This is a genomic window from Gracilimonas halophila, from assembly GCF_042684365.1.
Lineage (GTDB): Bacteria > Bacteroidota > Rhodothermia > Balneolales > Balneolaceae > Gracilimonas > Gracilimonas halophila.
This window is the reverse complement of sequence record NZ_JBHULI010000024.1, coordinates 576,715-807,400: the sequence shown is the minus strand read 5'-3', so window position 1 is coordinate 807,400 and position 230,686 is coordinate 576,715. Positions and strand designations below refer to the sequence as shown.

202 protein-coding genes and 1 tRNA gene (1 of these 203 cut by a window edge) are annotated in these 230,686 nt (G+C 42.1%); 109 read left to right on the top strand and 94 right to left on the bottom strand.

The window, feature by feature from the left end:
• Positions 1-487, top strand: partial view of a mechanosensitive ion channel family protein gene (locus ACFSVN_RS09990; RefSeq protein ID WP_390301852.1) — the end only. It extends 599 nt beyond the left edge of the window; only the last 487 of its 1,086 coding nucleotides appear in the window; its start codon lies beyond the left edge, outside the window; it ends in the stop codon at positions 485-487.
• Between the two features lie 15 nt (positions 488-502).
• Here the strand turns inward: ACFSVN_RS09990 and ACFSVN_RS09985 are convergent, their stop codons facing one another.
• Positions 503-907, bottom strand: a complete 405-nt coding sequence (locus ACFSVN_RS09985) for a hypothetical protein (protein ID WP_390301849.1) — start codon at positions 905-907, stop codon at positions 503-505.
• Between the two features lie 43 nt (positions 908-950).
• Here ACFSVN_RS09985 and ACFSVN_RS09980 point away from each other — a divergent pair, with 43 nt between their 5' ends.
• The 5 genes from ACFSVN_RS09980 (at position 951) to ACFSVN_RS09960 (ending at position 6,038) form a co-directional block, all read left to right on the top strand.
• On the top strand, positions 951-1,520 hold the full coding sequence (locus tag ACFSVN_RS09980; RefSeq protein WP_390301846.1) for a thioredoxin family protein: 570 nt from the start codon (positions 951-953) through the stop codon (positions 1,518-1,520).
• Between the two features lie 4 nt (positions 1,521-1,524).
• Entirely contained in the window at positions 1,525-2,169 is a 645-nt protein-coding gene (pdxH, locus tag ACFSVN_RS09975; RefSeq protein ID WP_390301843.1) for a pyridoxamine 5'-phosphate oxidase, read from the top strand.
• Positions 2,170-2,172: 3 nt separating this feature from the next.
• The gene (gene trmB / locus ACFSVN_RS09970; protein ID WP_390301840.1) at positions 2,173-2,832 is read left to right on the top strand and encodes a tRNA (guanosine(46)-N7)-methyltransferase TrmB; all 660 of its coding nucleotides are present in this window, start codon (positions 2,173-2,175) and stop codon (positions 2,830-2,832) included.
• A gap of 87 nt (positions 2,833-2,919) precedes the next feature.
• Entirely contained in the window at positions 2,920-3,519 is a 600-nt protein-coding gene (locus ACFSVN_RS09965) for a TetR/AcrR family transcriptional regulator (RefSeq protein ID WP_390301837.1), read from the top strand.
• Between the two features lie 23 nt (positions 3,520-3,542).
• Entirely contained in the window at positions 3,543-6,038 is a 2,496-nt protein-coding gene (locus ACFSVN_RS09960; protein ID WP_390301834.1) for an acyl-CoA dehydrogenase, read from the top strand.
• 89 nt (positions 6,039-6,127) lie between these two features.
• On the opposite strand, the gene ACFSVN_RS09955 is transcribed toward ACFSVN_RS09960, so the two are convergent.
• Complete coding sequence (locus ACFSVN_RS09955) at positions 6,128-8,611, bottom strand: SLBB domain-containing protein (RefSeq protein WP_390301830.1); 2,484 nt, start codon at positions 8,609-8,611, stop codon at positions 6,128-6,130.
• Positions 8,612-8,714: 103 nt separating this feature from the next.
• Here ACFSVN_RS09955 and xrtX point away from each other — a divergent pair, with 103 nt between their 5' ends.
• From xrtX to ACFSVN_RS09930, 5 genes are all read left to right on the top strand, one after another.
• On the top strand, positions 8,715-9,236 hold the full coding sequence (xrtX, locus tag ACFSVN_RS09950) for an exosortase X (protein WP_390301827.1): 522 nt from the start codon (positions 8,715-8,717) through the stop codon (positions 9,234-9,236).
• Positions 9,236-9,715 (top strand): hypothetical protein, encoded by a 480-nt coding sequence (locus ACFSVN_RS09945; protein ID WP_390301824.1) that lies wholly within the window; start codon positions 9,236-9,238, stop codon positions 9,713-9,715. Before xrtX ends, ACFSVN_RS09945 begins: the two co-directional genes overlap by 1 nt.
• Positions 9,696-10,988, top strand: coding sequence for a glycerate kinase type-2 family protein (locus ACFSVN_RS09940; RefSeq protein ID WP_390301821.1), 1,293 nt, complete (start codon positions 9,696-9,698; stop codon positions 10,986-10,988). The genes ACFSVN_RS09945 and ACFSVN_RS09940 overlap by 20 nt, the downstream gene beginning before the upstream one ends.
• Before the next feature lie 202 nt (positions 10,989-11,190).
• Positions 11,191-11,670 carry an Lrp/AsnC family transcriptional regulator gene (locus ACFSVN_RS09935; protein WP_390301818.1) on the top strand — a complete coding sequence of 160 codons (480 nt, stop codon included), beginning with the start codon at positions 11,191-11,193 and terminating at the stop codon, positions 11,668-11,670.
• The gene (locus tag ACFSVN_RS09930; RefSeq protein ID WP_390301815.1) at positions 11,660-12,883 is read left to right on the top strand and encodes a trans-sulfuration enzyme family protein; all 1,224 of its coding nucleotides are present in this window, start codon (positions 11,660-11,662) and stop codon (positions 12,881-12,883) included. Before ACFSVN_RS09935 ends, ACFSVN_RS09930 begins: the two co-directional genes overlap by 11 nt.
• Before the next feature lie 68 nt (positions 12,884-12,951).
• Here the strand turns inward: ACFSVN_RS09930 and ACFSVN_RS09925 are convergent, their stop codons facing one another.
• The 3 genes from ACFSVN_RS09925 to ACFSVN_RS09915 all read right to left on the bottom strand — a co-directional run bounded on the left by ACFSVN_RS09925 (position 12,952) and on the right by ACFSVN_RS09915 (position 14,840).
• Entirely contained in the window at positions 12,952-13,704 is a 753-nt protein-coding gene (locus ACFSVN_RS09925; RefSeq protein ID WP_390301812.1) for a TPM domain-containing protein, read from the bottom strand.
• Positions 13,697-14,155 (bottom strand): TPM domain-containing protein, encoded by a 459-nt coding sequence (locus tag ACFSVN_RS09920; RefSeq protein ID WP_390301809.1) that lies wholly within the window; start codon positions 14,153-14,155, stop codon positions 13,697-13,699. Before ACFSVN_RS09920 ends, ACFSVN_RS09925 begins: the two co-directional genes overlap by 8 nt.
• Before the next feature lie 94 nt (positions 14,156-14,249).
• On the bottom strand, positions 14,250-14,840 hold the full coding sequence (locus ACFSVN_RS09915) for a LemA family protein (protein WP_390301806.1): 591 nt from the start codon (positions 14,838-14,840) through the stop codon (positions 14,250-14,252).
• Positions 14,841-14,922: 82 nt separating this feature from the next.
• Here ACFSVN_RS09915 and ACFSVN_RS09910 point away from each other — a divergent pair, with 82 nt between their 5' ends.
• On the top strand, positions 14,923-15,627 hold the full coding sequence (locus ACFSVN_RS09910) for an HAD family hydrolase (RefSeq protein ID WP_390301803.1): 705 nt from the start codon (positions 14,923-14,925) through the stop codon (positions 15,625-15,627).
• Positions 15,628-15,671: 44 nt separating this feature from the next.
• On the opposite strand, the gene ACFSVN_RS09905 is transcribed toward ACFSVN_RS09910, so the two are convergent.
• From ACFSVN_RS09905 to ACFSVN_RS09865, 9 genes are all read right to left on the bottom strand, one after another.
• Entirely contained in the window at positions 15,672-16,331 is a 660-nt protein-coding gene (locus ACFSVN_RS09905; protein ID WP_390301800.1) for a sulfite exporter TauE/SafE family protein, read from the bottom strand.
• Entirely contained in the window at positions 16,332-16,781 is a 450-nt protein-coding gene (locus ACFSVN_RS09900; protein ID WP_390301797.1) for a FixH family protein, read from the bottom strand.
• Positions 16,782-16,785: 4 nt separating this feature from the next.
• Positions 16,786-18,255, bottom strand: coding sequence for a cytochrome c oxidase accessory protein CcoG (gene ccoG / locus ACFSVN_RS09895; RefSeq protein WP_390301794.1), 1,470 nt, complete (start codon positions 18,253-18,255; stop codon positions 16,786-16,788).
• A gap of 193 nt (positions 18,256-18,448) precedes the next feature.
• Positions 18,449-19,051, bottom strand: coding sequence for a cbb3-type cytochrome c oxidase N-terminal domain-containing protein (locus ACFSVN_RS09890; protein WP_390301792.1), 603 nt, complete (start codon positions 19,049-19,051; stop codon positions 18,449-18,451).
• The gene (locus tag ACFSVN_RS09885; protein WP_390301789.1) at positions 19,048-19,239 is read right to left on the bottom strand and encodes a hypothetical protein; all 192 of its coding nucleotides are present in this window, start codon (positions 19,237-19,239) and stop codon (positions 19,048-19,050) included. Before ACFSVN_RS09885 ends, ACFSVN_RS09890 begins: the two co-directional genes overlap by 4 nt.
• A gap of 2 nt (positions 19,240-19,241) precedes the next feature.
• Complete coding sequence (gene ccoN / locus ACFSVN_RS09880; protein WP_390301786.1) at positions 19,242-21,449, bottom strand: cytochrome-c oxidase, cbb3-type subunit I; 2,208 nt, start codon at positions 21,447-21,449, stop codon at positions 19,242-19,244.
• Positions 21,450-21,638, bottom strand: a complete 189-nt coding sequence (gene ccoS, locus ACFSVN_RS09875; protein ID WP_390301782.1) for a cbb3-type cytochrome oxidase assembly protein CcoS — start codon at positions 21,636-21,638, stop codon at positions 21,450-21,452. It abuts the gene before it with no gap.
• Complete coding sequence (locus tag ACFSVN_RS09870) at positions 21,629-24,085, bottom strand: heavy metal translocating P-type ATPase (RefSeq protein WP_390301779.1); 2,457 nt, start codon at positions 24,083-24,085, stop codon at positions 21,629-21,631. Before ACFSVN_RS09870 ends, ccoS begins: the two co-directional genes overlap by 10 nt.
• Complete coding sequence (locus ACFSVN_RS09865) at positions 24,085-24,543, bottom strand: RrF2 family transcriptional regulator (RefSeq protein WP_390301776.1); 459 nt, start codon at positions 24,541-24,543, stop codon at positions 24,085-24,087. The genes ACFSVN_RS09870 and ACFSVN_RS09865 overlap by 1 nt, the downstream gene beginning before the upstream one ends.
• Before the next feature lie 248 nt (positions 24,544-24,791).
• On the opposite strand from ACFSVN_RS09865, the gene ACFSVN_RS09860 reads away from it, so the two are divergent.
• The 4 genes from ACFSVN_RS09860 to ACFSVN_RS09845 all read left to right on the top strand — a co-directional run bounded on the left by ACFSVN_RS09860 (position 24,792) and on the right by ACFSVN_RS09845 (position 30,232).
• Positions 24,792-26,063, top strand: a complete 1,272-nt coding sequence (locus tag ACFSVN_RS09860) for an acetyl-CoA hydrolase/transferase family protein (RefSeq protein WP_390301773.1) — start codon at positions 24,792-24,794, stop codon at positions 26,061-26,063.
• Positions 26,064-26,400: 337 nt separating this feature from the next.
• Complete coding sequence (gene purL, locus ACFSVN_RS09855; protein ID WP_390301770.1) at positions 26,401-28,638, top strand: phosphoribosylformylglycinamidine synthase subunit PurL; 2,238 nt, start codon at positions 26,401-26,403, stop codon at positions 28,636-28,638.
• A 255-nt stretch (positions 28,639-28,893) separates the two neighbouring features.
• Positions 28,894-29,448: a hypothetical protein gene (locus tag ACFSVN_RS09850; RefSeq protein WP_390301767.1), complete on the top strand. Its 555-nt coding sequence runs from the start codon at positions 28,894-28,896 to the stop codon at positions 29,446-29,448.
• Positions 29,449-29,512: 64 nt separating this feature from the next.
• Positions 29,513-30,232, top strand: a complete 720-nt coding sequence (locus tag ACFSVN_RS09845; protein ID WP_390301764.1) for an SDR family oxidoreductase — start codon at positions 29,513-29,515, stop codon at positions 30,230-30,232.
• A 232-nt stretch (positions 30,233-30,464) separates the two neighbouring features.
• On the opposite strand, the gene lat is transcribed toward ACFSVN_RS09845, so the two are convergent.
• Together lat and ACFSVN_RS09835 are read right to left on the bottom strand one after the other, a co-directional pair.
• Complete coding sequence (gene lat / locus ACFSVN_RS09840) at positions 30,465-31,814, bottom strand: L-lysine 6-transaminase (protein WP_390301761.1); 1,350 nt, start codon at positions 31,812-31,814, stop codon at positions 30,465-30,467.
• 147 nt (positions 31,815-31,961) lie between these two features.
• Positions 31,962-32,123, bottom strand: a complete 162-nt coding sequence (locus ACFSVN_RS09835; protein WP_390301758.1) for a hypothetical protein — start codon at positions 32,121-32,123, stop codon at positions 31,962-31,964.
• 391 nt (positions 32,124-32,514) lie between these two features.
• Between ACFSVN_RS09835 and ACFSVN_RS09830 the strand changes: the two genes are divergently transcribed.
• Positions 32,515-35,607: a SusC/RagA family TonB-linked outer membrane protein gene (locus ACFSVN_RS09830; RefSeq protein WP_390301755.1), complete on the top strand. Its 3,093-nt coding sequence runs from the start codon at positions 32,515-32,517 to the stop codon at positions 35,605-35,607.
• A gap of 18 nt (positions 35,608-35,625) precedes the next feature.
• Positions 35,626-37,098: a hypothetical protein gene (locus ACFSVN_RS09825; RefSeq protein ID WP_390301751.1), complete on the top strand. Its 1,473-nt coding sequence runs from the start codon at positions 35,626-35,628 to the stop codon at positions 37,096-37,098.
• A 695-nt stretch (positions 37,099-37,793) separates the two neighbouring features.
• On the opposite strand, the gene ACFSVN_RS09820 is transcribed toward ACFSVN_RS09825, so the two are convergent.
• Together ACFSVN_RS09820 and rocD are read right to left on the bottom strand one after the other, a co-directional pair.
• The gene (locus tag ACFSVN_RS09820; RefSeq protein WP_390301748.1) at positions 37,794-39,185 is read right to left on the bottom strand and encodes a GWxTD domain-containing protein; all 1,392 of its coding nucleotides are present in this window, start codon (positions 39,183-39,185) and stop codon (positions 37,794-37,796) included.
• A gap of 192 nt (positions 39,186-39,377) precedes the next feature.
• Positions 39,378-40,640: an ornithine--oxo-acid transaminase gene (gene rocD / locus ACFSVN_RS09815; protein WP_390301745.1), complete on the bottom strand. Its 1,263-nt coding sequence runs from the start codon at positions 40,638-40,640 to the stop codon at positions 39,378-39,380.
• 119 nt (positions 40,641-40,759) lie between these two features.
• On the opposite strand from rocD, the gene ACFSVN_RS09810 reads away from it, so the two are divergent.
• Together ACFSVN_RS09810 and ACFSVN_RS09805 are read left to right on the top strand one after the other, a co-directional pair.
• A tRNA-Met gene (locus ACFSVN_RS09810) sits at positions 40,760-40,832 on the top strand.
• Positions 40,833-40,897: 65 nt separating this feature from the next.
• Complete coding sequence (locus tag ACFSVN_RS09805; RefSeq protein WP_390301743.1) at positions 40,898-41,152, top strand: GIY-YIG nuclease family protein; 255 nt, start codon at positions 40,898-40,900, stop codon at positions 41,150-41,152.
• A 264-nt stretch (positions 41,153-41,416) separates the two neighbouring features.
• Here the strand turns inward: ACFSVN_RS09805 and ACFSVN_RS09800 are convergent, their stop codons facing one another.
• Positions 41,417-42,844: a GWxTD domain-containing protein gene (locus ACFSVN_RS09800; protein ID WP_390301740.1), complete on the bottom strand. Its 1,428-nt coding sequence runs from the start codon at positions 42,842-42,844 to the stop codon at positions 41,417-41,419.
• Between the two features lie 147 nt (positions 42,845-42,991).
• On the opposite strand from ACFSVN_RS09800, the gene pyk reads away from it, so the two are divergent.
• On the top strand, positions 42,992-44,425 hold the full coding sequence (pyk, locus tag ACFSVN_RS09795) for a pyruvate kinase (protein ID WP_390301737.1): 1,434 nt from the start codon (positions 42,992-42,994) through the stop codon (positions 44,423-44,425).
• 30 nt (positions 44,426-44,455) lie between these two features.
• Positions 44,456-47,179, top strand: coding sequence for a type IX secretion system periplasmic lipoprotein PorW/SprE (gene porW / locus ACFSVN_RS09790; RefSeq protein WP_390301734.1), 2,724 nt, complete (start codon positions 44,456-44,458; stop codon positions 47,177-47,179).
• On the opposite strand, the gene ACFSVN_RS09785 is transcribed toward porW, so the two are convergent.
• A complete protein-coding gene (locus tag ACFSVN_RS09785; RefSeq protein ID WP_390301731.1) occupies positions 47,163-48,206 on the bottom strand; it encodes a quinone-dependent dihydroorotate dehydrogenase in 1,044 nt (347 codons plus the stop codon). The two genes, porW and ACFSVN_RS09785, sit on opposite strands and share 17 nt — an antisense overlap.
• A 67-nt stretch (positions 48,207-48,273) precedes the next feature.
• On the opposite strand from ACFSVN_RS09785, the gene ACFSVN_RS09780 reads away from it, so the two are divergent.
• The 4 genes from ACFSVN_RS09780 to ACFSVN_RS09765 all read left to right on the top strand — a co-directional run bounded on the left by ACFSVN_RS09780 (position 48,274) and on the right by ACFSVN_RS09765 (position 52,079).
• Complete coding sequence (locus ACFSVN_RS09780) at positions 48,274-49,548, top strand: anthranilate synthase component I family protein (protein ID WP_390301728.1); 1,275 nt, start codon at positions 48,274-48,276, stop codon at positions 49,546-49,548.
• Positions 49,549-49,609: 61 nt separating this feature from the next.
• On the top strand, positions 49,610-51,097 hold the full coding sequence (locus ACFSVN_RS09775) for a magnesium chelatase (RefSeq protein WP_390301725.1): 1,488 nt from the start codon (positions 49,610-49,612) through the stop codon (positions 51,095-51,097).
• 72 nt (positions 51,098-51,169) lie between these two features.
• Complete coding sequence (gene rpmE, locus ACFSVN_RS09770) at positions 51,170-51,391, top strand: 50S ribosomal protein L31 (RefSeq protein ID WP_390301722.1); 222 nt, start codon at positions 51,170-51,172, stop codon at positions 51,389-51,391.
• Positions 51,392-51,455: 64 nt separating this feature from the next.
• Positions 51,456-52,079, top strand: coding sequence for an MBL fold metallo-hydrolase (locus tag ACFSVN_RS09765; RefSeq protein ID WP_390301719.1), 624 nt, complete (start codon positions 51,456-51,458; stop codon positions 52,077-52,079).
• Positions 52,080-52,089: 10 nt separating this feature from the next.
• On the opposite strand, the gene ACFSVN_RS09760 is transcribed toward ACFSVN_RS09765, so the two are convergent.
• The 4 genes from ACFSVN_RS09760 to ACFSVN_RS09745 form a co-directional block, all read right to left on the bottom strand.
• Entirely contained in the window at positions 52,090-52,701 is a 612-nt protein-coding gene (locus tag ACFSVN_RS09760; protein WP_390301716.1) for a hypothetical protein, read from the bottom strand.
• A gap of 56 nt (positions 52,702-52,757) precedes the next feature.
• On the bottom strand, positions 52,758-53,273 hold the full coding sequence (lptE, locus tag ACFSVN_RS09755; protein WP_390301713.1) for an LPS assembly lipoprotein LptE: 516 nt from the start codon (positions 53,271-53,273) through the stop codon (positions 52,758-52,760).
• The gene (locus tag ACFSVN_RS09750) at positions 53,260-54,552 is read right to left on the bottom strand and encodes a sigma-54 interaction domain-containing protein (RefSeq protein WP_390301710.1); all 1,293 of its coding nucleotides are present in this window, start codon (positions 54,550-54,552) and stop codon (positions 53,260-53,262) included. The genes lptE and ACFSVN_RS09750 overlap by 14 nt, the downstream gene beginning before the upstream one ends.
• 144 nt (positions 54,553-54,696) lie before the next feature.
• Positions 54,697-55,179: an Lrp/AsnC family transcriptional regulator gene (locus ACFSVN_RS09745; RefSeq protein ID WP_390301707.1), complete on the bottom strand. Its 483-nt coding sequence runs from the start codon at positions 55,177-55,179 to the stop codon at positions 54,697-54,699.
• Between the two features lie 192 nt (positions 55,180-55,371).
• On the opposite strand from ACFSVN_RS09745, the gene serS reads away from it, so the two are divergent.
• Complete coding sequence (gene serS / locus ACFSVN_RS09740) at positions 55,372-56,640, top strand: serine--tRNA ligase (protein WP_390301704.1); 1,269 nt, start codon at positions 55,372-55,374, stop codon at positions 56,638-56,640.
• 45 nt (positions 56,641-56,685) lie between these two features.
• Here serS and ACFSVN_RS09735 read toward each other — a convergent pair whose 3' ends face one another.
• Together ACFSVN_RS09735 and dusB are read right to left on the bottom strand one after the other, a co-directional pair.
• Positions 56,686-56,886 carry a hypothetical protein gene (locus tag ACFSVN_RS09735; protein ID WP_390301701.1) on the bottom strand — a complete coding sequence of 67 codons (201 nt, stop codon included), beginning with the start codon at positions 56,884-56,886 and terminating at the stop codon, positions 56,686-56,688.
• A 147-nt stretch (positions 56,887-57,033) separates the two neighbouring features.
• The gene (gene dusB, locus ACFSVN_RS09730) at positions 57,034-58,023 is read right to left on the bottom strand and encodes a tRNA dihydrouridine synthase DusB (protein ID WP_390301698.1); all 990 of its coding nucleotides are present in this window, start codon (positions 58,021-58,023) and stop codon (positions 57,034-57,036) included.
• Positions 58,024-58,312: 289 nt separating this feature from the next.
• On the opposite strand from dusB, the gene ACFSVN_RS09725 reads away from it, so the two are divergent.
• From ACFSVN_RS09725 to radA, 3 genes are all read left to right on the top strand, one after another.
• A complete protein-coding gene (locus ACFSVN_RS09725) occupies positions 58,313-59,389 on the top strand; it encodes a class I fructose-bisphosphate aldolase (protein WP_390301695.1) in 1,077 nt (358 codons plus the stop codon).
• An 80-nt stretch (positions 59,390-59,469) separates the two neighbouring features.
• Entirely contained in the window at positions 59,470-60,513 is a 1,044-nt protein-coding gene (locus ACFSVN_RS09720; protein ID WP_390301692.1) for a lysylphosphatidylglycerol synthase transmembrane domain-containing protein, read from the top strand.
• A 1-nt stretch (position 60,514) separates the two neighbouring features.
• Entirely contained in the window at positions 60,515-61,852 is a 1,338-nt protein-coding gene (gene radA / locus ACFSVN_RS09715; protein WP_390301689.1) for a DNA repair protein RadA, read from the top strand.
• A gap of 31 nt (positions 61,853-61,883) precedes the next feature.
• Here radA and rpsU read toward each other — a convergent pair whose 3' ends face one another.
• Both rpsU and ACFSVN_RS09705 read right to left on the bottom strand, forming a co-directional pair.
• Complete coding sequence (gene rpsU, locus ACFSVN_RS09710) at positions 61,884-62,078, bottom strand: 30S ribosomal protein S21 (protein WP_390301686.1); 195 nt, start codon at positions 62,076-62,078, stop codon at positions 61,884-61,886.
• A gap of 97 nt (positions 62,079-62,175) precedes the next feature.
• The gene (locus tag ACFSVN_RS09705; RefSeq protein WP_390301683.1) at positions 62,176-63,024 is read right to left on the bottom strand and encodes a TIGR02757 family protein; all 849 of its coding nucleotides are present in this window, start codon (positions 63,022-63,024) and stop codon (positions 62,176-62,178) included.
• Between the two features lie 105 nt (positions 63,025-63,129).
• Here ACFSVN_RS09705 and ACFSVN_RS09700 point away from each other — a divergent pair, with 105 nt between their 5' ends.
• Positions 63,130-63,741 (top strand): class I SAM-dependent methyltransferase, encoded by a 612-nt coding sequence (locus ACFSVN_RS09700; RefSeq protein ID WP_390301680.1) that lies wholly within the window; start codon positions 63,130-63,132, stop codon positions 63,739-63,741.
• Here ACFSVN_RS09700 and mutY read toward each other — a convergent pair whose 3' ends face one another.
• The 3 genes from mutY to ACFSVN_RS09685 are packed head-to-tail and all read right to left on the bottom strand — an operon-like array spanning position 63,742 to position 67,357.
• A complete protein-coding gene (gene mutY / locus ACFSVN_RS09695; RefSeq protein WP_390301677.1) occupies positions 63,742-64,812 on the bottom strand; it encodes an A/G-specific adenine glycosylase in 1,071 nt (356 codons plus the stop codon).
• 27 nt (positions 64,813-64,839) lie between these two features.
• Positions 64,840-66,372, bottom strand: coding sequence for an Ig domain-containing protein (locus ACFSVN_RS09690; RefSeq protein ID WP_390301674.1), 1,533 nt, complete (start codon positions 66,370-66,372; stop codon positions 64,840-64,842).
• Positions 66,373-66,382: 10 nt separating this feature from the next.
• Entirely contained in the window at positions 66,383-67,357 is a 975-nt protein-coding gene (locus ACFSVN_RS09685; RefSeq protein ID WP_390301671.1) for an NAD-dependent epimerase/dehydratase family protein, read from the bottom strand.
• A 103-nt stretch (positions 67,358-67,460) separates the two neighbouring features.
• On the opposite strand from ACFSVN_RS09685, the gene ACFSVN_RS09680 reads away from it, so the two are divergent.
• The 8 genes from ACFSVN_RS09680 to ACFSVN_RS09645 all read left to right on the top strand — a co-directional run bounded on the left by ACFSVN_RS09680 (position 67,461) and on the right by ACFSVN_RS09645 (position 78,887).
• Entirely contained in the window at positions 67,461-68,621 is a 1,161-nt protein-coding gene (locus ACFSVN_RS09680; protein WP_390301668.1) for a glycosyltransferase family 4 protein, read from the top strand.
• Between the two features lie 18 nt (positions 68,622-68,639).
• Positions 68,640-69,815 carry a glycosyltransferase gene (locus tag ACFSVN_RS09675; RefSeq protein WP_390301665.1) on the top strand — a complete coding sequence of 392 codons (1,176 nt, stop codon included), beginning with the start codon at positions 68,640-68,642 and terminating at the stop codon, positions 69,813-69,815.
• A 199-nt stretch (positions 69,816-70,014) separates the two neighbouring features.
• Entirely contained in the window at positions 70,015-71,256 is a 1,242-nt protein-coding gene (locus ACFSVN_RS09670) for an aminotransferase class I/II-fold pyridoxal phosphate-dependent enzyme (protein ID WP_390301662.1), read from the top strand.
• A gap of 15 nt (positions 71,257-71,271) precedes the next feature.
• Positions 71,272-72,396 carry a GNAT family protein gene (locus tag ACFSVN_RS09665; RefSeq protein ID WP_390301660.1) on the top strand — a complete coding sequence of 375 codons (1,125 nt, stop codon included), beginning with the start codon at positions 71,272-71,274 and terminating at the stop codon, positions 72,394-72,396.
• 140 nt (positions 72,397-72,536) lie between these two features.
• A complete protein-coding gene (locus tag ACFSVN_RS09660; RefSeq protein ID WP_390301657.1) occupies positions 72,537-73,928 on the top strand; it encodes a class II fumarate hydratase in 1,392 nt (463 codons plus the stop codon).
• Positions 73,929-74,111: 183 nt separating this feature from the next.
• Positions 74,112-76,532, top strand: a complete 2,421-nt coding sequence (locus tag ACFSVN_RS09655; RefSeq protein ID WP_390301654.1) for an alpha-ketoacid dehydrogenase subunit alpha/beta — start codon at positions 74,112-74,114, stop codon at positions 76,530-76,532.
• A 328-nt stretch (positions 76,533-76,860) separates the two neighbouring features.
• Positions 76,861-77,118, top strand: a complete 258-nt coding sequence (locus tag ACFSVN_RS09650) for a DUF4212 domain-containing protein (protein ID WP_390301651.1) — start codon at positions 76,861-76,863, stop codon at positions 77,116-77,118.
• Positions 77,119-77,120: 2 nt separating this feature from the next.
• Positions 77,121-78,887: a sodium:solute symporter family protein gene (locus tag ACFSVN_RS09645; RefSeq protein WP_390301648.1), complete on the top strand. Its 1,767-nt coding sequence runs from the start codon at positions 77,121-77,123 to the stop codon at positions 78,885-78,887.
• Positions 78,888-78,945: 58 nt separating this feature from the next.
• Here ACFSVN_RS09645 and ACFSVN_RS09640 read toward each other — a convergent pair whose 3' ends face one another.
• From ACFSVN_RS09640 to ACFSVN_RS09625, 4 genes are read right to left on the bottom strand one after another with little or no spacing between them, the layout of a single operon-like run.
• Positions 78,946-79,386 carry a cytochrome B gene (locus ACFSVN_RS09640; RefSeq protein WP_390301645.1) on the bottom strand — a complete coding sequence of 147 codons (441 nt, stop codon included), beginning with the start codon at positions 79,384-79,386 and terminating at the stop codon, positions 78,946-78,948.
• Positions 79,387-79,432: 46 nt separating this feature from the next.
• Positions 79,433-79,792, bottom strand: a complete 360-nt coding sequence (locus tag ACFSVN_RS09635) for a DUF1499 domain-containing protein (RefSeq protein ID WP_390301642.1) — start codon at positions 79,790-79,792, stop codon at positions 79,433-79,435.
• Between the two features lie 43 nt (positions 79,793-79,835).
• Complete coding sequence (locus ACFSVN_RS09630) at positions 79,836-80,390, bottom strand: LOG family protein (protein WP_390301639.1); 555 nt, start codon at positions 80,388-80,390, stop codon at positions 79,836-79,838.
• Complete coding sequence (locus ACFSVN_RS09625; protein ID WP_390301636.1) at positions 80,387-81,547, bottom strand: cysteine desulfurase family protein; 1,161 nt, start codon at positions 81,545-81,547, stop codon at positions 80,387-80,389. Before ACFSVN_RS09625 ends, ACFSVN_RS09630 begins: the two co-directional genes overlap by 4 nt.
• Positions 81,548-81,700: 153 nt before the next feature.
• Here ACFSVN_RS09625 and ACFSVN_RS09620 point away from each other — a divergent pair, with 153 nt between their 5' ends.
• The 4 genes from ACFSVN_RS09620 (at position 81,701) to ACFSVN_RS09605 (ending at position 85,310) form a co-directional block, all read left to right on the top strand.
• Positions 81,701-82,894, top strand: a complete 1,194-nt coding sequence (locus ACFSVN_RS09620) for a phosphoglycerate kinase (protein WP_390301633.1) — start codon at positions 81,701-81,703, stop codon at positions 82,892-82,894.
• Between the two features lie 120 nt (positions 82,895-83,014).
• Positions 83,015-83,608, top strand: coding sequence for a PorV/PorQ family protein (locus tag ACFSVN_RS09615; RefSeq protein WP_390301630.1), 594 nt, complete (start codon positions 83,015-83,017; stop codon positions 83,606-83,608).
• Positions 83,609-83,655: 47 nt separating this feature from the next.
• Positions 83,656-84,183 carry a PorV/PorQ family protein gene (locus ACFSVN_RS09610; protein ID WP_390301627.1) on the top strand — a complete coding sequence of 176 codons (528 nt, stop codon included), beginning with the start codon at positions 83,656-83,658 and terminating at the stop codon, positions 84,181-84,183.
• A gap of 38 nt (positions 84,184-84,221) precedes the next feature.
• A complete protein-coding gene (locus tag ACFSVN_RS09605) occupies positions 84,222-85,310 on the top strand; it encodes an AI-2E family transporter (protein WP_390301624.1) in 1,089 nt (362 codons plus the stop codon).
• Between the two features lie 7 nt (positions 85,311-85,317).
• Here the strand turns inward: ACFSVN_RS09605 and ACFSVN_RS09600 are convergent, their stop codons facing one another.
• Positions 85,318-85,941: a hypothetical protein gene (locus ACFSVN_RS09600; RefSeq protein ID WP_390301621.1), complete on the bottom strand. Its 624-nt coding sequence runs from the start codon at positions 85,939-85,941 to the stop codon at positions 85,318-85,320.
• Positions 85,942-86,137: 196 nt separating this feature from the next.
• Between ACFSVN_RS09600 and pheA the strand changes: the two genes are divergently transcribed.
• On the top strand, positions 86,138-87,277 hold the full coding sequence (gene pheA, locus ACFSVN_RS09595; protein WP_390301618.1) for a prephenate dehydratase: 1,140 nt from the start codon (positions 86,138-86,140) through the stop codon (positions 87,275-87,277).
• On the opposite strand, the gene xseA is transcribed toward pheA, so the two are convergent.
• Positions 87,274-88,476 (bottom strand): exodeoxyribonuclease VII large subunit, encoded by a 1,203-nt coding sequence (gene xseA / locus ACFSVN_RS09590; protein ID WP_390301615.1) that lies wholly within the window; start codon positions 88,474-88,476, stop codon positions 87,274-87,276. The two genes, pheA and xseA, sit on opposite strands and share 4 nt — an antisense overlap.
• A gap of 143 nt (positions 88,477-88,619) precedes the next feature.
• Here xseA and ACFSVN_RS09585 point away from each other — a divergent pair, with 143 nt between their 5' ends.
• The 5 genes from ACFSVN_RS09585 (at position 88,620) to tsaB (ending at position 91,915) form a co-directional block, all read left to right on the top strand.
• A complete protein-coding gene (locus ACFSVN_RS09585) occupies positions 88,620-89,075 on the top strand; it encodes a MerC domain-containing protein (protein ID WP_390301612.1) in 456 nt (151 codons plus the stop codon).
• Positions 89,062-89,391, top strand: coding sequence for a hypothetical protein (locus tag ACFSVN_RS09580; protein ID WP_390301609.1), 330 nt, complete (start codon positions 89,062-89,064; stop codon positions 89,389-89,391). The genes ACFSVN_RS09585 and ACFSVN_RS09580 overlap by 14 nt, the downstream gene beginning before the upstream one ends.
• A 12-nt stretch (positions 89,392-89,403) precedes the next feature.
• Positions 89,404-89,847, top strand: coding sequence for a YiiD C-terminal domain-containing protein (locus tag ACFSVN_RS09575; RefSeq protein ID WP_390301606.1), 444 nt, complete (start codon positions 89,404-89,406; stop codon positions 89,845-89,847).
• Between the two features lie 104 nt (positions 89,848-89,951).
• Positions 89,952-91,232 carry a dihydroorotase gene (locus ACFSVN_RS09570; RefSeq protein ID WP_390301603.1) on the top strand — a complete coding sequence of 427 codons (1,281 nt, stop codon included), beginning with the start codon at positions 89,952-89,954 and terminating at the stop codon, positions 91,230-91,232.
• A 26-nt stretch (positions 91,233-91,258) separates the two neighbouring features.
• On the top strand, positions 91,259-91,915 hold the full coding sequence (tsaB, locus tag ACFSVN_RS09565) for a tRNA (adenosine(37)-N6)-threonylcarbamoyltransferase complex dimerization subunit type 1 TsaB (protein WP_390301600.1): 657 nt from the start codon (positions 91,259-91,261) through the stop codon (positions 91,913-91,915).
• Positions 91,916-91,930: 15 nt separating this feature from the next.
• Here the strand turns inward: tsaB and ACFSVN_RS09560 are convergent, their stop codons facing one another.
• Positions 91,931-94,138 carry a TonB-dependent receptor gene (locus ACFSVN_RS09560; protein ID WP_390301597.1) on the bottom strand — a complete coding sequence of 736 codons (2,208 nt, stop codon included), beginning with the start codon at positions 94,136-94,138 and terminating at the stop codon, positions 91,931-91,933.
• Between the two features lie 207 nt (positions 94,139-94,345).
• Here ACFSVN_RS09560 and accD point away from each other — a divergent pair, with 207 nt between their 5' ends.
• The 6 genes from accD to ACFSVN_RS09530 all read left to right on the top strand — a co-directional run bounded on the left by accD (position 94,346) and on the right by ACFSVN_RS09530 (position 100,384).
• Positions 94,346-95,191 carry an acetyl-CoA carboxylase, carboxyltransferase subunit beta gene (accD, locus tag ACFSVN_RS09555; protein ID WP_390301594.1) on the top strand — a complete coding sequence of 282 codons (846 nt, stop codon included), beginning with the start codon at positions 94,346-94,348 and terminating at the stop codon, positions 95,189-95,191.
• A 73-nt stretch (positions 95,192-95,264) separates the two neighbouring features.
• A complete protein-coding gene (locus tag ACFSVN_RS09550) occupies positions 95,265-97,439 on the top strand; it encodes a S9 family peptidase (RefSeq protein WP_390301590.1) in 2,175 nt (724 codons plus the stop codon).
• Positions 97,440-97,496: 57 nt separating this feature from the next.
• The gene (gene obgE, locus ACFSVN_RS09545) at positions 97,497-98,495 is read left to right on the top strand and encodes a GTPase ObgE (RefSeq protein ID WP_390301587.1); all 999 of its coding nucleotides are present in this window, start codon (positions 97,497-97,499) and stop codon (positions 98,493-98,495) included.
• Positions 98,470-99,597, top strand: a complete 1,128-nt coding sequence (gene dprA / locus ACFSVN_RS09540; RefSeq protein ID WP_390301584.1) for a DNA-processing protein DprA — start codon at positions 98,470-98,472, stop codon at positions 99,595-99,597. Before obgE ends, dprA begins: the two co-directional genes overlap by 26 nt.
• A 59-nt stretch (positions 99,598-99,656) precedes the next feature.
• Complete coding sequence (locus tag ACFSVN_RS09535) at positions 99,657-99,785, top strand: hypothetical protein (RefSeq protein WP_390301581.1); 129 nt, start codon at positions 99,657-99,659, stop codon at positions 99,783-99,785.
• Positions 99,786-99,793: 8 nt separating this feature from the next.
• Complete coding sequence (locus tag ACFSVN_RS09530; protein WP_390301578.1) at positions 99,794-100,384, top strand: hypothetical protein; 591 nt, start codon at positions 99,794-99,796, stop codon at positions 100,382-100,384.
• A 54-nt stretch (positions 100,385-100,438) separates the two neighbouring features.
• Here ACFSVN_RS09530 and ACFSVN_RS09525 read toward each other — a convergent pair whose 3' ends face one another.
• The 6 genes from ACFSVN_RS09525 to ACFSVN_RS09500 form a co-directional block, all read right to left on the bottom strand.
• A complete protein-coding gene (locus ACFSVN_RS09525) occupies positions 100,439-101,584 on the bottom strand; it encodes a baeRF7 domain-containing protein (protein WP_390301575.1) in 1,146 nt (381 codons plus the stop codon).
• 190 nt (positions 101,585-101,774) lie between these two features.
• Complete coding sequence (locus ACFSVN_RS09520; protein WP_390301572.1) at positions 101,775-103,511, bottom strand: phospho-sugar mutase; 1,737 nt, start codon at positions 103,509-103,511, stop codon at positions 101,775-101,777.
• A 367-nt stretch (positions 103,512-103,878) separates the two neighbouring features.
• On the bottom strand, positions 103,879-104,553 hold the full coding sequence (locus ACFSVN_RS09515) for a hypothetical protein (protein WP_390301569.1): 675 nt from the start codon (positions 104,551-104,553) through the stop codon (positions 103,879-103,881).
• Between the two features lie 63 nt (positions 104,554-104,616).
• Positions 104,617-105,558: an SPFH domain-containing protein gene (locus ACFSVN_RS09510; protein WP_390301566.1), complete on the bottom strand. Its 942-nt coding sequence runs from the start codon at positions 105,556-105,558 to the stop codon at positions 104,617-104,619.
• An 8-nt stretch (positions 105,559-105,566) separates the two neighbouring features.
• Entirely contained in the window at positions 105,567-106,511 is a 945-nt protein-coding gene (locus tag ACFSVN_RS09505) for an SPFH domain-containing protein (protein WP_390301563.1), read from the bottom strand.
• Between the two features lies 1 nt (position 106,512).
• Entirely contained in the window at positions 106,513-107,010 is a 498-nt protein-coding gene (locus tag ACFSVN_RS09500) for an NfeD family protein (RefSeq protein WP_390301560.1), read from the bottom strand.
• 398 nt (positions 107,011-107,408) lie between these two features.
• On the opposite strand from ACFSVN_RS09500, the gene ACFSVN_RS09495 reads away from it, so the two are divergent.
• Complete coding sequence (locus tag ACFSVN_RS09495) at positions 107,409-109,199, top strand: ABC transporter ATP-binding protein (protein ID WP_390301556.1); 1,791 nt, start codon at positions 107,409-107,411, stop codon at positions 109,197-109,199.
• Here ACFSVN_RS09495 and ACFSVN_RS09490 read toward each other — a convergent pair.
• Positions 109,196-110,104, bottom strand: coding sequence for a hypothetical protein (locus tag ACFSVN_RS09490; protein ID WP_390301554.1), 909 nt, complete (start codon positions 110,102-110,104; stop codon positions 109,196-109,198). The two genes, ACFSVN_RS09495 and ACFSVN_RS09490, sit on opposite strands and share 4 nt — an antisense overlap.
• Before the next feature lie 253 nt (positions 110,105-110,357).
• On the opposite strand from ACFSVN_RS09490, the gene ACFSVN_RS09485 reads away from it, so the two are divergent.
• The gene (locus ACFSVN_RS09485; RefSeq protein ID WP_390301552.1) at positions 110,358-111,722 is read left to right on the top strand and encodes an amidohydrolase family protein; all 1,365 of its coding nucleotides are present in this window, start codon (positions 110,358-110,360) and stop codon (positions 111,720-111,722) included.
• A gap of 274 nt (positions 111,723-111,996) precedes the next feature.
• Here ACFSVN_RS09485 and ACFSVN_RS09480 read toward each other — a convergent pair whose 3' ends face one another.
• Positions 111,997-112,953, bottom strand: coding sequence for a threonine ammonia-lyase (locus ACFSVN_RS09480; protein WP_390301549.1), 957 nt, complete (start codon positions 112,951-112,953; stop codon positions 111,997-111,999).
• Between the two features lie 3 nt (positions 112,954-112,956).
• On the bottom strand, positions 112,957-114,531 hold the full coding sequence (locus tag ACFSVN_RS09475) for an AsmA family protein (protein ID WP_390301546.1): 1,575 nt from the start codon (positions 114,529-114,531) through the stop codon (positions 112,957-112,959).
• Between the two features lie 282 nt (positions 114,532-114,813).
• Here ACFSVN_RS09475 and ACFSVN_RS09470 point away from each other — a divergent pair, with 282 nt between their 5' ends.
• The 3 genes from ACFSVN_RS09470 (at position 114,814) to ACFSVN_RS09460 (ending at position 122,108) form a co-directional block, all read left to right on the top strand.
• The gene (locus tag ACFSVN_RS09470) at positions 114,814-117,015 is read left to right on the top strand and encodes a DUF5916 domain-containing protein (RefSeq protein ID WP_390301543.1); all 2,202 of its coding nucleotides are present in this window, start codon (positions 114,814-114,816) and stop codon (positions 117,013-117,015) included.
• Positions 117,016-117,087: 72 nt separating this feature from the next.
• The gene (locus tag ACFSVN_RS09465) at positions 117,088-119,679 is read left to right on the top strand and encodes a M14 family metallopeptidase (RefSeq protein ID WP_390301540.1); all 2,592 of its coding nucleotides are present in this window, start codon (positions 117,088-117,090) and stop codon (positions 119,677-119,679) included.
• Positions 119,680-119,867: 188 nt separating this feature from the next.
• Entirely contained in the window at positions 119,868-122,108 is a 2,241-nt protein-coding gene (locus tag ACFSVN_RS09460) for a DUF5916 domain-containing protein (RefSeq protein WP_390301537.1), read from the top strand.
• Between the two features lie 39 nt (positions 122,109-122,147).
• On the opposite strand, the gene ACFSVN_RS09455 is transcribed toward ACFSVN_RS09460, so the two are convergent.
• The 6 genes from ACFSVN_RS09455 to ACFSVN_RS09430 all read right to left on the bottom strand — a co-directional run bounded on the left by ACFSVN_RS09455 (position 122,148) and on the right by ACFSVN_RS09430 (position 128,213).
• Positions 122,148-122,696 carry a PepSY domain-containing protein gene (locus tag ACFSVN_RS09455; RefSeq protein ID WP_390301534.1) on the bottom strand — a complete coding sequence of 183 codons (549 nt, stop codon included), beginning with the start codon at positions 122,694-122,696 and terminating at the stop codon, positions 122,148-122,150.
• Between the two features lie 31 nt (positions 122,697-122,727).
• Positions 122,728-124,314: an amidohydrolase family protein gene (locus ACFSVN_RS09450; protein WP_390301531.1), complete on the bottom strand. Its 1,587-nt coding sequence runs from the start codon at positions 124,312-124,314 to the stop codon at positions 122,728-122,730.
• A 70-nt stretch (positions 124,315-124,384) separates the two neighbouring features.
• Positions 124,385-124,843 carry a methylated-DNA--[protein]-cysteine S-methyltransferase gene (locus ACFSVN_RS09445; RefSeq protein ID WP_390301528.1) on the bottom strand — a complete coding sequence of 153 codons (459 nt, stop codon included), beginning with the start codon at positions 124,841-124,843 and terminating at the stop codon, positions 124,385-124,387.
• A 220-nt stretch (positions 124,844-125,063) separates the two neighbouring features.
• Complete coding sequence (locus ACFSVN_RS09440; protein WP_390301525.1) at positions 125,064-127,304, bottom strand: TonB-dependent receptor; 2,241 nt, start codon at positions 127,302-127,304, stop codon at positions 125,064-125,066.
• Positions 127,301-127,780: a hypothetical protein gene (locus ACFSVN_RS09435; RefSeq protein WP_390301522.1), complete on the bottom strand. Its 480-nt coding sequence runs from the start codon at positions 127,778-127,780 to the stop codon at positions 127,301-127,303. The genes ACFSVN_RS09440 and ACFSVN_RS09435 overlap by 4 nt, the downstream gene beginning before the upstream one ends.
• A 124-nt stretch (positions 127,781-127,904) precedes the next feature.
• Complete coding sequence (locus tag ACFSVN_RS09430) at positions 127,905-128,213, bottom strand: hypothetical protein (protein ID WP_390301519.1); 309 nt, start codon at positions 128,211-128,213, stop codon at positions 127,905-127,907.
• Between the two features lie 116 nt (positions 128,214-128,329).
• On the opposite strand from ACFSVN_RS09430, the gene ACFSVN_RS09425 reads away from it, so the two are divergent.
• The 3 genes from ACFSVN_RS09425 to ACFSVN_RS09415 all read left to right on the top strand — a co-directional run bounded on the left by ACFSVN_RS09425 (position 128,330) and on the right by ACFSVN_RS09415 (position 130,987).
• Positions 128,330-128,668 carry a hypothetical protein gene (locus ACFSVN_RS09425; RefSeq protein ID WP_390301516.1) on the top strand — a complete coding sequence of 113 codons (339 nt, stop codon included), beginning with the start codon at positions 128,330-128,332 and terminating at the stop codon, positions 128,666-128,668.
• 208 nt (positions 128,669-128,876) lie between these two features.
• Positions 128,877-129,368, top strand: a complete 492-nt coding sequence (locus ACFSVN_RS09420) for a hypothetical protein (RefSeq protein ID WP_390301513.1) — start codon at positions 128,877-128,879, stop codon at positions 129,366-129,368.
• Between the two features lie 134 nt (positions 129,369-129,502).
• A complete protein-coding gene (locus ACFSVN_RS09415) occupies positions 129,503-130,987 on the top strand; it encodes a dihydrolipoyl dehydrogenase family protein (protein WP_390301510.1) in 1,485 nt (494 codons plus the stop codon).
• Between the two features lie 125 nt (positions 130,988-131,112).
• Here ACFSVN_RS09415 and ACFSVN_RS09410 read toward each other — a convergent pair whose 3' ends face one another.
• The 3 genes from ACFSVN_RS09410 to ACFSVN_RS09400 form a co-directional block, all read right to left on the bottom strand.
• On the bottom strand, positions 131,113-131,661 hold the full coding sequence (locus ACFSVN_RS09410) for a DUF4168 domain-containing protein (protein WP_390301507.1): 549 nt from the start codon (positions 131,659-131,661) through the stop codon (positions 131,113-131,115).
• A gap of 164 nt (positions 131,662-131,825) precedes the next feature.
• Positions 131,826-132,542 carry a ribonuclease H-like domain-containing protein gene (locus ACFSVN_RS09405; protein WP_390301504.1) on the bottom strand — a complete coding sequence of 239 codons (717 nt, stop codon included), beginning with the start codon at positions 132,540-132,542 and terminating at the stop codon, positions 131,826-131,828.
• A gap of 87 nt (positions 132,543-132,629) precedes the next feature.
• The gene (locus ACFSVN_RS09400) at positions 132,630-133,619 is read right to left on the bottom strand and encodes an asparaginase (protein WP_390301498.1); all 990 of its coding nucleotides are present in this window, start codon (positions 133,617-133,619) and stop codon (positions 132,630-132,632) included.
• Between the two features lie 278 nt (positions 133,620-133,897).
• On the opposite strand from ACFSVN_RS09400, the gene ACFSVN_RS09395 reads away from it, so the two are divergent.
• Together ACFSVN_RS09395 and ACFSVN_RS09390 are read left to right on the top strand one after the other, a co-directional pair.
• The gene (locus ACFSVN_RS09395; RefSeq protein ID WP_390301495.1) at positions 133,898-136,018 is read left to right on the top strand and encodes an elongation factor G; all 2,121 of its coding nucleotides are present in this window, start codon (positions 133,898-133,900) and stop codon (positions 136,016-136,018) included.
• A 136-nt stretch (positions 136,019-136,154) separates the two neighbouring features.
• A complete protein-coding gene (locus ACFSVN_RS09390) occupies positions 136,155-137,057 on the top strand; it encodes a sirohydrochlorin chelatase (RefSeq protein ID WP_390301492.1) in 903 nt (300 codons plus the stop codon).
• A gap of 11 nt (positions 137,058-137,068) precedes the next feature.
• Here ACFSVN_RS09390 and ACFSVN_RS09385 read toward each other — a convergent pair whose 3' ends face one another.
• From ACFSVN_RS09385 to ACFSVN_RS09365, 5 genes are all read right to left on the bottom strand, one after another.
• Positions 137,069-137,611 (bottom strand): GNAT family N-acetyltransferase, encoded by a 543-nt coding sequence (locus ACFSVN_RS09385; protein WP_390301488.1) that lies wholly within the window; start codon positions 137,609-137,611, stop codon positions 137,069-137,071.
• 6 nt (positions 137,612-137,617) lie between these two features.
• A complete protein-coding gene (locus ACFSVN_RS09380) occupies positions 137,618-140,725 on the bottom strand; it encodes an efflux RND transporter permease subunit (protein WP_390301485.1) in 3,108 nt (1,035 codons plus the stop codon).
• Positions 140,726-140,736: 11 nt separating this feature from the next.
• On the bottom strand, positions 140,737-142,056 hold the full coding sequence (locus ACFSVN_RS09375) for an efflux RND transporter periplasmic adaptor subunit (RefSeq protein ID WP_390301482.1): 1,320 nt from the start codon (positions 142,054-142,056) through the stop codon (positions 140,737-140,739).
• 195 nt (positions 142,057-142,251) lie between these two features.
• Complete coding sequence (locus ACFSVN_RS09370; protein ID WP_390301479.1) at positions 142,252-143,970, bottom strand: ATP-dependent DNA ligase; 1,719 nt, start codon at positions 143,968-143,970, stop codon at positions 142,252-142,254.
• Between the two features lie 145 nt (positions 143,971-144,115).
• The gene (locus tag ACFSVN_RS09365) at positions 144,116-145,105 is read right to left on the bottom strand and encodes a hypothetical protein (RefSeq protein WP_390301476.1); all 990 of its coding nucleotides are present in this window, start codon (positions 145,103-145,105) and stop codon (positions 144,116-144,118) included.
• Between the two features lie 408 nt (positions 145,106-145,513).
• On the opposite strand from ACFSVN_RS09365, the gene ACFSVN_RS09360 reads away from it, so the two are divergent.
• Positions 145,514-145,711: a DUF3185 family protein gene (locus tag ACFSVN_RS09360; RefSeq protein ID WP_390301473.1), complete on the top strand. Its 198-nt coding sequence runs from the start codon at positions 145,514-145,516 to the stop codon at positions 145,709-145,711.
• A gap of 61 nt (positions 145,712-145,772) precedes the next feature.
• Here the strand turns inward: ACFSVN_RS09360 and ACFSVN_RS09355 are convergent, their stop codons facing one another.
• On the bottom strand, positions 145,773-146,705 hold the full coding sequence (locus ACFSVN_RS09355) for a LysR substrate-binding domain-containing protein (protein ID WP_390301470.1): 933 nt from the start codon (positions 146,703-146,705) through the stop codon (positions 145,773-145,775).
• Positions 146,706-146,798: 93 nt separating this feature from the next.
• Between ACFSVN_RS09355 and ACFSVN_RS09350 the strand changes: the two genes are divergently transcribed.
• The 6 genes from ACFSVN_RS09350 (at position 146,799) to ACFSVN_RS09325 (ending at position 157,600) form a co-directional block, all read left to right on the top strand.
• Positions 146,799-147,068: an acylphosphatase gene (locus ACFSVN_RS09350; protein ID WP_390301467.1), complete on the top strand. Its 270-nt coding sequence runs from the start codon at positions 146,799-146,801 to the stop codon at positions 147,066-147,068.
• 176 nt (positions 147,069-147,244) lie between these two features.
• Positions 147,245-151,462 carry a DNA polymerase III subunit alpha gene (gene dnaE / locus ACFSVN_RS09345; protein ID WP_390301464.1) on the top strand — a complete coding sequence of 1,406 codons (4,218 nt, stop codon included), beginning with the start codon at positions 147,245-147,247 and terminating at the stop codon, positions 151,460-151,462.
• Positions 151,463-151,592: 130 nt separating this feature from the next.
• Positions 151,593-151,919: a thioredoxin gene (gene trxA / locus ACFSVN_RS09340; RefSeq protein WP_390301461.1), complete on the top strand. Its 327-nt coding sequence runs from the start codon at positions 151,593-151,595 to the stop codon at positions 151,917-151,919.
• A 149-nt stretch (positions 151,920-152,068) separates the two neighbouring features.
• Positions 152,069-153,148: an efflux RND transporter periplasmic adaptor subunit gene (locus ACFSVN_RS09335; RefSeq protein ID WP_390301457.1), complete on the top strand. Its 1,080-nt coding sequence runs from the start codon at positions 152,069-152,071 to the stop codon at positions 153,146-153,148.
• The gene (locus ACFSVN_RS09330) at positions 153,145-156,255 is read left to right on the top strand and encodes an efflux RND transporter permease subunit (protein ID WP_390301454.1); all 3,111 of its coding nucleotides are present in this window, start codon (positions 153,145-153,147) and stop codon (positions 156,253-156,255) included. The genes ACFSVN_RS09335 and ACFSVN_RS09330 overlap by 4 nt, the downstream gene beginning before the upstream one ends.
• Positions 156,248-157,600 (top strand): TolC family protein, encoded by a 1,353-nt coding sequence (locus ACFSVN_RS09325; RefSeq protein WP_390301451.1) that lies wholly within the window; start codon positions 156,248-156,250, stop codon positions 157,598-157,600. The genes ACFSVN_RS09330 and ACFSVN_RS09325 overlap by 8 nt, the downstream gene beginning before the upstream one ends.
• A 30-nt stretch (positions 157,601-157,630) precedes the next feature.
• Here ACFSVN_RS09325 and ACFSVN_RS09320 read toward each other — a convergent pair whose 3' ends face one another.
• The gene (locus ACFSVN_RS09320; protein ID WP_390301448.1) at positions 157,631-158,038 is read right to left on the bottom strand and encodes an ATP-binding protein; all 408 of its coding nucleotides are present in this window, start codon (positions 158,036-158,038) and stop codon (positions 157,631-157,633) included.
• A gap of 3 nt (positions 158,039-158,041) precedes the next feature.
• Positions 158,042-159,346: a Glu/Leu/Phe/Val family dehydrogenase gene (locus ACFSVN_RS09315; RefSeq protein WP_390301445.1), complete on the bottom strand. Its 1,305-nt coding sequence runs from the start codon at positions 159,344-159,346 to the stop codon at positions 158,042-158,044.
• A 253-nt stretch (positions 159,347-159,599) separates the two neighbouring features.
• On the opposite strand from ACFSVN_RS09315, the gene ACFSVN_RS09310 reads away from it, so the two are divergent.
• A complete protein-coding gene (locus tag ACFSVN_RS09310) occupies positions 159,600-160,730 on the top strand; it encodes a hypothetical protein (RefSeq protein ID WP_390301442.1) in 1,131 nt (376 codons plus the stop codon).
• Between the two features lie 230 nt (positions 160,731-160,960).
• Positions 160,961-161,392: an HNH endonuclease gene (locus ACFSVN_RS09305; RefSeq protein ID WP_390301439.1), complete on the top strand. Its 432-nt coding sequence runs from the start codon at positions 160,961-160,963 to the stop codon at positions 161,390-161,392.
• An 18-nt stretch (positions 161,393-161,410) separates the two neighbouring features.
• On the opposite strand, the gene ACFSVN_RS09300 is transcribed toward ACFSVN_RS09305, so the two are convergent.
• Complete coding sequence (locus tag ACFSVN_RS09300; RefSeq protein ID WP_390301436.1) at positions 161,411-161,944, bottom strand: DsrE family protein; 534 nt, start codon at positions 161,942-161,944, stop codon at positions 161,411-161,413.
• A 153-nt stretch (positions 161,945-162,097) separates the two neighbouring features.
• Here ACFSVN_RS09300 and mnmA point away from each other — a divergent pair, with 153 nt between their 5' ends.
• Positions 162,098-163,228 carry a tRNA 2-thiouridine(34) synthase MnmA gene (mnmA, locus tag ACFSVN_RS09295; RefSeq protein WP_390301433.1) on the top strand — a complete coding sequence of 377 codons (1,131 nt, stop codon included), beginning with the start codon at positions 162,098-162,100 and terminating at the stop codon, positions 163,226-163,228.
• Positions 163,229-163,301: 73 nt separating this feature from the next.
• Entirely contained in the window at positions 163,302-164,066 is a 765-nt protein-coding gene (locus ACFSVN_RS09290) for a hypothetical protein (RefSeq protein WP_390301430.1), read from the top strand.
• A gap of 64 nt (positions 164,067-164,130) precedes the next feature.
• On the opposite strand, the gene ACFSVN_RS09285 is transcribed toward ACFSVN_RS09290, so the two are convergent.
• The 7 genes from ACFSVN_RS09285 to ACFSVN_RS09255 all read right to left on the bottom strand — a co-directional run bounded on the left by ACFSVN_RS09285 (position 164,131) and on the right by ACFSVN_RS09255 (position 170,317).
• A complete protein-coding gene (locus ACFSVN_RS09285) occupies positions 164,131-164,718 on the bottom strand; it encodes an anti-sigma factor (protein WP_390301427.1) in 588 nt (195 codons plus the stop codon).
• Between the two features lie 3 nt (positions 164,719-164,721).
• A complete protein-coding gene (locus tag ACFSVN_RS09280; RefSeq protein WP_390301424.1) occupies positions 164,722-164,928 on the bottom strand; it encodes a hypothetical protein in 207 nt (68 codons plus the stop codon).
• Positions 164,925-165,041: a sigma factor-like helix-turn-helix DNA-binding protein gene (locus ACFSVN_RS09275; RefSeq protein WP_390301421.1), complete on the bottom strand. Its 117-nt coding sequence runs from the start codon at positions 165,039-165,041 to the stop codon at positions 164,925-164,927. Before ACFSVN_RS09275 ends, ACFSVN_RS09280 begins: the two co-directional genes overlap by 4 nt.
• Positions 165,042-165,059: 18 nt before the next feature.
• Complete coding sequence (locus ACFSVN_RS09270) at positions 165,060-165,542, bottom strand: sigma-70 family RNA polymerase sigma factor (RefSeq protein ID WP_390301418.1); 483 nt, start codon at positions 165,540-165,542, stop codon at positions 165,060-165,062.
• Positions 165,543-165,633: 91 nt separating this feature from the next.
• Entirely contained in the window at positions 165,634-167,673 is a 2,040-nt protein-coding gene (locus tag ACFSVN_RS09265; RefSeq protein WP_390301415.1) for a thioredoxin domain-containing protein, read from the bottom strand.
• The gene (locus tag ACFSVN_RS09260) at positions 167,663-168,106 is read right to left on the bottom strand and encodes a methylglyoxal synthase (RefSeq protein WP_390302336.1); all 444 of its coding nucleotides are present in this window, start codon (positions 168,104-168,106) and stop codon (positions 167,663-167,665) included. The genes ACFSVN_RS09265 and ACFSVN_RS09260 overlap by 11 nt, the downstream gene beginning before the upstream one ends.
• Before the next feature lie 363 nt (positions 168,107-168,469).
• Positions 168,470-170,317: an adenylate/guanylate cyclase domain-containing protein gene (locus ACFSVN_RS09255; protein WP_390301412.1), complete on the bottom strand. Its 1,848-nt coding sequence runs from the start codon at positions 170,315-170,317 to the stop codon at positions 168,470-168,472.
• Between the two features lie 135 nt (positions 170,318-170,452).
• On the opposite strand from ACFSVN_RS09255, the gene ndk reads away from it, so the two are divergent.
• Positions 170,453-170,884, top strand: a complete 432-nt coding sequence (gene ndk / locus ACFSVN_RS09250; RefSeq protein WP_390301408.1) for a nucleoside-diphosphate kinase — start codon at positions 170,453-170,455, stop codon at positions 170,882-170,884.
• A gap of 84 nt (positions 170,885-170,968) precedes the next feature.
• Entirely contained in the window at positions 170,969-172,192 is a 1,224-nt protein-coding gene (locus tag ACFSVN_RS09245; protein WP_390301404.1) for an exo-beta-N-acetylmuramidase NamZ family protein, read from the top strand.
• A gap of 7 nt (positions 172,193-172,199) precedes the next feature.
• Here the strand turns inward: ACFSVN_RS09245 and rlmB are convergent, their stop codons facing one another.
• The gene (gene rlmB, locus ACFSVN_RS09240; RefSeq protein ID WP_390301401.1) at positions 172,200-172,946 is read right to left on the bottom strand and encodes a 23S rRNA (guanosine(2251)-2'-O)-methyltransferase RlmB; all 747 of its coding nucleotides are present in this window, start codon (positions 172,944-172,946) and stop codon (positions 172,200-172,202) included.
• A gap of 79 nt (positions 172,947-173,025) precedes the next feature.
• Between rlmB and ACFSVN_RS09235 the strand changes: the two genes are divergently transcribed.
• The 7 genes from ACFSVN_RS09235 (at position 173,026) to ACFSVN_RS09205 (ending at position 180,102) form a co-directional block, all read left to right on the top strand.
• Positions 173,026-173,376: a hypothetical protein gene (locus ACFSVN_RS09235; protein WP_390301398.1), complete on the top strand. Its 351-nt coding sequence runs from the start codon at positions 173,026-173,028 to the stop codon at positions 173,374-173,376.
• A 45-nt stretch (positions 173,377-173,421) separates the two neighbouring features.
• Positions 173,422-174,324, top strand: a complete 903-nt coding sequence (locus ACFSVN_RS09230; RefSeq protein WP_390301395.1) for a glycerophosphodiester phosphodiesterase — start codon at positions 173,422-173,424, stop codon at positions 174,322-174,324.
• Positions 174,325-174,396: 72 nt separating this feature from the next.
• Positions 174,397-176,055: a CTP synthase gene (locus ACFSVN_RS09225; RefSeq protein ID WP_390301392.1), complete on the top strand. Its 1,659-nt coding sequence runs from the start codon at positions 174,397-174,399 to the stop codon at positions 176,053-176,055.
• On the top strand, positions 176,052-176,489 hold the full coding sequence (locus ACFSVN_RS09220) for an NUDIX domain-containing protein (protein ID WP_390301389.1): 438 nt from the start codon (positions 176,052-176,054) through the stop codon (positions 176,487-176,489). The genes ACFSVN_RS09225 and ACFSVN_RS09220 overlap by 4 nt, the downstream gene beginning before the upstream one ends.
• 127 nt (positions 176,490-176,616) lie before the next feature.
• The gene (locus ACFSVN_RS09215; protein WP_390301386.1) at positions 176,617-178,269 is read left to right on the top strand and encodes an amidohydrolase; all 1,653 of its coding nucleotides are present in this window, start codon (positions 176,617-176,619) and stop codon (positions 178,267-178,269) included.
• A gap of 120 nt (positions 178,270-178,389) precedes the next feature.
• On the top strand, positions 178,390-179,451 hold the full coding sequence (locus tag ACFSVN_RS09210) for a PA0069 family radical SAM protein (protein ID WP_390301383.1): 1,062 nt from the start codon (positions 178,390-178,392) through the stop codon (positions 179,449-179,451).
• A 270-nt stretch (positions 179,452-179,721) separates the two neighbouring features.
• Complete coding sequence (locus ACFSVN_RS09205) at positions 179,722-180,102, top strand: ankyrin repeat domain-containing protein (RefSeq protein WP_390301380.1); 381 nt, start codon at positions 179,722-179,724, stop codon at positions 180,100-180,102.
• Between the two features lie 78 nt (positions 180,103-180,180).
• On the opposite strand, the gene ACFSVN_RS09200 is transcribed toward ACFSVN_RS09205, so the two are convergent.
• From ACFSVN_RS09200 to ACFSVN_RS09170, 7 genes are all read right to left on the bottom strand, one after another.
• Positions 180,181-183,393 carry a WD40/YVTN/BNR-like repeat-containing protein gene (locus ACFSVN_RS09200; protein ID WP_390301377.1) on the bottom strand — a complete coding sequence of 1,071 codons (3,213 nt, stop codon included), beginning with the start codon at positions 183,391-183,393 and terminating at the stop codon, positions 180,181-180,183.
• A gap of 180 nt (positions 183,394-183,573) precedes the next feature.
• Positions 183,574-184,977, bottom strand: a complete 1,404-nt coding sequence (locus tag ACFSVN_RS09195) for a RagB/SusD family nutrient uptake outer membrane protein (RefSeq protein ID WP_390301374.1) — start codon at positions 184,975-184,977, stop codon at positions 183,574-183,576.
• Positions 184,978-184,995: 18 nt separating this feature from the next.
• A complete protein-coding gene (locus ACFSVN_RS09190; protein ID WP_390301371.1) occupies positions 184,996-188,028 on the bottom strand; it encodes a SusC/RagA family TonB-linked outer membrane protein in 3,033 nt (1,010 codons plus the stop codon).
• A gap of 297 nt (positions 188,029-188,325) precedes the next feature.
• Positions 188,326-189,039, bottom strand: coding sequence for an SAM-dependent methyltransferase (locus ACFSVN_RS09185; RefSeq protein ID WP_390301368.1), 714 nt, complete (start codon positions 189,037-189,039; stop codon positions 188,326-188,328).
• Positions 189,036-189,521 carry a hypothetical protein gene (locus tag ACFSVN_RS09180; protein ID WP_390301365.1) on the bottom strand — a complete coding sequence of 162 codons (486 nt, stop codon included), beginning with the start codon at positions 189,519-189,521 and terminating at the stop codon, positions 189,036-189,038. The genes ACFSVN_RS09185 and ACFSVN_RS09180 overlap by 4 nt, the downstream gene beginning before the upstream one ends.
• The gene (locus ACFSVN_RS09175; protein ID WP_390301362.1) at positions 189,514-190,683 is read right to left on the bottom strand and encodes a serine hydrolase; all 1,170 of its coding nucleotides are present in this window, start codon (positions 190,681-190,683) and stop codon (positions 189,514-189,516) included. The genes ACFSVN_RS09180 and ACFSVN_RS09175 overlap by 8 nt, the downstream gene beginning before the upstream one ends.
• Before the next feature lie 137 nt (positions 190,684-190,820).
• Positions 190,821-192,068, bottom strand: a complete 1,248-nt coding sequence (locus ACFSVN_RS09170) for a DUF819 family protein (RefSeq protein WP_390301359.1) — start codon at positions 192,066-192,068, stop codon at positions 190,821-190,823.
• 226 nt (positions 192,069-192,294) lie between these two features.
• Here ACFSVN_RS09170 and lysC point away from each other — a divergent pair, with 226 nt between their 5' ends.
• From lysC to ACFSVN_RS09150, 4 genes are read left to right on the top strand one after another with little or no spacing between them, the layout of a single operon-like run.
• Positions 192,295-193,623, top strand: a complete 1,329-nt coding sequence (lysC, locus tag ACFSVN_RS09165) for a lysine-sensitive aspartokinase 3 (RefSeq protein ID WP_390301356.1) — start codon at positions 192,295-192,297, stop codon at positions 193,621-193,623.
• A 12-nt stretch (positions 193,624-193,635) separates the two neighbouring features.
• A complete protein-coding gene (locus ACFSVN_RS09160) occupies positions 193,636-194,313 on the top strand; it encodes a dihydrodipicolinate reductase C-terminal domain-containing protein (RefSeq protein ID WP_390301353.1) in 678 nt (225 codons plus the stop codon).
• Positions 194,313-195,200 carry a 4-hydroxy-tetrahydrodipicolinate synthase gene (gene dapA, locus ACFSVN_RS09155; protein ID WP_390301350.1) on the top strand — a complete coding sequence of 296 codons (888 nt, stop codon included), beginning with the start codon at positions 194,313-194,315 and terminating at the stop codon, positions 195,198-195,200. Before ACFSVN_RS09160 ends, dapA begins: the two co-directional genes overlap by 1 nt.
• A 37-nt stretch (positions 195,201-195,237) precedes the next feature.
• Positions 195,238-195,984 carry a 2,3,4,5-tetrahydropyridine-2,6-dicarboxylate N-succinyltransferase gene (locus ACFSVN_RS09150; protein WP_390301347.1) on the top strand — a complete coding sequence of 249 codons (747 nt, stop codon included), beginning with the start codon at positions 195,238-195,240 and terminating at the stop codon, positions 195,982-195,984.
• Between the two features lie 87 nt (positions 195,985-196,071).
• On the opposite strand, the gene tdh is transcribed toward ACFSVN_RS09150, so the two are convergent.
• Entirely contained in the window at positions 196,072-197,094 is a 1,023-nt protein-coding gene (gene tdh, locus ACFSVN_RS09145; protein WP_390301344.1) for an L-threonine 3-dehydrogenase, read from the bottom strand.
• 138 nt (positions 197,095-197,232) lie between these two features.
• On the opposite strand from tdh, the gene kbl reads away from it, so the two are divergent.
• Entirely contained in the window at positions 197,233-198,423 is a 1,191-nt protein-coding gene (gene kbl, locus ACFSVN_RS09140) for a glycine C-acetyltransferase (RefSeq protein WP_390302333.1), read from the top strand.
• A gap of 133 nt (positions 198,424-198,556) precedes the next feature.
• Here kbl and thrC read toward each other — a convergent pair whose 3' ends face one another.
• Both thrC and ACFSVN_RS09130 read right to left on the bottom strand, forming a co-directional pair.
• The gene (thrC, locus tag ACFSVN_RS09135) at positions 198,557-200,263 is read right to left on the bottom strand and encodes a threonine synthase (RefSeq protein ID WP_390301341.1); all 1,707 of its coding nucleotides are present in this window, start codon (positions 200,261-200,263) and stop codon (positions 198,557-198,559) included.
• An 87-nt stretch (positions 200,264-200,350) separates the two neighbouring features.
• Positions 200,351-200,596, bottom strand: coding sequence for a hypothetical protein (locus ACFSVN_RS09130; protein WP_390301338.1), 246 nt, complete (start codon positions 200,594-200,596; stop codon positions 200,351-200,353).
• A gap of 38 nt (positions 200,597-200,634) precedes the next feature.
• On the opposite strand from ACFSVN_RS09130, the gene ACFSVN_RS09125 reads away from it, so the two are divergent.
• Entirely contained in the window at positions 200,635-201,813 is a 1,179-nt protein-coding gene (locus ACFSVN_RS09125) for an anhydro-N-acetylmuramic acid kinase (RefSeq protein WP_390301335.1), read from the top strand.
• An 87-nt stretch (positions 201,814-201,900) separates the two neighbouring features.
• Here the strand turns inward: ACFSVN_RS09125 and ACFSVN_RS09120 are convergent, their stop codons facing one another.
• Together ACFSVN_RS09120 and ACFSVN_RS09115 are read right to left on the bottom strand one after the other, a co-directional pair.
• Positions 201,901-203,079 carry an aspartate aminotransferase family protein gene (locus ACFSVN_RS09120; RefSeq protein ID WP_390301332.1) on the bottom strand — a complete coding sequence of 393 codons (1,179 nt, stop codon included), beginning with the start codon at positions 203,077-203,079 and terminating at the stop codon, positions 201,901-201,903.
• Positions 203,080-203,144: 65 nt separating this feature from the next.
• Positions 203,145-205,325, bottom strand: a complete 2,181-nt coding sequence (locus tag ACFSVN_RS09115; RefSeq protein ID WP_390301329.1) for a Tex family protein — start codon at positions 205,323-205,325, stop codon at positions 203,145-203,147.
• A 209-nt stretch (positions 205,326-205,534) separates the two neighbouring features.
• Between ACFSVN_RS09115 and ACFSVN_RS09110 the strand changes: the two genes are divergently transcribed.
• The 6 genes from ACFSVN_RS09110 (at position 205,535) to ACFSVN_RS09085 (ending at position 211,405) form a co-directional block, all read left to right on the top strand.
• The gene (locus tag ACFSVN_RS09110) at positions 205,535-206,071 is read left to right on the top strand and encodes an RNA polymerase sigma factor (protein ID WP_390301326.1); all 537 of its coding nucleotides are present in this window, start codon (positions 205,535-205,537) and stop codon (positions 206,069-206,071) included.
• Positions 206,064-206,852, top strand: a complete 789-nt coding sequence (locus tag ACFSVN_RS09105) for a hypothetical protein (RefSeq protein ID WP_390301323.1) — start codon at positions 206,064-206,066, stop codon at positions 206,850-206,852. Before ACFSVN_RS09110 ends, ACFSVN_RS09105 begins: the two co-directional genes overlap by 8 nt.
• 8 nt (positions 206,853-206,860) lie before the next feature.
• Positions 206,861-207,754, top strand: a complete 894-nt coding sequence (locus ACFSVN_RS09100) for a DUF4097 family beta strand repeat-containing protein (RefSeq protein ID WP_390301320.1) — start codon at positions 206,861-206,863, stop codon at positions 207,752-207,754.
• A 9-nt stretch (positions 207,755-207,763) separates the two neighbouring features.
• The gene (locus ACFSVN_RS09095) at positions 207,764-208,573 is read left to right on the top strand and encodes a DUF4097 family beta strand repeat-containing protein (protein WP_390301317.1); all 810 of its coding nucleotides are present in this window, start codon (positions 207,764-207,766) and stop codon (positions 208,571-208,573) included.
• Positions 208,574-208,688: 115 nt separating this feature from the next.
• The gene (locus ACFSVN_RS09090; RefSeq protein WP_390301314.1) at positions 208,689-210,551 is read left to right on the top strand and encodes a DUF5916 domain-containing protein; all 1,863 of its coding nucleotides are present in this window, start codon (positions 208,689-208,691) and stop codon (positions 210,549-210,551) included.
• Positions 210,548-211,405, top strand: coding sequence for a DUF5916 domain-containing protein (locus ACFSVN_RS09085; RefSeq protein ID WP_390301311.1), 858 nt, complete (start codon positions 210,548-210,550; stop codon positions 211,403-211,405). Before ACFSVN_RS09090 ends, ACFSVN_RS09085 begins: the two co-directional genes overlap by 4 nt.
• 92 nt (positions 211,406-211,497) lie before the next feature.
• Here the strand turns inward: ACFSVN_RS09085 and ACFSVN_RS09080 are convergent, their stop codons facing one another.
• Positions 211,498-211,707, bottom strand: a complete 210-nt coding sequence (locus ACFSVN_RS09080) for a YgaP family membrane protein (RefSeq protein WP_390301308.1) — start codon at positions 211,705-211,707, stop codon at positions 211,498-211,500.
• 192 nt (positions 211,708-211,899) lie between these two features.
• Between ACFSVN_RS09080 and ACFSVN_RS09075 the strand changes: the two genes are divergently transcribed.
• The 3 genes from ACFSVN_RS09075 (at position 211,900) to ACFSVN_RS09065 (ending at position 213,392) form a co-directional block, all read left to right on the top strand.
• Positions 211,900-212,592, top strand: coding sequence for a Bax inhibitor-1/YccA family protein (locus ACFSVN_RS09075; RefSeq protein ID WP_390301305.1), 693 nt, complete (start codon positions 211,900-211,902; stop codon positions 212,590-212,592).
• A 55-nt stretch (positions 212,593-212,647) separates the two neighbouring features.
• Positions 212,648-212,902 (top strand): TIGR03643 family protein, encoded by a 255-nt coding sequence (locus tag ACFSVN_RS09070; RefSeq protein WP_390301302.1) that lies wholly within the window; start codon positions 212,648-212,650, stop codon positions 212,900-212,902.
• A gap of 103 nt (positions 212,903-213,005) precedes the next feature.
• Complete coding sequence (locus ACFSVN_RS09065; RefSeq protein ID WP_390302330.1) at positions 213,006-213,392, top strand: MerC domain-containing protein; 387 nt, start codon at positions 213,006-213,008, stop codon at positions 213,390-213,392.
• Here the strand turns inward: ACFSVN_RS09065 and ACFSVN_RS09060 are convergent.
• On the bottom strand, positions 213,389-214,498 hold the full coding sequence (locus ACFSVN_RS09060) for an FAD-dependent oxidoreductase (RefSeq protein ID WP_390301298.1): 1,110 nt from the start codon (positions 214,496-214,498) through the stop codon (positions 213,389-213,391). The two genes, ACFSVN_RS09065 and ACFSVN_RS09060, sit on opposite strands and share 4 nt — an antisense overlap.
• A 111-nt stretch (positions 214,499-214,609) precedes the next feature.
• Here ACFSVN_RS09060 and ACFSVN_RS09055 point away from each other — a divergent pair, with 111 nt between their 5' ends.
• The 5 genes from ACFSVN_RS09055 (at position 214,610) to ACFSVN_RS09035 (ending at position 218,432) form a co-directional block, all read left to right on the top strand.
• Positions 214,610-215,470: a hypothetical protein gene (locus ACFSVN_RS09055; protein WP_390301295.1), complete on the top strand. Its 861-nt coding sequence runs from the start codon at positions 214,610-214,612 to the stop codon at positions 215,468-215,470.
• Between the two features lie 111 nt (positions 215,471-215,581).
• On the top strand, positions 215,582-215,953 hold the full coding sequence (locus tag ACFSVN_RS09050; RefSeq protein ID WP_390301292.1) for a response regulator: 372 nt from the start codon (positions 215,582-215,584) through the stop codon (positions 215,951-215,953).
• Between the two features lie 59 nt (positions 215,954-216,012).
• Entirely contained in the window at positions 216,013-216,789 is a 777-nt protein-coding gene (locus ACFSVN_RS09045; RefSeq protein WP_390301289.1) for a hypothetical protein, read from the top strand.
• A gap of 70 nt (positions 216,790-216,859) precedes the next feature.
• The gene (locus tag ACFSVN_RS09040) at positions 216,860-217,426 is read left to right on the top strand and encodes an outer membrane protein (protein WP_390301286.1); all 567 of its coding nucleotides are present in this window, start codon (positions 216,860-216,862) and stop codon (positions 217,424-217,426) included.
• A gap of 82 nt (positions 217,427-217,508) precedes the next feature.
• Positions 217,509-218,432 carry a ferredoxin reductase domain-containing protein gene (locus ACFSVN_RS09035; RefSeq protein WP_390301283.1) on the top strand — a complete coding sequence of 308 codons (924 nt, stop codon included), beginning with the start codon at positions 217,509-217,511 and terminating at the stop codon, positions 218,430-218,432.
• Positions 218,433-218,453: 21 nt separating this feature from the next.
• Here ACFSVN_RS09035 and ACFSVN_RS09030 read toward each other — a convergent pair whose 3' ends face one another.
• The 7 genes from ACFSVN_RS09030 to ACFSVN_RS09000 all read right to left on the bottom strand — a co-directional run bounded on the left by ACFSVN_RS09030 (position 218,454) and on the right by ACFSVN_RS09000 (position 223,807).
• Entirely contained in the window at positions 218,454-219,026 is a 573-nt protein-coding gene (locus ACFSVN_RS09030) for a DUF502 domain-containing protein (RefSeq protein ID WP_390301280.1), read from the bottom strand.
• Between the two features lie 130 nt (positions 219,027-219,156).
• Positions 219,157-219,723: a hypothetical protein gene (locus tag ACFSVN_RS09025; protein ID WP_390301277.1), complete on the bottom strand. Its 567-nt coding sequence runs from the start codon at positions 219,721-219,723 to the stop codon at positions 219,157-219,159.
• A gap of 60 nt (positions 219,724-219,783) precedes the next feature.
• A complete protein-coding gene (locus ACFSVN_RS09020) occupies positions 219,784-220,890 on the bottom strand; it encodes a hypothetical protein (protein WP_390301274.1) in 1,107 nt (368 codons plus the stop codon).
• Between the two features lie 71 nt (positions 220,891-220,961).
• Positions 220,962-221,156 carry a hypothetical protein gene (locus ACFSVN_RS09015; RefSeq protein ID WP_390301271.1) on the bottom strand — a complete coding sequence of 65 codons (195 nt, stop codon included), beginning with the start codon at positions 221,154-221,156 and terminating at the stop codon, positions 220,962-220,964.
• 2 nt (positions 221,157-221,158) lie between these two features.
• Positions 221,159-221,458, bottom strand: a complete 300-nt coding sequence (locus ACFSVN_RS09010) for a winged helix-turn-helix domain-containing protein (RefSeq protein ID WP_390301268.1) — start codon at positions 221,456-221,458, stop codon at positions 221,159-221,161.
• A gap of 6 nt (positions 221,459-221,464) precedes the next feature.
• Positions 221,465-222,070, bottom strand: a complete 606-nt coding sequence (locus ACFSVN_RS09005; protein ID WP_390301265.1) for a hypothetical protein — start codon at positions 222,068-222,070, stop codon at positions 221,465-221,467.
• 159 nt (positions 222,071-222,229) lie between these two features.
• Complete coding sequence (locus tag ACFSVN_RS09000; protein ID WP_390301262.1) at positions 222,230-223,807, bottom strand: tetratricopeptide repeat protein; 1,578 nt, start codon at positions 223,805-223,807, stop codon at positions 222,230-222,232.
• Positions 223,808-224,093: 286 nt separating this feature from the next.
• Between ACFSVN_RS09000 and alaS the strand changes: the two genes are divergently transcribed.
• The 4 genes from alaS to ACFSVN_RS08980 all read left to right on the top strand — a co-directional run bounded on the left by alaS (position 224,094) and on the right by ACFSVN_RS08980 (position 230,562).
• Entirely contained in the window at positions 224,094-226,763 is a 2,670-nt protein-coding gene (alaS, locus tag ACFSVN_RS08995) for an alanine--tRNA ligase (RefSeq protein ID WP_390301259.1), read from the top strand.
• A gap of 280 nt (positions 226,764-227,043) precedes the next feature.
• Entirely contained in the window at positions 227,044-228,144 is a 1,101-nt protein-coding gene (pdhA, locus tag ACFSVN_RS08990) for a pyruvate dehydrogenase (acetyl-transferring) E1 component subunit alpha (RefSeq protein WP_390301256.1), read from the top strand.
• A gap of 24 nt (positions 228,145-228,168) precedes the next feature.
• Entirely contained in the window at positions 228,169-229,152 is a 984-nt protein-coding gene (locus tag ACFSVN_RS08985; protein ID WP_390301253.1) for a pyruvate dehydrogenase complex E1 component subunit beta, read from the top strand.
• Between the two features lie 138 nt (positions 229,153-229,290).
• Complete coding sequence (locus tag ACFSVN_RS08980; protein ID WP_390301250.1) at positions 229,291-230,562, top strand: pyruvate dehydrogenase complex dihydrolipoamide acetyltransferase; 1,272 nt, start codon at positions 229,291-229,293, stop codon at positions 230,560-230,562.
• The last annotated feature ends 124 nt before the right edge of the window (positions 230,563-230,686 follow it).

Sequence of the window (230,686 nt, the reverse complement as noted above, 5' to 3'; positions counted from 1 at the left end):
GGATCGACCGTTTCAGGTGGGAGATAAGATTCAGTTTCAAGAGCATTACGGAGAAGTACTTCAGATTGGGTTAAGATCAAGCCGAATAGTAACTCCGGGTGATTCTGTGGTTACTATTCCAAACGGAGAATTGATTCGCACAGCTGTTTCGAATGCTAATACGGGGGCTTTGGATTGTCAGGTAATTACAGAGATCTACTTGCCTGCTGAATGTGCTGTTGAGGAAGTAAAAGAGATCGCATACAGAGCAGTAATTTCTTCAAGATTTGTATATCTGAAAAAGCCCATTAGCATTATTACAGAAAATGAGATGCATGAACGCCGGTTCATATTAAAGCTGAAGGTTAAAGCATATGTGTTGGATATCCGCTATGAGTTTCCTTTTCAAAGTGATGTCACAGAGTTGATATTAACTGAACTGAAGAATAGAGGAATCCTCAAAAATGAGGCTATTACAAATCAGGTCACTGCAATCAAATCCAAATAGTATTTAAAGCTAGCTCTAATCACCAGGCATCAATTTCACGAGATTGTTGGAGGGCTCATATATAATGCGGAGATCTTTACCGGTATCTTCATCAAATACTTTTATTGCGATCTTCTGATTGAACTCGATCTCATCGATCTCGTGAGGTTTAATCATCAAGGGCTCCATTAGGTCATCTTCGAGTCTATGCATGGTTTTTAATTCCTCATTCAGGAAATCCATGTACTCCAGCTTCAGGCTGCCTTCCCGCAGAAAAGTAATTATGAGCGAATAAGCTACACGTCCGGCATACGAAAAACGCTCTTGCAGCTGCGAATTAAGCTTACTTACATCTTGTTGTCGTGCATAGAAGTAAAACTTCAGTGCTTTTTCGAACAAAATTTTGTCTCTATCATTCAATATCTTTGTAATAGTATCCATGTACTGAAGTTAAAACCATTAATTGTAAAAAGTCAGGAGCATTATGTCAGCTACACCATCAACCATGCTGGAAATAGGAACCGAAGCACCGGATTTCACCCTCCCAAGCGTGAACGGTGGAAACCTTTCACTTAAATATGCAGATCAAAGTAAGGGTTTTGTGGTGATGTTCATCTGCAATCACTGCCCATATGTACTGCATATAGAAGATGAACTGGTAAAAGTAGCCAATGAATATATTGCAAAAGGGATTGGGTTCATTGCCATAAGTTCGAATGATGTAGAAAAATATCCACAAGACAGCCCGGATAAAATGGCAGAAAAAGACTACCCTTTCCCTTATTTATATGATGAAGATCAGGAAGTGGCAAAAGCCTACCAAGCTGCATGTACTCCTGATTTGTTTGTATTTGATGAAAATCGAAAATTAGTATATCGGGGTCAGTTCGATGACAGCCGTCCCAAGAAAGACACACCTGTTACAGGTAAAGATCTCCGAAAAGCATTAGATGCAGTTTTATCAGGAGAACAGATACCTGAGGAAAAACAAGTTCCAAGTATGGGCTGTAATATTAAATGGAAACCCGGTAATGAACCGGATTATTTTGGATAAATAGATGAAGAAAGAACAATTGCAAAAGCTTAGAGAAGATTATTCTAAACATTCACTCGATGAAAGTGATGTAGCTAAAGATCCCGTTAAACAATTTGAGAAATGGATGGAAGAGGCCATTAATTCTGAAGTCCCGGAGCCAAATGCAATGACACTTGCTTCGGTAGATCATAAAAAAAAGCCCCATGCCAGGGTAGTTCTATTGAAGGGTATTGAGGATGGGAATTTCATTTTCTATACGAATTATGACAGCGCGAAAGGGGAAGAATTAAGGCAAAACCCAAATGTAGCTTTATGCTTTTTATGGCTTGAACTGGAACGACAAGTAAGAATCGAAGGCCGGGTTGAAAAGATCTCAGATGAAGAAAGTGAGGCGTACTTTAAAAAGCGGCCCTATAAAAGCCAGTTGGGGGCGTTGGCTTCTAATCAAAGTGCAGAAGTTCCGAACAGGGCATTTCTTGAAGATGCATTTTCAGAATTAGAACAAAAGTATGCAGAAGGAGAGGTGCCTAAGCCTGTAAATTGGGGCGGGTATAAAGTAATTCCCGAAGGATTTGAATTTTGGCAGGGACGAAGAAGTCGGTTGCATGACCGCATTAAATATGTGTTTGAGAATGGAAACTGGATCATAAAAAGACTTTCACCTTGAATAATGCCTAAGATCAAAGAAAAGCGTATGGAAGAGCTGCCAAAGCTGGATAACACGCTAGTGTATACCGATTTCAATGAAGAGAACCCGGCCCCAAAAGGAAGATGGAATTCCGAGGTTTTTGAAAAAGATCAACCTATAGTTTTAGAATTAGCTTGCGGAAAGGGCGAATATTCGGTCGGGCTTGCAGAGCTCGAGCCGGATAAAAATTATGTTGGAATTGATATTAAAGGGAACAGGGTTTGGGTAGGTGCTACAGAGGCCTTGGACAAAGGATTGGAGAATGTGCGCTATTTACGGTGTTTTATTGATCACCTGGATCAATTCTTTGGAAAGGACGAAGTTGATGAGGCGTGGATCGTATTTTCAGATCCGTATTTAAAAAAAGAGAGAAAACGGCTGACAGCCCCAAAATTTTTAAAGACCTACCGAAAGGTGATGAAGCCGGATGCTATCATTCATCTGAAAACAGACAGCGATGTGCTTTATGAATACACTAAAGAGATCATCGATCAAGAGGGTCTTGAACTGCTGGATGATGAGCCTGACGTACATAAAAACCGGCCGAATGATCCTAAACTATCCATTATCACATATTACGAAGAGATGCATCTGGATAAAGGAAAGAAGATAAAATACCTGTCGTTTCGATTGGGGAAATAATACCTTATCTACTGAAAAATACGCTGCTTGATTTTCTGCATGGAATGATTAAATTGAGGTAGTTAACACCGTTAACCAAAAGTAGTAATGAGCGAAGAAAACCCACTTAGAGATCAAATTCTGGATATTAGCCGTCACATGTTGTTTGAGGATGGATATACATCTTTATCCATGCGAAAGATAGCGAAACAAGCCAATGTTTCAGCAACAAGTATTTACCTGTACTTCGAGAACAAAGACCATCTCCTTCACACATTGATTGAAGAATCGGTAGAAGACCTCAGTCTTTTTATAGAATCAAAAGCATTACCGGTTACAGAAAATATTGAACGGTTTAAGAAGATCATAGAAAGTTATGTAGACTTCGGCCTTCAGTATCCTGAAAAATATGAGATCATTTACAAGGTCCGGCCGGAATCAATGGCTCGATATCCAAAAGAGAAATTCAGAAAGGCCCGGCGTGCTTATGAGTTATTAGTTAAGACTATTGAGGACAGCGTTTCGGCGGGAGATATGGAAGTGGAAAAGCCTTTGGTTGCAGCTTATTCAATTTGGGCACAGCTGCACGGCGTGGTTTCGGTTGTTCTTAATAAAAGACTGGACAGCCGGATTGATCAAAAACAGTTTATTGAGGATTCCATAGAACATGTGGTTCAGGGATTCTTGGTACGCACAACAGTATCATAAAGAGGAAACATCATGGAAACATCATGGAAGCAATAATGGAATTACTTGGATTTTTCAGTGAAGTACCGCTTTGGGCCTCGATAGGTTCGGTGGTATTATTAATGCTAATTTTAGGATATACCGGCGCCCCGCTCTGGCTTTGGGCCATTGCAGGATATGCAGGCTTAGTGGGATTGAATGCCCCCGGTTGGCTGTTTATCACCTATACGGTTTTGGTAGTTGTCTTTAACATCAAGCCGATTAGGAGAGTAGTGTTGAGCGGCCCGATCATGAAGCTTTTGGATGCTCTGGATTTCCTTCCAAAGATCTCAGAAACAGAGCAAACAGCGATCGAGGCCGGAAATGTGTGGGTTGAAGGAGAATTATTCTCCGGTAAGCCAAACATGAAACGAATTTTGGAGGAACCTTATCCCGAACTTACGGAAGAAGAGCAAGCATATCTGGATGGACCGGTAGAAAAACTATGCGAGATGGTTACCGACTGGGACGTTATGGTTCGTAAAGGATTTACAGATGAAGTTTGGGAGTACATGCGCAAAGAGAAGTTTTTTGGGTTGATTGTACCGAAGAAATACGGTGGGCTTGAATTCTCAGCTACAGCTCATAGTGCTATTGTTGCAAAGCTGGCTTCAAGATGCGGGCCTTTGGCAACTACGGTTATGGTTCCTAACTCACTAGGCCCTGCTGAACTTTTACTCCACTATGGAACAGATGAGCAGAAGGATCATTATTTGCCCCGTCTGGCTTCCGGAGAGGAGATGCCGTGCTTTGGGTTAACCGAAGCTAATGCAGGTTCTGATGCGGGAAGTATGCGCTCTGAGGGTGTTGTATTTAAGGGAGATGACGGTGAATTATACCTGCGAATGAATTTTCAAAAAAGATATATCACTCTGGCTGCCATTTCGACGGTGATCGGCCTGGCCTTCAACCTCAAAGATCCTGATCATTTGATAGGGGAGGATGAGAATCGGGGAATCACCTGTGCACTTATTCCATCTGACACGGAAGGGGTAGTGCTTGGGCGCCGACATGATCCACTTGGAATCCCATTCTACAATTGCCCGATCGACGGTAAGGATGTCATACTTCCCATTGATGCAATAATCGGTGGAAAAGAAGGAGCCGGAAATGGTTGGAGAATGCTGATGGAATCGCTTGCCGTGGGTCGCGGAATTTCACTGCCGGCACAAAGTGTGGGTGGTTCTAAAGTAGCCACAAGAGCTATTGGAGCTTACACCGCTATTCGCAAACAATTTGGATTGAACATCGGGAAGTTTGAGGGAATTGAAGAGCCGATGGCAAGAATCGGTGGATATACATATCTCATGGAAGCTGCGAGAAGATTTACAACCGGAGGCCTTGACAGCGGCCAAAAACCGGCAGTGGTTACGGCAATAGCAAAATATAATTTTACCGAACTTGGACGTGAAGTTGTAAATGACGCCATGGATATTGTAGGCGGAGCAGGAATTTCCCGCGGCCCCCGAAATATTTTCGCGAGCAGTTATACGGCAATGCCTATTGCTATTACTGTTGAGGGTGCAAATATCTTGACACGAACGTTAATGATCTTTGGTCAGGGAGCTATTCGTTGTCATCCCTATGCCTACAACGAAATTGATGCATTGATGAACAAAGATGTGAAGGAGTTTGATGACAACTTCTGGAAGCATATTGGTCACGTTGCTACAAATAAGGTTCGAGCTTTTGTACTGAGTATTACGAGAGGTCGTATTGCCGGCTCTCCGGTAAACGGTCCTTCCGCCAAGTACTTTAGGAAACTTGCATGGACTTCTGCTTCGTTTGCATTCTTTGCAGACATTGCGCTTGGTTCTTATGGAGGAGCGCTTAAAATGAAAGAGAAGATCGCAGGCCGTTATGCGGATATCCTCAGCTATATGTACCTCGCATCCGGAACGCTTCGACGCTTTGAAGCAGAGGGAAGGAGAGAAGCAGATCGTCCGTATTTTGAGTGGGCGATGGAATATAGCTTCTGGAAAATACAGCAGGCCTTTGAGGGAATCCTGCGGGAGATCAAAGTGACGGGCTTAAGTTGGGCTTTCAGAATAGCAGGAGTTTGGGGAAGATTGAATCCTATCGGTACCTATCCTTCTGATAAGCTGGGTCATAAAGTAGCTCAGGCTATGCAGACTAGGGGAGAAGATCGTGATCATATTACAGATGGGATCTTCCTTCCTAAAGACAGGGAATCTGCTCTAGGCCGTTATGAACACACCATGCAACTCAATGAAGAAGCATGGCCGTCGTTCAAGAAGTTATATAAAGCGATTAAGGCTAAAGAACTTCCTAAGGAACCTTATTTGGATATTGCGGACCTTGCGGTTGAGAAAGGTATCCTGACAAAAGAAGAAGGAGAGTTTGTTAAGAAAACCGAGATCGCCCGAAATGATGCCATTCAGGTAGATGAGTTTGGTTTGGATGAGTATTTAAATGAAACTCCAACCCAGCCAGCCGGTGATGGCGAGAGACCTGATAAGCTTGCAGAGTCCCTAACATAGATCTCAAAAAGAGTTGCTTAGATAATACTAAAAGAGCCCGTTCTTACTGTAAGAACGGGCTCTTAAATTTTGTAGAGTTAAAATTCAGATCAGTTTCTTCGGATCTGGAAGAATGTATTGGTTATAAGTGCTGCTAGGGATACAATTGTAGATAAGATTGTAATTCTTTCTGTAGCACTTAACTCTTGTGCCTCCTCTTTAGGTGGAATAATGAGAACTGAGCCGGGCTTCACATCCGGATAAGACCTGAAAAATAAAAACCTTTTTGTTCTGTCTACTTCTCCATTGGCATAAACGATATAGGCACGGCGGGTATTTGCTTGTTCTGTAAAACCACCGGCTGCACCGATATAACTTCTAAAGGATCTGGATCTTTCAAATCGAGCATTAATTGGATATAAGACCTCTCCACGTATTTGAACCGTTTGAAGGCGTTTAGGGATATGGATTTCATCACCTTCCTGAAGCAGGATGTCATAATTCGATTCCGGATTTGCAAGTGCTTGCTGTAGTTGGATCCCAACCTGGGAAAGAGATTCGATTCTTTGTTGCTGGAGGGCTACTACAGAGTCTTCTTCTATGTTAAGATCAACTTCCTCAAAATCATTTTCAATTTCCCGGGTAAGGGAAGCACCTTCAGCATAAGCAAAGTCAGTCATACCCCCGCTTTTTTCTATGAGATCACTCAGCCTGAAATCTCTTGTACTTAAGGCATATTCTCCGGGATACATTACTTCACCGGTTATATTCACTGTTTTCTGTACTTCATACGCGGGTGATTTCCTTACAAATACTTGATCGAAGGGCTGCAAAATAACTTCTTCAAGTTCAGGTGAATATTGCAGGCCATTTTCGATGTTGACTGTAATAATTTCTGCTATTTCATTCTGTAAAGTTCTGGAATCGCTATCAATAAACCTTCGGGCTATTTCAATATTGTAAGGAGCTGCTTCATCTTTCAAGCCATCCGCCTCAAATATCAGATCTTTTAGAGAACTGTTTTCAACAAAACGATATGTTCCGGGATTCAGTACAGAACCGCTAATTCTTACGGTTCTAAATTCCCGTAAATCAAAAATGGAAGAAATCCTGATCCTGTCATCTTTTACAAGTGCAATATCATGAGAGGCAGAATCGGCAAACAAAGTATTAAGATTAACAGGGATAGCTTCAACACTGTAATCATCTTGGGTTCTATATACTAAAGCTCGTTCTAAAAAAGCATCTCCCATTACTCCTTCAGCATTGTTAATGAGCGTTAAAAGAGTAGGATTTTGCTCTAATCCATATTCTCCCGGCCTGAAAATAGCACCTTCTATTTCAACTTTGTTCTCATATCGGTCCAATACTTCTTGAACTGTAACCACGTCACCGGACGTAAGAATGGTGTTTCCCTGTTCCGGATATTCAATATCAACAATTTTCTTTTCCGTACCGGTTTTGCGTTCCACCTTAATTCTATTTACATACGCATCCGGGCTAAAACCACCGAAATAGGTTACCAGATCATTAAATGTCTCTCCTTCAAGTGTTTCAAACAATCCGATAGTTTTTACTTCTCCCTGAACTGAAATTCGATTCACATAGGGGTCAATTTTTATAATGTCCTGATCATGAAGGGTAATGTTTCCCGATAGATCTCCTGATACCAGAAAATCGTATAAATCTATTTCTTTATGAATATTCCCATCTCTTAAGACTTTAACAGATCGATAAGTCCCATTCTCGCTTGGGCCACCTGCGGCGTATAATGCATTAAATACGGTTGAAAGTGAGGATAATGTATAGGTGCCCGGTACATTCACTTCACCCACAATACTTACCTTGATACTGCGAACACTGCCTAAAGAAATTTGGACATAGGTATTCTTGTTCTCTCCTTGTAAACCGGAATAAATTGAGGCGAGTTTATCTATTAATCTTTCTCGGGCATCTTCAATAGTTAGTCCGTTTACATAAACGGGCCCAATGCTACTTATTTGAACGGCACCTTCAGGATTGATAGTAAGTTGATACGTATTTTCGGAAGCTCCCCAAATATCAATGATAATTTCATCTCCGGGACCTAAAACGTAATTTTTAGGGGTGGGAATATTCATCGACGGTTCGAAAGTTAAATATTCGTTTGTGAAGATATTAGAACCGAATACATTTGCAGAATCTGATTCTTCTTCAGCGAAGAATAAACCCAGAGTATCTACTTTCACGGAGGGGTAGGGAGGAGTCATCCCTTCGGGAAGCTGGCCGTCTAACTGTTGTTGAGTCTGTCGCCTGTTTTCATTTTGAGTACCATCTTCACCCCCTTCTTGTTCCGAGGATGTCCTAACTTCATTAATTCTACGTCTTAGTTTACTAACTTCTGCAGGATCCATTCCCCGGGCAAGAGCCAGGGTTTCTACTTCAGAAATAGTCAATCCTCTATCCTGCATTCGTTCATAAAGCTGACTAATTTGACTGTCACTTAATTGATCAACTCTGATGTTTTCAAAATCAATTCCAACATCTTGTGCTAAAAGGGGAAGGCTAAAAAGCGTAAAAATAAAACCAAAAACAGTATATTTTATGAGTCGCATCCGTTATTGTAGGTTTATGATATGTATATTAGTTCTGCCCACTACCCAGGTGTACGGTTAGCAGAAACGACTAAGTTAAGAAACAAATAATTAAAGCACTAAAATGAACTCCCAGGTCATCAAATTTATTGCCAAGGCACTTTTGATATTTATTCTTTGGTACCTGGTTTATGAACTTTGGCTATTACCGGAGGGGAGTCTGGATGAATGGGTCTCTTTAAATATTATTGGTACAAGTGCCGGATTTTTAAAATGGATTGGATACGAGGTCTTCACGGTAAATAGATTTATCGGGATTGGTGAGTATCCGGGAATTGAGATCGTAGATGGATGTAATGGAATAGCCGCAATGGGATTATTTCTTGGATTTATCTTAGCATATCCCGGTGATTGGAAAAATAGAATAAGCTTTAGCATTCTTGGAATTTGTGCGATCTATTTGGTTAATCTGGTCAGAATAATAACGCTGACGATCACTCAGGTTGAATGGCCGCAATTCTTTGATTTCACACACGATTACTCTACAACCACAATATTTTATTTGGTGATATTTATTCTTTGGATGGTTTGGGTGAATTACAGCGATGCGAATAGTTTTTCGGCCGATAGTAAAGCTGTGGCTTAATGAAAAAAACAGTATTAGTCACAATCTATATTCTATTTCATTTATTTGTATTGAGAGAAATTCGGACCAATATGTTTGCATGGCAAACACAGACTTTTGTGTCTGATGGAGTGCCGCAAATAGAAGAAGTTTCCATAAATAACTTGGGCACAAGACTGGTCTATATCGAATATGAAACAGAAGATTTCCAAAAAATATGGCACTACAAATTCCCTTTTGGCTTCTTCTTTCTATTAGGGATGATCGGTTTGATACTGATTGGCTCTAATAAAAATTTCTACTTAATTTTGACAGCTATCCATTTGATCGTCGCCATTATTGCCGGATTTATATTTTATTATCTGATCGATCAAAGCGTTTGGTGGTTAGCGGTATGTGATATGCTTTCCAGGTATTTTATCCCTTTAGCTTCAATTGGCATTATTCCATTATCATTCTTAGAAAAAAGAAATTTACTTCATGAAGAAAAAGCTCCATAAACAATATTCCGTTTTACAGGAAGTAGCTAAGAAAGTTGTTTCCGGAGATTTTTTTCAAATGAATCTACACTCATACTTAGATGAAATAAAGTCAACTGAGAGGATCTGGGTACTCGGTGCAGGTAAAGCATCCGTTGAAATGGCTTATCAGGTCGAACAATATTTTGGGTCGGATATTGAGGATGGGATTATTATTTCACCGAACGACTCTCACAAACTGAATCGGGTTCAGGTTTTTAGTGGAACCCATCCCTATCCTTATCAGGATTCAGTGTCTGCCTCTTACGAATTACGGCAATTCGCTAAACAAATACCTGATGGTGCTACTGTTATCTTTTGCCTTTCCGGAGGCGCTTCTTCCCTTTTATGCATACCTGAGGATGGAATTGAGCTTGATGAACTCCGACATTGCTACAAGCAGTTGTTGAATTCAGGAGCTTCTATCCATGAGATCAATGCTGTTAGAAAGCATCTTTCTGAAACAGCAGGTGGAAAATTGGGAAAGTTACTGGCCGGTACAAAATTAACCTCGATCGTGCTTTCTGACGTTCCAGGAGATGCCACGGATGTAGTTGGAAGCGGGCCAACCGTTGCTGACCGATCTACTTTTACGGAAGCCTTTCAGGTGTTAAAGAAATATGGCTTATGGGATGAGACACCACACTCCATTCGAATCTATTTGTCTAAAGGTATGCATGGTGACGTTCCGGAGAACCCAAAGCCAGATAATAATTTCTGGAGAAATCATAGGGTTGAAGTGATCTCAGGTGCAAGCTTGCTAGCTCAGAACGTTGCTCATTTTCTGTCAGAGGAAGGCTATAATGTTTCCGTTGATCCTGAAGCTTATAATATGGATTTGAATAAAATATCCAAGAAGATCTGCGGCGATGCGATTTCTGTATTAAGCAAAGGCTCGCCCTTAAAAAAACCGGCATCATATGTGTATTTCGGAGAAAGTACTGTTAATGTAAAAGGCGAAGGTAAGGGAGGCCGAAATCAGGAACTGGCTTTGAACGCAGCTATTTCTATTGAGGGACAGCATGATATTTCATTACTGAGTCTTGCTACTGATGGTGTGGATGGCCCGACTGATGCAGCAGGGGCTATCATAAATTCAGAAACTACACTCAAGGCCAGAAAACAGAAGTTAAGCCCGGAAGATTATTTGCAGGACAATGATTCTTATCACTTCCATGAAGAAATGAAGACATTGATCAAGACAGGCCCGACCGGTAACAACCTGATGGATCTACAAATTACACTGATTGGTTAATTAATTTGAGGCATCAATTTTAGATCAGAATTCTATTTGAGGGAGCAATTAATATTCGATTTAGGATATTATTCTGATATTATTTAATATAAAGAATAATATTCTATTATATAAAATAATACGCATGTATTTATCTGTTTTTGTGGTAATTTAAGGGATAATTGAGTATAATTTACATGTAATACAGTTAATCCTTCTTCTTATGCCACAGATCAAAATTGATAGTGTCGACAGAAATATAATTAAGGTGCTTCAGCAGGAAGGCCGGATCGCGAATAAGGAATTATCAGAGCGAATCGGATTGACCACCACGCCCACACTTGAACGGGTTCGTCGGTTAGAGAGAGAAGGAGTAATTGAAGGGTATGCAGCCAAAGTAAACAAAGAGTCGGTTGGAAGGGGGTTTGTGGCGTTCGTGAAAGTAACGCTAAAAGTTCACCAGTTAAATTTACTCGAAGAATTTACTTCAGCTATTCAGGAGATCCCTGAGATATTGGCCTGCTACCACACCACCGGAGATGGAGATTTCCTCCTTCAGGTGGTTGCAAGAGACACTAAAGACTACGAGCAATTGATGCGAAACAAGCTTACCACACTTCCTGATGTGGAACGACTTCATACCAGCATCGTACTTAACACCATTAAAGAGCAATCCCCAATTCCTGTATATTATGAAGACTAAGATCAAACCTACATTCGAATCAGCAGCCATACATGGCGGAAAGGGAAATAAAGACCAATACGGATCCCACACAACACCTATTTATCAAACATCTACCTATGTATTTGATAATGTAGAATCAGGTGCCAAGGCTTTTCGGCATGAGGAGGGCGGGGCAAGTCACGTGTATTCGCGGCTGGGAAATCCTACTGTAGAGGAGTTGGAACGTACCGTTTGCGCTCTTGAAACCTATAGTCTGAATGACCCCGAGCATTATCAGGGAATGGCGTTTGGAAGCGGGATGGCGGCTATCACTACGGGGATTATTAGTATGGCTAAAGGCGGACATGTGATCGCTCAAAATGATCTTTATGGCTGCACGTCTCAATTTCTGAAAGAGGAAGCACCGGGAATGGGAATATCTGTCTCTTTTGTGGATACTTCTGATATTTTTATGGTAGAGATGGACCTGAAAAAGCACCCAGAGACAAAGCTTGTTTATCTGGAGAGTATTGCCAATCCAACCTTGAAGGTCTCGGATGTCAAAGCGATTGCGCAATTGTGCGAATCTCATGGAGCCTTGTTAATGGTTGACAATACTTTTGCTACTCCATACCACATTCAGCCGTTGGAGTTAGGAGCGGATGTTACCGTTCATTCTTCTACCAAATATATGGGTGGCCACGGCACATTGATCGGTGGAGTGATGGTCGCTAAAAAGGAATTATTTGAAGAAGCTCAAACCTTTCTATATCGAAAGAACTTAGGTGGTATTGCCGGTCCTATGGATGCCTGGCTTACAACCAATGGACTGAAAACTTTGCCGCTTCGAATGAAGCAGCACAATGAGAATGCCATGAAAGTGGCTCAATGGCTTGAAGACCATCCTAAAGTAGATCGTGTATTTTACCCGGGACTCAAATCTCATCCTCATCACAAACTGGCTTCATCAATCATGAAAAAAGGATTTGGTGGAATGATAACGTTTGAATTGAAAGGTGGGTTTGACGCCGGGGTTTCACTGATGAATAACGTGAAATTATGCTCTCTTGCTGTAAGCCTTGGGGCGGTAGATTCCCTGATTCAGCACCCTGCATCAATGACTCATTCCATCGTAGATGAAGAGATCAAAAAAGCAGCCGGAATCACAGATGGTCTGGTACGTTTATCTGTAGGAATTGAAGGAGTAGAAGACATCATTGCCGATCTTGAACAAGCTATGGGCAATTTTTAATGTGAAAATGCTAAATGTTAAATTAGATGTACATTTAACATTTAGCATTCAATAACTTAGAATTAGATCTACCAGCCACCGCCGGCGCCACCACCGCCGGAACCAAATCCGCCACCACCGGAAAATCCTCCGAAGCCGCCTCCTCCGCCACCGAAGGAACCGCCTCCGTTTCCAAAGCCTCCACCATAAAAGATAATACCGCTAGACCCAATGGAATGTCTTTTTCCGCCTTTTCCTCCTTTCCCTCGAGTGATCAGGATAAATATGATGATGATAAAAATGATGAGAACATCGATAGGAAAACCTTCACCTCCTGAAGATCTATTTTCGGGGAAACCACTGAATTCTCCGGCAGCCAGATCGATCAAAACATTTGTAGCCTGATCCAACCCGCCATAAAAGTCACCGGCCTGAAAACTCGGCACCAATATGTTAGTATACACACGGTTAGCCATGGCATCAGGAATAGCACCTTCAAGTCCGTAGCCAACTTCGATCTTCATGCGTCGGTCTTGCTCAGAAACTAAGATAAGAACCCCATTGTAGCGTTCTCCTTCCCACATGCGCCAGTTATTAAAGAGGGTAGTGGCTATTTCATCTTCAGAATACCCCTCAAGGCTTTCCAGGGTGGCAATGGCGATCACATTGGTTGTGGTATCACGATAATTGGTCAACTTCTGCTCAAGTCGCTGTTTTTCAGATGAAGTCAGCATATCAGCAAAATCATTGACCATTCCTACAGGACGTTCAGGCAAAAAGTCCTGTGCAGCAACTGAAAATGAGATCCCAAAAAATAGTATCAGACTTAGAAGTTTACGCATCCTTTTTCCCCTCATCTTTGTTGTAACTGATCTTATTGGATAGCTCATTTACTTCACCTTTTTGCTCATAAGGGAAATTCTCTTTCAGTTTCTGTCCGATCTGAAGGACTACTTCCGTAAGTCCGGTTTGATAATCACCGGCTTTAAAGTATTTCAGGATTAACTCAAGCTCCTCTTCCCAAAATGATTGGCCTACTTTACTGTGTATTCCTTCATCTCCCCAAATGGCTACCTTGTGATCTTTCCAGGCCACATATACTATTACGCCATTATGGAATTCAGTTTCGTGCATTTTAAGTTCTGCGAATACTTCTTTGGCGCGTTGAATGGGTGAGTCAGCTTTACACTTTTTCTCGATGTGAACTCGTAACTCACCGGAAGTTGCTTCTTCAGCCTGACTAATGGCCTCAACAATATCTTCTTCCTGTTCCTGTGTAAGAAATTTTGCCATTGGTTGTTTATGAGACGTAAGATGTTAGACATTAGATAAAAGACCGAATTTTGATGTCTCAAATCTTATGTCTTATATCTATTATCTATTAAAATTAGTTATTGAAATCTACTTCAGGGGCTTCTTCTGCACCTTGTTCAGCCTGGAAATATTCTTTTTGTTCGAAGCCTAACATGGAAGCGAACATGCTTTTTGGGAATTGACGGATCTCAGTATTAAATCCCTGTGCAGCCTGATTAAATCTCATGCGCTCTGTAGAGATCCTGTTTTCCGTGCCTTCAAGTTGAGCTTGTAAGTCTAAGAAATTCTGGTTGGCCTGAAGTTCGGGATATCGTTCTACTGTTACGAGTAATCGTGATAAGGCTCCGCTTAGTTGTCCTTGTGCTTCCTGAAATTGCTGGAAAGCTTGTGGGTTGTTCAAGTCATTGGCATCGATGTTAACGGATGTTGCACGGCTTCGTGCTTCGATCACTTCCTGTAAGGTTTCGGATTCGAAGTCGGCTGCTCCCTGAACGGTATTTACCAAATTTGGAATAAGATCGGCTCTTCTTTGATATTGGTTTTCAACCTGAGCCCAGGCAGCGTTCACGTTTTCCTCTTGAGTAACTAAGCTGTTATTAACGCTGATTCCATAAAAAACGAGGAGCGCAAGCACTCCGATAATGATCAAAATTTTTGCTTTCATGAGTAGAGATTTTGTGGTTTATTTGTTGCCCTCTTACGAAGGTAAATATCTTTAGGTTCAACTTTAATCAAAAACCGTTCCATTGTCACAACTGAATCCAAAATTCATCTATTTTGACTTAGACGACACCCTCCTTGATCACAAAAAGGCAGAACAAGCCGGACTTCAGGATGTTCACGAACATTTCGACATGTTTGATGGAATCCCCGAGCAGCAGCTGTTGGATACTTATCATCACATAAATAAAGGATTGTGGGAAGAATATGGACGCGGTGAAATAGACCGTCATGAGTTGCACCGTCGTCGTTTTCAGGAAACATTTCGGGATCTGGGAGTTGATGAGCAGATGCATGAAGAAGCGGGAAAAGTATATATGCGCTATTATCGGAATCATTGGGAGTGGATAGATGGGGCATATGAGTCTTATAATAAGATTACTCAAAATTTTGAAGTCGGTATCATGACGAATGGTTTTGCGGAAACCCAGTGGCTGAAGATAGATCAGTTCAAGCTAAAGGAAACTGCCAGGCATATAGTCATTTCAGAAGAAGTGGGAGAGATGAAGCCACATCCCAAAGTGTTTGATCATGCCACGGAACTAACCGGGGTAGACCGGGAGGATATCTTGTATGTTGGTGATTCTTTCACTTCGGATGTAGTAGGCGGTTCCAAAGCAAATTGGAAAGTAGCCTGGTTCACCAAAGCACCAGTTGATGAAGGCTACAAACTTGCCCATTTAATTTTTGATGATTTTACGGATTTGTTAAAGGCATTAAACATAAAGTAAGGGTGGATCGTATTCGCCCGATAAGGAAGAAACATTTGAGATCATCAATGCCCGATCATCCCATTACCAACCATTACCCCTCGCCAGATCAGCAATAACCCAATGATAACAGCAAAATAGGTAGAGAATGGTCGCAGTTTTGATCTCCATTTTGGAGAGATAAAGCCAGGAGCCATATTCATCATTAGCATGACAGGTAAAGTGCCCAACCCAAATAAAGCCATGTAGATGCTACTGTGGAGAGCGGTATCAGTAACAAGTGCAACGGCCAGTGCTGTAACTACAAATCCACAGGGGAGAAGGCCGTTCAACAATCCTATTAAAAAAGCGGACGACACTGATCTATCCTTAAAGAGTGTAGCAATGGAGGAACTGATCATCTTCTGAAATCTATCATAAAGCTTTCCAGGTTTTTTTGGAAACTTAATGTGTGGAAATAGAGCAAAAAGAACGATCAATGCACCTAAACTGATGGAAAGTAAATTCTGGTATCCTGCAATAGTAGCTCCCATTCCTAAAATTCCTAATCCAAAACCTAAGAATGCATAAGTAAAGATGCGGCCGGAGTTATATAATATACCCCGAAAGAACATGGATGAATTTGAACGGTTTTCTCCCGGAATACTCAGCGCGATAGGTCCGCACATCCCAATACAGTGAAAACTGCCCAAAAGTCCCAAGGTAAATCCGGTCCAGAGTTCCATTTAAATAAAGATATTCTTCTCGTCAATGTAGATCAGCGAATCTTGTTTCCATTCCAATGTTAGTTTCCAACGGCCTTTTTCAAAATCAGAGACAGGGATGGTCTGTTGGCCGTTTTCGTCTATTTGAAGCTTATATTTGCGGTCAAGTTCTGAGTTGTTGGGTCGGTAGAAGGTGATACTTCCTGAAAGTGAATCAGCTCTTAATGCTTCAGGAAAGGTGATCTTGATGGAGATATTAGGCTCATCAAAAAGTACCAGTACCGGATTTTCCAGATTCTCAACTCGCTGTTGTCCGTCTATGGTTTCCTGGTATTCAACCCCTTGTTCATAATGGTCGTTTGAGACAAGATAAAAGTCGAGGCTAATGAGGTAACTAACCACACTTAAAGTGGCGATCACAAATAAGGTAACGGCTAAAAAGATGCCGGTACCCCAGTTAAATTTCTTCATAGTATTAATTATTGGGAGTGTTATCCGGACCTAAAAATCCGGAGGTTACCGTTTCAAGTTTTTCATCTCCTGAGTAAATACCAAATGTAAGTTCGGTTTGTAGGCCACTCAGATTATCTTGGTGCACCTGCACCATAAATCGCCCTTCAGCTGAGTTTTGAGGTTGGACGGAATCAACAGTTCCTAAAGACACGACGTCTCCAACCGGACTTTCCAACCGGATTTCTATGGGCATTTCCTGAAAAGTTTTATTCAGGATCTTTACGTTGTAAATGTTAGCATACCGATTGTCAGGAAGTTCCTGGTAGAGTGTTCCGGGCTCACGTAAAATTGTTGTTTCGGTATCAGGGCGAAGCGTCAACAGGGTGATGAATGTAGTAAGTAGAATAAGAAGTATTCCCGAATAACCGGCAACTCTTGGAGTCAGAATTTTTTGCTTTTCTTTGCGAATGGCATTCTCTGAAGAATAACGGATCAGTCCGCGCGGCTTGCCGATCTTTTCCATAACGGAATCACAGGCATCAATACAGGCCGTGCAGTGTACACACTCGAGCTGTGTTCCATTTCGGATATCAATGCCCATTGGGCAAACTTTTACGCATTGATAACAGTCGATACAGTCTCCGAATTGTTCACTCGCGCTGAAACCGAGGTCTTCCAGAGTCGCCTTTCTGTTTTCTAACTGGTAGCGGTCTTTTACGCTTGCCCGCGTTTCTCCCCGAACATAATCGTACATTACATTGATGGAGTTATTGTCAAGCATCACGGATTGCATTCTGCCATAAGGGCATACAAAATGACAAACTTGTTCACGCATGAAAGCAAAAACTCCATAGAAAACACCACTGAATATGATCATGGAGCTGAGTCCTGCTAAATGTTCAGAGGGAGGATCAGTAATGATCTCGAATAACTGATCTTTACCTATGATATAGGCTAGGAACATGTTGGAGATTAGAAAAGCCATCCCAAAAAAGATAGCATGTTTACTAACCTTCTTAGTGATCTTCTCAAGATTCCAGGGTTTCTTATTGAGCCGGAATTGGTCGGCTCCGTCTCCTTCTATCCAGTATTCAATTCGTCTAAATACCATTTCCATAAAAATGGTCTGCGGACATGCCCATCCACACCAAAGACGACCAAATACTGCTGTAAAGAGGACGATGAACAGGATGAAGGTCAACATCCCGAAAAGCAATAAGTGAAGATCCTGGGGCCAAAAAGTGACGCCAAAAATGACAAATTTTCGCTCAATTATATTCAGAAGCAAAAGCGGATTTCCGTTGATGGTAATAAACGGTCCGCTAAAAAAGAAAGCCAAAAGTAATATGGCCACAACGTTTCTCGCCTTGTAAAACCGTCCGCTCGGTTTTTTGGGATAGATCCAGTTTCGCTTTCCTTCCTCATTTACTGTAGCAAGGTGGTCACGAAAATTCTTTTTATCAATACGTCGTTCTTCTTCTAAATTTGCCATTAGTTAATCAACCTTATATCCCTTGATTATCACCGATATTACGATCCCTTTTTGAGGATTATGTGAAGTTTAGTGATGAAGTAAAAATGATGAAGTAAACCTATACTAAATTCTAGGTTTTACTTACCATTGGTGATTTAGTTTTTGGCTGAGTATTAAATAACCAAAGCTCACTTCATCACTTTATCACTAATCACTCCAAACTACAAGGCACTGCACGGTCGATCGGTGCCTTGGCATTTGCAGGTTCGGTACCTTGGATGGAGGCTATGTAGCTGACCAAGCTTTGTACTTGTTCATCTGAAAGCCTAGCGCCACTTCCATAAGCGATCATTCCTCGGTCAGGGTATCCCTCAATAATACTGCTGGCGATCTCTTCAGCTGAACATCCGTGAATCCATAGGTCATCAGTAATATTTGGTCCCACGATCCCTTCTCCATTAGCTCCATGACAGGTGTAACAGAGATTTCCATTGCTCATATAGATCTCGCGGCCTTCTTCAATGCGGCTCTGATCTTCAAGGAATGCCCAGGTAAAGTCAGAAACTTCGGCTTCACTGCCATCACCTTCCGGTTCCAGGCCGTATTGTTCGGCTGCAGCTGCCATTTCCTGTTCATATAATTCTTCCTGGGTAGGTCCGCCAAGCATATAGTAATATACCATATATCCTATGCCCCAGACGATGGTAAAATAAAATAGCCACAGCCACCAAACCGGCATGTGATTATCAAGCTCACGAATTCCGTCATATTCGTGATCCATCAGCAGGTCTTTTTCGTCGTCAAATACTTTCATTGTTCTGAATGTTTGAAGTTCATATTGTCATCATCTTCGAGAGGAAGCCGTTCGGCATCTTTCCAGTAATCTTTTCCTTTTATGATCAGGTAAATGATCAGTCCCACAAAAAATCCAAAAAACAGGATCAGGGAAATACTGGGGTAAATGCCGATGTCTTCAATAGCACGCATTACGTTTTTATACATGACTATTCATCCTCCTGCTGCGGTGTAAAATTGGCCCGAATACGATCGCTTGATGGAAGATCTTCCCAAGGATTTACATTTCCTTTGATGTCTACTCCAAGCCGTTGCATATAAGCGATGATGGCAATGATCTGTTTATCGGAAGTGATCTCGATTCCATCAATTTCACCAAAACCGTTTTCATGAAGGCCTCTTGTGATCTGTTCAGCCTGGGCTTCCAGGTCTCGGATGGCCAGATCTTCATATCCTTCAGCATATGGTACACCCACTGTTCGCAGGGCATTGATACGAGCCGGTATGCTTTCTATATCCATTTCATCTGTGAACATCCACGGATAAGCAGGCATAATAGAACCCGGGGAAGTGGAAGTAGGATCATACATGTGGCGAACGTGCCAGCTATCCGGGTATTTACCACCTATACGGTGCAGATCGGGTCCGGTACGTTTAGATCCCCATAAAAATGGATGATCATACACAAATTCACCGGCTTTGGAATATTCTCCGTATCGTTCGGTTTCGGAGCGGAAAGGGCGGATCATTTGCGAGTGGCAGTTATTACAACCCTCAGCGATGTATATGTCCCTTCCTTCAATTTCAAGCGGTGTATATGGCTTCACACTGGCTATAGTAGGTACATTGGATTTTACTAAAGCGGTGGGTACATATTCAATAATTCCACCAATCAGAATAACCACTAAAGTAAGGGCAGTAAGTTGCAGAGGACGACCTTCCAGTCTGCGGTGCCAGCTTTCTTTATGACCGGCTGCAGGATCTATGATAGGTTGTGCTTCATCTACTTCATCTGCTTCGAAAGAACCTTGTCTTGCTGTTTTGAACAGGTTATAAGACCCAAAGATGGCTCCAATTATGAATAGTGTTCCTCCAATCGCTCTAAGCCCATACATCGGCATGATCTGAGTTACAGTCTCGAGGAAGTTTGGATACTGAAGAAGACCTTCAGAAGTAAATTCCTTCCACATCAGGCTTTGAGTAATTCCCCCCCAGTACATCGGGATGACATAAAAGACAGCACCCATCGTGGCAAACCAAAAATGGACATTTGCCAGTTTTACCGAGTACAATTTAGTTTTGTAGATCCTCGGGGTGATGTAATACAGCATAGCGAAGGTTAGACCGCCATTCCACAGCAACGCACCGTTGTGTACGTGCCCAATGATGTAATCTGAATAATGAGCAATCGCATTCACATTGGCGATGGAAAGCATGGGGCCTTCAAAAGTTACCATACCGTAAGCGGTAACACCAACTACCAGGAACTTCAGCACAGGGTCTTCCCGAACTTTATCCCATGCCCCCCTAAGGGTAAGAAGGCCGTTCAGCATACCACCCCAGCTGGGCGCTATCAACATCAAACTGAAAACTGTACCTAGTGCCTGAGCCCACCCCGGAAGAGCCGTATAAAGCAAGTGGTGAGGTCCGGCCCAGATATAAATAAAAATCAGCGACCAGAAGTGGACGATAGATAATCGATAAGAGAATATCGGCCGGTTAGCTGCTTTCGGAATGAAGTAATACATAATTCCCAAAAAGGGAGTCGTTAAAAAGAAAGCTACAGCATTGTGTCCGTACCACCACTGCACCAATGCATCCTGAACGCCGGCATAAACCGGATAACTTTTCAGGAAAGTGGCAGGCATTTCAAAGGAATTGACAACATGTAAAACGGCAACTGTCACAAAGGTGGCAATGTAGAACCAGATTGCTACATACAAATGCTTTTCTCGGCGTTTCATGATCGTCATGATCATATTGATCCCGAAGATCACCCAAATTATCGTAATGGCAATATCGATCGGCCATTCCAATTCTGCATATTCTTTACTGGTGTTGATGCCAAATGGCAATGTAAGCACGGCTGATACAATAATAGCCTGCCAACCCCAAAAGTGAATATCACTCAACTTTCGGCTCCACATGGGTGTTTTACACAGCCTTGGAAGCGAATAGTAAACGCCATAGAAAATGGCATTACCTGCAAAAGCAAAGATCACAGCATTAGTGTGAAGTGGACGGAGCCGGCCGTAACTGAGTTCCGGTATAAATCCCAGAAAGTCAGGCCAGATCAATTTCAGGGCAATAGTAAGCCCTACGATAAACCCGATAAGTCCCCAAAGGATCGTTGCTATCCCGAATTTTCGGACCGTCTCATTATCGTAATGGAAAGTTTCTAAAGTTGATGAAGACATTTATTCATCCCGATGTTTTTGGTTGTTGTTTGATTTTTCTGTTGAAGATTTTTTACTGTCGAAGAGCACGCGCATGGAGGGGGTATATTGATCGTCAAACTGTCCGGATCTCACTGCCCAGAAAAATAATCCTAAGAATATGAGAGCCACCAGCAGGCTGAAGCCAATAAGCATATAAATCACTTCCATATAGTCAGACCTCCTTTGCGCGCAAAAAATCGTGTAGTTGTAAAAGTGAACACCATCACACTGATGGAACTCAACGGCATCAAAATAGCAGCAACCAATGGGGATAAATTCCCGGTGATTGCAAAAGCTAATCCAATGGTGTTATACAACAGCGAGAGTACAAAACTCGCAATAATGATATTCATACTCTGATTTGAAAATTTGATGAAGGAATCCAGTTTTTTAAAAGAATTTCCTTCCAGGATGGCATCACAGGCAGGAGTAAATGAACTGATATCATCAGCCAGGGCAATTCCAAAATCAGATTTTCTAAGGGCCCCGGCATCATTCAGCCCATCGCCCACCATAATTACTTGCTCGCCATTATTTTGAAGTTGTGTGATGAAATCCAGTTTCTCCTCCGGTTTTTGGTTGAAGAGAAGGGACTTGTTAGCACCAAAATAATCTGTGAATTCCAATTTCTGTGCTTCATTATCTCCGGATAGCAAATAGATACTGAATTTCTCTTTAATGGATTGAAGCAGGTTTGAGATTCCATCACGTATACCCGCCCTGATCCCAAAAAATCCTTTATAAACTCCGTTAATAGAGAGATGTACTGTTGATCCATTGAAGTTGGATTCTGGAATTTCCTGCAATTTCATCCTGGTTTTTTCAGCAAGAAATGATCGTGAACCGAGGCAAATCAATGTGTCGTCGATTTCAGAGAAAATGCCTTTTCCGGGTTGTTCCTCAAAGTTTGTGGGTTGATGGAGAAACGAACTTTCAATAGAGTTGGCTACTTTCCGGCTCAGCGGATGTATGGAGTTTTTACAGGCCGACTTCACTAATGTCTTTTCCTGGGATGAAAGTACGTCCCCAAGAAATGTAACTTCAGCCGAATCACTTTCCGTCAGCGTACCGGTTTTATCAAAAACGATAGAAGTGGCTTTGGAAAGATTTTCGATCAATAAGTGGTTCTTGATGAATAGTCCGTTTAGAGACAACACATTCAGGGCAGAACCTAAAGTGAATGGTGTTGAAAGAGCCAGTGCACAAGGGCAAGCAATGATCAGTACAGCGGTAAAAACGGATAAAGCCGGTTCCACTCCAGCCGTTTGCAGCCAATACAAACCAGCGAAAAAAGCGATACCCAAAACAACAATCGTAAAATAGGGACTGATCTTATCCGCAAAAGTGGTGAGCTTCAGTTCCTTTTCATTGTTTTGAAAGGCCTCATGATTCCAAAGCTTGGTAAGGTAACTGTTGGTGACTTTTTCTTCCGTATTGAAAAGAGCTGCATTTCCTATAAGCCGACCGCCGGCAAAAACTCTTTCGCCTTTTCTAACAGAAACCGGCTCTGATTCTCCCGTAATAAAACTGTAGTCCATAAAAGCTTCATCAGACAAAAGTGTAGAATCACAGGGTATGAGTTCCTGATTTCGAAGCCTCATTTTTTTTCCGGGTATAAGTTTATCCAGTGACACAGAATATTCCTCTGAATTATCATTCAGTACATTCACTGCGATGGGGAGGTAGGAGCGATAATCGCGATCAAAAGATAGCCGGTGGAAGGTTTTTTGTTGAACCAGCTTGCCAATGAGCAAAAAGAAAATGAGTCCGGTGAAGGAATCCATATATCCGGTTCCGGTCATGGTGATGATCTCATACACACTGCGAGAAAACAAAGCTACGATCCCAATAGAAATAGGGACATCCAAATTTACCCCGCGCTGGCTAAGGGCAGCGAATGCCGATTTTAAATAATCGCTGCTGCTATATACTAAAACAGGAAGAGCAAGAATGATATTCAGAGCTCCGAAAAAAATGTGGAAATTACCACCCAATCCGGTTCCGGTGGTATCCAGATAATCCGGAAAGCTGAACAGCATGATGTTCCCAAAAGCGAAACCGGCTACACCCATTTTCAGCCAAAGTGAGCGGTTTTGATGAGATTTTTCTGTTTTGGAGTCAAGCTTTTCAAGCCTAATTTCCGGCTCGTACCCAATGGTTACTAACTGTTCAACCACATCCCGAAGTGTTGACTTCTCTGTGTCAATAAGAAGAGATAACTCTTTTTTTAGAAAATTTACCCCGCTCTGGAGAACTCCCGAATCAAGCTTTTGAAGATTTTCCAGCAACCAAACACAGGAAGTGCAGTGAATATTCGGAATGAATAAAGTAAGGGAAAGCTTGTTCGGATCACGAAAATCTGAAATGCGATCAATAACTTCATCGTCCTCAAGGTAATCAAAGCGGGCTCGATGCTTCGTATTTTTGAGGTTGATGCCAGGATTTGCTTCGAGATCATAATAGGAACAAAGTCCGCTTTTGTCTAAAATCTGATAAGCCGATTTGCACCCGGTGCAACAAAAATCTTTATTATCAAAGGCGACAGAATCTGCACAACAGTCCTCTCCACAGTGGTAGCAAACATCAGATGATATGGTTGCAGTAACTGTAGCCATCAGCTTAATGAAGGAACACCGCTTGAAAATTGCAAGCGTAGATCGAACCAGGCCTGAGTCATCTTTTCATCAACTTCAGCAAAGGTAGTTCTTTCAAGCCATTGCTGTATTTTTTTTCGTTCCACCGACCAGAAGTGATGAAAAGGACAAGGTTCAATATTTCCACAACCCTCAATTCCCATAAAACACTTATCAAAAAACTCAGTTCCATCTATAGCTGCAATAACATCCATCATAGTGATAGAGTCAATGTCTTTGGCTAAATAAACACCCCCGTTAAGGCCCCGTTGTGATTTAAGTATTCCGGGTTTCTTGAGCTTAGCGAGAATTTGAGAGAGATATGCTGTGGGGCAATTCAATGACTTTGATAAAAAAGAAGCTGAAACAGCCCCGCTTTCTGTATGCTTGGAAATGGCTATAATTGCTGATATAGCGTATTGAGCACCTTGTGAGATCAACCTCATAAATACATTTATAAATCAAATATTCATATTCTAATATCGATATTAGATTTTAAGAGGATTTGGTAAAACATTCAATAGTAAAGGCGATTAATTTTCTGATTGATAGACTGATTGATAGACTGATTGAGATACCTGTTCTTGTAACCTACAATGGAAGCGAGAATTCAGAATTACAAAACACACTCTTAAAGAAAAATTCACAATGGTTCTTTATCATTGGCTGAATCATCAAAAACAGGACTATGAGTAAATATAAGACGGCGGCAGAAGCGGTAAAAAAAATTAAATCAGGTGATCGGGTTTTTGTACATGGGGTTTCAGCAACTCCGGTCCAATTAGTACAATCGATGACCGATCGGCATCAGGAGTTAAAAGATGTGGAGGTGGTCCATCTTCACACAGAAGGCCCTGCACCATATGCAGCTCCGGAATATAAAGACAGCTTTTTTGTGAATGCATTGTTTGTAGGAGCGAATGTTCGTAAAGCGATCAATGAAGGCAGGGGAGATTATGTCCCCGTATTTTTAAGTGAGGTACCAAATTTGTTCAGGAATGGTATCATGCCATTGGATGTAGTATTGATTCATGTTTCCCCACCTGATAAACACGGGTATTGCTCACTGGGGGTTTCGGTGGAAGCGACTGTAGCGGCCGTTCAAACTGCGAAATATGTGATTGCACAAGTTAATCCCAATATGCCCAGGACTCATGGCGATGGACAAATTCATGTCAGCAAAATTGATGCACTGGTTGAAGTAGATGATGAAATTCCTGAACAAATAGTACCTGAGCCGGATGAAACAGAACTTAAGATCGGGAAAAATTGTGCGAGCCTGATTGATGATGGCGCGACTTTGCAAATGGGGATTGGCGCCATCCCAAATGCTGTCTTGAAAAGTCTTACCGGGCATAAAAATCTTGGTATTCATACCGAGATGTTCTCTGACGGAGTGATTGAATTAGTGGAGAAAGGTATTATCAATGGCAAGAAGAAAAAAATTCACCCCGGTAAAATTGTAAGTGGATTTGTGATGGGGTCACGAAAAACCTACGATTTCATCAATGACAATCCCTCTGTGGCCATGCTGGATATCGCCTACATCAACGATACCGCTGTAATTCGAAGAAACCCTAAGGTAACTGCTATCAACAGTGCGGTAGAAGTAGATTTGACCGGACAGGTATGTGCAGATTCAATAGGGACGTACCATTATTCAGGAGTGGGCGGTCAGATGGACTTTATACGGGGAGCATCCCTTTCACCGGGAGGGAAGCCGATCATAGCATTACCTTCAACAACAAACAAGGGAATTAGCCGCATTGTACCATTTTTGAAACAAGGAGCGGGCGTTGTTACTACCCGTGCTCATGTTCACTATGTAGTCACTGAATATGGAATAGCGAATTTATATGGAAAAAATCTAGGTCAGCGTGCCAAGGCCCTGGTCGATATTGCTCATCCTGATCATCGGGAAGAATTAGAGCAGGCAGTGTTTGAACGATTTAAGGGGTGAATGTAGAACGGCTGGAGGAACCTTTTTGATGGAATTACCTCTTAAGCTTGAGCTCGGCACGGTCCCCCCGGAAGTAATGAGCAAGTTCATTCTTCCTGTCCCTCCGAAGGGACACAGGTACTAGACAAAATTCTTCTTTTTTTAAGATATAACATTCTAAGCATTACGAAGAAACCTATCTCTCTTTGGAGAGAGGACTGTGGTGCATTTTGATTTTTCCAAATTCCAATTAATCTTTCAACGAATAGCGAATTTCCCCGCAATCCATTAGAGCCTTTTCTCAAATAATCGTACCTTTGATTTTCTTGAAACAAAAAAGCTCAATTACTCCATCGGAATGTCGAAACAAACTATTCAGGAACCGGAAGTTACACTTGAACTTGCCCTCGAACACGGCCTCAACGAAGAAGAATATGAAATGATAACATCCCGTCTCGGTCGGGTGCCTACCTTTACTGAGCTCGGCGTGTATTCCGTGATGTGGAGTGAGCACTGTTCTTATAAAAACTCCATCGTGGAACTTAAAAAACTTCCTTCTGAAGGTGAGAACTTGTTGGTAGGAGCCGGAGAAGAAAATGCCGGTTTGGTAGATCTCGGTGATGGTTTAGGATGTGCTTTCAAGATCGAAAGCCACAATCACCCCTCAGCCATTGAACCTTATCAGGGAGCTGCAACGGGAGTAGGAGGTATTCACCGCGATATTTTTACTATGGGTGCACGTCCGGTGGCAAGCTTGAATTCATTGAGATTCGGTTCTATGGACAATCCCCGTGTTCGATATTTACTGGATGGAGTAGTTCGCGGGATCGGTGATTATGGAAATTCATTTGGAGTACCTGTGATTGCAGGGGAGGTTTGTTTTGATGAGAGCTATGAGGGCAACCCGTTGGTTAATGCCATGAGTATCGGATTGGTAAAAGAAGGGGAGACTGCTTCAGCAATTTCTAAAGGAGTAGGAAATCCAGTGATCATTGTGGGGGCCAGTACCGGTCGGGATGGAATTCACGGGGCAACTTTTGCATCTGAAGAGATCAGTGAAGAAAGTGAAGCAAAGCGACCCAGTGTTCAGGTCGGAGACCCCTTTACTGAAAAATTATTATTGGAAGCCAGTCTCGAAGTCTTGAAGACCGGTGCGGTGATCGGAATGCAGGATATGGGAGCTGCAGGGATTGCATGTTCGACTTCTGAAATGACTGCAAAAGGTGGCGAAGGAATGAAAGTTGATCTTGATAAAGTTCCGGCGCGTGAAGATGGAATGACGGCCTACGAATTACTTCTTTCTGAAAGTCAGGAGCGCATGCTGATCGTAGCGGAAAAAGGTCGTGAACAAGAAATTATTGATGTGTATGAAAAATGGGATCTGCATGGCGTTGTAATTGGCGAAGTTGTAGAAGGTGATAAAGTTACTTACTGGAAAGACGGTGAGATTAAAGCTGAGATCCCTGCTGATCATTTGGTACTTGGTGGCGGAGCTCCGCAGTATATCCGCGAAACCAAAAAGCCGGGATATCTGGATGAAGTTCAGAACTTTGATATCAACTCAGTTGATCATCCCGAAGATCTCACCAACACGCTTAAAAAATTATTGAATTCCCCGAACATTGCTTCCAAACGTTGGGTGCATGAGCAGTACGATACCATGGTTCGAACCAATACGGTGACCGGACCCGGCGCTTCTGATTCCGGAGTGATCCGCATCAAGGGAACTAAGAAGGGCTTGGTAGCCAAAACAGATTGTAACGGGCGATATGTATACTTAAATCCCCGTAAAGGCGGACAAATAGCTGTGGCTGAATCAGGCAGGAATGTTGTTTGTTCCGGTGCGAAACCGATGGCCATCACTAATTGTCTGAACTTCGGAAATCCGTATAAACCCGAAGTGTACTGGACGTTCAAAGAAGCACTGGGAGGAATGGGAGATGCTTGTCGCGCATTGAATACACCGGTAACTGGCGGGAACGTAAGTTTTTATAATGAAAACCCAAACAGTGCTATCTTTCCATCACCTATCATCGGGATGTTAGGTGTTATCGAAGATGTGGAGAAGCATCTCACAACACCGGCCCTCAAAAATGAAGGTGATGTTGTACTCTATATCGGAGCAGACCGAAAAGGTCTGGGTGGAAGCGAGTATCTCAAAACTGTACACGGACTTACCACCGGAGATGCTCCTGAGATAGATCTCGATTTTGAGGTGAAGTTGCAGGAAGCGCTGCTTACCGCTATCAAATTAGGATTGGTAACAGCTGCCCATGATCTGTCTGATGGAGGACTTGCAACAGCACTCACCGAAATGGCGATCTTCGGCAAGAAAGGTGCTGAGCTTTCCGTAGATACCTTGACCGGAACCTCACATGAAGTTTTATTCAGCGAGGCACAATCCGGTGTGGTGATTACCATTGATGGCTCACAGCTTCAAACCGTAAAACATCACTTTGAAGAAGCCGGTGTTCCATTATATGAATTGGGCGTTGTTAAAGGAGATGAATTGAAGATCAAAGATCTGCTTTCCATCGATGTTTCAGAATCCGAAGAGATCTATGAAGGTGTGATTCCAAAAGCTATGGCCGGTTAATAAGCTTTTGCTTGCTTCATTACTGTCCTCCCCGGAAGTAACAGCATAGCTGTTCTTCCTGTCCCTCCTAAGGGACACAGTTTCTGACAATTATTTTGGATTTTTCTATAGGTGGGGATTATTTGAAGTGTAAATATTGTCCTTCTATAGAGACGGAGTGCGAATTGAGATTGCTCATATGCAAGGGAGAGGAGTGTTTGAATATTTAGCAACTTATTCGATATTGCTTGGTGAAGTTGTACTAATTAAAGCATCATGAAATCACTCTTTCTTTATTTGTTCCCTATTCTATTGATCACCTCATCTTGTCAAGATCAGGAACCACCAAAGCCTTTTGAAGAGCAGTTCATGAACGAACTAGCCATCGAACCGGAGGCCTATTATGATTTCTGGCTGGGTGGATGGGAAGTAACCTGGGAAGAAGCAGGGGGTTCAATGGGCAGGGGAACTAACTTTATCGAAAAAACCCTGGATGGAAATGTAATTCAGGAAAATTTCCGGGTAAATGAAGGACAGATGAAAGGGTTTATGGGTACCAGTATTTCAGTTTATAACCCAAGAACCAATACCTGTAAACAAGCCTGGGCAGATAATCAGGGAGGGTACTTTGACTTTACAGGAAAAGTTGATGGAACTAATCGTATCTTTCAAACGGATATTCGTGAGATTGGATCGGATACTCTTTTTACACAGCGGATGGTTTTTTATGAGATAACTAATGATTCGCTTAAGTGGGATTGGGAGTCTTCAGTTGATGGCGGGGAAACATGGTCATTAAGTTGGCGCATTAATTACAGAAAAGTAGATTAACGGAACGAAATTTTTCTGATCAAGCTTTTATGTTGTGACTATTCACCAAGAAATACGTTACATCATGAAAGGTAAGATTGTACTCATTGTCGGAGGCTCCGGCGGAATTGGATCTGCAACGGCTAAGAAATTCGGTAAAGAAGGGGCTAAAGTAGTTTTGGCAGCCCGCAATAAGGTTAAGGCAGAGGAAGTCGCCAAAGAGATCAATGATAATGGTGGAGAGGCTTTTGCTATCGAAACCAATGCCACTGATCCCGAGGCTGTAGAGAGGATGGCTTCAGAGATCGAAGACCAACTGGGCAAAATTGACGTGCTCATAAATGCATTTGGGCAGGGAATCATCCAGCCCTTCATGGAGATCGATACTGCTGACGCCAAAGAGATCATAGACGTTAATGTGTACGGTACTTTTCTCGTTACTCAAACCGTAATGAAGCACATGAAAGAAGATGGACCTACCTCAGTCGTTATGTTTCCCGGAACTATGGGCAAGTATGTAATGAAAAACGCATCCGTTTATGCGGCTTCAAAATTTGCCATTCAGGGTTTTACCAAGGCATTGATAGAGGAGCAGCGACGTGGTAAAACAAAATTTTCACTGCTTTATTTGGGCGGAGTGGACACTGCGTTCTGGGATGATGAACGCGTATCTATGAAAGTCAAAAAAGAGATGATGCTAACTCCGGATGAAGTGGCTGATGCCGTTTTTTATGCGGTAAATCAACCTTCAGGATCTGTCTTGAATGAGATGGTTATTCAGCCTGAAAGCCATCAGCTTGTATAATAGCTGTTTTGTCCTTTTTAATACGGTCCTCCCCGGAAGTAACAGACAAGCTGTTCTTCCTGTCCCTCCAAAGGGACACAGGCTTTTTGACTGAGGTAAAAAATATCTAAAAGATAAAAAACTAAATAGTAGCTAGAACTTGTCTCTCTTTGGAGAGAGACAGGATTTAGCTTTGCTAAAATCCAGAGAGAGGATAGTGATATAGTAAATAACTATGCGATTAAAAAAGATTTCACCCAACTACCGGGCACTCATCTATTTTTTTGTGGTAGGACTTCTCTAAGATATCCAGCCCTTCGTTGATATGTTCCTGAGTGATGGTTAAAGGCGGACGGAATCGAACCGTATTCGGACCACAAGAAAGGATCATCAAGCCATTGTTTACACACTCTTTTATGACATGATCACGGGCGTGTGTATTGGGAAGGTCGATGGCACAGAATAATCCTTTTCCTCTTGGGTTGGTAAAATACTCATGGTTATCAGCCATGGATTCCAGCCTGGTTTGCAGGTAGTTGCCAACTTTAGCTGCATTTTCAACAAGATTATCTTCCTCGATCACATCCAGAATTCTTCCAAAGCGAACCATATCTACCAGATTTCCGCCCCAGGTAGAGTTGATGCGGGAAGACACGTGGAAACAATTGGTTTTCACTTCATCGACCCTTTTGGAAGCAAGGATGCCGCATACTTGGGCTTTCTTACCAAAGGCCAAAATATCAGGTTTAACAAAATGTTCATGGGCCCAGAACTTACCGGTCATACCGACTCCCGTTTGCACTTCATCATAGATAAGAAGGGCTTCATGTTTGTCGGCTAAATCTCTCAGAGCCTGATGGAATTCAGGACGGAAATGCCGATCACCTCCTTCACCTTGTATGGGTTCGATCAAAATCCCGGCGATGTCATCTTTATAGATATCGAAAAAGCGTTCAGCTTGGGCAATAGCAAGTTTTTCCTGAGCCTCAGTCTCAGCAATATTCTCTTTAGTAGCAGGGAAGGTCATTGCAGGGCTGATCACCCGTGGCCAGTCGAATTTCGGGAAATATTTCACTTTATTCGGCACTGTATTCGTAACGGAAAGGGTATATCCTGTACGACCGTGAAAAGCTTTTTCAAAATGGAGGATCTTATGTCCTTTTTCTTCTCTGTATCCTTTTTCAAAATTCTTCTGAACCTTCCAGTCAAAGGCTACTTTCATAGCATTCTCCACTGCTAAGGCACCGCCAGAGATAAAGAAAGAGTAAGGCATGTAGTCAGGTATTCCGACACGGTCAAAGGACTCCATAAACCGAGCCATGTCTTCCGTATAAATATCAGAATTGGATGGCTTGTTGATGGCAACCCGAGCTAACCGTTGAACAAAGGCATCATCACCGGCCAGTTTTGGGTGGTTCATTCCAAGCGGATTGGAGGCAAAGAAAGTAAAGAAATCGAGATAGCGCTTCCCTGATTTTGAATCGTATAAATAGGCTCCTTCACTTTCCTCCAGGTCAAGTACCATTTCATAGCCATCGGTAAGCATGTGCTTGCTTAAAACGGAACGTACATTTTCAGGGGTGATAGACATTGTATCTCGCATTTCTAACTCCGGTTCTTTGAATTCACTTTTCAACAAATCTACCAAATAGCAAATTGGAGCTCAATAGCGTTTAAATTCACTAAAGTTGAAATCGCATATTTTACTGGTATCACCGGAGCATATAATATATAGTATAAGCTGCTCCTCTTAGAAATTAATGATGGTATCTCCAATGATCTTTAAGGGGCTACCTTCTGTTTTGGCAAGTTCCTTATCTTTAGCCAGTTCAAGTGCTGCTATGGCCACTTTACAGGCGAGTGGGTTTCCACCATAGCTTAAACCGGTCTGAACCTCTTTGATGACTTCCATAATATAAGGTGCGATATAAATGAAATGCGATGCTCCCAAAAGTGCTTTCCACGGGATCAGGATTAATAACTTAGCATAAGTTTCCCGACGTTTAAATCGTTTATAAAAATTACTAAAGATGTTGTGAGTGATCTATTTAGATCTTATCTGAAGAAATTTAGCACCATAAAATTCTGATAATACATGATATAGACTGTTGGTATTAACCTAATTGATGAACGTCTCGGGTTCAATGGTGTTAGATAGCCAAATGTTGTATAAAATTTTTTATTAATAATATTTTACTTTTGTGCTGTTATGGTTAATTTGCCATAGTATTAAGGAATGTGTATAGAATTAATATATTTTCCAGAAAAGCTATAAAAACTAAAACAAAACATTGAGGACATTTATGTTAAGAAAGCTACTAATGACGGTTCTTGCTTTGTGTTTTACCACTGGCGTGGCATTTGCACAAAACGGAACCTTAACAGGAAAAATTACCAGTGAAGAAACTGGCGAAGAACTCACAGGAGTAAATATCTTTATTGTTGAACTCGGAAGAGGAGCAGCAACGGATATTAATGGTGATTATACCATTGAAAACATCACTCCAGGTGACTATAGCATTCGTGTAAGTTATGTTGGTTTCTCTAATATTGAAGAAACCATTACTATTTCTGCGGGTGAAAATACCAGAGATTTTGAAATGAGACCTGATGTTGGTCTTTTGGACGAAATCATCGTTTCCGGTGTAGGTGGTGAAACCGAACGTAAAAAACTTACCGTTTCGGTAACCAAGGTTGATGAAGCTCAGTTGAGCCGAGTACCTGCTACATCTGTTTCAGGATCTTTAGCCGGTAAGGTTTCCGGTGTAACCATTCGAAGCTCGAGTGGTCAGCCGGGTGGAGCTTCTCAAATTCAGCTACGTGGAGACAACAACCTTAATACAGGTAGTCAACCACTCATCATTGTGGATGGTGTTATTCTTGAAGGAACCATGGCTGATATCAACTCAGAAGATATTCAGAATATTGAGGTTGTTAAAGGTGCTGCAGCATCCTCACTATATGGATCACGTGCCGGTAACGGTGTGGTTGTAATAACTACCAAGCGTGGAAGAAACCTATCTGACGGACAAATTGATGTTACCGTTCGAAATGAGATCGGTATCCAGCAGCTGGAAAATTACATCGACTTGGCTATGCATCACCCATTTGAACTTGCCGCTAACTTTGATGAAATCGATGACTACACTGCATATGCAGGCGTAACCTATCCCGCAGATTACAAAGGAGGATATAGCGATGGTGTTACTGGATCCAGAACCACAAAAGCTGATGGTTATATGGATAATCCTTTTGCAATTACTAAAGATCCTCAAAAGGAATTCTTTCAAAATGGAACCAATTATACCAACTATGTAGCCTTAGCTACACGAGTAGATAAGATCAATATTTTCAGTTCTTTTGAAAATAATTCTCAGGAAGGTATCATTCCGGAAACTAACGGTTATGATCGCCAGAATTACCGTATAAATGCTGACTGGGATATTACAGACCGTATAAAATTCTCAGCTTCGAATTTGATCGTGCGATCTACTTCGAATGCTCCGGGTGGGGGCGGAACAATTTTCTTTGATATTGTTCTTGCTGAGCCTGATAACAATCTCAGAATGGAACATCCTGACGGACAACCATATTATATCCGTCATAATCAATGGAGTAATGAGGAAAACCCATTCTATAATGTTTACAAGCAGCAAAGAACAGAAAATCGTCAACGATTTATAGGTAACTATGCTCTGCAAGTGAATTTCACAGATTGGTTGCAGTATGATGGTTCTTATTCTATTGAGAATAACAATACCAGATATACTGAATATGATCCTTTTGATACCTGGGAAATTTCCGGTGGCGGAGGATTGGGCATATCTTATTCTGAAGGAGGTTTATACAAGTTTTCCAGTGAAGAAGACTCTAAGACTTCTCAGCACAAACTTACTGCCCGTCAGCAATTCGGTGACTTATTTTCACGTATAACATTGAGTTATCTGTGGGAAGACCGGGATTATGAGTCTTTCTATGCTGATGGAAGTGACTTTGCAATCCGTGATGTGCCCCGATTTCAAGCCATGGACCCTGCTAACATAAATGCCGGTTCTTACTTGGAAGATGTATCCGCTGAAAATTATTTTGTGATCGGATCTTTTGATTGGGATGATAAATACCTTGTAGATGGTATGTTCCGACGTGACGGATCTTCTTTATTTGGTCCTGACGCCCGATGGAATAATTACTATCGTATTTCTGCTGCGTATCGAATTACTGAGGATTTTGATATTCCCGGTATCGACGAGCTGAAGATTCGTGCCGCACAGGGAACTGCCGGTATTCGTCCGGGCTTCTCATTTCAGTACGAAACATTTAGCGTATCAAATGGTAGTGCTTCTAAGAATCAGTTAGGTAATAATAACCTCAAGCCTTCTCAGACCAAGGAAACTGAATTTGCCGTTAATGGTACAATTCGTAGTCTGGTAGATTTTGAATTTATTTATTCTCAGTCTACTACAACGGATCAGTTTCTGGAAGTACCTCTTCTTCCTGTGGCTGGTTTCAGTTCACAATGGCAGAATGCCGGTACCATTGATTCTGAGTCTTTTGAAGTGAATGTACAGTCTTCACTCATTAACAAGCGTGATGTAAGTTGGGACCTGGGTGTTACATGGTCTACTTCTACTCAAACTATTGTAGGATTAACAGTGCCTCCCTACCAAAGCGGACCGGGCGGTGTATTTTATATCCGTGAAGGTGAAGAGTATGGTGCCATTTACGGTTACGACTGGGTACAATCACTTGACGTGATGGCTGATCAGCTACCTGCCGGAGAAACTATTGATGATTATGAAATGAATAGTGAAGGTTATGTTATCCCTGCCGGAACGGAAGGAACAGTTGATGAAACACCAATCAAGCTTCTGGAAGAGAACGGTGATGATGCCTACGTACAGATTGGTAATGGCCGTCCGGACTTTACTGCCGGTATCTCAAACACAGTCCGATTTAAAGGATTTTCAGCATATGTATTGCTGGATATCAAGAAAGGCGGAGATGTATATAACCGTAAGAGCCAGTGGTTAACCCGTGACAGCCGTAATGGTATCATGGACATGGGCGGTGTGCCGGATGCTGAGAAGAAGACTCTTAACTATTACCAGAGCTTCTATGATGTAAACACAAATAACGCATACTGGGTAGAAGATGCCGGATATGTGAAACTTCGTGAAGTATCATTGAGCTACGACTTCTCCCAGGATCAGTTATCTACTTTAACCGGTGGTGCTCTAAAAGGAGCGACAATTTCTGCAATAGGTCGTAACTTGCTAACGTTTACCGGATACTCCGGGTACGATCCTGAAGTTGGCTCTATTCGAAGCCCGTATGACGATACCGAAAGCTATCCGAATTTCCGTAACATGGCAGTCTCATTGTCACTCAAATTTTAAAATCAGATATAGATTATTATGAAACTTAATAGAATTAAAAACTTAATGATAGTAGGCCTGCTTACCTTAATGGTAGGCTGTGCCGATCTGGGTGTTGAGAATCTCAACAACCCGGAAACTGAAAGAGCACTTGCTTCAAGTGAAGATTTAGTAGGACTCGCTAATGGATTGTATCGGGATTTCTACGAATATAACCATTATTTTGGAGCTCAAATGGCATTAGCTGTTGGAGCTGATGCAGCCACCGCTTCCTGGGGTAACGCCGGGATGCAGCTGATGGGTACCGAACCTCGTCCGGCGTGGGATAATTCTCCCAATTTCAGTTATGCTTATGTAACTGAAGAGCAATTCGAGTTTATGTACTCCATAAATTCATCCGCCACAGATGTTCTGAATGCTTTGGCAAGTGGAATTGAATTTGATAACCCGGAAATGATCGAGGCCTTTTCGAAGTTCAATCAGGCTCTTTCAATTGGGTATATTGGTTTAATGTTTGACCAAGGATACATCGTTGATGAGAATACACCTGATGAGGAAATCGCTAATCCAACATTGAGGCCTTATGGTGAGTTAATTGACCATGCAGTTGCAAAACTGAATGAAGTAATTGCAATTAGCGAGGCTAACACCTTTGCACTTAATTCTTCAATGATGCAGTCTCCAGCAACCTTAGATAATGTGTTACTGGAAAAGCTTGCGCACAGCTATGCTGCTCGCTTTCTGGCAAATGCACCCCGAAATCTGGCTGAGACTCAGGCAGTTGACTGGTCAGCTGTACGGACACATGCACAGAATGGAATCGATTCTGATTTCATAATTACCGGAGATTCTAATTTCCTATGGTACAACTATGGTGGATATTACCTGATTAATCCGGGTTGGGCACGTGTTGACCATTATGTAATCAATATGATGGCTCCAACTATCCCTCCACACAATCCTGATGGAACTGATTATCCAGAACCTGATCCTGCTGACGTAGTGGATGAGCGACTGCTTTCAGACTTTGAATATTTGCCATCAAATAACTTCAGAGCTGAAAGGGGTCTTTATTTCTACTCTAACTACCGACATTCCCGTACTGATTATTACGTTGGAAGTTGGTCCGGAGATCTTCGCGAAGTCACGACTTCAGAAATGGATATGTACGTAGCTGAATCACATTACCACGATGGAAATTACGCTCTAGCTAAGACCGTAATCGACAATAGCGAGCGTATCAGTCGCGGTAATATGGATGCTGTTCTAGCAACAGAAGCAGCAGTATGGCAAGCTATTCATCACGAGCGGTTAGTAGAACAGTGGAATACTGGTGTAGGACTTGAATTCTTCCAAATGCGTAAGTATGACTTACTGCAGGAAGGTACTCTTCTGCATTTCCCAATACCTGCTTCTACACTTGAAGTATTAGGTATGACGAAGCCATTCTACACCTTCGGTGGTGTAGATAATGCGAGTGAGCCAGGTACTTCTAGTGGTGGTTGGAGATAACAATCAGTTAACTCTCTGATTAACTTAATTATAAAAGCCGGTACTCTTACGAGTGTCGGCTTTTTTTATGGAATAATATTAAATCAATGAGGCTAATTATTCTCCCTCTAAAAAACTAATCCAACCCTAATTGCCATTAATCAATATGAAGTCATTTTTATGTTTGTCAGATTGACTTCAAGATGAGACGAGCGAGATCCAATGTTATATCAGGAATTCAAAGGAGGGGAGGCTTAGGCTTTACTTAACCCACAGAGTCTGTAAAGAGTAGCAAGAGTATCATCAACTCAAGAAACTGACAACTGACTTATCGATAGAGAGAAATGTGGAGGGAAGCTTAAATAATACTTTAACGCGAGCACAACTCAAATATCCTGTCAGGGGATCTAATGAATGAGTATTGAGTGGGCGTCTGGTGGGCAACGGTTGTGCTATTCTTGTGTTCAATGGTTTGTTATAACCCTGTAAAAAAAACGTAGCCTTATGTATCTTCGTGATATTGAATAGGGATGGTTTATGATTCATTTATGAGTTGCTACTCATGGAAGGGTTGTAGGTGAATCAAAAACGATTACGCTTTCTTAACAAGCTTCGGGTTCTATCTGTGTAGTAATCGCCGGATTCTCAATTTATACTGATAGATTTACAGGAAGAGGCTAAGAGAAATGGATAAAATGCTTTTTTTACGCTAAGTATTAATTCCTGAGAATTGCTCCGGAACGCCATTTTTGGATTTGCTTCAATTGAGGATTGAAATAAACATCTGATCGATCCAATAAGTAGTTATCAAAAGGAAAATATTTAGATCTTATTTTTGAGAGGTTAAATTCGAACCTTTCCTCCGGGTCATATCGGTTATAAGTATAAAACCAGGTCATTTCATCCGGAAAAGAATCTATTTGTAATGGAGGGCCAAATAATATATGTACCATGCCGGGATCAGTTTTCCAGCCTTCTTTATAATTTGAAAAAAGCTTATTGGCTTCTTCAACTCGTTCGTAATACATTGAAACCACGCTTTTGGCAATTACGGAGTTTTGGATGTTTGAAAGCCAGAATCGATCAATAGCATTTTTCATTTCCTGTGGATCATCTATTTTCATGAGTTTATCATGCTCTTTTTCGTCCATTATATAATAGAGCGGGCCTGCAAGTTCATAAGAGGTCTTTACTGCAGGAAAATTAGTGTTTTTAATACTAAAGTCTATTGCTTTGTAGATTTCATTAGATGAATCATTATCTGACCTTACTTCTAAACGATAGTTGCCTTTTGGGAGATCCTGAAAATTATATTCAATGATAACATTTCCCTGCTGACTAAATGATCGAATAGAAGATTCCAAAACATCAAATTCATCATATTCTATACCCGCATAGGGTAAACTTGAAGGAGTATAATTTCTAAAATTAAGAGGCCTGGCAATACTGCTATCGTTTTGAAACTTGAGTAAACGCATATTAAAATTAAAAGCGGTATTGGGACTGTTATTGATTACCTGAAATTGAAATTTTAAAGAATCATATTTTGAAGGAAGATGATAGGTAGTGGCTTGTTTAAAATCTGCATTTTCTATGGATGAGTCTTTGGTAAGCAGAGATACATTATTAATAGCAGATTCGGTACTGTCTTTAGCCGGTACCGAAGTAGCGACAGATTTTGTATTTCGTTTTCGGGAATTGTTATCAATTAAAACAACCTCTGTAGTATAATTTCCTGGAGTAATTGGATATTCTCGTTCAAATTTATAGACATCCTGACTGTAAATAACTTCTTCGCCGTCACCTCTTAATGTATCCTGGAAACTTTCTGATACATAAAGTTCTTGGCTGTTTCCATCTTTCGTCACAGTGATTATTACACTAAATTCGGCTTCAAGAAAATCATCATTTTCTGAATAAATAAGGCTGCCATACACAATATCACCTGAGATTAATAAGTGTGCCGTATTCGCCGTATCAATAAATGCCGTAGAAGCTATTCTTAGTTCCGGAAAACCGGGTTTGTAGTTAAAATCAGAGCCTCGTTTAATTTTATCTATATAAGAATTAGAACAAGCCAGCATAACTGCAGACAGGATAATCAGCATTATAAGATAAGATCTTGTCGCCATAATATATCTTGAAAATAGAATCACATAAATACACAACTAAATAAACAATAAATTTTCTTAAATAATTTATTGAATCGATAAAATGTGAAAATATAATCCTAAACCCCGAGTGATATACTATTTGATACCGATATGTATTAAATACAGGCCATTCCTAATGGCTATAATTTATTTCTTAAAGTCGGAATGCGTTTTTCGAATAATCTCCACACATTCCATCAGCTGATCCTCTGTAATTACCAAAGGAGGGGCAAAACGGATGATATTCCCATGCGTTGGTTTGGCTAATAATCCATTGTTTTTTAATGCGACGCAAAATTTCCAGGCAGTTTCACTTTCAGGTGAGTCATTAATAATGACTGCATTCAGCAACCCCCGGCCCCGTACTTTATTAAACAGATCAGATTCATCAACCAAATTTTGCATTTCATTACGGAAAAGTTGACCAAGTTTTCGGGCGTTTTGGGCTAGTTTCTCATCTTTTACAACATCCAATGCGGCAATGGCAACTTTGCAAGCCAGAGGATTACCTCCATAGGTAGAACCGTGTTGGCCTGGTTTTATAACTTCCATAATGTGATTATCAGCCAATACAGCAGAAACAGGATAGGCTCCTCCCGAAAGAGCTTTCCCCAATATGAGTATATCCGGTTTGGTATAGGTAGCCTGTCGTTCGCAGTGCCCCTGACAGCTGCAGTTCCCGCATACCGCAAGCAGGCTGCCGGTACGTGCAATACCGGTTTGAATTTCATCTGCCATGAACAACACATTATTCTTCTTACACAAGTCAGCCATTTGGCGGATATAGTCATCATCAGGAACTACAACACCGGCTTCCCCCTGGATCGGCTCAGCTAAAACTCCGGCAACATTAGGTTGCTTCAAGGCTTTTCTCAAAGCTTCAATATCATTATAAGGTATCTTGATAAAGCCCGGTGTGTAAGGACCGAAATTCTTTCGGGCATCAGGATCATTGGAAAATGAAATAACGGTAGTGGTTCGTCCATGAAAATTATTCTCTAGCACGATGATCTGGGCTTCCTGCTCATGGACACCTTTCTTCTCATAAGCCCACTTTCGGCATATTTTTATAGCGGTTTCTACTGCTTCAGCCCCGGTATTCATCGGCAATACTTTATCGAAGCCAAAATACTCGGTTACGTATTTCTCATACTCACCCAATACATTATTATAAAAGGCGCGGGAAGTGAGGCTTAAGGTCTGAGCCTGGTCGGTAAGGGCCTTGGTTATTTTTGGATGTGAGTGTCCCTGATTAACTGCAGAGTAAGCTGAAAGAAAATCATAATATTTATTGCCTTCCGGATCCCACACATAAACACCTTCTCCTTTGGATAATACCACCGGAAGAGGATGGTAGTTATGGGCTCCATGTTCATTTTCTAATTCAATGGCTTTTTTGCTGGTAATCATAAATAGGGTATCGTTATTTTTTTATTTGAAAATAGGAAATGCAATGGTGAAATTTCACAATTAATTTAATATTAATGTTGATATCGGATCCAAATTAACCGTATATTATAAGTCTTCATCGCGGGGTGGAGCAGCTGGTAGCTCGTCGGGCTCATAACCCGAAGGTCGTAGGTTCGAATCCTACCCCCGCCACTATAAAAGCCTTTCGATTCAGTTCGGAAGGCTTTTTTTATATCTGATATTCATACGGGGGATTTATGTTCACAGTTTATGCATTGTACTCGCCAGATCATGAGAAGATCTATATTGGTTATACTTCAAATTTAGAACAACGGCTTCTATCTCACAATAAATTGGGTAAAAAAGGATGGACGATAAAATTCCGTCCCTGGGAATTGGTGTTTACTGAAGAGTTTGAGAACAAGAAAGAGGCCATGAACAGAGAAAAGCAGTTAAAGACAGCCAAGGGACGAGAATATGTATGGGAAAAAATTCAAAAGAAATATAAATAAGCTCGCCGGGCTCATATCCGCCGGCTGGCGGACGTAGGTTCGAATCCGACTAACATCCGACTCATGGCGGGCCCGCCACTATAAAAGCCTTTCGATTCAGTTCGGAAGGCTTTTTTTATATCTGCATTTATACGGGGGATTTATGTTCACAGTTTATGCATTGTACTCGCCAAGTCCTCTCATATACTTTTGTTAACTGATGATAAAAGTCTCGACTTAACTGAGATTTTTAATTTTACCATCGGTAAGTTATTTAGAACCGGATTATAAATTTGTCCGAAGAATTGAACCATTTCTCCAATGCTGGATCTGAGAATACTGTATGTTATAATAATAGTTTGAACGCTCCAGAAGAAAGTTATTCCAAGGATAAAACTTCGTTTTCAACTTTGGGCGTTTAAATACAAAATTCTTCTCGGGGTCATTTCTGTTATAACTGTAAGACCAATTCATTTCGTTAGAGAACAGGTCGCTATACCAAGGAGGTCCAAATAATATATAGATCATACCCGGATCAGTTTTCCACCCCTCCTTAAAGTTGGAAAATTGTTTATTAGCTTCTTCAACGCGCTGGTAATATAAAGAGACTACTTCTCGGGCAACATTTGAGTTCTTAATATTAGAAAGCCAAAATCGGTCAACTGCATGTTTTAAAGAATCAGGATCTTTTATAGAGATCAAGTTCTCATATTCTTTATCAGTCATTAAATAAACCAAGGGTCTGGCAAGCTCACTTGGGGTTTTCAGGGAAGGGTAGTTAGGACTTTTTATTCCAAATGCTCTTCCTTTATATACTTCATTTTCGTCGCCTTCGTTTGAGGTAACTTCCAATCGGTAATTACCTCTTTCCAAATTCTCAAAAGCTAATTCGATAATTACGCTTCCAGGTTGTTCCAGTAATCTTGTAGATGACTGGATTACATCAAATTCATCATAATCTATACCTTTGTAAGGAAGGCTTGAGGGAGTATAGTTTACTTCATTCATCATTCTGGCAGGTTCATCATCAGCACGGAACCTAAGCAGTCTTGATTCAATCTCAAGAGGTTCTTGAGGGTCATTATTGGTTACCTGAAAAACAAATTTCAGGGAATCAAGACTGGATGGGACATCATAAGTAGTACTCTGGCTGAATCCCTTTCCTGGTTCGGAATTATCTTTCCCCAGGATCCTGATCTCGGTAATGTGAGACGTATCATCATTAGCGTTAGGAATTGATGTTTTGGTAACCCGGGTAGTTTGCCGTCCCGACATTTGATCTATGACAAGAACCTGCACTGTGTATGTGCCGGGACTGACTTCATATTCATGCTCAAACTTTTTCACATCCTGGCTGGTTACAATACGTTCATTTGTATCTGAGATAGAATCCTCATAGGTATCCCGAACCACTATTTCATTGCTCACATCACGTATGATCCGGATCTCAATGTTCATATTCGAGGAGAGAGTATCATTCTTGCCGGAATAAACAAGGCTCCCCTTTACAATATCACCGGAAACAATGATGTAAGAATCTCCTAATTCATCAATAAAGCCGGTAGCGGCAAGGCGAAGTTCAGGATAGCCGGCCCGGTAGTTATAGCCCTCTCCGCGGTCTATTTTATCGTGATAGGTATTTGAGCAACCTATTGCCAAAATTGCAAGCAGTAAAGCTGAAAATGAGAACGAGTGTATTGATTTTGATCGCATATTATAAATTCAACCTACAGGTATAATTGTTAAACAGGGCTTTATTATAACAAACAAAGTTTTTTAAAAAACATTTCACAATAATAACAACATTTAGCCTATCTTTAGTATAACGTTTAATCTTACTCACTTAAATAGTCACTCTTTATGATTTCTGCAAGACGAAGGACCAAAATAGTTTGCACCATTGGTCCAAGTTGTAACACTCAAGAGAAAATTGAAGACCTGTTATTACATGGGATGAACGTAGCCCGGGTAAATTTTTCTCATGGAACCCATTCAGATCATGCTCAGGTTATCAAGAACATTCGGAAAGCTGCAAAAAAATATAAGTATAGTATCCCGGTGTTGATGGATCTGCAAGGTCCAAAGATAAGAGTGGGGCAGATGAAAGATGGTGGCCAGGAGCTTAAGACGGGATCTATTATAAAGATCACCGCAGAAGATGTTGAAGGAACGAACGAAATTATTCCCATTGATTATAAGAGTTTGATCCACGAAGCAGAGCCGGGAAATTCTATACTGCTTGACGATGGTTTGCTGGAATTCAAGGTAACTGAAAAATATCCAGACTCGCTTCAGGCTAAGGTTGTGACAGGAGGAGTACTCAAATCCCGAAAAGGAGTCAACCTCCCAAACGTAAGGATATCAATCCCATCTCTGACTGAAAAAGATATAAAGGATCTTGAATTTGGACTTACTCAGGATGTGGATTATGTAGCACTCTCATTTGTACGTACTGCTAAAGATGTACGAGACATCATTTCGAGAGTCAGGGCAGCAGGAAGTCAGGCAGGAATTATTGCCAAGATCGAAAAACCCGAAGCTCTTGACGTAATTGATGAGATCATCGAAGAAGCAGATGGAATCATGGTTGCCAGGGGTGACCTTGGTATTGAGATTCCCACAGAACAAGTGCCTGTTGTACAGAAGATGATTATAGAGAAATGCAGAATGGCAGGGAAACCGGTGATCACCGCCACTCAAATGCTGGATTCAATGATCTCAAATCCACGTCCAACCAGAGCCGAAAGTTCAGATGTGGCGAATGCGGTTCTTGATGGAACGGATGCTGTTATGCTTTCAGGAGAAACTGCTGCCGGGGCTTATCCTATGGAAGCGGTAAATGTAATGGATAGAATTTGCCGGTCTATTGAGGATAACCGTCCTCAGCTCTATAACAGTTTGGAGTACAGGAAGCCGGAGTGGAAAGAAAAGCAGGTAATTGAATCGTTGGCTTATTCCTGTGTAACCATTGCAGACAATGTGGAGGCTAAAACGATAAGTACCATCACTCATTCAGGGAATACAGCCCGGCGTATTGCTAAATTCAGGCCCCAAGTACCGATCGTGGCATTTACCGAGAATCAAAAAGTACGCCGTCAGTTAAATTTGATCTGGGGCGTTTATTCTGTACGAATGGACGAACTTTTTGATACCGATCAGAGTGTAAAGATGATGGAAGATTATTTGAAGGATAACGGCATGGTAAGAGAAGGTGACCGTATTATAGTGGCTACCGGAATGCCAATCGCCAAGCGTGGGCGAACTAATATGATCAAAGTAAGCACGATCGAATAACATGCTTCGTTAAAGCATAACATTATGGGTATGCGAAACCTTATTTTATGGATATCAGTTTTAGTTTTGCTGTCTGGCTGCAGTACATCACTGAAGTCGAACTGGAAGAATTTTAACGCATACTATAATACCTTTTATAATGCTGAAAAAAGCTTTGAGTCCGGATTGAAAAAGAACCTGGCTCAGAACAGGGAATATAATCCGCTTCAACCTATTCGGATACATCCCTCGCCTGTGAATGCTGGTGCACAGGATTTTGATAAAGCCATTCAGAAAGCAGCCGATATTTTACGAAAGCATGATGATACAAAGTGGGTAGATGATGCCTTGTTTCTTATCGGCAAATCATACTACTATCGTCAGGATTATTTCTCTGCTGATCAAAAATTTCGGGAGTTATATATTACAACTGATGATCCTGAAATGCAGTTTCGTTCATCCTTATGGCAGGGCAGGGTTTTTCTGGATATGGAGCTCTATTCGGAAGGGGTAGCTTTTTTGACTGAACAGCTTAACGATTATGAAGGTCTCTGGAGTAAAAACTACAAAGCTGAAGCTCAGGTATTGTTAGCTCAGCATCAAGTTGGGTTGGAGAACTGGCAGGCTGCTGTGGAGCATCTTACGGCAGGTTTACCTGATCTTAAAGAAAAAGAGTACAGAGAGCGTGGATATTTTCTCTTGGGACAATTATATGAAAAAATAAATGCCCCGGAATCAGCCTACCGGGCCTATGAGGAGGTTCAGAATCACTTTTCGGAATATAGGATTCAATATCTGGCTCAACGTAAAAGAGCTGAAGTTGCACGTAAATTAGGCCGTAATGATCTGGCCTTTAGTATTTTCGACGATATGATCCGTGATGATAAGAATGTCGAATACAGGTCTGAACTGGATTTTGAGCTTGCTCGTACCGAACATGAACGTCAGAATTACAGACAAGCCCAGGATCTTTATAACAATGTATTGCATAATAGTAATAGTCAGCCACCGGCAGAGATCAAAGCAAGAGCATACTACGGGTTGGCTGAGATCCATCGCTTTGGCTATGATAACTTTTCGAAAGCGGCGGTCTATTATGATTCAGCTGCTCAGGTAAACGTAGCCCCTGATCGGCTTCCCGAAAATTTTGAGGCACAGTCACTGGCTGAGTCATTCGGAAATTATGCGAGGATCAAGTCTGAGATCTCACTGCAGGATAGTTTGTTATCATTGGGGCAACTTTCACAAGCAGAACGGGATTCGGTACTGACAAAGATCAGACTAGAAAGAATTCAAGAGTTGGAAGATCAGAGAAAGGAGCAGCAACAGCAAAGAGATCAGTTAGTGATGGTTGATAGTGAAAATGATGGACAGACCACACAAAATACAACCAATGGATTCTTAAATGAAAATAGCCCGGTATTGCAGCAAAGTGCCAAGCAACAGTTTTATGCTACCTGGGGAGATCGGCCACTGGCTGATTACTGGCGGGTAAGAAGCATGATCCGTGCTTCAACATTCAGCGATGAAATCGAAGAGGATGAACTATTGGATGGAGAAACAGACATATTCAATATTGAAATTGATATGAGCCGGATTCCTTTAACTGAAGAAGATCAGGATTCGGTTCGTCATAGGATCGCAGCTTATGATTATGAACTTGGCAATCTGTTTTTCTTATCACTGAATATGCCGGACAGTGCCGTTCATTATTTTGAAAAAGCTATTGAAAGACCATCAGATGACAACATCAATATAGTTTCATTGTACTCATTATCTGAATTGTATTTTATTGAAGGAAATGAACGAAAAGCCCGGGATTATGCAAATAGGTTAATTAGTGGTTATCCCCAAACCGCCTATGCTAAACGGCTGGCTGATCAGTATGGCATTGAATCAGTAGGTACACAAGAAACCTGGAGCGAAATTGATCCTGTTCAAAGATATTCAGTGATTATTGAAGACGATAGTTTAGATTCTGCAGAAAAAGCAGAGAGGTTATTTGACCTTTCACTGAGTTTTAGTTCTCATGAAGTTGCCTCAAGAGCGCAGTTCGAGTCTATTCAGTTATATATGACTGAAGCTAAAGAAGATTCAAATTATCAGGAGAAGTTAGACAGGTGGATCAAAAAAAAGGAAGAACATGAGATAGCTTCAGAGAATTTTGATGCGTTGCAAGACTCTGCCAGAGCTATGTTGAGTGATAGTACAATATCGGGGGATCAAAGAATAGGATATCAGTCACTGCTCGATTCAACTTTACAGAAACCGGACATCTCAAATGTTTTTCCTTATGAAGGATTATACTGGGATAAGGCAAGAACAGTCATCGATACTTTTTTGAGAATGTTTCCTGATTCGGAGCTACAGCCGAGAGTGGCACGTTTGCATAAAGAGCTTCAGCTTCCTGAGGCAGAACCGGAGGGAGGGGAGGAATCCGCAGGGGATACAACAGCTGAGTTTCCAAATGATGGATACCGGAACTGTGAAGATATTGGTGAAGAATTATCGGTCCGAGGAGGAGTTCAGCAGTTTGTTAATGAAATTGATATCATCGGTAACTTTGGTATCACAGAATTACGTTATCATTTTAAGGTAAACCAAAGGGGAATTGTAGAGAAGTACAATTTACTAACCGATGACGTACCGGGGTCATTAATAGATCTATTTGCTCAACAGATAGAAGAGACCCTGAGTTTTGAACCTGTTCTTTATGGAGGACAGGCTATTTCACTGGCATGTGAAGTTGTGTTTCCTGTCAACCGTTCAAATTAGATCTGGTTAGTTTTTTATTAATAGACCTGACCAATCCGGGACCTTTATAGACCAATCCGGTATAAAGTTGAAGAAGATCTGCACCGGCTTCTAATTTTTCTAATGCTGCTTCAGGACCGTCAATTCCGCCAACACCAATGATCGGTTTCCCCTTTCCAGCTATTTCTCTTATCCAATGTACAACTTGAGTACTGCGTTTTTGAATTGCTCTTCCGCTTAATCCACCATTACCAATGGAGTTTAGAATAGGGTTTGGTGTATTCAGTCCTGTTCTATCAGAAGAAGTATTGGTTGCAATATAGCCGGATACATCAAAGTCTTCACAGATCGAGATCAATTTTTCCAGAGCCGGTTTTTCAATATCAACGGTGAACTTTATAAGGGTTGGTTTTCTACCCTCTCTTGCCGGATCAAGAGTTTCTAAAAGATCATGCAAAGCCTGAGGATCTTCAAAGGTTTTACCTTCTCCTGTATTGGGACAAGAAATATTTACGGTAATGTAATCAGCAACCTGTTGTGCTTTTTCATAGCTGTATAAGTAATCCTGTAGGGCATTATCACCTTGAATAGAAGCATCATTGGTTTTGGCGATATTGACTCCAAGCGGAATGTCCAGGTCCAAATTTGATAGTCGTTCTATAATCCTATCAGCCCCTTCATTATTCAACCCCATTCTGTTGATGAGGGAATGATCTTTGGGAATCCTGAATGCTCTTGGTTTGGGATTACCTGCTGAAGGCTTTGCCGTTATGCTTCCAACTTCAACAAAGCCGAAACCCAAAGCTTGCATGGCCCGGGGTGTTGTACCGTTCTTGTCAAAGCCGGCAGCAAGTCCTATAGGATTGGGAAAAGTAAGCCCAAATAATTCCTGCTCTAAATCCAAGTTGGTATTTTTATAAACCAGCGAGCTAAGTTCTTGCAAGAACGGTGAACTGTTAGTCAATGATGCCAGTTTTAGAGCCCATTCATGGGCTTGTTCGGCATCCTTTTTAAATAAAATCGGTTTAATAAGCTTTTTGTAGATCATTGATGTAATGATACGAAAAAACGTTCAAAAAGAGTGAAAGAACCCTTATACTCGTTCGTCTAAAATCATGCAGAAAAATGAACATTACATATCGAATTTGATCTCACGCTTAAGAGAGAAAGGAACTGTGGTATGGCTGGAATCACAAATGGATGATCATCCGGCCAGTTCCAAAAGTTATCTTGCGGCGATCCCGGTCGCATCCATAAAAGCATTTGGTAATGAGATCCATATTCAGAAGGAAGAAAAAAAAGTAATTCATTCAGATCCCTGGACCGCACTGAAGGAATTCAGGGATGAATATGGCGATTGGCTTTTTGGCTATCTTGGTTATGACCTTAAAAATTTCGTTGAAGATCTAGGTTCTGACAACCCAAAATTGAATAACGCTCCTGACATGTTTTTTATGGTTCCGGGGTTGTTGCTGGAGATCGATAAGAATGGTTCTATAGATATTCTGAAAGGTGAGTTGCCTGCTGAAATTGACCCCCTCAGAAACGGAGAAGAATTCACTATCAGGCTGTCAAGCAGGATAGAAGAATCGGAATACCTAAACCTTGTGAAGAAAGCTCAGAAAGATATTTTTGAAGGTGATTATTATGAGGTAAATCTTTCTCATTCGGTTGAATTTTCATTTCAGGGAGATAGTTTCTCGCTTTACAAAGCAATGAGAAATGCGGGTCCGGTTCCTTTTGGAGGATATTTAACCGTGGATGATCTCTTTATTTGTTGCGCTTCACCGGAAAGGTTTCTGGCAAGAAACGGACAAAATGTTTGGTCGCAACCTATAAAAGGAACTATTTCCAGAGAGCCCGGAAGGAATTCTACAGAGGCTATTGAGAAATTAAAAAGTTCAGAAAAGGAGCGGGCAGAAAATCTCATGATCGTAGATCTGGTGAGAAATGATATGAGTAGGGTTGCTGAAAAAAACACTGTAAGAGTATTAGATCTGTTTGAGATCCAAAGCTTTGAAACGGTTCACCAAATGGTGTCAACTGTAGAGTGCAGGGTTAGTGTAGGGATGGACAGTATTGAAGTTATAAAAGCTTGTTTCCCAATGGGCTCTATGACCGGAGCTCCTAAGATCGCTGCGATGCGAGCCATTGAGGAATATGAAAACTATCAAAGAGGGGTCTATTCCGGGGCACTTGGCTATATAAAACCGGATGGCGATTTTGATCTGAATGTCATCATAAGAACGGCGATAATTGAAGGAAATAGTCTGGTATATCCTGTAGGGGGAGCCATTACCAGTGACTCTGATCCCAAAGCAGAATGGGAAGAAACTTTAATCAAAGCCAGGGCAATTACAAATATTTTGGAGAGGGTGCAAAAAACCTGAATGAAGACTTTGTAATAAGGGTTATAGTCACACACAAGAAATTTCACATCAATAAAGAAGAATGAAGGCATCGACCTTAGGTGAGCTTAAGAAAAGTGGTTGGGAATCGATTTCAGTCAAAGAAGAGATACGCCGGAATTTGATCAGCAAGATCAGGAACAAAGAAGAACTATTTCCGGGTATTTTAGGATATGAAAAAACCGTTTTACCTCAGATTCAGCATGCATTATTATCAAAGCATGATATGATCTTATTAGGATTGAGAGGGCAGGCAAAAACCCGGATCCTAAGGCTGATGGTTAACTTCATGGATGAATACATCCCCATTGTTAAGGGATCGGAGATCAATGATGACCCGTTTAATCCGCTTTCAAAATTTGCTAAGAATCTTATTGAAGAAAAGGGGGATGATACCCCGATAGACTGGCTTCACCGCTCCTTTAGGTACGGTGAAAAACTTGCAACTCCCGATACAACGGTAGCAGATCTGATCGGTGATATAGATCCAATCAAGGCAGCTACTAAAAAACTCACGTTGGCAGATCAAAACGTGATCAATTTCGGGCTTATTCCCCGGACCAACCGTGGGATCTTTGTGATCAATGAGCTGCCTGATCTTCAACCCAGAATTCAGGTGGCGCTGCTTAACATCATGCAGGAGCGTGATATTCAGATCAGGGGGTTTAATGTCCGCATTCCTCTCGATATTGCTATGGCATTTTCTGCAAACCCTGAAGATTACACCAATCGTGGTAACATCATTACCCCACTAAAAGATCGTATTGACTCACAGATCATCACACATTATCCCAAAGAATTAGGGATAGGAATGAAGATAACCAGACAGGAAGCCTGGCAGGAACGCCCGAGCGGAATCAAGATCCATATTCCGGATCTGTTCAGGGAAACTATTGAGAAAGCAGCATTTGAGGCACGGGAGTCGGAATATGTAGATCAGAAAAGCGGGGTTTCAACAAGGATGACGATCACAGCTTTGGAGCAGGTGGTTTCCTCAGCGGAACGAAGGGCTATTTTAAATGATGAAGATCAAACTTCGGTACGGATCGCTGATCTGTATCACATGGTTCCCGCACTAACAGGAAAGATCGAGTTAGTGTATGAAGGAGAACAGGAAGGAGCGATCAGCGTGGCAAAGCATATTCTCGGTAAGGCGATAAGCAAGATATTTAAGGTTCACTTCCCGGACCCGCAATCTAAGTCAGAAGAACAGAAGTCGGTATATAAAACCATCACCGATTGGTTTGCTGATGGAAATGAGATCAATATCACGGATACACTCTCAAATAAAGAGTATGAAAAAGCTCTGAAAGGAGTGGATGGACTTGAAGAGTTGGTGAATACATACAGTAAAGATCTCCCAAAAGATGAAAAATTCATCTGGATGGATTTCGTTTTAGAAGCGCTGCATCAGAATTCAATGCTCAGTAAACAAGATCTTGACGACCAAACTTTATACTCTGATATGCTTGGTTCTATGTTCTCATCACTGGGAGATTACAGTGATGAAGGCTTTGATGAATTTGAGTAATTATTTCGTTGAATTCAGCTTAAGTTAATCTTATATTTAAAGCCTTTGCAAATTTCAAGCAAGCACACGATTATGAAAAAAGGAATTCATCCAGATTACAAAGAAATTACGGTATTGATGAGCGATGGTACCGAAATTACAACCCGCAGCACCATGGACGTTAAAGATGGCGTTTATCGCAGCGAGGTTGATTCTAAAAACCATCCGTTTTATACAAAAAGCAATACGTTTACATCTACAGCCGGCCGTGTTGACCGCTTCAAGCGTCGATATGGTAAAGGTGACGATAAGTAAGCAACGCAATCATTTTATTAAAGGATGTATCTATTCAGGTGCATCCTTTTTTTATTTTTGAAATATGGAAGTACAAATATTTGAAGTAGGCCCATTTTTAGAAAACACGTATTTGCTTACCGAGGGTAACCAACATTTGCTCATTGATCCCGGATTTTCAAGAAAACCGGATTATCAAAAGTTCAAAGAATCCATCTCCGGACAGCTTAAAGCTATTGTTTTAACTCATGCACATGTAGATCATGTCTTGGGATTGAACCGCGTTCTGCGTGATTTTGAGGTTCCTGTATATTTATGTGATGAAGATCGGTTTCTATGGAGTAATTTTGGAAGTCAGGCACAAATGTTTGGCATTAATCAAGGTAGCTTTGATTTTGAACCTGAGATCCTTCCTTCTAAAGGAACATTTGAGACCGGTAACTTTTCATTCACCTGTTTATATACCCCCGGACACTCCCCCGATCATGTTTCATTATACTTTAAGTCTGAGAAATTTGTGATTGCAGGAGATGCCCTTTTCAAGGAAAGCATTGGCAGAACGGATCTTTATAAAGGTAATTTCGAAGTACTTGAGAAAAGTATTAAAGAAAAGCTTTATGTATTGCCGGATGAAACAACCGTCTATCCAGGTCATGGCCCTCAAACTACGATAGGTCACGAAAAGCAGCACAATCCGTTTGTGAAATAGTTAAAAAAGATCAGGCCTTCTTTAGCTTTTCGATCTGTTCTTTATAGTAGTCAGCTTTATCACTGTTCTTATCGATAAGTCGCTCATACATCTTAATAGCCTCCTTTTTGCGGCCCTGTTTAGTATGGATCTTAGCCAAGGTCTCTGATACCAGGTCATCTACTTGTTCCGCTTCCTTGCTGAGATCAGAATCATCAAATGGCTCATCATCTGCAGGAATCTGTATCCGTTTAGACTCAACTTGTTCCAGCATCTCGATCAGACGGTCGAGATCAAGAATGGGGGATGTTCTGGATCCTTGTTGTAATTTCACTTTTGAAGATGTGTAGGAATAAGCAGGAATGGCTGCTTCAAATTTCTCCGGATGAACTAAAAAATAATGCAGATGCTCCATTAGAGGGCTTCCCGGAGCATAGGTCTTGGCTTTCAGCGCTTCGGTTACCGCTTCCTTGTTTTTGTTCTGAAGGTGGTAAAACCATGAAAGCAAAAAATGTCCCACTGCATCAGGTCCGCGCTTATTCAGGTGCTTCTTTAGTTTTTGAGTGATCTTTTCGGGATCCTCTTCAAACTTCTCCACAAAGGAAGAGAGGGACTTAGGTATGTTAAAAGGAAGTTGTTGCATAAAATTGGTTAAGGATCAATAATAATAAAGTGAAGCGGCCTTACAGTCAAAGCAAATTACCAATTACTTACCGCATCATTGAACATATTATTAGCTATTTGTTCCAGGGCTCCGTTGGCAGCAGAACTTTCTCCCTCAATGGGATTCTCAGAAGGGTCGTAAGTAAAGGTTCCGGTAAATGAATTATTCCACTCAGGATCATCATTAGATGTATAAAGGAAAGTTGCTCTTACCGTTATGGAAACCTGATTTTCATTGGCTTGCTCATTTCCCCCAATACTGAATGGCCGATTTGAGTAAGAAGTTATCACACCATCAAGTACTGCGTCAGCATTAGCTTCGTTATTCGCGAGTTGCAGTCTGCTTTGGTTCACAAAGCGATTGATAAGTATTTGATTTAGCCTGTTGCTGAGGTCCCCTAGACCACTATTAGATTGATCAGGGAAGAAAGGGATGAAAATGGTCTCAACGCCGGGAGGAATGGAAGCACCTGTAAAGCTGTATCGGAGACATCCACTGAATAAAAAGGCTGCACATAAAGTGATCAGAATCCAAGTTTTAGTCCAAGCCATATTGATCCAATTTCCTGTAAAGAGTTCGTTCACTGACGCCCAGTGTTTCTGAGGCTTTTCTTCGGTTACCGTCAAAGCGTTTTAGGGCTTGCTGAATAAGAAATTTTTCAGCTTCCTCAATAGATGGAATTTCATTGTCCTTAAGAAAATCGCTTAGCTCGGTATCTTCAGGTTCTTCAATATCTGTGTCATCGGGCATCGACTGCATGCCAAGTGTTGCATGGTCACCAAGGTTTACATTAACACCCGAGACTTCTGTTTTGTCAACTTCATCACGAACCGAAGCGGGTAAGGCTTTCAGGTTCTTAGTGGTGAAACTGGAGTAAAGAAAATTAGCGAACATTTTTTTAACATCAGCGATATCATTTCGTAACTCAACAAGAGCCCGATAGACAAGCTCACGGTCTTTGCGATCAAATTCATCGTCCGAATCAGAAGAATTATATCCTTGTTTTTTACTGGCAACCATTGGGAGGTTATCGGCACTTCCTTCATGCTGTCGGCCTTTCAGATATTTCTGAAGTTTTTCTTTGTCAATGAATTGAGACTTTTCGAGAACAACTAATTGTTCGGCTACATTGCGTAGTTCCCGAATATTACCCGGCCAGCGATAGGAGATCAATAACTCCCGGGCTTCATCAGAAAATCCTTTGAATACGGAATCGTAGCGTGCAGAATATTCTTCTACAAATTTCCTAAAGATCGGTATGATATCTTCCGAGCGGTCTCTTAGCGGAGGAAGCTTGATCTGAACGGTATCCAACCTATAATAGAGGTCTTCTCTAAAAGCCCCTTCTTTTACCATTTTCCAAAGGTCCTGATTTGTTGCAGCTACCACACGCACGTCAGTAGTTTGAACTTTACTTGACCCTACTCTGAAAAACTCGCCATTTTCGAGTACCCGGAGCAATTTAACCTGTACATTTTTAGGAGTATCCCCGATCTCATCAAGAAAAATGGTACCCCCGTTGGCTTTCTCAAAATATCCTTCACGTGATGTCTCGGCTCCGGTAAAAGCACCTTTTTCATGCCCGAAAAGCTCACTTTCAATAATACCCTCAGGAATAGCACCGCAATTAACGATTACCAGGTTATTATTGCTACGCTCACTCATAGCATGTATGGCTCTTGCAGTTACATCTTTCCCAACACCACTTTCCCCTTGTAGGGTAACCGTAATATCGGTTTTTGCCACCTGCATAATTTTGTCGATCACCTGCCGCATGGCTTCGGAGGTGCCTAGTAATCCAAATTGTTCCTGAAAAACTTCGCGATCCATAGATTCTATATCCCAAGGTTAAACCTGTATACCCGTATTTTAAAAGGGTAATCAGGTTCATTATTCTTACTGTCAGAATGACGTAAGTTAATGATTCTTACTTTAGTAAGTAAACGTAAAGTAGGGTAAATGATTTGACGGATATTACTGCTTTATAAGCTCGGTGGCATGTTCTACCGGAATGGCACGGGTTTCCTTAAAGCTGGATAAAACAAGGTTAGACCGTGTTTTACTTACTCCTTCCCAAGACTGAATTCTGGAAAGCAGGCTCTCAAAAGAACCGGTATTCTTTGTTCTTACCTTGAGAAAATGAGAACCGTCCCCGGTTATAGAATGGCATTCAAGGATTTCAACTTCACCGGAAGCTTTTTCTACAAAATTTTGATAGTTCTCAGAACCGTCAACTTGAACAAAGATGAAAGCGGTGATATCAAAATGAAATTTTTTACTGTTCAGCACTGCTTTATATCCTTCAATAAGGCCACGTTCTTCGAGCTTTTTCATCCGCTCTGAAACCGAGGGGACAGAAAGATTTACGATCTCTGCAATGGTATTGCGCTGTGCCCTGCCATTTTCCTGTAAGTGGTTGAGAATGGTTAGGTCGGTTTCGTCCAATAATTGACTCATGATAAGTGCTTATTTCCCTAAAATTTCTTTGAATGTTGAATGGTAACCTTAATTATTTAGGTAATCAATATAAAAAGCGCTTCCATAAGATGCTCTTTCATATGGAATTTTCAACGAAAAAAGGTGTAACAAAAAGGCGAATACCTCTTATCTTTGGATTCTCAATTAACAATCCGATAACTAATATATAATATGCTTGATATTAACTTCATCAGGGAAAATCGTGAACAGGTAGAAAAAGCCATCATAAATAAAGGGGAGAAGGACACTTCAGTGGTGGAAAAAGTGCTTTCAGCGGATGAAGAATGGAGAGCAAAAGTGCATGAGGGTGATCTTTTGCGCAGTGAAAGTAATACCAAGTCCGGTAAGATCGGACAGTTAATGAGTCAGGGTAAGAAAGAGGAAGCTCAGGAGATCATCAAAGAAACTTCTGAAATGAAAGAGCAGATCAAGGAAATTGAGGAAGATGTTAAAAAACTTCGACTCGAGCGTGATAACTTACTTCTTCGTATCCCTAATGTGCCCCACCCAAGTGTACCGGTAGGTGCAACAGAGGAGGACAACGAGACTTTTAAAACTTGGGGCACTCCGAATGAAAGCGAATGGAGAAAACCACACTGGGAACTCACTGAAAGACATGGTTGGGTAGATTTTGAACGAGGGGTAAAAGTAACGGGTGCCGGTTTCCCTTTTTATGTTGGGGGAGTAGCTCAACTCCAAAGAGCTTTGATCAACTATTTTATTAATGAAGCTGCCAAAGCCGGATACACTGAAATGCAGGCGCCGTACTTTGTGAATGAAGATTCAGCTCGGGGTACCGGGCAAATTCCGGATAAAGAGGATATGATGTATGAAATTCCACGAGATGGATTCTTTAACATCCCAACGGCTGAAGTTCCTGTTACAAATTATCACAGGGATGAGATCCTCGAAAACAAGGAGATCCCAAAGAAATATGTATGCCATACCCCATGCTGGAGGCGTGAAGCAGGTTCCTACGGAAAAGATGTGCGAGGATTGAATCGTCTGCACCAATTTGATAAGGTTGAATTGGTTAAGATCGTGAAGCCGGAAGATTCTTATGATGAACTTGAAAGCCTTCGTGAACATGCTGAAGGATTGTTAGAAGCATTAGAGCTACCATACCGAACTTTACTTATGTGTACCGGTGATATGGGCTTCACCCAAAGTAAAAAGTATGACCTTGAAGTTTGGAGTCCGGGACAAAAAAGATGGCTGGAAGTCAGTTCATGCTCTAATTTCGAGAGCTTTCAAGCCCGCCGCATGCAACTGAGGTATCGGAAAGATGAGAAGGAGATCGAGATCCTGCATACACTGAATGGTTCAGGACTTGCTTTGCCAAGGGTTGTTTCTGCTATATTAGAAGCTTATCAGGAAGAAAATGGGAAAGTTAGAGTTCCTGAAGTGCTGAAGCCGTTTATAGGAAGGGACTATTTGTAGATGACAGTGGTGAGTTTTAGTGTGAATTGAACAACTCTAAACTCATTATTTTTTATTGGTCAGCCAGATTATGCCCCATACTATACCTACTAAAGCAAGAGCGATGCCAAATCCTCCCAAAAAGGCATATAGCAAATAAGGCAGAATGATACTGATTACGATCCCGGTGATAGCTTTAAGAGGAGATGCCGCTACAACGGATGCGCCAATAAGAGAGTTGAAAAGTCGGGCCAGTCGTGTAAACATATCGATAGGGTGTGTTGAGGTGTTTAGACAGTTACGACATTGAGTACCAAAAGATTCAGAGTGAAAGAGTAAAGAAGTGATAAGTTGATGAATCAGATCTAATCTGCAGGTTTTCCATGGATCACTTTATCACCCATTACTTATTACTCAAGCTACAGCATGAATTTCGGTCTCATCAAAATTATAGAGCAGCTCAAGGATCGGATCTATCTCATCGTGCTGCATGATCTCCATACGCAGGTTCTTTCCATTCCTTATTCCTTTCAGGTATTGCCCGTAATGCTTTTTCATGATGATCACTCCATACCTCTCTCCCTGATGTTTTACAGAAAGACGAAGCTGCTCTGCACAGAGTTCAATACGTTCTCTTACGGTAGGTTCAGGAAGTAATTCACCGGTTTCCAGGTAATGCCGGGTTCGCTCAAAGATCCAGGGATTTCCAATAGCTCCTCGTCCTATCATAACCCCATCAACACCGGTTTCTTCAAACATTTTTTTGGCCAGTTCAGGGGAAGTTACATCACCGTTGCCGATAATTGGGATCTCGAGGCCGGGTGTATTCTTGAGCTTTTTAAGCCACCCCCAACGGGCATCCCCTTTATATTTTTGGGCACGGGTGCGCGCATGAACGGTCAAAGCTTTCACGCCAAGTTTTTGTAGCATCAGGGCCACTTCCTGAATTTTGATGGTATTATCATCCCAGCCAAGACGTGTTTTAACCGTGACCGGTTTATTCCTGACGGCATCCACCACGGTACCGGCCATTCGCTCCATCATTGCAAGGTCTTTAAGGCATCCTGCTCCGGCTCCTTTTTTAACCACTTTATAGACCGGGCACCCAAAATTGATATCAACCAAGTCAGGATTGTTGTTCTCAGCAACTTTTGCAGCACCTTCCATAGCTTCTTCACGGCCGCCAAATATCTGAACACCAAATGGACGTTCCATCTCATCAAAATCCATTTTATGCATGGCAATGTCGGAGTCGCGAATAAGAGCTTCGGAGCTAATGAATTCGGTAAATACGATATCAGCTCCTTTCTTACGACAGATTTGTCGGAATGGGGAGTCTGTAACATCCTCCATAGGTGCCAGGAATAGAGGTTGGTCAGGTAGTTGAATGGAATCGATGTTCATTATTTTTTTGAACAAGTTTTATTTGATTCAAATTGAGTTTGAAAGATACGGTATTTATCAGGGATTTATAAAAATGTAGAATGGAATACTATTGTAATAATTTTTATACGGGTGCATTTTTACTCCCATTCTATGCTTATGGAAATTATTTTATGATAAATTTCAACCATGTTAAGCCCGAAGCTTAATTTCCTGAAACTTCTCTTTAGCCATTTCCCTCATTTAGGCTTATATTTTCAGCCCACTTACTCACTCATGAAAACAAATTTTAAAAGGGAAAAAATTAATTATGTCACTTGGAATAAACAGTATCGAAGAACTTCTTGGGGATGAAGCTTCGGATCTTCTTGACCACAAATGTAAAACCATTAATACAGATCGGCTGATCAAGCCAAGTAAAAGTTATGTAGATGACGTCTGGTATCATTCCGATCGTAATAACAGGGTACTTCAAAACTTTCAAAGATTATTAAATAATGGTCGTTTAGGTGGAACCGGGTATTTATCAATCCTGCCTGTTGATCAGGGGATTGAGCATTCAGCCGGAGCATCTTTTGCAAAAAACCCGGATTATTTTGATCCCGATCACATTGTAAACCTTGCTATGGAAGCAGGTTGTAATGCAGTCGCATCAACTTTTGGAGCACTTGCTTCTGTTTCAAGAAAGTATGCACATAAGATTCCTTTCATCGTAAAGATCAATCACAATGAGTTGTTGACCTACCCGAACAATTACGATCAGATCATGTTCGGTTCTATCGATCAGGCTTTTGATATGGGAGCGGCTGCCGTTGGCGCCACGATCTATTTCGGGTCTGAAGAATCTAACAGACAGATCCAGGAAGTAGCCCAGGCTTTTGCTTATGCCCATGAACTGGGAATGGCAACTATACTTTGGTGCTATACTCGTAATAGCGCTTTTAAAGTAGATGGTGTTGATTACCATTCTTCAGCTGACCTGACCGGACAAGCGAATCATATTGGTACCACTCTTGGTGCAGATATTATCAAGCAAAAACAGCCCACAAACAATGGTGGTTATAAAGCATTGAATTCTGGTGATTCAAGTTACGGTAAATTGGATGAGCGAATTTATTCTGAACTTAGTTCAGATCACCCGATCGACTTGACTCGATATCAGGTAGCTAATTGCTTTATGGGACGTGCAGGTTTGATCAACTCAGGTGGAGCTTCCGGTAAAAACGATTTTGCTGATGCAGTTAAAACAGCTATAATTAACAAGCGTGCCGGCGGTATGGGCCTTATAAGTGGGCGGAAAGCATTTCAAAGACCACTGAAGGAAGGGGTTAAACTTCTGAATATGATTCAGGATGTTTACCTGAATGATGATATCACACTTGCTTAACAAGTAGGAACACATTGAGCCTTGCAGGAAATAGCCTGTAAGGCTTTTTTTATCTAAGCCATTCTGATTCAGGATATTATTTGAGTAGCGAAACAAAACATATTAAGCAGCCACAATCTCTGCTATCCCAGAAATATTTGATCATCTCCATCACCTTAAGTTTGGCGACTATGGCAGGAGTGATCTACTGGACCTATACCCCGGGTGTATTGGAGCACCTTGTGCCTAAAAGGTTGCCCGGACTGGTGATTGCGGTGGTGGTTTCACTGTTAAGGGTTTGGTTTTCAGCTGCCAAGATCCGATTTTTATCAGAGAAGAAGCTAGACTGGTTTGCTTCTGTACGAGTTGTATTGGCCTGGGATTTTACTTCCGCTGTAACCCCATCTACTATTGGTGGAGCTCCTATGGCAACTTACGCCATGACCAAGGAAGGTCTTAAATTAGGAGATGCCGGAGCTATTATATTATATGGAGTGTTACTTGACCAGCTTTGGTTTGCCATGGCCATTCCAATTCTTTTGTTTGCCGGGATATTTTATGAAGTGGTGCCTGCTGAAGTAGGCTTAGTGGGGGATGTTTCGATGGGTTTGCTTTATGTTGGACTTCTAAGTTATGCCGGTGTTTTGGCGTACGGAGTTCTTCGAAATCCGGCTGCAATAAAAAAAGTAGTGAAAGTGGTATTCAAACTTCCTGTGCTCAGAAATTTGAGTGACAAGATCGAAGTTGAAGCTGAGAACCTTGAGCAATATGCCCATCAGCTAAGGAAGAAGCCATTCAGTTTTTTGATGAAAGCTTTTTTTCTGTCAACAATGTCATGGATAATGAGAATTGCTTTACCGACTATCGTAGTTCTAAGTTTGCTGCCTGCTCCGGAAGTGTTATCCGTATTACGGAGCCTTGCCATGAATCTCGCTTTTCTGGTAGTGCCAACTCCAGGTGGAAGCGGCGGAGTTGAAGGATTGTTCGTGTTATTTCAGGGGCCACTGATTGCTCGGGAAGGATTTATAGGGCTGGCATTATTCTTATGGAGGATCATCAGTTATTATATCAGTGTTGGACTGGGAATCATGGCCACTACCTGGTACGTCAATCAGAAAGTAGTTGAAGTGATCCAGGAGGATTGATATGGCAAAGGTGAAAACTCAATATGAGTGTTCTAATTGCGGATATGTTTCCCCAAAATGGAATGGGAGCTGCCCCTCGTGCGGAGAATGGAATACGTTCACTGAAAAAACAGTCTCCAGGAAATCTTCCTCATCCCATAAAGCTAAAGTAGAAGGGTTGGAGTCAACAGCTGCGCCTCAAAAACTGGAGGATGTAGAAACTTCAGAAAAAACCCGTGTTAAAAGCAACATCTCGGAACTTGATCGTGTGTTGGGTGGGGGATTTTTACCCGGTTCCTATGTTTTGATAGGCGGTGAACCCGGAGTCGGAAAAAGCACTCTCACGCTGCAAATTGCCAAAGCCAGTCCTGAGTTGACCATACTTTATTGTGCAGGAGAAGAGTCGGCCGGGCAAATCAAACAACGTGCTGCCAGGCTTGGCGTAGAATCAGACAAGTTGTTGATATACAATGAAACGCAGGTGGATAACATCATTGCTGAAGCTCAGAAAATGCAGCCAGACCTGCTCATAGTAGATTCCATTCAAACGGTGTACAGGACAGAGTTATCAAGTATGCCGGGAAGTATTCAGCAGGTAAAAGAATGTGCCGCATTATTTCAACAACTGGCAAAGAAAAAGAATATTACCACGCTTGTGATAGGTCATGTTACCAAGGAAGGAGATATTGCAGGCCCAAGGGTTTTAGAACATATGGTAGATACCGTTCTGCAGTTTGAAGGAGACAAGCAGTACACCTATCGTTTACTTCGAAGCCTTAAAAATCGGTTTGGAGCTGCTCAGGAAGTAGGAGTATTTGAGATGAAATCGGATGGGCTGGTCGAAGTCTCCAATCCTTCAGAACTTTTTATTTCTGATAAAACTACCGGAATTAGCGGGAATGCTGTTGTCTGTACGATGGAAGGAACTCGTCCGCTTTTAATCGAGGTTCAGGCCCTTGTAACACCTTCATCCTATGGATCTCCTCAGCGAACAGCGAATGGGTTTGACCGAAACAGACTGGCACTGCTGTTGGCTGTTCTGGAAAAAAGAGTTGGCAAGAATTTTTCCAATCATGATGTATATCTGAATATAGCGGGTGGGTTTAAGCTGAACGATCCTGCAGGTGATCTTGGCGTTTGTTGCGCACTCGTTTCAAGTTTGATGGATGAACCTATCACTCCACAAATGGCATTTATCGGAGAAGTGGGGCTTGGGGGAGAAGTACGGACAGTTCCTCATTTGGAGCAGCGCGAAAAAGAAGCTAAGAAATTAGGCTATAAAGAGTTGGTTATGCCCGGTTCAAAACAAAAGAATGGGATCAGGTATTTACATGAGGCCATAAAAAAAGCCCTCAGGTAAAACCGGAGGGCTCGAATTCGTTACACTTCGTTTAGAAGTTGTCGCGATTGCGACGTCGTTGTTCTCGCTTGGCTTTTTTCAAAGCTTCGCGTCGCTCAACTGAAGGCTTCGTAAACTGTTGACGATCTTTGTATTCGTTGAGAACACGTGATCGGGTTACCAGTTTCTTGAAGCGGTTTATTGCGCGATCAACACTTTCGTTGTCTTTTACTTCGACTCCTAACATGAAGTATCACATCCTTTCTTTTAATTTTGTCCCATAATTGGGAACACTTAATATACAAACTCTTTCACTGTTTTGAAATAAGTAGAAACTGAAATTATTACTCTACGTTCTTATTAATGATCAGCTCATCAGGTATGCGTGATCCTAATACACCAATACCAAACAGGGCAAAGTCATATTTTGCAGGATCTTCCGGGTCAAGCATTTTCATTCTTTTTGTTAATTCAAGTACAGCTTTCCAATCATTTTGTTTGCGAGACAGAAGGCCAAGCTTACGTGCTTGTCGGGCTACATGAACATCCAAAGGAATTTTCAATTCAGAGGGTTTTATAAAACTCATAGTGCCTGGGTCAACGGGACTGTTCTTACGGATGACCCATCTCAAATACATATATAAGCGTTTAGCGGAGCTGTTCTTCTCGGTATTGGAAACATGTTTCCGTACTCGCTGTGGGATTTCAGGATGAAGAGTAAAGAATTGATCGTGAAAAACCGCGATCAATTCCCTTTTTTGAATTTTAGCCTGTTCAGCACAAAAAGCCCAAAATCTTTCAAAGGTTTGAAATTTCAACAAGATGGATTGAAGGGTTTTTGTCAGCCAATGTATGTCTATGGGTTTAAAAGTCCGGTGTTTAAATCCTTCAAAAACAGGAGTGTCACTTTCAGAATAATTCTGAATAAACTCATAAGGTTTATAATCCATTCGCTGAAGGAGGTCTTCAACTTTCGCATTCACAATATCCCGTCTGCCCCATGCCATAGTTGCTGCAAAAAACCCAGCTAGTTCTTTATCGGCCTTATCCTCAAAAGCATACATAAATTGTACCGGGTCATCATTGATATAATCAGGCTCTTCAATGTTAACTACCAGGTCATCCAGGAAAGGCTTCAATTTCAGAAGTTTTTTCTTAGAAATGGTTTTATACCTTTTTCTTTTTCGGGGCAATGAAATATAATAAGTTTATTGAAATTAGAGTTTTTTACTAGATCGCCGATAACGTAAAGGGGTAATACGGTAATTGTTCAAACATACAAACAAAACTCAGACAAATTGATTCAAAAGATCAACGAATGGTTTTTCTTAATGGTGGATAGGTATATGCATACCCACTATGGTGAACGGAAGCAAAAGTTGTTAGAAGGGCACGCTGATACTTTAGTTGAGATTGGGGCAGGTTACGGCGCCAATTTCAGGTATTTACGACCCGGCACAAAAGTGATCGTGATCGAGCCAAAGAGTTCGTTTAATGAGTTGCTGAGAAGAAGGGCAAAATATTACGGAGTAGAAGTGGAGATCCATAATTATGGAGCCGGAACAATGAATTTAAAAGATGAATCGGTTGATATGGTATTTGGAAGCATGGTTTTATGCTCTGTAGAAAATCAGGTAAAAGTGATTTTTGAGATCAAAAGAGTGCTAAAAGAAGAGGGAAAGTTTGTATTCCTGGAACATGTTAAAGCTGAAAGAGACACCTGGATATGTAAAGTTCAACATTTAGTAAAAAAACCCTGGAAATGGTTCTTTGATGGCTGCAATGTTAACCGCAACACCGGAAAAGTGATACAGAATGCACATTTTAGAAAAGTTGAGATCCAGGAATTTAATAGCAGAACGTTATTTGTGCCTATCATCCCACATGTTTGTGGAGTTGCCGTAAAATGATCAGGGTTCTTTTATAAGCTTTTCAGTGAGCATTTTATTGGCTTTAGGGAAAGGGTATTGCTCCAGTTCCTCACGTGTTACCCACCGGACTTCCTGACTTTCCCTGGGCTTAGGTGTTCCACTTAAAAGCGTACAAAACCATGCATGCATAGTAATGGAAAAGTGAGAATAGGTATGTTTTAAACTCATCAGTTCTTTGTAAGCTTTTACCTCAACTCCGAGTTCTTCCTTGAGCTCACGTTCAACCGTTTCTTGAATAGGCTCATTCTCTTTCTGTTTTCCTCCAGGAAATTCCCAAAGCCCACCCAACATAGCATTTTCTGGCCTCAGAGCAATTAATAGCTTCCCCTCTTTGCTTTCAATGATTCCGACTCCAATGGTGTGATGAGGTTTTTTCTTGGCTGGTGATTTATATGGAATAATATCCGTTTTGGCCATTTTTGATGCCACACAGCCTGTCTGTATAGGGCAATTTTCACAATCAGGATTCGACGGGGTGCAGACTTCAGAACCAAGCTCCATCAGTGCCTGATTGAAATCACCGGGCCGATCGTAGTCAATAAGTTTATTGGCAAATTCCTGAACTTTGTTTCGGGTTTTAGTGCTTCGGGTATCATCCTCAATACCAAAATAGCGGGTGAGTACGCGTATCACATTTCCGTCAACTACAGCATTGGGTTTGTTGAAAGCGATACTGGTTACAGCAGCCGCAGTATAAGGCCCTATGCCTTTCAGCTTAATGATCTCGGTATAGGATTCCGGCAGTTTTCCATCATATTCCTGAACTACCATCTTGGCAGCTGCGTGTAAATTCCGGGCTCTGCTATAATATCCAAGCCCTTCCCAGGCTTTCAATACCTGCTGTTGATCAGCATTAGCCAATTCAAAAACAGTAGGAAAAAGGGAAATGAAATTTCTGAAGTAAGGGGTGGCTTGATCAACCCTTGTTTGCTGAAGCATGATCTCAGATATCCAGATCTTGTAAGGATCGGGTTCATCCCGCCAGGGCATTGGTCGTTTGTGATATTGATACCATTTTAAAAGATGGGAAGAAAAATCAGAATTTTGCAAGATGGGTCTTAATATTTAGAATAGATATTATTCTTCACTGTCACGGGCAATGTCTAAAACTTTAAGAGTTACATCAATGGAGGAAGCGGCACCAAGCCTGTCGGTTGCTATGATCTTAAAAGTGGTCTCCCCAACCTGTCGTTCAGTTGGAGTCCAGGTAAATTCTCCTGTTTTCTCATTGATGGAAGCTCCGTCTGGCATATCAACTCCGATATATCTGACCAGTGAGTTACGTGGACTGTCAGGGTCAGTAGCTGAAAACTGAACCTCATATTCTTCATTCACTGCAATACTTGCTGAGCGTACGGGACTGAATCGAGGTGGTGAATTAAAGGATCGAACATCCACCACAAATCGGGTACTGTCAGATTCCCCTTCAGCATTGGTGGCTACAATATTGAACCAGTGATTGCCGACCTGATTTACATTAGGCTGCCAGTAAAATCCTTGTTTTCTGATCTTTGCATTGTCAACATTGGATCTGTAGGAAAACTCAACTTCATCAGACGGATAATTTGCTACCATCTCAAGACTCAATATCAATGGGCTGGGGTAGGTAATGATCTGGTTTGGTATCTCTTTGATCTTGAAATCAGCAGCTGTGACCTGATCTGTATTCAAAGAATCGACTCTCAGAAGAGCAGTAGAGATGTTATTATTTTCCGAGATCCATAGTTTATGAGTACTGTTAGCTATAAAGTTGCCTGCATTCCGGTCATTCTTCCAGATGCCTAAAGACCCGTTACTATCAGTTGCCCAAACCCGGCCGGAACTTGTTCTGGCAAAAATGCGGCCATTCCACCTGACAATATTTTGAACTTCTTCATTGGTAACACCAATACGTTTCCCGGTACCGGTTGATCGTATTTCAAAGATCTCTCCATTTGGAGTACTTCCCCAAACCTCATCTTCATCAATAAAAATATGGGAAAGTGAAGTTCGGAGATCGATCTCGCGTGACAATGATAAAGTCGAATCCTCCTGATCAAAAATAAGCAGAGAGGGTTCGTCCGTAAGTACGAAAAGCTGATTGCTGAATTCTGTAGAACGAATATCATATACAGATGCCCCTGAAATTTCATCTACAGCTACAAAAACCGGATCAGTGTCAACGGTCTCAGGAGTATCAAGTGAAACCATCCCAAGTCCGCGTTCACCCAAAGCAATATATAAACTGTTATTAATTCGAGCTGCTGCTTTGGGAGAATCGGGAAGATAGGTTGAGGAATAGACACCGAGTGGTGAAGTAGGTTCAAGCACAGTCAAGCGGTTTGAATCGCCAAATAAATAAGCAAAACGAATATCACTCATGATCTTATTACCACGGCGTTGCATGCCGGAAGATGTGTAAAGCCATTGCAGTGAATCGGGGTAGGCGCGAAAAACAGCCATACCTTCTTGATCCGATAGGATATATAGATGAGTGGGGGAACTTTCCATTGCCACAACGTCAGGGATCTCCATGAGGCGGCTATAATCCTGAATGATTCTTTCCTGAGCATGAATACTGAACTCAAATAGAAAGAAGGAGATTAAAAAGAGCGTGATCTTAGCAGTCATATTAATCATACTATAACCAATTATGCATTTTATACCAATGGATCGTTCTTGAAATACCTTCGGCCAAAGATACTTTCGGACGGTAATCTAATTCTTTTTCAGCTTTTTCGGAGGTGCAAGTCCATTCCAAAATTAGTTCATTAGCTTTTTCCTTGTTTACAACGGGATATACTCCAAATAATGTCGCAACATTTTCAATAATACCGGCTACTTTTTTGACGATACTCGGTTTTATTTTAAGCGGGATCAATTTTTTACCCAATACTCTGGAGGTAATTCCCTTGATCTCATTCCAGGAATGTGTGCCCTCACCAGAAATATAGTACGTATAAACTCCGGTGTCTTTTTTGTTGGCGGCCAGTAATATTCCATCAACGAGATCACTTACATAGACCATAGATACTCTCGGATTGTTCCCATCTCCTACAATTGGGCAAATACCTCTGGTACAGGATTTAAAAAAAGAATAGATCTGGTCTTCTCTTGGCCCATACACTGCAGGGGGGCGTATGATCTTTATGCTGTCATTTTTAGATGCTGCAGTTCTGACTCTTGCTTCCATCTCCATTTTTGATTTCCCGTACATACTCACAGGCTCCATGGGTTCATCTTCTTTTTTTGGTGAGCCGTTACTTGGTCCTGCTGCCGCCAAAGACGATAGAATAACAATATTGTTAACACCTTTCTTCTGAGCAAGACGAACGAGGTTTTCGGTAGCATCCACATTTGCTAGAGTAAACTCTTTTTTTGAAGGAGCTTTGACAATAGCGGCTACATGGAAAAGTACATCAACTCCTTCCAAACCCTTTCCTAATGCTTTGAGGTCGTTGAGGTCTCCCTTAATAGTTTTGAACGATAATCCGGAAAGCCATTTTGGTTCACTTCTAACCAAACATTGCACCTCACTGTATTCGGGTGAATTGATGATAGCTTCTACTAAGTGACTCCCAATAAAACCTGTTCCTCCGGTTACAAAGGCTTTCATTAATTTCCTTATATTTAAAGATTATTTGGACTGAATAGATATAATTGTAAGAATCATCGCAGGGCTCCTAAGATACAAATATGCCGTCTGCTTTTAAATATTTATGAAAGAATTACGAGTCGCCCTTTTTACAGGTAATTATAATCACATTAAAGATGGTGTTTCCCTCACTTTAAATCGGTTGGTAAAGTTTTTGGAGGAGCAGGATATACCTGTATTGGTATTTGGGCCTACCATCGAGGAGCCGGAACTGGAACACAACGGAAGATTAGTCACGCTACCCTCCATGAGAATGCCCGTCTCAGGTCGGGGGGAATACAGAGTTACAACCGGAATGTCTGTTCAGGCTGAAAAAGAATTGGAAGCGTTCAGTCCAACGCTCATTCATATAGCAACTCCGGATCTTGGTGGTTTAAGAGCATTGAAATGGGCACAGAAAAATAATGTTCAGGTGGTAGGATCCTATCACACCCATTTCACCAGTTACTTTAAATATTACGGGCTCACCCCCATTGAATTCATTGCCTGGAGATATTTAAGCTGGTTTTACAACTCATGCACGCACGTGTATGTGCCCTCAAGGTCTATGATCGAGGAGCTGATCCCTGAGGGTTTTGATACGGATATGAGGATCTGGGCGCGGGGGGTGAATACGAATTTATTCTCCCCGGAAAAAAGAGATGAGTCGTGGCGTAATTCTCTGGGGTTCTCTGAAGATGACATTGTGGTTACCTTTGTATCGCGGCTAGTGTGGGAAAAAGAGTTGGATACCTTTAGGTATAGCGTTCAACAAATGGCAGCTACTAATAAACATGTAAAAGCATTAGTAGTGGGAGATGGCCCTGCTAAAGAAGAATTGCAAAAACTGATGCCGGAGGCAACATTTACCGGATTCCTGGAGGGTGAAGATCTTGCCAAAGCTTATGCAAGCAGTGATATTTTCCTTTTCCCCTCACACACTGAAACCTTCGGAAATGTAACTTTGGAAGCCATGAGCAGTGGCTTGCCATGTTTGGTTGCAGATGCTACCGGAAGTAAATCACTTGTTGAGCATGGTATTAATGGATGCCTTGCTGAATCTGAAAATAAAGGTGACTTTGCGAAAAAACTTTCCCTGATAGTTTCTGATAAAGAGCTTCGGGATAAGATGAGAAAAGCCTCTCGCAATAAAGCTTTGAGCTATGAATGGGATGAAATTAATAGTCGTCTCGTTGATAATTATAAAGAAGCGTTGAGTGAGCCAGCACCCAGAAATTATTTTTAAAAAGACAGTATTTAGTAGATGAAGATCGTTGACGTAGCAGAATTTTATACAGACCAGGGTGGTGGAGTTAAAACCTACATCAACCAAAAGCTGAAATTTGGCTCCGAATTGGGGCATGAAGTGGTGATTGTAGCACCCGGAAAGGATTGGGGAGAAGAAGAGAGGCATGGCGGACGTGTAATATGGGTGAAAGGCCCAAGACTCCCGGTCGATTGGCGGTATTATATCTTATGGAGAGAGAAAGCTGTTCATAAGATCCTGGATCAGGAGCAACCCGATATTGTAGAGGGGTCTTCGCCGTGGACGGGAGGTTGGTTTGCAGGTCGCTGGAAGGGGGATGCTGTGAAAACATTTATATTTCATCAAGACCCCGTTGCAGCCTATCCACATACATTTTTTGGGAGCACCTTTGGATTTGATCGGGTTGATAAGTTCTTTGGCTTTTACTGGAAATATCTTCAAAATCTAAGCAATCGTTTTGATGCTACGGTGGTGAGTGGGGAGTGGCTAGCTGATCGAATTGACAACTATGGGGTCCATAATCCAATTCCTGTTCCATTCGGGATTGATAAGGATTTCTTCTCACCCCAAAGAAGAGATGAAAAATTAAGAACGAAATTACTGGCTGACTTTGGACTTCCCGAAACAGCCCATTTGATGATAGCTATCAGCAGGCATCATCCGGAAAAGAGATTAGGTACCATTATCGACGGTTTCAAAGCGGCATCAAAAAAGGCGCCAATGGCACTTATGATATTTGGCGATGGACCGATCCGCGCATATGTGAACCGAAAAGCAAGTACTTCTGATCATGTCAAGGTGATGGGGTTTACCGATAATCGGGATCAGCTGGCAGATATTTTAGCATCCTCAGATTATTTTGTTCATGGTTCTGCTGCAGAAACCTATGGTATTGTCGTCGCTGAAGCTGTGTGCAGTGGGCTGCCGGTTTTAGTACCCAGAAGAGGAGGGGCCGCTGATATCTCAAATCCTGATATTGGTGAGACCTATGAAACTGGGAATGCAAGCTCTTTCACTGAAAACCTCCTCAGCTTAATTCAAAAAGACAGAAAAAAATTGGTCGAAGCCACAAAATTGGCGGCAGAAAAAGATATCGTAACCATGCGAGGACACTTTGAGTTGTTATTTAAAAGATATCAGGAATTATTGGATAAGGACCGAAGTTCTGTATAAAATATTTACTAAAAGTACATGGATAAGAAAATTGAGATGTAATTCAGTAGCAGACCAATAATTTTCTTATCTTTTACACGATAATTTTAAACCTATGTCAGCAGCCGGTAGTTAACAGTATCTTTTCTAAAATTTGATTGAGATTTAATACCGGCTTAATTTTGATATTTATCTAGAATCTTTGTTAAGGAATTAGCGAATGGCCGATCAAAAATCCAGCGCCACAAAATCAGATATTTTTTCCAAAGCCTTTAATTTTACGAAGGCCGATGAAGTTAAAGAAATGGGGCTCTATCCCTATTTCAAACCACTTGAAGCTACAGACGGTACTGTTGTAGAAATCGAAGGAAGAAAAGTGATCATGGCAGGCTCCAATAATTATCTGGGGCTCACCAACGATCAGCGTACCATTAAAGCGGCACAAGAGGCTCTTACCAAATATGGAACGGGTTGTACCGGTTCCAGGTATCTTAATGGTACACTTGATAGCCACCTTGAGTTGGAAGAGAAACTCGCAGACTTCATGGGTAAAGAAGGGTGTGTACTATTTAGCACCGGATATCAAACCAATGAAGGTGCTATACAGACCATAGCTGACCGTAAGGATATTATTTTCTCTGATAAGGATAACCATGCATGTATTGTGATGGGAACACTTGCTGCAAATGCAAAGACAGTCCGGTATCAACACAATGATATGGATCACTTGAGAAAATTACTGGAACGAGCTGATCCTGATGCCGGAAAGATCATTGTAACAGATGGCGTTTTCTCTATGTCCGGGACACTGGCTAAAGTACCGGAATTAGTGAAGCTGGCGAAAGAGTTTAACGCCCGGCTTTATCTGGATGATGCTCATGCTGTTGGAGTTATTGGAAAAGGCGGTCGCGGTTCTGCTTCAGTATTTGATCTCACAGATGAAGTGGATTTGATTAGTGGGACCTTTTCAAAGTCATTTGCTTCATTGGGTGGTTTTTTAGTGGGTGACCGACCTGTAATTGAATATATTCGTCACAAGTCTCCTGCTCATATTTTTAGTGCATCTATGCCTCCCGCTAATGTTGCGACTGTTCTTAAAGCGCTTGAAATTTTACAGGAAGAACCATGGAGACTTGAGCGTTTGGAAGAAATTGCTAATTACATGCGCAAAGAACTTCGTGGATTAGGTTTTAACGTATGGAGTAGCCAGAGCCCGATCATCCCGGTAGTTATCGGAGAGATGATGGATTGCTTTAAATTCTGGAAAGATCTCTTTGAAGAAGGGGTTTATACCAATGCTGTGGTTCCTCCGGCTGTACCTCAGGGACAATCACTATTGAGAACCAGCTATATGGCAAGCCACACCGATGAACACCTGGATCAGATCCTTGAAGGATTTCGTAAGGTTGGTTTAAAGCATGGTATTATTGACAGAAACGGCCACTCCAACATCTCAGAATAAATATCAAAAGGCTATATGAATAGTTCCGGGGTCACCTTCGTTTCTAGCGATGATGAAAAGAAGAGATTTATAAATTTCATATATCCTTTCTATAAAAATGAAAAGCATTGGGTACCACCCCTTCGTATAGATCAGAAAAAGCTAATCAACACTGAAAAGAATCCTTTTTTCAACAACGCAGAGATCGCACTGTTTTTGGCAGAAAAAGATGGAAAGGACGTAGGCAGAATTGCTGCCATAATTGATCACAGGTATAATGATTACCATAGTACCAAAATGGGTCATTTTGGTTTTTTTGAGTGTATTGATGATCAGCATACTGCCAACTTATTATTTCGGGTAGCATCAGATTGGTTGCGTGACAGGGGAAGGAATAAGGTAATGGGTCCGGCAAATCCAGGCATGATGGACACCATCGGTGTTTTGATAGATGGCTTTGATAAGGATCCCTATGTGATGATGCCATATAACCTCCCTTACTATGATGAACTTATAAAAAACGCCGGCTTTGAAAAGGCCATGGACCTGTTTGCTTATCTTATAGATACAGAGACGGTATCTGTTGACAGAATGAGGCGCTCAGAAAAAGTTGTAAAGCATCGTCTTCCCAACGTAGATATAAGACCGGTGAATCTTAAAAAGATGGACCAAGAGATCAAGATGGTTCAGCGAATTTTCAATGCCACCTGGAAGAATAATTGGGGATTTATTCCTCTTAGTGAAGAGGAAATTACAGCCCTTGGAAAAGATCTTAAACTAATTATTGATACAGACTACGCACATGTTGCCGAGATTGAAGGCGAGCCTGTGGCATTTTCAATTGGAATTCCCAATATCAATAAGATCCTGAAATCTATGAATGGACGGCTATTTCCATTTGGAATATTTAAACTGCTTTGGAAAAAACGCAAACTGAATGAGCTCAGAACAGCTCTTATGGGGGTTCTTCCGGAATATCAGGGTAAAGGCATTGATGCATTACTGCATTTAAGATCCATAAACAATGGAATAGAAAGCGGTAATAAAACAACTTCTGAAATGAGTTGGATCTTAGAGACGAATACTGAAATGATTCGGGTAGCAGAACGTATAGGAGGCAGGCTCGACAAAACCTACCGGATGTACTCAAAAGAGCTTTGATCTGCTATTCAGGTTTAACATCCACTTCACAATATCTACATAGTTTTTCCTTATTTTTTTAAGGCTGTGAATAAAATCATTTACCAGTAATTAGATTGAATTTTACAGCTGCAATTTTCAACTAAAGATCATATAGAACGATGAGCGAATATCGCATTGAGAAAGATTCCATGGGTGAAGTTAAAGTTCCAAAAAAAGCTTTATATGGAGCACAAACCCAACGGGCACATGATAACTTCCCAATCAGTGGCATTAAGTTCAGCCGCGAATTCATTGAGGCTTTGGGATATGTTAAGAAATCGGCCGCCGCTGTTAATGCCGATCTTGGTCTTCTGGATAAAGAAGTTACAAAAGCGATTGAAGCTGCTGCTCAGGAAGTCATCGAAGGACTCCATGATAAAGAATTTGTGATCGATATTTTTCAAACCGGTTCAGGGACTTCCACCAACATGAATTCAAATGAGGTAATCGCTCATCGGGCTAATGAACTGAAGAAGAATCTGGACGTGGATATTCATCCCAACGACCACATCAATTATGGGCAGAGTTCAAATGATGTGATTCCGACTACTATTCGCGTTGCTGCGGTTAAAGCGGTCAATAATAACTTAATACCGGCGCTGGAGCACCTTCAAAAAACTTTTCTGGAAAAAGGGAAAGAGTATGCTGAAGTTGTAAAAACAGGCCGTACACATTTAATGGATGCCATGCCGGTAACTATCGAGCAGGAGTTCGGTGGATATGCCCGTCAGGTAGAGTTGGGTGTCAAACGCGTTAAATCTGCACTTGAAAGAATTTCAGAACTGCCACAAGGTGGAACTGCGGTAGGAACCGGGATCAACACCCACAAAGATTTTGGTAAGAAATTTGCGACTAAGATCTCAGAACTGACCGGTGAAAAATTCACCGAAGCCGAAAACCATTTTGAAGCACAGGCAACAGTAGATGCTCCCGTTGAACTCAGCGGACAGCTAAAAACTATTGCGGTTGGTTTAATGAAGATCGGCAATGATCTGCGCTGGATGAATTCAGGCCCGAATAGTGGTATTGGTGAAGTTGAGCTGGCAGCCCTTCAGCCCGGCTCATCCATTATGCCGGGGAAAGTGAACCCGGTAATTGAAGAATCACTCACTATGGTGTGTGCACAAGTAATTGGGAATGATTCGGCTATCACTATTGGCGGACAGGCAGGAAATTTTGAGCTAAATGTAATGTTGCCTGTAGTGGCTCATAACCTTCTTGAATCTATTCAGATACTGGCTAATGCGGCAAGGAATCTGGCTGACCGTTCAGTTTCAAGATTGAAGGTGAAGAAAGAGGCTATTGCAGATATGGTTGGACGTAATCCAATTTTGGTAACAGCACTCAACCCGATCATCGGATATGATCTGGCCGCGAAGATAGCAAAGAAGGCATTCGCAGAAAGCCGGCCTTTGAAAGAAGTGGCTAAGGAAATGACCGACCTTACGGATGAGGAGCTTGATAAAGCACTTGATCCGATCAAGATGACGAAAGGCGGATTTACTGAGTAATTTATTAAAGGGTTGCCGTGTGATTATCAGTTTGTACTGGTAATTCTAAACTCAAAATTAACTCAGATTTAACGTGAAAAGAACGATAGAGGCAGTGGGGACTGTTTCATAAAAAAGCGCTTTTCCGTATACTATCGCCCCTTTTGGAAGGGCGCTTTCCTAAACCAGAACAAAAATTTTACAATGGCTCAAGCAAAAGAAAAGACGACAAAGAAGAAGTTTACCGCTGCTCAGAAGAAAGAGATCTTAGCTGATTTTAAATTGGGCTGGGTCAGCCGGCATATGTCGTTGATCGGAAGAAAGGAAGTGCTTACCGGTAAAGCCAAATTCGGAATTTTCGGTGATGGTAAAGAGATACCTCAGATCGCATTAGCCAAACAATTTCAGGATGGTGATTTTCGTTCCGGTTATTATCGTGATCAAACCATAATGTTAGCTATTGATCATGTGACTCCTCAGCAGTTATTTGCACAGCTTTATGCTCATGCTGATGTTGAAGCCGATCCCAGTTCCGCAGGCCGTCAAATGAATTCACATTTTGCCAGCCGTCTTATTGACGAGGAAGGAAATTGGGTCGATCAGACCAAAACGAAGAATACCTCTTCAGATATTTCCCCCACAGCAGGACAAATGGCTCGTCTTTTAGGATTAGCGCAAGCCTCCAAGGTCTATAGAAATGAGAAAGCGCTAAAGGGTAAAGAGTGGAAAAAGTTTTCCAACAAAGGAAATGAGATCGCTTTTGGTACTATAGGTGATGCAAGTACATCGGAAGGTATATTTTGGGAAGCTATCAATGCCGGAGGCGTGCTTCAAATTCCTATGGTCGTTTCAGTATGGGATGATGGTTTTGGTATATCTGTTGCCAAAAAATACCAAACTACCAAGGAAAGTATCTCTGAAGTACTAAGTGGATTTCAGCGAACTGAAGATAAGGATGGATATGAGATCCTGACTGTAAAGGCCTGGGATTATGAGGCCTTGATAGATACATACGAAAAAGCAGCTAAGATCGCCCGGGAAGAACATGTGCCTGTACTTGTTCATGTTCAGGAAGTTACACAGCCACAAGGGCATTCCACTTCCGGTTCTCACGAGCGTTATAAGGATGAAGAAAGATTAAAATTTGAAGAAGAATATTGCTGTCTTGATCGATTTAGAAAATGGATCCTTGATAACAAGATTGCGACTAAGAAGAAACTGGACGAGCTGGAACAAGAAGCTCAGGACGAGGTGAATGAGGCTAAAACTGCGGCATGGAAAGCTTTCATGGATCCGATCAAGGAAGAAAAAGCAAAAGTAATTGAGCTCATCAATAAGTTGAAAGAAGAGTCCGGAGTTGAGAAGTTAGGCGAGTACGCCAAAAATTTAAAGAATTATCCTACAGCGATACGTAAAGATATTCTATCTGCAGCACGAAAATCATTAGTGGCTACTGCAGGTAAGAAAAGTTCAGCCAGGGATGAATTAACAGAATGGGTCAGTAAATCGCGTGAGGAGAATGCAGAACGGTATAATTCTCATTTATACAGTGAGACCCCTAAGTCGCCATTAAACGTTGAGGAAGTAAAACCTGAGTACGAGGATAAGCCAAAGCGCGTAGATGGCCGTATGGTGATCCGGGAAAACTTTGATAAACTATTTGAGAAGCACCCTAATGTCCTTGTTTTTGGGGAAGATTCAGGAAAACTGGGTGATGTGAATAAAGGCCTTGAAGGCATGCAGGATAAATACGGTGAGATCCGTGTAAGCGATGCCGGCATCCGTGAAGCAACTATTTTGGGTCAGGGAATTGGAATGTCCATCCGTGGATTGCGCCCGATTGCAGAGATCCAATACCTGGATTATCTGCTGTATTGCTTCCAGGGAATTTCGGATGATCTGGCTACGATTCGATACCGAACAAAAGGGGGGCAAGCTGCACCGCTTATAATTCGAACTCGTGGTCACAGGCTGGAAGGGATCTGGCACTCAGGATCACCAATGGGTATGATCATTAACGGAGCGCGTGGAGTACATTTGTGTGTACCGAGAAACCTCACAGAAGCTGCCGGTTTTTATAACACACTGATGCAGGGAGATGATCCTGCAATCATTGTAGAACCGCTTAATGGCTATCGCCTCAAAGAAAATATGCCATCCAACATCGGAGAATTTACGACTCCGCTTGGAAAGCCGGAAGTTGTGAATGAAGGAACTGATATTACAGTCGTTTCATACGGTTCCACTTTTAATATTGTTGAAAGTCTAATCCCTCAGTTGGAGGAAGTTGGAATTTCTGTAGAACTGATCGACGTCAGGACGTTATTGCCCTTCGATCTTGATCATGTGATCGGGAAGTCGCTCAGAAAGACCAACCGATTATTGGTTGTAGATGAAGATGTTCCGGGCGGAGCCTCTGCATATATAATGCAGAAAGTGCTGGAAGAGCAGGATGGTTATTTCAATCTCGACTCTGAGCCAAAATGTTTAGCCGCTCACGACCATCGCCCTGCTTATGCTTCCGATGGAGATTATTTCAGCAAGCCCAATGCGGAAGATATTTTCGAGAGTATATATGGAATTATGAGGGAAGCCGATCCTGAGAATTATCCGGCTATTTATTGAAAGGGGGCTAGTAGCTTTCAGTTTGGGGATCTCTTAAGTCTTTAGCGAGACTAAAAATTCTTATTGAGTAATACAGCTTGACGAGCGGTGACTTAAGAGCTGCGGAAGCTGTAACCTTTTCTTAAAAAAGCTTAGTTGCCCTTTATGGAAGTCGGAGACTTCCTGAGCATTGACTTGTCAGTCTCCGCATCCGCTAAAGACTGACAAGATCATTGGTGGCTTTTTATTTTCGGGAGTTTTTTTGAAGGTGCAGTGCAATTTCTCCATTTGATTCCTTCATTCAAATCCTGCATACTTAGCCGGAATAAAACTATGGAGGTTACAAAAGATGTCAGAACGAGATCTAAAAGGTTACTGGAAGAGAAACCTTAAATACCTGGGGATACTTCTCAGTATCTGGTTCACTGTTTCCTATGGGTTTGGGATCTTACTCGCACCTGCACTCAACGAGATACAAATGGGTGGGTTTAAGCTCGGTTTTTGGTTTGCCCAACAAGGATCTATTTATACTTTTGTCGTTCTGATCTTCGTATATGTCTATCTGATGAACAAGCTGGATCAGGAATTTAAAGTGCAGGAGGACTGATCATGGATGTTCAAGTCTGGACCTATATTTTAGTCGGGATCACCTTCACACTTTATATCGGGATCGCGATATGGGCGAAAGCCGCTTCCACCAGCGATTTTTATATAGCCGGCGCTCATGTTAATCCGATCACAAACGGTATGGCTACGGCGGCCGACTGGATGTCAGCTGCATCTTTTCTATCCATGGCCGGTCTTATTTCATTCATGGGATATGACGGTTCGGTTTACCTCATGGGCTGGACCGGAGGCTATGTATTACTCGCACTTCTGCTTGCTCCATATCTTCGAAAATTTGGAAAATTTACCATTCCTGATTTTATCGGTGACCGTTACTATTCCAACTTTGCACGGACCATAGCGGTTATCTGTGCGCTGATCGTTTCATTTACGTATGTGGCGGGGCAAATGCGTGGAGTGGGACTGGTATTCTCCAAATTCCTTGAAGTGAATATAGATATTGGTGTTCTTATCGGAATGGCGATTGTATTTTTCTATGCAGTATTGGGAGGAATGAAAGGAATTACTTACACCCAGGTTGCACAGTATTGTGTATTGATCTTTGCCTTTATGGTGCCTGCTTTTTTTATTTCTTTTCAGCTTACTGGCAACCCGATCCCTCAGCTTGGCTTTGGGTCAACTCTGACGGATGGTTCCGGACAATACCTTCTGGAAAAGCTGGATGAGCTACATACCGAACTTGGTTTTGCAGCTTACACAAGCGGAACCAAGAGTATGCAGGATGTCTTTTTTATCACAGCGGCATTAATGATCGGAACGGCAGGTCTTCCCCATGTTATCGTCCGATTCTTTACAGTTCCCAAAGTAAAGGATGCTCGAATTTCGGTAGGTTATGCGCTGATATTTATTGCGATCCTTTACACAACTGCGCCTTCCATCGCTGCCTTCGCTAAATACAATCTCATGGAAACAGTGAACGAGGAAGAGTACACTGAAATGCCTGAGTGGTTCAGTGTATGGGAGGAAACGGGATTGCTTACCTGGGTGGATAAAAACGGAGATGGTATTATTACATATGCTCCGGGAGAGGCCATAACCGGGCTTCCTGATATTCAGCGAAATGATGCCGGTGAGATCGTTCGTGGTAACTTTGGCGAAGTAAAAGTTAATAATGCACCAGTTGAAGGTCCTAACGAGCTCTATGTGGACAGGGATATCATGGTTTTGGCAAACCCTGAGATCGCAAATCTACCTGCATGGGTTGCAGGTTTAGTAGCTGCAGGAGGATTGGCCGCAGCCCTTTCAACAGCTGCAGGATTGCTATTGGTAATTTCAACAGCTGTATCTCATGACCTCATTAAAAAGCAGATCAAAACAGATATTTCAGATAAAAGTGAGTTGATGTGGGCGCGTATCTCCGCCGGTGGAGCTGTTATAGTAGCGGGATATTTTGGAATTAATCCGCCGGGCTTTGTAGCAGAGGTAGTGGCCATCGCATTTGGACTTGCCGCGGCTTCCTTCTTTCCGGCCATTATTTTAGGGATCTTCTACAAGAAAATGAACCGACAAGGAGCCATAGCTGGAATGATCGCCGGCCTGTTGTTCACACTCGGTTATGTGGTCTTTTTCAAGATCGCCTTCCCTGAGGTAAATTCTCCGGAGTATTGGTGGTTTGGAATTTCACCGGAGGGAATAGGAACGCTGGGGATGATCCTCAATCTACTGGTTTCTTTTGCAGTAGGAATGATCTTCCCGGAACCGCCGGAAGATGTGCAGGAAATGGTGGAGAGCATAAGATATCCACAATAAAAAAGGACGTATTTTTTTAGATACGTCCTCTCTGATACTCTTTTATATGTTCAATTTACTAAAACCAGCCGGTCCCCAAACCGCGAAAAGGCCATGGTATGGAAGCAAGGATCAGCAACAGACCGATTCCGTAGGTAATTGTAATTCTCTTATGCTTTTCAATAGAGGCTTCCATGCGTTTTGCCGTACTGAAACCAACAGTGATAAGAGCGATAGCAATGATCATCATTGTGATATGCTCTACAGTATAGAATCTGAGGACTGAACTTTCCATCACTCCGGATTCAAAGGATACTTTAGGGCTGATGAAATAAAGAACCAATCCGATCAATAATTGAATATGCGTAAAGATCAGTGCCAGAAGTGCTGATAGCCGATCTGATTTTTGATATTCCTTTTGCCCGCTCCAGCCTGAAATAGCTTTGAACAAAGCCCAGACAATTAAAACCAAAACGATCCATCGAAGTCCTGAGTGCGCGTGAAGTAAACCGGTGTACATAATCTTATCTTTTTATTTTTAAATTTCGTTTAGAATATAGCGAAATTTAATCGCTAATCTTTGAATTTAGCTTCCGGAATATTCGTTTGACTCTTCGTTTGTTTACGCCAAGATCATAAGCCCCAAGTCTGCTTGCACTCCGAATGTGTACGGTAGTTACTCCCTCAGCTTCTTCCATTATCACATCTACATCATCCTTAAAACCAAATACAGGTATGCGATATACGGCATGAAGCTCTATGCGTTTGGGATCAATGACTTCAAATTCATGGGCTTCCTCTTCAAAAAGAAGCATTAGTCTTTCGCAGACTTGTTCCAACCCGGCTTCAAGATCCCTGGAAACTCTTATACAATTTGGGGTGGTAGGGCAGGGAGGAAGCGGATTGTTTTTTTTCTTTGAAGCCATAGAATATCACTTAGGGATTTTGATGATGCTGTGGCAAATAAAATCAACTCAGCTCAAAAAATCGTTCCAGCTGTTGTAAAAAGGAATCCAGGTCTTCACAGACATGGAACAGGGAAAGGCTTTCTTTATGGATGAAATCATGCTTCACAGCATTATTGGTAAATTTCAAAAGCCCGTCAAAGTACCCATCCACATTAATAATAAATATGGGTTTATTATGGATACCAAGCTGTCGCCATGTTAAGATCTCAAAAAATTCATCCAGGGTTCCGAATCCACCGGGCAGAACAAGAAAGGCATCCGATAACGATTCCATGAGTGCTTTTCGGGTGTGCATATCCTGTGTTTCGTGGAGGTCGGTCAGTCCTTTATGAGCTACTTCACGATCTTTTAGCTGGGTTGGGATCACTCCAATAACATCTCCGCCCTCGGTAAGGGCCGCATTTGCAATTTCCCCCATGATCCCGATTTTTCCCCCGCCGTAGACAATGCCCCAGTTCCTCTGAGCAATTTCCCGTCCGGCTTGTTTAGCTAATTCAGGGAATTTAGGATAGTTGCCTTTTCGTGAGCCGCAATACACACAGATATGCTTCTTCATGCCAAAGAAAACATTCGGTTCAGGACAGCATCCAGTTTTTCTACGAAGTATTTGACATCTTCTTCCGTATTCTGCTTGCCAAAGCTGATTCGGATACTTGACTTAGCGAGGCCTTCTTCCATTCCAATGCCATTTAAAACATGAGAAGGTTCAACTGCGCCTGATGTACAAGCTGAGCCATTGGAGACACAAATGCCTTCAATATCCAGGTTCAGCAACAGCATTTCCCCATCAATATGATGGTCTTCCTGATCACTGAAAGAAAGGTTGAGGATATGCGGTACTCCTTTGTCTTTAGGGCCATTGACCGTATAATTGAAATTCAGTTTTTCATCCATTAACTCGAGAAGGAGAGAGCGTAACTTTTTGAAATGTTTTTGACGCTCATCCATTTCTTCGACGGCCAATTCAAGAGCTTTTGCAAAACCGACAATGCCGGGAACGTTTAAGGTACCGCCACGTCGGCGTCTTTCCTGTGAGCCACCGTTCATCCATGGGATCCATCGTGAGCCATTTTTCACATACATAATGCCGGTTCCCTTAGGTCCATAGATCTTGTGGGCACTTCCGCTCAGGAAATCAACTCCCAAGTCTTTGACGTTGATAGGCAGTTTTCCCAGGCTTTGAACGGTATCAGAATGAAATGGAACCCCGTGTTCTTTACAGACTTCTGCAATTTCTTTCAGTGGACTGATAGTCCCGATCTCATTATTCACATGCATGATAGTAACCAATGCAGTTTTGTCAGTGATCACTTCTTTGACCGCATCTGCCGTTATAGTTCCGCAATTTTGTGCTTCGGCAAAAACCGGTTTTACCCCCTGCATCTTGGCAAGCTCAACGGTATGCAGCACGGCATGGTGTTCAAGCTCAGAAGTAATCACTTCATTTTTGTCTCCGGAAACAGCCAAAACCCCTTTAATAACAGCATTATCGCTTTCGGTACCCCCACTTGTAAAGATGATCTCAGATGGCTCGGCACCTATTAAAGCGGCTACTTTTTCACGGGCATCTTCTACGATCACTTTTGATTTTTGACCAAGGTGATGAGGTGAATTGGCGTTCCCATAATTATCTTTAAGGAAGGGAAGCATGGTTTCAAGTACACGCTCGTCTAATGGAGTGGTTGCTGCATGATCTAAATAAACCGTTCGCATGAATAGGATAAATTGGGTTAATTTTTCAGTGTTAGAAAATATCCAAATTATGGGTTAAAAGCAGGGCTGAAAAAGTGGTTTGTCAAAACTTCATTTCATGATTAGATCTTGGTACCTTCAAGCCGAATTTAAAACAAATTTAATTACTCGATCATGGCTAAACTCACTCTGAACGATATCGAAGTAAAAGTAAAAAAGGTGTTGATGCGTGTTGATTTCAACGTGCCGATCGAAAATGGAAGAATAACAGATGACAATCGTATTGTGCAGGCATTGCCATCCATTAATCATGTGGTGGAGAATGGTGGGTTACTGGTCTTAACAAGTCACCTAGGCCGGCCGGCCGGGGAATACGACCCTGAATTTTCTCTAAAACCCGCGGCTGATCATTTGGCTACTTTGGTAGATGCAAAGGTTCACTTTGCAGAAGATTGTATTGGAGAAAAAGCTGAATCTGTGATAGCTGCAGCTGAATTTGGAGAAATTGTAGTATTGGAGAATGTCCGTTTTCATGCCGAAGAGAAGCAAAATGATGAGGAATTCAGTAAAAAACTGGCAGCTCACGGAGATCTGTTTGTTAATGATGCCTTTGGAAGTTCACACCGTGCTCACGCGTCTGTGGCAGGAGTCACAAGATACCTGCAACCGGCGGTTTCCGGTTTTTTACTGGAAAAAGAGATCAAATACCTGGAAGAAAGTATCAACGATCCTGACCGACCGTTTGTGGCTATTTTGGGCGGGGCAAAAGTTTCAGATAAGATAGGAGTTATTGAGAATCTTCTTACCAAAGTGGACTCTATCATCATAGGCGGGGGCATGACCTATACCTTCTATAAAGCCAAGGGATGGCCCATAGGAAATTCATTGGTGGAAGAAGACAAGGTCGAACTGGCCAAAGAACTGTTGCAAAAAGCAGAGAAAGCTGGCGTGAAATTTATGTTACCGTTAGATTCTGTAGTTGCCAAAGAATTTAATAATGATGCGGAACATAAAGTGGTAGATGAAGATGGCATCGAGGAAGGATGGATGGCCCTCGACATTGGTCCACAATCGGCCCTTTCCTTTGGAAATGTGATAAAATCAGCAAAAACCGTGGTTTGGAATGGTCCGATGGGGGTTTTCGAAATGGAGAATTTTGCAGATGGGACATTTGCCGTTGCTGAAGCATTGGCAGAAGCAACAAAATTCGGGGGAACAACCATTATTGGCGGAGGAGATTCAGCTGCCGCAATCAAAAAAGCAGGATTGAGTGACAAAGTATCTCACGTTTCAACCGGAGGGGGAGCCAGCCTCGAATATCTGGAAGGAAAAGAACTTCCGGGGGTATCGGCACTTACGAATAAGTAAAAGACTTACCCAAATTAACAGTTGAGACTTAATAAGGCCGGGTACTAAGCCCGGCTTTTTCGTTCTTGACCATTTCTCTTCGAAAGTGTAACGTCTATAAACACAAATAAACAATGACTTATGAGATCATTACTGATAGTTTTGATTGTATTTCTATTTCCACTTGAGGCGAGCGGACAACATACATCGGTATCGGTTCCGATTTTAGATGAGCCCTTGAATTCAAGAAATTTTGCTTTGGGTAATTCACTTGTATCCTTCACTCATAATTCATTGGGAAGTTTTATAAACCCAGCTTCTATAGATCATGAAGGTTTACCGACTCTTGGCTATTTCTTGTATGAAAACGATTTTAATTTAGGATATTTCAAAACTCGGACCCAAAATATTTACGCAGGTTTTTCAGCAGGAAAGTTTGACATCGCTTTAAGCTATCTGGATTTCAGAAGTAACTTTGATGATGATGCTCCAATCCTCAATGAACCTTTCAGAGATAATGTTCTCAAACTTTCAACAGCATATAGATTTGAAAATGGCCTTAGGGCAGGGATTGGGTTAAACTATTTAAAAAGTGATATTGGAGAAAATCAAATTTATGCGAATAGGGAATACAGTCCCGCAACTTCTTTCTTTGTAGACCTGGGTTTACAGTATCAAAGGGTTATGAGAAAGGAGGAGATTGGCAACTTACACCATCCTTTGGGGCAGCATTAACTAATTTCGGTCAGTCGGTTTCCTATTATGATGAGGATACAGATCCATTGCCTGCAAGGTTAAAAATAGGTGCCGGGTTGACAGCAGATTATGGAGAAGAAATATTTGGTATGAAGTCGGTACGTGTTTTGGGTTCAGTGGCGGTATCTAAATTTATGATACGTCAGGAAAAGAAAGCCATCGAGAATAATGGGCAGTCAGATACAATCTATGTTGCTATGAATGCATTTGAAGCGTTATATAGATCGTGGGGAACCTATACCTGGTATGATGGAATGAATTATCAGGAGGCTTCCCTGGCTCAGCAACTATTTTTTCATTCCGGGATAGAGGTGGTATTTCTGGAGACTTTAGCCCTTCGTGTCGGATATCAAAAAGCGTCAGAAGTGAACTTACCCTATACAATTCAAACCGGTGGATTTGGAATTGATTTAGGCTATTTGGTTTTTGATTATACAAGGTATTACTATCCTGAAGGAAGGCTAAGTGAAAAGGGGTATACATGGAACATCACTGCCCGAATACCACTTGGAGGAAATGAACCTAGGTCAATATTGAATCAATTCTTTAAATAATTACTTTAAGAGTTGAGTACATATTCATATAATTTTTTATGAACGAATACCCACTTTTACTACGAGCTACTATCCGGCTAGCATTTCTATTCTTAGCAATTGCTGCCTTGATATTAACCCAGCAACTGTTAGTACCGCTCTTTCTAAGTATTATGTTGGCCTATCTCTTATTTCCCTATGCTGAATGGCTTGAATCCCATAAAGTACCCAGAATTATCACAAATTTGATCGTAGTGATCGGTTTCATAGCCTTTATAGCAGGGATTATATTCGCCATAAGCACGCTGTCTGCGAATTTTACAGAAGATCTTCCGGAAATTAAGAAGCAGTTTGAGGAAAACCTTCAGGCCATCTTGGGTTCGATCTCAGCTTTCACCGGAATTACAAGTGAGGGAATTGATGGCTTTATAAGTGATCTCGGTGAAACAGGAGAATATATTTCTCAGCTCTTCACAGCTACAACAAATACCTTACTAAGTATCGGTCTTTTGCCGGTCTATACTTTTTTATTGCTTTTTTATAGAGATAAATTCCGGGATTTCATCTCCATGCTCATTGTGAGTGATCAGGAAGAAGTAGTTCAAAATATTATTGATCAAGCTTCTGAAGTGGTTCCAAGGTATTTGAAAGGACTGCTGATCGTCTGCTTTATCTTAGTAGGCTTAAATTCCTTTGGGTTCTATTTGATCGGAATTGAATATGCTTTGTTATTTGGCATCATTGCGGCTCTATTCAATTTGATTCCATACCTGGGAACTGTCCTGGGCTATGGAGTAGTGCTTCTATTTGTATTGGGGACCCAGAGTCCCTCTTTGGCATTTGCAGTCATCATTCAGTTTGTGATCGTACAGTTTATCGAGAATAATATTTTAACTCCGAATATTACCGGTTCCTATGTAGAGATAAACCCGTTGGTGATCATCTTTTCACTAATAGCTGCAGGAATGGTATGGGGACTTCCGGGAATGCTGATCATTATTCCATATTTGGGCTTATTCAAGATCGTCTGCGAGAATGTGGACAGTTTAAAACCCATTGGTTTTCTGTTAGGTACAAAGGGCACAGAACGTCATTCTATCACTATAAAATCTCTTCAAAGGAGATTTGGTTGGCTGGAAGAAGAATAAAAAAGGTTCAATCACAGCCGTTGTGTCTTTTCCACATTTCAGGATCGTGTCCTGCAGGGATATTTTCGCAAGGATCTTCAGAAGTGTAGCCCCTCATTCTGTTGTAAGCTTGCACTTGTTGTTGTGTTAAGATATCGACCATTTGAAGATGTGTATTCAGATGTACGAATCTTAATTCAGCATATAGATCGGTACTTTTTGAGATCATTTCTCGGAGCATCCCAGAACTTATATCCTTAATTTTGAAGGCATTATCCATCTTTTTTTCAATGGCAATGATCTGCTCACCTAATGGGATAGCCTTTTCCTGCATATTTTTAAATAATTGCCGGATCTGCACGATTTGATCTTTATTGAGGTCAAAGCTTCCGGCTTCATACGCATCCAGTACATGACGTGGCCCGGGATATCCATTTAACTCTGCCGGCTTTGCCATTCCGTTGAAAGGAGTACCCGCACCGGATTTTAACCCTTCAATTTCAGTTTCACTCAAAGATGCAATTTCACGATCTTGCTGACCCGAATATTGAGATTTGACATCATTAGTATGTTCATGCTGTGCAAACAGGTTGCCTGAAAAGCCAGCTACAATTATGATCGTTAAAACAAAATGGTTGAAGTTAATTTTCATAATAGCATGATTTAAGTTTTTGAAAGTTAAAAGGTAGTGGTAATTTTATTTTCAGCCAATCTCAAAATGTTTAGATCTGAACGGTGAAATTCACCGTAATTTTTAGAAGATGATGTTGGTACTATAAAGAATTTATCCTTTAAAAAGGTTATACATTTACTACTTTCCACCACTCACTCAAATGAATATGGTAAGTATGGCAGATAATTTAGATTCCATCCGTAAGAAACTGGATGATATTGACCGTACCATCTTAAAGGCCTTAGCCCAGCGACAAGGATTGGTAAAAGAAGTTTCTGAGCTGAAGCTTAAAAAAGCGAAAGGGATTCGTGACCTTGAAAGGGAAGAACAGTTACTGAATCGCATCAGGGATCTTGCCCATGAGGTAGGTTTAGATCGTTACTATGCAGAGCATTTATTCAGGGAGATCATTACCAATTCAGTGCGGTTTCAAACCCATTCTCTTGTTGATCATCAAAATGAAAAAGCCGACGGTGATCTGATCCGTGTTTCATATCAGGGAACGGATGGTGCTTACAGTCATCTTGCTGCCTCACGGCATTTCAGTGAGCGGTATGCAAAAGTGGATGCCATAGGGTACGATACTTTTCAACAGGCAGCTCAGGCTTTGATGGAGAAGAAAGTGGATTATGCGATCTTACCGATCGAGAACACAACGGGCGGATCTATCAACGATACCTATGATATTGTAGGAAATGAAAATGTGCATATTGTGGGGGAGGAGATCCTGAAAGTAGTGCATTGCCTGATGTCGGTAGAGCCCGTAGAACTTTCAAAAATCCGAAGGATCTTATCTCATCCTCAGGCCATTGCACAATGCACGTCTTTTCTGTCCAGGTTGCCACGCTGTAAAGTTGAATCTTATCTGGATACGGCCATGTCAGCCAAAAAGATCCTGGAAGATGGTGATATCAGTCAAGCAGCTATAGCGGGCGCCCATGCAGCTGACCTTTATGGCTTGCACGTGATCGAAAGTGATATTGCAAATCAGCGTGAAAATTATACCCGCTTTGTGGTGCCTGCCAGAGAGCCGGTGAAAGTAGATACCCAGATTCCTGCAAAAACATCGTTAATGATGGTCACTTCTAATGAAGAAGGTTCGTTGATCGAGTGTCTGAATATTCTACATGATCATAAGATAAATATGGCAAAGCTGGAATCGCGGCCAAGAATGAATGAGCCGTTCAGATACTCATTCTATCTCGATATTCACGGGAACATTGAAGACGAAGAAGTCGCAAATGGACTTAAAGAACTTGGCGCTAAGGCAGAAGAATTAAAGATATTGGGTTCTTATCCAAAACAGGAAAGTTAATGCCTTTTGATTTTTTTCTTCCCGTCGTTCCATTCCATATCAAAATCTTTATTATCTGCAAAAGAGGCTGAGGTACGGATCCATTTATCCTCTTGCCAGATACGGGCAAATCCTTTTTCAAGCGGTCCGTTCGGATTTTTCTTATCCAACACATGTTGATAGCCGGTCAGCTTCTCTTTGTGGTTTCTGAGTAAGGTGTCAGTTCGGTGTTTCAGGTTTTGGTCGAGAGTGAGAATGCGAGCTCGGGCTGATTCCATCTTTTGTTTCACAGCCAACAACGCATGTGATTTTGCTATGTTCGCTACTTTTTCTTTATAGAGCTGTATGGCTCCGACCGTGTTCATTTCCAGGCGTTTGGAATAATCCTCCACTAAAAATCTAATTTCATTGATGTCAGGAACTGCGACTACGGCAGCTTGAGTGGGAGTGGCAGCACGAGCATCGGCTACAAAATCAGAGATCGAAAAATCTACTTCATGTCCAACGGCACTTATAATGGGGATCTCACTTGTAAATACGGCCCGGGCTACTGCTTCTTCATTGAAGGGCCAAAGGTCTTCCAGAGAACCACCACCACGCCCAATAATGACCACATCCACATTTCTTTGGGAATTGAAATACTCGATCCCTTTTACTATCTCAGGTGCAGCATTTACTCCCTGTACGCTGGCATGATACAGTTTAACGGTAGCAAGAGGCCATCGTTTCTCAAGGGTAGAGCGAATATCCTGAAAGGCAGCTCCTGTAGCTGAAGTTACCACACCAATACGCTCCGGGAATTTTGGCAATGATTTTTTGTGATGGTCCTCAAAAAGTCCTTCTGCCTTTAGCTTGGCTTTCAATTTCTCAAACGCCTGCTGTAGTTTCCCGATTCCGGCTTGCTGAACCAAACTCACGATCATTTGATATCGGCCATGTGGAGCATATACCTGAATATCTCCACCTACTACGATTTGCTGCCCGTCGGTTAGATTGATATCAAGTCGTTGTGCTGTACTTCGCCAGATCACACAAGGCAGAGAAGCACCGGAATCTTTTAGCGTAAAATAATAATGTCCGTTTCTGCTTTGATTCACATTACTGGTTTCGCCTTCCACCAGGATATCAATAAAATTCTGCTCCAGTATATTTTTGATCTTATCCGTAAGCTGTGAAACGGTTGGGATATCGAATAGAAACGGGATCTGATTATCGGACATTATAGAATTTGAAATCGATTTAGAATTTGGTGTAAAGGTAAGAAGAATACCATGAGTGATGAAGCACTATTGCAGATTGCATTCGTGTTTGATTAGTGTGTATATTTATACACACTAAAATTCACACTTTTTTATATAAAGAAATGACTGAGAAAAAAAATTCAATTTCTGCTGTTTGGGATAAACTCGGGTTGAGTTTATCCTCACTTTGTGCCATTCACTGTTTGTTTGTCCCGGTTGTGATCGCATTGTTGCCATTAAGTCCGGTTGCATTGACCATAGAACATTGGCTGCACCCGGTATTTGCAGTTTTGATCGCCCCAACGATCTTTTATGCGGTCAGGCGGAGTCATTTTAACAGACATATTGTATTACTTTTATCCATAGGATTTATATTAATTATAGCGGGATGGTTGATAGGTGATTATTGGCTTGGGCATGAATTTGAAACCGCATCTACTTTGATCGGAAGCATCTTTTTGATCGCAGGTCATTGGAAAAATTATCGCCATCACCAAACCTGCAATAACGATTTACATCACCATCATCCATTGGAAGAATCGCTATTTAATAGGGAGGAGTTGAATGAAACGACTTAATTTCACCTTAGATAATGCTACTGTACAATTGCTGAATAAACTTGCAGGAAAATTCTATGAAGGCAATAAATCTCAAACCGTACGTGCTGCACTCGAAAGTCTGGCTGCTCATCAAGGCCATGATGGCTGGGTGATCACTGGGTATACCATGGCCAAAACCGACCACAATGTGAATTGTCATACTTGCGGGACGGAGCATCAGGAGGGTAATATTGTATTTAAACCGGTGTTTGAAAAGGGCAACAGTCCGGTAGCCATTAGTCATATTCCAAAAGAAGAATGGGTGGAGTGTTCAGATTGTGTGGAAAGCCGATAGCATCTATTTACCATGAATAAATACGAGATAGAACAATATCTATATGAGCACATTCCAATAACGAAAACACTTGGAGTGAAAACCATAGATTTTTCTCAAGAAGCAGTGAAGTTTTGGGCGCCATTGTCCAACAATATCAACCATCGCTCTACGGCTTTTGGGGGAAGCATAATCAGCTTGTTGATAACCACAGGTTGGTCGTATTTACGCTTGCTGTTCGATGAAATCGAGCCCGTTCCCAGGATCGTGATCGGTCGCAGTTCTACGAATTACCAAAAGCCCGTCAACGAAGATTTTATTTCCGAGCTCATCATCCCCAAAAAAGAAACACTGGATAAGTTTTTGGGAATGTATGATCGGTTTGGAAAAGCCAGGATCACATTAAAGGCACAGATAAAAAATGGCAATAATACATTAGCCACATTTGATGGAGATTATGTAGTAATGCAGCATTAAGATAAATAGCTATGACCTCACAGGAATTCATTCCTTCTATCTTTGTGGTTTAGGGCAGAAACACGGTATATTTGCGGTCGAACTTTTAAGCCAAAATCACACCTATGCTCCTCAAAAATGTAAAGCCTGTTAGCAACACCCATAAAGGTAAAGATACCGTTGATATCCGTATTGAGGAGGGAATGATCAAGGAGATCGGCTCCGGATTGAAAGCAGTAAAAGGTGAAGAATCGCATGATCTAAAGGGAGCGTATGTCTCTCCGGGATGGATGGATATGCATGTTCACCTGCGCGAACCAGGATTTGAGCATAAAGAAACAACAAAAACAGGGTGCGATGCCGCAGCTTTTGGAGGTTTTACTGCTGTAGCTTGTATGCCCAACACAAAACCAGCTACACATACCCGTGATGTGGTGGAATACATCATAAAAAAAGCTGAAAAATTACCGGTTGATGTGCACCCCATTGCCTGTGTTACCAAAGAACGAAAAGGGGAATCTATTGCTGAAATGGCCGATATGAAAGAAGGCGGGGCCGTGGCTTTCAGTGATGACGGTGATCCCGTTTATGATTCTCAGGTTATGCGTGTAGCCCTCGAATATTCTTCAATGTTGGGGATGCCGATCATTAATCACGAAGAAGATCTGGCCCTTTCCCGTCCCGGACATATGAACGAAGGTAAGGTTTCAACCCGGCTTGGTTTGGATGGGACACCCGGTATTGCCGAAGAAGTGATGATAGCACGGGATATCCTGCTGGCAGAATATACCGGTGGCCATATTCATGTGGCCCACATTAGTACAAAAGAAGGAGTGGATCTGGTAAGGCAGGCCAAGAAAAAAGGGATCAAGGTGACCACTGAGGTTTGTGCACATCATTTCGATCTGACCGATGAAGAAATTGACCGAACGAACTTCAATACGAATTTTAAGATGCATCCGCCACTTCGTACACAGGAAGATGTAGATGCTATGGTGGAAGGTTTGGTTGACGGAACCATTGATGCGATCTGTACCGATCATGCCCCACACGCCATAGAAGAGAAAGAAGTTGAGTTTATGTATGCACCCAACGGGATCATTGGTCTTGAAACAGCCTGGCCAATTTCGAATAAGAGACTTTTCCAAACAAAGAAACTGGATCTCCAACAGCTGATGGATAAATTAGTTTATAAACCTCGTGAGATTCTAAAACTGGAGATCCCAGAGATCAAAAAAGGTGCTACAGCTAACCTGACTTTCTTCAATACAGATGAAGAATGGACTTTTACTCCAAATAATGTGCGCTCAAAATCTAAAAATTCGCCGTACCTGAATGAGAAACTCACCGGACGGGCAGTTGGGATCTTCAATAAAGGCCAGTTGGTACTGAATGAACTTCGATAAAGTTATAAGTTGATCCCGGGATTCGCATGATACTTGCCGTTGAAACTGCTACCAATATTTGTTCTATAGCCTTCCAAAATGCAAAAGGGGAGGTATTCGAAAAGCGAACCGAACGAAAAGGGTCCCATTCCGAATTGCTCTTTCTTTTTATCCGGGAATTAATGAACGAACATGGGTTTCAACTTAAAAATCTGGATGCTATTCTGGTAAGCTCAGGTCCCGGTTCTTATACAGGACTCCGAATTGCGGCAAGTGCCGTAAAGGGAATGTTTTTTGGCTTGGATGTAAAAATATACGCAGGCAATACACTCGCGGGCTTTGCATTTGCTGCTGAGGAAGGAACGGTGCACGCTGTGATCAACGCCAGAAGAAAACACTTGTATCATCAAAAGTTTAAAAAAGGAGATCAACTAGAAGTACTGACAATATCCAGGATCCGGGAACTCGATGAAATAAACAAATCGATCAAACCTGGTGATCAGATCATTGGTACCGGAGTAGACAGATTGGATGCCGAAAAATTAGAGGAACTTACCATCCTTGAAGAATCCAAAATATCAGCCAGACAGCTGATCCAGCTTTTCAATAGTTCGTCAAATGAAGATCATTTCAAAGAAACAACAGCAGAAGAACTTGAATCCGATTATTTGACAAGCAGTCAGATTAACAATTCGAACATGTAGTATTCATCCGTCTTTTTATTTTATATCGAAAGATATCCCCATCAGAAACCGGCGGCCCTGAATAGGTCCAAAAACATAATCTGTTGCAAATTCGTCACTGAAAGGATCTTGAGGAGCTACTAAAGGGTTTTTCTGGGTGTAATCAAAAAGGTTCATTCCTGCCATAAAAAACTGTACACCGTTTTTAAAACTCTTAGTGAGCTTAAGATTTTGTTCTGTAAACGTATTGGAAAGATCACTTCTGTCCGGGTATTCCGGGAGTTTCATTTTGCCGTTGATCCTTCCGGTATAATCCATGGTCAGTCCAATATCAGAGATACTGTATGTTAGATTGAAAACAGCTGTAAAGTTTGGAGAGAAAAGCAGGTCTTTTTTTGTGCCGTTTTCAAAGCGATACACATCTTGAACTGTAAAGCCTACCATATAGGTAAGTGGTATTACAAAATTATGGGCAAGATTTACAGACACGCCCCGTGATACTGAATGCCCACTCAGGTTGGAGTATATAATTTGATTAGGAGTGTCATAGTTCGGGATGATTTGGTTTGAAAACCTTGTATAGAAAACATCTACATCTGTATTTATAATGGAATATTCTCCAACGTCAATGATCCGGTTTAAATTAAATGCCAAATTAATTGACCGTTCAGGATCAAGTGATTCTTCGATGACAACCCTGCGTGATCCTGTTAAAGCTTCATGTTCTTCAGTGAATAAATTCACGATCCTGAAACCGGTTCCCGCATTCAGCCGCACAGTGGTATGGCTGTCAGGGGATATCTTCAAATTCAGACGGGGCGAATAGATGAGCTTATGATCATTGTGATGATCTACTCTGATACCCGATAACGTTCGTATCCAGGGAGAGAATGTTTTATCATATTGAAGAAAGACTCCCGGAACAAATCGGCGATCTTCTGAGCCTCCCGGTAATTCTTGCTGATTGAAAGTTTGATCAAGTATATCGTATTGAAATGAAAAGCCGGCCAGGACATCACTATTTCCAGACACTGGCTTATCCCAGATGAGGTTTGCAAAGGCGGTCTGTTGGCTGGCTACATAATGATAATCTCCATAGTAGCTGTCCTGGTCGTGGTAGGCAAAGGAGGCATTTACGCTTAATTTTTCACTTTCAAATGGGAGATCATGTGTGCCAAAAACCTCCAGACGATCGGTAATAACAGATTCTCCGTATACCTGACCACTTCCGCGAAGCTGTTGTGAATATTCTTTTACTCCACCCAATCGGTCTTCATGGTAAAATTTCACTGCGAGAGATGTTTTCTCAAAAGTGCCCCGATCCCATCTCCATTTATTATAAAAAGTGAATCGACTATCCTGGGTTAAGTCAGAAAATCCATCCTTATTCTCATCAATAAAAGCATTTGAGTTATAAAAGCTGCTACTGAATAATGTTTCTGCATTGTCAATTTTCGGGCTGTAAGAGAGATTTATATTATGCTCAGAATGAGTGTTTGTACTTATCTGAGTTGAAAACAACGGTGCTGTTTTGGGATTCTTTGTAATAATATTGACCACTCCACCCATAGCCTGACTCCCATATAATGTTGAGTTCGGCCCTTTGATGATTTCCAGACTCTCAATAATGTTCGGATTAATGCCATTCAGTCCATATACCGATGCCAGTGCTCCCATCACAGGCATACCATCGATCAAAACGGAAGTGTAGGGGCCTTCCATCCCGTTAATTCTGATATTACTGGTTCCACATACCGCACAATCAACTTGCTTGTATAATCCATTGATGTATTTAATAGCATCCATGAGGTTATCTGAGCCCGATTTTTTCAAGGCCTCATTAGAGATCCAACTCACTTTGACTGGAGATTCTTTGATGGAGGTTTCTTTCAATGTTCCGGTTACTACTACCTGATCTAGCTCTGTCACTGAGATCCTTAGGTCAAATTCTAAGTAGGTTTCTTTGCCCTGTTCAACGGATATATTCTTTTTGTGCGGCTTGAAACCTACTGCACTTACAGAAAGCACATACTCTCCCGGGGGAATATCTAACAAGGAGAACTCTCCTTCACTGTTGGTAAATGTACCCTTATTTAATGATTGAATACCGACTGTAGCAGAGGGGACCGGTTTATCACCGGATATAACTTTACCGTTAATGTTTCCGGTATTCTGAGCACTCAATTGCATAGGAATATGAAATAATAAGAGAAACAAGACCGCAAATTTCATGTAATAATCCATAATAATAGCTTTTCTTAATTCATATTTAATATAAAGCTAATATAAAAGTTAGCCAAGACTAAATATAGAAATTGTTAAAAACTCTCGTTCATGAAATAATAATCTACAGTTGAAGAGCTGGGCTTGAAATTCAAAGCAAAAACAGATTCAGAATTAAGCATCAGAATCTTTATTTTAGAGTCTTGAAAAAATCACAAATAGCAGCATATGTCCTGGTTTAAAAGAAAAGACGAAAATATTCAGACCAACACCCGTAAAGAAATGCCGGAAGGGGTTTGGGTCAAAGTTCCTACTACCGGTGAAACCATCCATAAGCGCGAACTGGAGGATAATCTTTGGGTTGACCCACTAAGCGGGTATCACTTTAGGATTGGAAGTGAAAAGTATTTCGAGCTCATATTTGATAACGGAAAATTCAAAGAGCTGGGGCAGGAAATAAAGCCTACTGATCCACTAGAGTTTGAAGACCGCAAGAAATACAAAGATCGACTGGAAGAATATCAGGATAAAACAGGTCTTTCTGATGCAGCCCGGGTTGGAGTTGGAAAAATGAACAAACTCGATCTGGTGGTGGCATGCATGGATTTTTCTTTTATAGGAGGGAGTATGGGATCTGTTGTGGGAGAGCGTCTTGGAATTGCCATTGATCACGCTCGTGAGAATAAGATCCCTCTTATTATTATTTCACAAACAGGCGGTGCCCGCATGATGGAAAGTGTCCTCAGTTTAATGCAGATGGCGAAAACATCAGCAAAACTGGCCCAGCTCGAGGAAGCAAAGGTTCCGTACATTTCTTATATGACGGACCCTACCACCGGTGGGGTAACAGCAAGTTATGCCATGCTTGGTGACTTTAACATCGCCGAACCGGGTGCCCTGATCGGATTTGCAGGTCCTCGTGTGATCAGACAAACTATCGGAAGAGATCTTCCGGAAGGGTTTCAGACGTCTGAATATTTACTAGAACATGGCTTTCTTGATTTTATAGTACCGAGGACCAAGATGAAAACCAAGCTAACCAAACTACTCAAATTGGTTCTTCACAAAAACTAATTTCCTTCCAAATACTTAATACCGAAAAGAATGCAAATAGCGTTCTTTTCTTTTTTTAAATACAAAAATACATATGAAAATACTGAAACTGTCGATTCTATTGTTGGCAATATGCTCTGTAACGGCTATAGCACAGGATAAAAAGCCTATCGAATTTGAGCATGTTTTTGATGGTACCTTCTCTTCAAATAACGTGCAAAATGTACGATGGATGAATGACGGTGAGTTTTATTCAGCCACCAATGATAATAAGATCATCAGGTTCAATATTGTTGAGGGAACCGAGCAGGTTCTTTTTGATGGGGATGAATATGAAGGAAGCAATGGAGAAAAACCCTTCAATATCCAGGGATATCAATTCTCAGCGGATGAATCAAAATTGTTAATACGTACAGATGTTGAGCAAATTTGGAGGCGCAGTACCCGTGAGAATTATTATGTATTTGATATAGCCTCAGAAAATCTTTCAAAACTGACCGGATCAGATGAAAAACAGCAATATGCCGAACTTTCTCCACAGGGTGATCGGGCTGCTTTTGTACGCGATAATGATCTGTTTTGGGTTGATCTCGAGACCGGTACCGAAACACAGATCACTTATGATGGCGAGTTCAATAAGGTCATAAACGGCGCGGCAGATTGGGTATATGAGGAAGAATTTGGCTTTGCAAAAGCATGGTTCTGGTCACCGGACGGTGATCGCATTGCTTTCTACAGGTTTGATGAAGAGCGGGTAAATGAATTTTTTATGACTGAATGGGGTGGTTTGTACCCTGAAGCAGTGAAGTTTAAGTATCCTAAGGCAGGGGAAGAGAATTCTATTGTTTCCATTCATGTGTACGATATTGATTCCGGTGAAACGATAGGTGTGGATGTTGGAGAAGAAACGGACCAATATATTCCGAGAATAAACTGGACAAAAGAAAATGACCTTTTGGCGATCAGAAGAATGAACCGGCTTCAGAATAAGCAGGATCTGCTTTTTGCAAATGCAGAAACCGGGAGTTCAAATGTCATTCTATCCGAAGAAAGTGAAACCTGGATCGATGTGCATGATGATCTTTATTTCCTTGAAAATGGGGAACAGTTTATTACTACCAGCGATAAGGATGGCTATAACCACATTTACCTTTATGATATGCAGGGGCAGCAGCTTCAGCAGGTTACCGAAGGAGACTGGGATGTCACTAATTTCATTGGTCATAATGAGCGAAATTATCGTCTCTTTTACATGAGTGCGGAAGAGTCACCACTTGAAAGACATCTATACAGTGTTCGTGTGGATGGCAAGAGGAAACAAAAGCTTACGGAAGGCGAAGGATGGCATAGCATCAATATGAGCCGTGATTTTAAATATTACATTGACAGCTGGTCAGATTATAACAAACCGACTGAAGTATCTCTTCATCGCCAAAATGGAAATGAAGTAAGAATGCTGGAGTCCAATGCAGAACTAGCTGAAAAGTTGAATGAATATGAATTTGTTCAAAAAGAGTTCATGACCTTGGATGTGAATGATGCAGAGTTGAATGCTTATATGATGAAACCTGTAGATTTCGATTCAACAAAAAAATACCCGGTGCTGATGTATGTGTATGGAGGACCGGGAAGCCAAACGGTAACCCGAAATTTTGAAAGTGCCCAACGCCCCATGTGGCATCAATATCTTGTTAGTGAGGGATATATTGTTGTTTCTGTAGATAATCGGGGAACAGGTGCCCGCGGAAGGGATTTCAAAAAACAGACCTATAAAAAATTGGGCCAGCTTGAGACTGCTGATCAGGTTGAGGCAGCCAGAATACTATCTCAACTGCCATATATAGATGAAACCCGAATCGGAATTTGGGGATGGAGTTATGGCGGATATATGTCTTCATTGGCTCTGGCAGAGGGTTCGGATATTTTCAGTACAGCTATTGCCGTAGCCCCGGTAACGGATTGGAGGTATTACGATACAATCTATACAGAACGTTTTATGCAAACTCCACAGCTTAATCCGGAGGGATATAATGAGGGTGCTCCCATCACCAAAGCAGGGCAGATAGAAGGCTCATATTTACTGATTCACGGCACTGGAGATGATAACGTACATTATCAGAATACCATTGAGATGATTGATGCTCTTATAGCTGCTGATGTGCAGTTTGAAACGATGCTCTATCCAAATAAAGCTCATAGTATTTATGGCGGAAATGCCAGAAGGCATCTTTACCGTTTAATGACAGAATTCATTTTAGAGAATCTTTAATTAAAGTTACTTACTGAAGTGAAATCACCTTCGGTATCAATCAACTAGAGAAATATCATGCGCTTTGCTGATTACGCCAAAATTTATGTTACAGCCGGACAAGGTGGGGATGGTTCTCGTCACTTTAGAAGAGAGAAGTATGTTCCTAAAGGAGGTCCGGATGGTGGAGACGGTGGAAACGGCGGAGATGTGATCCTGATCGGAAATGAACAGTTAAACACCATTCTTGATTTAAGGTATCGAAAATATATCAAGGCAAAGCCGGGCGAGCATGGATCCAAGCAACGGCGGACCGGAGCGGATGGGGAATCTCAGAAACTGGAAGTTCCATTGGGAACAGTAGTTTTTGATGCTGAAAGCAAAGAGCGATTAGGTGAGATCACCGATCATGAACAAGAGCTTGTGATAGCTAAAGGAGGTAAGGGCGGATTGGGTAATTGGCATTTCAAAAGTTCAACCAATCAAACTCCACAGCATGCACAGGAGGGAAAGCCCGGTGAAGAACGAGTTGTCGAATTAGAGCTTAAACTTATTGCAGATGTTGGTTTGGTAGGATTCCCAAATGCAGGAAAAAGTACCTTACTTTCAGCCTTGTCTCACGCAAAACCAAAAATTGCAGATTATCCGTTTACCACACTTGAACCTAATTTGGGAGTGGTTAAATTCGAGGATTACCGAAGTTTTGTGATGGCTGATATTCCCGGAATCATTGAGGAAGCTCATGAAGGAAAAGGCCTGGGGATACAGTTTTTAAGGCATATTGAGCGAAATAATGTACTTCTGTTCATGGTAAGTGCCATGACAGACATTGAGTATGAATATAACGCTTTGCTCAACGAGCTCAGATCCTACCGAAAAGACTTATTAGATAAACCCCGTGTGCTTGCCATAACAAAGATGGATTTAAAACAAGGGTTTGAGCTTGAAGAAGAACTTCACTTTGATGATGAAATTCCCGTTATTACTATTTCTTCGGCAACCGGTCACGGTGTCGATGAACTGAGAGAGAAACTTTGGGAATTGATTCAACATGCAAAAGAGGAACAAGAAACTTAGGGTACTTACTGCACTTAGTATAATTCCGGGCTTCGGTTGCCGACGGGTATTTAATCTGCTTAAACATATTGAAGACCCGGAAGAGATCTTTAGTCTAAGCAAACGGAAACTTCGAACTGTTGAGGGAATAGGTGAAGCCTCAGCTTTATCCTTGCTTGCTTTTGATGATTGGGATAAAGTAGATCAGATACTTGATAATACAGAGAAAAGCGGTTCTAAGATCATTACCATGGCAGATTCTGATTACCCGCCTTTACTGAAGCAAATTTATGATCCCCCCGTACTATTTTGGCTCAAGGGAAATCCTGAAGCACTTTCAAAACCCGGAATCGCTGTGGTTGGAACGAGGAATACATCTGCTTACGGTAGGAATATGGCTAAAAAGTTAACCGGTGAACTGGCTGATAAGGGCATGTGCATCTTTAGCGGGTTGGCCTATGGCATCGACTCCATTGCTCATAAAACCGCTCTGGAGCATAAAGCTTCTACTGTAGCCGTATTGGGATCAGGTATCGATAATTTGTATCCGAAGAAAAATACAGCCCTCGCTAATGAAATTGTAAAAAGTGGAGGGGCAGTGATCACAGAATATCCATTAGGCACTAATCCTGATGCAGTGAATTTCCCGGTCAGAAATAGGATCGTAAGTGGTATGAGTCTGGGAGTATTGGTAGTGGAATCCGGTATAAAAGGTGGAAGTATGATCACAGCAGATCTCGGGCTTGATCAAAACAGGGAGGTATTTGCCGTTCCCCATCCTTTGGGAAATCCCTCAGGAACAGGTTGTAATTATTTGATCAAAAGAGGAGCCGCGAAGCTCGTACAAACAATAGATGATGTTTTAGAAGAGTTACCCGTAGAATATTCCGGGGAAGAACAGTCCGAAATTGAAAATGAACCTTCAAAACCGAACTGGAGAGATCAGGATCTGGATAAAGATTCAGAAAAGATCTGTGAATTATTGGAAAAGCAGGCCTTTCAGATCGATGAACTCAGTGAAGAATTGGGTATAAATACGAGCCAACTTTTGGTTACTTTATTGCAGCTTGAAATGGAGGGCCTGGTTCAACAAAGGGCCGGCAAGATCTTTGAATTAAAATAGATCCGGCTGAACGTTACGTTCGTATAGATTATCATAACAGTAAAAATATAGTATTCATCATGAGAAACAGATTTTCGTTTACAGTACTTTTTATATTTTCGATTTTCGGAAATGACCTGCTCGCTCAGGAAACCACCCCGGTTGTCTCCGGAAAAAATGTAACGGATGGCATTCAGATCTATGAATAGTAAGAGAAATGGATGGGAATGAATCTGTGGCAGGTACGATCACTGAAAAAGTAGAAAGGCGTGAAAACAGATTATTGATCACTTATACACAGGATCTTCCCCAATTTAGGATGAGTGACAGCCTGCTTTTGGATTACGAAAGCTATACACCCATTGCTTACCGCTCTATAATTCAGGATCGCCAGAATATTGCTGTTAATTATACTGGAAGCGAAAAAGTTGATGTCTGGGTACGCAGAAAAGGTTTTGGCATGAATCAGGATACCAGCTATTCTGTGCCCTTCACAGAGTTGAGATACGATTCTCATTGGCTTCCAACTTTGGTATATGGTATTGATAAAGAAGAGGGAAGCAAGTGGAGTATCCCGGTTTATTCTTCAAATAATAAAAAGGATATAGTTACCATCGAGGAGCGTGGTGAAGAACAAATAACACTTCATGGCAATGTGTATGAAGCCTTAAGGTATGTGATATCAAGAGAGAACTCAGAGAGTAAATATTACTATTGGATCGATAAAAATTCCGGACGCATGCTACAAACCAGAGGGGATGAATCGGAAGATATGATCATCTGGTTAAGAATAAAGCCTGAAGTATAAAAACAATAAATATGGCTTCGGACAGTATTATCCGAAGCCGAATATGGTTCAAGATCAGGATTTATATCGATAGATAGCAGCCAATCCTGAATTGTTGGGCACATCAGATTGCTGAAGTCCATACAATGTACTTCCATTGCGGATCGCTGATATGGCTGCATAGTTGATCAGATCCACGGTCTCACCATTTAATTTGTCTGATATTTGAACCTGATTTTTTTCAGTATCAAAAATACCATATTGATGAAATCCCATAGGAACAAATAGCGTGTCAACTTTACCGAAGTAAGCTCCTTTCACAATATCGCTTACATCCGTGGAGATCAGCTCGCTTCCTCTCAAATTATTGAAGCGATCAATATCACTGTGTATTTCTTCTCTGAAATAGGATTCTACGATACTCCAGGATTCATCTTCAATTTCCTGAATGCTCTTTGAGTCACAGTTTCCTGAAATAGATTCATCAAGGACATTGAAGTATTTATTCGCCTTTTTGTAATAGGAAACCATTTTATCTGGACCGGCAAGTACCAATGGTCCATTCACTTTCTTCAGATATTTGGTGACCTTATTTTCAATATGCTTCAGAAACAGTTCAAGTTCTTTATTGTTCTCGTCCATTTCACCACCCTGACCATGGAATACGGCTCCACCACCGGTGGCGCCTGAATGATGCTGTACAGATCGCTCATGGACATGATATTTAAGGTGTTCTTCCATGCTTATTGGAACACTTTCAAAGGTAACCTGAGCAGTTTCATCCGGCGCTATTTTGAACATTTTCGTTTCATTCTGGCTCAGTAGCAACACGTGATAATCATTGTGATGATTCTGAAGCTCAAGCAACGGTGTGATCAAAAAGTTATTAGAGATGTAATAGTTCTCTTTAGGACTAACGGGGATCTTGAACACGTCGAAGTATTCTTCATTTACATAAATTGCCAACCCTTTTTCCTGATGAAGCCAAAATTGATTCTCTTCCGTTTTTGCGATGACAGGTTTAAATAATTCATCTACCCGGGCATCCTTCCATCCCTTTTCAACAAGATCATTTTTAGTTTTTTGAATAATATTCTTTAAACGGATCGCGTCTTGTTTTCCTTCTTCTCCTGTTTTATGGGTTGGGATAAATATGGTAACATTGGTGTCCTGAGTTTTGCCAATAAGCCTTTCAATAGTTTCTCTGTTTACGACACTCATGAATTCCTCCTGTTTAATAGATGTAACTGTTTCACTTATTAACAACATAATTAAATGCTCAGTGTTCCATCTGACTCTGTTAATTCTTTTCAATAATTAATGAGGTTTAGTTATTAAAGTAAAGTGAAATCCGGCAGCTTTACATATTTAGGAAAAGAGAATTTTCGTTTCCTTGGAGAACAAAATTGGATCAGTTTTGCAGTGCTTCAAAGATAACCTGAATCCTCTTATCAAGTGTAGAAATTGCCTGGCTGTAATCTTCAGGACTCATTAAGTTAGTGTTTACACTACAGTAAAACTTGATCTTGGGCTCCGTTCCGGAAGGGCGGACAGATATCATGGCTCCGTCTTCTGTAATAAATTGAAGCACGTTTGATTTGGGAAGCTCAATATCCGTGACTTTTCCGGTTGCTATATTTTTCTCTTTTGAGGTTTGATAATCTTTGATCGTTACAATCTGAGAGCCACCAAGTTTTTTGGGAGGATTCGAACGGAAATTCATCATCATTTTTTGAATTTCCTCAGCACCGGATTTTCCTTCCTTGTACACGGAAGTAAGATCTTCCCGGAACAAGCCATGCTCTACATACATATTAAGCATAGCTTCGTACATACTGGTTCCCTGATCTTTATAAAAAGCCGCCATTTCGGCAATGATGGCACATGAGATCACGGCATCTTTATCCCGGACATGTTCCCCGATCAGATATCCATAGCTTTCCTCTCCACCGGCAATAAACTGCTTTTTACCTTCCAGCCGGGTCATCAATTCCCCGATGTACTTAAATCCGGTAAGGGTATTATAACATTCTACTCCTTTTGATTCTGCAATACGATCAATGATATAGGAAGTAACCACCGTTTTTACGATGTATTCATTTCCGGTGATCTTTCCGGCCTGCTCCCATGCTGTCAGCATGTAATTGATCAGGAGTGACCCGGTTTGATTTCCGTTCAGTAGCACAAATTCATCATCAAGATTTTTGACAGCGATCCCCACACGGTCAGCATCCGGATCGGTAGCCATTACTAGATCGGCATCTACTTCTGTGGCTTTATTGAGAGCCATATCTAATGCTTCTTTTTCTTCCGGATTCGGATATACCACCGTTGGGAAATTTCCATCTGCTGACATTTGTTCCTCAACTGGGATCACATTGTCGAAGCCAAATCTTTTTAAAGCATCAGGTACTAATTTTCGAGAGGTTCCGTGGATAGGAGAGAATACGATCTTCATATCCTTTTGTCGTTCAATGGCATCTTTTGAAACGGATAACTTCACTAATTCATCCAGATATTTCTCATCCATTTCATCACCAATCACTTCAATGAGATCTTCGTTTCGTTCAAATTTGACCTCATCAACCGAAGCGATCTGTTGTACTTCTTCCATCACCATTTTATCGTGAGGAGCCACAAGTTGTCCGCCATCAGCACCATAGGCTTTGTAGCCATTGTATTCTTTGGGATTATGAGAAGCAGTCAACATTACACCACTTTTACAGCCAAGCTCCCGTATGGCAAAAGACAATTCAGGTGTAGGGCGGAGGGCATCAAAAAAGTATACTTTGATACCGTTTGCCGAAAATACATTTGCTACTACGTTGGCTAACTCCACTGAATTATTGCGGCAATCGTGAGCTATTACGACTTTTATATTCTCTTCTGGATATTGCTTTTTCAGGAAATTTGAAAGACCCTGAGTGGCCATTCCGAAGGTATATTTATTCACCTGGTTTGAACCGACCCCCATGATACCACGGAGTCCTCCAGTACCAAATTCCAGATCTTTGTAAAACGCATCTGTGAGTTCATCGAATCTTTCATCTTCAACTTTTTGTCGGATCTCAGCTTTGGTTTCTTCATCGTAACTACCGTTAAGCCATTGATCAATGCTGGATTTTATTGCCGGATCTAGTGCGTTCATTATCTGAAATACCTTTATTGATGAATTCTTTATTGAAGAGCAGGAATATAATTAATATAAAAAGGGGTTTCATGAAAAGATTGGGAAAGGGGGGGCTCGCCCAACCTGGGACCCATCCTTGTTCCTTCCCTAAGGTGCAAGCACGCCAGAGAAGGAAACACTTTGGTGTATTCGTAGGTTTATTCAGACTAAGTGCAAAAAAAACCATCCTTTCAAATCTGTTGTACCTTCCAGAATTCTTAAAAAGGCGCCCCTTTGCCCTGCGGCGAGCTAATGATATAAAAAATTTGATTCAAAGAGCCGTCGGGAAAGGGACAGGGTTAGGGCCTGTTGGGAGGGGCAGGGAGTTTTTTATGGAAAGCAGGTTCTATTTCTTTTCAGACTCAAGCTTCAGCCTATATTTCCTTATCCAATAGAAAATAAGAGGAGTACCGAAGATGGTAGGGGACAGCCAAGCGATAAGCGGTGTTGAGAAAAACTGATCATTTACAACCAGAAAAGCAGTGAAGGTACCAATGTATGCCCCAAGCATTCGGCCAATGTGTAAATACATCCAGATGAATTTGGAACCTGAACTTCTCCAATAGAATAATTTCAGATCTTCTCCCGCAAAAATTATTGTTCCCAATCCAAACACCAATAGCACGATGCTTAATGAAGAAATAGTTTCATTAACGTGAATGCCGGCCCAGCTGAGCAGAGCAAGCAAGACCATAATTATCCCGAACAGGACCATAAGGTGGGTTATGATGGCATCGAACCAATAAATAAAGGCAGGCAGTGTTTTATTTTTCCAGTGTATGTTCTTATAGCCGGTCCAGGTTAGATAGTAACTGAAAACAGCGATCAGAAATAGAAACGGAATGGTGTTTACTATTGAAAGGTATATTGCGGTTACAGCAACCAAGACCATAGACCAGAAATAAATGCGTCCGGTGGTTACATTAACTCCTTTTCCCTTTTTAGTAAAGATCGCAAAAGCACCACAAGCAAGTGCTAAAAAGCCTGAGATAACATGCAGGATCAACATGATCTGAGTCATGGCCTGTTAATTTTAAAGATTAAACATTGATGTGCACTAACGTGCATCAGCTATATAAAAAAATTACTTTTTACTCTTTACCGCTTCCAGATCTTTCAAAGAAAGTCCTTCCATTAAAGCCTCATAATTGGAAATATCTTTCGGAAGGATGACACTGTTTTCAGTTCGTCCCAATCCGGATAATACCTCAATATATTTCTCTGAGAGCTGCAGCTTCATCGCATCGGCTCCTTTAGGCTGAGAGAGGGCATCGGCCACTTCTTCAATGGATTTTGCCGTAGCTTCGGCAATGGATAGTATCTCCTGGGCATAACCCTCTGCTTCATTTATCCGGCGTTGCATTTCAGCTTCCGAGATATTTATGATCTCCGTTCTGACACCTTCCGCATCATTTATCTTAGAACCTTTCACACCCTCGGACTTGGCGATTATGGCACGACGATCCCGCTCGGCAGTCATTTGTCGTTCCATGGCTTTTTGTACAGTGCGGGGGGTCATGATATTCTTGATCTCATACCGGTGAACTTTGATTCCCCAGATCTGCTCAACTTCACTAAGCACTTTCACCACTTCACGACTCATAGATGCTCGTTCCTCAAACGTCTGATCCAGTTCCATGTTTCCGAGAACAGAACGGGTAGTAGTTTGCGCAAGCTGTACTGCGGCATATCTGTAGTTGGTGATACCATAGCTGGCATTGACCGGGTCTATCACACTCAGATATATCACGCCGTCAACCTCCACCTTTACGTTGTCTTTGGTGAAACATTCCTGTGGTTCCACCTCAATAGTTTCTTCACGCAGATCCTGCTTGTAAACTACTTTATCTATGAATGGGATAAGCGCGTGAAACCCGGGCCCAAGTGTTTTGTGATAATTACCGAGTCGCTCCACTATAAAAGCAAATTGATTTGGAACCAGGCGCAGTGAACGTACAAACTGGTACATCACATAGATTGAGAATAATCCTAATAATACCTTACTGATCGTTTCTAAAATTTCCATGATAATCCTTAATTAGTAACTTTGCTGGATGGGGTTGAACCTGAACCTTTGGTATGATCGCTTATGGTACTCACACCTTCAAAAAAGGTTTTGAGGTTGGCAGTTTCAGTTGGAAGCACAGATACATTGGATTTCTCAATGATATTTCCGAACTGCTTGATGTATTGCTCCACCAATTTAGTTTTAACGGCCAGTTCGCCACCGGGCCGTTCAATGGCTTCTGCTACTCTGCGAATTCCTTTAGCCGTTGCGGTTGCGACCAGCTCGATCTCTTTAGCTCGCCCTTTCGCTTCATTGATACGTTTCTGACGGTTAGCCTCGGAGATCAAAACCTGACTTTGCTGCTCACCTTCCGATTCAAAAATACGAGCCTGTCGGTGACCTTCGGAATTAGTGATCTCTGCACGTTTTTCCCGTTCGGCTTCCATCTGTCGCTCCATGGTATCAATGATCTCTCCGGAAGGACGTATATTCTTAAGCTCATACCGCATTACCTTGATCCCCCAGGGATCTGCAGCTTTGTCAATTTCGCGGACGATGTTCTCATTCATTTTCTCTCGCTCAGAAAAAGTATCATCCAATGTCATTTTACCAATTTCGCTACGCATGGTAGTTTGAGCAAGGTTAACTGCTGCTGCCTGATAATCAGAAATACCGTAACTGGCTTTGTGGGAGCTCATAACTTTCAGGTAGACAAGTCCATCCACCGCTACCTCAATGTTATCTTTGGTGATACAGGTTTGGCTTGGAACATCCAGTACTTGCTCCCGCATTTCCTGGCTGTAAGCCGGTCGATCTACAAAAGGGATCAAGAAATGAAAGCCGGGCTTGAGGGTCTTTTTGTATTTACCAAGACGCTCCTGAATAACTTCCTCCCGAAACTCCACGATCTGGAATAAACGTGTGAGCACGAAATACGATAAAACGATGACGACTAAAAATGTGGTCCACATATCAGTTTTTGTTTGATTCTTTAAGTTGATCTTTGGGTGAGTCAATGATATCAACCGGCTCTACGATCCAGGTTGTGTTATCACGGTACTTGATCCGCACTTGTACACCCTCAGGTATTTTACCTTCCATTGAACGGGCTTGCCATGAGATTCCCTGAAACCGAATGCGGCCTTCATTATCAAGGTCGTTGATAGGTTCGACCACTTCCGCGATCTGATCCATGGCTTCATAATCCTCATCGGCAAGCTTGTATGAGCTTTCACCTTTAAAATATTTATTGATAAAGGGGCGTATCGCTATGGTGAGGATAGTAGAGGTGAATAACCAGATGAAGGTTGCGGTCAGCGGATCTTCCAGAAAACCAAAATATCGCAAGACGCCAACGCCTATCCCGGTGAACCCCAAAAGGAAAGCGATGCCTCCCGGAAGTACCGCTTCAAGAAGCATCAGGAGGATACCCCCAATTAAAAATAACCAAGTTAAAATTTCCCCATCCATAAGCAGATAGCATTGTTTTTTGTTTGCATATAGATAATGAATTGACCGCAAAAAATCTGCTTCGTTTTATATTTATTTTGGTCGTTGTAGGAGTCATTTTTAAGTTTTGTAAAAGCTTGACGGCTTCTAGCTTACCTGGCCGATAGTTGAATTCGAGTAACAAAGATATAAGCCATCCATCAGACCGGTAATCGGTCAGATGGATATCGAGATAGTTTTAAGTAGATTCTCGATCTGACGGCTCTAAGTCCGTCTGATCGATCGAAAGATTCTGGTTCTTACGCTTTATGATTCCTCAGATAGATCTTTTGAAGCAGACTATATTTCAAACTCATATTAAATAATAATCAATCACTTTCAGCTGAACGCTTTTTAGGATTGAAGACTTATATTCCAACATGAGTAATAGCGAAAAAAAGGAAACCAAATCCATCAAATCTCTTTGGCTGACGCTAAAGGAGATCTTTGCCCTCAGTAAACCCTACCGCTTGCGGTTTTATACGGCAACGGTTGCTGCTATAATAGCATCAGCTGTCTGGCTAACAGTGCCACTTGGGCTGAGAGAATTATTGGATGCCGTGTTTGAATCCGGAAATAATGAGCTGTTGAATTGGCTTACGATCGGTTTGTTCGGACTGTTCGTTTTGCAAGCTGCTTTTTCCTTTTTTGGGAATTACCACCTTGAATGGGTGGGAGAGCGGGTGATCACGGATCTTCGAAAGAAAGTCTATGAGCATCTACACCGGCTTGGATTCAAATTTTTTGCGGAACGCAGATTGGGTGAGATCACATCCCGGCTCACCAACGATGTAGGCTCCATCCGAACGGCACTAACCGATTCCCTCCCTCAGTTACTCACGATTACATTTTCTTTAATCGGATCAGTATCACTCATGGTAGTATTAAACTGGCGATTAAGTATGGTGATCTTTGTGACGGTTCCATTTGTAACGCTGGCCACCCGTTATTTCGGTCAGAAGATCCGCCATCTTTCCAAAGATATTCAGGATGAATTAGCGGATTCCACAGCAGTTGCAGAAGATGCTTTGGGTGCCGTTCGTTTGGTAAAAGCTTTCGTGCGGGAAGATTATGAAGTAGGGCGCTATAAAGACGCTGTTGAAAAGCTTTTTACTACTGCAAGAAGGAAAGTTGTACTTACCCAACTATTTTGGGCAGGGGTGGGAATAATGTTTATGAGCACGCTTGTGATCATCTTCTGGTACGGCGGAAAAGAAGTGTTGGCCGATCGGCTTACAGCCGGTGATCTGGTCGCTTTTATTATTTATGCATTGAATATTTCACGTTCTATTAGCCAGACTTCCAGATTATATACCGCAGTGAATACAGCTGCGGGTGCTTCAGAGAGAATTTTCGAGCTGCTGGAAGAAACACCTGAGATCGAAAATAACCCAAATGCACAGGTTTTAAAGAGTGTCGACGGAAAAGTGGTTGTTGAGGACCTTTGGTTCAGTTATGAAGGAGAAAAAGATGTTTTAAAAGGAATTTCATTCAAAGCTGAAGCCGGGAAAACAGTGGCTCTTGTAGGTCCAAGTGGTGCGGGAAAGACCACTCTTCTTAATCTGATCCCGAGATTTTATGACCCCCAAAAGGGAGCTATTTATGTGGATGGGATAAACATTCAAGATGTGAAGTTTAAATCATTGAGGGAACAAATTTCTATCGTACCGCAGGAGGTGCATTTATTTGGGACTACTATTCGGGAGAACATCATTTATGGAAAACTGGATGCCTCAGAGGAAGAGATCATTCAGGCGGCTAAAGATGCAAATGCCCATAAATTTATATTACAAACAGATAAGGGATATGACTCGCTTATCGGGGAGAAAGGGGTAAAACTGAGCGGCGGTCAGCGACAGCGACTAGCCATTGCCCGGGCCATTCTTAAAAACCCGGCAATTCTGTTATTGGATGAGGCCACTTCTTCATTAGATTCCGAATCCGAAGCTCAGGTTCAGGAAGCTTTAACCAGACTGATGCAAAACCGAACCACTTTTGTGATCGCTCACCGACTTTCAACCGTACAACACGCCGATCATATATTGGTTTTGGATGAAGGAAAGATCGTAGAAGAGGGAACCCATCTGGAACTCATAGAGCAGAAGGGGTTATACAGTCATCTTTATGAACTACAGTTTCGTGACCTGGATGAACCAAAGTCTATTGTTTAATTATCCGTATTAAAAGCTGAAACCACTTCCGGATAACTCATATTCTCCAAGAGATTGTTGTCTCTTAATTGGTTGAGGAACTCTATTGTTATGTTATTATTGGAAAAGGCAATAACAGCAGGGTATGAAAGGTCTGCCAAATATCCAGCTTCATCTAAAGTTCTCAGATATTCTATAGTAACATTGTTGTAATAAGCTATGACTTCAGGATAAGAGAATTCAGGTAAAAATCCACTCTCGGAAAGTGTAGTGAGGTATTCTATAGAAACATCAGCATTGTAATAAGCAATCACCTCCGGGTAAGAAAACTCTGATAAGAATCCATATTCATTTAATGTATTCAGGTATTCCAAAGGGATTTCCGCATTGTAGAAAGCGATAATTTCCGGATAGGAAAATTCCTGATAACCCGCCTCCACCAACTCTGATAAATATGAGATCGGAACATCGGATTGATAAAAAGCTTGCAGGGCGGGGCTTGAGTAAACGTCACTAAGTCCGGCTTCATTGATCTCGATCAGGAAGTTAACGTAACCTGATTCGTTACCTATTCGAGGAAGTGCAGGTACTTCAGGTATATCGGGAATAGCCGGTATAGTGAAAGAAGGAGCTGTACTTGTTACTTCTGTGGCCGATTCTTCACTCCCAAAAATACTACCCCAGGCCTGGGTTGGGCTCCAGTCATTGGCCCACAGGAAAGCGGCTGCAAAAACCAAAAACATAAGTATTGCATTCTTGAACTGGGAAGTTTCCTCATCAACAGGAGCTTGCATTCCGGTGGACGTAGGATTGTCTATGCTTTGTTGATGGATGTACTCATCGAGATCAAAATCGGGATCATGATCATTGCCACGGTCAAGATCGTTCTCAAATTTGTATTGTTTGTACTTACCCTTGTTGCTCATAGTGAAAAGTGTTTTCTAAATAGACGAATAATGTCAGGGAATTGTTTCGATGCAGGGATAAATAATATCACAAAGAATAACATTATAACATGAAATCATAATATAGTTTTCCTACAAGGTTAGTTTCGGTCATTTGTTCCTGAATAGCTAATTTGGTATTTAGCATCAAATGGAATAACATCTCATATTTTCGCTAAGTACTTCAAATCTATCCCTCTAAATGGCTATAAATATTAACAATAAATTTCACAGAATGTCATTTCTTATCACATTATTTAAGCTTACAAAGTCGCTGCTGTCCGTTATAATTTTGTTATTGGTCTTTAGCAGTAATGCCTTTTCCCAAGATATAAAAGCTTTGGTGGGTGGGACTTTAATTGATGGATTTGGTAGCACCCCTATCCAGAATAGCGTTATTCTTATTGAAGGGGAGAGGATCAAGGAAGTTGGAATGATGGGTGCTGTTGATATTCCGGAAGGGGCGGAGATCATCTCAACAGAAGGCATGAGTGTTATGCCCGGTCTATGGGATATGCATGTGCACTTGATGCTAAACGGACATACGGATTATGCACATTGGGATTCAACATATATCGATCAATTTGAATCAGTGATCATGCCCTCTTCTGCCCATCAGCTTTTAATGGCAGGCGTAACCAGTGCCAGAGATCTCGGAGCACCTCTTGAGGCATCTATAAATGTAAGAGATGCCATAAATAACGGGGAGATTCCCGGTCCAACGATGTATATGTCAGGACCTTTTTTACAGCACCAGCCTTATCCGGGAACCGAGAAATTTCGCTGGGGAATTAACGGCACCAATGACGCCCGCCAGAAAGTGAGGGAATTAGCTAATGCAGGCGTAGATGTCATAAAGCTGATCGATCAGGATCAAATGACGAAAGAAGAAGTAATGGCTGTAGTTGATGAAAGCCATAAACAGGGGTTGAAGGTAGTAGGACATAGTCACCGCCCGGAAGAAATAAGACGAGGTCTGGAAGCCGGTGTAGATAATTTTGAACATACCGGATTGTCTTCTGCTCCTGAATATCCCGAAGATGTGATGAAGGCGCTTAAAGAAAGAACAGCAAAAATGAATTTAGGCCCGATGTATTGGACTCCGACCATTTCAGTCTTATACAACTATGAGTATATGAGAGATCATCCACTGTTTTTGGGAGATGACTCCTGGCATTTGGGCCTGCCGGATAATATTATAGCTGATATCGAAAACTCCCTGGACCATCCTGACCGATTTCCATATTTTCAGCTGACCCCGATCCGGAAGAAAACGCTTGACCGAAAATTCGAGCAATTACAGGAAGCCGGTGTAGTACTCATGGTTGGAACTGACAGCGGAGTGCCTATGATGTTTCATAGTCAGTCTACCTGGACCGAACTTGATGTCTGGGTAAACAAGCTGGGAGTAGATCCGATGAAAGCAATCCGTGGAGCCACTTATTGGCCAGCACTTTTCATGAATGTTGAAGATGATTACGGGACCGTAAGCGAGGGAAAATATGCTGATATTATTGCAGTAGAGGGAGATGTCATGCGATACATCAATCTCCTAAGTGATGTGGATATGGTTATAAAACATGGAGTAAGGGTAAAGTAGAAGAAAGAAACTGTTTTCTACTTAGCTTTTCAGGTGCACGTGAAGTCATCCTGAAGAAATGAAGGATCTTGCCTTTTGCGGAGCATATTAGCAGACATTCAAATCGTTAGTGTCACTACGTTGTGCATTCGCATGTTAAAAAAGCGAGACATAAATCGCTTAGATCCTTCGGGAGTACCCTCAGGAAGACCATTTTCGTTGAGAGCGGGACTTTCAGCCCTAACCCAAACCTCTGCACTTTCAGCGTAGTGTGGTTTATTTGAGCAAAAAAATATTACCAGGGTAAATTATCCAAATCCACATTTCCCCCGGTGATGATGATGCCGACCTTCTTTCCTTTTACATCCACTTTACCATCAAAAACAGCTGCTACGGGGACGGCACAGGAGGCCTCGATGATCATGTTCAATCGTTCCCAAACATAGCGCATAGCTTCAATTATAGATTCTTCGGGAACAGTTACGATATCATCCACATGCTCGGTGATAATGGAAAAGGGGAGCTTGCCCAAAGAGGTACGCAAACCGTCGGCAATGGTATCCGGGTTTTTGACAGGAATGAGTTCTCCTGACTTGAATGACCGATAAGCATCATCCGCATTGGCCGGTTCAGCACCGATCACAATAATACCCGGCTTGATAGATTTTGCAGCAAGAGCGGTTCCGCTTAGGAGTCCGCCGCCGCCCACGGGTGTAATGATGATATCGAGGTCTGGATGGTCTTCAAGCAGTTCCAAAGCACTGGTTCCCTGCCCGGCAATAATACGGGCATCATCGTAGGGGTGAATGAAGGTGGCCCCGGTCTTTTCAACCACTTGCTCGAGTGTAGATTCCCGAGCTTCTAAGGTAGATTTACAAAAGGTGATCTCAGCTCCGTAATTTTGGACAGCCTTCACTTTTACCTTTGGGGCATTTTCGGGCATAACAACATAAGCCGGAATGCCGCGCATTTTAGCAGCCAGAGCAACAGCCTGAGCATGATTTCCGGAGGAATGTGTAGCTACTCCGTTTTTGGCATCTTCCTCACTCAGCGAAAATATTGCATTGGAAGCCCCTCGAAATTTAAAAGCTCCTACCTTTTGAAAGTTTTCACACTTAAAGAAAATACGTCCGCCCGTTTTTTGATCTACTTGTTTGCTGTTTAGAACCGGGGTACGGTGTGCATGTTCGGATATACGTTTATGAGCTTGTTTAATATCATCAAATGTGGGAGTCGTTAGATAGGTATTCATGGTTTATTTAATGGTGTCTTGAATTCCGGATAAGAGTGATTTCCACCAATAGGCAAAAAGGGATTTTTCGACTTCACGCTCAAAATCAATGTCACCAATACTGGGGTCAGGTTCTATATTATCAGATTTGATAGAAAAAGTATTTGCTATAAGGTCTTTGAATTTTTCTCCAAATCCCTGTTCACCGGAATCTTCATCTAAGAAAGAGATTCTCAGATCCCGGTACAAGATCAAGGCTTCCCCTGAGGAAGATTGTGAGTTTAGTTCAAATTCTGCTTCCAGGCTTTCCACCAGCCCTTCTTCAACCCGTACAAATCCGGAGCGCTCGAGCATATTACCGGCTACTTTAGGATCAAAACTGTCCAGATTTGCTTTAACGGTATGGAAATCGGCATCATTGAAGACAGGATAACTGACATCCACAGTGAGCAGGGCGGTATCCATGAATAAGGTTTCAACATGTAATGTAAGGGTGTCTTCAAGAAACGACGGGTGGCTTGCGGATCTTATATTTGAAATGGTTGCATCAAGATCATTAAAAGAGATAGCAGCAGAAGAATCGGATGGACCTTTATGCTCTTCATAGATGATCGTAGCCTCAGAGATGATGGTTTCGTTGACCCCAATAGAAAAATCAACAGAATTTGCTAATTCGTTTAACAAAGGTTTCACATTCAATCCTTCTTTTCGATCTATCTGTTTATTTCGAAATACCTCCATCCAGGGTTTATCAATGCTAAGTTCCTCCACATTGATATGCTCATCAGCCAAAGAGTTAAGATTCATTCCGGATAGGGAAAGAGCTAGTATTTCAAGATTGATACGGTCCAGTTGGAATCCTTTGGCTTCAGAGAACTCATACTTAGTCAATAATGGAGTAAGGGCCATATTTGCAATAGAAAATGATTCTGCTTGTTTATCAAAATTAAAATTGGCGATCGTAAGATCATAGAATTCTTTCTCAACATTCCACTTGATCCCTGCTCCTTGAATTAGAAGATGATCCATAAACAATAGTTCAGAACCATCAAGCAACTTGTTGATATCAACATCCTCAGCTTCTAAAGAGATATCACTGATCGAGAACAACTCGTTGCCATCAGATGTACGTATGGTTCCGCTTCCATTGTTGATATAGAGGTTGAAGGTGTCAAGGTCTTCGAGTGCTTCATCCGATTCATTCCCCGAGAAGAGAGTAGAAGAAAGATCACGTTCCAGAATTTCAACATGAGGTTCGTTTACAGTAATGGCCTTGAAGTCAGGAAAAGAGCCACTGAATAAACTCCATATTCTGATCCCATTTACAGAAATAGAAGACGCTGATATCTGCTGAACATGGGGGGAGGTGCTGTCGGGAAGAACGGAGATCGAGTCAACAGAAATAGCACGCCTGAAAAGGCTGACGTGAATATCTGCAAAATCAAGTTGGTAATTTTGCTCCGTTTGCTGGTTGAACTCTTCAATGAAGGCTTCTTTGAGAGGTTCATTCAAATAGATAGGGATAATAAACGCTGCGGCTACTGCAATGATCAGAGTAGCTGCTAAAATGATGGATAATACTTTAATAACTTTTTTCATGCTTCAAAATTGATATAAATCCTGAAAAAGCAAAGAACTTATTAGAATGTAAGCAGAAACGAATGGTGGGCTCTTTTACAAAAAATCGACAGGTTTTTGGCTGAATTGATTTTCAGAGTTTAACAATCCCGATCACCTTTTTATACAAATCAATTCATTACATTTTTGGCATTCAAAAATACGCAAGACGATAATCACTTGATCGCCATATAATTATAGTAACTATGAGTCAGATAAATGGGGTTTAAAATTGTAAGTAGTTGTTTGTTGGCACTAGTTCTAATGAGCAATAGTTTTTCACAATCTGCTATTGAAATTCAAAGGTTATCCGAACCAATTACACTTGATGGGATAATAAATGAACCCGTTTGGGATACGATCGATCCTTATCCGATGGTTCAATATGAGCCGGTTTTTTTAGGAAATATGAGCGAAAGAACAGAGGTAAGGGTCGCTTATGACGATGAGTATTTATACGTATCGGCTAAAATGTTTACTAAAGACCCATCGACCATCATTTCCAATAGTTTGTATCGAGACAGATTCAGTGGGGACGATGTTTTTGCCGTGGTACTGGATCCTTTTAATGATGATCAAAATGGGATGAGGTTTTTTACAAATCCTGCAGGAACCAGGTTCGATCAATCTATTTCAAACGATGCGAATACTATTGGGGGTAACAGACCTATCAATGGAAGCTGGAATACGCACTGGGATGTAGAGACCACACAGACTGAAGAAGGGTGGTTTGCTGAAATGAGGATCCCCTTTTCAAGTATCGGGTTCCAGAGTAAAGATGGGGTTGCGGAAATGGGGATGATCGTGTACCGATGGTTGTCTTATCACAATGAAAGGCATATTTATCCTGAGATACCGCCAAATTGGGATGAGGGTAAAATTAAACCTTCTAAGGCAAAGGACATTGTACTCAATGATGTGGATGCTCCAAGGCCAATATACTTTACACCTTATGCCTTGTCCGGATTTCTTCATCAGAACACTAATACATTAAATGAATCGGGGAACTCCTTTTTATATGAGGATGATTTTAAAAATGAGTTGGGTTTCGACATTAAATATAATGTCACCAATAATCTTACAATGGACCTCACTGCCAATACGGATTTTGCTCAAGTGGAAAATGACGAACAGCAATTGAATTTAACACGGTTCTCTATTTCCTATCCTGAGAAAAGACAGTTTTTTCAGCAAAGATCCGGCCTTTTTGATTTTAATTATGGTGATACCCGGCTTTTTTATAGCCGGAAAATAGGCCTGGATAATAGTGGTAATCCGGTTAGAATATATGGGGGAGCTCGCCTGACAGGCAGGGTGGGTGATCTGGATGTAGGTTTTTTAAATCTTCAAACAGCTTCAAGTCAGTCTTTACCTTCGGAAAATTTTGGAGTATTAAGGTTGAAAAAGGGGGTGTTGAACCCAAGCTCGTATACAGGAGGTATCGTCACCAGCCGTATTGGAGCTGATGGGAACTCGAATGTGGTATTGGGATTGGATACCGACTTGAATTTATATGGTGATGATTACCTGACGTTCCGGGTAAGCCAATCCATAGACAGTGATGTTCCGGAAAGCAGAAGAAATAATTTTATTGACAATAGTATCTTCAGACTCACCTGGGAAAGAAGAGCAAGTACAGGTCTTTTATATCGGTTTTTTGTAAACCGAACCGGACAGGATTTTGATCCGGGAATAGGGTTTTATAAAACTATAAATACCTCAGATTATTTTTATCGTTTAGGGTATGGATGGCGACCGGGTGAGAATTCTGCCTTCAATCAGCATTCTTTCAATGTTGAAAGTTATAATATTTTGGAAAATGAGACTTATGACCTCAGAAGTCGTTTTATTGCATTCAATTGGAATAGCAGTTTTAAGAATAATGGGTTTTTAAGATCTTCGATTACGTACAATCAGGAACATCTGCTGGCAACAGAAGCCTTTGATCTGGCGGGTCAGATCTTTATTCCGGTATCAAATTATGATTTTTTTGAGGGATCTGTCAGCTACAGCTCACCGCGTACAAGAAGGCTCATGAGCCGAATTTCATTTGAATATGGCGAGTTCTTTGATGGAACCCGTACACAATATAAAATTGATCCAAGATGGGTTGCCAATCTTCATCTCGAAATTTCAGGTAGCTATCAATTAACAAGGTTGCGTTTCCCTGATACGAATATTCGTGAGAAAACGGAACTTGATGCCCATGTAGGTCGGTTAAAGACGGAATTCGCATTTAATAAAAAGATCTCAACAAGCATATTTGTTCAGTATAGCAACGTTGCTGATTTGGCAGGGGCCAACTTTAGGTTTCGATACAATTTCAGAGAAGGACAAGATCTTTGGATTGTTTTTGACCAAACGTTAAACACTGTGCTGGATGGTTCCCGATACGGTGTCACTGAATTACCAAGAAATGAAAACCGATCTATTCTGATTAAGTATACACATACTTTTAAAATGTGATTAATTACTAATAATTACCTTTATTTTAAATATCAATTTAAGCGAAATAGCTTTAACAAATATCTTCTCAATATGAAATATACAGTTTCTATTCTCACCTTTTTACTGGCATCAACGCTTGCTTTTGCGCAGCAGGATGCCTTTGAGCGTTTCCAATTTCATCCTGACCTGAATTATAACTCCGGGATTACATCACCGGCCGAGTATCTTGACTATGAACTTGGAGAGGAATTTACGTTCCACCATCAGGTAATGGACTACTTTAAAAATCTTGCTGAAGAATCTGACCGGATCTCCTTCCACAAGTATGCTACCACATACGAAGGTAGAGACCTCTATTATGCGGTTATCACTTCAGAAAATAACATGGCGAATATAGAGTCTATTCAGAATGCGAATGTAGAGTTTGCAAATAATCCGGAATCGGCCTCGGTTGAAGGAAAGCCTGTGGTTGTTTGGATGAGTTATAATGTTCATGGGAATGAAGCATCAAGCAGTGAAGCGGCCATGCAAACGGCTTATCGGTTGGTGGCAGCAGCGGATTCTGAAACCAGCAATTGGCTGGAAAATTCAGTGGTTATCATCGACCCTATGATGAATCCTGATGGGCGCGACCGTTACGTATACTGGTACAAATCATCTCAGGCAAATATCCTGAACACCGATGCCAATGATCTGGAACATGATGAGATCTGGCCGGGAGGGCGTACCAATCACTATTGGTTTGACCTGAACCGTGATTGGGTATGGCTGGTGCATCCTGAATCAGAAGGACGAATTGCTGCTTACCAGGAATGGATGCCGCAGGTACACATGGATTTCCACGAGCAGGGTTTCAATAATAACTATTTTGCGATGCCGGGTACCACACCAAGAAACCTGGAATTACCTGATGAGTATGACCAATGGGCAGACACTTTTGGCCGCGGTCTGATCGAAGAGTTTGACAAAGCGAATGTTAATTATGCCACTCGTGAATCATTTGACTTCTTCTATCCGGGATATGGCTCCTCTTACCCAAGTGTGATGGGCGGAATTGGGATGCTTGCAGAACAGGGCGGACACAGCAGAGGAGGACGTGCGGTTGAAACTGATGACGATTATATCCTTACTCTACGTCAGCGTGTTTTTGACCATTACACCAACGGTGTTTCCATCGTTAAAACTTCTGTTGAGAATAAGGAAGGCCTGCTTACTTACTTCAAGAATTCATTATCACAATCAGCCCAAAAGGGAAACACACAAGCTTATATTCTGAAGAATAATGAGAATGACTACACCTATCAGGTGATCAATATGCTGATGAAGCATAATGTGAGAATAGAGCGTGCTACCGAGGACTTCAATCAAAGAAATTCTTACAGCTATTGGGATGCAAGCTCTTCAACCCAAAGTTTTGAAGCCGGTGATTTCATAATCAAAACCGATCAGCCCAAGCATCTTTTCGTAAATACGCTGTTCCGTAATCAAATGCAGATTGAGGATTCGGTCATGTATGATATGGCTACCTGGTCTATTCCATTGGCTTACAACTTAGATGCAGCCTGGACGACCAATAATGTGGGGGTGTCCACTGAGCAGCTGACCGAAGAACTCAGCTATCCGTCTATGCTGGAAAATGGCGGGGCACAGTATGCATATGTGATCGACTGGAAACAACGTTATGCTCCCAAAGCACTGGCGAAACTGTGGGACATGGGATATAATGTTCGCAGTGCGGGAAGAACTTTTACTTACGAGGGAACCACCTACACAGAGGGAAGTTTAGTTGTATTGGTAGGTCGTAATTATGAGAAACGATCACGCATTCAAGCTGATATGAGACAACTTGCCGAAGAGGTAAGTGTAGTGGTTGAAGGCTTTGATACAGGTCGTATGGATGAGGGAATGGATCTTGCCTCAAGTGATAGTGAGCCGGTGAAAGAGCCTAAAGTAGCACTGATGGTCGATTCTCCGTTCAGTTCTTACACAGCCGGTCAGCTTTGGTTCCTATTTGATCAGTGGACAGAATTCGGTATCGATCGAATTAGATCAGGAAGCTTCAACAGTATTGACTTAGCCGAATATGATGTGATCTTAATGCCTGGAGCATGGGGTGGATTGAGTGGGGTTTTGAATAACTCTCAGATCGAAGACCTCAAATCATGGGTAAGGAATGGTGGCGTACTTATTGGAACCGAAGGCAGTGCATCGTGGCTTACTGCAGACCGATCAGGTTTTACTGATGTGGAACTGTTCGAAGAAGAAGAGGACGACAGCACTGAGGTGGAGGACAAAGCCTATACCAGATATGCTGATCGCACGGATGTATTTGGGCTGGAAAGAATCCCGGGTTCTGCTTTCAAAGGCATCATAGATAATACAAATCCGCTGGCCTTTGGGTTACCTGAGCAACTCTATTCACTGAAGTTTGGAGATGATGGGATCGTGCCAAATAACTCCCTTCAAACCGTAGGATACTATGTGAAAGAAGGAGAGGTAATGGCTTCCGGTTATGCCTCAGAAGAGAACAAAGAAAAAGCACGGGGGCAGGCATTTGCGGCAGTTCAAAATATGGGCAGTGGTAAAGTGGTATTTCTACTTGATAATACCCAATACCGAATGTTCTGGGTAGGACCAAGTCGTATGGTTCAAAATGCCGTTATGTTATTACCGGGATTTTAAATACCTGATCAAGTTGTTATCCAACAAAAAACCGGTTGAGTCAATCTCTCAACTGGTTTTTTTATATAGTAAAATAAATGAAAGCTTAGGTTCGAACGCCTCAGCATAAGTTTTTCTTAAGGGAAGACGATTTAGGAGCTGTCTTTATTAAAACTAAACAGTCTAAAAAAACAAATTGCAGGGAATTAATGCGCAATATTGCACTTGTACTAATAATGTGTGTGACCACGTATGGAAAAGAATGCTATTCACAATCAATTCAAGACATTTATAGACTCTCCGAAGAAATTACATTAGATGGAGTATTAGAAGAACAAGCCTGGCAGGAAATTTCGCCTTTTCCCATGACTCAATATGAACCGGTTTTTGAAGGGGGATTGAGTGAGCGGACCGAAATAATGGTAGCTTATGATGATGAATATTTTTACGTAGCCGGAAGAATGTTTACTGAGGATGTAACCATCATTGCAGCAAACAGTTTATACAGAGACAGCTATTCAGGAGATGATGTCTTTGCTGTGATACTTGACCCGTTTAATGATAATCAAAATGCACTTCGCTTTTTTACAACTCCTGCCGGAGTGAGATTTGATCAAACCATATCAAATGATGCGAATGACATAGCAGGGGCCAGTGCAGTAAATAGCAGCTGGAATACATTTTGGGATGTGGCAACCAGTCAGGATGAACAAGGGTGGTATGCTGAGATAAGAATTCCATTTTCAAGTATAGGATTTCAAAGTAATGAAGGAACTGCCGAAATGGGGTTGATCGTTTACCGATGGATAGCTCACCATAATGAAAGACACACGTACCCTGCAATCCCTCCAAACTGGGATAGGGGAGAAATAAAGCCATCTCAAGCTGCTGATATCAGATTAAAAAATGTAGATGCGCGAAGGCCGGTTTATTTTACCCCCTATGTATTGACCGGCTACCAGCAGCAAAATCAATTGAACAGCACAGGAGATTCTTACGAGTACGAGAATGATTTCGAAAGAAATGTTGGGTTTGATGTAAAGTATAACGTTACCAGTAATCTTACTTTAGATGTGACGGCTAATACTGACTTTGCACAGGTTGAAGCGGATGAGCAACAATTAAATCTAAGTCGTTTTTCGATCACATTTCCCGAGAAACGGCAATTCTTTCAGCAACGCTCGGGCTTGTTTACTTTCAACTTCGGAAATACCCGTCTCTTTTACAGCCGAAGGATAGGTTTGGATAATCAAGGAAATCAGGTCCCTATTTATGGTGGAGTTCGGTTAACAGGCCGTGTTGATGACTGGGATATCGGCGTATTGAATATGCAGACTGCTTCCAGCGAAATATTACCTTCTGAGAATTTTGGTGTTATTCGACTTAAAAAAAATGTACTTAACCCCGGTTCATATATTGGAAGTATTTTCACCAGCAGGGTAGGAGCCGATGGTAATTCCAACTATGTGTTCGGTTTGGATGGCGACTTTAACATTTCCGGAGATGACTTTATCGAGGTTAAAGTAAGTCAATCAATGGATAATCAGGTAGCAGAATCTGAACGGTATAACTTTACCGATAACAGTATTTTCCGCATCACATGGCAAAGAAGGGCCTCAGTTGGATTATTCTATCGGTTTTTTGTAAACCGTACCGGAAGTGAATTTGACCCAGGAATCGGCTTTTTTCGTACCATAAATACGTCTGATTATTTTTACCGGATTGGCTACGGTTGGTTTTCCGATGAGAATTCTATCTTCAAATCTCATTCCATAAATGTTGGGAGTTTTAATATTTTTGAGAACGAAACTTTTGACCTCCGAAGTCGATTCATCTCTCCTGAATGGAGATCAGACTTTAAAGATGGAAGTTCTTTTTCATTGAACGCCCGTTTTAATCAGGAGCATTTATTACCAAATGAAGACTTTGAACTTCTCGGGCAGATCTACATACCTGTCGATGACTATAACTTTTTTGATGCTTCCGTAAGCTATAATACAACTGATAATAAGAAATTAAGGAACCGGTTTACTCTTGAGTATGGTGAAATATTTGATGGGAGGAGATTCCTGGCGAAAATAAATCCGAGGTGGATAGCTAATATCCATTTTGAATTAGACGGTAGTTATCAGATTACAAAATTAGATTTTCCTGATCGGTTCAACAGAGCCACAACTGATTTCACCGTTCATTTAGCACAGTTAAGAGGACAATATGCGTTCAACAAGAAATTGTCAACAAGTGCATTTATTCAATACAGCAATGTAAATGAGTTGGCAGGTTTGAATATGAGACTGCGTTATTATTTCAGGGAAGGACAAGACCTTTGGGTTGTTTATAACGAAACTATCAATACCATTAGAGATCAGATGAATCTTGGATCTCCACGGCTTCCGTTTATGGAAAATCGTGCTATCTTGCTGAAATATACTCATACATTTGATATGTAGAGAGCCAAGGAAAGCAGTGTTTCTTACTTAATAAAACTATCAGGAGCGATCAGCTGCTGCTTTTTTATTTTCTAGCGTACGTCGGTTCTTTTTTTTTGCCACATAAGGCAGGAAAAAGAGATATATGCCTGTGATCCAAAGTATAGTTACAATGAGTCCTGATGGGAGGAAAACCCAGAGTTTAGCTGAATCATGAAACCATGAACCATCATGAAGTGATTCCAATAGCTCAGACCTGCGATATGCTACCTGTAGTACTTCTGCTGTCTGAGTATCGATCTGAATTTCCCACCGGTTAACTGCCCTCACTTTCACGATCCCTTTATCGGGACGAACATCTAACCGATCAATATCATCCCAGGATTTAATATCTGCTTCAGGTACGGTTTTAGAAACTGTTAAAATGTCCTCAAAACTGATAGAAGGTAAAGTGGATATACCTGTTTGTGAAGGAGGCTGAACCCAATCTACTTGTTTTTTTACCTGTAAAATTAATCCTGTAATTAAGACCAAAAGAAAAGGCAATGCTATTAAAGCACCGCCCCATCTGTGGATCTTTCTAAGATCACGACGTGTATGCCAACTCATTGTTAAAAACTCTCCTGATAAACTTTGCTATTTAATAGTCCAGACCGGGTTGGGTAATTTTATAGTTTTCTTCTGCTTTGGCGGCTTCAACCATTTCCGCTACATCTTCCAAGAGTTGCTTGGCATCAAATACAATCCCGTCTTTAATGGTATATCGAACACCGCCTTTTCGAACGGGTACGTTTTCATCATTCACGTAGATGGCTCCCGTACCGTACAGTACTTTTAGGTTTTCCATTGGATTGGCATCTACGATCACCATATCAGCAAGTTTTCCAACTTCAATAGTTCCCAGCTGATCGTCAACTCCCAAAACTTCCGCTCCTTTGAGTGAAGCTGACTGAAAGATCTCTAACGGATGGAACCCGGCTTCACGCATCATTTCCATTTCCTGAATGTAGCCGAAGCCATACAGTTTGTATATATAACCTGCATCAGAGCCAAGGGTAACACGTCCGCCCTTATTCTTGTATTCGTTGATGAACTGCATCCATATTCTGTAATTCTCTTTCCATTCGATCTCCTGTTCCGTTCCCCATTCAAGCCAGTATGAACCGTGTGATACTTTACTTGGCTGATAGAATTCCCACAGTGAAGGAAGTGTATACTTTTCATGCCATTCAGCCCGGCGCTGAGCACTTAGGTTTCGGTTGGCTTCGTATATGGTGAACGTTGGGTTCATGGTATAATCCAGTTCGATCATCTCATCCATTACCGCATTCCATTTTTCAGAACCCGGCGCAGCCGCTTGTTTCCAAAGTTTTCCTGCTTCCTCAAAACGATGTTGTTCGTTGTTGTAATTATAATCCAGGGGATAATCCTGAATGATACGATCTTCGAAAAGAGATTCAGGGAGCCCGTACCAGTGCGTAAGTGCGGTTGCACCCAAACGGGCAGATTTAAGTGCATTATTATAAACAACACGGGTTTGGGCATGGTGCGTCATAGTACCCAATCCTAATTTGTTTGCTTCTTCTATAGCAGCTTTGTAGATCTCCGGCGGTGCACCAAAAAACTTAATACCATCTGCACCTTCCTCATGGATCATCTGTACCCACTCTCGAGCTTGTTCAGGTGTGGTTATTTCTTCGTCTGCACCCATTCCAAATCCTATCCATGCAGATATTCTTGGGGCAGTGATCTCATTATTTGCACTTAGCTCTTTGTGACGCAGTGTCCAATCCATCCCGTTAAAAGAACCCGGCTCCCTTATCGAGGTTATACCATGTGCCAGCCAGAGTTTGTATACATATTCAGGAGTTGTTCCCTGTGCGCCTCCTCCGGTATGTGCGTGCATGTCAAAAAAACCGGGCAGGAGATACATTCCTTCTGCATCCAAAACTTTGGTGTTTTCATCAGCTTGTGGTCTGCGGTTTTCATTGATCGGGAGTCCCGGATAACCAACAGTTCGGATGGAAGCAATACGGTTACCTTCCACTACAATATCGGCCGGACCGGTGGCAGGTGAGCCCGTGCCGTCAATCAGATGTACTCCCCGGATGATAAGCCGTTCATGCGGGCCATCTCCATCAGTACGCTGAGGGGCATCCGGCATTTGGGCTTGGAGTGAAAAAGAACCTGATAAAAGAAAAATTAAAAGTAGCTTTATGAATTTCATAGAAGGATTGTTGAGTTTCTGTATGATCATGAATGTACTGCAATCAAAGCATTCACATCGTAAAATTTAGTTATAGCAGAAGAGCCCCTTCGTGTTTCAGGAGCCACTCCTTGCGTTCCAGACCGCCGGCATAACCGGTTAGTTTTTGATCCGAACCTACAACACGGTGGCATGGGATCACGATCGCGATCGGGTTCTTGCCATTAGTACGACCTACAGCCTGAGAAGCTTTTTCATCACCCACCTTTTTAGCGATGGCTCCATAAGAAGTGGTTGATCCCTGTGGGATTTCAAGCAGTTGTTTCCAAACCTGTTGCTCAAATTTGGTGCCATCGGGTAGAAGTTCTAACTGAAAAGCGGTTCTGTTTCCTTGAAAATATTCCCTGAGCTGTGTTTTGGCAGATTCAGTATGAACATCAGGATCTTCGGGGCCATCAAAATCCATAAATTTTATTTCCGTGATCCCGGAACCATTGGAAAGGATGCGAAGATAACCAATGGGGCTTTCTAAATAACTAACGTATGTCACAAATAAGTGGACTAATTACAGGTTCGGGTTGAGAATATTGATTGAATTGTATTAATCAAAAATAAAAGTGTAACAAATTACAATTCCCTTACTCTTTAAGATAGCTTAATAGGTGAGATTAATGTTTTACCCTAATAGTTAGTCTATTCTAACTCCTTAAAGCTGAAATCTAAAACCCCGGGACTGATAATGCCGGGGTTTTTTTTTGATAATGATCTTTCTAAAAATATACTATATACAAGAAACTCACATTAATTCCCGGTTCGGGGCGGAGATCTTTAATTCTGGAAAGATGATTATAATATTCTGTGTTCAACACATTGTTTACGTTCAGTGAAAATGTGTGAAGCAGGTTTCCTCCGTCCAAACGGTATTGGCTGAAAGCATCAAGCAAAGTATATCCATCGGTGGGAGATTCAAATTCACCGGTTCGGGTTTGCTCGCCGGCAATCCGCACCCGTGTACCCAGCTCAAATCCCGATTTAGTGTATTTGAAGGAAGCCTTTGCTTTCACAGGGGGAATTTGAGGAAGAGGACGGGTATCACTATCGTATCCTGAATTTTGCTGTTCACTTTCGGGTACCTTACGTTCGGCTATGGTGTAGCTGACAGAAGTATTAAGAACGAAATTGCTAAACACCTGAAATTCACCTGAAAATTCTCCCCCATATAACACAGCTTCAGCTCCTACAAATTGATAGTCATTGAGATCCGGTCGCCGGATATTAGGCCTTCCTGTGTTTTGTGCATACAGGTAATTACTGAAGCCATTATGGAAAACAGTTGCTTCTGCATTGGCTCGATCTGATTGATATCGAACAAATAATTCCTTGGCTAAACCACGTTCAGGGTCAAGTTCAGGATTCCCAATCTCGTAAGAGTAGGAAGCAAGATGAGGGCCCTCAGAATACAATTCCTCTAAAGATGGAGCACGGAATGAGTGAAGCAAGCTGGTACCTAAAGACACTTTACTGCTTAAAGAATAGATAATTGCTGCTGAACTGGATAATGCCGGAAAGGAACGTTCCCGAACCTCACCTATAAGGTTAGAGTTAAACTCCCGGTCGGGGCTGTTAAGGACCCAATCGAATCGAAGTCCACCTTCCACATGAAGTGGACCAAAGTCAGCTTCTTCAATGAGATATGCACCGAACTTATAGCTGTTGGCATCCGGAGTCGCAGCTCCAATTACGGCATAGTCTTCAATTTCACCCCAAAGCCCAAAGGAGCCCTTATCAAGGAATCCAAGTGAATTATGCTTGGCTTTGATATCAGCATTGGTGGTAACAAGTCCGAATTGAGTTCCCAAAGCACCACCGGATTCAATTTCTTTATGGGTATAATTCTTAATGGAAAGATCACCTTCAATAACTTTTAGAAATTTTCCATTAACAAGGATCTCAGATTTTAGATCATACTGAAATTTTTCCATTTCAATATCCACGCCTTCGGGATGACCCTGTGGATCCGGCGGGATTCCATATTTATTGAAATAAGTGCTGAAAGCTCCACCAATATATCCCCAATTACGTATCCAGCTTATCCCGGCAGCATTATTTGTAGACCGATAATAAGTATTCTTTGTTGTACCGATGGGAGTGGATGTATCATCAGCGAGCCGACCGTTCAGGTTTAGGCTAAGGGCAACGTCTTTATAAGGCAGGGTGACATCTAAAGCTGCAGATCCACCGGTATTTACTGACTCCCCGTTTAAGGTGAAATTACCTGTGGTTCGTGAAGGTACACTTGTTTCGACCTGATTTCTAACCACATTGATAACACCGCCAATGGCATTTGCGCCATAGGCAAGTGCCTGTGGGCCACGAGCGATCTCAATTTCCTGCGCAGATATGGGATCGATGGTTACGGCATGATCAGAAGATTGGGAAGAAACATCACCGGAACGAATTCCATCTTGAAGTATGAGCACCCGTTCTCCTCCTAAACCTCGTATTACAGGTCGGCCTGGGGCACTTCCCATTTTACGTTCGTCAAATCCCGGAAGATTAGAGAGGGTTTGAGAGAGTGTGTTTCCCAGATTCTGGCGAAGGTCAGAGCCGAATACTTTCTTGGATGCATGTTCTAAATTTGAACCTTCGAGATTTTCAGCTGCACCAACAACATCAACTGATTGGGAGCCCAATACGGTAGGCCGGAGTTCAATATCTATGACTTCATCCGCCTCTTTGATCGAAATTTCTTTGGTTTGGGTACGGTAACCTACCCGGTGGATAGAAAGCGTAAAATTACCGGCGGGAATATTTTTTAACTGATATTTCCCATCTGCATCAGCTACAGCCGTACGGTTCAGTTCTTCAATATGAACATAGGCAAATGAAACAGGTTCACCGGTCTCGGCATCCAGAACGGTACCTGACAATAAATATCTGTTGTCAGCAAAAGCATTCCCTGAAGAGAACGCTCCTGCCAATAACAGTAGTATGATGACTAAGTATTTCAATTGGTCTGAGCTGCCTCTACGTGAACGTGAATGTCCTGGGTCGAGAAATCAGAATGACCATTATGCATAAGCATCAGTCGAAGATCAGTAATGCCTTCAGCCTCTGCATGAATATGAAAACTCCACTTACCGTCTTCTGCATGTTGCTCAAACTCAGCTATTTCTGCATCTTCGAATTCATACCCAAGAGTATACTCATCTTCTTCCGGTTGGAATTCATCACCGTCGGCATCGTAAAACCAAAGGGTGATGAGGTCTGTTTCTTGTCCCGGTGCCAATTCAAATTCACCGGAAACGGAACCACCCGGAGTTTGGGTGACAATATCCTGACCGTTCATTTTGAGTACAAAACCTGCCGGCTCTGAATGTTCTTCTTCTTCGCCTGAAGTAGAATTTGAACAGGCAGCTGTGAAAGAAACTAAAACTAAAAGAGTGAATACGTACTTAATTGCGGATAATAATTTATAATTTTTCATGACTTAATAATCTTATTAAATGGTTGTTAAAATCAATAGAGATTCCTGCTTACATATCAGATGAACCTTGACAGTCTTCTAAAAGCCGGTCATTGATGAGTACAGGAAATTGGAATCGTAATTATTAAGCTATGAAAGGTGGCGCACGGCCGAGAAGAGGCACAAAAGGTTGTGCGGATAAATAAAGAGGGGTAAGCTGGGTAACAGTGTAATGAAACTTTAAGAGCCCGTCGAAAGAGGGCTGAGTCTCGCCACCTGTTACGGCAAAGATACCGGAAACAGGACAGAAAAGGTCATTTTCTGTGATATGCTGGTGTTCAGCATGACTTAAACATTCCAATCCATCGCTGTGATAGTGCATCATAGACAGCATGGTGCCTGCCATAGCGAGCAAAAGGAAGAATACCGATATGTTATTCTTTAATGATTTCACGTAATATCTATGAATTACACAACGTCAACTAATTAAACCAAGTATCGGTAATAATCAGTTCATTATTGTATAGTTATTTTAAATTATTACACTTTTTTAAAAAATTCGAAAAATTTATGGCTGAAATGATTGAAATATTTACTTCATGGTTTATGGGGCTCGGAGAGAAATATGGTGTAAATCCTATACTATTTGGAAGTATTTATGTGGGAGCTATTCCCTTTTTTACACTTAGTGTAGCTTGGCTGGTAAAGAATTACAGAAGCGGAAAGTCAATTATTATACCAGCTATGAGTGCTACCTTCTTTTTTATCTCAGCCTATGTTTACTTGATAATAGCCGGTAAAAATGTACCCTTATGGGTGTATGGAGTAGTGATCTTGATGGTAGTTTATGGCGCTTATTCTACATACCAGAAAGTAAGAGCAAAAATAAAAGATGAGGCACAGAAGTAAATTGCTGCCGCAGATTTCCAATCCGTGATGTTGAAATGAGATCTTCTCTTAGGGTTCATAGGCATAGTTTCTACTGCAATTCGGTAATCACGCTAAAGGGAAATTAACTTCTTTTACCCGTTGCATTTACGGCTTAGGTATATTAAAATCTATGTAATGCATTGTTCTAAATAGGCATCAGTAGTCAACAAAATATTTCAGCTAAGCTATGGAAAATGAAAAAGTAACTCTACGGCTTAAGAGTAAGTGGAAGTGGTTCATTTATATTACACAGTTCACGGCACTTTGCTTATTGGTTTATCTTTTAGTGAATTTATGGGCTGTAACCGGATTTAACTCACCTGAGAGTATATTTTTAAATATTTTCTTTGGCGTATCTATTTTTGGCAACATTTACTTTATGATCTATGCATCGAAACATAAGGTCCATTTTTATTCCGACAGGCTTACAAAAGCAGGTGTGTTCACCAAGAGAACACGCAAATACAAAGATCTGAGTGAAGTTTGGTTGTCTACCAAGCTTTGGGATATGAAGTCACCGGTTGCTATTATCAGCGATTTCGGTACCCTTGTATTTGATTACCGATATGAGAATCAGGAAGATGTAGCTGAATTTCTTACCAAGATGAAAAGTATACCATCACTTCCGAAACTTTATTTTGATTCCAAGAGTCTTAATGCACAAAAAGATAACACTTAAGAATAGCTTCACAGTAGTGTTATCCGGCTCAGAGATGCCATACAGGAATCAGTACCTGTACTAAATGAATGATACTGCTTTTTGTTATGTAAGATTCTTTGGTAACTGATCATCAACATTAGAAAAAGGAATATATGCCAAAGCATGAATTTGATATGATCGTGATCGGAGGTGGAGCTGCAGGACTTACCGCTTCCGGAATTGCAGCTAATTTTGGAGCTAAAACCTTAATGGTGGAGGCCGACCGTTTAGGCGGTGACTGTACATGGACGGGTTGTATTCCTTCCAAAACATTACTTAAAGCCGGAAAAGTAGCTCGTCAAATTGTGGATGCCGGCAAATATGGCCTGATAGAAGGAAAGCCTGAGATCGATTTCAAGAAAGTAATGGAACACGTGGACAACGTGCGAAGGGAAGTGTATGAAGATGCTGATCGTCCGGAGATCTTCGAGGAAATGGGGATTGAAGTAGTACACGGATTAGCTTCCTTTAAAGATCCACATACGATTGATATTGAAATGAAAAGCGGAGGTATTCGAACGGTATCTTCCAGGAAGTTTATTATTGCAACCGGAGCAAAAGCATTTGTTCCACCTATTCCGGGATTGGATGAAGTGGATTATCTGACCAATGAAAGTTTATTTGAAATTGAAAGCTTACCTGATGAACTGTTGATCATAGGCGGCGGGCCTATAGGGACGGAGATGTCGCAGGCTTTTGCAAATCTGGGCTCTAAGGTTACCGTTGTTGATATGGCTTCAACCATTATGACAAATGATGACCCCGAATTGGTTGAAATTTTGAAGTCAGAATTATTAAAGCAGGGTGTGAAGTACGAACTAAATGCTTCGATAAAAAAAATAGAGCAGGTGGAAGACCGGATTAAAGTCCATGCGGAAGTAGATGGGGCCGCGAAGATTATTGAGGGTGATGCATTGCTCATGGCAACCGGCCGGCGCGCGAACTCTTCTTCACTGAATCTGGAGGCTGCGGGAGTGCAAACCGAGAAAGGCAATATCACGGTAGATGAATCCTGCCGTACCAATCAGAAACATATTTATGCTGCCGGAGATGTAACCGGTCGCTATCAGTTCACTCATATGAGTGATCATATGGCTAAAATTGCAGCAACAAAAGCACTGCTTAGAGTAGTACCGATGAAGATCGAGAAGGACCAGGTAACCTGGGTTACTTTTACCAGTCCGGAATTGGCACATGTGGGTAAAACCGAAAGCCAACTGAAAGAAGAAGGAGTAAATTTTGAGGTTTATCGTTTTCCATACTCCAAAATTGACCGGGCGGTTTCAGAAGGGGAGGATATAGGATTGGTAAAGATCTTCGCCAAGAAGTTATCCGGGAAGATCCTGGGGGCTACCGTTGTCGGTGCCCATGCCGGAGAGTTTATCTCAGAATATGCTGTGGCAATAAAGAATGGGGTTTCGATGCGGGGAATTGCAGATACCATTCACCCTTATCCAAGCTGGGGATTGGGTGCCAGGCGTGCAGCCGACCAATGGTACATAAAGAACCAAAGTGCTTGGTCGGTCAAGCTTATTCAAACCATTTTTAGATACCGGGGTGAAATTCCGGATTACAGTGATAAGGATCGGGTGGTTTGACATGTATTTATAACCCATACGGTAGAGGCACGATGCATCGTGCCTCTACCGTATGGGTTGGTTTTATAAAAAAAAGGAAAGAGCGGGACCCTTTCCTTTTTTAATATTCTTTATGTGGATAGCCTTTACTGGCCTTGAGGCTGTGCCTGCTGCTGCATATTCTGCATCATCATTTGCTGAACACGCTGTTGCAGCTCCTGGTCTTGTTGTAAGGCCATATTGATCTCCATAAAGCGATCCATGGTCATGCCTTCTGCTTCAATAGATTCTGCCATTTCTCCTTCTACTTGCTGCTGAATTCCTTCAACTTTCTCAGAAGCGACATTAAATTTTTCCAGGTCCTCAGCACTAACATCAATTTCGTCATCAGATTGTTCGTTAAAACGTGCTTCAGCGATCACATTATAAGTTTGAACATCCAACCCTTCTTCTTCAACAATGGCAAGCATTTCCTGTTGAGATGACCTCTGAATTTCCTGTGCAACCATGGAAACTTCTGTGAATTTCTCTAATTCTTCATCTGATACTTCAATATCAGCTGCAGACTGACCCGGTTGAAACTGTTGCTGTGTTTGTTGCTCAGGTGCATTTTCTTCTGATTCCTGAGTTTCTTGGTCTGCCCCACAAGCCAACATAGTGAGTGCAAGTGCTATTGAAAAAATATATTTAAGCATTGTATTTTTATGTTTTGTGATTGTTTGTGTCATCCTAACGATTCTAAGGGAGATGTGTTCCCAATTGAGATAGTTTTTAAATGATTTAACCTCACTGGGTAGGCTTAACTATTTAGTAAACTCCCATACATCGTAGCTGTATGGGTAATTATCCGGCAATTAAATTATCTCGGAGGTCCGGACTGAATTTCCTTAAGCTTACTCATTGCACGGTCTTTGAAGTTGTTAAATTGATCCTCAGGGATATGTCCGGCAGTGAACTGATGATAAAGCCAAACGATATAGGTAGCCATTACATCCTCATAGCAGTAGTGTTCTATCAGGTCCAGCTCTTTACGCTTGTACATTGCATACACTTCGTTTCCCTCTCCGGTTTGTTTGAAAGGAATCCCGATAAGCTGTCCAAGATGTTTCAGCTTGGGCCACGAGCTTGCCCCGTAATTACTGAATTCATCTACAAGATCAATATTGTGCTTACTGTATCGGTAGCGGATGTCATAATCATTCATCCGAACAGGCATCTGTAATCCGTGTTTCATAGCTCGGTATGTGAGTACGGGAATATCAAATCCTTTACCGTTATGGTGGATCAAGCCGAAGTCTTTATAGGTTCCAATAGCATCGAAGATCTTGATCAGTCCTTCTTTCTCATTCTCTCCACTCCAGGCGATCTTTTGCTTAGGGCCACCTGTATTTTCGATCCAAAGCCCCACCCAGGAAACCATACGATGATACATAGGAGGTAGAAAACCGGAAGCATTACGTGCGAGCTCCTCACTTGCTTTTTCGAGCAATAGTTCTTCATCCGATTCCCGGTCATTTAAGACCCGGCGAATAAATTCAATATCCGGAATAGTCTCTAGATCAAAAATGAAAAACATCGTAATAGGTTTTAGGTGTTAGAAATGAGGTGGTAGGGTTTAAATGCAAGAACTTTCTAAAACCTTGCACCTAAAACCTAACACCTTTTATAATTCCCCGACAATAGACTTCTGGAACAACACTTCAATATCGGTTTTGGAATCGTAATGTGCCAATAAAAACATGAGTTTGGTGAGTGCAGCTTCCAATGTAAGGTCATTTCCGCTAATGGCTCCGTGCTTTAAAGCAGCCCTTCCTGCTGTGTACTGTGTAAGATCCACTGAATCGAAATCGGCTTGTGACACTATGGCTACGATCACACCGGCATCCCGGCACTTGTCCAAAAAAGGAAGGAGGCTTTTATCACCTTTCACGCAAAAATTACCACTTCCAAATGCCCTGAGGATGACGGCTTGGATCTTATCCAGGTTCAATCCATTCAGTAGATCAGGATTTAAATTAGGGTGAGCTGTAAGCACAAAAACTTCATCTGAGTATTTCGCCCTATTCTTAAGTTTCCCGGAACCAAATTGCTCGGAAACACGAGTTTCAATTTGGATCCCGATGTCAGCTAATGGAGAGAAATTTGGGGAGCCAAATGCGTCAAAATCCCCGATACTCATTTTGGTGGCACGATTTCCCCGATAGAGTGCATCATTGAAGCAAATTCCAACTTCTTTGAAATCCATGGTGGCAAGCTCGATGGCATTAACAAGGTTACGTCGGGCATCACTGCGAATGGTGCTCATGGGAAGCTGGCTGCCCGTAAATATGACCGGTTTCCCCAGATTCTGCAGTCCAAAGCTGAGTGCGGAAGCAGAATAGGCCATGGTATCGGTTCCATGCAGAATCACAAACCCGTCAAAGGTATCATATTTATCTTCTATACATCCTGAGAGCTTGATCCAGTGGGAGGCATTCAGGTCAGAACTGTCCTCAAAGAAAAGAGGAAGTGTGGTGATCTCAGCGATCTCACTCAGCTCAGGAATCTCATCATAAAGCACCTTTGACCATGAGTCCGGATCAAGTTCAACTCCGGCTCCTTTGGCGTTCATGGCAATGGTTCCCCCGGTTTGGATCAGCAGTATTTTTTTCATGTTGATTTATTCGTGCTTCCGATTATTTTAAATCTTCACATTCTATTCAAAGAGAATGAGTACTGTTCATTGAATTTATGGCGCGAGCAATTGGCGCGCTCAGAAGTTAAAATCTGTTTTCATTAAAACACACTTTAATATTACTGCTCATGATGTTGGTTCCGACGCAGAGCGATCGGAACAAGTTATTTAAAAACCTGAAACCCTGGTTCCTACGCTCCGCGTTGGAACCGATGAGGATGGGGAAGCAATGATATTAGTGCAAAAAGGAGTATCCTATGAAAGTTTATGATCCTACCCGTATCAGAAATGTTGTGCTGCTGGGCCATTCGGGCTCCGGAAAAACAACGTTGGCCGAAACGATGCTTTTCGAAGCCGGAGCCATTAACCGACGAGGTTCGGTTGAGGAAAAAAATACTGTGTCCGATTATCATCCCTTAGAAAAAGAGAAAGGGAAATCTATACATTCATCTTTTTTAAATCTGGATTGGCGCGGCCATAAGATAAACCTTATCGATACCCCGGGAACTTCGGATTATATAGGTGAAGTAGCAGGTGCTGTTCGGATCACCGATACAGCTATTTTTGTACTGAACAGTGAACAAGGGGTAGAGACGGCTACGAGCTCCTTATGGAAGTATGTGCAAAAGTATTCTGTGCCATCCATGTTTGTGGTGAATAAATTGGATACAGATCAGTCAGATTTCTGGAAAACAGTAGAGGAAGCCCGTGAACAATTCGGCCGGGAAGTGACGGTGGTACAATTCCCATACAGTGAAGGAGAAGATTTTCATGGGATCATCGATGTCCTCAGGATGACCATGTACGAATTCCCAGATAAAGGGGGAAAGCCGGATAAATTACCCATTCCGGATTCAATGAAACCACAGGCAGAAAAACTGCACAGGGAACTGGTGGAAACCATCGCAGAAAATGATGAAACGCTGATGGATATCTATTTTGATCAGGGTGAATTGGATGAAGAGCAGATGGAAAAAGGATTACACATCTCCTTGGTAAATGGGCAGATCTTCCCACTGTTTTGTTCAACGGCATCAAAAAATATGGGGACGGGTCGTGTTATGGGATTTCTTGATGATGTGGCTCCAAATCCATTGCAGGGGAATCCCCCAAAAACAGAAGAAGACAATGAATATGCCCTCGATCCGGATGGGAAACCGGTCATGTTTCTATTCAAGACCTATTCGGAGTCTCATGTTGGGGATTTGATCTACTTTAAAGTGTACGGCGGCAGCATTCGTCCCGGTATGGATCTGGTTAACAGCTCTAATGGTTCATCGGTTCGGCTGGGAAGTCTGTTTTTATCTGAGGGACATAAACGTATTGAGATCAATGAAATAAGAACGGGAGATATAGGGGCTGTAGTTAAATTAAAGGATGGAGAAGTGAATGATACCCTTCATGAAAAAGGCCATGATATAAAACTGCAGGGGATTGAGTTTCCTCCAACTACTATCCGGACTGCAGTGAAGCTGAAGAAAGAAGGAGATGAAGACAAACTTGGTCACGCACTCCATCAAATTCACAGGGAAGATCCCTCTGTCGTTATCGAACATAGTCAGGAATTACGTCAGGTGATCATTCACGGTCAGGGAGAAGAACATTTGGCTGTTATTGAAGATCAGCTGAAGAACAGATTTAAACTGGATGTGGAATTTGTAACGCCGAAAATTCCATATAGGGAAACCATAACTAAAGCAGTAAGAGCTCAATACAAACACAAAAAGCAATCAGGCGGGGCCGGTCAGTTTGCCGAAGTTCATCTTTTGATCGAGCCTTATGTAGAAGGAATGTCAACTCCGGACGACCTGAAAGTTCGGGATGTGCAAGAGCAGGACTTACCCTGGGGCGGAAAGCTGGTATTCCAGAATTGTATAGTGGGTGGGGTGATCGATAATCGCTTTATGCCGGCCATTTTAAAGGGAGTGATGGAGAAAATGGAAAATGGGCCGATGAGCGGATGCAGGGTAAGAGATATTCGGATTTCCGTTTATGATGGCTCCATGCATTCAGTTGATTCCAATGAAGCAGCTTTTAAAACGGCAGCTTTGATGGCTTTCAGAGATGGATTTATGAAAGCAAATCCCCAGCTCATGGAGCCGGTGTATGAAATTGAGGTGAATGTGCCGTCGAGCTATATGGGAGATGTTATGAGCGATCTCAGCAGCCGTCGTGGTCAAATTCAGGGCATGGAGGGAGAAGGTTCTATCCAAAAAATAAAAGCTCATGTTCCGCTGGAAGAACTGGACCATTATTCAACCCGTCTCAAATCGATGACTCAGGGAAGCGCCACATATACTCGTGAGTTTTCTCATTATGCGCAAGTTCCCCATGATGTTCAGGAACGAGTAGTGAAGGAGAATTTACAGGAAGCTTAATAGTGATCTATTATTCCTTACGACGGATAGATCATACAGATAACAAGATTTAACCACTGATATTCATTCAAGAGAATGCTGCAATTCTTATCTTCATGAATCATTAAATGTATTAATCAAGATATTTTTTTATACAATGAGCGCAACCGATCCAAAAGTGAAATCTAAGGTTGGAATATTAATAATGGCCCATGGTGGAGGCACTACCTGGAATTCTATGGTACAGGAAGCGGCTAAACCGCTGATGGAGAATTATCCAACGGAGTTTGCATGGGGAATGGCTAACTTCGTTTCCATTCAAAAGGCCATTCTGAAACTGGAAGCTGAAAAAGTGGATCGAATAATTGTGATCCCACTCTTTATATCTAAGCATAGCCCTATTCTAAGGCAGGCTGAGTTTTTGTTGGGTTTACGTGATGAACTTGCTGATGCGCCCATGCCGGTGATGCATTATACTAATGAGTTTGTAGAGATGTCTGGGGTTGAATTGGACGAATCTCATAAAATGCACAACATGCTGTTTCCTCCCACTCTTAACCAGGTTAAAATACATACACCTGGTCAATTTACCGATGCTCTGGATGACCATCCGATAGTGGCAGCTATTCTTAGAGACCGGATCCTGGCACTCAGTGAAGACCCTGACAGTGAAACAGTCGTGCTTGCAGCGCATGGTCCCAATGGCGAGGAAGATAACACGGAATGGGTGAAGAGTATGGAATCGCTTGCGGCTCAGATTCAGAAAGATCAAAACCAGAAGGGCTTAATGGCCTTTAGAAATATTCTATCGCTCACGGTCAGGGATGATGCTCCAAAGCCTGTTCATGATCAGGCCAAACAGCATCTCAGAGCACTGGTTCGGCAGGGGAATACCTCCGGCAATGTGATCGTAATTCCGGTATTCCTGTCACCGGGCGGAAGGGAGAAATCCATAGCAGAACGGTTGGAGGGATTGGAGTTTAAATGGAGTGGAGATACCCTTTTACCTGATGAACGACTTCGTGATTTTTTGATCGAGAGCGTCGAAGAGTTTTTATAGATCACTAAGAACTATTCAAAAAAAGCGCTGGGATATACTACTTCCCCACTAACTTCAGATAAACTCCCAGGTACCAATTCAATAGCCATACAATTTTCGGGAGGAGCTTCAAAAGGTAATTTGATCCCAAATGTATGGGCCGGTTTGTACCCAAATCTTGGATAATAATCCTGATGGCCAAGCAATACTATGGATGTAAACCCCATGTTTTTGGCTTTAAGATGTGCAGCTTCTATCAACTTTCCGCCTATACTTTTATTCTGGAATTCAGGTAATACGCTTACCGGGGCCAAAGCCAGTGAATTAAACTCCCTTTCTTTATTTCTGATCTTAATTTTGCTGAGCAGGATATGTCCGACAATTATGTCATTGAGTACAGCAATCATGGAAAGCTGAGGGACGAAAGCATCGGAATTTCGAAGGTTCTGAACGAGCCGGTGTTCATTCCCGTCACTGTATTCAGCTAAAGAAAAAGCCTGCTGAATGAGGCTTTCAACGGCTTCATAGTCAGCAGGCTTTTCTTCTCGTATGGTTAACGAAAACTTATCAGGCATACAGTATTACTGAGCCAGTTCAACTTCTTTGGTTGAGCTGAAAGGATTCCAGCTAATGGCTTTTGCTTTTTCAAGCAGAGTGTCTGCACTAACGTAAACTACCGGAATAAATATCAGGGTAACCAAAGTAGAAGCTGTAAGACCTCCGATTACAACACGAGCCAGTGAGGCCTGAATCTCAGCACCTGCACCCAATCCGAAGGAGAGGGGCAATAAGCCAAGTACCGTTGTTAAGGTGGTGATAAGGATAGGTCGCAATCTCAGTCGTCCAGCCTCAACCACCGCTTCAAATACCGGCATATTCTTTTCACGCCTCATAAGATTGATATAATCAACGAGTACAATGGCATTGTTAACTACGATACCGATAAGCATGATCATTCCCATCAGGCTTTGAATATTCAGTGTGGTTCCGGTCAATAACAATGCCGGTATCACCCCAACCATCGCTAATGGTACAGAGAACATTACAACCAGGGGATCCAGAAATCGTTCAAACTGTCCGGCCATTACCATATATATCAGAATAAGTGCCATGATGATGGACATGGAGAAATCAGCCGCCGCTTTTTGCTGTTCTTCCCATTCACCGCCAAAAACAATGTTGAAACCTGATGGAAGTGGGAAATCGGAAAGTTCAGCTTGAATGGCTTCCACAGCTTCACCCAAAGCAACTCCATTTTCAAGGTTTGCAGTAATGTTGGTTACACGTTGCCCATTGATTCGGTTGATGTCTTCCGGTCCGCGGGCACTTTCTTTTTTGATCACGGAAGAGATCGGCAGAACTCCACCTTCCGGGGTTCGGATCGAAATGTTGTCTAAATCAAGGGTTCCGAGTCGGTCTTCCGGCCGCAAGCGAACGGTAATAGGATATTCATCTCCGCCAATACGGTAAGAACCGGCGCGGCTTCCACCTATATTGGTTTGTATAACTTGTGCTACATCACGTACAGCAAGCCCGAGGTCGGCGATCTTATCACGGTCAAAGAGGATACGCTCCTCAGGAGTTCCTTCGCTTCTTCCGGATCTCACTTCCACTATGCCGGGAAGTTTTTCAACTCTAAGCTTTATCTGCTGAGCAAGTTCATAAGCTTTTTCAATATCGTAGCCACGAAGTTCAAACTGAACATCCTCACCACCGCCGCCACCAAATACTCGTCTGAGGATCCATAAACCTGAGCCGGCATTCACACGGATGTCAGCACCGGGTATCTTTCCTTCAAGATTGCTACGGATCTCATTAGCCAGGTCGGAAGTACTTTGACTTCTTTCTGACTGTGGAACCATCGCGATCTCAACTTCAGCACGTCCGTCTCTTACTTCGGTGGTGAAGTTTTTTACATTTTCCATAGGTAATGTTGCCCGAACGATCTGCTCAAGTTCTTTCAGATATAGATTCTGAACGGCAATGTTAGTTCCGTCAGCCATTTGAAGATCAATATCAATTTCATCGGCGTCGGTTTGAGGTGCGAGCTCTACCGGGATGATCGGAATCAGTAAGAAACTTCCTACAACAAGGATTCCGGTAATACTGAATACTGCCGGCTTGTGGTGTAAGGTCTTTTCAAGTAACTGAGAGTATTTAACCTCCATCTTCTGGAAGAATACCTGAAATCGGCTCTTCTTACTCTCACTGCCTTTCTTAATGGTAAGAAAGCGGCTGGAAAGCATTGGCACGAGAGTCAGAGCTACTAACAAAGAACAGATCAAGGCAAAAACTACCACAAGGGCCAATTCCTGAAAAAGAAGCCCGGATATCGTTTGCATGAAGACAACCGGCAAGAAGATAACACAGGTGGTGAGGGTAGAAGCGACAATAGCCCCTGCAACCTGTTTCGTACCGATAAGCGCACTTGTCTTTAATTCTTCTCCTTCCTCTTCACGGAGTCGAATAATATTTTCAAGTACAACCACTCCATTATCTACAATTAAACCGACCCCAAGGGCAAGTCCACCAAAGCTCATTTGGTTTAGAGTCAGGTCATTGAAGTAAAGCAGCGCAAAGGTTGCAATGATTGATATCGGTATGGCAACGGCAATTATAAAGGTGGAAGAACCATTCCTGAAAAATACATAGAGTACTAAAACGGCTAGTAAAGCCCCCCATATGGCAGCACTTTGTACGTTATCGATGGAGCTTTGTATGAATGTACTTTGGTCGGTAGTTATGAAAAGATTCAGATCGTTACGCTGACTGTTGATCCGTTCCACTTCATCATGGATCTGCTGAGCTACAGCCACGGTATTTGCTCCGGTTTGCTTACGGATACCAAATCGTACCATGGGTTGCCCATCAATGCTTACAACCCGATCCAGATCCTGATAGCCGAAAGTAACATTGGCTATATCTTTTACCCGAATTGGTTTTGAGGCGATAGTTGTAATAACAGTATTAGCGATCTGATCTATGGACTCATATTCTCCCAGGGTACGAACGTAGAGTCGCTGAATACCGGAATTTACGTTTCCACCGGGAAGGTTTGCATTTTCCCTGGCAATAGCCTGCTGAACATCAGCAGTAGACAAGCCACTTGCGATCAGGCGGTCTCGCTTTATATCTACTTTAACCTCACGGTCAATACCGCCCCAAATATCAATGGAGCCAACGCCGTTGATCTGCTCGAATCTTTTAGTGATCTCCCGGTCCAGCAAGACGGTTAATTCAGCCAGATTCATATCTGCATTTGCCCCAATAATTACGATAGGGAAATTATTTGGGTCGAATTTCCATATTCGGGGAGCATCAGCTTCAGGTGGAATAGATCGTCGTACACGATCTAAAGCTGCCCTTACATCATTAGCTGCAACATCAATGTCTACGCTTTGGGCAAATTCGAGGGTAACACGACTGCCACCTTCTTCTGAACTGGAACGAACACGCTCAACTCCGGGCACACCTGCAAGGGCGTTCTCTATAGGCTCCGTGATGATGGTTTCCATTTCCTCCGGCCCAACATTATCATAATCGGTAGCTACGGTAAGCTGTGGATACTCTATGGGAGGGAGGAGGTCAACAGGCAGAAATCGGAATCCGATTACACCCAGGGTAATGATGATCAGAAAGACCATCGATGTGGCAATAGGACGCTTAATTGAAGTTTCTGTAATGGGCATGATCGTAAATATTATAGATTTACATTAGATAAGTCGGTATCACGCTCTTGCATGATCTCATTCAACAGATCTTCTCGCTGAAGATTTTGAAGCTGATAAATACGATCCCAGCTCATCGCACGTACTCTTGCTTCTGTGCGGCCTTCCGACAACAGATCCTGGCCTACTGTTACTATCCACTGTCCGCTTTCCACACCTGAAACCCCAAGTTCCATTCTTCCTTCGGCCAATACAGTAATAGGCTTGAATTCAACTTGGGTAGGTTCTGTCATAGCACCCGGACCGCCGGAGCTGTCAGAAGTATCACTAACAGGTTCAATTTCTGAACCAAGTGAGGAAGCAATGAATACCCCTGCTTCACCGGAGGTTGGGTCTGTATAAAGTGCACTTACAGGAATAAGGGTGGCTTGTTCACTTTCTCCAAACAAAATATCTACCGGAACAAACATGCCGGGTCTTAAAAGTCTGCTGTCGTTATTTACATCAATTTCCGCTTCTGTACTACGTGTTACTTCATTCAAAAAAGGTGAAATTCGAGAAAGTTCTGCGCTCACAACTTGTTCATTTCCATTGCGATCTTCTACTAATATTCGGGCAGTTTGGCCAATCTGAATTTGATTCAGCATATTTTCTGTAAGAATGATCTCAACGGTAAGATTAGAAAGGTCTCCGATCAGGAAAAGCTGACTGTTTGTTGAAACCTGCATTCCAATTTCAGCATTACGCTGCCCAACGGTACCAGATATGGGAGCTCTGACTATCGCTTTATTTAATTCATCTCTGCGTTGGTCTACCAAGGATTCCGCCTGTTCAAGTCGTGCCTCGGCTAATTCAACATTTGCCTGTGCAGAAAGTAATTGTCCTTCAATTTGATCCACTTCAACCTGACTTGTCAGATTTTTCTCTTCTAACTGCTTCACCCGGCGATATTCATTCTCAATTTCTGTAAGTCCGGCTTTGGATTGCTTTAGTTGAGCATTTGCAATTTTATACCCTGCCTCTGCTTGCTGAAGTTGCTTTTCGAGTACGTTTGTATTCATCTGTACAAGTTTATCCCCTTTATTGACATAATCTCCATTTTGAACAAAGATCTGCTCTACAACTCCGGAAATTTCAGGGTAAAGAGCTACTTGATTTTTGGATCTGACATTTCCACTGAATCGTTCAACAAGCGGAAGGGATCCATAACGCGCTTGTACAGCCTCTACGGAAGGAACTACAAGATTTCCTTGCCTCTGGTTGGGGTCAGTTTCACTTTCCGAACAGGATCCGAGTGTGAGAACTAGTATTGCTGCAAGCATTAATTTTATAACGGACACAGGATTTCTCATTTCTTTATTTTTAGTTTGACTCTATTAACCCAAATTTTTTCTAAACTTCTCCCTTTCAATTGTTAAATACTATTAAAAGGGATTACAAATTGTGAACGGTTTTAATTCTATTATTCTGGTGAATTTAAGGCCAGTTTGGGTCATATCATTGGATAAGTCATCAGTCTTAATTTCTGATTCCGGATGTTTATTATGTTAAGCATTGATAAATGAAGGTTTGTTCTTCTGACTTAGCCTTTTTTTATCCACCTTCTCTCTGTATAGATCCTCTACATACCTGAGTGTATCCACATCATCCGGGGAGAGATCCCAGCGTATAGCTTTAAATCTGGGAAATCTAAGTGTGAAATTGGCTTTGGTTCTTTTATTGACCTGGATATCATCAAATTCGAGTTCGATCACAATTTCCGGCAAAAGCCCTAATGTCGGCCCATACTTTTCAACAGTGATCTCTTTGATCTTTGTATTGAGCTTTTTCAGTTCCTCATCCGTATAGCCTCCGTAAGCTTTCCCGATCGGGATAAATTCCTCTTCGTAGCGTTCATCATCACGGACAGAAATTCCCAGAGTGAAATCGGAATAGGTGCCACCGCGTTTACCGCTTCCTGCATGGGCATACATCATGATGGTATCGATAGAACCTCCCGGCTTTTTGACCTTCAGCCATGATTTTCTTCGCTGGCCATATTCATAGGTAGAATCTTTGTGTTTAAGCATCAACCCCTCATTTCCGTGAGCAAGTGCCAATTCGAAAAGTTCATCAATTTGATCTTTATCATAAACGGGCTTCTGGGTGGTAACCGGGAAGTTGAATGCCGATGACAATTCAGAAAGTAACTCTCGGCGTTCAGTTAATGTTCTTTCGAAAACAGGCTGACCATCATAAAAAAGAATGTCATACGAAATAAGCAGGGTGGGATACTTCTCCAATACTTTTTTTGAAGGCTTTTTGAGTCCCATTCGTTTTTGTAAAAGCTGGAAAGGCTGAATGGTATCCTCTTTGAATACGCAGATCTCTCCATCCAGTACAACCTCCGAAAGTTCCCTTTCAGTGAAATAATTCACGATCTCAGGAAAGGAGTGTGTGATATCGTTAAGGTCACGAGAGAAGATCTTTACGTTATTCCCTGAAACATGAATCTGACACCGCATCCCGTCAAACTTTTCTTCAGCGAGGTATTCAGTGTAATCCTCAACGGCACGACTTTCAATAGGAGAGGCCAGCATAAAAGACAGCGGATGAAAAAGCTTAAAACTGGCTTCATCCAGCCGGTCTTGCCTGGCTAAGATCGCGGTTCTGCCGATACTTCCGGTGATCATGTGCACATATCGTACATCTTTGACCTTTTGTTCAAAAGCTTTTGCGATGGCTGAAATAATACTCTTGGTCTCAAAACCGATCCGCAGCGAACCGCGCCCCATGATCCTCAGGAAATACTTTACCTCGAGAGGAGTCAATTGCGACCATGCTTCTTTCAGGATCACTTGCTTGTCTTTTCGGGAAGAAACTTCATAAAGCCTGTCATAGATCACTTCAACATCTTTGAGAGAAAATTCAGCGGATCTCCATTTCTTCTGTGCTTCGGGAATATTGGTAAACAATTTTTCTATGGTTTCAGAAGAGCTTCCCACCGCCGTTTTGCTGGGTTTGAAGACTTTCTCATAATCGATCTCACAGATCTCGGCCGCCAAGGTTGAATAGGTTCGGCTGCCCACTGAAGCCCGCTTTCCTGAGATATCTGAAAAAGCCCCTTCTCCCATAAACTGCGCTGCCATATGAAGGTCTTCCTTATTGGAAATAGATCTAAAATACTCCGCACAGATCCTGATCTTGGCATTGCTTCCGCGGGTTTCGTTTATGCGCTGAGCCGTTGTTGCTAGTTTTAGGAAGGTATTTGGAGCTTGTGTACTCATCAGTGTTTGTAGAATTTTAAATGCTAAATTTTAAATGTTAAATGTGCAATTGAGGTTGTTATAAAAAACGAGTCGTTAAAAAAATCTGGATTTTCCATAAGCTTGTTTATTGGTTGACCTAATATTTAACACTTAAAATTGAACATTAGTCATTCGGTCCCGCCGCCATATCTAAAAACTGAGAAGGAATTCCACGCTCATCCAGGTAATGCTTTACCACATTCGGATTGGGAGTATGCGTGATGTAGGTGATCTTGGGCTGAAGTTTTTCGCAAAGATCGATCAGCTCGAAAAAATCCAGGTGATCGGAAAGGGGGATGAGTTTATCTACGGTAAGCTGACTTCGGCGTGCTTCCATAGCCGCCCAGCCCGAACAATAGGCAATGCGCTTTTTCTTCACATTCGATGCAAAGCCGTTGTTGAGGGCAGAACCCGGGCAGATCAGGATCTTGCCTTCGCAGGTGTCCCGGTCGTAGCTCTCATAATTTCCGAGAGGGAATCCGTGTTCCTCATAAACCTCACAAAGTTTATATCCCGCTCCGTGAATCTGAATGGGATGGACCAGGTCTTTCAATAAAAACATGATCTCCTGTGCTTTTCCGAGGTTGTACGCTAAGAAGACCGGAGTGTATTCATTGTTCAGTGCTTCTTGGACAAAGCCAGTGACCTCAGCCTTCAGCTCCTCATACGATTTCCATTTGTACACGGGCAGACTGAAGGTCGCCTCCGTAATAAAGGTATCAATGGATTTATCGGGAAGTTCAAATCCCTCCGTGGCGGGAGAGGGCGGGGTGCGGTAATCACCGGTGTAAAGGAGGTTGCCGAAGTCGCTTTCCACGAAAGTCATAGCCGAGCCGAGAATGTGTCCGGCAGGGTAAAAAGTGATCCGGGCGTTTTCGGTTTCCAATGTCTTCTGAAACGGAAGCTCCTGAACCTCATATTTAACACCCCGCAATTTCATAAAAGAGGAAGTGGGAGGAGTGGCATATACCGTTCCTCTGTTTTTCCAGGGAATGTGATCGGCATGGCCATGAGAGACAAACACATGCTCTGCCTTGGAGCCGCTGTAATCAAGGCCAATGCTCAGCTGCGGCAGCAATATTCCATGATTTCCGGCTTTGGTGATCTTGAGCATGTGGTTATTTCTTTTTCCGATTCGTCGTCATCCTGAGTGCGTATCATTCAGAAAGATTGAAGGTGTCTGACACGAGGGATCTCAAACTTTGAACTATTCATCAGGTAAGAATTTGAGATCCTTCGCTATTAACATCCAGCACTATAATGCTACTTACCGCTCAGGATGACGACTTCGCGGAGTTGTTTATTTACTTCAATCACTAAACTAAGAAGAGAGGGTGACAGTTCGTGGCAGGTATATTTAGGATTAATTCTTATTTCAAATTAAACCAAAATCAGATATGAAGATGCTGTACTCTTGATTCAGGATATATTACCTCATCTAAATATCATCAATACCCAATGCGTATTGCTCTTGTTTTCTAAAATTCTTAGATAGGTAAAAATCCAAACAACAATAGAACCTATGAAGCGAACGATCTCTGTTGCACTTTTCATCGCCGGCGTACTCCTTCTTTATTTTGGATATCAGGAATATAACTCGTTTGGCTCAGAGCTTGATCAGGCCTTTGGCGGAGCGGGTTCTACCAATGCCATTATAATGCTTGTGGTTGGTGCTGTAGCCGCAATATTGGGTGGAGCTGGGCTGGTAAAGAAAAAATAGTTATTAACTCTTCAACATTGAATATTCAAAGTTCAATTTTGAATATTCAATGTTACCTGCCTCACTCAATAACCATCGCTTCTTCCTGGGATTCCAGTTCTTTGGGGATCGAGTCTGTGATAACCGTTGCAAAAGCATCGATCAGGTTTTGTTTGAGGAATTCACGGCTGTACACCAGACGGATCTTGCGGGAAGGGATGGGGTCTTCGAATTCCTTCACAATGCCGTTCGTGCAGCTGTTGTCCTGTTCGTTCATGGCTAGGTAGGGCATTAGGGTGACGCCGAAATCCTGCTCCACAAGTCGCTTCAGGGTTTCAAGGTTTCCGCTTTCAAAAATGATGGGTGCTTTGTTTCGCTTCTCGTTGTTCTTCTTGCACAGCTTCATGGTTTGATCCCGGAAGCAGTGTCCTTCATTCAGCAGCCACAGATCTTCTTTATACAGATCGTCAATGCAGATCTTGTCTTTCTTAGCTAACTCATGGTTGCTGCTCACATATGCCAGAAACGGCTCAAGGTATAGGTCGCGCTCGTACATATGCTGCTCGGTTGGTGTGGCGATAATGCCAACGTCAAAATAATCTTCATTCAATCCTTTCAGCACTTCAGCCGTGAGGGCTTCTTCAAAGATCAGCTCTACTTCCGGATATTTTTCAATAAAAGGCTTCAGAAAAAGCGGCACTAAGTATGGAGCAATTGTAGGGATAATTCCTACCCGGAAGGTTCCCCTCAGTGTTTCACCCTGAACAGCCACCATATCTTCAATATGTTTGGCTCCGCTCAGTATCAACTTGGCCTGTTCGATGATCTCCTCTCCCATAGCAGTAGGAACCACCGGCGACTTCGACCGGTCAAAAATGAGCACGCCGAGTTCATCCTCCAGCTTCTGTATCTGCATACTGAGTGTAGGCTGGGTGATATAGATCTTCTGAGCTGCGGTGGCAAAGTGTCGATGTTTGTCGACGGCAACGATGTAGGAAAGTTGAGTTAAGGTCATGGATGTAAGATAGTTGAACGAAACGCTGCGGAATCATTTTTTATAGTTGACGATAATGGTAAAATAGAGCTTTAAAAACAAAAAGGCAGAATATTGAAGAAGCATATTTTTATAACAGGACGAGTTCAGGGTGTGGGTTTCCGCCATTTCACCCGAAAGAACGCCGAAGCACTTGGGGTAACCGGTTGGGTAAAAAACTTATCGGATGGGAGAGTGGAAGCTGTTTTTCAGGGAGATGAGGAGCAGATCGAAGAACTTGTCGAACGATGCAAAAAAGGCCCTGTAGCAAGCTATGTGCAGAGTATTGAGGTTAGTAAAGAATCGGACGATGAGGACTTTGAGGATTTCTCAGTGGAGTTATGATAAGTGAAAAGGCAAAGGTGAAAAGTGAAAGGGTAGATTAATGAAACCTTTCACTTTTGCCTTTTGCCTTTTTACTTCTTCCAAAATGTGGATAAATAGTTAACAAATAGCTTCGAATAGAAAGCTTAGGAATAGTATATTCAAACTTTGAAGTTCTACTCCAACGAAGGGATTACATGTACCTGATTTTTGATACAGAAACCACCGGGTTACCTCAAGATTTTTCGGCCCCGATCACCGATCTAGACAACTGGCCGCGCCTGGTACAGCTTGCATGGCAGCTCCATGACCATACCGGTAAGCTCATTAACAGTGGGAACTATATTGTGAAACCGGAAGGGTTTACCATTCCTTTCAACTCGGAGAAAATTCATGGGATCTCAACCGAGCGTGCTCAGGAAGAAGGGGTAGAGCTGGATTTCGTGCTGAAAGAATTTTCAAAGGATATCAATAACGCTCATTTCCTCATCGGGCATAATGTCAGTTTTGATGAGAAAGTTATGGGAGCGGAGTATCTTCGAAAGAAGATCTCGTCTGCCATTCTTGATAAACCCAAGATCGATACCAAGCTCGACGGAACGGATGTTGCCAAGATCGAAGGAGGTCGTGGAGGAAATTATAAATGGCCTTCTTTAGGTGAGTTACATCACGCCCTTTTTGATCAGGGTTTTGAAGATGCCCACGATGCCGCAGCGGATGTGGAAGCAACAGCCCGTATTTTCCTGGAGATGGTTCGTACCGGTGCTACCAAGATCAACTTCCCGATGGATGCCAAATTGTATGAATCGGCACAGAGCTACATGAAGAGGGAAGAGTATATTGATCTCGTTTCTCCGTCCCGTTTCAAAACAAAGCAGTCGGAAGAGAAACTAGCGGCTCAAAAAAAAAGTGGAAACGAAGAAGAGACAACTGGTAGCGAGCTAATAGAGCAGGTTACCTTTACGCACCTCCATAATCATTCGAAGTTTTCGGTCCTTCAGGCTACTGCAGGTATCAAAGAACTGGTTAAAAAGGCCAAAGATGAAGGGATGAGCGCGGTCGGACTTACTGATCTGGGGAATATGTACGGGGCGTTTTCATTTGCAGCCACGGCTCATGCCGAAGGGATCAAGCCCATTATTGGCTGTGAGTTTTATGTGGTGGAGGATCGCACCATAAAGAAATTCACCAGGGATAATAAAGATCGGCGCTATCAGATCCCGATGTTTGCCAAGAATCAGAATGGGTATAAGAATCTATCCAAGCTAAGTTCCATAGGTTTTACGGAAGGCTACTATTATAAATATCCCCGAATTGATAAGGAAGTGATCGCTAAATATTCCGAAGATGTGATCTGCCTGAGCGGAGGGGTTCGGGGTTGGCTTGCAGATCTTATTCTGAATAAAGGACAGGAGTTTGCCGAAGAGGAACTGCAGTGGTGGATGGAAACCTTTGGCGATGATTTCTATCTGGAAGTGTTGAATCACGGGTTGGAAGAGGAGAAGCGCGTGAATGACGTTTTCAAATCCTTTTCAGAGAAATACGGGGTGAAACTGGTAGCCACGAACAATGTGTTTTATCTGGATGAGGAAGATGCCAAAGCCCACGATGCCCTGATCTGTATAGACGACGGCGAATTGATGAGCACTCCCAAGGGTAAGGGCCGCGATTACCGGTATGGCTTCCCGAACAATGAGTTCTACTTCAAATCGCAGGATGCGATGAAGGACCTCTTTCCGGATATGCCGGAGGCTATTGTAAGTACGCAGGAGATCGTCGAGAAAATAGAGCCCATCAAACTGGAACGTGAGATACAGCTTCCCCGATTTGAGCTTCCTGAAGGATTTGAGACAGAGGATGAGTATCTGAAACACCTGACGTATGAAGGAGCGAAGCCCCGCTACAAAGAAATTGATGAAGAGGTTACTGAGCGGATAGAACTGGAGCTTGGGATCATCAGGGAAATGGGTTTTGCGGGATATTTCCTCATCGTTCAGGATTTCATTGCAGCGGCCCGGGATATGGGCGTTTATGTGGGGCCGGGACGTGGTTCAGCGGCCGGCTCCGTAGTTGCTTATTGTACGGGGATCACCAATATAGATCCTCTGAAGTATGATCTGCTTTTTGAGCGGTTTCTGAATCCCGAGCGAGTGTCGATGCCCGATATTGATATTGATTTTGATGACGACGGCCGGCAGCGCGTGATCGAGTATGTGGTGAATAAATATGGTGTTGATCAGGTAGCGCATATCATCACTTTTGGTTCTATGGCTGCCCGTTCTTCCGTTCGTGACGTGGCGCGTGTGCTCGACCTTCCACTTTCCGATGCCGACCGAATTGCTAAACTTGTCCCGGAACGCCCAGGAACAACGCTGGATGATGCCTTCTCAGAAGTAAAGGAATTAAGGGATATCAGAGATGGGGAAGGCCTGGAAGCGGAGACACTCAGGATGGCACATGTGCTGGAAGGTTCAGTACGGAATACCGGTATTCACGCCGCCGGGGTGATCATTGCTCCTGATAAACTTACGGAGTATATCCCGGTAAGTACCGCCAAGGATGCGGATCTTTATGTGACCCAATTCGATGGTAATGTGATCGAGAATGCGGGGATGCTGAAGATGGATTTCCTGGGATTGAAAACCTTATCTATTCTGAAAACGGCCATCAGCTATGTAAAAGAGAACTTTGGCAAGGAATATAACCTGGATGATATTCCCCTGGATGACGACAAGACCTATAAACTCTATCAGCAGGGCGGTACGCTGGGTACGTTTCAGTTTGAGAGTGAAGGGATGCGCAAGCATCTCAAGAACCTGAAACCCACGGATATCAATGACCTTATCGCCATGAACGCCCTGTACCGTCCGGGTCCGATGCAGTTCATTCCGGATTATATTGAGCGTAAACACGGTCGCGAGAAAGTGGAGTACGACCATGAAGATCTGATCGAGATCCTGGAGCCGACCTACGGTATTATGATCTACCAGGAGCAGATCATGAAAGTGGCACAGCGAATGGGTGGCTACTCACTCGGTGAAGCGGATGTACTTCGACGTATCATGGGTAAGAAAAAGCCTGAGCTTCTCCCACCGGAAGAAGAGAAATTTGTGAAACAGGCGGTCGAGAAAGGGTACGATGAGAAAACGGCCAAGGAAGTCTTCGACAAGATGGCGTTGTTTGCCGGTTATGGATTTAATAAATCTCACTCGGCAGCTTATTCCGTAGTGGCCTATCACACCATGTATTTTAAAGCCAACTACCCGGCTGAATATATGGCTGCAGTGATGACCCACAACATGAGCGACATCAAGAAGGTGGCGTCATTCATTGAGGAATGTCAAAGGATGGGAATAGCCGTTGATCCGCCAAATATCAACACTGCCCGTGGAAAATTCCGAGCCAAAGACGGGCGGGTTCAATACGGAATGTCTGCGATAAAAGGGGTGGGATCGTCCGCTATTCAGCATATTGTGGAAGAGCGCGAAGAGAATGGAGATTTTACTTCCATCTTTGATTTTGCCACTCGTGTGGATCTCCGGGTATGCAATCGAAAAACACTGGAAAGCCTTACTATTGCCGGCGCATTTGATACGCTGAATGATAACAGGGCTCAGCTTCATGAATCGCTGGAGGATATCCTTTCCTATGCTGTTCGCAAGCAGGAGGAGATCAGGCTGAACCAAGGTAATTTATTCGGTGGAGACAGTGGCGGCCCGGGTTCTCAGGAGCCAAAACTGCGGGAAGTTCCTCGCTGGACACAGATCGAGCGACTCAACAAAGAAAGGGAGCTAATCGGATTTTATTTGAGCGGACATCCGTTAAGCCGGTTTAAAGAAGAGATCCGGTTGTTCGGGAAACAGAATTTAAGCGATGATGTATTTGGCAGAATGTCGGACCGTAATAATATTAAGTTCATTGCGATCATCACGGGCATTAAAAGAGTGACAGATAAAAAAGGCCGGCCGTTTGCGTTCCTTCAGGTTGAGGATCTGAATAACTCCACGGAAGTGATCGCGTTCAGCAAAACCTATGATCAGTATATGGGGCTGCTTCAAACCGATAATGTGCTTTTTATTGACGGTGTGGTAGATACGAGAGGCGGGCAACCCAAAGTGATCGCCAATAATTTTGAGCGGGTGGAAAATCTGCGTGAGAAGTTTCAGGAGCAGTTGAATCTGAAGATCGACTTGAAGACCTCTGAACTGGATAAGAATGATCTCAAACAGGTAGAAACCTTATTTTCCCTCAATAAAGGGACTACAACTGTTCGTTTTTGCATCCACAGTCAGGAAGCCAACGCTCCGATCAGAATGAATGTGCGAAATTTTGTAGTGGAGCCTAATGATGAACTGTTACGGGGGCTGCGAGAGGTTTTAGGGGAAGAGTCAGTGCAGCTTGTCCATGGGAATTAATAGCGCCACCTTACCGTATCACTGCATACTATAACCCCTATAACTCAAAAGAATATGTAATGTTGAATGAAATTTTCCGATATTTGTTCAAGATTAAAGAAATATCCAATAAATCTAACTGACAAGCATTATGGGAAAACCAATTGAATTTACTGACAGCAACTTTGACACTGAAGTACTTAAATCTGACAAACCGGTCTTAGTTGACTTTTGGGCAGAATGGTGTGGCCCTTGCCGAATGATCGGGCCGATCGTTGAAGAATTAGCCGGTGAATATGAAGGCAAAGCCAAGATCGGAAAAGTTGATGTGGACAGTAACCCCGAGGTTTCTGTGAAATATGGCATTCGCAGTATTCCTTCACTTCTTATTTTTAAAGATGGTGAAGTGGTAGATCAGATCGTGGGTGCCGTTCCTAAATCTCAGCTTACAAAACAATTGGAAGCACAAGTAGCCTGACAGCGACTTTCTCGAGACTTTTAAAAGCGATGCAGTTAACTGCATCGCTTTTTTTATGCAATTTTTTACAAGCCTTTTCAAGACTGAGAATGGTTAGTCCGCGTTTGTGGTTATCTTGTATAATTATTCAAAAACATAGTAAAAAGTAAATGAAGCGATTATTTATCATTATCGGAATCTTGGTTGTATTGGGTCTTTTAGCGATCCCAAAAATTCTTAGTTCTAACGGAGAATCAGCTGGTCAAAATCAATCCGGGTCCGGTAATTCTCCGCTATCAGTAAATGTACATTTGGTAGAACCTGAGGTTTTTGAGAATAAGATATTCACTACAGGGACATTGCTTGCCAATGAGTCTGTAGATCTGAGAAGTGAGATCTCAGGTAAGATCGTGGAGTTAAGCCTTGAAGAAGGAAGGGAAGTAAGAGAAGGCGAAGTACTGATAAAGATAAACGATCGTGAGCTTCAGGCTCAACTTCAGCAGGCTGAATTCAGGATCAACCTGGCGGAAGTACGGGAACAGCGCCAAAAGCAACTGCTTGAAAGAGGAGGGATCAGCCAGGAAGACTATGATGCTACCTTAAACGAATTGAATGTACTCAGATCGGAAGCTGATCTTATTGAAGCCCAGATCGAGAAAACAGAAATATTGGCTCCATTTGACGGGATAGTCGGGCTTAGGTATGTAAGTAACGGGAGCTATATATCCCCAACTTCTGAGATCGCTAATCTGCAATCCATCAACCCGATAAAGATAGAATTCTCAGTTCCTGAAAGGTATGCCGGGGTGGTTCAAAACGGAGATCGTGTGATCTTTAATGTTCAGGGGCAGGAGGATGATTTTGAAGCATCTATTTATGCTATTGAACCACGTATTGAAACTCAGACCAGAACTCTGCGCATCCGTGCTTTGGCTGATAATGTGGAAGGGAAATTATTGCCGGGAGCTTTTGCAAACCTGGAACTGATCTTTGAGGAAATTGAAGATGCTTTGATGATACCAACCATATCGGTAATTCCGGAACTGAACGGGCAAAAAGTATTTCTACTTAAAGATGGCAGGGTTGAAGAACAGCAAGTATCAACCGGAATACGAACAGCCAGTCATGTGCAGATCACTGAAGGAATAGCCCCGGGAGACACGGTACTCACCACCGGTTTACTTCAGGTAAGGGTAGGTTCAGAAGTGAAAGTTGATGAAGTTAATACCTATGAAGGAGAGGGATCATGAGTTTATCGTCACTGAGTATACGCCGCCCGGTTTTAGCAACTGTAATGTCGCTGGTCATTTTGATCCTCGGGATCGTGGCATTCACCTTCCTCGGCATTCGGGAATATCCGGCAACTGAACCACCTATTGTAACGGTAAGTACTTCTTATACAGGAGCCAATGCGGAGGTTATAGAATCACAGATCACCGAGCCGCTGGAAGAAGAGATCAATGGAATTGCCGGAATTCGTACTATGACTTCCACCAGCCGCGAAGGTCGAAGCACGATTACGGTAGAATTTGAGCTGGAAATTGATCTGAACGATGCAGCCAATGATGTTCAATCACGGGTCTCAAGAGCTGTACGGAATTTACCTCCCGATGCTGATCCGCCCGTAGTATCCAAAGCCGATGCCGATGCAAGTCCCATAGTTTTTTTAAATGTCCGAAGTGACAAAAGAAATCTACTGGATCTCTCTGATGTGGCTTTCAATGATTTTAAAGAACGTGTACAGACCATACCGGGTGTAAGTAGTGTACAGATCTGGGGTGAGAAGGAATATTCCATGCGTTTATGGATGGACCCGTTGCGTTTAGCGGCTTATCGTCTTACTCCGCTTGATGTTCAGCAAGCGCTGCAGCAAGAAAATGTGGAGCTTCCCTCAGGCCGTATTGAAGGAGATATGACTGAGCTTACAGTTCGGACCCAGGGGCGATTATATGAGCCTGAAGAATTTAATAACCTGATCATCAGTGAAGATAACGGAAACGTGATCCGCTTTCGGGATATCGGAAGGGCTGAGCTTGGTGCTGCAAATGAACGTACTATCCTTAAAAGGAATGGTGTACCCATGGTGGGGGTGGTAATTGTACCTCAGCCTGGTGCCAATCAGATCGAGATCGCCGATGAATTTTACAACCGTGTAGAACAGATCAAAAAAGATCTTCCCGAGGATATTCAAACGGCTGTCGGCTTCGATACCACGGAATACGTACGTGCTTCTATCAGCGAAGTGCAGCAAACTATCTTCCTGGCGCTTTCTTTAGTAGTGCTTATCATTTTCTTATTTCTGAGAGATATCCGTACAACTATTATTCCTATCATTGTAATACCAATTGCATTGATCGGGGCCTTCTTTGTGATGTATGTTGCCGGCTTCTCTATCAATGTGCTAACATTGCTTGCTATCGTACTTGCCATCGGGCTGGTGGTGGATGATGCGATTGTAGTGCTGGAGAACATCTATGCCAAGATAGAGTCTGGCATGAATGTGATAGAAGCAGGGATCTTAGGCTCACGGGAAATTTTCTTTGCCGTGGTAGCTACATCATTGGCATTGGTTTCTGTTTTTACCCCCATTTTATTCTTAGGCGGATTGACCGGAAGGTTGTTTCTCGAATTCGGTATTGTGATGGCTGGAGCTATTATTATCTCCTCCTTCGTAGCGCTCACACTTATACCGATGCTCTCTACAAAGATCTTAAAATCAGATTCCAAGCATAGCTGGTTCTATAAAAAAACGGAGCCTTTCTATGCCCTTCTTAATCAAAAATATAAGAACAGTCTGGAAACCTTTATGGCCAATAAATGGATGGCTTGGGTGGTTATCGTTGTTTGTTTGGGTGGCATATGGCTGCTATACTCAAATTTACAACAGGAACTGGCACCCCTCGAAGATAGGGGAAGACTCATCGTTAGTTCAACAGCACCGGAAGGAGCTACCTTCGAGTACATGGACCGGTACATGGATCAGCTTACCAATTTTATATTGGATGAAGTACCTGAAACAGAAGGATTGATCACGGTTACTTCTCCCGGATTTGGAGCGGCAAGTTCAGTGAACTCAGGCTTTGGACGAATTATTTTGACGGATGCTGAGGAAAGAGAGCGTAGCCAGCAAGAGATATATAACGATCTGTCCACCAAGGTTCAGGACCTAAGCGGAGCGCGAACATTTATTGCTCAGGAACAGAGTATTGGTGGAGGAAGAGGAGGCCAGCCGGTACAATATGTTCTTCAGGCCAACACGATCGATAAACTCAAAGAGGTGATACCCTCTTTTCTCGAACAAGCCAGGCAAGATCCCACCTTCGCCTTTGTGGATGTGGACCTGAAATTCAGTAAACCTGAGGTAGAGATCAAAATTGATCGTGACAGAGCACAAAACCTGGGTGTTTCAACACGTGATATAGCAGAGACTTTGCAGCTAGCCTATAGCGGACAGCGATTTGGTTTCTTTTTAAGAGAAGGAAAGCAGTATCAGGTAATAGGACAGATGTCTCGTGAAGATCGAGATGCACCTATAGATCTGAAAAGTTTATATGTCAGGAATAATGAGGGGGAGATCATACAGTTGGATAACCTGGTAACGCTGACCGAGCAGAGCAGCCCTCCGCAATTGTATCGTTTTAACCGTTATGCCTCAGCCACAGTCTCAGCAAGTTTGGCTCCGGGAAGAACCATTGGTGACGGGATTGAAGCAATGGATGCTATTGCAGCCGAAGTACTTGACGATTCTTATACTACCTCATTATCGGGGCCTTCGAGGGACTTTGTGGAAAGTTCTTCCAGTTTGATCTACGTATTTCTACTGGCACTGCTGCTGGTGTATTTGGTGCTTGCAGCTCAGTTCGAAAGTTTCAGGGACCCGCTTGTGATCATGTTTACCGTACCACTTGCCTTAACCGGAGCACTGCTGACGCTATGGTATTTCAATCAAACGCTTAACATATTTAGTCAGATCGGTATGGTGATGTTGATAGGTTTGGTAACCAAGAACGGGATTCTGATCGTAGAATTTGCAAACCAAAGACAGGTACAGGGACTTTCAAACCTGGAAGCTATAAAAGATGCAGCAGTTGCACGTTTTCGTCCGATACTGATGACCAGCTTTTCTACGGTCCTGGGAATCCTGCCGATCGCACTTGCACTTGGAGCAGGTGCCGAAAGCCGTAAGTCGATGGGAATTGCCATCATCGGCGGATTGATATTCGCTAGTGTCCTAACACTCTATGTGATTCCGGCACTGTATAACTATATATCGGCGGAACGTTCTGAGAAAGGAGCGATAGATGAAGAGACATTTAGAAAATACGAGAATTTAGAAACTACAGAAGTCAATGCTTAGATCACGCAAATATAGCTTGAGATACGTGCTAAAACCCTTTTTCACCGTAATTCTGTTTGGTGTTTTATGTGGGAATGTGTCGGCTCAGTCAACACTTCAGTTAGAAGAGGCTATCAGAATTGGGCTGGAGAAGAACTTTTCGATCCGGATCGCAGAAAATGAAATACGGATCTCCGAAAATAATAAGTCAGTGGGTAATGCAGGTTTTCTTCCTGTAATATCTGCAGACGGTTCTATCAATCAACGGATTCAGGATAATGTGACTGTATATGGAAATCCCAACATTGCAGACCGTAATGATCAAAATGCAAAAACCACGGTTTATGACTATGGTTTAAATGCTACCTGGACCATTTTTGATGGACTAACCATGTTTGCTACCCTTGATCGACTCAGTGCTGAACTGGATATCAGTGAAGCGGAGGCGAGAAATCAGATTGAACTGGTTTTGGCAGACATCATCAGCGGTTATTATGAGATCACAGGACAACAAAAGGCTGCCCAGGTTTTAGAAAATACCGTAGAGATCTCACAGGAGCGTATTCGGATAGCCGAGACCAAGGAGGAATTAGGTTCGGGATCACAATATGAACTCCTTCTGGCTCGTGCAGATTTAAATACTGACCGAGCTGCTTTGATTCGGTCTAAAAGCTCTTTAAAACAGCTTAAGGTATTGTTAACTTCTGTTTTGGGTGAAGATCGATCCATAGATTTTTCAGTACAACCGGAGATAGTCCTGGCGGATAGTTTGGTTCTTGAAGATCTTATTGAGGATGCGGTTGATCAAAACCAGGAGCTTAATATTGCCCGATTGAATGAGCAAGTGGCACGTTCAGAAATACGTGAGATCAGGGGAGAATGGATGCCTCAGATAGATGTTTCCGGTGGTTACGGATACTCCAGAACAGAAGCCAGTGTTGGGTTTTCCGAATTTTCAGAAACGGATGGGTTTCAATATGGGATCACAGCCCGTATTAATCTGTTTGATGGATTTAATAAAAGCCGGCGCACCGAGAATGCTCAAATTGCCTTGAAGAATGAGGAACTGCGAAGACAGGATCTTCAACTCCGTGTTATAGCCCAGATAAGTCAGATCTACGCGCAGTATTCTGATGCTCTTTCCCTCATCGAACTGGAAGAAGAAAACCTGGAGATCAATAAAGAAACTGTTGATATAGCTTTAGAACGGTTTGAGTTGGGAACCATAAGTTCCATTGAGCTTCGGGAGGCACAACAAAGTTTACTGAATGCCGAAAACCGTTTGATAGAAGCACAGATCGTAGCCAAAACTGCCGAAACTGAGTTACTAAGATTAAGTGGCAGGTTGTTTTCAAGAGTGGAGTAAAAAGAAGAAATTTTCTGAACCCGGTTTAAATTATCCGACCAGATTGAACTTTAAACTGAGCGTGGTCCCACCATCTGAAAACTCTACTGCATCAGCATATTCTTCCATGAGAAAGACACCTCGACCGCTTGTTTTCAAAAGGTTTTCATCGGCGAGAGGATCGGGCAGCTTTTCAGGGTCAAAGCCATCTCCTTCATCACTGGTCTCGAAGATCAGAAGATCCCCATCCTGAAACGCAGAGATCTTTACCGATTTGGTTTCATCCAGTTGATTACCGTGAACGATACCATTGGTAGCAGCTTCAGAAACAGCAAGCATAAGGCGGGCATAGAATTCATCACTGAACCCAAGCTCACTTTGCAGATCGTTTAGGAGTCCTTCTACTTTTTCAACTTCCTCATAGGAAGATTTCAGGGTAAGTGTCTGTAATAATTTCATTCTTTAAGCATATATACCACGCAATTTCAGCGTTGTGGCCACACGATCGATAGCATACACATAAGCTGCCTGACGAAGGGTAATACTATACTTTTCACTTACCATAAACAAGTTATCGAAAGACTCTCTCATCATGCGGTTAAGACGCCGGTTCACGCGTTCTTCTGTCCAGAAATACCCGTGTCGATCCTGCACCCATTCAAAATAGGAAACGGTAACACCACCGGCGTTAGCCAGAATATCAGGGATCACCATGATACCCTTTTCTTCAAGGATCTTATCGGCATTGGCTGTCACAGGTCCATTAGCTCCTTCAGCAATGATCTTTGCATTGATCTTAGGAGCGTTGTCTTTGTTGATCTGATCTTCCTTGGCGGCGGGGATAAGGACATCACATTCCAGTTCGAGAAGTTCATTGTTGGATATCTTTTCAGCTCCCTCAAAACCCTCAAGGGTATTATCATGGGTTTGCGTGTAGTGAATAGCTTCCGAAATATCGATTCCTTCCTTATTATAATATCCGCCGCTGATATCACTTATAGCAATGACCTTAGCACCTTGCTCGTACATCAACTGTGCAGAAACGGACCCTACATTACCAAATCCCTGAACTACTACAGAAGTATTACTCGGAGAAATTCTCAGCTTACCAAGTGCTGCAAGAGTTGTAGTTACAACACCTCGCCCGGTTGCTTCTTTCCGTCCTTTTGAACCTCCCAATATGATCGGTTTTCCGGTTACCACAGCTGTTTCAGTTTTCTTCTGCTTCATGCTGTAGGTATCCATGATCCAAGCCATGGTCTGCTCATTGGTGTTCATATCAGGTGCAGGTATATCACGGTCGGGGCCGAAAACATCAAGCATATTAGCTGTGTAACGTCGAGTCAATCGCTCTAATTCTGATTGCGAAAGGAGTTTTGGGTTGACCCTGACACCGCCTTTTGCCCCACCGAAAGGAACATTGACGACCGCACATTTCCAGGTCATCCATGCCGCCAGTGCCTTCACTTCGTCAATAGTCACATCATCGGAATAACGAATTCCACCTTTGGAAGGACCTAAAATACTGTTGTGGATCACGCGATATCCGTCAAAAACTTCGATCCGCCCATCGTCCATGGTTACAGGTATAGAAACCATAACAACTTTTTCGGGGCTGGAAAGATATTTGAATACACCTTCGTCCAGATCAAGGATTTCGGCTGCAAACCGAAAACGCTCCATCATAGAAGCAAAAGGAGAATCGTGTGCAATATGTGGAACTGGCTCTTTATAATAGCCACTGGAAATAGAGTCTTTTTTTGACATCGTCTGTATTTGGATGAAACATTTGCTTTGTCGCTCTAAAAAAGCGGTTACAAAGTTAAAAAAGAATATGGAAAACTATTGCAGTTTTTATTTGAATTGGGTTAAAATTTGTAGAACAGAAGCTGATATTTAACCCACGTATTGCAAATCTGTATTATCTAATTGTTAAGTATCTGAATCTTTGGCATCTCATAACACTGTCTTAACATATGATCTTTACCCTTGGCTGTAAATCAGCACACATACTAGATTAATGTCAGATCAACAATCAAATCAAAACAGTCCGAGTCCGATAGAAAATTTTATTCCAACCGGTTTTTATGATGTCATAAGACAGGAACGAGTTTTTATCGGTTTGATCGGTCTTTTCTTTTTCATTGCCGGAGTTGTATTTCCTTATGCAGAACTTGCCATGTGGGTAGGTTTTGTGTTTGCAGGATATTCCGCCATTGCTAACGACAGTATCCAAACAATTGGTACATTCCTTGCCTCCAATATGGATAAAAAGTGGTGGGTGTTATGGCTCTGGATAGGCGGGATCTTCCTGATTACGGTATCAGCCAGTTTCTATATTTATGATGGAGATGTAACCTATCAGCGCTTAACATCAAAAGGCTTCGCTGAAGCACCTACTGATTTTTCATTCCTGCAAGTGGCGGCTCCGGTCTTTCTTTTGATATTGACCCGAATGAGGATGCCGGTTTCAACTACCTTCCTGTTGTTGAGCTGTTTTGCTACTTCTGCAGAGGGGATCACTTCCGTACTTGGTAAGAGTTTACAGGGATATGGCTTGGCTTTGATCGCCGGATTGGTAGTTTGGCTGATCGTTACCAATACACTTGAAAAGAGATTCAAAGGAGAACCGCATAAACTTTGGTTGCCAACTCAGTGGATCATATCCGGAACCTTATGGGCAGTATGGGTTATGCAGGATGCAGCGAATATTGCCGTTTATCTTCCCAGATCCCTTGATTTTACCCAATTCCTCGGTTTTGCACTGTTTATCTTCTTTGGCTTAGGCCTTCTATTCTATTTAAGGGGAGATAAGATACAAGAGATCGTAACGGAGAAATCAAGAGTAACAGATGTGCGGTCGGCTACCATTATTGATTTTGTTTATGCCATACTCTTGGTTTACAAGCTTACGGTAAGTACGGTACCTATGAGTACCACCTGGGTATTTCTCGGATTATTGGCGGGACGTGAGATCGGGATGAGCATTATGGATGGCAAAGAAAAGGGCCGGCCTATGGGTAAGGTATTCTCAATGGTCTTTAAAGATCTGAGTTATGCCCTTATCGGATTGGTGGTATCCATAATATTGGCGATCTCAATAAATGAAGATGTCCGAAATGAATTGTTACAAATGGTGGGAATAGGATAGCAATAGCATTGGCTGTTGATATTTAAAAGTAAATACCCCATACTAAGGCGTTCCACACATAGCTTGTTCATGTGTGGAACGCCTTTTTTATTTTCATGAACTGCATTCTTAGTTAAGAAGAACTTTGAGATATCATCAACAGAAATTAATTTAGGTACATTATGAATGCGAACGTTTTAGTACTTAATCAAGACTACCAGCCACTGAGTATTTGCTCTGTGCAGCGCTCTATGAAGCTGATATTTCTGGAAAAGGCTGAACTGCTTCATGATGATCCTGAGAAAGAATTACGCACTACAAGGAGATCTTTTCAATTTCCATCGGTGATCCGTCTTAGGAGTTATATTCGGGTACCCTATGCTAAAATTGTTCTTTCCCGCCGGAATGTAATGCGGCGTGATGATTTCACTTGCCAATATTGTGGTAAGAGATCAGATCTGACCATCGACCATATCATCCCCAAAAGCCGTGGCGGAAAGGATACCTGGGAGAACCTTACCACAGCCTGTGATAAGTGCAATGTTCATAAAGGGAACCGCACGCCAAAGGAAGCAAATATGAAGCTTCATAGTAAACCCTATCGTCCGGTCCCCATTACCTTTTTCAGGGATTCAAATGGCGGGGTTCAAGAGCCCTGGAAGCCTTATTTGTATATGACATAGATCGGCGGAATTTTACGATCAGTCAAACACCAGTGGCTTATATCCCTTATTCATGTAGGTTGTGAAGACCGTAAGCATGGAAAGTCCTTTCGTGATCTGTGGGTTGATCTCATCAAAACCATAGTCTCTGGCAATTAGAGACTGCCCGCAAACAAAGATCTCTACTCCGGCTTCTTTAAGTGTATCGATCAATTCAAGATTGGGATTGTCCAGTTCATATCTTTTTTGATAGGCTGCGTTGTCGATCACCAGGTCTGTTGCTCCACCGTGTATGACAACAGCTACATTCAGGTCTTCGGCTTTCACTCCGCCTAATCCGTGAAGATTCATCATTCTTGCTACATTGTTCAGTCCCGGGTTTAGGCTGGCTTTATCGCGTTGTAAGGTTTTAAGGTCAATAACAATATTGTATTCCATATCCGGTTCAGGATCTACGGAATCAGGGATCTCATAAATTCCTCCAAAATTCTTAATGATCGGAAATTGAGCTTCCTGAGCAAGAACATCAGTTGAGGATAATAATAGCAGCAGAATGAAAAGTGCAGATCGCATCTGGTATAAGATTTATTTTTTTAATTCAGAACAGGATAGTGAATTCAGTCTATGATATCCATAGTCAGGAACAATTATCGGTCATCGTCCTTGACATAAAAAAACCTTATCTTAGAGCTTCATTACGTCAAGAAGCAGTAAGTATTCAATTCTATGAGTAAAAAAGGCAGAGTATTAGTAGCTATGAGTGGCGGTGTAGATTCATCGGTAGCAGCTGTGATGTTACAAGAGCAGGGCTATGAGGTGATCGGTATCACCATGAAAACATGGGATTACCACCGCAGCGGAGGTAATTCGGGGAAGGAGACCGGCTGTTGTACGGTAGAATCCATGAATGATGCCCGTCATATTGCCGTGAATCACGGTTTTAAACATTTCATTGTGGACATCCGTGAGGAATTTGGAGACTGGGTGATCGACCGTTTTGTGGATGATTATATAGGTGGAAGGACACCAAATCCATGTGTGCTTTGTAACACACACATAAAATGGGCTGCTTTACTTAAGAGGGCAGATAATCTTGGTTGTGATTTCATTGCTACAGGTCACTATGCAAAAGTTAGAGAAGAAAACGGGCGCTATGTGATCTCCCGAGGACATGATCCCAAGAAAGATCAGTCTTATGCACTTTGGGGGGTTGCTCAAAAACATTTAGCCAGAACTATTTTCCCGCTTGGAACCTATCCCAAAACCGAAATCCGCCAAATAGCTGAGGATCATGGGTTACTGAATGTGGCCAATAAACCGGATTCATACGAGATCTGCTTTGTACCCGATGACGATTATCGAAGATTTTTGCGTGATCGCGTGGACGGACTTGAAGAAAGAGTATCCGGCGGAAAATTTGTGGACAAGAACGGAAAGGTGGTTGGAGAGCATGAAGGTTATCCATTCTACACAATCGGCCAACGAAGAGGGCTTGATCTAGCTATGGGTAAACCGGTATATGTTACACACATTGATCCGGATACCAATACGATCACTATCGGTGAGAAAGAAGACCTGGTAAGTTCTACATTGATAGCAGGTGAAATGAATCTCATTAAATATGATAAGATCCCACAAAAAGAGATGGAGGTCACAGGGGCCATCCGCTATAATGATGATGGAGCCGTTGGCTACCTCACACAATTGGATGAAGACCGAATGAAAGTACATTTTCCTGCAGGACGTGAAGCGATAACGCCCGGGCAAGCCATCGTTTGTTACGAAGGGAATGATGTTGTAGCCGGCGGGTGGATCAAAAAAGTAAGTGTGGGCATGGAAGATTTAATTACGGCCTGATATTTTATTAGCGAAACAACTCATACTTTTAGACGTTACAATTCCATCAATTAATTCAAACCAATTTACGACTATGAATAAAGGGCGATTATTTATTTCCACTCTCATTCTATTTTGTTCTGTTTTCTCAATCTCAGCTTTCGCACAATTTGAAGGACAGATCTCTATGAATTTGTATAGTGAAGAAAATGGGGTAACCGAGGTAAGTGAACTTAACCTATATGCTACTTCTGACAGAATCATGATCAAAGGAGAAGAAGATTTCGACCTGATGAGTCAGATGAGTACCGATGGACTCCTCATCCGTAATGATCGAAAAGATTTTGTGATAATGACAGGGAACAATCAGGCCTTGCAGGTAACCAAAGAAGAGATCGAAGGCCTGGTAGATATGATGGCGGGTTGGAGCGAAAATGGGAATGGATCTGATGACAAACCAAAGCGTAAAACTACCTACAGCTTCTCTGATCGCACCCAAAATATCATAGGTTTTGACGCTGCAGAATTGATTGTAGAGGATGCTGAAAACCCTAATAAACACTTGTCTATTTGGCTGACTAATGATATTGACGTTAACTGGGGAATGCTTGGAGAGAGATGGAATAAATTACCTGCAGATATTGATGCGGAAGTTAACGGAATGGCTCAGGAAATTATCTTTAAAGGAAAGAACTTCCCGCTGAAGATCGAAGCTGTTGAGAATGGAAAGAGGGTTACATTAATGGATGTAAGTAATGTAAACCGTTCAAGCATTGCCAAGGGAATGGTTGAAGTCCCATCAGGAGTTACTTTGATGAGCTTCAAAGATTTCGTCTTCCAGATGATGATGCAGCAATAACCTTATTTACAGAAAAAGATTTACAAAAGCCCCGCAAAGAAATTTGATCGGGGCTTTTTTATGGTCACATATTGCCTAACAAATACATATCGCCGGTAGGTTGTGGCATTCCGCCTTTTGGTTCCATGGTAATGGCAAAAGCACCATCCGTAGCTGAACTTTGGAGCTGCTCTATCTTAAAGAAGTTATCTCTTCCGGGGTCATCCACTGCAAAAACACCTGCGCTAATAGGCTGGCCGTTCACAATAAACCAAAGCTGGTAATCTTTATCGATAGGTACGCTCGGGATGTTGGCAACCTGAAGCAGTGCATTGCCGCCTTCCTTATCCCAGACCACTTTCCCGTACCCGTTGGGACTCATGTCAGCCAATCCGTCCATCATCACAAGATCAACATCGCGGGCCTCTAAAATGGTGAGTAGTTCCTCTTTACGTTCAACTTCAGACTCGAGACATTCAATGGTGGTTTGCTGTTGAGAGATCATGGCTTCTTTGGTCTGTACCTCTTCCCAAAGGTTGCTGGAATACATTACCAAACCGATACTTGTAAGTATAAAAAGGACAGATGCTGCAACAGCTAAACGATACCATTTCATTTTATGAATGGTTGCGTTCTCTGATCCCCGGGAAGAAGACGCATCTGCAACTTCCATGATCTAATTCTTAACGGAAGGAGAAGGTGTTTCACCTGGATGCTGTGTTGCTAATTCTGATGCAGCAGCCTTTAATTCATAATAAAGAAGGAGTTGCTCCTCATTAGCTTGAGCTAATAACTGCTGAAATTCCCTTTCTTCATTTTCACTCAGCGCCTTGAGTACATGACCGGTACAAAGCTCTGTAAATTTGTTATTCTTATTATTCATAATTCTATATCCTTCGCTAAAAGCTCTCTTAGTTTTAACATCCCATCACGCATCCGTTTTTTTACCGTTCCCAAAGGAATATCAAATTCCTCGGAGATCTCACTTTGGCTCATTCCACTGAAATAAGCTACTTACAATACTTTTCGTTGTTTTTCTGAGATCTCATTTAAAGCCTTATGAACTCTTTCAGCCCGTTCAGATAATATCGTGTTCTCCAAAGGGTCTGATTCATTAGAATACAATGGATGAAAAACATCATCATCATTAAGGCTGGTTGACTGCTTTTTTTGTTCTTTGTAAACCTTGGATCGAAGCCGGTCTATGGATTTATTACGTGCCAGGGTTACGATCCAGGTATAAACGGTTCCTTTCTCAAGGTCAAACTTCTCAGCATTTTCCCAAATCTTGGTAAAGACCTCCTGCAATATGTCTTCGGCCTCTTCTCTCTTCTTAAGAACAGAAAGAATGAGTCCAAAAAGCAATCGGTTATAATTATCATAAAGTTCAGAAAGGGCGGAGGAATCTCTCGCTTTAATACGAGCCATAAGCTCACGATCCCTTTCCTCATCTTTAGTGAGGAACTTACCAATGGTTGTAAGTATGAAAAAAAGCATAGATTACTTTGATATTATGATATACGCAGCAAGTCCCAAACCGGATTGACTAACTGGATAAATTAATAATGTTAATAAAAGGAATTCAAATTCATTTAACGAACTCTTTCTTCATTTCGTTGAGGGCCGTTATTGGGCTCTCACACGTAAATTGCTCACATACATAGAGTGTAGGTTTGCCGTCAGTTTTGTTTTGAGCTGAAGTATATGGAGCAACTTCATTTAATAAGCTTTTGGTTGAATCAGTTCTTATATGATGCACGGAGAAAGGGGAGAAGCTCTTTTTAATCGTGTTTAGTACTTCTTTGATCTCACTTTCGTCTTTTGAAGCTAAAGTGATCTCCCTGGTTTTTGCATTCAGGAACTGAATAGCTTGCATACTGTGGCAAATACTGGCTCCTGAGCGGATCAGATCAGCTGAAAAAGCCTTGCCGATCTTATCTGCATAATTTTCAAGTTCTGTATTTCCTGTAAGCCTGCTTAAACGGATCAAATTCAACATAGCTGTTGAATTGGAAGAGGGAATGGCTCCGTCAAAGATCTGGCGCTGGCGACCGTAAACCTGGTCTTCATCAGAAATGCTAAAAAAGAACCCCCCATTCTTTTCATCCCAGAAAAGATCAATAAACTCCTTATTAAAATCGATCGCTTTCTGTAAGTACTGTGGCTTGAAAGTTGCCTCATACAATTCGATATAGGCCCAGATAAGAAAAGCATGATCATCAGCCATTGCTATGATCCCGGCTTCATCATCTTTAAAACGGTGGAGGAGCTGGCCATCAATAACAAGATGTTGTTCCACAAACTCAGCAGCTTTTCCAGCCATATCAATAAATCTTTGTTCATTGAAGGCAAATCCTGCTTTTGCCAGGGCAGCGATCATGAGGCCATTCCAGTCGGTAAGAACTTTATCATCAAGAAGTGGGTGAATACGTTTCTCTCTTTTCTGAAAAAGGGTGTTTCGGATACTGCTGAACCACTCAAGTTCCTCTGTATCCAGTTCATTTGAAAGGTGAGGAATATTCTTACCTGTTCTTTTCTTAGAAGCTTCATCCTCAAAATTCCCCTCTGATACAACTCCAAACAATTCATTGAATGATGAGGCATCATCTTTGGAAAGAACCGAACCGATCTCTGACTTTTCCCAAACATAAAATTTTCCTTCTTCACCTTCGCTGTCTGCATCCTCCGCAGAATAAAATCCACCATCGGGGTGGCTTAGGTTTCTCTCAATGTAATCGGCTATTTCATAGACCGTCTGTTTAAAAAGTGGTTTTTGCGTGGCCTGCCAGCATTCAGTGTATGCCATCATGAGCAAGGCTTGATCGTACAGCATTTTCTCAAAATGTGGGAGTAACCACTCACTGTCTGTAGAATAACGGTGAAACCCAAAACCAATATGATCCCAGATACCTCCCAATCGCATTTGAGTAAGTGTTTCGGTAACCATCTCAAGAAAACGATCTTCCTTTTTCAATTTCCATTGACGGAGTAGGAACATCAGGTTATGGGGGCTTGGGAATTTAGGTGCTTCACCAAAGCCACCATGTTTGGGATCGAACCGTTGGGCCAGTTGCTCGGCTGCAAAATCTACAGCTTCCATACCGGGAAATTTTCCGCTTTCAAACTCCTGTGATTTCGTAAACCCTTCGCGAATTTTAGTCGTGGCTTTTTCAACACGTTTGGGTTCATTTTTCCACATTCCCACTACTCCGGGAATCAATTGCCTGAGTCCGATCCGATTAAAACGAGCTTCTTTTGGGATATATGTGCCGGCGAAAAAGGGTTCCTTGTCAGGAGTCATAATGATGGTAAGAGGCCAGCCACCTTGTCCGGTCAACATTTGGCAGACCGTCATATAGGTACTATCGATATCAGGTCGTTCTTCCCGATCTACTTTCACATTCACGAAAGCTTCATTCATCAACTTGGCAATGTCGGGATCTTCAAAACTTTCATGGGCCATTACATGGCACCAATGACAGGTTGCATAGCCAATAGAAAGAAAGACCGGTTTGTTTTCTGCTTTAGCTTTTTTGAAGGCTTCTTCACCCCATGGATACCAATCCACCGGATTTTCGGCGTGTTGCTGTAAATAAGGACTTTTTTCTGAAGCGAGTTTATTTGGCATCAAAATCTTTGTTGAATCGTTTACTGTAATCTACGATGAAGCGGTCATACTTGGATTCCATTAACGGGGAAGTAATAAGGAAATCAGCCGATGACCGGTTACAGGCCATTGGAATATTATAGACAATGCTTATTCGCTGAAGAGCTTTTACATCTACATCATGAGGCTGAGCTTGTAATGGATCCCAGAAAAAGATCATCACATCTATTTCATTCTGGACGATCGCAGTACCGATCTGAAGATCCCCTCCCAGTGGACCACTTTTAAATCTGAAAACAGGTAATCCTGTTTTTTCTGAAACCAGTTTTCCGGTAGTTCCGGTACCAAAGAGGTTATGGTTTGAGAGATGCTCACTGTTGTATTCCGCCCAATCCAATAGATCCATTTTACGATGATCGTGGGCGATAAGGGCGATGTTCTTTTTGGGTTTCATAGGCTGAACGGAATCAGCAATGGATGGGTGCATTTTCTTAGCGGACATAGGGTGATCTTTTGAGTGAGTAATGATCTGCTAAAGATGCGAAGTGACCGGCAATTATAAAAACGAACTGGGGGATTTTCCCATTAAAATGGTTTTGATCAGCTCATTTTAAATTTAATAGCTATATTTATAATATTATGTATTGGAAACAACCTATAGGCAATTTATGAAATATGTAGCTATTGCTTGCGGAATACTATTTTTACAACTAAACAAGAAGAGACAGTAACTTTAGATCTTACAAGCGATTCTCATGCGGTTATGGTTGCAAAAGCTGTTAATGATTCTATGATTGAATAGCTGAATCTTTTAGATCTAAATAACCAATAGCATTGGAGGGCGTTCAAGTCGGATCTGCTTGACCTTGAACTCTTCATCATCAAATCCTTTCAGCTCTTTCAGGTTTTCTTTGATAAAGAACGTTTCCGAGTTTTTGTCGAGATACAATTGTACATCCGGATGATTGAATACAGCTTCAGAAACCATGATCTCTTTCTCTGAGGCAGAATCAACAAGTCTTGAAGCGATATTCACGGTAGTTCCAAAATAATCGATCCGTCCATTCAGGTTAACAGCAGTACAATCTCCATAATGAATACCGGCTTTTATCTTGAAAGCTTCCCCAACGGAAGAGGAGGTTGTAAATATCTGCTGAATTCGTTGTACGGCTTTAAGAGCAGATACCGGCTCCCAGAAAACGGCCATCACCGAATCGCCGATCGTCTTTACGATTCCTCCACGTTCTTCTGCCACGATCTGCTGGATGATCTTAAAATGCCCCATAACACGACCAATGGCTGATTCGTCGCCTTCCTTAACATAGAGTTCAGTGGAATTCATCAGGTCGGTGAAGAGCATGGTAACTTCAGAAGCTTTCACCTTACTTGTTTCCTTTAATGTTTCCCGGGAAAAAAGCTGCGTGAAATCAACCGAGGAGCTCACCTCACTGGCATAAATAGCCTCTTCTTTCCAATTCAGCTTGTCTATAAAACAAACCATATTGCTTGAAGAGTGATTACTGATACTGAGGTTGGGTTCGCTTGAGATCGTTATCTCCTGACCGTCCAGCTCTTTGTCTGTTATAAAAATATTTACGTTTTCAGTCCCTTCGTCACGAACATGCAATACCAAATGTCCGTCGTGATTATGCGTTCTGAACAAATAGGTTCCAACTTCTAACTTGAGTTGCGGATACCGTTCATCTCCAATACCAAGTGATTGTTGTATAACCCGGTGAGGCTTAGTGCCCGGTCCGCCAAGACAATAATTTTTATCAGGAATTTTACGAATGAGGGGATGAGGTCTGAAAACAAGCTGCATATTTCGGTTGAAGTCCATGGTATAATCCGACTCACAATCCTCACAATAAAGGTGTACCCTTGCTTCCTTCATCTTGCGAAAGTTATTCTTCGGGGATTTGCATTTTGGGCAACATACATCCCAGCTGAAGTCAAGTATGTCAAGTTTTGCCGCATGGAGGAAGACGTTCAATACCGAGTATTTCTTTTCTCCCCAGTACTCAGCCAACGAGTAGGGGTGAATACGTTCCAGATCTTCATCTTCAGCACATCTGATCAACTCGATCAGACGGTTTACGATCCGTCGTCGTTTACTTACCTCGATGAGGTCTTCAGTAAGCTTTTTAAGTTTTCGGTCTGCTCCTCTAATTAATTTTTTTGGAGCTGCAACTTCGTATGGCATTAGGCCTCGCGAAGCCGCTTCCTGAACGAGGTCCAGATATCCAGATAAGCGTCGCTTTAAGATGTACTTGGTATATAATTTAATAAAGTAGGAGAAAGTGAAATTGGAAGGGGTAAGCCAGATCCTGGTAATCAGTTTGGTACCAAAATCAGTGGGGATGCATTCAAAAGATATTCTCAATTCTTTAAGAAGGCCCAGCTTATACTCTCTTCTTACCCGGTACCGATACGGTGTTTCCCATGAGTAAGGCTCTTCCAACCAGGTTGCATAAGATTTCAACTTGTTATGGCCAAGTTCCAAATACCCTTTTGGGGTATTACGAGAGAGCGAAGTCAACTGTACAGGTGTAGCACCAAGCTTCTTGAAAATCCTGTTAGTATCTGAGAGATACGGCCAAAGCCTTGCAGGGGATGCCGCCAGATTAAACTCCCAGTTATATAATTGTTGCTGTCCTTCCTTCATACTATTGATCTAACCAAATAACTCTAAGTAAAAAACAAAAGGTTCGAAACTTGATGAATGAACCCGTATCTTTACTGAACACTAAATAGAGTTACTGTAACGCCAAATGTTACAAAATTTTAACAGACAATAATAATGGCAAAAGAAAGAACACTGACTATTCTCAAACCCGATTGTGTACGTAAAGGACTGATCGGTGAAGTAACAAAACGAATTCAGGAAGCCGGTTTTAAGATCCTGGCAATGAAAATGACCCGCCTGACAAAAGATACCGCCGGCGGATTTTATGCAGTTCACAAAGAACGACCTTTTTATGATGAGCTTTGTGAGTTTATGAGCAGCGGTGCCTGTGTACCAATGATCCTCGAAAAAGAAAATGCAATTGCTGACTTAAGAACTTTTATTGGTGCTACCAATCCTGCCGAAGCTGATGAAGGGACTATTCGTGCCGATTTTGCGGATAGCCTTGGTGAGAACATTATCCATGGATCTGATTCTGTAGAAAACGGAAAGATTGAAGCAGCTTACTTTTTTCCTGAATCTGAAGTTGTGGCAAATCAGGCTTAATTAATTTGTCGCAATCATACTACATTAGAGCCCTGTACTTTTAATTTAGTACAGGGTTTTTTTATGAAATCAAATCAGGCTAAAATGAGGAACCATTTATTGTTCATTCTCACGGTATTTATACTATTTACCGGGTGTAACCTTCAGTATGCCGAAGAACAGCCGAAAGTGAAACTTGGAATAGAAGTGTTGCTTGAGGATCACCTTCAGGGATTAGAGGGAAAAAGAGTTGGGTTACTTATGAATCCAACTTCGCGTGTTAACGGAGTTCATATGGTTGACACACTGATGAATTCAGGAGTGAATGTTACGGCACTTTTCGCAGCTGAACATGGTTTCAGAGGACAATCCGGCGCAGGGGAAGTCATAGAGGATGGTATAGATCAGGAAACAGGCTTACCTGTTTTTTCTTTGTATGGTTCTTCCAAAAAGCCAACTGCCGAGATGCTTGAATATGTAGATGTAATTCTGTTTGACCTCCCGGATATGGGTGTTCGGTTTTATACTTACAGTGCTACTATGGGACTGGTAATGGAAGCCCTGGCAGAAAATGATAAAGAACTTTGGATCCTGGATCGTCCAAATCCATTGGGAGGGGAGTATGTGGCGGGGTGGATCTTACAAGAAGAATACAAATCCTTTGTCGGGTTTTACCCCACACCCGTCATTTATGGAATGACAATGGGGGAATTGGCTCAGATGGCAGTTGGAGAGGGGTGGCTTGAATTAGAACAGATTCCGAATTATCGGATCATTAAGACAGCGGGCTGGCAACGTGATATGATTTGGCCTGAAACCGGGCTGGAGTGGATCGCCCCGTCTCCCAATCTTCCAACTTTTGAGCACGCTTTTGCCTACGCCGGGACAGTCATCTTTGAAGGAACAAATCTTTCTGAAGGAAGAGGAACCGAGAACCCATTTTTGATGATAGGTTCTCCTGATCTGAATTTTTCAGGCTCCGAGCTGGACTCTATTCAGGAAAAGCATTCTGTCAGGATAGATTCTGTTACTTTTGAACCAAGGTCAATACCCGGTAAGGCATTGTCACCAAAATTAGAAGGTGAATTATGTTATGGATTTCACCTGTCGTTTCCTGAAGGGTATTCAAAAACGGATCCGCTTAAACTCGGGCTGGCATTGCTGGAATTTAATCGAGACCATACCGATGATTTTGAGATAAAACCATTTGCCAATAATTTATTCGGCATTGATCTGAAAACTATTATTGAAAACAAAGCAGGGCTTCCATCATGGGAAGATGAGGTCGCTTCCTTTAAGAAAAAAAGAGCGGACTACTTACTATACTGACAGAAAGCTATTGTTTTTTCCTTCTCATCCATTCGTAACTTACAAGAGCTGCACTAACAGAAGCATTAAGTGATTCCACATTATTTAACATGGGTATGTTAAGGACGGTATCGCAGCGTTTTAGATTTTCAGAATGAATACCCTCGCCTTCACTTCCTATCATAAATGCAATGGGACGATCCAGGTCTGCTTCCCATAATGTTTGTTTTGCCTCACCATCTAATCCAACGATAGTGAATCCCGTAGCTTTAAGGTCTTTAAGTCCTTGATTTATATCATGAACACGAATAATTGGGATTTTGCCAGCTGTACCTGCTGAAGTTTTAAAAACCGTAGCATTTACAGGGGCCTGATTTTGCATAGGTATGATCACAGCCTCTATTCCCGCTGCAGCAGCCGAGCGCAGGATGGCCCCAAAATTGTGAGGGTCTTCAATTCCATGTAATAATAATACAGCTGGATTTTTAGAAAGGATCAAAGTCTCAACCCAATCAAAGAAGTTCGTGTACTGCGCGGCACTTAACTGTGCAACAAAACCCTGGTCAGCTACTTTACCAACCAGACTATAAATTTTTGCCCCGGGAACCTTTACTAAAGGGACTCCGTTTTTTTGTGAAAGTTCACTGATATTCTGGTATGAACTGGGCTTTATACTATTTTTTACAAATACCTTATCAACTTCGTTAGGTCGATCTTGAAGGATTTCTTCTACTGGATTGCGTCCGTAGATCAAAAAGTTATCTGGTTTTGGCATAATTTATTTTAAAATAGTTTTACTTTAGTTATAATAAGGTAAAGAAGGTTGGTACTCAGGTTAGCTAAAAATAAAGGACATGTTTGAAGAAGAGAAATATAAAAACTCTGCTGTTAGTAATGACCTAAAAAACGTAAATAAATCAGGTCATAAGGATTCAGGAATTTCTGCATTCATAGATCAGGTGCATTCCATTGACGGTTTGCACTTTATTGCTGCATCTATGCAGATCTTTTTAGGTACTTCTGTGGTGGCACTTTCATTGCTTAATAGCATTAACCCACTTTGGCTAGCTACCATTATGACAGTGTTTGGAAGCATCACCACCATGATAGGTCTATATTTTATGTACCGGACCGTAACCAATTCCGGAGCTTTCGATTCCTTATTGCATAAAGCCATTAAGAGGGTGATTAGTTCTCAGAATTAATTCTTTGTTAACGGTTAGTTTATACATACTGTCTATTTTAATGGCATGAATCTGAGAGAATTATTAAACATTGGAAAATTGAATATTCATGTATTTTTGGTTGTATTTATGTGGATCTGTAGTCCCACCATACATGCTCAGGAACAAATGATGGACCTTCCTGTCTCCCTCTATTCCGATAACCGTGATGGCTTTGTGATCATAGGGCATCGCGGAGCAAGTGCTTATCATCCCGAGAATACAATGAGTGCTTTTAGAGCTGCTTATGAGATGGGTGCTGAAATGATCGAGTTAGATGTTACTCTCAGTAAAGATGGAATTCCTGTTGTGATCCATGATGAAACTTTAGACCGGACCACAACAGGTCAGGGGTCAGTTTCTGATCACACCCTCGAAGAACTTAAAACCCTGGATGCAGGCTCATGGTTCAGTGCTGAACACGCTGGGGAACCAATACCAACCCTTGAAGAAGTATTGGAATTTGCCAAAGGAAAGATCTCCGTTAATATCGAGATCAAGACGGAAGCAGTGACAGATGAAGCATGGAGAGGTATAGAGCAAAAAGCCTGGGAATTGGTTAAAAAGTACGAAATGGAGGATTATATACTGTTCTCCAGCTTTGATTACCGGGCAATCGCTCATCTAAAGAAAATAAATGTGGACATTGCAGCAGCTTTGTTGTACGAGAAGCAACAATCAGGGAACCGAACACCATCAGAATTAGTGGAAGGGTATAATGCAGATGCTTTTAACTGCAGTTACAGGCAGTTTTCTAAAAGATGGGCTAAGGAAGCATCAGAGGCAGGTTTCCCGGTTTTTGTATATACCGTAAATAGTGAACGGCTCATGCGAAAAATGATAAAACGGGGAGCAAGCGGCATTTTTTCTGATAAACCTGATGTATTAAAAAAGATTGTGGAAAACTTGTGGAAAAGTAACGAAAGTTAATTCCGGTTTTGGATTGAATGCGGAGGGGGAACCTCCTATATTTTACATCCATCAACTACACTCACATCCCGCATGTCCACTAAATATATTTTTGTAACCGGAGGGGTTACGTCATCACTTGGTAAAGGTATAATATGTGCATCTCTTGGGCGATTGCTCGTTGCGCAAGGCCTTAAAGTTACCATCCAAAAACTGGATCCATATATCAATGTTGATCCGGGAACCATGAATCCATATGAACATGGTGAAGTATATGTGACCGATGATGGCGCCGAAACTGATCTGGATCTGGGACACTACGAGCGATTCCTGGATATCAAAACCTCTCAAAGCAATAACGTTACAACCGGTCGGGTCTATTATGATGTGATCATGAAGGAGCGGCAGGGAGCGTATCTTGGGAAAACAGTACAGGTAATTCCTCACATCACGGATGAAATTCAATCCCATGTACTCAAACTTGGTCAGTCCGGAAATTATGATGTAGTATTAGTTGAGATCGGAGGTACTGTTGGTGATATCGAAAGTTTACCATATATAGAAGCGGTACGTCAATTACGATATAATGTAGGGCGTAAGGACACTCTTTCTATTCACTTAACTCTGGTTCCATATCTGGCCGCAGCCGGTGAATTAAAGACCAAACCCACACAGCATTCCGTAAAAACACTTTCTGAAAGCGGTCTTCAGCCGGACATTCTTGTTTGTCGTACAGAGCATCATCTGGACGAGACAATACGTCGTAAAGTAGCTCAGTTCTGTAATGTTGAAATTGAGGACGTGATAGAATCGGCAGATGCAAAAAGCATTTATGAAGTTCCGCTTCTGATGCAGAAGGAGGGGCTTGACAAAAGGGTGATCGATAAGCTGAATCTCAAAACTTCGAAACCCAAGCTGGATAACTGGATCGGTTTTGTTGAAGCTGTTTGCAATCCTTCAGGGGAGATCAACATTGCGTTGGTGGGTAAGTATGTAGAACATCACGATTCCTATAAATCAATAGTTGAAGCTTTTATACATGCCGGCGCGGTAAACGATTGTAAAGTCAATATTAAATGGATCCAATCGGATAACCTGACCAAAGACAATGTTTCGGATGTATTAAAAGATGTATCCGGAGTTTTAGTTGCCCCCGGTTTTGGTGGAAGAGGCATTGAAGGTAAATTGTCTGCAGTTAATTTTGCTCGTACGAACAATATCCCATTCTTTGGAATTTGCCTTGGCATGCAATGTTCTGTTATTGAGTATGCCCGAAATGTTTGCGGGTGGGAAGATGCCAATAGTGCAGAGTTTGATGAAAATTCTGAATACCCCATTATAGATATTATGCAAGATCAGAAAGATCTTAAGAATATGGGGGGAACCATGCGCCTTGGTAAATATGATTGTAAGCTGAAGAAGGGGTCAAGATCGTTTGAAGCCTACGGTACAGAGAATATTGATGAGCGACATCGCCACCGCTATGAAGTGAATAACAATTTGAGATACAAACTTACAGAGCATGGAATGAGTTTGGCAGGGATGAATCCCGAGAGAGACTTAGTGGAGATCGTTGAGATCGAAGATCATCCATGGTTTGTCGGTGTTCAGTTTCACCCTGAGTTAAAGAGTACCGTAAATAATCCACATCCATTATTTGTTGACTTTGTTAAAGCCAGTCTTAAGAATGCAAAATCAACGAATTCTTATAAAAGCCTGAAAAAAGCCAAAGCCGCAACCGGACAGTCATGACCGAAGGCCAATACTCCGGCAAGCTGAGGGTGCGTTCTTGTGGACTTCTATTTGAAAAGGATAAGATACTTCTTGTCGAATTGAAGTCGCCCATAACCAATCAATGGACCTGGATGCCTCCCGGAGGTGGTGTTGAGTTTGGGGAATCCTTAGAAGAGGCATTGACCCGTGAATTTCTAGAAGAGACAGGGCTCAAGGTCGATGTTCAGAAACAGGTTCAAATTCACGAGCTGATCGAGCCTCCCATTCATGCAATCGAATTTTATTATTTGGTTGAAAGGATGAGCGGAGATATTCAACTTGGTGCAGATCCGGAAATGTTGAAACAACATCAGATATTGAGAGATATAGGCTTTTTCTCAAAAGATGAAATAGAGGATCTGAATATAAAGCCTGATTTTCTCAGAAGAATATCCTGGGAATCTTTCTGCTGATAATTGTTTTAGGGCCTTATCGGATGCAAAATTGATTATTATAAAGTTTGAAACTAATCTGCTTAATTAGTTATCAAAACGTAGTCGTTTCCTTATATTCAAAAATAACTCTAATTAATAACAGAACATGAAAAAGCTACTTACTACTATTCTTGTATTCGCAGTTGTCATTTCTGCATGTACTGATACCAATAATAGAAAGACATTCATAAATGCAAACGGATATACTTTCTCAGGAGATGAGGTGATCTCTTTTGAAACAATGATCATCGAAAATGGAAAGATCGTTGATGTTGGGGGAAGTGAGCTTTCGGAAAATCCTTCAGGAGAAATAATAGATCTGGAAGGTAAGACTGTTTTACCGGGACTTATTGATGCTCACGGCCATGTAATGGGGCTGGGATATCAGGAGTTAAACGTTAACTTGTCGGGTATTGAAACTCTGGAGGCTACGCTCGATACTATTAAAGCATACGCTGAAGCTAACCCCGAACTGGAATGGATCCAAGGGCGTGGATGGAATCAAACCCTCTGGGAAGAAAATGAATTTCCTACAGCAGCTGACTTAGATGAAGTTGTGGATGATCGTCCCGTATGGCTTACCCGAGTGGACGGGCACGCAGCCTGGGCTAACACTAAAGCCATGGAACTTGCAGGAATCAGTAGAGAGACACCTGACCCTCAGGGAGGCAAAGTGATAAGAGATCGAGCCGGAAATGCTACGGGGGTTTTTATAGACGCAGCTGAGAATTATATCAACCAAATAGTACCCGAGCCTACTGAAGTGGAGATGGAACTGGCCCTTGAAAAGGCACTTGAGCAAATGGCCCGAATGGGACTTACTTCCGTTCATGATGCAGGTATGGGGGTAGAAACCTGGAATTTATACAAAGATTTTGCTGATGCAGGTAAAATGACTACCCGTATTTACGCAATGATAAGAGGAACAGGTTCTGCATTTGATGAGCTTTCAGAAAATGGCCCGATCAATTCTTATGCAAATGATCGCCTGGCTTTACGAAGTGTCAAGATCTCTGCTGACGGTGCTTTAGGAAGTCGTGGTGCAGCGATGAAAGAACCGTATTCCGATGATCCCGGGAATCGTGGATTACTGTTTTATGATCAGGAAGAACTTAATGAGATGGTGATGAAGTCGGTAGGAAATGGATATCAAACCAATATTCACGCTATCGGAGACAGGGCTAATGATGTAGTGCTCAACGCATTTGAAAATGCCAAAGAAGAATATGGTGACCAGGGCCTGCGCCACAGAGTTGAACATGCCCAGATCGTATCTCTTCAGGATATTCCCAGGTTCGTAGAATTAGATCTGATTGCTTCTATGCAAGCCACTCATGCCACAAGTGATAAGAATATGGCAGAAGACCGAGTTGGCCCGGATAGAATAAAAGGCGGCTATGCCTGGCAGAAGTTTTTAGATCAGGGAACCATCATCGCTAATGGTTCTGATTTCCCGGTAGAGCATTCCAATCCCTTTTATGGATTGTATTCCTCGGTCACACGTCAGGATCATGAAGGGAACCCACCGGGAGGATGGTATCCTGAAGAAGCACTAAGCCGGGAAGAAACACTTCGGTCTTTTACTATTGACGCTGCTTATGCTGCGCATCAGGAGGATATTCTCGGGACACTAGAAGCCGGTAAATGGGCTGATTTTGTTGTCATAGACAGAGACTTTTTTGAAGTTCCTGCAATAGAAATATGGCAAACCAATGTACTTGAAACCTGGGTGGCAGGAGAGAAAGTATATAGCGAATAAAAATTTAGAAATACCTTTTACCATGAAAGCCCCGTCAGAAATGAACGGGGCTTTTTTTGTTTTCTTTGGCTTAGTGAATTCTTACATTATATGTACAATATATGTAAATAAGAAAACAACATGACAAAAAATCAAAATCCGTTGAGAGGAAGAGGGGCATCAGATAACCCTGTAAATCGTTTTGAGGGGAACTACATTGATTACGATCTGGATGAAGAAACAGGAGAAAAACCTTCTCCGAAAACCCAGCTTATCAAAGATTCCACCAAATCAGTGATAACATATAATAAAAGCGAAGATATTGGTTTTAATGCCAGCATCAATCCCTATCGCGGATGCGAGCATGGGTGTATTTATTGTTACGCTCGGCCTTATCACGAATATCTGGGATACTCTTCAGGGCTCGATTTCGAATCAAAGATCGTAGTGAAATATGATGCTCCGGAGTTATTAAGGAAAGAACTGAGTAACAAGAAATGGAAGCCACAAGTTATAGCAATGAGTGGCGTTACCGACATCTATCAACCTATTGAACGGAAACTTAAGATTACCCGCGGTTGCCTGGAAGTGTTGGCAGAATTCAGGAATCCTGTTGGGCTTATCACAAAGAATCATCTTATCACTCGCGATATTGATCTGCTTTGTGAGCTAAATGACTATCACTGTGTGGGTGTAACAATCTCAGTAACTACACTGGACAAAGATTTGACAGCAGTTATGGAGCCTAGAACGTCACGACCAAACCGAAGAATTGAAGCTATTCGAAAATTAGCGGATGCGGGAATACCGGTAGGGGTGAACGTTGCACCTATCATTCCGGGACTTACTGACCATGAATGCGTAAATATTTTAGAAGAAGCTGCAGCAGCAGGGGCTATGTATGCCGGATATACCATTATTCGGCTTCCTTATAAAGTCAAAGATCTATTCCTGGACTGGCTGGAGCAACATTATCCCGAACGGAAAAAGAAAGTACTTCGAAAGATCCTGGATATCAGAGACGGCAAATTGAATAATTCGGAGTGGGGAACAAGGATGAAGGGGGAAGGAAATTTTGCAAAACAGATATCAGATCTATTTAAAGTTCATACCAGAAGGCTGGGTCTAAACGAAAACTCCCGCAATATGACAACAGACCATTTTATTCGAAGTACAGGTTCTCAACTTAAATTATTTGAGTAAATAAAGTTTTTACATCTGAAGAGAAACTATTTATAGATTCATTCGTCTTATATACAGTAGCTTTTACCCGGTATCTAGAGAACGAGAATCAAACAGAAGTAGCTTTCTAAACATAACCTCTTTAAAATTAGATATCGGGTTTTTTAATTCCCCTCTGTTTCTGAATTCATCCAATCTTCAAAATAGAACTGTATTTCTAATTTGACATTTGAGAAGGTGAAAATTAAAATACAAGTGCCAATCTTAAAATTCTCAGCAGGAGGATACATTATGAACGAAGAAACATTTCTTGAAGCCGCAGAAACCGGCGATATGGAAACCATCTTAGGGTTACTCAATGATGGGATAGATGTTAATACAAAGGACACACATGACCGAACAGCATTGCTAAAAGCAGCAAAGCACGGTCACAAAGAAATAGTGGAGCTTTTGATAGAGCACGGTGCTGAAGTAGATCACCGAGATAATAGAGGAACCTCGGCATTGTACTGGGCATCTACGAACGGGTATTATGATATTGTTCAATTTTTAATAGAGCATAGCAGTGATGTGGATGTACACGATAACAGGGGTTGGTCGGCTAAAGATCAGGCTATCACCCATCACCATGATAATGTAGTTGAATTGTTAAATTCAGCAGGGGCACATTAGATACCATAAATCTAAGATAAAAAAAAGCAGTGATAGATACCTATCACTGCTTTTTCTGTTTAAAGAATAGAGAAAAACTTAGTTCTCTATAGGGATGGATCTTTGTTCGATCTCCTGTATGAGATCTGGAAGTTCTCCATTAAAAATAGGTTCAAGACGTTCGAATTGTGCGTCTATTCTGTTCTCAAGATCAACATAAACTTCATATTGCTGTTGTGTTGGGCGACCGTCTCCGGTAGCAACTGTACTGGCAAGAGAAGCTAATTTGTTATTCAGCTTGATAGGGAAGTTTAACACATCCTGATAAGACTCTGCTTTGGTTTGCATTAGCTCACCTTCCACTTCTTCAAGAACTTTCAGCATTGCGTCTGCTCGTTCCTGTATCTCCGTGTTTCCGGAGTAATCAGATTTCACATCATTGATCTGTGTTCGTACTTCTCTGATTCGATTGATCGCTTTGTGAGTAGTATCAAGTTTGGCAATGATGGTTTGGTGAAGATCGAACTGAGCCTGGAAATCTTCTTGTGTAGTTTCAATCCGTGGATCTTTGACCAACTCAAAATTTTGAGAGCCAACAACTTCGTCATCTACAAGTAGCTGAACCTGGTAGGTTCCGGGTATAGCTCTTGGGCCGGTGGTATTTCCGGACCATAAGATCTGACGACCATTCAGATTGGCAGCCCCTGGATAACGCATATTCCATTCAAAAGTATTGTTTCCTTGTTTAGTTGAAACAACATCTGAAGGGACATTATTAGGCTCTTCATAGAATTCTTCGGATTCTTTTACCTGACGTCCTTCCAGGGTTTCTTTACTGGAAAAAGTTCTGATAACGGTTCCGTCAGATTCGAGAAACTGAAGTTTTACTTCGGCATCCGGAACATTGTTGAGGTTATAATAGACCACAACACCATCTTTTGGGTTCTCTCCAACTGTTTCTCCGGGTGCAGGTTCACTGTGTCGTCCGAATAGGTAAGTTGTTTCAGGTTTGAACAGATAATTGTCTGAATTTTTAACTTCATCACTTAACTGATGAAGTACAGAAAGATCGTCCAGGATCCAGAAAGAACGTCCCTGGGTTGCTATTACAAGATCTTTATCTCTTTTATGAACGGTAAGGTCTGTAATTGGTACAGCCGGTAAATTCAATTGAAGCGGCTGCCATTTTTCACCGTCATTAAATGAAACATAAACTCCGGTTTCGGTACCGGCATAAAGCAACCCTTTTTTATTAGGGTCTTCACGTATCACTCTTGTGAAATCTCCTTCAGGAATTCCATTTGTGATCTTAGTCCAGCTGCGTCCATAATTTGTGGTCTTGTACAGCATAGGAGTGAAGTCATTAAATTTATACCTGTTGGCAGCCAGATACGCTGTTCCCGGATCATGTGGAGATGGATCAATGATACTTGCCATTGCTTCAGGCATTCCGTCAGGTGTAACTTCAGTCCACGTTTCGCCATTGTCGCGACTTATATGAATGAGACCATCATCAGCTCCTGTCCATAATACTCCGGGTTGAACCGTTGATTCTGCAAAAGTGAAGATGGTATTATAATACTCAACACTTGTATCATCTTTGGTAAGTGGCCCGCCTGATTCACCTTGTTTCGACTTATCATTACGGGTGAGATCATCACTGATAGTTTCCCAGCTCATCCCTTCATCATCTGATCTGTGAACGTACTGAGAAGTGGAATACAGAATATCAGAATTATGTGGTGAGATATAGATCGGGAAAGTCCACTGGAATCTATATTTCAGGTCTTCAGCACCTGCTCCCATCGGATTGTCCGGCCACACATCTATACGATCACTTTGGTTGGTGAAGTCATTAAATTTGTTAAAATAACCACCATAGCTACCTCCGTAAGTAACATTTGGGTTATCCGGATCAGGTGCAATGTATCCACTTTCACCACCGGCAACAGGGGCCCAGTCTCGTTCGGTAATTCCTCCACCTGCCGTTCTGCTTAAAATACCTACAGTACTGTTATCCTGCTGTGCACCATATATTCTGTATGGGAATTGATTATCAGTGATCACCTGATAAAATTGAGCAGTTGCGGATGTATAATAAGATGACCAACTCTTACCACCGTTGTAACTCACTTGCCCACCGCCATCATCGGCAACGATCATGCGATTTCCATCATTTGGAGAGATCCAGAGATCGTGATGATCACCGTGAGGAGTTCCAATTCGTTCAAATGTACTTCCACCATCCGTAGATTTATGGAAACCTACATTCAATACATAAACTTCATCTTCGTGGTTAGTTCCTGCTACAACATGAGTGTAATACCACGCGCGTTGGCGAAGATTACGATCTGCCGTAGTGCGATCCCAAGTTACACCACCATCGTCAGAACGGAAAAGTCCTCCGTTATTATTTTCAATAATAGCCCAGACCCGATCTGAATTAAGTGGTGAAATTGCAACACCAATCTTACCAGACATTCCCTTAGGAAGTCCCGGGCGCTGGGATATATTTTCCCAGTTTTCGCCACCGTCTGTACTTTTATAAAGGCCACTGCCTTCTCCACCACTAGACATTTCCCAGGCATTACGATAGGCTTCCCATAAAGAGGCATATAAAATACGAGGGTTGTTAGGATCGATCTCAATATCTACAGCACCTGTCTTTTCATTGTGATAAAGTACACGTTCCCAATTTTCACCACCGTCAGTGGTTTTAAAAACACCGCGTTCTGAATTTCCTTCATTCCCGAAAGCATGACCTAATACGGCTACCCAAAGAACGTCTTCGTTATCCGGGTGTACAACGATCTCTCCAATAAAGTGAGAATCTCCCAATCCTATATGCTGCCAGGTTTTTCCTCCATCTACAGAACGGTACATTCCATCTCCGGCCGACATGTTTCCTCGAATACAAGTCTCACCCATTCCGGCATAAATTACATTTGGGTTTGAAGGTGCAACTGATATTGCTCCTACAGATCCTGTTTTGAAAAATCCGTCCGAAACGTTGTACCAGTTTATTCCACCATCAGTGGTTTTATAAACACCTCCACCTGTGAATCCGGTATAGTAGGTGTGGGGCTGATCGGCATGGCCGGAAACAGCTACAGAACGGCCGCCACGGAAGGGGCCAATATTCCTGTATTCTAATTCCTGAAATAATGTTTGTTCATAGTCAGGGTTGCTAATATCCTCGCCATGTCCGAATGTTTGCGCATTGGCTGGAATAGAAAAGCCAATAACCAGCAAAACACCCAAGAACAAACCGAGCATAGGGTAGTTCGTAAGTTTAAGGTATCGATGTGTCATAAAATATTAATTTTATTGTATTTGAATTTTAGAAAAGTACCGTAATTGAATGTATCAAAAATTAAACGGATTCCGCGTAAAAAAATGTGAAGCAACGAGGTATTCATTAAAGAATAGATGAAAAAAACACCCCGATTATTAGTCGGGGTGTAATCATCTTTTTTAAGGATCAACGCCTATCTATTGATAAGCCTCATTCTGTTGCCCTTGAAGGTTTACATTAGAATCTATATCCCTGGATGGAATAGGGAAAACCTGACGTCCTGCATTAGTCAGTGACACAGGGTCTCCGTTCAGCCGGTCAATATTCGTGAGAACATTTAAGGCACTTCCGGTTCTTATAAGGTTATACCATCTGTGGCCTTCCATGATGAACTCGAGTCCTCTTTCAAGTTCAATAGCTTCGAGTATCTCAGTAGCTTCATCTACACCTGTACCTGTAGTATCAGCCATTCCGGCACGATTGCGGATCTCATTCAGGTCAGATAATGCTCCAGGCAGATCAGGAGAATTCTTACGAACCCTTGCTTCTGCTCGGTTAAGATACATTTCAGCTAAACGTAGTATCTGAATGTTATCATCACCACCAGCTTTGGCATATTTGGTTGGATAGTAAGCGCCAACGTTAGCATCAAATCCGATTAGATCACCGCGTTCGTCATCTGCACGAGATGTCGCAAGTGCTACCATCTCATCGTGTAAGGCAATATCACCACGGCCACCCTCACTAGAAGGGAAATACCAACCACGAATACCGTTACCATCGGTTGTAGTGTAGGTAAGTTCAAAAATAGCTTCTGCTGTATTTTCATCTCTGAATATACTCTGGAATTCAGGAACTAGTTGAAAGTCGTAATTTTCTATTACCTCCGTAGCATAGGTTTCGGCCATTTCGAAATCTTCGATATAAAGGCCCAATCTAGACTGAAGAGCTTTAACGGCTGGTTCAGATGCCCTATTAGGTGAACTGAAACCGGATAGTAAGCTTTCAGCCATATTTAGATCATCCTGAACCTGCTGATACGAATCAGCAATAGAGGCTCTGCTTGGAAAGCTGTTTTCGTTGATCTCGCGTGACGGAGTTGTGACGATCGGAACACCGAGCTCACCATAAACACCATCAACGCCACCAAAGGTTCTATTAAGATCGAAAAAGGCAAGCGCTCTTATAAAATAAGCTTCACCCAAAATACGATCCTGCACAGCCTGAGGGATATCATCAATAGCAGGTACGTCAGCAATAAGATTATTGGCGTGATTAACAGTTGAATAAGCTTGAGACCAAAGATTTCTGCTCTCAAGGTTACCGGCAGAGGTTACGTAGGTATCCATCTCGCGATAGAAATCCCACGTACCAACACTTTGAGACACATCAGACGTTACATCTGAAATTATCTGCAGATTGTCGCCATAGTAGTTTCCTGATTGTAATTGGCTATAGAGTCCGTTAAGTGCTGCTTCAGCACTCTTGAGATCCCTGATAGCAATTTCTTCTGATATTGCCGTTTGCGGTTGTTGATCCAGTACATCACAACCTACCGCTGCCAGCAACGTAATAAGTATATATGTTTTTATATTTTTCATGGTCCGTAATATTTTCAATTAAAATGAGATGTCTATACCACCGATAATAGATCGGGCCTGTGGCATGGTGTAAAATTCAATACCACGGGTTAAAGCCGTACTGGCTGTTGCCGTTACTTCAGGATCTAATCCTGAGTAATTGGTAAATGTGAGTAGGTTTTGGCCAGTCACATAGATACGAGCCCTAGAAATTCTTGCACCTAATTTATTCAGGAATTCAATAGGTATTGTGTATCCAAGGGTGGCATTTTTAAGTCTCATGTATGAGCCATCTTCTACAAAACGAGAAGGGCGCAGGTTACCGGCATAGTTGGCACTTGTCATACGAGGAACCATAGTCTGGTCGCCCGGTTGTTGCCAGCGATCTAGCTGTGTACTTAGGTATCCTGTATTACGTGTTCCGCCATGCTCCTGGAAAAATCGGTTCCAATTAAGCTGATCATTTCCATAGCTATATTGGAAGAAAATGGAAAAATCGAAAGCTTTGTAATTGATATTGTTGGTTATTCCTCCAAAGAAATCAGGATTCGCATCACCAACTATCTTTCTGTCAACATTAGGATTGAATGTTCCGTCACCGTCAACATCGGTCCAGATTGGATCACCTGTATCAGGATCTACACCAATTTGCTCATGGAAATAGAATGAATACATTGGTATTCCTTCTTCATACCGATAGATGTCACGGTTGTAAACATTAAACGGAGCTGCAAGTTTCAGGATCTTGTTACGGTTACCTGCAATATTGAACATCAGATTCCAATTCATATCAGTGTTCTGGATGATATCTGCAGCAATTCCGAATTCCATCCCTTTGTTTTCCAATTCACCGAAGTTTTGAACTAATTCACTAAATCCGGTAGAAAGAGGAACAGGAACAGCTAAGAGAAGATCCTCTGTTTTTTTGTAATAGTAGTCATATACAAAATTCAGACGGTCGTCAAAGAGTCCAATATCAATACCGATATCGAGCTGACGAGTTGTTTCCCATTTTAAATCAGGGTTTGCAAGCTGAGTAGGACTTGTTCCGGGACTGTCGCCATAACTTTCGCCACCCCATAATCCACGAGCCTGGAAGTTTCCGATACCACCTTGATTTCCTGTGATACCATAACTGGCACGTAGTTTAAGTTCTGAGATGTCTTCAATCTGGAAGAAGTTCTCTTCAGAAACTACCCAACCTAAAGCTAATGATGGGAATGTACCCCACTGATTGTTCTCACCGAAACGGGAAGAACCGTCACGACGAACAGTGAAAGTAGCCAGATACTTGCTGCCATACTCATATTTCAAACGTCCGAAAAATGAGGTTATTCCTGAGCTTGTTCCAGTTGAAGAAGCGGATTGAACAGCCGCATCCTGAACTCTTCTGAAATCATTACTTGGAAATTGCTCACCTTCAGCGGTTGTTCTTTCAAAGGTTGTTTCCTCTACACTGGTACCGGCAAGGGCACTGAAGTCATGATTCTCTCCAACATTGAACAGGTAGCTTAGCGTGTTTTCAGCGGTCCATGTTCGAGCAATGGCAACAGTTGATAATGCACTACCATTTACGGAAGAACCAGTATTAAGGAAAGTATTGTCATATCGGTCTTCCTTGATCTGGTTATAATCCAGACTCCAGCTTGTTCTGAAAGTTAAGCCGGGCATGAATTCGTAATCAGCAAAAACATTACCTATCAGACGATTAACATCCATGTTGAAGTCAACTTCATTCGCACCTGCAACAGGGTTTTCAAAAATACTGAATTTAGTATAGTCACCGTTTGAGTCATAAACAGGGAGATTTGTAGGTATAAAATACACACCGCCAAGTACTCCATAAATATTATCATTATTACGTGCTCTGTTACGATTAGAGAATGAATAAGTAGTACTTGTACCAAAAGTCAGTTTTTCAGAGGCAAGTATATCCAAATTCAATCTGGCACTGTTCCTGGTAAATGTAGCAGGTTTTACAACACCATCCTGATCAAAGGCAGAACCTGAGACAGCATATTTCACTATCTCGTTTCCTCCGCTTACAGTAAGATCATAACTTTGAACAACACCTGTACGAAATACCTGATCTGCCCAACTGGTATTGATAGCACCAGAGGGGTTCGCATAAGGTTCCGGCTCACCGTTGTTACTGGCGGCTTCGTTCATAAGCATCTCAAATTGAGGTCCTGTAACAAGATCAGGTCTATTAACTGGTTCTTCTACTCCTCTATACATAGAAACATTTACCCGGGGTGCAGAAAAACTACCGCGTTTGGTAGTTATCAAAACAACACCGTTAGCAGCACGAGCACCATAAATAGCTGTTGCTGAAGCATCTTTCAGTATTTCTATGGATTCAATATCTGAAGGGGCAATATCAGCAAGCGCACTTGTTGTCTCACCACCTAATCCCAGTCCATAGTTACCTGTTTGGATAGGAATACCGTCAACAACGTAGAGCGGGTCACTGCCTCCTGAAATAGAAGAGGTACCACGTATTTTTACGAATATTCCTCCACCCGGAGTACCTGAGTTGGCACTAACCTGAACACCGGCTGCACGACCTTGCATAAGTTGATCTGTGCTGGCAGACGGAGTATTTGCTATATCTTCAGCACTAATTGAAGAAACAGCACTTGTCAGGGTTTTCCTGTCTTGCTCACCATATCCAACTACAACAACATCTTCTAGTAGCTGGAGGTCTTCTGATAGTTGAATATCAATTGTTTCTCGATCTCCAACCACAGTTTCCTGAGTTTGAAAACTTATGGAGCTGAATACAAGCACAGCTTCAGTATTTGATACTGTAAGCTCATACTCTCCATCAACATTGGTACTTGTACCATTTGATGTGCCCTTTTCCAGTACAGTAACACCCGGAAGAGGTTGTCCATCTTCAGAAGATGTAACCGTTCCGTTAACTGTTACCTGTGCATATGAAATGCTGGTAAAAGCGAACAAAAATAAAAAAAGGCATGACAATTGCCAGGCCCTGCTCGCTGCTTTTAATAATTTATTTTTCGAATTGGATACAGGTATTCCTGTATCAGGTTTGTATCTGTTGATCATATTATCCTTCTTATGTTTTGTTGAATAGTAGCTTAGCTATTGTCGAAATAATATTTATTGATTTGTAAATCTTGATGATTTTAGATTGACACAATAAAAGATTTCGATTTCCAAGGTAGGCTAATTAATCGAAGGCATAACTGCAAAAAATGAATAGCAAAGTAAACTTACAATAAACTTGTTGTTAAGTGATTGTTTAACAGATTTTTAAGCAAATTATAATTCCTTTTAAAAAATGTAATAATATGTAAAAATATGGTTGCACGGCCGTTCAATACCACAAGTGAGTGAATTTAATCACTGCCCATAAAGAATAAAGATGGTTGGGCGTTTATGGAGGTCAGGGAGTTTCGACGATTTCCATTCTGATATGTACTTAGAGATGATCCGCTCTGTAGGAAGAGTAATATCAGTAGCAGTACAGAGGCGGGTAGCTTCAGAACAAGTAGAGAGGATGTCCTTTAACATTTCATTATTCCTGTAGGGAGCTTCCATAAAGATCTGAGTTTTTCCATGGCGTCGGGATTCGCCTTCCAGCTGAGTGATCATGGATCTTCGCTTGTTTTGATCCATAGGCAGGTATCCATGGAAAGCGAACTCCTGCCCGTTAAAGCCGGATGCCATCAAAGCCAAAAGAATAGAGGATGGACCAACCAGCGGAACCACATTGATCTGATATTGATGGGCCAGTTTTACCATTTTTGCACCCGGGTCTGCAACTCCCGGTGCACCGGCTTCAGAAAGGATTCCGGCATCACGCCCATCTAAAAGGGGCTTTAAAAAGGAATGGATCTCCTGTTCAGGGGTATTTTTGTTCAAATGATAGAAATCGATCTCATACTCCGGAACTGTATCACCAACCCATTGAAGAAGTGAGGTGGCACTTTTGAGGTTTTCAACCATCATCACATCCAGTTTTCTCAGTATATTAAGCGTGTATTCAGGAATGGAATTATTTTCTCCTGTCTTCCCAAGAGTGGTGGGTATAAGGTATAGCGTTCCGTTATTCATTCATCAACCCGTTCTATGTCAAATTTTTCATCGTTCTCATCTGTTACTTTTCTTCGTATGTAGCGGTTTACAAAAAAACCAGTTATCACCGTAACCACCAAACCTAGAAAGGCAACACTCATATTTACAAGGGAAGTACTTTTCTGGATCTCAAAAGTGGGGTACAAAACAATTTCCTGAAAAGCACCGGGCTGGTATCGTATCGGAATATTTGAACTTTCCATAAGCTCTTGTGCCATTTGTACAGACAGTGATAGTTTTCGTTCAATGAGCTCTCCATCAACTTCAAACCGAATATCAACATAACCGTTACTCTGAGCAGCGATCTGTTTGATATCGAAATCGGTAACTTCAGCTAAATATGTTGTTCCATTTTCATAGGTATCGATCGATCCCTTATAAACCATACCCTGCTGAAATACCAAAAAAAGCAGGTAAGCAGGTACGATCCAATAAAAATGCAGAAGCCGGTAATTATTCATTGTTTTGAGCAATTTCGTTGAGGGTAGTTTCATACAAGGCAGGATCCCATATCAGTCGCTGCTGATAGTCTTCCTGCATATGGTTTGCTGACATGTGAACCCAGAAACCCACCGGGAGTTGATCAAAAAAGACGGCCTGAACAGAAGTGTGACCATCATAGATTGAAGTCCCAAAATCAATTCCGCCCAGCAGTCCCATTCTATTGTCGTAGATGGCACCGTAATCTTCAAAACTTCGTGCGATCGGCTCAGATCCCATCGGCCATCTTAGCTTCTGCTTTATTTGATGTGATATCTGATCCGTCAAAACCTCATCTCTCAACAAAGCAGCCATAAGGTCAGTCAACTGTCGGGTAGAGGCTTTGGGGAAATAGGAAAGGGCATCGCGTTCCTGCATAAAAGTTAGAGATATTCGACCTTCTTCAAATTGTTCTTTTACCTTATGGTTGAAGGCAGGGTCATCTTTAATCTTGGTCGCTTCAGAAATCGCTTCCTCTGCAAAAGTATCGAAATCCATTTCTTTTAGTACTGAAGTATCATTCAGGCTCGGGTTGATACGCATATACATGCCACTGAAAGGGAGGGGTAATGCTGATCCGGGTAAACCCAGGGTATCCACTAACGCCCGGATGTTTTCTTCTCCTAATTTAAACCAAAGGTAATCTGCTGCAACAAGGTCACTGTTTTGAAGCATGGCTTTCACTACATCATCAAGGGTAGCGGTTCGTTCTTCAAATTCATCCACGAGTTTTTGATGATTATTCTGACTGATCTCCGGCAAGGCAAATACTTTGATCTCTTCAAGGGTAATAGTTTCCGAAGGATCTAAAAGCCCTTCTGCAACCTGACGTTCATATTCCATAAGCAGAAACAGGTTTGATGTAGCGCCCAAAGCCCTGGGTACTTTCTCCTGATAATAGATCCCGGAATCAGGATCATTCACATTATAGGAAGTGATGGAAACCCACTCAGGATGTTTACCTACAAAGCCGGCAAGCCCTTTAAGTGAGTAGGTGCTTTCTATAAACTGACTACCCTCAGCCATTCCTTCTTGGTTTTCGAAAAGGGTTTTGAATCCGGAATAGTTTAGGCCTATGACCATCGCAAAAACAGCCGCCGCAACGACCAAAAAGATGAGTAAAAACTTAAGTGCTCTCTTCAAGAAATGTGAATTTTATCAGGATTGAAAGTTATCAATCAAAGATACGAATAAGAATAGAGCTTATCCTGTGTTTGTTGATGGTTATTAACTATTAATGTCAGTGATCAATGCTTAATAATAACCATCAAATTGATTTATTAAAAACCGGATACGATTCTCATCATTTCTGCACTTAGCCATGCGCCATAAGTCCCAAGTGCATATCCCAATACCGCAAGGAGTACACCAACAGGAGCCAGGGCAGGATGGAATGCAGAGGCTACAATGGGAGCAGAAGCCGCACCCCCAACATTAGCCTGACTTCCAACTGCTACAAAGAAGAACGGGGCTTTAATGAATTTCCCAACCAGCAGTAAAATGGTAACGTGAATTAGGATCCATACGGCTCCGATCACAAAATACCCGGGAGCGTCCAGCATTGATGCAATGTTCATTTTCATCCCTATAGTCATGACCAAAATGTAGAGAAACAAGCTCCCGATCTTGGAGGCTCCGGCTCCTTCTAAATCACGGACTTTGGTGAATGAAAGTATTAGTCCACCTGTAGTAGCTACCACAATGATCCAGAAGAAACTGGAATTCAGACTGAGGTCTGCCAAAGCAGGGGCATTGGCATCGATCCAGGGAGCGATAGAATCACCGGCAAGGTGGCCTAAAGCAGTAAGTACAAAAGCAACGGCCGCGATCTTCGAAAAATCAACAAGAGTAGGAACACGAGCTATATTGGACTGATAATCAGCGATCTTATTTTTTAACTCAGTGATAGCAGAGGCATCGGCCTTGAACCAGGTATCTACTTTATCAGATATGCCGGCTCCATAAAGTAAAAAGGCCATCCAGATATTCGCGACAATGATATCTACCGTAACCATCGCTCCAAACAGGTCAGTACTCGGTTCATAGATCTCAAGCATGGCAGTTTGATTCGCTCCTCCACCGATCCAGCTTCCCGCTACGGTAGCAAGGCCTCTCCAAACTTCATCAGGTCCTGTTGCTCCAATGATCTCGGGACTGATAGTTCCAACGATCAAAATGGCAATGGGGCCTCCCAACATAATGCTAAACGTTCCGGCCAGGAACATGATCACAGCTTTTGGCCCTAGGTTCAGTATACCCTTCAGATCAATACTTAAGGTTAACAATACCAAACTCGCAGGGAGTAAATATCTGGATGCGATGTAATACAAATTTGAATCTGCCTCCGATACAACACCGAAAGTGGTCAATAAAGAAGGAAGGAAATAGCACAACAGCAGAGAAGGTACAAACTTATAGAACTTCTGCCATTTGGCATTATCACTGTGTGAAGTAATAAAGATCCCCGCCAAAATGGCCATCAAAAGTCCAAAGGTTACCGCATCGCTTGTGATCAGTGCTGAGTCCATGAAGTAAAATGATTTCAAATTTCAGGTCGAGTGAGAATACAAAATTCTGAGGAATGAGGCAGTGTCGATTTTTTTGATAGGGTCTGTTAAGGTTTATAGATTCAAACTGTAAATCATAAAGGATGTGAAAAATCATCTGATAAAGTATTTAAATAAGGTATTGGGTCGATTAGTCTTTATTTTTGGGCTCATTCATTTGACTTAACAAATTAATCTGTAGCAGTACATGATCGTATCAAAATTTGGAGGCACCAGTGTGGGCACATTGGAAGCCATGCAGCGCAGTGCCAACATTGTAGCGGCCGATGAAAACCGCCGGCTTATCGTAATTAGCGCTACGTCGGGAACTACAAATGATCTCGTAGCTCTTTCTGCGGCAACCCTTGACTCTACCATGAGGGAAGAATTACTTGCAAATATTGAAAAAAGGCACCTTGAGATCATTGAACAATGTAAAAACAAGGAAAAACTTAAAGATGGTTTTTATACTCAGTTTTCTGAATTACGTGAGCATCTGGATTTTGTAGGGCGTGATAAACGATGGAAAGACCGCCTGTATTCATTTGGAGAATTGATGTCCACTAAAATATTTGTGGAGGTACTGAAAGAGAACGGAGTAGATGCCGAATGGCTGGATGCCCGGGAGGTAATGAAAACAGATTCTACCTTCGGAAACGCCGAGCCGATATGGAAATCAATACAAAAAAAAGCCAGAAAACATATTCAGTCGGGTAAAACGTATCTGACTCAGGGATTCATTGGTTCGGATATCTTTGGAAACACAACCACCTTAGGTCGTGGCGGGAGTGATTTCTCAGCCTCATTATTTGCGGAAGCTGTTGGCGCCGATACCCTTGAGATCTGGACAGATGTTGCCGGAGTTTATACCACCGACCCAAGAATTGTACCGGATGCCTTTCCCATCCATGAGATCTCTTTTGATGAAGCTGCCGAGCTTTCTGTTTTTGGAGGAAAGGTTCTGCATCCTGCAACGTTAAAGCCTGCGATACGAGGCGGAGTTAATGTTCGGGTGGCATCAAGCAGTGACCCTGAAAAGGCAGGCACATTTATAGTAAAAGAAGCTGAGAAAAAGCCTGCGATCAGAGCTATTTCATTACGCAAAGACCAAACGCTTCTCACTGTAAATAGCCTTGAGATGCTTCATCAACATGGTTTTTTGGCTCATTTATTTAAGGTATTGGCAGAGAACAAGATCTCGGTTGACCTGGTAAGTACCAGTGAAGTAAGTGTAGCGCTTACTTTGGATACTGCCGTAAATGCTGCCAATAAAGTGGAACTTACTGATAAAGTGCTCGAGGAATTAAGACGGTTTGCGGAAGTAGTAGTGGAAGAAGAACTAGCATTGGTTGCACTGATCGGTAATAACATGCAGAAAACATCAGGGTTGGGTGGACCACTTTTTACTGCACTCGAGAACTACAATGTGCGTTTGATCTGTCACGGAGCAAGTCCGAATAACCTGTGTTTTCTGATAGATCATGATCAGGCTGAAGAAGTAGTGCGAATGCTACACAAGAAATTTATTACAGAATAGAATAAGGAGACTATGAAAATTTCAGTAATAGGAACGGGAAAGACAGGTGGTAAAGTGGTGGAGCTTTTGGGAGATGATCTCGCCGAAGCATTCGACGGAAGCAACCCACCTACCGTTGAGAAATTACAACAAGCAGATGCCGTCATCATATTTGTACACGGTGATGCTGTACCCGATATACTTGATGAGGTTATTGAATCGGGAACTCCGGCTGCATGGGGAACTACTGGATATGATTGGCCGCAGGATCTCGAAGATCGAGTGAAAGCCAAAAATGCAAAATGGGTGTTGGCCTCAAACTTTAGTTTGGGGATGAACATCATCAGAAAAAGCATTGAAGCTATCTCAGCAGGATCATCAATTTTAGATGATCCAAAGTTTCATATTCATGAAGTTCATCACGTTCACAAAAAAGATGCCCCCAGCGGAACAGCACTCTCATGGAAAGAATGGCTGAATAAAGAAGCCGAAGTCACCTCAGCCCGGGAAGGTGATGTAAAAGGAATTCATGAATTGACCATGAGAACGGGAACGGAAGAGATCACCCTGAAACATAAAGCCTTAGACCGGGCGCTGTTTGCCGAAGGTGCGATCTGGGCTGCGGAGCAACTCATCAATAATTCGAAGATAGAAGCAGGAATTTGTACCTTTGGTCAGTTATTTGATCAAGTAATGGAGGAAAAAGAATAATGGAAAAATTTCCACTTTGGACAGCAATGGTAACCCCGATGAATACTGACGGGAGCGTTGATTATGATGGTTTTGAACAACTTTTGAGAAAACAGGAGGAGGCCGGAAATGGGGTCTTGGTTTTGGGAAGTACCGGTGAGGGACTAAATTTAAATGAAGAAGAAAAACGGGAAGTTGTTGAGTTTACCAGCGGACTGGATCTTGTGGTGCCAATGATAGTTGGTATCGGAGGGTTTGACCTCCCGGCTCAGGCCGATTTTATCCACTTTTGCAATGAAATTAAACCTGATGCTTTGCTATTGGTAACTCCATTGTATGCCAAACCCGGTGCTGAAGGTCAATTTGAATGGTTTAGCGAATTGATGGGAGAGACAGAACTTCCATGTATGTTGTACAACGTACCTTCAAGGACCGGCGTAAAAATGCATCCAAGTATACCCGCACGATTAAGCAAGGAATTCGATCACCTGATGGGAGTAAAGGAAGCAAGCGTAAGCGTTGAAGAGTTTAAAGAATTTCGGAGGCAAGCTCCCAATGTTAACTTTTACAGTGGTGATGATGGGCTTACCCCGGCTTTTGCTAAAGAGGGTGCAGTCGGATTGGTTTCCGTGGCTTCAAATGTATGGCCAAAAGCGACACATAAATATACTGAAATGTGTATTGAAGGGAATACGGATAACCTGTTTCCCCTTTGGAAAAATGCTACGGACGCGTTATTCAAGGCCCCGAATCCGGTTCCAGCCAAAGTATTGTTAAACCGAAAAGAGTGGATCGCTAATGATACCGTTCGGTTGCCGCTTTCACTTGGAGATATTTCTGATGAAGTAGAGCAGGAACTCCTCAAAATGGATAAAGAGATCAGCAGTTGGCTGGAAGATCAGCAGTAAAGACGAATTAAATTAAATATACAACCAAAGTTAAAGAATGAATTACGAAGAAGTTTTAGATCAGTTAGAAGAAGGAACCCTAAGAGCCGCAAATAAGACAGAAAAAGGATGGGAAGCGAATGTAGAAGTGAAAGAAGCGATCCTTGCTTCCTTCAAGGATGGTGAAAACACATCCTATGAAGGTATTTACGAGGGATTTGTAGATAAACATAACTTGCCTCCACGATTCTTTGCTCCTGAAGATGGTGTGCGATTGGTACCCGGTGGTTCCTCCGTTCGAAGAGGAGCTTATGTCTCTGAAGGTGTGATCATAATGCCTCCGGCTTATATAAATGTAGGAGCTTATGTGGACGAAGGGTCTATGGTAGATAGTCACGCATTGGTTGGATCATGTGCACAGATCGGAAAAAATGTACACTTGTCAGCAGGTGTTCAGATCGGAGGAGTTCTGGAGCCGGTTGGTATGAATCCTGTGATCATTGAAGATGATTGCTTTATAGGTGCCGGTGCAGTCATCGTTGAGGGAATCCTTGTGAAGAAAGGAGCAGTTATCGCTCCGGGTGTAACACTTTCTAAAGCTGTCCCTGTATATGACATCGTAAATGAGAAAATGCTGGATCGGGGCGCAGATATTCCTGAAAATGCTGTAGTAATTCCCGGAACCCGGCCGGTAAATAACGATTGGGCTAAAGAAAAAGGATTGAGTATGGCATGTCCTATTATTGTGAAGTACAGAGACGAAGGGAGTAATGCTTCACTAGAGTTGGAGAATGCACTCAGATAAGCAGACGAACCTCAAAATAGATGATTTAAAAAAGCTACCGGATCAAATCTGGTAGCTTTTTTTATGATAAATTTTGCCAGGTATTTATTAGTCCCAGCTTAAAATTACCTTTCCACAATTTTTAGCTTCCATAATGTCGAAAGCTTTTTGGAAATCATCGATATGGAAACGATGTGTTATGATCGGAGAGACATCCAGTCCGGAGATCAGCATTTGCTCCATTTTGTACCAGGTCTCATACATCTCCCGGCCATAGATGCCTTTTATAGTCAATCCCCGGAAAATAATTTTATTCCAGTCTACCTCTGTTTTAGTGGGTAGTATTCCAAGCAAGGCAATTTTTCCGGAGTTATACATCTGCGAGACCATTTGATTGAATGCCACAGGTACTCCTGAGCATTCCAGCCCTATATCAAATCCACGCATGTCAAGATCATTCATTACATCCTCCAGGTTTTCCTTCATCGGATTTATGATCCTGGTGGGCTCAAATTTTTTGGCTAGCTCCACGCGATACTCACTTGTTTCGGTGGCGATTACATTTCTAGCCCCGGCAAATTTCGCAATGGCTATACACATGCTGCCAATCAGTCCGGAGCCGGTGATCAACACATCTTCACCTATTACCGGGAAGGAAAGTGTGGTATGGGTTGCGTTACCCAAAGGATCCATGATGGAAACAATTTCATCAGGTATTTTTTCATTGATCTTTAGAACATTGGAGGAAGGGATCTTAAGATATTCAGCAAAGGCTCCATTGATGTTTACACCAACTCCCAGCGTTTTCTCACAGATATGCTGGCGTCCTCTACGGCAATTTCGGCAATGACCGCAGGCTATGTGTCCTTCACAGGTTACACGCTCTCCCTCTTTGAACTCGGTAACCTCACTTCCCACTTTTGCGATATGTCCAACGTATTCATGGCCAATCGTAAGTCCGGGAGGAATGGTGTTTTGTGCCCAATCGTCCCAAAGGTATATATGTAAATCGGTTCCACAAATTGCTGTTTTAGAGATCTTGATAAGTACTTCATTAGGCCCAATTTCAGGTATAGGAATGTCTTCCATCCATATTCCTTTTTCAGCCTTTTTCTTAACTAGTGCTTTCATTTTATATGCTTTCAAATTGATCCAATTGCGCCCTGCAAAAGTATTTCTTGAGGATTATAAAAGCAACATATCTTGCATTTAGTTTATGAACTGTTCATCTTCAAATCCTTAAAAATTCTAACCAAAGATAAAGACCCCATGTATACCCGGTTCAAAAAACATTTGATCAACGAGCTTTCAGAAATTACAAACGATGGTTTATATAAAGATGAGCGAATTATTGTATCTCCTCAGGACGCGGAAGTAACGCTCGATACCGGACAGAAGGTGATCAATTTCTGCGCAAATAATTATCTGGGACTTTCAAATGATGACAAATTGGTAGAATCGGCGAAAGAGTCTCTCGACTCTCACGGATATGGGATGTCGTCAGTTCGTTTTATATGTGGTACTACGGATGTCCATAAAGCCCTGGAGCAGAAAATTGCTCAATTTTTTGGAACAGAGGATACCATTCTATATGCAGCTTGTTTCGATGCCAATGGGGGAGCATTTGAGCCACTGCTTACAGCCGAAGATGCAATTATATCAGATGAATTGAACCATGCTTCTATCATTGATGGTGTAAGGTTATGCAAAGCTGCGCGATACCGCTATAAATCTGCGGATATGGCTGATCTGGAAGAACAATTGAAGAAAGCCCAGGATCAGCGTTTCCGTATTATTGTGACCGATGGAGTATTTTCAATGGATGGTAATGTGGCTCCTATGGATAAGATCGTGGATCTTGCCAATAAATATGATGCAATGGTAATGGTGGATGAATGCCATTCAGCCGGTGTAGTCGGAAAAACCGGAAAGGGGGTAACCGAACTGTTTGATATCATGGGGGATGTGGAAATGATAACAGGAACGCTCGGAAAAGCTTTTGGAGGAGCCATTGGTGGATTTACCACCGGTAAGAAAGAGATCATTGAAATGTTGCGCCAGAGAAGCCGCCCTTACCTGTTTTCCAATTCCATACCTCCGCTCATTGCTGCTGCCGGTTTGAAGATGTTTGAAATGATGACCGAGACCAACGAACTGCAAGATAAATTGCAGTCAAACATTGAATATTTCAATTCCGAAATTAAAAAAGCAGGATTTGATATCAAGCCGACTGAATCGGCTATCGTAGCGGTGATGTTGTATGATGCCAAATTATCCAAAGAGTTTGCTGCTCGTTTACTGGATGAAGGAATATATGTCATTGGCTTCAGCTATCCTGTGGTACCAAAGGAACAAGCCCGTATTCGTGTCCAGTTATCTGCGGCACATCAGAAGGAGCATATTGATAAAGCTGTAGCTGCATTTACAAAGATTGGCAAGGAACTAAAGGTGATTGACTAATTGAGATGATGGTAAAAGCAGGGCTGTCCGCATCCCCACAAAAAAGTGGGGATAAGGCCAAATTAATTTAGTGGCATACAGTCTTACTGCACTTCAATTGTCATGGTGAGTAAGAACTCATCATTTTGAATGATTAAACCGTCAGCGCTTTATTGGCTACTGCCAGACCCTTCAAAAATGCCTGTATCAGAGCTTCCAGGGTATCAGGAGAGGCTCCTTTGGAAGTAAAGGTATGTCCTTCTTTTTCCAGAGTTACAGTAACGATCACCAGAGAATCTGTATCCGGACTCAGGATCTCGACTTCGTGATCAATGACCTCCAATGGCAGGAATGAATCGGTTTCGGCTTTAATTGCCGTTAAGATAGCATCCATTGGTCCCACTCCCTGATCCAGGGAGATAACCTCTTCGCCACCATTGATGCGTAATTTGACGGCTGCACTTACCAGGCCATGCTTGCGCATGGTCAGTTTATAATCTAATACTTCAACGGGATAATCCAGATCTGCATCTTCATTGTAAACCAGAGAGCGTAACACCCTGATTTCTTCTTCTTTTAAAGTCTTTCCTTTACGATTGATATTATTCACGTATTCATTGTAGAGCTTCATATGCCCTTCATCCATGTTTACGTTTTCGAAGCCGGTGTTGCGGGTTTGTCCCCAGCTTTCTTTTTGCATATCAATAAATCCGGACTCAATGTATTGCTGTATTCTTTCCAGGTTAGCTGGTAGCACAGGAGAGGAGAGCGAATACTTGGCAACAATATGGGCACTCTTTAAACCGGTACCGGTGAGTACAAACAGACATTTTTTTCCTTTAAAGGTATCCAGGTTGTTCTTAAAAGTGGCCAAAGGGATGGCACATGCAGGTTCAGTGAAATGGCCTTCTTCCATTGTCATCTCTTTCATGGAATCCAGTAATTCATTTTCGGTAGCGGTAAAAGCTAATCCATCCGTTTCTTCAATTCCTCGCAATACTTTGTAGAAATCAAGCGGATCTCCAACCGCCACGGCATCGGCCATAGTATTTACATGTTCCTTGACCATCTTATCTTTTTTGAAGATACCCTCAACTACCGGAGAATGTTGTTCAGGTTGAACCGCAACAAAATGAGGGATCTTGTCAATTTGTCCGGCTGCCTTTAACTCTTTATACCCTTTGTAAATAGCAGCAAAATTAGTCCCGGCACCAATAGGAACAAAGATATAATCGAAGTCTGTCATACCTTGGTCATAAAGTTCGTAGCAGAACGATTTCTGTCCTTCCTGGCGAAATACATAATCTCCGGCGAGATAATAATTCCCTGATTTTGCAAACTCACGGCAGAGCTTTTCACACTCCATGAAATCACCTTTGATCTTGATGATGGTAGCATCAAAGATGGTAGCCTGTGCCAGTTTGACCTCGGGTGCTTTTTCCGGCACAAAAACAAAGCAAGGGATCTTAAAATAGCAGGCATAGGCTGCTACAGAAGCTGCCATATTTCCTGTTGAAGCAAGGCAAATAGCGTCAGTACCTAATTCGAGAGCCTTTTGTACTTCAATATAACTTCCACGGTCTTTAAAGCACCCGGTTGGATTTTCAAATTCTAGCTTTCCATATAATTCTGCGCCATATTTCTCTGAAAGCCTTTTGAGTTTTTTCAGTGAGGTAAAATGATTTTTAAGCGGGTCCGGTTTGATTTCTTCAAGTGGATATTGAATTTCTTTTCGGGCTTCGTTGTATTCTATATCAAGAACACCTCCACACTCAGTACAGTAAGTACTCGTTTTTCTCTCATCATTAACCTTGCCGCACATAATGCAGCTCAAAGTATATCCGGAATTGGTTGCTTTCATTAGGAAATAGGATTGGTATTCACTCAGATTATAATAATCTGAAGGTATCAAAAAATTAAGAAAAAAGCGCTTTTTTAGCTCGTCTGATTACAATGGAAGAATAATGATCTCTTCAAAATCCAGATCTAATTCTGATAATATGGGAGCCGCAATTTCTTCGATCTCATCTTCGCTGTAGTCATTCAGACCTTCCAGTTTTACATAAAAGATCTCATTTTGCTCATCGATAAAGAACTGGGCATCATTTGATTCAAAAGATTCTTTCAATGTGTTAACCAAAAATTCCACATCTTCGATAAACGCCTTAATTTCGTCTTCGGTAGGTTCACTCATTTTGTGTAGGTTCTTACTTAAATGTTAAGCTTGAAACTATGAATAAAAACATAGCAAAACTCCGGGAAATTTCTGAAAAACCGGAACGAATTATTTTAGGTCTGATGTCCGGAACATCGCTGGATGGATTAGATATTGTGCTCTCGAAAGTAAAAGGAACAGGGAAGATTTCTACCATCGAAGTACTTCATTTTATCACCATTGGGTACGATTCGGTATTGAGAAGCAGGCTTGAAGCTATTCAATCAAAGGAAAAGGTTGACATGCGGGTACTTACTTATCTTCATACTGAATTAGGTGATTTGTACGGAGCCTGGATAATGGATGCATTGGATGAGTGGGGATTTGAGATTGAAGATGTTGATTTGATCGCAAGCCATGGGCAGACTGTTTATCATGCTCCCGCGGAAACTGAAGGAAAGCTGAACGCGACTTTTCAAATGACAGATGCGGATCATATTGCCCAAAGAACGGGGATTATTACCATATCAGATTTTCGTCAAAAGCATACCGCAGTTGGAGGAGAAGGTGCTCCGCTGGCCGGAATATTTGATGAGGTCATGTTTCGGGCGGAGTCCCAAAACCGGATGCTGTTGAACCTGGGGGGAATTGCAAACTTCACCTGGCTGCCGTCGGTTGAAAGTGGAGATCAGGTTATCTCAGCAGATACCGGTCCGGCTAATACACTCGTTAACGAAGCAATGCAGAAGTATTTTGAGCAGTCTTATGATGAGGATGGAAATACGGCATCCAAAGGGACTGTTCACTCTGAACTGGTTCGATATGTTTTGCTTGAGCCTTACTTCCGTAAACCCTTCCCAAAAACTACAGGACAAGAAGATTTCAGGCTGACATATGTTGAAGAATTAATGGAAGGACATCAAATTGAGCTATCTCCTGAAGATCTGGTAGCTACTTTGACAGCCATAACTTCACAAAGCATTTGCAGGTCAGTGGATGAAGTTGCAGGGGATCAGGAATTTGAATGCTATGTCAGTGGTGGCGGAGTCCACAATAGAACTCTGATGGATGATCTGCGAAGAAGAATACCTCAAGCCGATTTTAAACCTTTTGACGAACTTGGTATTCCTTCGGATGCGAAAGAAGCAGCTATGATGGCTTTTTTCGCCAATGAATTGGTAGCCGGGGAGGGATTTTCAATTCCAGGGATTACTAAAGAAAAGGTGCATTTAGGGAAGATCAGCTTGCCGGGCTAGGGAATTCAAAATGTAGGATTCAAAATTAAAAATGGGATGCACCTTTAATCACATTATATCCCGTAAATCCCAAAAACCAGAGTCTATTTAGGATGTTTGCTCCAGGGCCATAACCAGCACATCCACGATCTTTTCGATCTGTTTCTCGGTGATTACCAACGGGGGTAAGAAGCGAACTACCGTACCGTGAGCAGCATTGCCAAGTACATTGTATTCAAACATTTTGTCTATAACGGGCCGGGCAGGGCGATTTAACTCCACACCGATCATCAATCCTTTACCTCTGATATCTTTGACATCAGGATAATCCTTTAGCTTTTCTTCCAGAAGTTCCATCATAAATAGTCCTTTTTCGGCGGCTTGTTGAACGATATCTTCTTCTTCAATTACATCCAGTGCAGCATTTGCTACATGCATAGTAAAAGGGTTTCCGCCAAAAGTGGTTCCATGATCTCCAAAACCTAAAGCCGAGGCCACTTCCTCCTTCGCCATAACAGCACCGACGGGAATCCCCCCGGCCAGTGCTTTGGCAGAAGCTACAATATCAGGCATTACGTCAAAATGCTGATAGGCATAAAATTTTCCGGAGCGGCCAACCCCGCACTGCACTTCATCTATGATCAGTAGAATGTTTAGATTATCACAAAGCTGACGGGTTTTTTTCATGAATTCCGCATCGATCACATTTACCCCACCTGAACCTTGAATGGTCTCAAAAGCAATGGCGATGGTGTCTTCATTTGCGGCTGCTTTCAGGGCTTCAAAATCGTTGAAAGGAACTTGTTCAAATCCAGTTGGGAGAGGGTCGAATCCTTCGGCATAACTAGGCATCCCCATAGTAATAGTAGTTACCGACCGACCGTGAAATCCTTCACTTAACGTAATTAGGTTCCCGGACTTCCCGTGCTTTTTACCCCACTTACGTGCAAGCTTCACACAGGCTTCCATTGCTTCCACACCGCTGTTACAAAAGAATACACGATCTAATCCGGATAACTTAGCCAGTTTTTCAGCGAGCAAACTCTGTGGCTCATTATAAAAGAAGTTGGATGCATGTAGCAGTTTCTCAGATTGCTCCTTGATAGCGGCCACGATCTTGGGATGAAAGTGTCCCAGGTTATTGACAGCCAGTCCGCCAAAAGCATCCAGGTATTCATTGCCTTCGGTATCCCAAACTACAGCCCCTTTTCCGTGGGAAAGTGTAACCGGAAGACGGTTGTACACCTGAAAGTGATATTTTTTTTCGAGTTGCTGTGCTTTATCCATTTTATAGATTCGTTATTAGTTTTTCGTTAATGGTTATTAGTATTTATGCGTTTTACGAATAACGATTAACCATTAACGAGTTTCAACCCAATTCTTCCCCTTTCCAGATCCAAGGTAATAATTTCAATACTAATGATATCACCCACACTAACAACATCATGCGGATCTTCGATCTTTCGGTTTTCTGCCATGTTGGAAATATGAAGTAATCCATCCTGCTTCACGCCAATATCCACAAAAGCACCGAAATCAACCACGTTCCGAACGGTTCCTTCCAGCTGTTGACCTTCTTTAAGGTCTTCCATTTTCATCACATCGGTACGCAAAAGTGGTTTTGTTAGTGATTCACGGGGATCACGGCCCGGCTTCTGCAGGTTCTCGATAATCAATTCTAAGGTCGGAACACCCACACCGATCTGCTCTGCGGTCTTTTTCAAATTCACATTTTTGAACTTACCGGCGATCTTGTCTTTTTCCTGAGATAGGTTGTCGAGGTTGATACCAAACAGATTACAAAGCTTTTCAGCTGCTTCATAGCTTTCGGGGTGAATGGCCGTGTTATCCAGTGGATTTTTGGATTCGGGGATGCGCATGAATCCGGCAGCCTGCTGAAAACGGAAATCACCCACGCCATCGATATCACGAATTTGTTCGCGGTCCATAAAAATACCTTTCTCTTCTCGTTGCTTCACAATGTTTTGAGCAACTTTTTTGCTTAATCCGGAGATATGAGCAAGCAGGGGAGCACTGGCGGTATTCAAGTTTACTCCAACTTCATTTACGCAGCTTTCCACCACATCATCCAGCTTACCGGATAGTTGGTTTTGGTTCACATCATGCTGATATAATCCAACACCAATCGACTTAGAGTCGATCTTCACTAATTCAGCAAGTGGATCTTGCACGCGACGAGCGATGGAAATGTTGCCACGCTGTGCAGCATCCAGTTCAGGAAATTCCTCGCGAGCTATGGTTGAAGCGGAATACACAGAAGCACCTGCTTCGTTCACAATCAAATAATGGAGTTCTTCATCAGGATGGTTTTCTTTTCTTTTTTGAAGAAATTCAGCCACAATTTGTTCGGTCTCCCTACTTGCCGTCCCATTACCTATTGCGATCAGCTTCACACCGTATTTGTCAATGAATTGACCAAAAACAGCTTCTGCTTCCGCTACTTTCTTTTGTGGAGGAGTTGGATAGGTTGTCGTTCCTTCCAGATACTTACCGTGTTGATCCACGACAGCCACTTTACAGCCACTTCGGAATGCAGGATCAATACCCATAACCACTTTTTTGTCCAATGGGGGCTGCATAAGAAGATTACCCAGATTGGTGGCAAAGGTCTCGATGGCATGAGCATCGGCTTTATCAGTGAGTTCACTGCGAAGCTCACGTTCCAGTGAAGGGAAAAGGAGACGTTTATAAGCATCCTCTACAGCATCTTGTAAGTATTCGGTAAAAATGCTCAGATCGTTTGAGATCACGATATCATCTATATTTTCAAGGGTACGCTCTTCCCAGAGATCTACATTGACAAATAGAATATTCTCCCTTTCACCTCTATTAATAGCCAGAATTTGATAGGGCTTGAGCTTGCTGACTTTCGCAGAAAACTCATAATAATCCTCAAAATTAGTACGCTCTTTTACGGTTGGATTTTTCTTGGTTACGATATTGGAGTGTTCAGTAAATACCTTCCGAAGCATCTCCCGAACTTCAAGATTTTCATTGATCCATTCTGCTACGATGTCGGTTGCGCCGTCAAATGCATCCTCCACGGATTCTACTTCTTTTTCCGGGTTGATGTATTCTTTGGCGTATTCCAACGGATCACCTGAAGTGGTTTCCTGCTCCCATATCAATTTTGCGAGCGGTTCAAGACCTTTCTCCTTAGCTTTGTCGCCCCGTGTTTTGCGCTTTTGCTTGTAGGGGAGGTAAATATCTTCCAGCGTTTTCAGGTCGGTGCAGGCCTTGATCTGTTCTTCCAGTTCAGGAGTAAGCTTCTCTTGCTCCTTGATGGACTTCAGTATGGTTTCCTTGCGGGCTTCCAGAGCACGCTGGGTTTCGAGTCCGTCGCGGATAGCACGGATCTGTTCTTCATCCAGACCGTCGGTTGCTTCTTGCCGGTATCGGGCCAGGAAGGGTACCGTTGCTCCTTCGTCCAGAAACTTGGCTACGGTACTTATCTGTTTGCCACTAAAATTAAATTGAGATGCTAAAAAGTTAAATATCTTGGTATCGCTCATTGATGAAATTAGTTTCAAAATTTGGAAACTGAAAATAAGAAGGGTAGATGGAAATGTTGAATATTAAATGAGGAAATTTTGAATGTTGTCAGGTAAACAACAAAACGAATTCAAAAAACTCTGTAACCTTTTACTTATTCATCAGTGTATAAGGGTGAAAACACAAAACCCGGGATATATAGGTGAATTCAACATCGGATAAGGCTTTAATGATGAAGGTTAAAAAAGGAGATCTCGATAAGTTGGGACTTCTTTTTGAACGCTATAACCGCCCGTTGTTTAGTTTCTTTTACCGGATGTGTAAAGACTGTGATCTGAGTGAAGATCTGGTTCAATCTGTTTTTGAGCGGATCCTGAAATATCGTGAAACTTATACCGGTAACGGAAAATTCACCACCTGGATGTTCAGTATTGCCAGAAATGCACATATTGATCATTACAGGAAAGAAAAGCGAAGTGAGATTCCGGTTGAGATAGATGAAGACAGACTGGAAGCAGAAGAAAATGAATCGGTTATCATTGATCAGAAAGAGCAGAAGAAGAATTTGCTTGAAATTGCACTCGATCGTTTAGATGAAGATAAAAGAGAGGTCATCATTTTGAGTCGCTACGAAGGGTTAAAATATAAGGAGATCGCCGATATCCTTCATACAACGGAAGGCGCGATAAAAGTAAAAATGTTTAGGGCAATGAAAGAGTTGAAAGACCTGGTAACAATGCTAAGTGAGGAATGCAGCTATGAATGAAAAATATGAAGAATTGATCGCGGAGTATTTGTCCGGCGAGTTAGATGTCGAGGGCAAGTCAAAAGTTGAAGAACTTATTGCCAACGGTGAGATCGATTTTATGGAGCTTAGAGTGATTGAGACCATGTATGAAGATCTTGGTTCCATTCCAGTTCCAAAGCCGACCCCGAAAGGGCATGAGAGGTTCTACACTATGCTGGACGAAGCCAAACAAGCAAAGGGAAAAAGCTCCGTTGAATTCATGAAAGAGTTTTTCCAAAGCTTGCGATCAGAATTTACCGTGCCGCGATTGGCATATGCTGTTCTTTTTTTGATGATGGGTGGTTTTATAGGTTCACAGATCAATAATGACCGTACTGATATTGAGCAGCTAAGCCAGGAAATGCAGACGATGAAGGAACTGATGATGGTGAGCATGCTGGAGGGTTCATCTGCTGCAGATCGATTGAAAGCAGTTAACATCAGTACAGAACTGCCAAGTGCAGATACAGAAGCCATTCACGCCTTACTATTCACCCTTAATAATGATCCAAGCGTAAATGTTCGTGTTCAGTCCATAGAAGCTCTTAAACGCTGGGGAGAAAATGAACGGGTTCGGGAAGGATTGGTTCAGGCCATAGCCATACAAGAATCTCCGATCGTGATCATTGAATTGGCAGATGCCATGGTAGAGCTGGAACTCAGAAACGGAGCGGCAGAATTTGAACGTCTCTTACAGGAAAGAGAACTGGATTATTCGGTTCAACAAAAATTACAAAGCAGCATTGCTGTATTAATGTAAGGTTAGCTATGAAAAAGATCGTACTATTGATAATGATGTACTTATTTGTACAGGAAATTACAGCACAAATCCCAGTGGTATCACAGCGAAAGACTGAGGATGTTAAAATCCGTATTCCCGCTTCTGAATTCAATGCCCAAACTGTTTTTCATCTTAAAAATATAAACGGGGATCTGAATGCAGTTGGTTACGAAGGAGATGAGATCCTAATTACCGGGACCAAGATCGTAACGGGTAAACCGGCAACAATAGATAACTTCGATCCTGATGAGATCTATCTGGATCGTCTGGATGGCCCAAGTACTATATTTATATTTGTACAGCACCCGGGTGTTAAAGTTGAGTTAAGAGGAGATGAATTGCATTACACCTCAACCCGTAATTATAAAAAGCGAAAATGGAATAAGAATACGCTGGAGTTTGAGTTCAATTTACAAGTGAAGATACCGCACTATCTAATGGCGGATATTTCAACCATTAATGGAGGCGAGGTTATAGTCGAGGATTTTAAGAACGGAGTTAAAGCCTCTAATATTAATGGCAGCGTATATTTGAATAGGGTAGAAGGAGCCGTAACTGCTGAAACGGTTAATGGAAATATTCGGGTGGAATATGATGAAGCACCATCCGGTAAAGCCGTGTTTCATACGGTGAATGGGAACATTGAAGTAATAGCACCGGAAAATTTATCAGCTGTTGTAACCTTTAAGAGTTTGCACGGTGACCTATATACCGACTTCGAACAGATCGAGTATCTGCAAAATCGAGTGAAAAATAATTCGGATGGGAATCACCGATGGAAGATCGAACGATCTTCTCCTATACAATTTGGCGAAGGCGGCCCCGAAATGCGTTTACAGTTATTAAATGGAAACGCTTACATCAAACAAAGAAAATCTTAAAATAATACCATGAAAAAACGAACACACCATTTGCTATTAGGAATCTTGATCAGCGCTTTAACCATCCCTGCGTTTGCACAGAATAATATCGAAGTACCGTTATCAAAGCCCGGAGAACCCGGTAAATTGATCATCAGTGCAATGTTCTCAGATGAAATTGAGGTAAGGATGCACGATCAGCAAAACGTCATTGTGAATTATGATGGCGACAACGTAAGAGAGGATGATGAAAATGCCATGAAAAATGGGATGCGCCGAATTTCAGGAGGTGGACTTGGTCTGGAGGTTACTGAAGAGAATAATGAAGTTCGTATTACTTCCGGTCCTATGCCAAATGGTGACCTTGAAATGTTGATCTATGTGCCTCGTAATTTTTCCCTGAAACTGAATACCGTTCAGGGGGATGTAATTATATCAGGACTTGATGGAGAAATGGAGATCAGTGCTGTAAATGGAGATATCGAAATGTCTGATATTTCTGGAACTGTATTGGCTAACAGTGTTAATGGAGATATGGACATTGACTTTAATCGTGTCCCTCAAAATTCACCGATGTCATTTACAGGAGTAAATGGAGATATCGAAGTGTCATTTCCAGCAAATGCCAAATTTACAGCTAAAATGAAGACAGAATGGGGTGATGTCTACACAAATTTCGATATGGAGATTAACCGGGACGGTGGAAGAACACAGTCAGGTTCAGAAGACGGAACATTTAAAGTAGCCGTGAACAGGTGGATAATTGGTCAGGTAAACGGTGGTGGTCCCGAGTTTCTCTTTAAAACTCTGCATGGAGATATTTCAATTCGTAAAAAATAATATATCGGGTAACTTTTTCTTTTGCTCTTCGTGTAATCTGAAACAATAAAAGGAGCTGTAACACAAAGCTACATAGGTGATTACAGGGATAGGACTCCTTTAATAAAAAAATACTATGAGAAAAATTTTACTTCCCTTGCTATACGTATGTTTTGTAACGAGTGCCTTTGCTCAAAATTCCTATCAAAAGAAAGGTGATACCATATCGGTCAAATCAGCTGAGATCAGATCGGGATTGGAAGAAAATCCGATAATGGAAGCGGTTAGGATCTCTTCAGAAGAGAGTGTGGATTTAGACGGGATACTGTCAGAATCAATTTGGTACAATGCCCCGGTAGCCACACAATTTACCCAACGGTTTCCGAATGATGGGAGGGATCCATCTCAGAGAACTGAGGTTAGACTGTTATACACGGATTCCTATATCTATGTAGGTGTGATAGCTCATGAATCGAATGCGGATTCTATAAAAGCTCCCTTATTTCGGCGGGATGGAAATGAAGCCAGTGATTGGGTATATGTCAGTTTTGACAGTTATAACGACATGCGAACTGCATTCACTTTTGCAGTTAACCCAAAGGGTGTTCAGAAGGATGTGCTCTATTATGATGATACAGGTGAAGATATTCTTTGGGACGCCGTATGGGAAGCTAAGACAAATATCAATGAAAACGGGTGGACAGCAGAGCTCAAGATCCCACTGTCTCAACTCAGGTACAGTTCTCAAAGTGACGTGCAGGAGTGGGGTATAAATTTCCAGCGTAGGTTATCAAGAAATGGGGAAGTATCTATATGGGCTCCTGTTTCACAGAATGACAATGCGATGGTATCAAAGTATGGCAGATTGAATGGGATCAGGAATCTTAAAGAACCAAGAAGACTTGAGATAACTCCTTATGTGTCTGGTGATGTAACTCGTGCACCGGAATTGTCTGCAGATAACCCTTATTATGATCGAAATCAGCTTGGTGGTGGTATAGGCGGTGATATTAAATACGGTGTCACTTCAGATCTTACCCTTACCGCAACCATAAATCCCGATTTTGGCCAGGTAGAAGCAGACCCGGCGGTGATCAATCTTAGCGCAAACGAAAACTTCTTTTCTGAACGTCGACCTTTCTTTCTGGAAGGAAATGATATTTTCCAGTTTGGAAATACCAAGACATTCAGCCGTTTTGGTAATCCGGTCACGTTTTATTCGAGAAGGATAGGGCGCTCTCCACAGGGTAATGCAAATCGTGCAGGGGTAAATGCTGAGTTTGTTGACAGGCCTGATTTTACCACTATTGCAACTGCAGCTAAATTAAGCGGAAAAACAAAAAATGGCTGGTCCATTGGATTTTTAGATGCTTACACTTTAAAGGAAGAGGCGGACTTCGTTACCCCTTCCGGTGATGAGAATACATTTGCTGTAGAGCCGGCAACCAATTACATGGTGGCACGGACCAAGAAGGATTTCAATGCCGGAAATACTTATGTAGGCGGGTTCGCAAGTGCGGTAAATCGCAGTATTGAAGACACTTATTTTAAAGACTTCTTAAGGACTTCGGCTTATTTAGGCGGAGTAGATTTCGAGCATAGTTTTAATGATCGAAACTGGATCGCAAGCGGAGCGCTTTCATTCAGCAGTATTAACGGAAGCACAGAAGCCATAGAGATGGCACAGCGTTCTCCGGTGCGTTATTACAATCGGGTAGATTCTGAAAACCTTTCTGTAGATTCTGATAAAACGAACCTTTCCGGTTTTGCTACTGAAGTTAGTATTCAGAAGCGTGGGGGAGATGATAATTGGATGACCTCTCTAACCTATTCCGAAGTGAGCCCCGGTTATGAGACTAACGACCTTGGTTTTCAAAACAGAGCAGACTACCGATCAATTAATGGTGGTTTGATATACAGGGAAACTGATCCAAAATGGCTGCAATACTATGAGTTTTATGCTTTTCATTCCCATGCCTGGAACTATGATGGAATTTGATCAATGACGGATATACGCAAGGCGGCTTTATTCGCTTCGAGAACCTATGGAATATTAATTATAACTTAAATTACGGCAGTGGAAACCAGTATTCTGATCGTATTACCAGAGGTGGGCCGATTTTAAAGATGCCCCAAAGTGGAAGTTTTAATATGAATATAAATTCAAATCAGAATAATAAAGTTTCGTTCAATATCGGAACGTATCAGCGTAAAGATGCTTCCGGTGAATTTGATAACAATATTTGGGTGGGTTTGAATTTCATGCCTGTGCCTTCGGTTCAGATCAGTGTTTCTCCTCAATATAATTACCAGAAAGACACTGATCAGTATGTGACTACTGCTGTGGATCCCAACGCTACTCAAACTTTTGGGCGTCGTTATGTATTTGCCGACATTAAACAACACACTCTTATGACAAGCATCCGTCTGAACTGGACCTTTTCGCCGACAATGAGTCTTCAGACATATGTAAGGCCTTTTATCTCTACCGGTGAATACTCAAGATTCAAAGAATTTGCAGAACCGGGAACGTATAATTTTGATGTGTACGGCACTGACAAAGGAAGTATTACAAGATCAAATGGAATGTACACGGTAAGTCCTGATGATAATGGAAACTCACCTGATATCAACTTCTCCGATCCGAATTTTAATTTCCGTTCCGTACAGGGTAATGCTGTGTTTAGATGGGAATATATGCCGGGTTCAACCCTCTACTTTGTATGGCAGCAACAGCGGAGTGATTTCGCAGGCGTAGGTAATTTCGATATTGGTCGTGACCTTGACGGATTATTCAGTGCAAAACCGACCAATGTATTTTTAGTGAAAGTGAGTTATTGGTTTGGTAGCTGATCAAAAAAAATTAAGGACACTATTTAGTGCCCTTAATTACAGTTATGATACGATGTTTAAAAAGCTCTGTGTGGTCTGTCGCAGAGCTTTTTTTATTCCACATTCGTTTTACAAGTGCTCAACCTAAATGGAGCATAAAGGGGACAAAAACTAACCATACTGGTCAGTACAAAAACGCCTGCCAGAACTAAGAGAACTATACCCCAGGTACCGGTTACTGTTCCGGTGAAGTACAGACCTACAAAAATTGCAGCTAAAATAAAGCGAATGATCTTGTCAGAAGAACCCATATTTTTTTTCATAGTAACCTCATTATTTTATTATTAGAATATCCATTCAAAAAGAAAAACTAATCCTGTAATAATCAGTATACAAACTATACATACGGCTATTAGTTTTAGTATTTTCACTGTACAATAAACTTTATTTTTGAAGGTTTCGTGAACTTAATACATGATCACGAATTTTAACTAATTATTTATTAAAAGGAAGCAATGAATACACAGCATTTAACAGCAGAGCAGGTAAAGTCGATCCAGGTAGGGTTTATAAATAAGGTGTATGGCTGGATGGCACTTGCATTAGCTATTACAGGATTTGTGGCACTCCGAACAGCGAATTCCGGACTGATCGATGTGATCGCCGGAAATCAGATCCTGTTTTTTGGAATTATTATTGCAGAGTTGGGGCTTGTTGTCTGGCTCTCCAGCAGAATCGATCATATGAATGCTACTAAAGCCATTTCATTATTCTTGTTGTATTCGGCGCTTAATGGACTCACATTTTCGATCCTTTTTTTAGTATATACTTCAGGTTCAATAGCTTCAACCTTCTTTATTACGGCCGGTACGTTTGGGGTGATGAGTGCCTATGGGTATTTCACTAAAACTGATTTAACCAGTATTGGTAACATAGCCTTTATGGGGTTAATAGGTATCATAATTGCCAGTGTAGTTAACATGTTTTGGCATAATGAGACATTGTATTGGGGAATTACATACATCGGCGTTTTGATCTTTGTAGGACTTACAGCTTACGACACGCAAAAGATCAAAAAAATGAGCCTGGAGTTGGATATCAACTCAGAAGAGGGAAGTAAAGGTGCTATTATGGGAGCATTGGCACTCTACCTTGATTTTATCAACCTCTTTATTATGCTTCTGAGAATATTCGGGCAGCGTAAGTAAGTTTTTCGGGATTGAAATTAATACAACTTTTGTCTTTCATGGGAAAAGATAACCCATGGATCATTCAAAAGACTTTTCGAAATCAGAAAAAAGCAGGATCATAGAAATGGCGTGGGAAGATCGCACGCCATTTGATGCCATTGAATTTCAGTTCGGACTCAGTGAAGAAGAAACCATTGAGCTCATGCGATCAGAAATGAAAACCTCCAGCTTCAGGATGTGGAGAAAAAGAGTATCCGGTCGAAAAACCAAGCACCGTAAGAAGCGTAATGATGAGGTAAACAGGTTTGTTAGTCCCAATCAATATTAAGCAAGAAGGTTTTTGATTCATTAAAATCTCATAGCTAATATGATTTTTTTTTACCTTTAGGGCTCTGAAAAATTCACCACCAAAAACAGTTTTCAAAGTTTAGATCGGCACTGCTAACGAACAAGACAAAAAAGGGTTCTGGGATCGACTGGGGATAGGTTTATCCGGGTTATGTGCCATTCATTGTTTATTGGTTCCGGTCTTTGTGTCATTGATCCCTCTTTGGCCGGCTTTGGAAGAATTTCATGAGTATACACATCTTGTCTTTTTTCTGGCGATAGCACCTGCTGTGATCTTATCCGTAAAAAATCGAAAAGACCTTAAAGCCGTTTCAGGATATTTATTCATTGGGCTGGCGATCATCTTTTTTGCCTGGCTATTCAATAATCAGCTTGGTGAATATGGAGAAGCAGGTGTTACTCTGGTAGGGAGTTTGCTATTAATTCGTGGTCATTGGCTAAACTACAAAACCAAAATGGGGATGGCTTAAACCCGGGCTTCTAACAACTCAGCTACTTTTAAGGCACAGCCCCAACTCAATGTTACTCCCGCTCCCCCGTGTCCATAATTGTGGATGATCAGTTTATTACCTAATTCTTCTGCTTCCAGTCGTAATCCATTATCCTTTTTTCTGATATACCTGTAACCAATCTTTGCTTTTGGTGGGGAGAGGTTGCTAATGTCGATCCCAAAAGAGTGATGAATGATCTTTGAGTGCAGCTCTAAAATTTGAGCCGGAACCTTGAGCCCGTCTATTTTCATAAAGGGCTCATGAACAGTTTCACCTTCCCAGTTTCCGGACTCATTGATTCTTCCTTCCTGCCTACTTCCACCAAGCACCCAACCGTCATTCCGAGGATAGCAGTATACATCCTGAAGAGTACCCGAAGTACTTTGATAAGTCGTGAGATCGGGAGAAAAATTATAGGACACCGGATTACCCTGCAGATTGAAAAGTGGAGGAGCATCTTTGATATGAAGAATGTGTCCGCGATAAATAAGATCATACTTATCATCAAAAAGCTTAACGGAACCGATCTCAGAACAATTAATGATGTGGTCATAAGGTAAATCAGAAAGGTCTCCGGGCTGAAGATCTTTTTTTTGAAAATGGACTCCCTGATTTAATGTTCTATCGATCAGTTCAGGAAAGTATATACCCCAGTCTGCAAAGAAACCACGAAATTTCCATCCGGACTTGACCGCATGTTCCGGGTGTTCAGGGTGAAATTCATGATTAAATTTATCCCACGTTTCCAGATTAGTCAGCAATTCTGCATAATTTGGCAAAGGCTGGTTATAAGCAAATAGTTCAAAATGTTCATTCACTTTCACGCCGGGGAACTTTCCTTCCCACAAAGAGTGAAAATAGTTGTTACTAACCCTGAATAGATCAAGCAGTTCATCTGAATATACGGAATGAGGAATGATAGAGGCTGCCGGATATAAGCTCGAAAACTCAGGATTCATGAAGGAGGTACGCGGATCATCCTTAGAAATTACGGTCACATCCCATCCCTTATTGTTAAATATAAAGGCGGTGGTTAGTCCGCTTATACCCGCACCAATAATGGCGATCTTATCTTTTTTAATCATGGTAAAATATACCGGCTTTCAATGAAGAATAAAGATGATGGTATGTACTTATTGAAGTTGTATCAAGTAACTTATTTTGGTAATTTTACTTTTAAACAGATTGGCTAAGACGTGCAAAAATTTACTCTTCTTGTTGTAATAGCTCTTATTACTTTGGGCAGCATTTCGTGTAATTTACTCACCGCGGAAGATGGGCCTTCGGAATATCCTACCGTTTATCCACGCTTAGAAATGGTGGAATTGCAGGAGCTCAACAACGAATATCACCAAGCCAATGATGGGCGTTTGTGCTCAACACTGAACGAGTATGGCTTAACTGGTTTCAGTAAGGTCCTTTTCGAAGATGAAGAAGAAAACCCTTGCGACAGAGCTAACCGTTCGGTTGTGCGTATTGAAATGAATAATTCTGACACCTTGGTTGCTGCTGCAAAGCGTTCATTGCTAAAGAACAGTGTCTATACAGGGGTAAGGGACACTTCAAAATTGGTCTTAAATGAAATGTCACCACAACCGGGCTGTATAAATTGTAGGAGCCCCGACGAATACAGTGCTAATATTGAGTGGAGCCTTACTTTTGAAAATCAGGTTATAGATTCTGTCGAAATACCAAATACAGAAATCATCGTTTTCTTGGATGCATTAGGAGTTAACAGGATCTGGGGAAATTGGTATTCAGAATTCAAAGTACCTGAATTTGTAAACTTTGGATATTTGGATGTACAGGAAGGTATGGTCGGGTGGCAAATTGATATGAGAAATTATACAGAAGAGGAGACGATCTATACCGTTCAGGAAGAAGATGTGACTGAACAACCTTATAAAGTATACCTGCCGGTTGAAAATGAAGAAGGCCTTCAGATACGTACTTGCTGGGCAGTGCCTATTTCAAATAGTGCAAACGAAAATTTTGAAGGATGGCTGGCTTATGTAGATATCAAAGAAGGTTTTTTGGTAGATTTAGTCGCTAAATGAGAACCTTTTTATTTTAATTTCAAAGTCACAACAAATATTTGTAACATTTTTTGTCGTTAATACTCTTAATAGTCGGGTAACACATTAATCTCAAGCTGAATAGGATACAAGTTGGCAGAACTAATACATAAGATACTAATAGTAGAAGATGACATGATAATCTCATTGGTCGTAGAGAATATGATCAAAAAGTTAGGTCATGAACTGGTAGGTAAAGCTGCGTCTGGAGAAGATGCCATTAAACTGGCAAAAGAGCATAAGCCAAATATAATTCTTATGGATATTCGTTTGAAGGGAGATATGGATGGTATTGAAGCCATAAATCAGATCAAACAGCACATAGATACAAATGTGATCTACCTAACAGGGAATTCAGACAAAGCCAATTATGACCGGGCTAAAGCAACTGAATGCATCGATCTTATTTCTAAGCCATTCACTATTGGTGAGCTTACTCGTTCTTTAGACTTGGTCCCGGAATAATTTCGTATCTTTTTCAGTATTTTAACGTAGGAGAGTCCATATAAAAATGGGCATTTATTATGGATACAAAATTTAAAAACCTGCGAAACGATCTAGAAGATCTTGAAGATGACGGACAGTTGGACTTTGATGGAGGAATGACTTCATCAGGCGGTAGGTCTGGTACTAAACTTGCCAACTATATTTTACTGTTCGCTTTTATTGCTACTCTTACCTTTTATGCCGGTTCAAAGATCAATTTTTCAGGCATTCAGCTAAACCCGATCGAAAACTTTGTTCAGGAACTCAATCAACCCAGTGAAGAGCTCTTGAATGGAATGGGAACATGGCTGGAAGAAATGGGATATGGTGTCTTAACGCATGAAGAGCTTATAGGTTTACGGAATGAGGGGGTAACTGCAACTTTTACTTCTCAAGTTAGGGAGGCCGGTTTTACAGATGTTACCCTTGAAGAAATGGTAGAATTAGGTAACGCCGGTGTAAGTGCATCGTATATAATTGGAATTCAGGATGCGGGTTATCCTGACATCACCCTCGATGAAATTATCGAATTAGAAAACGCAGGCGTTAGTACTACATTTACACAAATGATGCGTGAATTAGGGTATGAGCTTACCGTTCAGGATTTACTGGACCTTGAGAGGGCCGACGTAACGGCTTATTTTACGAGTAATATGATGGATCTGGGATATACGATGGAAGAATTGACCAAGGAAAATCTTATCAGGATGGGAAATATTGGGGTTACGCATCAACAGGCTGAACGTTTAATGAATGAGAGGGGTGAAAGGCTCTCCGTTGATGAACTAATACGGAATCGCATCAGTAATCAATAAAGATTAGTATTTGGAACAATAAAAGTTCTATTCATTACAAGTAGTGAATACAAATAAAACACTGCTTAAAATGAAGAAATTAGTTACACTTATATCTTTAATAGCGATAACGGCACTTTTCTCACAAGCTTTCGCTCAACAATACTTGATAGAAAGTGCCTCCGGAATAGGACCAAAACTCGGATTCTATAAAGCCCCTGATGCCGAAGATGGTACCATGTTCATTGGTATACAATCCCGATCCAAAGGGAAATATTTTGGCGGGGAATTCACGCTTGAGTACAGAGGTGAACAAAGTTACACTACCACCAACGGAGAGTTGACCATTCGCCAGATACCGGTCACCGGCTCGTTGATGCTATTCGCTCCTTTATCTGAGAATTTTGCTCCTTATGGACTTGCAGGTCTCGGTGCTTATTACACCTTTTATGATTACGACGGTGGTTTTATCAATCCCGGTGATGATGCGGAGGTGAATGTTGGATACCATTTAGGGTTTGGGGCTGATCTGGCTGTCTCAGAATCGGCTGCTTTTAATCTCGATTACAGATATCTTTTCTTAGACGGTAATGATAGCATTCCTGAAAAAGAATTCAGTGGAAACGTACTTTCAGTCGGACTCACATTTTATTTCTAAGCTGAAAAAACCTTATTTTAGAAATCCCGCTTCTAAATAGTTGCGGGATTTTTTTTTGAATTAAATCACCTATAGAGATACAATGGCGGAAATCACGCTCCCAGAAGTTGAATTGAATATATACTCCCCCAAAGATCCGACCGAGATCACGGTTGTTGAAAATTATGTTTGCACAAAGGAAAGCAGCCCGAACTTTGTCCGTCATGTTACTTTTGATGTTTCAGGGACCGATCTTGAGGGGAGGGTAAGAATCGGTCAATCCATTGGTATTCTGCCCCCGGGTAATGATGAAAGAGGGAAACCTCACAAACTAAGACTGTATTCTGTTTCTTCGCCAACAGTGGGGGAAGGGGGAGAGTCACACCTGATATCCACAACAGTTAAAAGAACTATTGAGGAGCTGGACGGGAAACTATACACCGGTGTTTGTTCAAATTATCTTGCTGATCTGAAACCGGGTGATAAAGTTAAAGCTACCGGACCAAGCGGGAAACGATTTCTGCTTCCTGAAAATGAAAAGGATTTCAACTATGTATTCTTTGCTACAGGGACAGGGATCGCACCCTTTCGAGGTATGATCATGGAACTGCTGGAATCCGATTATAAGGGGAAGATCGCACTGGTCTTTGGTGCAGCATATAGAACAGACCTCATTTATCCGGATTATTTTATGGAGATGGAAAAGAAGTACGATAACTTCAGATATATCGCAAAAATATCCCGTGAAGATCGTCGACCTGATGGCTCAAAATACTATGTTCAAACAGCAATTGAGGATGAGGAAGAAATATTAGACCCGATATTCAGTCAGGAAAATACCTTGGTCTATATTTGCGGGATCAAAGGAATGGAAGCAGGGATCTATAAAAGCCTGGCAAAAAAGGGGTTTTCAGAATACTTGCTGCTCAAAGGCGATTATGTGGATATGGATCCTGATGAATGGGATTGGGAAGAAATGCGCCGCAATGTAAAACCCGGCGCACGCTGCTTCGAAGAAGTATATTAGCACAATTCATGTCTTTCATTATTAGACATGAATTTTAGTTACCCCACCGGAAACGACAAAGCGCATAAAATCAGTAGAGTCTGTTTTGATTGGGGTCACCTTATCTTTGGGCACGATATATAAATTTCCTGAAAAGTTGTAAGAATGAGGGCAGTAAACGGCAACCTCATCATTCAACCCAAAATGTTTTAGTGATTCTTCGGTGATATATCCAAAACGTTTCATTCCTGCAGGTTCACTGAACTCCACATAAACCGGTTTTTTGAATTTTTTCTTGTCACCAACAAATGCTTCGGTCAGGTCTTTGAGAGAAGAATACACAATGTTGACCAGCGGGGTTTTGGTGATCAGCTTTTCAAACAAATAGACAACAGGTCTGGTGAATGTCTGGGTCATGATAAAACCAAAGACAGTGATAAGCAGAAAACCTGTTACAATTCCAAGACCCGGGACCTCGTACTCAAACCAGCTGAACAACAAATTGTTGAATAGGTCATTCATCCAGATAAGTGTTGCATACACAACATATCCGGTTACAAAAAGAGGTAGAATGATCAGCATTCCACGGAAGAAATAGTTCAGGATCGTTTTCATAATAGCACAGATGATTTTGATTTTCCCTGAATCTACTATTTAAACGTAAAAGATGTGAATCCTATAGAGATGTTAACGATTAGCCGATCTGCAAATACCACAGACCGGCAAATGATATTCGAAAATCGATCTATTCTTTCTCCTGGTCTTGTTCTTCTGCAGCATAACGAAACAACATGGCAGCAACTACAAAAAGGGTGATAAAAAATCCATTTACAGCAAGAATCTCATAAACTGAGCTTCCCGGAACTGCAGCCATTCCTGTTAAAAGTGCAGCTATAGTAATCATTGCTTGAGTTGCAGCCATGGCAAATAAGGTAAACATCAAACCAATGGCTTTAAAACGAGCAATGAAAGCGCCCATGACTCCAATACCTATCACAAGAAAATAAAGTAAGTTGAACTCGTTATTCTCGGAGCCGATGAGCCCAACTACCAGGTTGCTCCAGATGAGGAAAAGACCGGTGAAAAGCGCAAAACCAATAGCTGCTCGGTAAGCAGCATTTTTGGATTTTCTTGTGACTAATGTATAGGTAATTCCGGTTCCAAAGATCATGACCCCTGCGAAAATAAAATCAGTAAGTGTCCATACAACATCTTCTGTAAACTGCATGGCGATCAAAGGAATGAGCAATAGCAATCCGGTTACAACAGCCGGATAGGTGAATGCTTTGGATAAATTTTGTTCTGTATTCATAATGGTAACCTGTGTTATGATTATTGTTGAAAACTGAGTTTTTAAAAGGTTGTTATAGCATCATTCAAATCCGAATAAGAGTGGGAAGATGACCACAACGGTAGCAGCCCAGACCGCATAAACCGGTAAGTAATCGGTTTGCCATTTTTCAAGAGTTGAGAAATTTGTTTTACTACTGATAAAACGGAGGTAGAGTATAGCCGACCAGCTCAGATTTACCAGAAGTATCAAATTCATTCCAAGAGCAGCTACTCTGTTTGGGGTAAAACCAAACTCAGCAATTCGTTGGGAGATACCCCAGAGTGCGACGGTATCTGCCAGTAAGGCACTTACCACCAACACCACCTGGATCATATCGAATACACCGGGAGAGGCTTCAGTGTCCCGTGCAGAAATGGAGTAGATAAGAAGGCATAGAACTACAACCAGGAGGAGATCAAAAGCGATGAGCACATCGCGATCCACAATCAGCTCATTTTCAGTAAAGAGTAAAGTTCCCAGGAAGGCGATGATCACAAAGGCGAAGAGTGGGGAGAACAGTTTAGCCAGGACCGGGGCAAAATTCCCAGCCAGTTCATTTCGAATCTCAGCAAGCCATGCTGCAATAATAACGGCTCCGGCTACACAAGAAAGAATCCACGATTCAAATATGGGTTCGATATCAATACCGATGGTTTCGAATATAAGGGCCATGAACCCAACAAGAACCACACCACCGAGAGCGATCAACACATAATAGATAAACATCTCACCTGAAAAGCGGATGAACTCCATGCGGCTACTCCCCTGAAACCACCTTCCTCCTGTAAATGCTATCCCAACGATCAACCATAGTGCTATGGGCAGGTGTAAAGCCAAAAGTGCTTCTGTATCGCCACCTTGTTCAAAGGGATAGATGTTGGCAAAGATCAGAGCTGCAATGAATGCAAAGGCAAGCAGGACAAGCTTGCCGGATTCCATCTTCCGTTTCCACACAAAATAGCCGGTTAAAAGTGGCAACATGAAGAGACTTATGTTTCGGATGTAGAAACTCTCATTCTGATCCAGATCAACTCCAAATAAAACAGGCAGTTTTATGAGTATGGCTGCAACTATTGCCATTGCAAAAGCGATCACGGCCTCTTTGAGGGCATTTTTATCTTGAGATTCTAGGATTGGAGTCGTCATTTTGTTCAGGGCGATTTTTATTTTAAAAGAACTTTGAATTACAAAGTTAATAGGTAAATTTTTTTGAATGGTTATGTCTTCTGAGAACTAAGCTTGGTTCGGGTAATGAAATACCATCCGGTTCCAGCTAAGATCAGGGCCAGAGGTAGTGCACCCAGTTCATCTTCAACTACGACCATGAAGGTTACCAAAACAAAGCCGATGAAGATGGTCAGAAGTGAAAATAGTTTGTGTATTCTTAGTTTCTTTAAGGGATTTTTTTCCATGGCTATTGTTGAGATTTGATGATTTGTTCCAATACAGCAAGATGTTCTTCAAATGCTTTTTTCCCGGTTTGTGTCATCGAGTAACTGGTATTGGGTTTATTGTCTATGAAGGATTTCTCTACTTCCACAAATCCTTCCTGCTCAAGCTTTTTAATGTGAGTGGCCAGGTTACCGTCGGTCACTTCCAAAAATTCCTTCAGAGATGTAAAGTCCAGGGAGTCATTGACAGCCAGGGCCGACATGATTCCCAGCCTTACCCGGTTTTCAAATGCTTTATGTAGATCTTCGAATGATACGTTCACTGTGGGTCACCGCTCGAACCTGAAGTACATATAAATTCCGTACACGATATGAACCAATCCAAATCCGATGGCCCAGAATAGGAGTCCATAGCTGATAAAGGCTACATTCAATAGACCAAGGGTCATCTGCACAAAACCCATGATCCGTACCTCATCAATGGAATAAGATCCGGCGTTGTATAATGCGAATCCATAAAATAGCAGGGTAAGAGGGGCGATCAATCCAAGCAGGCCATAGGAAATGAGGAGCATGATCAAAATCCCTCCTGTTAATAATGGGACAGCCATGCTGGTCAATAATCTTCGAGAGGTGGCATTCCAGGCTTTCTTATCATTCTTAAGTGCTTTTCTACGAGAATCGGGAAGGGCACTTACCAGGGAGAGAAAAAGAATACCAGTGGCGGTCAAAATGATGTCAGTCAGATCAGGGTAGATATAGAAGATCTTATCCGGGTGGAATTCCAGAACGTTGTAAGCGATCCATGCACCGGCTAGTGCATAAATTCCGGCTAATATTCCCGCCCAATCGGAAAGCGATAAAAACTTGGACGACCGCTCCATCATGGAACGTATCTCTGCGATATCCTTAATGTAATCCTGTTCTTCTTTCATACAAAGTACTTTTTATTTCAAAGTATGTATGAATTTTTTGTTTTGCAATAGAAGCTTGAAAATAATTTTGAAATGGAACGCGGATGACACGGATCGGGCGGGTCATCACAGATTATATTAATACAAGGCTAACAGTTGCTCATCTACTACCAAATGAGTTCAAAATTTTGAACCTCGAATCCATGTATCTGATCGGGCCCAGCTTTTATCAAATGCTTTTTGGGTTGATTCATTTTGGATATCCATTGCTTTTTCAGCTTCAAGGAGTCCATAAAGTGACCAGCCATTATTGGGGTGGTTCTCGAGTTCTTTATTGAACGTCCTGGCGGCTTCTTCGAATTTCTCCATTTCTAAATAATGAGCGCCTAACCAGTGTCGGGGAGAAAAAGGAAGGGGTTCCGGTTCGTCGTAATCAAGCTGATCATAAAAACGTACACCTTCCTGAAAGGCTTTGAGCGCAGCCTCTTTATCGCCTTCCATACGGTAGATCTCTCCCACCAATATTCCCTGAACAGTTCCCAGTAAATTCTCTGCACTGTGGAATCTGAATCTTCCATCTGAATTAGCAGCAAGTTCTTGCAGCTCTTCTAAATGATCATAGGCTGTATCCATGTTATCTAATTTTACAGCAGCGTATCCTTGTGAAAAATGCCACATACCGAGTGCCACATCTCCTTCAGGTTTTTCATTTATGGCAGGTATTTCATCAAAGCGACCGAACCGTACCAGAGTCAAAACGTGGTACATATTATTGCCGGTCAGTTTAGCGTAATCTTTCCCGGCCTGGATAGCTAAAGCACCTTGTCCATCCATGCTTGCTGCAAAAAGGAGCATATGCAGATTATGGGAAGGATAAATGGCAAAGCCTTTTCCCACAGCTGCTTTCTGGTCAGAGTGCCATGCCTGAATATTGGCCCGAACCGCATCATTCCAGCGGCCTACTTCATTCCAGGTATGGGAAGGCATGTGATTGATATGGCTGGCTCCGGGAATGGAGTTACCTATGAATTCTGCACAAGGTTCTGCCAGTTCCGGTTTTTGGGTAGACTCGGTGGCATGAATATACAAGTGGCAAGCTCCGGGGTGCTTGATATCCTTTTCCAGGATGCCCTCCAAGACTCCATGAAGAAACTGAACATCGGGATCATTTACATCCCGCGTGCCACGCCGTGGTTCCAGCAAAAATAAAGCTTCAGCATAGAGGGTCCCGATGTCAGAATCGTCGGGATACCTTTCATAAACTTCCCTCATGGCATCGGCATAAGCGGAATCCAAAGCAGCACGATTGGAATTCTCAAAGTCTTCTACATACCGCACAGCAGTGGCTTCAATAATGGCCCGTTCTTTGTCGGTGGCATGGTCTTTGGATAATCTCAAAGCTTCCTGAATAGTGGCGTATGCTTTTGGAGCTTCCCAGTCGCGCATTCCGCCATTAAGATATGGTCCCCAGGTCCAGGCTTCACCCCACCAGCAGATGGCACAGCTGGGGTCTTTCTGTCGCGACTCATAAAATGAACGAGCAGCATCACCTTTGGCAAAGGCATACATCATCTGATACCCCTGATCGAAATAAGCCTGAGCTTCTTTATTATCTGAGGATATCTCACGGGTAAAGTCACCCAAAGCTTCCTCATATAAAGGCATGGGTTCTAAAAACTCATCATTGTACTCAAGTTGAGCGAAAATGTTATCTGAAAAGATCAGGAGGGAAAAGAGGATTATAAAGGATGCTTTCATTTTATTGTTATATAGTTTTTCGAGGAATGTAGGTATGTAAAAAGAAGGTAGGGAATGAATATTGAATATTGAACTACGAAATATTGAATTGTGAAGTGGGCCTTGGCTGCATACGGACCGGGTGGTCCGGATTGGCAGTCCCAATGGGGTCGTTGGGAACGAGATTCATTTCTGATTAACCAATCGACGAATAACGGTTAACGAATTTCAATCCACGGATGAGTTCAAACCATATTTTTCCTATCTTCAAGGCTCTGTAAAATTCAACCACTCACACATCAAATTAATGTCGAACAAGACTTCTGCTCAGATCCGTCAGGAATTTTTTGATTTCTTTGCCGAAAAAGATCACGCCATTGTTGACAGCGCTCCTGTAGTTCCCAAAAACGATCCAACGCTGCTTTTCACCAATGCAGGAATGAATCAGTTTAAAGCTATTTTTCTGGGCGAAGAGGAAGCCCTCAAGCATGAAGGGAAAAACTGGAAACGTGCGGCCGACACCCAAAAATGTATTCGTGTGAGCGGTAAACACAACGACCTGGAAGAAGTTGGTCATGATACCTACCATCATACCTTGTTTGAGATGCTGGGCAACTGGTCATTTGGCGACTACTTCAAAAAAGAAGCCATCGGCTGGGCATGGGAGCTTTTGGTAGATAAGTGGGGCCTTGACCCTGATCGGTTGTATGCCACCGTGTTTGAAGGTGACGAAGCGGATGGTTTGCCCGTGGATGACGAAGCCATAGAGCTTTGGAAAAGTGAGACGAGCATTGCTCATGACCATATTCTAAAGTGCAGTAAGAAGGATAACTTTTGGGAGATGGGCGAAACCGGTCCGTGCGGACCGTGTTCGGAAGTACATATCGATCTCCGTTCAGATGAAGATCGTAAAAAGAAGCCCGGTCGTGATCTGGTTAATATGGACGATCCCCGCGTGATGGAGATCTGGAATCTGGTCTTTATCCAATTCAACCGAAAGCCGGATACTTCCCTTGAAAAGCTTCCTGCACAGCATGTGGATACCGGAATGGGTTTTGAACGCGTATGTGCCGTACTTCAGGAAAAGACTTCTAATTATGATACCGATGTCTTTACCCCGCTCTTAGATGAAATTGCTGATATGGCCGGATTGACATACGGCAAGGATGAAGAAAAAGACATCGCTATGCGGGTGATCGCTGATCATATTCGTGCGGTGACCTTCTCTATTGCAGATGGAGCTTCTCCCGGAAATGACGGTCGCGGTTATGTGATTCGTCGGATCTTGCGTCGCGCCATTCGTTACGGCTGGGACGTATTGGATTTCAAAGAGCCGTTCTTTTACAAATTGGTAGATGTATTGGCCGAACAGTTCAAAGATGTATTTCCGGAGATCAAAGCGCAGAAAGAATATATCGTGAATGTGATCCGCTCGGAAGAAAAGAGCTTTCTGAAGACCCTTGGACAAGGAATTGAACTGTTCAACGAAATGGTGGAAGGGAAGAAAAAGCTTTCAGGCGAAGATGCATTCAAATTACACGATACCTACGGCTTTCCGATAGACCTGACCGAGCTGATGGCCCGCGAGCGTGAGGTGGAAGTGGACGTTGAGGAATTTAACAAGCACATGAAAGCGCAGAAAGATCGCGCCCGTGCTGCCGGTAAGTTTTCGGTGGATCAGAGTGATACCAAGTCCTGGAATGTGATCAAGGAATCTGATGAATTTGAGTTTGTGGGCTATGATGATGCCGAAGCTGAAGTAGAAATTCTGGCCTATAGAAAAGAAGGGAATCGATTTGCACTTCAGCTTTCCAAAACACCTTTTTATGCTGAAAGCGGTGGTCAAGTGGCCGACACCGGACTCATTACAAACGGTGATGAATACATCAAAGTAATGGACGTTCAAAAGAATAACGGACAATTCATTCACTATGTAGACAAATTACCCGAAGATCTTTCAGGTACCTGGAAAGCTTCCATTGATCTGGATCGACGCATTGAAATTCAAAAACATCACTCTGCCACACATTTGGTCCATGCAGCATTACGTGGAATTTTAGGAGACCATGTAGCTCAGAAAGGTTCACTGGTGGATGAACACCATCTTCGGTTTGACTTCTCTCATTTTGAAGCCATGACGGATGAGCAGTTGGATGAAGTGGAACAGTTGGTAAACGAGAAGATCCAGGAAAATATACCGCTGCAGGAAGAACGGAACGTGCCCATCGACGAAGCTAAAGACCGCGGAGCGATGATGTTGTTTGGAGAGAAGTACGGCGAAACGGTTCGTGTGATCACTTTTGATGAAGAGTATTCGGTAGAATTATGCGGTGGAACCCATGTAGGGGCTACCGGTGAGATCGGTTATTTCCGGTTCACACAGGAAACGTCGGTGGCAGCAGGAATTCGCCGAATTGAAGCCGTTTGCGGAACTCAGGCCGACAAGCTCCTTCGTAATGAAAAACGACTGTTACAGCAGGTGAAAGGTGCTATTGGTCAAACACAAGATCTTGCTGCGGACGTCATGAAGCTGATTGAGGAGAAGAAAGCCCTTGAGAAAGAACTCGATAAAGTGCAGATGCAGAACACCGGTGCCAAACTGGATGAATTGATCCAAAATTCCGGCTCACTTGATTCAGGCATTAAATTGGTAAAAGGGGAGATCCCCGGTGCCGATATGGATGCACTGAAGCAACTTGGCTACGACGGTCTTCAGAAAACCAAGGAAAATACCGCTATCGTGTTGGGCAGCAAAGATGAGGAAGAAGGAAAAGTATATCTGATGGTTGCTCTTTCTGACGACCTTATCAAAGAAAAAGGATTGAAGGCCGGCGCACTGGTTGGTCAGCTTGGAAGGCTTGTTGGCGGGGGAGGAGGTGGTCAGCCAAATCTGGCAACGGCAGGTGGTCGTCAGCCTGAGAAACTGACCGAAGCTCTCGAAAAAGTGAATGAATTGATCGAGGAATCAATTCAGTAATTGAGTATGGAGCAACCCAAACAGTTGTCATCCTGAGCGCTAAAAAGGCTGAATTAAATTAGATCGTATTACGCGAAGGATCTCAAATTAGACATCTCAATTGTAGTAGAATTTGAGATCCCTCGTGTTAAACATTATTGTCCTTTTTGTGTTATGAAGCACTCGGGATGACAACCTTATGGTCAGCAATTGTAATGATCGGAATCAAATCAAAAAATCTTCATAAAAATTGGATATATTTGCGTCCCTTTTGACGCAAGAATGACTTGAAAACAGAATTATGGCTAAAAAGAAGAACAACGAAATTAATTTTGCCCCCCGTGGGATCGGAGATGAAAAAGACGGTGCCGTCCAGAAAGGCGTGGACATGCCGGCTCCCACAAAAAAGAAACATAAATCCCTAGGCTTGAGTGAAGATAATCTCAAAGCCATGTATGAGCAAATGTATCTTCAGCGACGGTTTGAAGAACGTGCCATGCAGCAATATCAAAAAGGAAAATTCGGTGGTTTTTTGCACCTTTATATAGGTCAGGAAGCTATTTCAACCGGCACCGTGTTTGCGCTGAATGATGACGATGATATCATCACTGCATACCGCGACCACGGATGGGGATTGTGTCGAGGTATCTCCCCGGATGAAGGAATGGCCGAATTATTCGGGAAGAAAACCGGATGCTCTAAAGGAAAGGGAGGTTCCATGCACTTTGCTAAAACCGAAAATCATTTTTGGGGTGGCTATGGAATTGTAGGTGGTCATATCCCAATTGGGGGCGGGCTCGCATTCGCAAACAAGTATAACCAAAACGGAAGAATATCAGCGACCTTCTTTGGTGATGGGGCTGTAGATCAAGGCGCCTTGCATGAGACCTTTAATATTGCTCAGCTTTGGGGGTTACCCGCTATATTTGTGGTAGAGAATAATGGATATTCTATGGGAACCGCTGCTCGTCGTCACACCGTCGCTGAGATCGTGGATCGGGCAAAAGGCTATGGAATGAAGAGCAAGGTAGTGAATGGAATGGACGTGTTTTCCGTATATGAAGCTATGAAGGAAGTTGCTGAAGACGTCCGAGAAAATTCTGAGCCATATTTCTTAGAGATTAGAACGTATCGCTATCGGGGCCACTCCATGTCAGATCCTCAGAAATACAGAACAAAAGAGGAACTGGAAGAATACCAGAAGAATGATCCTATCGAGCGACTGAAATCTTATCTGAAAGATGAGAAGATTCTTAAGGACAAAGAAATTGAGGAAATTGAAGAGAAGGTGGAACAGGAAGTATTGGATGCCGTGGATTTTGCGGACAACTCAGACTTCCCGGATGAGTCGGCGCTTTACGATGATATGTTTGCCGAAGATGAACCTTATTTCCATAACTAATTTTTAAACTGACTATATAAAGTAATGGCTGAATTACAATTTAGAGAAGCAATACGAGAGGCAATTGATGAGGAAATGGACCGTGAAGAGAAAGTCTTCATTATGGGTGAAGAAGTTGCCGAATATAACGGTGCGTACAAAGCTACCGAGGGACTTTTAGACAAATACGGCTACAGGCGCGTGATCGATACACCGATCTCAGAACTTGGTTTTTCGGGAATTGGCGTGGGAGCTGCAATGAATGGACTTCGTCCCATTGTGGAATTCATGACCTTCAACTTTGCGGTTTTGGCTGCCGATCAGATCATTAACCATGCTTCTAAAGCGGGTTACATGACCGGCGGACAAATTTCGATGCCCATAGTTTTTCGTGGCCCGAATGCCTCTGCAGGTCAGTTGGGCGCAACGCACTCCGTAGCTTACGATTCTATGTATGCTCATTTCCCAGGACTGAAAGTGATCTATACTTCTGAGCCGGATGATGCCAAAGGTCTTTTGAAATCTGCCATCCGCGATGATAATCCCGTAATATTTATGGAATCGGAGCAGATGTACGGAATGAAAGGCGAAGTTTCCGAAGAGGAAGACTACATCATCCCGATCGGAAAAGGAAAAGTGAAGCGGGAAGGAAGTGATGTGACTATTGTGGCTCACGGAAAGATGTATCACGTGGTGAAACAAGCAGCTGCTCAGCTTGAGAAAGACGGAGTGGATGTAGAGATCATTGACCCAAGAACGGTGAAACCACTGGATCTTCCATTGATCGTGGAATCCATCAAAAAAACAAACCGTTGTGTGGTGGTAGATGAAGCGCATCCGTTTGCAGGATTTGCGGCCGAGATCGGATTTTTGATCCAGCGGGAAGCGTTCGATTATCTGGACGCTCCCGTTCAGCGTGTGACCCTTCCGGATGTAAACGCACCATTCGCTAAAAATTTATTTGATGCCTGGTTACCGGATGCAAAGAATGTGATCGAGGCAGTTAACCAAGTTACCTATAGGAATTAGGCAAAAGTGAAAGGGCAAAAGTGAAAAGTTTTATTGTACTTTTCACTTTTGCGTTTTGCCTTTTTACTTTTACACCCATTACATTGAATTAAGCACAAATACGAATAACAACTCACTCAACAGTTTAGACAAAAGATTATGGCCATAAAGATTGAAATGCCGAAGCTCAGCGATACCATGGAAGAAGGGGTTATCGCATCGTGGAATGTAGAAGAAGGAGATAAGGTAGAAGCCGGTGATATTATTGCAGAAGTGGAAACTGACAAGGCTACGATGGAAGTGGAGGCCTTTGACGAAGGAACCGTACTCAAAATTTTAGTAGAAGCAGGTGATGCCGTCCCTCTTGGTGGATTAATGGCCGTGTTGGGTGAAGAAGGGGAAGATATCTCCGGGATCCTTGAAAATGCCGGTTCTTCTGATTCCGGAAAATCTGATACTGTAGAATCAACATCAGAGAATAAAGAAGAATCGAAAAGCAGTGAAGGTTCAGCTACATTGACTTCACCAAAATCTGAAAGCAGTTCAAGCACTGCTGAGGATTCAGCTGCTTCAACCGGTGAACACGGACGTATACTGGCATCCCCACTAGCTCGTAAAATGGCTGAGGATAAAGGCATTGATATTTCCAGAGTGAGCGGATCAGGTCCAAATGGACGAATCGTTAAAGCAGATATTGAAGATTATAAAGAAACAGCTCCTGCAGCTGCCCCATCCCAGAGTTTTGATAGCCTTGAAAGTCGTGAGGTGAAAGTTTCCCAAATGAGGAAAACTATTGCCCGACGTTTATCAGAGAGCAAGTTTAGCAATCCGCATTTCTATGAGACCATCGACATTGATATGAAAGCAGCTATGGCTGCTCGTTCTTCAATGAACGAAGCCAATGACGTGAAGATCAGCTTCAATGATATTGTGGTTAAAGCATGCTCTATTGCACTCACCCGCCACCAGGCTGTTAACAGCTCATGGCATGGCGATGTGATCAAAGAGCACGGAGATGTAAACGTGGCCGTTGCTGTGGCAATTGATGAAGGATTAATGACTCCTGTCATTCGTCATTCTGACAAGAAAGGATTATTACAGATCTCTTCTGAAACCAGAGAACTTGCAGGACTTGCACGCGACCGTAAACTTCAGCCCGAGCAGATGGAAGGAAGTACCTTCACCATCAGTAATCTGGGGATGTTTGGTATTGAAGAATTTACCGCTATAATCAATCCGCCGAACGCCTGTATTTTAGCAGTCGGAGCTATTCGCGACGTACCTGTTGTAGAAAACGAAGAAGTTGTTCCCGGTAAGCGGATGAAAGTGACACTGTCTTCTGATCACCGCATCGTAGATGGAGCGAAAGCAGCAGAATTCCTGAATACTGTTAAGAACCTGTTGGAAAACCCACTTTCGATGCTGTTATAAAATAGCACGATCAAAGTAATTGGAAGCCTCGTACTTGAATAAAGTGCGGGGCTTTTTTTGTACCGCAATAGCATAGAACGCGGATGACGCTGATTGGCCGAAAAATCGCGGAAGGATGATGTGG

Coding starts and splice junctions, on each gene's coding strand:
- ACFSVN_RS09985 (WP_390301849.1), bottom strand. CDS start 907: ATGGATACTATTACAAAGATATTGAATGATAGAGACAAAATTTTGTTC.
- ACFSVN_RS09980 (WP_390301846.1), top strand. CDS start 951: ATGTCAGCTACACCATCAACCATGCTGGAAATAGGAACCGAAGCACCG.
- pdxH (WP_390301843.1), top strand. CDS start 1,525: ATGAAGAAAGAACAATTGCAAAAGCTTAGAGAAGATTATTCTAAACAT.
- trmB (WP_390301840.1), top strand. CDS start 2,173: ATGCCTAAGATCAAAGAAAAGCGTATGGAAGAGCTGCCAAAGCTGGAT.
- ACFSVN_RS09965 (WP_390301837.1), top strand. CDS start 2,920: ATGAGCGAAGAAAACCCACTTAGAGATCAAATTCTGGATATTAGCCGT.
- ACFSVN_RS09960 (WP_390301834.1), top strand. CDS start 3,543: ATGGAAGCAATAATGGAATTACTTGGATTTTTCAGTGAAGTACCGCTT.
- ACFSVN_RS09955 (WP_390301830.1), bottom strand. CDS start 8,611: ATGCGACTCATAAAATATACTGTTTTTGGTTTTATTTTTACGCTTTTT.
- xrtX (WP_390301827.1), top strand. CDS start 8,715: ATGAACTCCCAGGTCATCAAATTTATTGCCAAGGCACTTTTGATATTT.
- ACFSVN_RS09945 (WP_390301824.1), top strand. CDS start 9,236: ATGAAAAAAACAGTATTAGTCACAATCTATATTCTATTTCATTTATTT.
- ACFSVN_RS09940 (WP_390301821.1), top strand. CDS start 9,696: ATGAAGAAAAAGCTCCATAAACAATATTCCGTTTTACAGGAAGTAGCT.
- ACFSVN_RS09935 (WP_390301818.1), top strand. CDS start 11,191: ATGCCACAGATCAAAATTGATAGTGTCGACAGAAATATAATTAAGGTG.
- ACFSVN_RS09930 (WP_390301815.1), top strand. CDS start 11,660: ATGAAGACTAAGATCAAACCTACATTCGAATCAGCAGCCATACATGGC.
- ACFSVN_RS09925 (WP_390301812.1), bottom strand. CDS start 13,704: ATGCGTAAACTTCTAAGTCTGATACTATTTTTTGGGATCTCATTTTCA.
- ACFSVN_RS09920 (WP_390301809.1), bottom strand. CDS start 14,155: ATGGCAAAATTTCTTACACAGGAACAGGAAGAAGATATTGTTGAGGCC.
- ACFSVN_RS09915 (WP_390301806.1), bottom strand. CDS start 14,840: ATGAAAGCAAAAATTTTGATCATTATCGGAGTGCTTGCGCTCCTCGTT.
- ACFSVN_RS09905 (WP_390301800.1), bottom strand. CDS start 16,331: ATGGAACTCTGGACCGGATTTACCTTGGGACTTTTGGGCAGTTTTCAC.
- ACFSVN_RS09900 (WP_390301797.1), bottom strand. CDS start 16,781: ATGAAGAAATTTAACTGGGGTACCGGCATCTTTTTAGCCGTTACCTTA.
- ccoG (WP_390301794.1), bottom strand. CDS start 18,255: ATGGCAAATTTAGAAGAAGAACGACGTATTGATAAAAAGAATTTTCGT.
- ACFSVN_RS09890 (WP_390301792.1), bottom strand. CDS start 19,051: ATGAAAGTATTTGACGACGAAAAAGACCTGCTGATGGATCACGAATAT.
- ACFSVN_RS09885 (WP_390301789.1), bottom strand. CDS start 19,239: ATGTATAAAAACGTAATGCGTGCTATTGAAGACATCGGCATTTACCCC.
- ccoN (WP_390301786.1), bottom strand. CDS start 21,449: ATGTCTTCATCAACTTTAGAAACTTTCCATTACGATAATGAGACGGTC.
- ccoS (WP_390301782.1), bottom strand. CDS start 21,638: ATGGAAGTGATTTATATGCTTATTGGCTTCAGCCTGCTGGTGGCTCTC.
- ACFSVN_RS09870 (WP_390301779.1), bottom strand. CDS start 24,085: ATGGCTACAGTTACTGCAACCATATCATCTGATGTTTGCTACCACTGT.
- ACFSVN_RS09860 (WP_390301773.1), top strand. CDS start 24,792: ATGAGTAAATATAAGACGGCGGCAGAAGCGGTAAAAAAAATTAAATCA.
- purL (WP_390301770.1), top strand. CDS start 26,401: ATGTCGAAACAAACTATTCAGGAACCGGAAGTTACACTTGAACTTGCC.
- ACFSVN_RS09850 (WP_390301767.1), top strand. CDS start 28,894: ATGAAATCACTCTTTCTTTATTTGTTCCCTATTCTATTGATCACCTCA.
- ACFSVN_RS09845 (WP_390301764.1), top strand. CDS start 29,513: ATGAAAGGTAAGATTGTACTCATTGTCGGAGGCTCCGGCGGAATTGGA.
- lat (WP_390301761.1), bottom strand. CDS start 31,814: ATGCGAGATACAATGTCTATCACCCCTGAAAATGTACGTTCCGTTTTA.
- ACFSVN_RS09835 (WP_390301758.1), bottom strand. CDS start 32,123: ATGGAAGTCATCAAAGAGGTTCAGACCGGTTTAAGCTATGGTGGAAAC.
- ACFSVN_RS09830 (WP_390301755.1), top strand. CDS start 32,515: ATGTTAAGAAAGCTACTAATGACGGTTCTTGCTTTGTGTTTTACCACT.
- ACFSVN_RS09825 (WP_390301751.1), top strand. CDS start 35,626: ATGAAACTTAATAGAATTAAAAACTTAATGATAGTAGGCCTGCTTACC.
- ACFSVN_RS09820 (WP_390301748.1), bottom strand. CDS start 39,185: ATGCTGATTATCCTGTCTGCAGTTATGCTGGCTTGTTCTAATTCTTAT.
- rocD (WP_390301745.1), bottom strand. CDS start 40,640: ATGATTACCAGCAAAAAAGCCATTGAATTAGAAAATGAACATGGAGCC.
- ACFSVN_RS09805 (WP_390301743.1), top strand. CDS start 40,898: ATGTTCACAGTTTATGCATTGTACTCGCCAGATCATGAGAAGATCTAT.
- ACFSVN_RS09800 (WP_390301740.1), bottom strand. CDS start 42,844: ATGCGATCAAAATCAATACACTCGTTCTCATTTTCAGCTTTACTGCTT.
- pyk (WP_390301737.1), top strand. CDS start 42,992: ATGATTTCTGCAAGACGAAGGACCAAAATAGTTTGCACCATTGGTCCA.
- porW (WP_390301734.1), top strand. CDS start 44,456: ATGCGAAACCTTATTTTATGGATATCAGTTTTAGTTTTGCTGTCTGGC.
- ACFSVN_RS09785 (WP_390301731.1), bottom strand. CDS start 48,206: ATGATCTACAAAAAGCTTATTAAACCGATTTTATTTAAAAAGGATGCC.
- ACFSVN_RS09780 (WP_390301728.1), top strand. CDS start 48,274: ATGCAGAAAAATGAACATTACATATCGAATTTGATCTCACGCTTAAGA.
- ACFSVN_RS09775 (WP_390301725.1), top strand. CDS start 49,610: ATGAAGGCATCGACCTTAGGTGAGCTTAAGAAAAGTGGTTGGGAATCG.
- rpmE (WP_390301722.1), top strand. CDS start 51,170: ATGAAAAAAGGAATTCATCCAGATTACAAAGAAATTACGGTATTGATG.
- ACFSVN_RS09765 (WP_390301719.1), top strand. CDS start 51,456: ATGGAAGTACAAATATTTGAAGTAGGCCCATTTTTAGAAAACACGTAT.
- ACFSVN_RS09760 (WP_390301716.1), bottom strand. CDS start 52,701: ATGCAACAACTTCCTTTTAACATACCTAAGTCCCTCTCTTCCTTTGTG.
- lptE (WP_390301713.1), bottom strand. CDS start 53,273: ATGGCTTGGACTAAAACTTGGATTCTGATCACTTTATGTGCAGCCTTT.
- ACFSVN_RS09750 (WP_390301710.1), bottom strand. CDS start 54,552: ATGGATCGCGAAGTTTTTCAGGAACAATTTGGATTACTAGGCACCTCC.
- ACFSVN_RS09745 (WP_390301707.1), bottom strand. CDS start 55,179: ATGAGTCAATTATTGGACGAAACCGACCTAACCATTCTCAACCACTTA.
- serS (WP_390301704.1), top strand. CDS start 55,372: ATGCTTGATATTAACTTCATCAGGGAAAATCGTGAACAGGTAGAAAAA.
- ACFSVN_RS09735 (WP_390301701.1), bottom strand. CDS start 56,886: ATGTTTACACGACTGGCCCGACTTTTCAACTCTCTTATTGGCGCATCC.
- dusB (WP_390301698.1), bottom strand. CDS start 58,023: ATGAACATCGATTCCATTCAACTACCTGACCAACCTCTATTCCTGGCA.
- ACFSVN_RS09725 (WP_390301695.1), top strand. CDS start 58,313: ATGTCACTTGGAATAAACAGTATCGAAGAACTTCTTGGGGATGAAGCT.
- radA (WP_390301689.1), top strand. CDS start 60,515: ATGGCAAAGGTGAAAACTCAATATGAGTGTTCTAATTGCGGATATGTT.
- rpsU (WP_390301686.1), bottom strand. CDS start 62,078: ATGTTAGGAGTCGAAGTAAAAGACAACGAAAGTGTTGATCGCGCAATA.
- ACFSVN_RS09690 (WP_390301674.1), bottom strand. CDS start 66,372: ATGACTGCTAAGATCACGCTCTTTTTAATCTCCTTCTTTCTATTTGAG.
- ACFSVN_RS09685 (WP_390301671.1), bottom strand. CDS start 67,357: ATGAAAGCCTTTGTAACCGGAGGAACAGGTTTTATTGGGAGTCACTTA.
- ACFSVN_RS09680 (WP_390301668.1), top strand. CDS start 67,461: ATGAAAGAATTACGAGTCGCCCTTTTTACAGGTAATTATAATCACATT.
- ACFSVN_RS09675 (WP_390301665.1), top strand. CDS start 68,640: ATGAAGATCGTTGACGTAGCAGAATTTTATACAGACCAGGGTGGTGGA.
- ACFSVN_RS09670 (WP_390301662.1), top strand. CDS start 70,015: ATGGCCGATCAAAAATCCAGCGCCACAAAATCAGATATTTTTTCCAAA.
- ACFSVN_RS09665 (WP_390301660.1), top strand. CDS start 71,272: ATGAATAGTTCCGGGGTCACCTTCGTTTCTAGCGATGATGAAAAGAAG.
- ACFSVN_RS09660 (WP_390301657.1), top strand. CDS start 72,537: ATGAGCGAATATCGCATTGAGAAAGATTCCATGGGTGAAGTTAAAGTT.
- ACFSVN_RS09655 (WP_390301654.1), top strand. CDS start 74,112: ATGGCTCAAGCAAAAGAAAAGACGACAAAGAAGAAGTTTACCGCTGCT.
- ACFSVN_RS09650 (WP_390301651.1), top strand. CDS start 76,861: ATGTCAGAACGAGATCTAAAAGGTTACTGGAAGAGAAACCTTAAATAC.
- ACFSVN_RS09645 (WP_390301648.1), top strand. CDS start 77,121: ATGGATGTTCAAGTCTGGACCTATATTTTAGTCGGGATCACCTTCACA.
- ACFSVN_RS09640 (WP_390301645.1), bottom strand. CDS start 79,386: ATGTACACCGGTTTACTTCACGCGCACTCAGGACTTCGATGGATCGTT.
- ACFSVN_RS09635 (WP_390301642.1), bottom strand. CDS start 79,792: ATGGCTTCAAAGAAAAAAAACAATCCGCTTCCTCCCTGCCCTACCACC.
- ACFSVN_RS09630 (WP_390301639.1), bottom strand. CDS start 80,390: ATGAAGAAGCATATCTGTGTGTATTGCGGCTCACGAAAAGGCAACTAT.
- ACFSVN_RS09625 (WP_390301636.1), bottom strand. CDS start 81,547: ATGCGAACGGTTTATTTAGATCATGCAGCAACCACTCCATTAGACGAG.
- ACFSVN_RS09620 (WP_390301633.1), top strand. CDS start 81,701: ATGGCTAAACTCACTCTGAACGATATCGAAGTAAAAGTAAAAAAGGTG.
- ACFSVN_RS09615 (WP_390301630.1), top strand. CDS start 83,015: ATGAGATCATTACTGATAGTTTTGATTGTATTTCTATTTCCACTTGAG.
- ACFSVN_RS09605 (WP_390301624.1), top strand. CDS start 84,222: ATGAACGAATACCCACTTTTACTACGAGCTACTATCCGGCTAGCATTT.
- ACFSVN_RS09600 (WP_390301621.1), bottom strand. CDS start 85,941: ATGAAAATTAACTTCAACCATTTTGTTTTAACGATCATAATTGTAGCT.
- pheA (WP_390301618.1), top strand. CDS start 86,138: ATGGCAGATAATTTAGATTCCATCCGTAAGAAACTGGATGATATTGAC.
- xseA (WP_390301615.1), bottom strand. CDS start 88,476: ATGTCCGATAATCAGATCCCGTTTCTATTCGATATCCCAACCGTTTCA.
- ACFSVN_RS09585 (WP_390301612.1), top strand. CDS start 88,620: ATGACTGAGAAAAAAAATTCAATTTCTGCTGTTTGGGATAAACTCGGG.
- ACFSVN_RS09580 (WP_390301609.1), top strand. CDS start 89,062: ATGAAACGACTTAATTTCACCTTAGATAATGCTACTGTACAATTGCTG.
- ACFSVN_RS09575 (WP_390301606.1), top strand. CDS start 89,404: ATGAATAAATACGAGATAGAACAATATCTATATGAGCACATTCCAATA.
- ACFSVN_RS09570 (WP_390301603.1), top strand. CDS start 89,952: ATGCTCCTCAAAAATGTAAAGCCTGTTAGCAACACCCATAAAGGTAAA.
- tsaB (WP_390301600.1), top strand. CDS start 91,259: ATGATACTTGCCGTTGAAACTGCTACCAATATTTGTTCTATAGCCTTC.
- ACFSVN_RS09560 (WP_390301597.1), bottom strand. CDS start 94,138: ATGGATTATTACATGAAATTTGCGGTCTTGTTTCTCTTATTATTTCAT.
- accD (WP_390301594.1), top strand. CDS start 94,346: ATGTCCTGGTTTAAAAGAAAAGACGAAAATATTCAGACCAACACCCGT.
- ACFSVN_RS09550 (WP_390301590.1), top strand. CDS start 95,265: ATGAAAATACTGAAACTGTCGATTCTATTGTTGGCAATATGCTCTGTA.
- obgE (WP_390301587.1), top strand. CDS start 97,497: ATGCGCTTTGCTGATTACGCCAAAATTTATGTTACAGCCGGACAAGGT.
- dprA (WP_390301584.1), top strand. CDS start 98,470: ATGCAAAAGAGGAACAAGAAACTTAGGGTACTTACTGCACTTAGTATA.
- ACFSVN_RS09535 (WP_390301581.1), top strand. CDS start 99,657: ATGAGAAACAGATTTTCGTTTACAGTACTTTTTATATTTTCGATTTTC.
- ACFSVN_RS09530 (WP_390301578.1), top strand. CDS start 99,794: ATGGATGGGAATGAATCTGTGGCAGGTACGATCACTGAAAAAGTAGAA.
- ACFSVN_RS09525 (WP_390301575.1), bottom strand. CDS start 101,584: ATGAGTGTCGTAAACAGAGAAACTATTGAAAGGCTTATTGGCAAAACT.
- ACFSVN_RS09520 (WP_390301572.1), bottom strand. CDS start 103,511: ATGAACGCACTAGATCCGGCAATAAAATCCAGCATTGATCAATGGCTT.
- ACFSVN_RS09515 (WP_390301569.1), bottom strand. CDS start 104,553: ATGACTCAGATCATGTTGATCCTGCATGTTATCTCAGGCTTTTTAGCA.
- ACFSVN_RS09510 (WP_390301566.1), bottom strand. CDS start 105,558: ATGGAAATTTTAGAAACGATCAGTAAGGTATTATTAGGATTATTCTCA.
- ACFSVN_RS09505 (WP_390301563.1), bottom strand. CDS start 106,511: ATGTGGACCACATTTTTAGTCGTCATCGTTTTATCGTATTTCGTGCTC.
- ACFSVN_RS09500 (WP_390301560.1), bottom strand. CDS start 107,010: ATGGATGGGGAAATTTTAACTTGGTTATTTTTAATTGGGGGTATCCTC.
- ACFSVN_RS09495 (WP_390301556.1), top strand. CDS start 107,409: ATGAGTAATAGCGAAAAAAAGGAAACCAAATCCATCAAATCTCTTTGG.
- ACFSVN_RS09490 (WP_390301554.1), bottom strand. CDS start 110,104: ATGAGCAACAAGGGTAAGTACAAACAATACAAATTTGAGAACGATCTT.
- ACFSVN_RS09485 (WP_390301552.1), top strand. CDS start 110,358: ATGTCATTTCTTATCACATTATTTAAGCTTACAAAGTCGCTGCTGTCC.
- ACFSVN_RS09480 (WP_390301549.1), bottom strand. CDS start 112,953: ATGAATACCTATCTAACGACTCCCACATTTGATGATATTAAACAAGCT.
- ACFSVN_RS09475 (WP_390301546.1), bottom strand. CDS start 114,531: ATGAAAAAAGTTATTAAAGTATTATCCATCATTTTAGCAGCTACTCTG.
- ACFSVN_RS09470 (WP_390301543.1), top strand. CDS start 114,814: ATGAGCAATAGTTTTTCACAATCTGCTATTGAAATTCAAAGGTTATCC.
- ACFSVN_RS09465 (WP_390301540.1), top strand. CDS start 117,088: ATGAAATATACAGTTTCTATTCTCACCTTTTTACTGGCATCAACGCTT.
- ACFSVN_RS09460 (WP_390301537.1), top strand. CDS start 119,868: ATGCGCAATATTGCACTTGTACTAATAATGTGTGTGACCACGTATGGA.
- ACFSVN_RS09455 (WP_390301534.1), bottom strand. CDS start 122,696: ATGAGTTGGCATACACGTCGTGATCTTAGAAAGATCCACAGATGGGGC.
- ACFSVN_RS09450 (WP_390301531.1), bottom strand. CDS start 124,314: ATGAAATTCATAAAGCTACTTTTAATTTTTCTTTTATCAGGTTCTTTT.
- ACFSVN_RS09435 (WP_390301522.1), bottom strand. CDS start 127,780: ATGAAAAATTATAAATTATTATCCGCAATTAAGTACGTATTCACTCTT.
- ACFSVN_RS09425 (WP_390301516.1), top strand. CDS start 128,330: ATGGCTGAAATGATTGAAATATTTACTTCATGGTTTATGGGGCTCGGA.
- ACFSVN_RS09420 (WP_390301513.1), top strand. CDS start 128,877: ATGGAAAATGAAAAAGTAACTCTACGGCTTAAGAGTAAGTGGAAGTGG.
- ACFSVN_RS09415 (WP_390301510.1), top strand. CDS start 129,503: ATGCCAAAGCATGAATTTGATATGATCGTGATCGGAGGTGGAGCTGCA.
- ACFSVN_RS09410 (WP_390301507.1), bottom strand. CDS start 131,661: ATGCTTAAATATATTTTTTCAATAGCACTTGCACTCACTATGTTGGCT.
- ACFSVN_RS09405 (WP_390301504.1), bottom strand. CDS start 132,542: ATGTTTTTCATTTTTGATCTAGAGACTATTCCGGATATTGAATTTATT.
- ACFSVN_RS09400 (WP_390301498.1), bottom strand. CDS start 133,619: ATGAAAAAAATACTGCTGATCCAAACCGGGGGAACCATTGCCATGAAC.
- ACFSVN_RS09395 (WP_390301495.1), top strand. CDS start 133,898: ATGAAAGTTTATGATCCTACCCGTATCAGAAATGTTGTGCTGCTGGGC.
- ACFSVN_RS09390 (WP_390301492.1), top strand. CDS start 136,155: ATGAGCGCAACCGATCCAAAAGTGAAATCTAAGGTTGGAATATTAATA.
- ACFSVN_RS09385 (WP_390301488.1), bottom strand. CDS start 137,611: ATGCCTGATAAGTTTTCGTTAACCATACGAGAAGAAAAGCCTGCTGAC.
- ACFSVN_RS09380 (WP_390301485.1), bottom strand. CDS start 140,725: ATGCCCATTACAGAAACTTCAATTAAGCGTCCTATTGCCACATCGATG.
- ACFSVN_RS09375 (WP_390301482.1), bottom strand. CDS start 142,056: ATGAGAAATCCTGTGTCCGTTATAAAATTAATGCTTGCAGCAATACTA.
- ACFSVN_RS09370 (WP_390301479.1), bottom strand. CDS start 143,970: ATGAGTACACAAGCTCCAAATACCTTCCTAAAACTAGCAACAACGGCT.
- ACFSVN_RS09365 (WP_390301476.1), bottom strand. CDS start 145,105: ATGCTCAAGATCACCAAAGCCGGAAATCATGGAATATTGCTGCCGCAG.
- ACFSVN_RS09360 (WP_390301473.1), top strand. CDS start 145,514: ATGAAGCGAACGATCTCTGTTGCACTTTTCATCGCCGGCGTACTCCTT.
- ACFSVN_RS09355 (WP_390301470.1), bottom strand. CDS start 146,705: ATGACCTTAACTCAACTTTCCTACATCGTTGCCGTCGACAAACATCGA.
- dnaE (WP_390301464.1), top strand. CDS start 147,245: ATGTACCTGATTTTTGATACAGAAACCACCGGGTTACCTCAAGATTTT.
- trxA (WP_390301461.1), top strand. CDS start 151,593: ATGGGAAAACCAATTGAATTTACTGACAGCAACTTTGACACTGAAGTA.
- ACFSVN_RS09335 (WP_390301457.1), top strand. CDS start 152,069: ATGAAGCGATTATTTATCATTATCGGAATCTTGGTTGTATTGGGTCTT.
- ACFSVN_RS09330 (WP_390301454.1), top strand. CDS start 153,145: ATGAGTTTATCGTCACTGAGTATACGCCGCCCGGTTTTAGCAACTGTA.
- ACFSVN_RS09325 (WP_390301451.1), top strand. CDS start 156,248: ATGCTTAGATCACGCAAATATAGCTTGAGATACGTGCTAAAACCCTTT.
- ACFSVN_RS09320 (WP_390301448.1), bottom strand. CDS start 158,038: ATGAAATTATTACAGACACTTACCCTGAAATCTTCCTATGAGGAAGTT.
- ACFSVN_RS09315 (WP_390301445.1), bottom strand. CDS start 159,346: ATGTCAAAAAAAGACTCTATTTCCAGTGGCTATTATAAAGAGCCAGTT.
- ACFSVN_RS09310 (WP_390301442.1), top strand. CDS start 159,600: ATGTCAGATCAACAATCAAATCAAAACAGTCCGAGTCCGATAGAAAAT.
- ACFSVN_RS09305 (WP_390301439.1), top strand. CDS start 160,961: ATGAAGCTGATATTTCTGGAAAAGGCTGAACTGCTTCATGATGATCCT.
- ACFSVN_RS09300 (WP_390301436.1), bottom strand. CDS start 161,944: ATGCGATCTGCACTTTTCATTCTGCTGCTATTATTATCCTCAACTGAT.
- mnmA (WP_390301433.1), top strand. CDS start 162,098: ATGAGTAAAAAAGGCAGAGTATTAGTAGCTATGAGTGGCGGTGTAGAT.
- ACFSVN_RS09290 (WP_390301430.1), top strand. CDS start 163,302: ATGAATAAAGGGCGATTATTTATTTCCACTCTCATTCTATTTTGTTCT.
- ACFSVN_RS09285 (WP_390301427.1), bottom strand. CDS start 164,718: ATGGAAGTTGCAGATGCGTCTTCTTCCCGGGGATCAGAGAACGCAACC.
- ACFSVN_RS09280 (WP_390301424.1), bottom strand. CDS start 164,928: ATGAATAATAAGAATAACAAATTTACAGAGCTTTGTACCGGTCATGTA.
- ACFSVN_RS09275 (WP_390301421.1), bottom strand. CDS start 165,041: ATGAGCCAAAGTGAGATCTCCGAGGAATTTGATATTCCTTTGGGAACG.
- ACFSVN_RS09270 (WP_390301418.1), bottom strand. CDS start 165,542: ATGCTTTTTTTCATACTTACAACCATTGGTAAGTTCCTCACTAAAGAT.
- ACFSVN_RS09265 (WP_390301415.1), bottom strand. CDS start 167,673: ATGCCAAATAAACTCGCTTCAGAAAAAAGTCCTTATTTACAGCAACAC.
- ACFSVN_RS09260 (WP_390302336.1), bottom strand. CDS start 168,106: ATGAAACCCAAAAAGAACATCGCCCTTATCGCCCACGATCATCGTAAA.
- ACFSVN_RS09255 (WP_390301412.1), bottom strand. CDS start 170,317: ATGAAGGAAGGACAGCAACAATTATATAACTGGGAGTTTAATCTGGCG.
- ndk (WP_390301408.1), top strand. CDS start 170,453: ATGGCAAAAGAAAGAACACTGACTATTCTCAAACCCGATTGTGTACGT.
- ACFSVN_RS09245 (WP_390301404.1), top strand. CDS start 170,969: ATGAGGAACCATTTATTGTTCATTCTCACGGTATTTATACTATTTACC.
- rlmB (WP_390301401.1), bottom strand. CDS start 172,946: ATGCCAAAACCAGATAACTTTTTGATCTACGGACGCAATCCAGTAGAA.
- ACFSVN_RS09235 (WP_390301398.1), top strand. CDS start 173,026: ATGTTTGAAGAAGAGAAATATAAAAACTCTGCTGTTAGTAATGACCTA.
- ACFSVN_RS09230 (WP_390301395.1), top strand. CDS start 173,422: ATGAATCTGAGAGAATTATTAAACATTGGAAAATTGAATATTCATGTA.
- ACFSVN_RS09225 (WP_390301392.1), top strand. CDS start 174,397: ATGTCCACTAAATATATTTTTGTAACCGGAGGGGTTACGTCATCACTT.
- ACFSVN_RS09220 (WP_390301389.1), top strand. CDS start 176,052: ATGACCGAAGGCCAATACTCCGGCAAGCTGAGGGTGCGTTCTTGTGGA.
- ACFSVN_RS09215 (WP_390301386.1), top strand. CDS start 176,617: ATGAAAAAGCTACTTACTACTATTCTTGTATTCGCAGTTGTCATTTCT.
- ACFSVN_RS09210 (WP_390301383.1), top strand. CDS start 178,390: ATGACAAAAAATCAAAATCCGTTGAGAGGAAGAGGGGCATCAGATAAC.
- ACFSVN_RS09205 (WP_390301380.1), top strand. CDS start 179,722: ATGAACGAAGAAACATTTCTTGAAGCCGCAGAAACCGGCGATATGGAA.
- ACFSVN_RS09200 (WP_390301377.1), bottom strand. CDS start 183,393: ATGACACATCGATACCTTAAACTTACGAACTACCCTATGCTCGGTTTG.
- ACFSVN_RS09195 (WP_390301374.1), bottom strand. CDS start 184,977: ATGAAAAATATAAAAACATATATACTTATTACGTTGCTGGCAGCGGTA.
- ACFSVN_RS09190 (WP_390301371.1), bottom strand. CDS start 188,028: ATGATCAACAGATACAAACCTGATACAGGAATACCTGTATCCAATTCG.
- ACFSVN_RS09185 (WP_390301368.1), bottom strand. CDS start 189,039: ATGAATAACGGAACGCTATACCTTATACCCACCACTCTTGGGAAGACA.
- ACFSVN_RS09180 (WP_390301365.1), bottom strand. CDS start 189,521: ATGAATAATTACCGGCTTCTGCATTTTTATTGGATCGTACCTGCTTAC.
- ACFSVN_RS09170 (WP_390301359.1), bottom strand. CDS start 192,068: ATGGACTCAGCACTGATCACAAGCGATGCGGTAACCTTTGGACTTTTG.
- lysC (WP_390301356.1), top strand. CDS start 192,295: ATGATCGTATCAAAATTTGGAGGCACCAGTGTGGGCACATTGGAAGCC.
- ACFSVN_RS09160 (WP_390301353.1), top strand. CDS start 193,636: ATGAAAATTTCAGTAATAGGAACGGGAAAGACAGGTGGTAAAGTGGTG.
- dapA (WP_390301350.1), top strand. CDS start 194,313: ATGGAAAAATTTCCACTTTGGACAGCAATGGTAACCCCGATGAATACT.
- ACFSVN_RS09150 (WP_390301347.1), top strand. CDS start 195,238: ATGAATTACGAAGAAGTTTTAGATCAGTTAGAAGAAGGAACCCTAAGA.
- tdh (WP_390301344.1), bottom strand. CDS start 197,094: ATGAAAGCACTAGTTAAGAAAAAGGCTGAAAAAGGAATATGGATGGAA.
- kbl (WP_390302333.1), top strand. CDS start 197,233: ATGTATACCCGGTTCAAAAAACATTTGATCAACGAGCTTTCAGAAATT.
- thrC (WP_390301341.1), bottom strand. CDS start 200,263: ATGAAAGCAACCAATTCCGGATATACTTTGAGCTGCATTATGTGCGGC.
- ACFSVN_RS09130 (WP_390301338.1), bottom strand. CDS start 200,596: ATGAGTGAACCTACCGAAGACGAAATTAAGGCGTTTATCGAAGATGTG.
- ACFSVN_RS09125 (WP_390301335.1), top strand. CDS start 200,635: ATGAATAAAAACATAGCAAAACTCCGGGAAATTTCTGAAAAACCGGAA.
- ACFSVN_RS09120 (WP_390301332.1), bottom strand. CDS start 203,079: ATGGATAAAGCACAGCAACTCGAAAAAAAATATCACTTTCAGGTGTAC.
- ACFSVN_RS09115 (WP_390301329.1), bottom strand. CDS start 205,325: ATGAGCGATACCAAGATATTTAACTTTTTAGCATCTCAATTTAATTTT.
- ACFSVN_RS09110 (WP_390301326.1), top strand. CDS start 205,535: ATGATGAAGGTTAAAAAAGGAGATCTCGATAAGTTGGGACTTCTTTTT.
- ACFSVN_RS09105 (WP_390301323.1), top strand. CDS start 206,064: ATGAATGAAAAATATGAAGAATTGATCGCGGAGTATTTGTCCGGCGAG.
- ACFSVN_RS09100 (WP_390301320.1), top strand. CDS start 206,861: ATGAAAAAGATCGTACTATTGATAATGATGTACTTATTTGTACAGGAA.
- ACFSVN_RS09095 (WP_390301317.1), top strand. CDS start 207,764: ATGAAAAAACGAACACACCATTTGCTATTAGGAATCTTGATCAGCGCT.
- ACFSVN_RS09090 (WP_390301314.1), top strand. CDS start 208,689: ATGAGAAAAATTTTACTTCCCTTGCTATACGTATGTTTTGTAACGAGT.
- ACFSVN_RS09080 (WP_390301308.1), bottom strand. CDS start 211,707: ATGAAAAAAAATATGGGTTCTTCTGACAAGATCATTCGCTTTATTTTA.
- ACFSVN_RS09075 (WP_390301305.1), top strand. CDS start 211,900: ATGAATACACAGCATTTAACAGCAGAGCAGGTAAAGTCGATCCAGGTA.
- ACFSVN_RS09070 (WP_390301302.1), top strand. CDS start 212,648: ATGGATCATTCAAAAGACTTTTCGAAATCAGAAAAAAGCAGGATCATA.
- ACFSVN_RS09060 (WP_390301298.1), bottom strand. CDS start 214,498: ATGATTAAAAAAGATAAGATCGCCATTATTGGTGCGGGTATAAGCGGA.
- ACFSVN_RS09045 (WP_390301289.1), top strand. CDS start 216,013: ATGGATACAAAATTTAAAAACCTGCGAAACGATCTAGAAGATCTTGAA.
- ACFSVN_RS09040 (WP_390301286.1), top strand. CDS start 216,860: ATGAAGAAATTAGTTACACTTATATCTTTAATAGCGATAACGGCACTT.
- ACFSVN_RS09035 (WP_390301283.1), top strand. CDS start 217,509: ATGGCGGAAATCACGCTCCCAGAAGTTGAATTGAATATATACTCCCCC.
- ACFSVN_RS09030 (WP_390301280.1), bottom strand. CDS start 219,026: ATGAAAACGATCCTGAACTATTTCTTCCGTGGAATGCTGATCATTCTA.
- ACFSVN_RS09025 (WP_390301277.1), bottom strand. CDS start 219,723: ATGAATACAGAACAAAATTTATCCAAAGCATTCACCTATCCGGCTGTT.
- ACFSVN_RS09020 (WP_390301274.1), bottom strand. CDS start 220,890: ATGACGACTCCAATCCTAGAATCTCAAGATAAAAATGCCCTCAAAGAG.
- ACFSVN_RS09015 (WP_390301271.1), bottom strand. CDS start 221,156: ATGGAAAAAAATCCCTTAAAGAAACTAAGAATACACAAACTATTTTCA.
- ACFSVN_RS09005 (WP_390301265.1), bottom strand. CDS start 222,070: ATGAAAGAAGAACAGGATTACATTAAGGATATCGCAGAGATACGTTCC.
- ACFSVN_RS09000 (WP_390301262.1), bottom strand. CDS start 223,807: ATGAAAGCATCCTTTATAATCCTCTTTTCCCTCCTGATCTTTTCAGAT.
- alaS (WP_390301259.1), top strand. CDS start 224,094: ATGTCGAACAAGACTTCTGCTCAGATCCGTCAGGAATTTTTTGATTTC.
- pdhA (WP_390301256.1), top strand. CDS start 227,044: ATGGCTAAAAAGAAGAACAACGAAATTAATTTTGCCCCCCGTGGGATC.
- ACFSVN_RS08985 (WP_390301253.1), top strand. CDS start 228,169: ATGGCTGAATTACAATTTAGAGAAGCAATACGAGAGGCAATTGATGAG.
- ACFSVN_RS08980 (WP_390301250.1), top strand. CDS start 229,291: ATGGCCATAAAGATTGAAATGCCGAAGCTCAGCGATACCATGGAAGAA.